Source organism: Stenotrophomonas sp. YJH_SMC_25, from assembly GCF_059369595.1.
Window position 1 is genome coordinate 1 of record NZ_JCAFSV010000005.1, and the last position, 223546, is coordinate 223546.

At 66.6% G+C, this 223546-nt stretch carries 209 protein-coding genes, 12 tRNA genes, 2 pseudogenes and 1 riboswitch; of the genes and pseudogenes, 110 read left to right on the forward strand and 113 right to left on the reverse strand.

Translation table 11 applies throughout. From position 1 onward, the window contains the following. Nucleotides 1-342: 342 nt before the first annotated feature. Both AC5P7E_RS08080 and AC5P7E_RS08085 read right to left on the reverse strand, forming a co-directional pair. A complete protein-coding gene (locus tag AC5P7E_RS08080) occupies nucleotides 343-1464 on the reverse strand; it encodes an inorganic phosphate transporter (protein WP_005408993.1) in 1122 nt (373 codons plus the stop codon). A 13-nt stretch (nucleotides 1465-1477) separates the two neighbouring features. Further along, entirely contained in the window at nucleotides 1478-2104 is a 627-nt protein-coding gene (locus AC5P7E_RS08085) for a DUF47 domain-containing protein (RefSeq protein ID WP_004152833.1), read from the reverse strand. A 292-nt stretch (nucleotides 2105-2396) separates the two neighbouring features. Here AC5P7E_RS08085 and AC5P7E_RS08090 point away from each other — a divergent pair, with 292 nt between their 5' ends. Further along, nucleotides 2397-3701 carry a hemolysin family protein gene (locus AC5P7E_RS08090; protein WP_032966609.1) on the forward strand — a complete coding sequence of 435 codons (1305 nt, stop codon included), beginning with the start codon at nucleotides 2397-2399 and terminating at the stop codon, nucleotides 3699-3701. Next, a complete protein-coding gene (locus tag AC5P7E_RS08095) occupies nucleotides 3685-4344 on the forward strand; it encodes an exopolysaccharide biosynthesis protein (protein WP_065183389.1) in 660 nt (219 codons plus the stop codon). Before AC5P7E_RS08090 ends, AC5P7E_RS08095 begins: the two co-directional genes overlap by 17 nt. A gap of 92 nt (nucleotides 4345-4436) precedes the next feature. Here AC5P7E_RS08095 and AC5P7E_RS08100 read toward each other — a convergent pair whose 3' ends face one another. The 4 genes from AC5P7E_RS08100 to AC5P7E_RS08115 form a co-directional block, all read right to left on the reverse strand. Then, nucleotides 4437-4934, reverse strand: a complete 498-nt coding sequence (locus AC5P7E_RS08100; protein ID WP_033834120.1) for a pyridoxamine 5'-phosphate oxidase family protein — start codon at nucleotides 4932-4934, stop codon at nucleotides 4437-4439. 68 nt (nucleotides 4935-5002) lie between these two features. Then, complete coding sequence (locus AC5P7E_RS08105) at nucleotides 5003-5998, reverse strand: LLM class flavin-dependent oxidoreductase (RefSeq protein WP_099561642.1); 996 nt, start codon at nucleotides 5996-5998, stop codon at nucleotides 5003-5005. A gap of 223 nt (nucleotides 5999-6221) precedes the next feature. Further along, a complete protein-coding gene (locus tag AC5P7E_RS08110; protein ID WP_114618433.1) occupies nucleotides 6222-6989 on the reverse strand; it encodes a sulfurtransferase in 768 nt (255 codons plus the stop codon). Nucleotides 6990-7284: 295 nt separating this feature from the next. Beyond that, a complete protein-coding gene (locus AC5P7E_RS08115) occupies nucleotides 7285-7650 on the reverse strand; it encodes a DUF6164 family protein (RefSeq protein WP_005412913.1) in 366 nt (121 codons plus the stop codon). 70 nt (nucleotides 7651-7720) lie between these two features. Between AC5P7E_RS08115 and AC5P7E_RS08120 the strand changes: the two genes are divergently transcribed. Both AC5P7E_RS08120 and AC5P7E_RS08125 read left to right on the forward strand, forming a co-directional pair. Beyond that, a complete protein-coding gene (locus AC5P7E_RS08120) occupies nucleotides 7721-8155 on the forward strand; it encodes an FKBP-type peptidyl-prolyl cis-trans isomerase (protein ID WP_005408986.1) in 435 nt (144 codons plus the stop codon). Next, nucleotides 8142-9389 carry a TIGR03862 family flavoprotein gene (locus AC5P7E_RS08125; RefSeq protein WP_043034338.1) on the forward strand — a complete coding sequence of 416 codons (1248 nt, stop codon included), beginning with the start codon at nucleotides 8142-8144 and terminating at the stop codon, nucleotides 9387-9389. The genes AC5P7E_RS08120 and AC5P7E_RS08125 overlap by 14 nt, the downstream gene beginning before the upstream one ends. 53 nt (nucleotides 9390-9442) lie before the next feature. On the opposite strand, the gene AC5P7E_RS08130 is transcribed toward AC5P7E_RS08125, so the two are convergent. From AC5P7E_RS08130 to AC5P7E_RS08145, 4 genes are all read right to left on the reverse strand, one after another. Further along, the gene (locus AC5P7E_RS08130; protein WP_043034339.1) at nucleotides 9443-9904 is read right to left on the reverse strand and encodes a GNAT family N-acetyltransferase; all 462 of its coding nucleotides are present in this window, start codon (nucleotides 9902-9904) and stop codon (nucleotides 9443-9445) included. Between the two features lie 99 nt (nucleotides 9905-10003). Then, complete coding sequence (locus AC5P7E_RS08135) at nucleotides 10004-11626, reverse strand: FMN-binding glutamate synthase family protein (RefSeq protein ID WP_043034340.1); 1623 nt, start codon at nucleotides 11624-11626, stop codon at nucleotides 10004-10006. Nucleotides 11627-11681: 55 nt separating this feature from the next. After that, nucleotides 11682-12968: a nucleotide sugar dehydrogenase gene (locus AC5P7E_RS08140; protein WP_005408982.1), complete on the reverse strand. Its 1287-nt coding sequence runs from the start codon at nucleotides 12966-12968 to the stop codon at nucleotides 11682-11684. A 142-nt stretch (nucleotides 12969-13110) separates the two neighbouring features. After that, nucleotides 13111-13545 carry a BLUF domain-containing protein gene (locus tag AC5P7E_RS08145; RefSeq protein WP_005408981.1) on the reverse strand — a complete coding sequence of 145 codons (435 nt, stop codon included), beginning with the start codon at nucleotides 13543-13545 and terminating at the stop codon, nucleotides 13111-13113. A 129-nt stretch (nucleotides 13546-13674) separates the two neighbouring features. Between AC5P7E_RS08145 and AC5P7E_RS08150 the strand changes: the two genes are divergently transcribed. Then, nucleotides 13675-13761, forward strand: a tRNA-Leu gene (locus AC5P7E_RS08150). A 23-nt stretch (nucleotides 13762-13784) separates the two neighbouring features. Here AC5P7E_RS08150 and hemN read toward each other — a convergent pair. Both hemN and AC5P7E_RS08160 read right to left on the reverse strand, forming a co-directional pair. After that, entirely contained in the window at nucleotides 13785-15194 is a 1410-nt protein-coding gene (gene hemN, locus AC5P7E_RS08155) for an oxygen-independent coproporphyrinogen III oxidase (RefSeq protein ID WP_060380273.1), read from the reverse strand. 44 nt (nucleotides 15195-15238) lie between these two features. After that, nucleotides 15239-15676 (reverse strand): group III truncated hemoglobin, encoded by a 438-nt coding sequence (locus AC5P7E_RS08160; RefSeq protein WP_111118172.1) that lies wholly within the window; start codon nucleotides 15674-15676, stop codon nucleotides 15239-15241. A gap of 178 nt (nucleotides 15677-15854) precedes the next feature. Here AC5P7E_RS08160 and AC5P7E_RS08165 point away from each other — a divergent pair, with 178 nt between their 5' ends. Beyond that, entirely contained in the window at nucleotides 15855-16142 is a 288-nt protein-coding gene (locus AC5P7E_RS08165) for a hypothetical protein (RefSeq protein WP_005408925.1), read from the forward strand. Further along, the gene (locus AC5P7E_RS08170; protein WP_088436360.1) at nucleotides 16139-17182 is read left to right on the forward strand and encodes a 4Fe-4S dicluster domain-containing protein; all 1044 of its coding nucleotides are present in this window, start codon (nucleotides 16139-16141) and stop codon (nucleotides 17180-17182) included. The genes AC5P7E_RS08165 and AC5P7E_RS08170 overlap by 4 nt, the downstream gene beginning before the upstream one ends. 1 nt (nucleotide 17183) lies before the next feature. Here AC5P7E_RS08170 and AC5P7E_RS08175 read toward each other — a convergent pair whose 3' ends face one another. Next, a complete protein-coding gene (locus AC5P7E_RS08175; protein ID WP_005408923.1) occupies nucleotides 17184-17420 on the reverse strand; it encodes a hypothetical protein in 237 nt (78 codons plus the stop codon). Between the two features lie 352 nt (nucleotides 17421-17772). Next, on the reverse strand, nucleotides 17773-17982 hold the full coding sequence (locus tag AC5P7E_RS08180) for a helix-turn-helix domain-containing protein (RefSeq protein WP_005408922.1): 210 nt from the start codon (nucleotides 17980-17982) through the stop codon (nucleotides 17773-17775). A gap of 111 nt (nucleotides 17983-18093) precedes the next feature. Between AC5P7E_RS08180 and AC5P7E_RS08185 the strand changes: the two genes are divergently transcribed. Next, nucleotides 18094-18495 carry a transcriptional regulator gene (locus tag AC5P7E_RS08185; protein WP_060380008.1) on the forward strand — a complete coding sequence of 134 codons (402 nt, stop codon included), beginning with the start codon at nucleotides 18094-18096 and terminating at the stop codon, nucleotides 18493-18495. A 22-nt stretch (nucleotides 18496-18517) separates the two neighbouring features. Continuing rightward, nucleotides 18518-18581: riboswitch (Fluoride riboswitch) on the forward strand. Between the two features lie 82 nt (nucleotides 18582-18663). After that, nucleotides 18664-19056, forward strand: a complete 393-nt coding sequence (gene crcB / locus AC5P7E_RS08190) for a fluoride efflux transporter CrcB (RefSeq protein ID WP_005412844.1) — start codon at nucleotides 18664-18666, stop codon at nucleotides 19054-19056. A gap of 3 nt (nucleotides 19057-19059) precedes the next feature. Here the strand turns inward: crcB and AC5P7E_RS08195 are convergent, their stop codons facing one another. Beyond that, nucleotides 19060-19893, reverse strand: coding sequence for an AraC family transcriptional regulator (locus AC5P7E_RS08195; RefSeq protein WP_005408919.1), 834 nt, complete (start codon nucleotides 19891-19893; stop codon nucleotides 19060-19062). Nucleotides 19894-20027: 134 nt separating this feature from the next. Between AC5P7E_RS08195 and AC5P7E_RS08200 the strand changes: the two genes are divergently transcribed. Further along, nucleotides 20028-20522 (forward strand): DUF6265 family protein, encoded by a 495-nt coding sequence (locus AC5P7E_RS08200; RefSeq protein ID WP_043034343.1) that lies wholly within the window; start codon nucleotides 20028-20030, stop codon nucleotides 20520-20522. A gap of 58 nt (nucleotides 20523-20580) precedes the next feature. Here AC5P7E_RS08200 and AC5P7E_RS08205 read toward each other — a convergent pair whose 3' ends face one another. Both AC5P7E_RS08205 and AC5P7E_RS08210 read right to left on the reverse strand, forming a co-directional pair. After that, nucleotides 20581-20991, reverse strand: coding sequence for an SRPBCC family protein (locus AC5P7E_RS08205; RefSeq protein ID WP_005408917.1), 411 nt, complete (start codon nucleotides 20989-20991; stop codon nucleotides 20581-20583). A 20-nt stretch (nucleotides 20992-21011) separates the two neighbouring features. After that, complete coding sequence (locus AC5P7E_RS08210) at nucleotides 21012-22031, reverse strand: aldo/keto reductase (RefSeq protein ID WP_049449138.1); 1020 nt, start codon at nucleotides 22029-22031, stop codon at nucleotides 21012-21014. A gap of 103 nt (nucleotides 22032-22134) precedes the next feature. On the opposite strand from AC5P7E_RS08210, the gene AC5P7E_RS08215 reads away from it, so the two are divergent. Then, nucleotides 22135-23052: a LysR family transcriptional regulator gene (locus tag AC5P7E_RS08215; protein ID WP_005412840.1), complete on the forward strand. Its 918-nt coding sequence runs from the start codon at nucleotides 22135-22137 to the stop codon at nucleotides 23050-23052. 10 nt (nucleotides 23053-23062) lie between these two features. Here AC5P7E_RS08215 and AC5P7E_RS08220 read toward each other — a convergent pair whose 3' ends face one another. After that, the gene (locus AC5P7E_RS08220; protein WP_099473637.1) at nucleotides 23063-23581 is read right to left on the reverse strand and encodes a P-loop nucleotide/nucleoside kinase family protein; all 519 of its coding nucleotides are present in this window, start codon (nucleotides 23579-23581) and stop codon (nucleotides 23063-23065) included. Between the two features lie 261 nt (nucleotides 23582-23842). Between AC5P7E_RS08220 and AC5P7E_RS08225 the strand changes: the two genes are divergently transcribed. Further along, entirely contained in the window at nucleotides 23843-24919 is a 1077-nt protein-coding gene (locus AC5P7E_RS08225) for an alpha/beta hydrolase family protein (protein ID WP_099473635.1), read from the forward strand. Nucleotides 24920-25178: 259 nt separating this feature from the next. On the opposite strand, the gene AC5P7E_RS08230 is transcribed toward AC5P7E_RS08225, so the two are convergent. Both AC5P7E_RS08230 and AC5P7E_RS08235 read right to left on the reverse strand, forming a co-directional pair. Continuing rightward, a complete protein-coding gene (locus AC5P7E_RS08230; protein WP_060380011.1) occupies nucleotides 25179-25448 on the reverse strand; it encodes a hypothetical protein in 270 nt (89 codons plus the stop codon). Nucleotides 25449-25572: 124 nt separating this feature from the next. Beyond that, the gene (locus AC5P7E_RS08235) at nucleotides 25573-26277 is read right to left on the reverse strand and encodes an ArsR/SmtB family transcription factor (protein ID WP_059033950.1); all 705 of its coding nucleotides are present in this window, start codon (nucleotides 26275-26277) and stop codon (nucleotides 25573-25575) included. Nucleotides 26278-26380: 103 nt separating this feature from the next. Here AC5P7E_RS08235 and AC5P7E_RS08240 point away from each other — a divergent pair, with 103 nt between their 5' ends. Further along, a complete protein-coding gene (locus AC5P7E_RS08240) occupies nucleotides 26381-27022 on the forward strand; it encodes a flavin reductase family protein (protein WP_060380012.1) in 642 nt (213 codons plus the stop codon). A 10-nt stretch (nucleotides 27023-27032) separates the two neighbouring features. On the opposite strand, the gene AC5P7E_RS08245 is transcribed toward AC5P7E_RS08240, so the two are convergent. The 3 genes from AC5P7E_RS08245 to AC5P7E_RS08255 all read right to left on the reverse strand — a co-directional run bounded on the left by AC5P7E_RS08245 (nucleotide 27033) and on the right by AC5P7E_RS08255 (nucleotide 28742). Beyond that, nucleotides 27033-27578 (reverse strand): DUF4124 domain-containing protein, encoded by a 546-nt coding sequence (locus AC5P7E_RS08245; RefSeq protein WP_060380013.1) that lies wholly within the window; start codon nucleotides 27576-27578, stop codon nucleotides 27033-27035. Nucleotides 27579-27652: 74 nt separating this feature from the next. After that, on the reverse strand, nucleotides 27653-28162 hold the full coding sequence (locus AC5P7E_RS08250; protein ID WP_231347489.1) for a GNAT family N-acetyltransferase: 510 nt from the start codon (nucleotides 28160-28162) through the stop codon (nucleotides 27653-27655). A gap of 82 nt (nucleotides 28163-28244) precedes the next feature. Further along, a complete protein-coding gene (locus AC5P7E_RS08255) occupies nucleotides 28245-28742 on the reverse strand; it encodes a GNAT family N-acetyltransferase (protein WP_060380015.1) in 498 nt (165 codons plus the stop codon). Nucleotides 28743-28849: 107 nt separating this feature from the next. Between AC5P7E_RS08255 and AC5P7E_RS08260 the strand changes: the two genes are divergently transcribed. After that, nucleotides 28850-29254 carry an NUDIX hydrolase gene (locus AC5P7E_RS08260; RefSeq protein ID WP_060380016.1) on the forward strand — a complete coding sequence of 135 codons (405 nt, stop codon included), beginning with the start codon at nucleotides 28850-28852 and terminating at the stop codon, nucleotides 29252-29254. Between the two features lie 49 nt (nucleotides 29255-29303). On the opposite strand, the gene AC5P7E_RS08265 is transcribed toward AC5P7E_RS08260, so the two are convergent. The 4 genes from AC5P7E_RS08265 to AC5P7E_RS08280 form a co-directional block, all read right to left on the reverse strand. Then, nucleotides 29304-29639 (reverse strand): nuclear transport factor 2 family protein, encoded by a 336-nt coding sequence (locus tag AC5P7E_RS08265; RefSeq protein ID WP_231347490.1) that lies wholly within the window; start codon nucleotides 29637-29639, stop codon nucleotides 29304-29306. A gap of 122 nt (nucleotides 29640-29761) precedes the next feature. Then, nucleotides 29762-29835 (reverse strand) — tRNA-Cys (locus AC5P7E_RS08270). Nucleotides 29836-29901: 66 nt separating this feature from the next. Further along, nucleotides 29902-29977, reverse strand: a tRNA-Gly gene (locus AC5P7E_RS08275). A 142-nt stretch (nucleotides 29978-30119) separates the two neighbouring features. Further along, nucleotides 30120-30195, reverse strand: a tRNA-Gly gene (locus tag AC5P7E_RS08280). Between the two features lie 130 nt (nucleotides 30196-30325). On the opposite strand from AC5P7E_RS08280, the gene AC5P7E_RS08285 reads away from it, so the two are divergent. After that, nucleotides 30326-30727 (forward strand): hypothetical protein, encoded by a 402-nt coding sequence (locus AC5P7E_RS08285; protein WP_099484728.1) that lies wholly within the window; start codon nucleotides 30326-30328, stop codon nucleotides 30725-30727. After that, entirely contained in the window at nucleotides 30720-31169 is a 450-nt protein-coding gene (locus tag AC5P7E_RS08290) for a hypothetical protein (RefSeq protein ID WP_099484729.1), read from the forward strand. The genes AC5P7E_RS08285 and AC5P7E_RS08290 overlap by 8 nt, the downstream gene beginning before the upstream one ends. A gap of 2 nt (nucleotides 31170-31171) precedes the next feature. Here AC5P7E_RS08290 and AC5P7E_RS08295 read toward each other — a convergent pair whose 3' ends face one another. The 6 genes from AC5P7E_RS08295 to tssG all read right to left on the reverse strand — a co-directional run bounded on the left by AC5P7E_RS08295 (nucleotide 31172) and on the right by tssG (nucleotide 37469). Then, complete coding sequence (locus AC5P7E_RS08295; RefSeq protein WP_099484730.1) at nucleotides 31172-32092, reverse strand: HlyD family secretion protein; 921 nt, start codon at nucleotides 32090-32092, stop codon at nucleotides 31172-31174. Continuing rightward, nucleotides 32089-32817: an ABC transporter ATP-binding protein gene (locus tag AC5P7E_RS08300; protein ID WP_012479691.1), complete on the reverse strand. Its 729-nt coding sequence runs from the start codon at nucleotides 32815-32817 to the stop codon at nucleotides 32089-32091. Before AC5P7E_RS08300 ends, AC5P7E_RS08295 begins: the two co-directional genes overlap by 4 nt. A gap of 10 nt (nucleotides 32818-32827) precedes the next feature. Next, nucleotides 32828-33967 carry an ABC transporter permease gene (locus AC5P7E_RS08305; protein ID WP_060380152.1) on the reverse strand — a complete coding sequence of 380 codons (1140 nt, stop codon included), beginning with the start codon at nucleotides 33965-33967 and terminating at the stop codon, nucleotides 32828-32830. Then, nucleotides 33964-35427, reverse strand: a complete 1464-nt coding sequence (locus AC5P7E_RS08310; RefSeq protein ID WP_060380151.1) for an efflux transporter outer membrane subunit — start codon at nucleotides 35425-35427, stop codon at nucleotides 33964-33966. Before AC5P7E_RS08310 ends, AC5P7E_RS08305 begins: the two co-directional genes overlap by 4 nt. Nucleotides 35428-35796: 369 nt before the next feature. Next, nucleotides 35797-35872 (reverse strand) — tRNA-Gly (locus tag AC5P7E_RS08315). Nucleotides 35873-35987: 115 nt separating this feature from the next. Beyond that, the gene (tssG, locus tag AC5P7E_RS08320) at nucleotides 35988-37469 is read right to left on the reverse strand and encodes a type VI secretion system baseplate subunit TssG (protein ID WP_231347491.1); all 1482 of its coding nucleotides are present in this window, start codon (nucleotides 37467-37469) and stop codon (nucleotides 35988-35990) included. Nucleotides 37470-37484: 15 nt separating this feature from the next. Here tssG and AC5P7E_RS08325 point away from each other — a divergent pair. Together AC5P7E_RS08325 and AC5P7E_RS08330 are read left to right on the forward strand one after the other, a co-directional pair. After that, a pseudogene (locus AC5P7E_RS08325) lies at nucleotides 37485-37949 on the forward strand (TIGR03747 family integrating conjugative element membrane protein); the annotation flags it as partial. A 144-nt stretch (nucleotides 37950-38093) separates the two neighbouring features. Beyond that, entirely contained in the window at nucleotides 38094-38591 is a 498-nt protein-coding gene (locus AC5P7E_RS08330) for a hypothetical protein (protein ID WP_114618471.1), read from the forward strand. Nucleotides 38592-38719: 128 nt separating this feature from the next. On the opposite strand, the gene AC5P7E_RS08335 is transcribed toward AC5P7E_RS08330, so the two are convergent. Further along, nucleotides 38720-41365: an AAA family ATPase gene (locus AC5P7E_RS08335; protein WP_197588957.1), complete on the reverse strand. Its 2646-nt coding sequence runs from the start codon at nucleotides 41363-41365 to the stop codon at nucleotides 38720-38722. A 123-nt stretch (nucleotides 41366-41488) separates the two neighbouring features. Between AC5P7E_RS08335 and AC5P7E_RS08340 the strand changes: the two genes are divergently transcribed. The 3 genes from AC5P7E_RS08340 to AC5P7E_RS08350 are packed head-to-tail and all read left to right on the forward strand — an operon-like array spanning nucleotide 41489 to nucleotide 42425. Beyond that, the gene (locus AC5P7E_RS08340) at nucleotides 41489-41890 is read left to right on the forward strand and encodes an integrative conjugative element protein, RAQPRD family (RefSeq protein WP_231347492.1); all 402 of its coding nucleotides are present in this window, start codon (nucleotides 41489-41491) and stop codon (nucleotides 41888-41890) included. Further along, the gene (locus AC5P7E_RS08345; RefSeq protein WP_114618472.1) at nucleotides 41887-42120 is read left to right on the forward strand and encodes a TIGR03758 family integrating conjugative element protein; all 234 of its coding nucleotides are present in this window, start codon (nucleotides 41887-41889) and stop codon (nucleotides 42118-42120) included. Before AC5P7E_RS08340 ends, AC5P7E_RS08345 begins: the two co-directional genes overlap by 4 nt. A gap of 47 nt (nucleotides 42121-42167) precedes the next feature. Further along, nucleotides 42168-42425 (forward strand): TIGR03745 family integrating conjugative element membrane protein, encoded by a 258-nt coding sequence (locus tag AC5P7E_RS08350; RefSeq protein WP_427916826.1) that lies wholly within the window; start codon nucleotides 42168-42170, stop codon nucleotides 42423-42425. 45 nt (nucleotides 42426-42470) lie between these two features. On the opposite strand, the gene AC5P7E_RS08355 is transcribed toward AC5P7E_RS08350, so the two are convergent. Continuing rightward, on the reverse strand, nucleotides 42471-43622 hold the full coding sequence (locus tag AC5P7E_RS08355) for a hypothetical protein (RefSeq protein WP_197596082.1): 1152 nt from the start codon (nucleotides 43620-43622) through the stop codon (nucleotides 42471-42473). Nucleotides 43623-44459: 837 nt separating this feature from the next. Here AC5P7E_RS08355 and AC5P7E_RS08360 point away from each other — a divergent pair. Continuing rightward, on the forward strand, nucleotides 44460-45164 hold the full coding sequence (locus AC5P7E_RS08360) for a hypothetical protein (protein ID WP_114618475.1): 705 nt from the start codon (nucleotides 44460-44462) through the stop codon (nucleotides 45162-45164). A 134-nt stretch (nucleotides 45165-45298) separates the two neighbouring features. Here the strand turns inward: AC5P7E_RS08360 and AC5P7E_RS08365 are convergent. The 13 genes from AC5P7E_RS08365 to AC5P7E_RS08425 form a co-directional block, all read right to left on the reverse strand. Further along, a tRNA-Gly gene (locus tag AC5P7E_RS08365) sits at nucleotides 45299-45374 on the reverse strand. A 266-nt stretch (nucleotides 45375-45640) separates the two neighbouring features. Continuing rightward, on the reverse strand, nucleotides 45641-46267 hold the full coding sequence (gene pgsA, locus AC5P7E_RS08370) for a CDP-diacylglycerol--glycerol-3-phosphate 3-phosphatidyltransferase (protein ID WP_005412825.1): 627 nt from the start codon (nucleotides 46265-46267) through the stop codon (nucleotides 45641-45643). Nucleotides 46268-46285: 18 nt separating this feature from the next. Further along, nucleotides 46286-48130 carry an excinuclease ABC subunit UvrC gene (gene uvrC / locus AC5P7E_RS08375; RefSeq protein WP_005408879.1) on the reverse strand — a complete coding sequence of 615 codons (1845 nt, stop codon included), beginning with the start codon at nucleotides 48128-48130 and terminating at the stop codon, nucleotides 46286-46288. Further along, complete coding sequence (locus AC5P7E_RS08380; RefSeq protein WP_005408878.1) at nucleotides 48127-49539, reverse strand: hypothetical protein; 1413 nt, start codon at nucleotides 49537-49539, stop codon at nucleotides 48127-48129. The genes uvrC and AC5P7E_RS08380 overlap by 4 nt, the downstream gene beginning before the upstream one ends. Beyond that, nucleotides 49536-50024, reverse strand: a complete 489-nt coding sequence (locus AC5P7E_RS08385; RefSeq protein WP_005408877.1) for a low molecular weight protein-tyrosine-phosphatase — start codon at nucleotides 50022-50024, stop codon at nucleotides 49536-49538. The genes AC5P7E_RS08380 and AC5P7E_RS08385 overlap by 4 nt, the downstream gene beginning before the upstream one ends. After that, nucleotides 50021-50794, reverse strand: a complete 774-nt coding sequence (gene kdsB, locus AC5P7E_RS08390) for a 3-deoxy-manno-octulosonate cytidylyltransferase (RefSeq protein ID WP_049397615.1) — start codon at nucleotides 50792-50794, stop codon at nucleotides 50021-50023. The genes AC5P7E_RS08385 and kdsB overlap by 4 nt, the downstream gene beginning before the upstream one ends. A gap of 74 nt (nucleotides 50795-50868) precedes the next feature. Continuing rightward, a complete protein-coding gene (lpxK, locus tag AC5P7E_RS08395; protein ID WP_005408875.1) occupies nucleotides 50869-51888 on the reverse strand; it encodes a tetraacyldisaccharide 4'-kinase in 1020 nt (339 codons plus the stop codon). After that, complete coding sequence (gene msbA / locus AC5P7E_RS08400; RefSeq protein ID WP_005412820.1) at nucleotides 51888-53636, reverse strand: lipid A export permease/ATP-binding protein MsbA; 1749 nt, start codon at nucleotides 53634-53636, stop codon at nucleotides 51888-51890. The genes lpxK and msbA overlap by 1 nt, the downstream gene beginning before the upstream one ends. Further along, a complete protein-coding gene (locus tag AC5P7E_RS08405; protein ID WP_004152323.1) occupies nucleotides 53633-54055 on the reverse strand; it encodes an ExbD/TolR family protein in 423 nt (140 codons plus the stop codon). Before AC5P7E_RS08405 ends, msbA begins: the two co-directional genes overlap by 4 nt. Nucleotides 54056-54058: 3 nt before the next feature. After that, entirely contained in the window at nucleotides 54059-54721 is a 663-nt protein-coding gene (locus tag AC5P7E_RS08410; protein WP_005412819.1) for a MotA/TolQ/ExbB proton channel family protein, read from the reverse strand. Nucleotides 54722-54724: 3 nt separating this feature from the next. Beyond that, nucleotides 54725-57124 (reverse strand): DNA internalization-related competence protein ComEC/Rec2, encoded by a 2400-nt coding sequence (locus AC5P7E_RS08415; protein WP_043034364.1) that lies wholly within the window; start codon nucleotides 57122-57124, stop codon nucleotides 54725-54727. Nucleotides 57125-57183: 59 nt separating this feature from the next. After that, complete coding sequence (locus tag AC5P7E_RS08420) at nucleotides 57184-58527, reverse strand: sensor histidine kinase (RefSeq protein ID WP_005408871.1); 1344 nt, start codon at nucleotides 58525-58527, stop codon at nucleotides 57184-57186. A 1-nt stretch (nucleotide 58528) separates the two neighbouring features. After that, nucleotides 58529-59200 (reverse strand): response regulator transcription factor, encoded by a 672-nt coding sequence (locus tag AC5P7E_RS08425; protein ID WP_005408870.1) that lies wholly within the window; start codon nucleotides 59198-59200, stop codon nucleotides 58529-58531. Between the two features lie 145 nt (nucleotides 59201-59345). On the opposite strand from AC5P7E_RS08425, the gene AC5P7E_RS08430 reads away from it, so the two are divergent. Beyond that, a complete protein-coding gene (locus tag AC5P7E_RS08430; protein WP_108270463.1) occupies nucleotides 59346-60113 on the forward strand; it encodes a MipA/OmpV family protein in 768 nt (255 codons plus the stop codon). Nucleotides 60114-60143: 30 nt separating this feature from the next. Next, nucleotides 60144-60428: a hypothetical protein gene (locus AC5P7E_RS08435; RefSeq protein WP_005408868.1), complete on the forward strand. Its 285-nt coding sequence runs from the start codon at nucleotides 60144-60146 to the stop codon at nucleotides 60426-60428. 42 nt (nucleotides 60429-60470) lie between these two features. On the opposite strand, the gene AC5P7E_RS08440 is transcribed toward AC5P7E_RS08435, so the two are convergent. Beyond that, nucleotides 60471-60611, reverse strand: coding sequence for a hypothetical protein (locus tag AC5P7E_RS08440; protein WP_005408867.1), 141 nt, complete (start codon nucleotides 60609-60611; stop codon nucleotides 60471-60473). 162 nt (nucleotides 60612-60773) lie between these two features. On the opposite strand from AC5P7E_RS08440, the gene AC5P7E_RS08445 reads away from it, so the two are divergent. The 3 genes from AC5P7E_RS08445 to AC5P7E_RS08455 all read left to right on the forward strand — a co-directional run bounded on the left by AC5P7E_RS08445 (nucleotide 60774) and on the right by AC5P7E_RS08455 (nucleotide 62234). Then, nucleotides 60774-61343, forward strand: coding sequence for a TlpA family protein disulfide reductase (locus AC5P7E_RS08445; protein WP_005408866.1), 570 nt, complete (start codon nucleotides 60774-60776; stop codon nucleotides 61341-61343). A gap of 112 nt (nucleotides 61344-61455) precedes the next feature. Further along, on the forward strand, nucleotides 61456-61644 hold the full coding sequence (locus tag AC5P7E_RS08450) for a hypothetical protein (protein ID WP_005408865.1): 189 nt from the start codon (nucleotides 61456-61458) through the stop codon (nucleotides 61642-61644). A 257-nt stretch (nucleotides 61645-61901) separates the two neighbouring features. After that, complete coding sequence (locus tag AC5P7E_RS08455) at nucleotides 61902-62234, forward strand: hypothetical protein (protein ID WP_114618476.1); 333 nt, start codon at nucleotides 61902-61904, stop codon at nucleotides 62232-62234. A 94-nt stretch (nucleotides 62235-62328) separates the two neighbouring features. Here the strand turns inward: AC5P7E_RS08455 and AC5P7E_RS08460 are convergent. From AC5P7E_RS08460 to uvrB, 3 genes are all read right to left on the reverse strand, one after another. Further along, nucleotides 62329-62403, reverse strand: a tRNA-Val gene (locus AC5P7E_RS08460). A 98-nt stretch (nucleotides 62404-62501) separates the two neighbouring features. Continuing rightward, nucleotides 62502-62576, reverse strand: a tRNA-Val gene (locus AC5P7E_RS08465). 107 nt (nucleotides 62577-62683) lie between these two features. Continuing rightward, nucleotides 62684-64708, reverse strand: a complete 2025-nt coding sequence (gene uvrB, locus AC5P7E_RS08470) for an excinuclease ABC subunit UvrB (RefSeq protein ID WP_005408863.1) — start codon at nucleotides 64706-64708, stop codon at nucleotides 62684-62686. 129 nt (nucleotides 64709-64837) lie between these two features. On the opposite strand from uvrB, the gene AC5P7E_RS08475 reads away from it, so the two are divergent. Then, a complete protein-coding gene (locus tag AC5P7E_RS08475) occupies nucleotides 64838-65374 on the forward strand; it encodes a GspH/FimT family pseudopilin (RefSeq protein WP_005408862.1) in 537 nt (178 codons plus the stop codon). 48 nt (nucleotides 65375-65422) lie between these two features. Here the strand turns inward: AC5P7E_RS08475 and AC5P7E_RS08480 are convergent. The 11 genes from AC5P7E_RS08480 to grxD all read right to left on the reverse strand — a co-directional run bounded on the left by AC5P7E_RS08480 (nucleotide 65423) and on the right by grxD (nucleotide 78863). Then, nucleotides 65423-65499: transfer RNA gene (locus AC5P7E_RS08480), tRNA-Asn, on the reverse strand. 47 nt (nucleotides 65500-65546) lie between these two features. Further along, entirely contained in the window at nucleotides 65547-65972 is a 426-nt protein-coding gene (locus tag AC5P7E_RS08485; RefSeq protein ID WP_005408861.1) for a type IV pilin protein, read from the reverse strand. Nucleotides 65973-65985: 13 nt separating this feature from the next. After that, on the reverse strand, nucleotides 65986-69774 hold the full coding sequence (locus tag AC5P7E_RS08490; RefSeq protein WP_005412814.1) for a pilus assembly protein: 3789 nt from the start codon (nucleotides 69772-69774) through the stop codon (nucleotides 65986-65988). Between the two features lie 11 nt (nucleotides 69775-69785). After that, nucleotides 69786-70307 (reverse strand): pilus assembly PilX family protein, encoded by a 522-nt coding sequence (locus tag AC5P7E_RS08495; protein WP_495222835.1) that lies wholly within the window; start codon nucleotides 70305-70307, stop codon nucleotides 69786-69788. Nucleotides 70308-70310: 3 nt separating this feature from the next. Beyond that, on the reverse strand, nucleotides 70311-71480 hold the full coding sequence (locus AC5P7E_RS08500) for a PilW family protein (RefSeq protein ID WP_005408858.1): 1170 nt from the start codon (nucleotides 71478-71480) through the stop codon (nucleotides 70311-70313). After that, nucleotides 71477-71977, reverse strand: a complete 501-nt coding sequence (gene pilV / locus AC5P7E_RS08505) for a type IV pilus modification protein PilV (RefSeq protein WP_059033892.1) — start codon at nucleotides 71975-71977, stop codon at nucleotides 71477-71479. The genes AC5P7E_RS08500 and pilV overlap by 4 nt, the downstream gene beginning before the upstream one ends. Continuing rightward, nucleotides 71974-72489: a GspH/FimT family pseudopilin gene (locus tag AC5P7E_RS08510; RefSeq protein WP_012479676.1), complete on the reverse strand. Its 516-nt coding sequence runs from the start codon at nucleotides 72487-72489 to the stop codon at nucleotides 71974-71976. The genes pilV and AC5P7E_RS08510 overlap by 4 nt, the downstream gene beginning before the upstream one ends. A gap of 161 nt (nucleotides 72490-72650) precedes the next feature. After that, nucleotides 72651-74039, reverse strand: coding sequence for a nucleotide 5'-monophosphate nucleosidase PpnN (ppnN, locus tag AC5P7E_RS08515; RefSeq protein ID WP_005408855.1), 1389 nt, complete (start codon nucleotides 74037-74039; stop codon nucleotides 72651-72653). A gap of 252 nt (nucleotides 74040-74291) precedes the next feature. Further along, nucleotides 74292-77537 (reverse strand): TonB-dependent receptor, encoded by a 3246-nt coding sequence (locus AC5P7E_RS08520; protein ID WP_081113781.1) that lies wholly within the window; start codon nucleotides 77535-77537, stop codon nucleotides 74292-74294. Between the two features lie 232 nt (nucleotides 77538-77769). After that, entirely contained in the window at nucleotides 77770-78546 is a 777-nt protein-coding gene (locus AC5P7E_RS08525) for an SDR family NAD(P)-dependent oxidoreductase (protein ID WP_114618477.1), read from the reverse strand. Beyond that, entirely contained in the window at nucleotides 78543-78863 is a 321-nt protein-coding gene (gene grxD, locus AC5P7E_RS08530) for a Grx4 family monothiol glutaredoxin (protein ID WP_005408852.1), read from the reverse strand. Before grxD ends, AC5P7E_RS08525 begins: the two co-directional genes overlap by 4 nt. 121 nt (nucleotides 78864-78984) lie before the next feature. On the opposite strand from grxD, the gene AC5P7E_RS08535 reads away from it, so the two are divergent. After that, nucleotides 78985-79563: a superoxide dismutase gene (locus tag AC5P7E_RS08535; RefSeq protein WP_032966020.1), complete on the forward strand. Its 579-nt coding sequence runs from the start codon at nucleotides 78985-78987 to the stop codon at nucleotides 79561-79563. Between the two features lie 114 nt (nucleotides 79564-79677). On the opposite strand, the gene AC5P7E_RS08540 is transcribed toward AC5P7E_RS08535, so the two are convergent. The 3 genes from AC5P7E_RS08540 to purE all read right to left on the reverse strand — a co-directional run bounded on the left by AC5P7E_RS08540 (nucleotide 79678) and on the right by purE (nucleotide 81780). Next, nucleotides 79678-80019 (reverse strand): carboxymuconolactone decarboxylase family protein, encoded by a 342-nt coding sequence (locus AC5P7E_RS08540; RefSeq protein ID WP_019659022.1) that lies wholly within the window; start codon nucleotides 80017-80019, stop codon nucleotides 79678-79680. A 112-nt stretch (nucleotides 80020-80131) separates the two neighbouring features. Next, the gene (locus AC5P7E_RS08545; protein ID WP_024956581.1) at nucleotides 80132-81280 is read right to left on the reverse strand and encodes a 5-(carboxyamino)imidazole ribonucleotide synthase; all 1149 of its coding nucleotides are present in this window, start codon (nucleotides 81278-81280) and stop codon (nucleotides 80132-80134) included. Then, nucleotides 81277-81780 (reverse strand): 5-(carboxyamino)imidazole ribonucleotide mutase, encoded by a 504-nt coding sequence (gene purE / locus AC5P7E_RS08550; RefSeq protein ID WP_005412808.1) that lies wholly within the window; start codon nucleotides 81778-81780, stop codon nucleotides 81277-81279. The genes AC5P7E_RS08545 and purE overlap by 4 nt, the downstream gene beginning before the upstream one ends. 58 nt (nucleotides 81781-81838) lie before the next feature. Between purE and AC5P7E_RS08555 the strand changes: the two genes are divergently transcribed. The 4 genes from AC5P7E_RS08555 to AC5P7E_RS08570 all read left to right on the forward strand — a co-directional run bounded on the left by AC5P7E_RS08555 (nucleotide 81839) and on the right by AC5P7E_RS08570 (nucleotide 84490). Then, nucleotides 81839-82108 (forward strand): Trm112 family protein, encoded by a 270-nt coding sequence (locus AC5P7E_RS08555; protein ID WP_005408847.1) that lies wholly within the window; start codon nucleotides 81839-81841, stop codon nucleotides 82106-82108. Further along, on the forward strand, nucleotides 82105-82956 hold the full coding sequence (nadC, locus tag AC5P7E_RS08560; protein WP_005408846.1) for a carboxylating nicotinate-nucleotide diphosphorylase: 852 nt from the start codon (nucleotides 82105-82107) through the stop codon (nucleotides 82954-82956). The genes AC5P7E_RS08555 and nadC overlap by 4 nt, the downstream gene beginning before the upstream one ends. Nucleotides 82957-83070: 114 nt before the next feature. Then, the gene (locus AC5P7E_RS08565; protein WP_005412807.1) at nucleotides 83071-84072 is read left to right on the forward strand and encodes a DUF2272 domain-containing protein; all 1002 of its coding nucleotides are present in this window, start codon (nucleotides 83071-83073) and stop codon (nucleotides 84070-84072) included. Nucleotides 84073-84139: 67 nt separating this feature from the next. Further along, nucleotides 84140-84490: a DUF3301 domain-containing protein gene (locus tag AC5P7E_RS08570; protein ID WP_005408844.1), complete on the forward strand. Its 351-nt coding sequence runs from the start codon at nucleotides 84140-84142 to the stop codon at nucleotides 84488-84490. Nucleotides 84491-84536: 46 nt separating this feature from the next. Here the strand turns inward: AC5P7E_RS08570 and AC5P7E_RS08575 are convergent, their stop codons facing one another. The 7 genes from AC5P7E_RS08575 to AC5P7E_RS08605 all read right to left on the reverse strand — a co-directional run bounded on the left by AC5P7E_RS08575 (nucleotide 84537) and on the right by AC5P7E_RS08605 (nucleotide 90630). Next, on the reverse strand, nucleotides 84537-84989 hold the full coding sequence (locus AC5P7E_RS08575; protein ID WP_005412806.1) for a ClpXP protease specificity-enhancing factor: 453 nt from the start codon (nucleotides 84987-84989) through the stop codon (nucleotides 84537-84539). A gap of 84 nt (nucleotides 84990-85073) precedes the next feature. Then, nucleotides 85074-85709: a glutathione S-transferase N-terminal domain-containing protein gene (locus AC5P7E_RS08580; RefSeq protein ID WP_005408842.1), complete on the reverse strand. Its 636-nt coding sequence runs from the start codon at nucleotides 85707-85709 to the stop codon at nucleotides 85074-85076. A gap of 134 nt (nucleotides 85710-85843) precedes the next feature. Further along, nucleotides 85844-86593 carry a cytochrome c1 gene (locus AC5P7E_RS08585; protein WP_005408841.1) on the reverse strand — a complete coding sequence of 250 codons (750 nt, stop codon included), beginning with the start codon at nucleotides 86591-86593 and terminating at the stop codon, nucleotides 85844-85846. After that, nucleotides 86586-87845, reverse strand: coding sequence for a cytochrome b (locus AC5P7E_RS08590; protein ID WP_005408840.1), 1260 nt, complete (start codon nucleotides 87843-87845; stop codon nucleotides 86586-86588). Before AC5P7E_RS08590 ends, AC5P7E_RS08585 begins: the two co-directional genes overlap by 8 nt. Then, the gene (petA, locus tag AC5P7E_RS08595) at nucleotides 87845-88465 is read right to left on the reverse strand and encodes a ubiquinol-cytochrome c reductase iron-sulfur subunit (RefSeq protein ID WP_004151998.1); all 621 of its coding nucleotides are present in this window, start codon (nucleotides 88463-88465) and stop codon (nucleotides 87845-87847) included. Before petA ends, AC5P7E_RS08590 begins: the two co-directional genes overlap by 1 nt. Before the next feature lie 229 nt (nucleotides 88466-88694). Next, nucleotides 88695-89615, reverse strand: coding sequence for a lytic transglycosylase domain-containing protein (locus AC5P7E_RS08600; RefSeq protein WP_109337212.1), 921 nt, complete (start codon nucleotides 89613-89615; stop codon nucleotides 88695-88697). Between the two features lie 46 nt (nucleotides 89616-89661). Beyond that, nucleotides 89662-90630 carry a helix-turn-helix transcriptional regulator gene (locus AC5P7E_RS08605; RefSeq protein ID WP_088430141.1) on the reverse strand — a complete coding sequence of 323 codons (969 nt, stop codon included), beginning with the start codon at nucleotides 90628-90630 and terminating at the stop codon, nucleotides 89662-89664. 80 nt (nucleotides 90631-90710) lie between these two features. On the opposite strand from AC5P7E_RS08605, the gene AC5P7E_RS08610 reads away from it, so the two are divergent. Both AC5P7E_RS08610 and miaB read left to right on the forward strand, forming a co-directional pair. Then, nucleotides 90711-91331, forward strand: a complete 621-nt coding sequence (locus AC5P7E_RS08610) for a glutathione S-transferase family protein (RefSeq protein ID WP_005408837.1) — start codon at nucleotides 90711-90713, stop codon at nucleotides 91329-91331. 148 nt (nucleotides 91332-91479) lie between these two features. Next, a complete protein-coding gene (gene miaB / locus AC5P7E_RS08615) occupies nucleotides 91480-92898 on the forward strand; it encodes a tRNA (N6-isopentenyl adenosine(37)-C2)-methylthiotransferase MiaB (RefSeq protein WP_005408836.1) in 1419 nt (472 codons plus the stop codon). A 317-nt stretch (nucleotides 92899-93215) separates the two neighbouring features. On the opposite strand, the gene AC5P7E_RS08620 is transcribed toward miaB, so the two are convergent. Genes AC5P7E_RS08620 through AC5P7E_RS08630 form a run of 3 tightly spaced genes read right to left on the reverse strand, consistent with a single transcriptional unit; the run spans nucleotide 93216 to nucleotide 96225 of the window. After that, nucleotides 93216-94328 (reverse strand): ABC transporter permease, encoded by a 1113-nt coding sequence (locus AC5P7E_RS08620; RefSeq protein ID WP_109337214.1) that lies wholly within the window; start codon nucleotides 94326-94328, stop codon nucleotides 93216-93218. Next, complete coding sequence (locus tag AC5P7E_RS08625) at nucleotides 94325-95248, reverse strand: ABC transporter ATP-binding protein (RefSeq protein ID WP_109337215.1); 924 nt, start codon at nucleotides 95246-95248, stop codon at nucleotides 94325-94327. The genes AC5P7E_RS08620 and AC5P7E_RS08625 overlap by 4 nt, the downstream gene beginning before the upstream one ends. Nucleotides 95249-95268: 20 nt before the next feature. Further along, the gene (locus tag AC5P7E_RS08630) at nucleotides 95269-96225 is read right to left on the reverse strand and encodes an HlyD family secretion protein (protein ID WP_049396220.1); all 957 of its coding nucleotides are present in this window, start codon (nucleotides 96223-96225) and stop codon (nucleotides 95269-95271) included. A 481-nt stretch (nucleotides 96226-96706) separates the two neighbouring features. Here AC5P7E_RS08630 and AC5P7E_RS08635 point away from each other — a divergent pair, with 481 nt between their 5' ends. The 8 genes from AC5P7E_RS08635 to AC5P7E_RS08670 all read left to right on the forward strand — a co-directional run bounded on the left by AC5P7E_RS08635 (nucleotide 96707) and on the right by AC5P7E_RS08670 (nucleotide 103331). Next, a complete protein-coding gene (locus AC5P7E_RS08635; RefSeq protein ID WP_033834734.1) occupies nucleotides 96707-97693 on the forward strand; it encodes a PhoH family protein in 987 nt (328 codons plus the stop codon). Then, a complete protein-coding gene (ybeY, locus tag AC5P7E_RS08640; protein WP_032966554.1) occupies nucleotides 97690-98175 on the forward strand; it encodes an rRNA maturation RNase YbeY in 486 nt (161 codons plus the stop codon). The genes AC5P7E_RS08635 and ybeY overlap by 4 nt, the downstream gene beginning before the upstream one ends. A gap of 48 nt (nucleotides 98176-98223) precedes the next feature. Beyond that, nucleotides 98224-98832 carry a hypothetical protein gene (locus AC5P7E_RS08645; protein ID WP_114618478.1) on the forward strand — a complete coding sequence of 203 codons (609 nt, stop codon included), beginning with the start codon at nucleotides 98224-98226 and terminating at the stop codon, nucleotides 98830-98832. 75 nt (nucleotides 98833-98907) lie between these two features. Further along, entirely contained in the window at nucleotides 98908-99516 is a 609-nt protein-coding gene (locus AC5P7E_RS08650; protein ID WP_114618479.1) for a hypothetical protein, read from the forward strand. After that, nucleotides 99516-100103 carry a hypothetical protein gene (locus AC5P7E_RS08655; RefSeq protein WP_172711786.1) on the forward strand — a complete coding sequence of 196 codons (588 nt, stop codon included), beginning with the start codon at nucleotides 99516-99518 and terminating at the stop codon, nucleotides 100101-100103. Before AC5P7E_RS08650 ends, AC5P7E_RS08655 begins: the two co-directional genes overlap by 1 nt. Nucleotides 100104-100167: 64 nt before the next feature. Next, nucleotides 100168-101049, forward strand: a complete 882-nt coding sequence (locus tag AC5P7E_RS08660; RefSeq protein ID WP_005408827.1) for a CorC family transporter — start codon at nucleotides 100168-100170, stop codon at nucleotides 101047-101049. Further along, nucleotides 101046-102296, forward strand: coding sequence for a lipoprotein N-acyltransferase Lnb domain-containing protein (locus AC5P7E_RS08665; protein ID WP_060380905.1), 1251 nt, complete (start codon nucleotides 101046-101048; stop codon nucleotides 102294-102296). Before AC5P7E_RS08660 ends, AC5P7E_RS08665 begins: the two co-directional genes overlap by 4 nt. Before the next feature lie 6 nt (nucleotides 102297-102302). Next, the gene (locus AC5P7E_RS08670; RefSeq protein ID WP_049396223.1) at nucleotides 102303-103331 is read left to right on the forward strand and encodes a magnesium and cobalt transport protein CorA; all 1029 of its coding nucleotides are present in this window, start codon (nucleotides 102303-102305) and stop codon (nucleotides 103329-103331) included. Between the two features lie 188 nt (nucleotides 103332-103519). Here AC5P7E_RS08670 and AC5P7E_RS08675 read toward each other — a convergent pair whose 3' ends face one another. The 4 genes from AC5P7E_RS08675 to AC5P7E_RS08690 form a co-directional block, all read right to left on the reverse strand. Next, the gene (locus AC5P7E_RS08675) at nucleotides 103520-104884 is read right to left on the reverse strand and encodes an NAD-dependent succinate-semialdehyde dehydrogenase (protein ID WP_049417555.1); all 1365 of its coding nucleotides are present in this window, start codon (nucleotides 104882-104884) and stop codon (nucleotides 103520-103522) included. An 83-nt stretch (nucleotides 104885-104967) separates the two neighbouring features. Next, nucleotides 104968-105810, reverse strand: a complete 843-nt coding sequence (locus AC5P7E_RS08680; RefSeq protein ID WP_005408823.1) for an ABC transporter permease subunit — start codon at nucleotides 105808-105810, stop codon at nucleotides 104968-104970. Next, entirely contained in the window at nucleotides 105807-106739 is a 933-nt protein-coding gene (locus AC5P7E_RS08685) for an ABC transporter permease subunit (RefSeq protein WP_005408822.1), read from the reverse strand. Before AC5P7E_RS08685 ends, AC5P7E_RS08680 begins: the two co-directional genes overlap by 4 nt. After that, nucleotides 106736-107872, reverse strand: a complete 1137-nt coding sequence (locus tag AC5P7E_RS08690; RefSeq protein ID WP_005408821.1) for an ABC transporter ATP-binding protein — start codon at nucleotides 107870-107872, stop codon at nucleotides 106736-106738. The genes AC5P7E_RS08685 and AC5P7E_RS08690 overlap by 4 nt, the downstream gene beginning before the upstream one ends. Before the next feature lie 273 nt (nucleotides 107873-108145). Between AC5P7E_RS08690 and AC5P7E_RS08695 the strand changes: the two genes are divergently transcribed. Continuing rightward, a complete protein-coding gene (locus tag AC5P7E_RS08695) occupies nucleotides 108146-109546 on the forward strand; it encodes a flavin-containing monooxygenase (protein ID WP_062607543.1) in 1401 nt (466 codons plus the stop codon). A gap of 38 nt (nucleotides 109547-109584) precedes the next feature. Here AC5P7E_RS08695 and AC5P7E_RS08700 read toward each other — a convergent pair whose 3' ends face one another. The 3 genes from AC5P7E_RS08700 to AC5P7E_RS08710 all read right to left on the reverse strand — a co-directional run bounded on the left by AC5P7E_RS08700 (nucleotide 109585) and on the right by AC5P7E_RS08710 (nucleotide 112941). Continuing rightward, on the reverse strand, nucleotides 109585-110694 hold the full coding sequence (locus tag AC5P7E_RS08700; RefSeq protein WP_005408819.1) for a polyamine ABC transporter substrate-binding protein: 1110 nt from the start codon (nucleotides 110692-110694) through the stop codon (nucleotides 109585-109587). A gap of 91 nt (nucleotides 110695-110785) precedes the next feature. Next, nucleotides 110786-112183 carry a glutamine synthetase family protein gene (locus AC5P7E_RS08705; protein ID WP_005408818.1) on the reverse strand — a complete coding sequence of 466 codons (1398 nt, stop codon included), beginning with the start codon at nucleotides 112181-112183 and terminating at the stop codon, nucleotides 110786-110788. Continuing rightward, nucleotides 112180-112941 carry a gamma-glutamyl-gamma-aminobutyrate hydrolase family protein gene (locus tag AC5P7E_RS08710; protein WP_005412789.1) on the reverse strand — a complete coding sequence of 254 codons (762 nt, stop codon included), beginning with the start codon at nucleotides 112939-112941 and terminating at the stop codon, nucleotides 112180-112182. Before AC5P7E_RS08710 ends, AC5P7E_RS08705 begins: the two co-directional genes overlap by 4 nt. 161 nt (nucleotides 112942-113102) lie before the next feature. Between AC5P7E_RS08710 and AC5P7E_RS08715 the strand changes: the two genes are divergently transcribed. The 5 genes from AC5P7E_RS08715 (at nucleotide 113103) to AC5P7E_RS08735 (ending at nucleotide 119774) form a co-directional block, all read left to right on the forward strand. Next, complete coding sequence (locus tag AC5P7E_RS08715; RefSeq protein ID WP_005412788.1) at nucleotides 113103-114380, forward strand: NAD(P)/FAD-dependent oxidoreductase; 1278 nt, start codon at nucleotides 113103-113105, stop codon at nucleotides 114378-114380. A gap of 50 nt (nucleotides 114381-114430) precedes the next feature. Further along, the gene (locus tag AC5P7E_RS08720; RefSeq protein ID WP_114618480.1) at nucleotides 114431-116035 is read left to right on the forward strand and encodes an MASE1 domain-containing protein; all 1605 of its coding nucleotides are present in this window, start codon (nucleotides 114431-114433) and stop codon (nucleotides 116033-116035) included. Between the two features lie 198 nt (nucleotides 116036-116233). Then, the gene (locus AC5P7E_RS08725) at nucleotides 116234-117787 is read left to right on the forward strand and encodes an MASE1 domain-containing protein (RefSeq protein WP_099523920.1); all 1554 of its coding nucleotides are present in this window, start codon (nucleotides 116234-116236) and stop codon (nucleotides 117785-117787) included. Between the two features lie 96 nt (nucleotides 117788-117883). Next, the gene (locus tag AC5P7E_RS08730; RefSeq protein ID WP_005408813.1) at nucleotides 117884-119227 is read left to right on the forward strand and encodes a diguanylate cyclase; all 1344 of its coding nucleotides are present in this window, start codon (nucleotides 117884-117886) and stop codon (nucleotides 119225-119227) included. A gap of 85 nt (nucleotides 119228-119312) precedes the next feature. Continuing rightward, nucleotides 119313-119774 carry a bacteriohemerythrin gene (locus AC5P7E_RS08735; RefSeq protein WP_004151683.1) on the forward strand — a complete coding sequence of 154 codons (462 nt, stop codon included), beginning with the start codon at nucleotides 119313-119315 and terminating at the stop codon, nucleotides 119772-119774. On the opposite strand, the gene AC5P7E_RS08740 is transcribed toward AC5P7E_RS08735, so the two are convergent. Then, a complete protein-coding gene (locus AC5P7E_RS08740; RefSeq protein WP_174842179.1) occupies nucleotides 119755-121047 on the reverse strand; it encodes an MFS transporter in 1293 nt (430 codons plus the stop codon). The genes AC5P7E_RS08735 and AC5P7E_RS08740 overlap by 20 nt on opposite strands. A 156-nt stretch (nucleotides 121048-121203) precedes the next feature. Between AC5P7E_RS08740 and AC5P7E_RS08745 the strand changes: the two genes are divergently transcribed. Next, on the forward strand, nucleotides 121204-121845 hold the full coding sequence (locus tag AC5P7E_RS08745) for a hypothetical protein (RefSeq protein WP_111197313.1): 642 nt from the start codon (nucleotides 121204-121206) through the stop codon (nucleotides 121843-121845). A gap of 115 nt (nucleotides 121846-121960) precedes the next feature. Here AC5P7E_RS08745 and AC5P7E_RS08750 read toward each other — a convergent pair whose 3' ends face one another. Then, a complete protein-coding gene (locus AC5P7E_RS08750) occupies nucleotides 121961-123457 on the reverse strand; it encodes an aldehyde dehydrogenase (protein WP_114618481.1) in 1497 nt (498 codons plus the stop codon). A 103-nt stretch (nucleotides 123458-123560) separates the two neighbouring features. Here AC5P7E_RS08750 and aptA point away from each other — a divergent pair, with 103 nt between their 5' ends. The 6 genes from aptA to AC5P7E_RS08780 all read left to right on the forward strand — a co-directional run bounded on the left by aptA (nucleotide 123561) and on the right by AC5P7E_RS08780 (nucleotide 129780). Further along, nucleotides 123561-124913 carry an omega-aminotransferase AptA gene (gene aptA, locus AC5P7E_RS08755; RefSeq protein ID WP_114618482.1) on the forward strand — a complete coding sequence of 451 codons (1353 nt, stop codon included), beginning with the start codon at nucleotides 123561-123563 and terminating at the stop codon, nucleotides 124911-124913. Between the two features lie 63 nt (nucleotides 124914-124976). Further along, nucleotides 124977-125855, forward strand: coding sequence for a hypothetical protein (locus tag AC5P7E_RS08760; RefSeq protein ID WP_062607534.1), 879 nt, complete (start codon nucleotides 124977-124979; stop codon nucleotides 125853-125855). A 118-nt stretch (nucleotides 125856-125973) separates the two neighbouring features. After that, nucleotides 125974-127260: a DUF445 domain-containing protein gene (locus tag AC5P7E_RS08765; protein WP_024958724.1), complete on the forward strand. Its 1287-nt coding sequence runs from the start codon at nucleotides 125974-125976 to the stop codon at nucleotides 127258-127260. Nucleotides 127261-127505: 245 nt separating this feature from the next. Further along, nucleotides 127506-127820, forward strand: a complete 315-nt coding sequence (locus tag AC5P7E_RS08770) for a DUF3649 domain-containing protein (RefSeq protein WP_005412781.1) — start codon at nucleotides 127506-127508, stop codon at nucleotides 127818-127820. After that, the gene (locus AC5P7E_RS08775) at nucleotides 127817-129454 is read left to right on the forward strand and encodes a PepSY-associated TM helix domain-containing protein (RefSeq protein ID WP_099523907.1); all 1638 of its coding nucleotides are present in this window, start codon (nucleotides 127817-127819) and stop codon (nucleotides 129452-129454) included. Before AC5P7E_RS08770 ends, AC5P7E_RS08775 begins: the two co-directional genes overlap by 4 nt. Further along, nucleotides 129451-129780, forward strand: coding sequence for a DUF3325 domain-containing protein (locus AC5P7E_RS08780; RefSeq protein WP_005408803.1), 330 nt, complete (start codon nucleotides 129451-129453; stop codon nucleotides 129778-129780). The genes AC5P7E_RS08775 and AC5P7E_RS08780 overlap by 4 nt, the downstream gene beginning before the upstream one ends. A gap of 120 nt (nucleotides 129781-129900) precedes the next feature. Here AC5P7E_RS08780 and rlmKL read toward each other — a convergent pair whose 3' ends face one another. Both rlmKL and AC5P7E_RS08790 read right to left on the reverse strand, forming a co-directional pair. Beyond that, nucleotides 129901-132039: a bifunctional 23S rRNA (guanine(2069)-N(7))-methyltransferase RlmK/23S rRNA (guanine(2445)-N(2))-methyltransferase RlmL gene (gene rlmKL / locus AC5P7E_RS08785; protein ID WP_099523906.1), complete on the reverse strand. Its 2139-nt coding sequence runs from the start codon at nucleotides 132037-132039 to the stop codon at nucleotides 129901-129903. A gap of 145 nt (nucleotides 132040-132184) precedes the next feature. Continuing rightward, nucleotides 132185-132712 carry a hypothetical protein gene (locus AC5P7E_RS08790; RefSeq protein WP_329761617.1) on the reverse strand — a complete coding sequence of 176 codons (528 nt, stop codon included), beginning with the start codon at nucleotides 132710-132712 and terminating at the stop codon, nucleotides 132185-132187. Between the two features lie 72 nt (nucleotides 132713-132784). On the opposite strand from AC5P7E_RS08790, the gene AC5P7E_RS08795 reads away from it, so the two are divergent. Next, the gene (locus AC5P7E_RS08795) at nucleotides 132785-133351 is read left to right on the forward strand and encodes an N-acetylmuramoyl-L-alanine amidase (protein WP_099529853.1); all 567 of its coding nucleotides are present in this window, start codon (nucleotides 132785-132787) and stop codon (nucleotides 133349-133351) included. 688 nt (nucleotides 133352-134039) lie between these two features. On the opposite strand, the gene AC5P7E_RS08800 is transcribed toward AC5P7E_RS08795, so the two are convergent. The 3 genes from AC5P7E_RS08800 to AC5P7E_RS08810 all read right to left on the reverse strand — a co-directional run bounded on the left by AC5P7E_RS08800 (nucleotide 134040) and on the right by AC5P7E_RS08810 (nucleotide 136659). Further along, on the reverse strand, nucleotides 134040-134942 hold the full coding sequence (locus AC5P7E_RS08800) for a sulfurtransferase (RefSeq protein ID WP_114618483.1): 903 nt from the start codon (nucleotides 134940-134942) through the stop codon (nucleotides 134040-134042). Continuing rightward, on the reverse strand, nucleotides 134939-135742 hold the full coding sequence (locus tag AC5P7E_RS08805; RefSeq protein WP_024957875.1) for a CoA pyrophosphatase: 804 nt from the start codon (nucleotides 135740-135742) through the stop codon (nucleotides 134939-134941). The genes AC5P7E_RS08800 and AC5P7E_RS08805 overlap by 4 nt, the downstream gene beginning before the upstream one ends. A 215-nt stretch (nucleotides 135743-135957) precedes the next feature. After that, complete coding sequence (locus AC5P7E_RS08810; RefSeq protein WP_005408797.1) at nucleotides 135958-136659, reverse strand: FKBP-type peptidyl-prolyl cis-trans isomerase; 702 nt, start codon at nucleotides 136657-136659, stop codon at nucleotides 135958-135960. A gap of 167 nt (nucleotides 136660-136826) precedes the next feature. Between AC5P7E_RS08810 and AC5P7E_RS08815 the strand changes: the two genes are divergently transcribed. The 15 genes from AC5P7E_RS08815 (at nucleotide 136827) to rnt (ending at nucleotide 149999) form a co-directional block, all read left to right on the forward strand. Next, nucleotides 136827-137609 carry an enoyl-CoA hydratase/isomerase family protein gene (locus AC5P7E_RS08815; RefSeq protein WP_012479639.1) on the forward strand — a complete coding sequence of 261 codons (783 nt, stop codon included), beginning with the start codon at nucleotides 136827-136829 and terminating at the stop codon, nucleotides 137607-137609. Between the two features lie 4 nt (nucleotides 137610-137613). Continuing rightward, the gene (locus AC5P7E_RS08820; RefSeq protein ID WP_005408795.1) at nucleotides 137614-137967 is read left to right on the forward strand and encodes a hypothetical protein; all 354 of its coding nucleotides are present in this window, start codon (nucleotides 137614-137616) and stop codon (nucleotides 137965-137967) included. After that, the gene (gene nth / locus AC5P7E_RS08825; RefSeq protein WP_076739119.1) at nucleotides 137967-138656 is read left to right on the forward strand and encodes an endonuclease III; all 690 of its coding nucleotides are present in this window, start codon (nucleotides 137967-137969) and stop codon (nucleotides 138654-138656) included. Before AC5P7E_RS08820 ends, nth begins: the two co-directional genes overlap by 1 nt. Nucleotides 138657-138852: 196 nt before the next feature. After that, complete coding sequence (locus tag AC5P7E_RS08830; protein WP_005408793.1) at nucleotides 138853-140064, forward strand: OprO/OprP family phosphate-selective porin; 1212 nt, start codon at nucleotides 138853-138855, stop codon at nucleotides 140062-140064. 222 nt (nucleotides 140065-140286) lie between these two features. Beyond that, nucleotides 140287-141303: a phosphate ABC transporter substrate-binding protein PstS gene (gene pstS, locus AC5P7E_RS08835; RefSeq protein ID WP_005408792.1), complete on the forward strand. Its 1017-nt coding sequence runs from the start codon at nucleotides 140287-140289 to the stop codon at nucleotides 141301-141303. Between the two features lie 476 nt (nucleotides 141304-141779). Then, nucleotides 141780-142868, forward strand: a complete 1089-nt coding sequence (gene pstS / locus AC5P7E_RS08840; protein ID WP_111193295.1) for a phosphate ABC transporter substrate-binding protein PstS — start codon at nucleotides 141780-141782, stop codon at nucleotides 142866-142868. An 82-nt stretch (nucleotides 142869-142950) separates the two neighbouring features. Further along, nucleotides 142951-143919, forward strand: a complete 969-nt coding sequence (pstC, locus tag AC5P7E_RS08845) for a phosphate ABC transporter permease subunit PstC (protein WP_005412771.1) — start codon at nucleotides 142951-142953, stop codon at nucleotides 143917-143919. Further along, complete coding sequence (gene pstA, locus AC5P7E_RS08850) at nucleotides 143919-144782, forward strand: phosphate ABC transporter permease PstA (RefSeq protein ID WP_005408789.1); 864 nt, start codon at nucleotides 143919-143921, stop codon at nucleotides 144780-144782. Before pstC ends, pstA begins: the two co-directional genes overlap by 1 nt. Nucleotides 144783-144801: 19 nt before the next feature. Then, nucleotides 144802-145632: a phosphate ABC transporter ATP-binding protein PstB gene (pstB, locus tag AC5P7E_RS08855; RefSeq protein ID WP_005408788.1), complete on the forward strand. Its 831-nt coding sequence runs from the start codon at nucleotides 144802-144804 to the stop codon at nucleotides 145630-145632. Nucleotides 145633-145697: 65 nt separating this feature from the next. Continuing rightward, entirely contained in the window at nucleotides 145698-146405 is a 708-nt protein-coding gene (gene phoU, locus AC5P7E_RS08860) for a phosphate signaling complex protein PhoU (RefSeq protein WP_005408787.1), read from the forward strand. 259 nt (nucleotides 146406-146664) lie between these two features. Then, nucleotides 146665-147021, forward strand: coding sequence for an HvfA family oxazolone/thioamide-modified RiPP metallophore (locus tag AC5P7E_RS08865; protein WP_005408786.1), 357 nt, complete (start codon nucleotides 146665-146667; stop codon nucleotides 147019-147021). Continuing rightward, nucleotides 147008-147883: an HvfB family MNIO-type RiPP peptide maturase gene (locus tag AC5P7E_RS08870; RefSeq protein WP_099474816.1), complete on the forward strand. Its 876-nt coding sequence runs from the start codon at nucleotides 147008-147010 to the stop codon at nucleotides 147881-147883. Before AC5P7E_RS08865 ends, AC5P7E_RS08870 begins: the two co-directional genes overlap by 14 nt. Continuing rightward, the gene (locus AC5P7E_RS08875) at nucleotides 147876-148631 is read left to right on the forward strand and encodes an HvfC family RiPP maturation protein (protein ID WP_111193296.1); all 756 of its coding nucleotides are present in this window, start codon (nucleotides 147876-147878) and stop codon (nucleotides 148629-148631) included. Before AC5P7E_RS08870 ends, AC5P7E_RS08875 begins: the two co-directional genes overlap by 8 nt. A gap of 26 nt (nucleotides 148632-148657) precedes the next feature. Continuing rightward, on the forward strand, nucleotides 148658-149179 hold the full coding sequence (locus AC5P7E_RS08880) for an HvfX family Cu-binding RiPP maturation protein (RefSeq protein WP_099474812.1): 522 nt from the start codon (nucleotides 148658-148660) through the stop codon (nucleotides 149177-149179). 169 nt (nucleotides 149180-149348) lie between these two features. Next, nucleotides 149349-149999, forward strand: a complete 651-nt coding sequence (rnt, locus tag AC5P7E_RS08885) for a ribonuclease T (RefSeq protein ID WP_032965690.1) — start codon at nucleotides 149349-149351, stop codon at nucleotides 149997-149999. A 191-nt stretch (nucleotides 150000-150190) separates the two neighbouring features. On the opposite strand, the gene AC5P7E_RS08890 is transcribed toward rnt, so the two are convergent. The 3 genes from AC5P7E_RS08890 to AC5P7E_RS08900 all read right to left on the reverse strand — a co-directional run bounded on the left by AC5P7E_RS08890 (nucleotide 150191) and on the right by AC5P7E_RS08900 (nucleotide 155539). Continuing rightward, nucleotides 150191-153217 carry a ligand-binding sensor domain-containing diguanylate cyclase gene (locus tag AC5P7E_RS08890; protein WP_060380327.1) on the reverse strand — a complete coding sequence of 1009 codons (3027 nt, stop codon included), beginning with the start codon at nucleotides 153215-153217 and terminating at the stop codon, nucleotides 150191-150193. Nucleotides 153218-153394: 177 nt separating this feature from the next. Further along, complete coding sequence (locus AC5P7E_RS08895) at nucleotides 153395-154804, reverse strand: ATP-binding protein (protein ID WP_005408780.1); 1410 nt, start codon at nucleotides 154802-154804, stop codon at nucleotides 153395-153397. 6 nt (nucleotides 154805-154810) lie between these two features. Next, nucleotides 154811-155539 (reverse strand): response regulator, encoded by a 729-nt coding sequence (locus AC5P7E_RS08900; protein WP_005408779.1) that lies wholly within the window; start codon nucleotides 155537-155539, stop codon nucleotides 154811-154813. Between the two features lie 204 nt (nucleotides 155540-155743). Here AC5P7E_RS08900 and AC5P7E_RS08905 point away from each other — a divergent pair, with 204 nt between their 5' ends. Genes AC5P7E_RS08905 through AC5P7E_RS08915 form a run of 3 tightly spaced genes read left to right on the forward strand, consistent with a single transcriptional unit; the run spans nucleotide 155744 to nucleotide 160379 of the window. Next, entirely contained in the window at nucleotides 155744-156988 is a 1245-nt protein-coding gene (locus AC5P7E_RS08905) for an efflux RND transporter periplasmic adaptor subunit (protein WP_109337902.1), read from the forward strand. Further along, nucleotides 156985-158943 (forward strand): MacB family efflux pump subunit, encoded by a 1959-nt coding sequence (locus tag AC5P7E_RS08910; protein ID WP_005412764.1) that lies wholly within the window; start codon nucleotides 156985-156987, stop codon nucleotides 158941-158943. The genes AC5P7E_RS08905 and AC5P7E_RS08910 overlap by 4 nt, the downstream gene beginning before the upstream one ends. Next, nucleotides 158940-160379 (forward strand): efflux transporter outer membrane subunit, encoded by a 1440-nt coding sequence (locus tag AC5P7E_RS08915; RefSeq protein WP_114618484.1) that lies wholly within the window; start codon nucleotides 158940-158942, stop codon nucleotides 160377-160379. The genes AC5P7E_RS08910 and AC5P7E_RS08915 overlap by 4 nt, the downstream gene beginning before the upstream one ends. Before the next feature lie 127 nt (nucleotides 160380-160506). Here the strand turns inward: AC5P7E_RS08915 and rlmB are convergent, their stop codons facing one another. From rlmB to rnr, 3 genes are all read right to left on the reverse strand, one after another. Continuing rightward, nucleotides 160507-161250, reverse strand: coding sequence for a 23S rRNA (guanosine(2251)-2'-O)-methyltransferase RlmB (gene rlmB, locus AC5P7E_RS08920; protein WP_005408775.1), 744 nt, complete (start codon nucleotides 161248-161250; stop codon nucleotides 160507-160509). 151 nt (nucleotides 161251-161401) lie between these two features. Next, nucleotides 161402-161884 carry a GFA family protein gene (locus AC5P7E_RS08925; protein ID WP_059033830.1) on the reverse strand — a complete coding sequence of 161 codons (483 nt, stop codon included), beginning with the start codon at nucleotides 161882-161884 and terminating at the stop codon, nucleotides 161402-161404. Nucleotides 161885-161978: 94 nt separating this feature from the next. Further along, nucleotides 161979-164438, reverse strand: coding sequence for a ribonuclease R (gene rnr, locus AC5P7E_RS08930; protein ID WP_114618485.1), 2460 nt, complete (start codon nucleotides 164436-164438; stop codon nucleotides 161979-161981). 128 nt (nucleotides 164439-164566) lie between these two features. On the opposite strand from rnr, the gene AC5P7E_RS08935 reads away from it, so the two are divergent. Together AC5P7E_RS08935 and AC5P7E_RS08940 are read left to right on the forward strand one after the other, a co-directional pair. Further along, a tRNA-Leu gene (locus AC5P7E_RS08935) sits at nucleotides 164567-164651 on the forward strand. A 205-nt stretch (nucleotides 164652-164856) separates the two neighbouring features. Beyond that, nucleotides 164857-164941 (forward strand) — tRNA-Leu (locus AC5P7E_RS08940). Between the two features lie 49 nt (nucleotides 164942-164990). On the opposite strand, the gene AC5P7E_RS08945 is transcribed toward AC5P7E_RS08940, so the two are convergent. Further along, complete coding sequence (locus tag AC5P7E_RS08945) at nucleotides 164991-165737, reverse strand: sulfite exporter TauE/SafE family protein (RefSeq protein WP_005408772.1); 747 nt, start codon at nucleotides 165735-165737, stop codon at nucleotides 164991-164993. A gap of 99 nt (nucleotides 165738-165836) precedes the next feature. Between AC5P7E_RS08945 and AC5P7E_RS08950 the strand changes: the two genes are divergently transcribed. The 3 genes from AC5P7E_RS08950 to AC5P7E_RS08960 all read left to right on the forward strand — a co-directional run bounded on the left by AC5P7E_RS08950 (nucleotide 165837) and on the right by AC5P7E_RS08960 (nucleotide 167474). Beyond that, nucleotides 165837-166736 carry a LysR family transcriptional regulator gene (locus AC5P7E_RS08950; protein ID WP_114618486.1) on the forward strand — a complete coding sequence of 300 codons (900 nt, stop codon included), beginning with the start codon at nucleotides 165837-165839 and terminating at the stop codon, nucleotides 166734-166736. Between the two features lie 50 nt (nucleotides 166737-166786). Further along, a tRNA-Leu gene (locus AC5P7E_RS08955) sits at nucleotides 166787-166871 on the forward strand. A 324-nt stretch (nucleotides 166872-167195) separates the two neighbouring features. Continuing rightward, nucleotides 167196-167474, forward strand: coding sequence for a hypothetical protein (locus tag AC5P7E_RS08960; RefSeq protein ID WP_111173804.1), 279 nt, complete (start codon nucleotides 167196-167198; stop codon nucleotides 167472-167474). A gap of 111 nt (nucleotides 167475-167585) precedes the next feature. Here the strand turns inward: AC5P7E_RS08960 and emrB are convergent, their stop codons facing one another. The 4 genes from emrB to emrR are packed head-to-tail and all read right to left on the reverse strand — an operon-like array spanning nucleotide 167586 to nucleotide 172306. Further along, nucleotides 167586-169172: a multidrug efflux MFS transporter permease subunit EmrB gene (gene emrB / locus AC5P7E_RS08965; RefSeq protein WP_005408769.1), complete on the reverse strand. Its 1587-nt coding sequence runs from the start codon at nucleotides 169170-169172 to the stop codon at nucleotides 167586-167588. A gap of 7 nt (nucleotides 169173-169179) precedes the next feature. Continuing rightward, on the reverse strand, nucleotides 169180-170361 hold the full coding sequence (emrA, locus tag AC5P7E_RS08970) for a multidrug efflux MFS transporter periplasmic adaptor subunit EmrA (RefSeq protein WP_005408768.1): 1182 nt from the start codon (nucleotides 170359-170361) through the stop codon (nucleotides 169180-169182). Nucleotides 170362-170372: 11 nt separating this feature from the next. Continuing rightward, a complete protein-coding gene (gene emrC, locus AC5P7E_RS08975; RefSeq protein ID WP_111173805.1) occupies nucleotides 170373-171866 on the reverse strand; it encodes a multidrug efflux transporter outer membrane subunit EmrC in 1494 nt (497 codons plus the stop codon). Next, a complete protein-coding gene (gene emrR / locus AC5P7E_RS08980; protein ID WP_005408766.1) occupies nucleotides 171863-172306 on the reverse strand; it encodes a multidrug efflux system transcriptional regulator EmrR in 444 nt (147 codons plus the stop codon). Before emrR ends, emrC begins: the two co-directional genes overlap by 4 nt. A 172-nt stretch (nucleotides 172307-172478) precedes the next feature. Here emrR and AC5P7E_RS08985 point away from each other — a divergent pair, with 172 nt between their 5' ends. Together AC5P7E_RS08985 and parC are read left to right on the forward strand one after the other, a co-directional pair. Next, nucleotides 172479-173360, forward strand: coding sequence for a helix-turn-helix domain-containing protein (locus AC5P7E_RS08985; protein WP_005408765.1), 882 nt, complete (start codon nucleotides 172479-172481; stop codon nucleotides 173358-173360). 59 nt (nucleotides 173361-173419) lie between these two features. Then, nucleotides 173420-175663 carry a DNA topoisomerase IV subunit A gene (gene parC, locus AC5P7E_RS08990; RefSeq protein WP_495222836.1) on the forward strand — a complete coding sequence of 748 codons (2244 nt, stop codon included), beginning with the start codon at nucleotides 173420-173422 and terminating at the stop codon, nucleotides 175661-175663. A gap of 463 nt (nucleotides 175664-176126) precedes the next feature. Here parC and bfr read toward each other — a convergent pair whose 3' ends face one another. Then, the gene (bfr, locus tag AC5P7E_RS08995) at nucleotides 176127-176615 is read right to left on the reverse strand and encodes a bacterioferritin (RefSeq protein WP_005408763.1); all 489 of its coding nucleotides are present in this window, start codon (nucleotides 176613-176615) and stop codon (nucleotides 176127-176129) included. A gap of 123 nt (nucleotides 176616-176738) precedes the next feature. Between bfr and AC5P7E_RS09000 the strand changes: the two genes are divergently transcribed. Next, complete coding sequence (locus AC5P7E_RS09000; RefSeq protein ID WP_111173806.1) at nucleotides 176739-179066, forward strand: penicillin acylase family protein; 2328 nt, start codon at nucleotides 176739-176741, stop codon at nucleotides 179064-179066. Between the two features lie 82 nt (nucleotides 179067-179148). Here AC5P7E_RS09000 and AC5P7E_RS09005 read toward each other — a convergent pair whose 3' ends face one another. The 8 genes and pseudogenes from AC5P7E_RS09005 to map form a co-directional block, all read right to left on the reverse strand. Then, a complete protein-coding gene (locus AC5P7E_RS09005) occupies nucleotides 179149-180537 on the reverse strand; it encodes a cation:proton antiporter domain-containing protein (protein WP_043034867.1) in 1389 nt (462 codons plus the stop codon). A gap of 99 nt (nucleotides 180538-180636) precedes the next feature. Continuing rightward, entirely contained in the window at nucleotides 180637-182328 is a 1692-nt protein-coding gene (asnB, locus tag AC5P7E_RS09010) for an asparagine synthase B (protein WP_043034866.1), read from the reverse strand. A gap of 537 nt (nucleotides 182329-182865) precedes the next feature. Then, nucleotides 182866-183993, reverse strand: a complete 1128-nt coding sequence (gene dapE / locus AC5P7E_RS09015) for a succinyl-diaminopimelate desuccinylase (protein WP_049395930.1) — start codon at nucleotides 183991-183993, stop codon at nucleotides 182866-182868. Beyond that, nucleotides 183990-184361, reverse strand: coding sequence for an arsenate reductase (locus AC5P7E_RS09020; protein ID WP_005412750.1), 372 nt, complete (start codon nucleotides 184359-184361; stop codon nucleotides 183990-183992). Before AC5P7E_RS09020 ends, dapE begins: the two co-directional genes overlap by 4 nt. Before the next feature lie 31 nt (nucleotides 184362-184392). Continuing rightward, nucleotides 184393-184656: pseudogene (locus AC5P7E_RS09025) on the reverse strand (hypothetical protein); the annotation flags it as partial. Between the two features lie 138 nt (nucleotides 184657-184794). Continuing rightward, nucleotides 184795-185856, reverse strand: coding sequence for a 2,3,4,5-tetrahydropyridine-2,6-dicarboxylate N-succinyltransferase (gene dapD, locus AC5P7E_RS09030; protein ID WP_005408756.1), 1062 nt, complete (start codon nucleotides 185854-185856; stop codon nucleotides 184795-184797). Beyond that, on the reverse strand, nucleotides 185856-188465 hold the full coding sequence (locus AC5P7E_RS09035) for a [protein-PII] uridylyltransferase (RefSeq protein WP_446001643.1): 2610 nt from the start codon (nucleotides 188463-188465) through the stop codon (nucleotides 185856-185858). Before AC5P7E_RS09035 ends, dapD begins: the two co-directional genes overlap by 1 nt. Nucleotides 188466-188485: 20 nt before the next feature. Further along, nucleotides 188486-189328, reverse strand: a complete 843-nt coding sequence (gene map / locus AC5P7E_RS09040; RefSeq protein ID WP_005408754.1) for a type I methionyl aminopeptidase — start codon at nucleotides 189326-189328, stop codon at nucleotides 188486-188488. Nucleotides 189329-189501: 173 nt separating this feature from the next. Between map and AC5P7E_RS09045 the strand changes: the two genes are divergently transcribed. The 24 genes from AC5P7E_RS09045 to AC5P7E_RS09160 all read left to right on the forward strand — a co-directional run bounded on the left by AC5P7E_RS09045 (nucleotide 189502) and on the right by AC5P7E_RS09160 (nucleotide 217749). Continuing rightward, the gene (locus AC5P7E_RS09045; RefSeq protein WP_043034862.1) at nucleotides 189502-190032 is read left to right on the forward strand and encodes a Csu type fimbrial protein; all 531 of its coding nucleotides are present in this window, start codon (nucleotides 189502-189504) and stop codon (nucleotides 190030-190032) included. After that, complete coding sequence (locus AC5P7E_RS09050) at nucleotides 190032-190781, forward strand: fimbrial biogenesis chaperone (protein WP_005412746.1); 750 nt, start codon at nucleotides 190032-190034, stop codon at nucleotides 190779-190781. The genes AC5P7E_RS09045 and AC5P7E_RS09050 overlap by 1 nt, the downstream gene beginning before the upstream one ends. A 7-nt stretch (nucleotides 190782-190788) precedes the next feature. Beyond that, nucleotides 190789-193167: a fimbria/pilus outer membrane usher protein gene (locus AC5P7E_RS09055; protein ID WP_114618487.1), complete on the forward strand. Its 2379-nt coding sequence runs from the start codon at nucleotides 190789-190791 to the stop codon at nucleotides 193165-193167. Then, the gene (locus tag AC5P7E_RS09060; RefSeq protein ID WP_005408750.1) at nucleotides 193164-194198 is read left to right on the forward strand and encodes a Csu type fimbrial protein; all 1035 of its coding nucleotides are present in this window, start codon (nucleotides 193164-193166) and stop codon (nucleotides 194196-194198) included. The genes AC5P7E_RS09055 and AC5P7E_RS09060 overlap by 4 nt, the downstream gene beginning before the upstream one ends. Nucleotides 194199-194386: 188 nt before the next feature. Beyond that, on the forward strand, nucleotides 194387-194632 hold the full coding sequence (locus AC5P7E_RS09065) for a hypothetical protein (RefSeq protein WP_099527844.1): 246 nt from the start codon (nucleotides 194387-194389) through the stop codon (nucleotides 194630-194632). Then, complete coding sequence (locus AC5P7E_RS09070) at nucleotides 194632-195330, forward strand: fimbrial biogenesis chaperone (protein WP_062607492.1); 699 nt, start codon at nucleotides 194632-194634, stop codon at nucleotides 195328-195330. Before AC5P7E_RS09065 ends, AC5P7E_RS09070 begins: the two co-directional genes overlap by 1 nt. Before the next feature lie 220 nt (nucleotides 195331-195550). Further along, the gene (gene rpsB, locus AC5P7E_RS09075) at nucleotides 195551-196357 is read left to right on the forward strand and encodes a 30S ribosomal protein S2 (RefSeq protein WP_005408748.1); all 807 of its coding nucleotides are present in this window, start codon (nucleotides 195551-195553) and stop codon (nucleotides 196355-196357) included. A 125-nt stretch (nucleotides 196358-196482) separates the two neighbouring features. Then, entirely contained in the window at nucleotides 196483-197358 is an 876-nt protein-coding gene (tsf, locus tag AC5P7E_RS09080; protein ID WP_495222837.1) for a translation elongation factor Ts, read from the forward strand. 224 nt (nucleotides 197359-197582) lie between these two features. After that, nucleotides 197583-199121, forward strand: a complete 1539-nt coding sequence (locus AC5P7E_RS09085; protein ID WP_005412741.1) for a GGDEF domain-containing protein — start codon at nucleotides 197583-197585, stop codon at nucleotides 199119-199121. 121 nt (nucleotides 199122-199242) lie between these two features. Next, nucleotides 199243-199971, forward strand: coding sequence for a UMP kinase (pyrH, locus tag AC5P7E_RS09090; protein WP_005408745.1), 729 nt, complete (start codon nucleotides 199243-199245; stop codon nucleotides 199969-199971). Nucleotides 199972-200067: 96 nt separating this feature from the next. Then, nucleotides 200068-200622, forward strand: coding sequence for a ribosome recycling factor (gene frr, locus AC5P7E_RS09095; protein WP_005408744.1), 555 nt, complete (start codon nucleotides 200068-200070; stop codon nucleotides 200620-200622). 5 nt (nucleotides 200623-200627) lie between these two features. After that, nucleotides 200628-201395, forward strand: coding sequence for a polyprenyl diphosphate synthase (gene uppS, locus AC5P7E_RS09100; RefSeq protein WP_005408743.1), 768 nt, complete (start codon nucleotides 200628-200630; stop codon nucleotides 201393-201395). Continuing rightward, nucleotides 201392-202228, forward strand: a complete 837-nt coding sequence (locus AC5P7E_RS09105; RefSeq protein WP_005408742.1) for a phosphatidate cytidylyltransferase — start codon at nucleotides 201392-201394, stop codon at nucleotides 202226-202228. The genes uppS and AC5P7E_RS09105 overlap by 4 nt, the downstream gene beginning before the upstream one ends. Nucleotides 202229-202230: 2 nt before the next feature. Continuing rightward, nucleotides 202231-203421 (forward strand): 1-deoxy-D-xylulose-5-phosphate reductoisomerase, encoded by a 1191-nt coding sequence (locus AC5P7E_RS09110; protein WP_005408741.1) that lies wholly within the window; start codon nucleotides 202231-202233, stop codon nucleotides 203419-203421. A 55-nt stretch (nucleotides 203422-203476) separates the two neighbouring features. Beyond that, nucleotides 203477-204835, forward strand: coding sequence for an RIP metalloprotease RseP (gene rseP / locus AC5P7E_RS09115; RefSeq protein WP_005408740.1), 1359 nt, complete (start codon nucleotides 203477-203479; stop codon nucleotides 204833-204835). Between the two features lie 74 nt (nucleotides 204836-204909). Continuing rightward, nucleotides 204910-207273: an outer membrane protein assembly factor BamA gene (gene bamA, locus AC5P7E_RS09120; protein ID WP_114618488.1), complete on the forward strand. Its 2364-nt coding sequence runs from the start codon at nucleotides 204910-204912 to the stop codon at nucleotides 207271-207273. 440 nt (nucleotides 207274-207713) lie between these two features. Beyond that, entirely contained in the window at nucleotides 207714-208736 is a 1023-nt protein-coding gene (gene lpxD, locus AC5P7E_RS09125) for a UDP-3-O-(3-hydroxymyristoyl)glucosamine N-acyltransferase (protein ID WP_005408738.1), read from the forward strand. After that, nucleotides 208733-209191, forward strand: coding sequence for a 3-hydroxyacyl-ACP dehydratase FabZ (gene fabZ, locus AC5P7E_RS09130; RefSeq protein ID WP_005408737.1), 459 nt, complete (start codon nucleotides 208733-208735; stop codon nucleotides 209189-209191). Before lpxD ends, fabZ begins: the two co-directional genes overlap by 4 nt. Nucleotides 209192-209207: 16 nt before the next feature. Beyond that, a complete protein-coding gene (gene lpxA, locus AC5P7E_RS09135) occupies nucleotides 209208-209999 on the forward strand; it encodes an acyl-ACP--UDP-N-acetylglucosamine O-acyltransferase (RefSeq protein ID WP_005412736.1) in 792 nt (263 codons plus the stop codon). Between the two features lie 53 nt (nucleotides 210000-210052). Beyond that, nucleotides 210053-211255 (forward strand): lipid-A-disaccharide synthase, encoded by a 1203-nt coding sequence (lpxB, locus tag AC5P7E_RS09140; protein ID WP_043034888.1) that lies wholly within the window; start codon nucleotides 210053-210055, stop codon nucleotides 211253-211255. Continuing rightward, on the forward strand, nucleotides 211252-211923 hold the full coding sequence (gene rnhB, locus AC5P7E_RS09145; protein WP_087803316.1) for a ribonuclease HII: 672 nt from the start codon (nucleotides 211252-211254) through the stop codon (nucleotides 211921-211923). The genes lpxB and rnhB overlap by 4 nt, the downstream gene beginning before the upstream one ends. 228 nt (nucleotides 211924-212151) lie before the next feature. After that, the gene (gene dnaE / locus AC5P7E_RS09150) at nucleotides 212152-215742 is read left to right on the forward strand and encodes a DNA polymerase III subunit alpha (RefSeq protein ID WP_114618490.1); all 3591 of its coding nucleotides are present in this window, start codon (nucleotides 212152-212154) and stop codon (nucleotides 215740-215742) included. Nucleotides 215743-215806: 64 nt separating this feature from the next. Continuing rightward, a complete protein-coding gene (locus AC5P7E_RS09155) occupies nucleotides 215807-216676 on the forward strand; it encodes a hypothetical protein (RefSeq protein WP_106550365.1) in 870 nt (289 codons plus the stop codon). 113 nt (nucleotides 216677-216789) lie between these two features. Then, nucleotides 216790-217749, forward strand: a complete 960-nt coding sequence (locus tag AC5P7E_RS09160; protein ID WP_114618491.1) for an acetyl-CoA carboxylase carboxyltransferase subunit alpha — start codon at nucleotides 216790-216792, stop codon at nucleotides 217747-217749. Nucleotides 217750-217922: 173 nt separating this feature from the next. On the opposite strand, the gene AC5P7E_RS09165 is transcribed toward AC5P7E_RS09160, so the two are convergent. Further along, nucleotides 217923-218378 (reverse strand): CopD family protein, encoded by a 456-nt coding sequence (locus AC5P7E_RS09165; protein WP_005408730.1) that lies wholly within the window; start codon nucleotides 218376-218378, stop codon nucleotides 217923-217925. Nucleotides 218379-218565: 187 nt separating this feature from the next. Between AC5P7E_RS09165 and AC5P7E_RS09170 the strand changes: the two genes are divergently transcribed. Next, a complete protein-coding gene (locus AC5P7E_RS09170) occupies nucleotides 218566-219156 on the forward strand; it encodes a class I SAM-dependent DNA methyltransferase (RefSeq protein ID WP_005408729.1) in 591 nt (196 codons plus the stop codon). A 93-nt stretch (nucleotides 219157-219249) separates the two neighbouring features. Continuing rightward, nucleotides 219250-220557: a polyhydroxyalkanoate depolymerase gene (locus AC5P7E_RS09175; RefSeq protein ID WP_005408728.1), complete on the forward strand. Its 1308-nt coding sequence runs from the start codon at nucleotides 219250-219252 to the stop codon at nucleotides 220555-220557. Between the two features lie 109 nt (nucleotides 220558-220666). Here the strand turns inward: AC5P7E_RS09175 and AC5P7E_RS09180 are convergent, their stop codons facing one another. Both AC5P7E_RS09180 and AC5P7E_RS09185 read right to left on the reverse strand, forming a co-directional pair. Continuing rightward, complete coding sequence (locus AC5P7E_RS09180) at nucleotides 220667-221656, reverse strand: sensor domain-containing protein (protein ID WP_049395934.1); 990 nt, start codon at nucleotides 221654-221656, stop codon at nucleotides 220667-220669. Next, nucleotides 221653-222018, reverse strand: coding sequence for a PadR family transcriptional regulator (locus AC5P7E_RS09185; RefSeq protein WP_005408726.1), 366 nt, complete (start codon nucleotides 222016-222018; stop codon nucleotides 221653-221655). The genes AC5P7E_RS09180 and AC5P7E_RS09185 overlap by 4 nt, the downstream gene beginning before the upstream one ends. Nucleotides 222019-222154: 136 nt before the next feature. On the opposite strand from AC5P7E_RS09185, the gene AC5P7E_RS09190 reads away from it, so the two are divergent. Further along, entirely contained in the window at nucleotides 222155-223057 is a 903-nt protein-coding gene (locus tag AC5P7E_RS09190) for a peptidylprolyl isomerase (protein WP_111117848.1), read from the forward strand. Nucleotides 223058-223546 lie beyond the last annotated feature (489 nt).

A 223546-nucleotide genomic window follows, 5' to 3' on the forward strand; every position in this document is an offset into this window, starting at 1 on the left:
CGCATCAAACCGAAACTGAAAGGTCTGAGCCCGGTAGAGTACCGGGAGCGGGCCCAATCGGCCGCCTGATCCCGTCCAAGTCTCGGGGGTCACTTCACCATGGGGGCTCGATGGCGCCATCCATGGCGCCAACGGTCCTGCATATCCACCCCACCCCGCCGCTGACAGGTTCCTGCTGCTGTTGGTGGGTGCCGACCGTTGGTCGGCACGGGATCGGATCCCTGCTTCTGCTCTGGTAGGTGTCGACCTTGGTCGACACGATGTGTGCGGAAAATTCTTTGCCCATGAAAAAAGCCCGCCGGATACCGGCGGGCTTTTTCGTTTGCAACCCTGGCGTGGCGATCAGGTCCAGCCGAACAGCTCGAACAGCTTCAGGATCAGGTACGCACAGCCGCCGGCTGCCGGGATGGTCAGGATCCAGGCCCAGACGATGCGTTCGATCACGCCGAACTTCAGCGAGCGCGGGTTCTTGGCGAAGCCGACGCCCATGATCGCGGTGGAGATGCTGTGCGTGGTCGAGACCGGCATGCCGAAGTGGGCGGCCAGGGTCAGGATGGTGGCCGAGCTGGTCTCCGCGGCGAAGCCGTGGATCGGGTGCAGCTTGACCATCTTGTGGCCCAGGGTCTTGATGATCTTCCAGCCGCCCGAGGCGGTACCGGCAGCCATCACTACCGCACAGGTCAGCACGATCCACATCGCGATGCCGTCACCGGCGTGCGCGTCCGGGTGCATGAAGGCCAGCCAGGACGGCAGGTCATCCAGTGCGCCGGTGGCCTCGGCACCGATCAGGGTCATGGCGATGATGCCCATGGTCTTCTGCGCATCATTGTGGCCGTGGGCGAAGCCCATGTAGGCCGCCGAGGCGATCTGGGCCTTGCCGAAGAAGGCATTGACGATGCGCGGGCGGGCCAGGCGACCGATGGCGCCACCGATCCTGGCCAGGCCGGCGATCAGGCCCCACAGCAGCACCATCACCACGATGCCGAGCAGGAAACCGGCGATCGGCGAGGTGATCATCGGCACGAACACCTTCCACAGCAGGCCCTTGTTCTGCGCCCAGCTGCCCAGGCGCTCGGACCAGATCAGCGCGTCCCAGTTGTTGTGGGCGGCCGCCAGGCCGGCGCCGCAGAGGCCACCGATCAGCGCATGCGAGGACGAGGACGGCAGGCCCTTCCACCAGGTGATCAGGTTCCAGATGATGCCGCCCAGCAGCGCGCACAGGATCACCTGCGGGGTGACCTCGACCACGTTGGTGTTGAGCAGGCCCGAAGCGATGGTCAGCGCCACCGCGGTGCCGGTCAGCGCACCGATGAGGTTCATGAAGGCGGCCAGCATCACCGCCCAGCCGGGCGAGAGCACCTTGGTCGCGACCACGGTGGCAATGGAATTGGCGGTGTCGTGGAAGCCGTTGATGAACTCGAAGACGAGTGCGGCCAGGATCACCACCAGGACAAGGGTCAACATGCGGCGGCGTCCGTCAGCTGTTCTTCAACACGATCTGATACGCAACCACGCCGGCCTCGCGGCAACGGTCGATGGCCTTTTCCAGGATCTCGAAGAATTCCTTCAGCAGGAACATCTGCAGGTTGTCCAGGCGGCCGGAATAGATGTCGCGGTACAGCTCGAGCATCAGGCGGTCGGCCTCGTTTTCCAGCGAGCGCAGCTTCTCGTTCAGCGCGGTCATCCGGTCCAGGTTCATGTGGCGCAGGTCGGCCACCATCTCCACCACCACGCCGGCGGCCTGTTCCAGCATCGCCGCGCGCGGCGCGAAGTCGATGTGCTCCAGGTGGGTCGTGGCCAGCGAATAGCGATCGGCGAACTTCTCGATCTGCTTGGGGATCTTGTACAGGGCCGAGCCCAGCGCTTCGATGTCTTCGCGCTCGATCGGGGTCATGAAGCTGTCCACCAGCGCCTGGCTGATCTTGTCCGAGGCCGCGCGCTCGCGCAGGCGGGCCAGCTTGAAGGCGTCCAGCGCGGGCTGGCGGTCGGCCTCGCGCAGCATGGAATGCAGCGCCTTGGCGGCGTCGGAGGCCGCGACGGCGGCCTCATCGAGCAGGGTGTAGAACTGTTTGCCGGAACCGAAAATGGTCTGCAGAGAGAACATTGAGAAACCTGTCAGCCGTCGCGGGAAGGACGGCACCAGACGGAATTATGACGGCTAGATGACCATCTCGGGTATCCCCGCCCCCTTTCCGGGGCTTGGAACCCCGAACCTGAACAGGCGGTTGCCACCCTGCCACGCCCCTTTGCTAAGATGCCAGCGCGCCTTCGGGCGCATCCTATGGACGACGACCCTTATCCCCCAGCGCCGCGCCGGACCCCGTTCCTGAGCGCCTGCCGCCATCGCAAGCACCCGCCCTCCCTGCCACCAACCGGGGACGACGCCCGTGTTTGAAATGATCCTGATTGTCTTCGCGCTTGTTCTGCTGAACGGCTTCTTCGCCATGTCCGAGATGTCGGTCATGACCTCGCGCAAGAGCCGCCTGAAGCAGATGGCCGCCACCTCCAAGCGCGCGGCCAAGGCGCTGGAGCTGTCCGAGAAGCCGGAGAGCTTCCTGTCCACCGTGCAGATCGGCATCACTGTGATCGGCGTGCTGACCGGCTACCTCGGCGGCGAAGCGCTGGGCGAAGCCTTCGCCGGCTGGATCCAGGGCCTGATGCCGGGCTTCGCCTATGCCGGCAACATCGGTACCGCGCTGGCGGTCAGCCTGATCACCTTCATTACGCTGATCTTCGGCGAACTGGTGCCCAAGCGCCTGGCGCTGACCCGTTCGGAGGCCATTGCCGGCCTGGTCGCGATGCCGATGAGCTGGCTGGCCAAGCTCGCCCTGCCCTTCGTCTGGCTGCTGTCCAGGACCACCCAGCTGGTGCTGCGCCTGTTCGGCCTGGGCAAGGATGAAGTCGCCTCGGTGACCGAAGAAGAGATCCGCATGCTGGTCGCCGAAAGCCACGAGGCCGGCGTGATCGATGCCCACGAGCGCGACATGATGAACCGCGTCATGCGCCTGGGCGACCGCACCGCCGACAGCCTGATGACCCCGCGCAACCGCATCGCGTGGCTGGATACCCAGGCCGGGCTGGAGCGCAACCTGGAAATCATGGCCGAACACGAGTTCTCCCGGTACCCGGTGTACCGCGACAACGACATGGACGTGGTCGGCGTGCTCGAACTGAAATCGCTGGCCACGCGCATGGCGCGCGGCGACAACGCGCTGTTCCAGACCCTGCGCGAACCCCTGTACGTCTCCGAATCGACCCACGCGATGAAGCTGCTGGAAATCTTCCGCGAGGAACAGCAGTCGATGGCACTGGTGGTGGACGAGTACGGCGAGATCCAGGGCCTGGTGACCATCAGCGACCTGATGGGCGCGGTGGTCGGCCGCCTGCAGGCGGTGGAGAACGCCGACGAGGACGCGCTGGTGGTGACCCGCGAAGACGGCTCGCTGCTGGTGGACGGCTCGCTGCCGATCGAAGACGTGCGCGAACTGATCGGCAGCAACGACCTGCCCGACGCCGAGGACGGCGACTACTACACGCTGGCCGGCATGTGCATCCATTACTTCGGCCGCATTCCGCACGCAGGCGAGTACTTCGACTGGGCGGGCTGGCGCTTCGAAGTGGTTGACCTGGACGGTGCGCGCGTGGACAAGCTGCTGCTGCGCACGTTGTCCGACGAGCAGGCCGATGAGCTCACCGCCTGAGCCCGGCAAGGGTCCGGGCGACGAGCGCCCGGCCTATCGCAACGAGGGCATCCGTACCCTGCTGGAGATGTTCGCCTCTGGCGATCCCGCCGAGCACATGCCGCTGGGCCAGATCCTCGGCAACCTGCAGCAGAGCGCGTTCGGCGTGTTCCTGTTCGTGGCGATCCTGCCGTCGTTCATCCCGATCCCGGGCATGGGCGGCGCGGTCAGCGGCCCACTGGTGGTCCTGATCGGCCTGCAGATGCTGTTCTGCCTGCGCCGGCCCTGGCTGCCCGGCTTCATCGCCCGCCGCGGGCCGAAGCGCGGCACCATGCATCGTTTCCTGGACCGCATCGACCGACCGCTGCGGCGCCTGGACAAGATGCTGAAACCCCGCCTGCCGCAACTGCTGACACCGCTGCCCGCCCACGCCTTCAGTGGCCTGCTGCTGGTGCTGCTGGGCCTGCTGCTGTCGTTGCCGATTCCCTTCACCAATTTCCTGTTCGGCTTCCAGCTGCTGCTGTTCTCGCTGGCGCTGCTGGAACGCGATGGCGCGCTGATGCTGTTCAACTGGATTGCCGCCGTGGCAGCGATCGCGTTCTTCGGTTTCAGTTCGGGGCAGCTGGTGGGTTATACGGTGGAGCTGTTCCAGCGCTGGTTCTGATCCGGAATCCGGTAGAGCCGGCCGCTGGCCGGCTGCCACGTTTCCAGGGCTGCCGGCCAGCGGCCGGCACTACCAATACCGGACATCGGTCATCACCGAAGATCAATGAAACCGTTGTCGGCCAGCGCCGCCGGTTCGTCCTGCACCGCCGACAGCACGAACGTCAACGCCTTGCCCAGCAGCGTGCCCGGACCGTCCCAGTACTCGGCACTGTCGGCGCGCACATGGATCAGGCGAAGGTTGGGGTCATCCTTGCCACCGGGGAAGAACAGCTTCATCGCCGGTGACCACAGCGCCTCGATCTTCGCGCGATCATCGACCACGCGTGCCCGCCCCGCCACCGACACATAGGTGTTCTTCGAGGGCGAGGCATACGCCACGTTGACCCGCGGGTCGAGCGCGATCTCGGCCACCTTGGGGCTGTCGCCGGTGATCACGAACCACAGGTCACCGTCGAAGGCGACCTGCTGGGTGGCCAACGGCCGGCTGTAGAGGCGGCCATCGACGCCGGTGGTGGTGAACATCGCCACCTCCACGTCCTTGATCAGTTCGGCCAGCTGGGCGATGTGTTCGGCACGGGTGTCGGCCATGTGGGGGCTCCTTCGATATGAGCCCCCATCAGACGCGGTTCGGCCGCAATGGGCCGTGACGCAATTGTTCAGCCCGCGTGGCGGGCGTGCCAGGCCTGCATGGTGAGTTCGAACGAGCGCAGGCGCGCGCGGTGGTCGTACAGGTTGGCGGTGAGCATCAGCTCGTCGGGCTTGTGCCGTTCGACGAACGCGGCGATGCCCTCCGCCACCTGCTGCGGATCGCCCAGCACGGTGCAGGCCAGCGCCCGCTCCACGCCCAGTTTTTCGTGCGGCTCCCAGAAGGACTCGATGTCGTCGATCGGTGCCGGAATCTTGCCCGGTCGGCCGCGACGCAGGTTCACGAAACTCTGCTGCTGGCTGGTGAACAGGCGCCGCGATTCGATTTCGCTGTCGCTGGCAACGACGTTCAGGGCCAGCATCGCGTGCGGCTGCTTCAGCGTGGCCGAGGGGCGGAACTCGCGCCGGTATACAGCAACGGCTTCATCCATCGCGTCGGGTGCGAAGTGCGAGGCGAACGCATACGGCAGGCCCATCGAGGCGGCCATGCGCGCACCGAACAGGCTCGAACCGAGGATCCAGGTCGGCACCCGCAGGCCGCCACCCGGAACCGCCTGCACCGCCTGTCCGGGTTGTACCGGCTCGAAGTAATGCAGCAGCTCGCGCACGTCCTGCGGGAACTGGTCGGCGCTGTCGAAGTAGCGGCGCAGCGCACGCGCGGTCGGCTGGTCGGTACCGGGTGCACGGCCCAGGCCGAGGTCGATGCGGTCCGGATACAGCGAAGCCAGCGTGCCGAACTGCTCGGCCACCTGCAGCGGGGCATGGTTGGGCAGCATGATGCCGCCGGCACCAACGCGGATGCGCTTTGTGCCACCCGCCACGTGGCCGATCAGCACGGCGGTGGCCGCGCTGGCAATGCCCGGCATGTTGTGGTGTTCGGCCAGCCAGTAGCGGCGGTAGCCCAGCGCATCGGCGTGCTGGGCCAGTTCCAGCATGTTGGCGAAAGCGGCGGTGGTGTCACTGCCCTCGCAGACCGGGGCCAGGTCAAGGATCGACAACGGGATCATCAGGCGTTTTTCCGTCACAGGATCCCCCATGCATGGGGTCGGCCAGGCGCCGCGGCCAGTGACGGTGGCGGGATGCTGATTCCCGTGTGGCGGGTTCAGGGCTGACCGGGCCGATCCGGGGTGCCCTGGTCCGCGCCAAGCGCGATTGGTAGTGCCGGCCGCTGGCCGGCATACAGGTAGATGGCTTCGCAGCCGGCCAGCGGCCGGCTCTACCGCGGAAGCGTCAGAACGCGCTGGGGCGCGGCTCCGGCAGCGGCTGGTCGACCATCGGCTTCAGCTCGGCATCCAGCGCCACGCGCTCATCGAACACGAAGCAGCGGCCTTCGTAGCCTTCGCCACCCACCTCCTCGAAGTAGCCGAGGATGCCACCGTCCAGCTGCAGCACGTTGTCCATGCCGTCGTTGACCATCCACAGCGCCGCCTTCTCGCAGCGGATGCCGCCGGTGCAGAAGCTGACCACGGTGCTGTCTTTCAGCGCCTCGCGGTGCGGCGCCAGCGCCTCGGGCAGGTCGGTGAACTTGTGAATCGGCAGCACCAGCGCATCCTTGAAGGTGCCGTACTCCACTTCCTGCAGGTTGCGGGTATCGAGCATCACCACCGGCTTGCCGGCGTCGTCATGCCCCTGCCGCAACCAGCGTTGCACCGTGGCCGGATCGACCGCCGGCGCGCGCGGATAGTCCAGCGGCTGACCGTCGTCACGGCGGAAGCTGATGATCTCGTCCTTCACCTTGGCCTTCAGCCGCGCGAACGGCTGATGTTCACTGAAGCTGGTTTTGACCCGCATATCGGCAAACCGCACGTCAGAACGCAGCGCCGAGTAGAAACCCTCGACCGCCTCCGGCGCACCCGCCAGGAACAGGTTCAGCCCCTCGCCCGCCACCAGGATCGTGCCCCGCAACTGCGCCGCCTCGGCACGCGCCAGCAACTGGTCGCACAGGGCCTGGGGAGCGTCGATGACGGCGAAATGATAGGCAGCGGTATTGGCGATCATCCTGCCATTTTAGCGCCTCCCGCCCCTCCGGGCAGATTCAGGGGTCAGAGCCCTCTGCGCAGCAGAGGGACCCGACCCCAAGCCCGGCAAACAACCGGAATCTGTCATGGGTGGGGCGGTGTGGGCAGGCGGGGGCGCAGAGCGCCATGGATGGCGCTCTACGAGGCACGCAGGAGCAGCTTTTGCCGTCCCCCGCCTGTCCACACCGCCCCGCCCTCCCACTGAAGCCCGGCTTTTGACGTTGCTGTTGCCGTTGCGTCTGCGGGTGCCGGGTGCAACCCGGCCAGAAGCCCCATTACCCCCGCAACAGCACGAACGGCAGCAGCACCAGCGCCGCCGCACCGGCCATCCCCAGCAGCACCAGCACCACGTAGACCGGCCGCCGCCGGAACAGGCTGCCGAAGGTCTCCGCCGTGCCATCACGCAATGCCTGCTCACGCTCGGCACGGATGCGCGGCCCGCGTTCGGCCTGGTATTCCGCCATCAGCGCCTTCGCTCGTGGATGATCAGCGTCCTCGCGCAGCCACAGGCCACCATTGGAGATGCCCCAGGGGCTGGGTTCGGTGCGATACCAGGCGATGTCGTGCTGGTCGAGCAGCGTGCAGACATCGGCATATTCGTCGTCGCCGACATTGCGCAGATTGAGCAGGAGTTTTGCCATGCCCCCATGATACCCGGCGCCGATGCGCTACCCTTGCCGCCCTCGCCCTGCGCCCTTCCGGAGACGCCCGATGCGCCGCCTGCTGCTTCCCCTGCTGCTGTCCCTCGCCGCCGCTGGCTGCACAACCGAACCGTCCGGCCCACCGCCCGGCGGCACCCTGACCACCTTCGAGCGCATCGATACCGTGCCCGGCACCGGCACCGAAGCCGTTGCCGGCAGCAAGGTCACCGTGCACTACACCGGCTGGATCTACGACAACCGCACCGAAACCAAGCACGGCAAGACCTTCGACAGCTCCTTCAAGCACGGCGAACCGTTCACCTTCGCGCTCGGCGCCGGCCAGGTCATCCGCGGCTGGGATGAGGGCGTGGCCGGCATGAAGGTCGGTGGCAAGCGCACCCTGATGATCCCGCCGGATTACGGCTATGGCGACCGCCGGGTTGGCCCGATTCCGGCCGGTTCGTCGCTGGTGTTCGATGTCGAGCTGCTCGATGTCAAACCGTAATGCCGCACCGCTTCCGCGGGTCGCCGTCATCGGCGGCGGCCCGGCCGGCCTGTTCGCCGCCGAGCGCCTGCGCGCCGCCGGTCTGGAGGTGGACCTGTACGAGGCCAAGGGTTCGCCCGGCCGCAAGTTCCTGATCGCCGGCAAGGGCGGGCTCAACCTCACCCATTCCGATCCGCGTCCGCTGTTCGACAGCCGCTACCGCGAGCAGTCCACGACCGTGGGCCGCTGGCTGGATGGCTTCGATGCGCAGGCATTGCGCGACTGGGCCGGCGGCTTTGGGGTGGAGACCTATGTGGGCAGCTCCGGCCGCGTGTTCCCGGTCGACCGCAAGGCCGCGCCGCTGCTGCGTGGCTGGGTGCGCCGGCTGAAGGAACAGGGCGTGCGCCTGCATGCCAACCACCGTTGGATCGGCTGGAGCAACGACGGCGCGCTGCGCTTCGCCACCGAAGCCGGCGAGATCGATGTCCACGCCGATGCCACCGTGTTGGCGATGGGCGGCGGCAGCTGGCCGCAGCTGGGCAGCGACGGCGCCTGGGTTGCACCACTGCAGGCCCGTGGCGTGGACATCGCGCCACTGCAGTCAGCCAACTGCGGCTTCGACGTGGACTGGACCCCGTTCTTCGCCCAGCGCAATGCCGGTGCACCGTTGAAGCCGGTGGTCGCGCACTGGATCGACCTGGCCGGACAGCCACAGTCGCTGCAGGGCGAATGCGTGGCCAGCGAGTACGGCATCGAAGGCAGCCTGATCTATGCGTTGGCGGCGGACCTGCGCGAGACCATCAACCGCGATGGCCACGCGATGCTGTGGCTGGATCTGGTGCCGGGCCGCGACGAGGCGCGCCTGCTGGCCGATCTGTCACGCCCGCGCAAGGGCCGCAGCTTCGGCGAGCACCTGCGTCGCCAGGCGGGCCTTGATGCGGTGAAGGCCGCACTGGTGTTCGAGATTCTGGGTAAGGAAGCCGGCAACGACCTGCCTGCCGTGGCGGCTACGCTCAAGCGCCTGCCGCTGCGCCTGCTGCGTCCCCGGCCGAAGGCCGAGGTGATCAGCACCGCCGGTGGCGTGCGCCTGGATGCGCTGGATGATGGCCTGATGCTGCGGGCCGTGCCCGGTGTGTTCTGCGCCGGCGAGATGCTGGACTGGGAGGCGCCGACAGGTGGCTACCTGTTGACCGCGTGCTACGCCAGTGGCCTGCGCGCCGCCGAGGGCGTGATCGGGTGGCTGGCCGGGCGGTGACGCCTGCATTGTAGAGTCGAGCCATCCTCGACTGCCTTACAGTCCCCGGGCGCTCACCATGGCCTGCGCATGCTCACCGAAGCCAGCGCCACGCCGCTGGGATGCGGGTAGACCTGTTCGCGCACGCTGATGAATCCCTGCCGTTGGTAGAACGGCACCGCATTGAGCGAGGCCGACAGCACCACCTCACGCTCACGATCGGCCATTGCCAGCAGGCGCTGCATCAGCGCCTGGCCAATTCCCTGGCCGCCACGATCAGGATCAACGAACAACGCGTCGACTTCATTGGCATCGGCATCGAACACACCGAAGCCAAGAAGGCCGCCCTGCCCATCCTCGGCCACCACGCAGCCGCCCTGCCCCAGCAACCGCGCGTACTGCGACGGCGGCGGCGAGGCCGACCAGGGCGCAATCACTTCGGGCGGATAATGGCTGCTGCAGGTCTCGCGCACGCAACGCGTGCGCAACGCCCACAGCGTGGCGACATCATCCGTGGTGCCGGTCCGGAACCGCATGGCATCTCCTTGCAGCGTCGAGCCATGCTCGACGGTTCTTCGTTCCAACATCGCGATGAGAGAAGCAGCCGAGCATGGGCTCGGTTCTACAGCAACACGTTATCGCGACTTGCTGGCCCGCAGCGCCTGGATCTTCGGCGGCGGCTGGAAGGAATCGCTGCGCGCATCGGCCCAGAACGCATGGAACACGGCGTGGTCCGGCACCTTGTGCAGCAGCTCGCCCGGTTCAAGGTAGCGGTACAGCGAGGCCAGCGAACGGATCTCAACAGGCGAAACCCGACGCAGGATATGCTCCGGGCCCAGTTCCGCCGGGTCGTTCAGGCCCGCGGCACACAGCAGTTCCTTCAAGGCATGCAGCGTGTGCTCGTGGTAGCTGTACACACGGGTGGCCTTGTCCGGTGCATCCAGATGCTTCCAGCGCGCCGGGTCCTGGGTCGCGATGCCGGTCGGGCACTTGTCGGTATGGCAACTCAACGACTGGATGCAGCCCAGCGCGAACATGAAGCCGCGGCCGGCATTGCACCAGTCGGCACCCAGCGCGATGGTGCGCGCGATGTCGAACGCACTGGTGATCTTGCCGGCTGCACCGATGCGGATGCGCTCGCGCAGATCGAGGCCGACCAGGGTGTTGTGCACCAGCAGCAGCGCTTCGTGCATCGGCACGCCGACATGGTCGACGAACTCGGCCGGCGCCGCGCCGGTGCCCCCTTCGGCACCGTCCACCACGATGAAATCCGGCAGCAACCCGGTTTCCTGCATCGCCTTGGCAATGCCGAACCACTCCCACGGGTGACCGATCGCCAGCTTGAAACCGACCGGCTTGCCCCCGGACAGCTCGCGCAGGCGGGCGACGAACTGCAGCAGCTCGACCGGTGTCGAGAACGCCGAGTGACGCGACGGCGACACGCAGTCCACGCCCATCGGCACGCCCCGGGTCACCGAGATCTCGGCAGTCACCTTCGGCGCTGGCAGCACGCCGCCATGACCCGGCTTGGCACCCTGCGACAGCTTGATCTCGATCATCCTGACCTGTTCATGGGTGGCATTGGCAACGAAGCGTTCCTCGCTGAAACCACCCTTCTCGTCGCGGCAACCGAAGTAGCCCGAGCCGATCTCCCAGACCAGATCGCCGCCCATCTCACGGTGATAGGGCGAGATCGAGCCTTCGCCGGTGTCGTGGTAGAAACCACCACGCCGCGCGCCTTCGTTCAGTGCGCGGATGGCATTGGCCGACAGTGAACCGAAGCTCATCGCCGAGATGTTGAACACGCTGGCCGAATAGGGCTTGGCACAGTTCGGGCCGATCAACACGCGGAAGTCATGCTTGGCGATGGCGGTTGGCGCCAGCGAATGGTTGATCCACTCGTAGTCCACCGCATAGGTGCTGCGCAGGGTACCGAACGGCACCGTGTCCATCTCGTTCTTGGCGCGCTGGTAGATCAGTGCACGTTGCTGGCGCGAGAACGGCACATCCTCCAGGTCACTCTGCACGAAGTACTGGCGGATCTCCGGGCCGATCGATTCCAGCCCGTAGCGGAAGTGCGCCATCACCGGATAGTTGCGGCGCAGCGTGCTGCGTTTCTGCAGCAGGTCCCAGGTCCCCAATGCCACCATCGCGGCAGTCAGGCCGACGCCCCAGTACCAGGCCGGCCAGATCGTGGCCAGCCACAGGCATATCGGGAACATCAGGATGGCGAGCAGGTAGACGATGTACCGGTGCATGGCTTTCCTCGGTTGCAACTGTTCCCGAGTCTACCGCGCCGCTCGCTGCCAAGGCTTACAAACGATCGTCAACGACGTTGCGCGGCCAGGCCGATTTGACGTCGTAGACCAGGCCGCCTGGCGCCAGCAGCGCCCGGATTGCGTCTTCATCCATTGCCTTGAAACGGGCGTGGGCCACCGCCAGCACCACCGCGTCATAGCGCCCTGCCCCGGGTTCGGCCAGCCAATCCAGGCCCTCGCCGGTCAATGCCGCCGGGCCGACCCACGGGTCGCTCACCTCCACCTGCGCACCCGCATCGCGCAGGCGCTGGGCCAGTTCCAGCGCGCGGCTGTTGCGCAGGTCCGGGCAATCCTCCTTGAAGGTCACGCCCAGCACCAGGATGCGTGCCTCCGCCGGTGCACGGCCACGCTCGGCCAGCATCGCCAGCACGCGCGCCGCCACGTGCTCGCCGACGCGGTTGTTGACCTGCCGCGCGGTGTGGATCAGGTCCGGGTGGTAGCCCACGCTTTCGGACTTGTGCAGCAGATAGTACGGATCGACGCCGATGCAGTGACCGCCAACCAGGCCTGGCCGGAACGGCAGGAAATTCCACTTGCTGCCAGCGGCGTCCAGTACGTCCTGGGTATCAATGCCGAGCCGGTCGAAGATCAGCGCCAGCTCGTTGACCAGCGCGATGTTGACGTCGCGCTGGATGTTCTCGACCACCTTGGCTGCTTCGGCCACGCGCATCGACGGCGCCGGGAACGTACCGGCGTCGATGATGCGCTGGTAGAGACCATCGATCACCGCAGCGACTTCCGGGGTCGAACCAGACGTGATCTTGCGGATGTCGGCCAGGCGCCGCTGGCGGTCACCGGGACTGACCCGCTCCGGGCTGTAGCCGCAATAGAAGTCTTCGTTGAAGCCCAGGCCCGAACCCTGTTCCAGCAGCGGCACGCACACTTCCTCGGTGGTGCCGGGGTACACCGTGGACTCGTAGATCACCAGATCGCCGGCGCGAAGATGACTGGCAATCAGCCGTGTCGCCGAACGCAGGGGCTCCAGGTCGGGCTGCTCGTATGCATCGATCGGGGTCGGCACGGTGACGATATAGACGTTGCAGGCATCGAGCAGCGAAGGATCGCTGCCGTACTGCAGATGCGTGGCTTCGGCCAGCTCGTCGGCCTCCATCTCCAGCGTGTGATCGCGGCCACCGCGCAGCTCCGCGATGCGGCCGGCATCGATGTCAAAGCCCAGTGTCGGCCAGTGCCGGCCAAACGCCACCGCCAATGGCAGGCCGACGTAACCCAGGCCGATCACGGCGAAACGCGGCGTCACCGCCGCCGCAACGGGCACGCTCATCGGCATGTCCCGTGCACCGGGTGAAACCGGATGCGTGCCGCCATGGCTTGGGCCAACCCACTCATTCGCTGTACCACTCCGGAAAACCCGCACCAGAAAGGCTACAGCCTACCGGCCCCGGTACCCCGCCGCCAAGGCGGGCTCAGGAACCCAGCGCGACCGCAGCGGGTTCCAGCTCGCCGTCGGCACCGGTCCAGGCCTGCAGCAGGCGCTCGAAACCACCGCTGCCAAGCAGGAAACCCGGCCACGCCGCGTCAACGATCTGGGTCAGCAGGTCCGCATCGATCCGCCGCGTCCCCATCGACCAGCGCGGGAACGCACGCTGCACCACCGGCGCGCGGCACAACAGCCTCATCTGCGCGTGGCTGCGTGCATTGAAGATGCGCTGGAACACCGAATCGATGCCATCTTCGGGGCCTTCCAGATACTGCAGGAAGCGGCTGCCGTCGAACATCAGGACACCGGTGACACCGGCTACACGGTTGAATGCCGTGGCGTCGGCCAGCAGGCGATCAAGATCGGTTGTCCGCAGATCGGCGCGGGCCTCACTGGCATAGGCAATCGCGTGCAGCGACATCGGGTGGCTCCCCCCCTTGGGAACGGTGGCTGGGACTATGACATGAACAGGGATAACAGTTAAGCACGTCGCTCCCGCGCAATCCGGCTGCAGCGACACGGGTAGGCTACAATCGGCGCCGCGCTGCAGGCCCGGATGGCGAAACTGGTAGACGCATCGGACTTAAAATCCGCCGGGGGCAACCCCATGCCGGTTCGATTCCGGCTCCGGGCACCACACGCACGCAGCACATCCGGCTTTCAGATCGCCCGCGAGTAACGTGGCTGCTCATGTGCGGCACGCAGATACGGGTCGAAGCACATTGCCAGCAACCGCAGCAACGGTCGCCCGGGTTCGCTCGCACGCACCACGCCATCGCGGTATTCGGCCAGGCCATCTTCCTGCAGCCGCTGTACCGAACGCAGGTCCTCGGCGAAGTACTGCTGGAAATCCACGCCGTGGCGCTGCCCCAGCACCGCACCATCCACCTCGCCCTGGCACATCAGCTGCTGGATCAGCTCCGCGCGCAGCTGGTCGTCGGCACTCAGCGCGACACCGCGCCAGACCGGCAACTGACCCTGGTCCACCGCGTCCTCCCAGGACGCCAGGTCACGTGGATTCTGGCTGTAGGTGGCGCCGATATGGCTGATCGCACTTACGCCCAGGCCGAGCAGATCGGTATCGGCGTGGGTGGTGTAACCCATGAAGTTGCGATGCAGCTGGCCGGCACGCTGCGCGCGTGACAGATCCTCTTCCGGCAATGCGAAATGATCCATGCCGATGTACTGGTAGCCAGCCGCGGAGAGCCTCTCCACCGCCAGGCCCAGCAGCGCCAGCTTGTCTTCCGGCGACGGCAACCGGCTTTCGTCGATCTGCTTCTGTGCCCGGAACAGATGCGGCAGGTGCGCGTAGCCATACACCGCCAGGCGGTCCGGGCGCAGCGCCAGCACCCGTTCGAGGGTGCGGCCGAATCCTTCCAGGCTCTGCCCGGGCAGGCCGTAGATCAGGTCGACGTTGACCGAACGCATGCCGCTGTCGCGGCAGGCGCGCAGGATGTCCAGTGTCTGCTGCACGCCCTGTATGCGGTTGATCGATTCCTGCACCTGCGGGTCGAAATCCTGCACGCCCAGGCTGGCCCGGTTGAAGCCCAGGCGCGCCAGCATGGCGACGTCACGGGTGTCGATGAAGCGTGGATCGAGTTCGATCGAGAAATCGCGCTGCGGTGAATCGCTGAAATCGAAGCGCCTGCGCAACCCTTCCACCAGTGTGGTCATCGCCTCGGCATCGAGGAAGTTCGGCGTACCACCGCCCAGATGCAGCTGGATGACCTCGCGCCCGTCCTCGAACTGTGGTGCCAGCAGATCGGCCTCGGCCAGCACGCGCGACACATAGCTGTGGCCACGGCCGCGATCGCGGGTGATCACCCGGTTGCAGCCGCAGTAGAAGCACGGGCTGGAACAGAACGGCACATGCACGTACAACGACAGCGCGCGGGCCAGCTGGTTGCTGTCGGCGATCGCCTGGCGCAGCGCCGGCGCGTCGAAACCATCATGGAAATGCGGCGCGGTCGGGTACGAGGTGTAGCGCGGGCCCGGCCGGTCGTGCCGGCGCAGAAGGTCGGGGTCGAAGGTCCAGGCCAGGCCACCAGCGGCGGGAGAGAACGTGTCCATGGCGCCAGCATCGCGCCGGGCGGCCTGCGCCGCCTTGACCCAGATCAATCCTTGGCGGGCATCGCCAGCACCGGCAGGCCGACCTGCGGCCATCGCAGCATCTGGTAGCGCTTCCAGAAGGTGTCACCGATGCGCGCGGCCACGTCGTTGGCCAGCTCCTGCATCGGCGGGTTGTTGCATTCGGCGGTGGTGATCCGGAACAGCACCAGCCAGCGGTCGAACAGATCCTTGTCCAGCTCGATGGCCATGTGCTTGGACATCGGCGAACCCTTGAAGCGCCGGGTGCCGCGCAGCATCGCCGACCAGAAGTCGACCAGTTGGGCCAGATGATCCGGCCAGTCGTGGACGTGGGCCTCGAACACCGGCCCCAATCGCTCCTCCCCGCGCACGCGGGCGTAGAAGTCGTGGACCAGGCGGGTCACTTCCTGCTCGGTGCACAGCTCGGGCGAGGCGACAGGAAGGACAGGCGGCGTTGCGTTCATCGGGGTACCCAAAGCGTGCCGGCAGTGTGCCGCAGCCGGCCGGCACCACCGTTGATCCAGATCAATGTCGGCGCAGTCCGCTGCACCTAGGCTGGCACGCTTGCAGGAAGCATGCCCTGCGGATGCCGCGCCAACCCAGGCGAGTATACGCGCCGCCCACTTTTCGATCCGGGACAGCATGAACAGACCCTCTCCCAACCGTCGCCAGCAGTTGATCCAGCAATGGGGCGCGATCCTCTGGCCCAGCTTCATCGCTGCCGGCCTGGCCAGCGTGGTGTTCTTCGCCTTCGTCGACCCGCTGCGGTTGCAGGCCATCAGTTTCCCGGGCACGCAGATCAGCCGTGAAATGGGCTACACGGCAGGCTTCTTCATGTTCTGGACGGTGACGGCGCTGTCCAGCGCGATCACCTGGTACCTGCAGCGACCGATGCCCAGCGGCGACGACGACGAGTTGCCGCTGGGATGAGTACGACCTGCACACCGAGACCACGGCACTGGCGCGGCACGCTCAGCGCCGCCTTGCTGGTGCTGTTCTACGCATTGCCATGGCTGCACTGGGACGGCCGCCAGGCCTTGCTGCTGGATATCAACGCCCGCCGCTTCGATCTGTTCGGCTGGACGCTGTGGCCGGGAGACGTCGGGGTGCTGGTCGGCCTGCTGGCGGTGCTCGCGGTGGGGCTGGCACTGCTCACCCACCTCGCCGGGCGCATCTGGTGCGGCCACGCCTGCCCGCAGACACTGTGGCGCCGTGCCTTCGACTGGATCGCCGACGGCATGGCCCGCACGCTTCCGGCACGCGTTGCGCGCGCGGCCACACAGCTGGCCTGGGGGCTGCTCTCGCTGTGGACCGGCATCACCTTCGTGGGCCTGTTCAGTCCGATCGCCGAGCTGGTGATCGCAGCGCCGCGTGCCGGCTGGAGCGGCTGGGAAACGTTCTGGGTGCTGTTCTATGCCGCCGCCACCTGGGCAAACGCCGGCTTCCTGCGCGAGCAGGTCTGCCGTTCGCTGTGCCCGTTCGCACGCATGCAGCCGCTGCTGACCGATCCACATACGCCGCGCATGCTGTACGACGCCCGCCGCGGCGAGCCACGTGGGCCTCGCCCATCCGGCCTGGGCGGCGTGCTGGGCCGCGGCCGCGGCCTGCTCGACCCGACCACTGCACAGGACTACGTGTTCCGCGCCGCGCATCCGCTGCTGGCCGGACCGATGCCGACCTTCAGCGCCGACCGTCTTGGCGACTGCACCGATTGCGCGGCCTGCATCAGCGCCTGCCCGATGCAGCTGGACATCCGCCAGGGGCCGCAGGCCGACTGCCTGGCCTGCGGCGCCTGTCTGGAGGCCTGCGCACAGCAACAGCACCGGGCCGGGTTCGGTCCGGGGCTGGTGCGCTACTGCAGTCCGCAGGCGATGGCCGGACAACCGAAGCGCTGGTGGCGCCCCCGGACCCTGGCCCTGCTGTCTTTGCTGCTGGCGCTGCTTGCCTGCGGCGCCTGGCGCCTGCTCTGAATCAACGCGGCCCGTCGGCGTGCGGTGGTACCAGCTGCGCGCGTCGGACAATGCCCAGCTGCTCGATGATCAGCGCCATTTCGTTGGTGAACTCGGTACGCTCGGTCCCCTGCGGGACGAGCCGGTCCAGCACCTGCTGGTAGGTATCCCAGAACGCCGGACCGCATCCGTGTTTGTGATAGCTGGCTTCCAGTTCGCGGCGTACCCGTTCAGCCAAGCCATGCATGCCGTATTCCATACGACCTCCGTTGGACTTGTTCTGCATCGTTGACGGTCTACCGACTCACTTGCGTGCTACTGAAAGACTCCCAGGCTTCACGCCCGGTTGATCCAAATTAGTCACAGATTTCACGACAGGTCAATTACATGCAGCGACTTTCGCGATTGAAATTATTAATCGTTCACGAAACCACATACGGGACCCCGCCCCTCCCGGATGGGGTGAAGCCGACAACGCGCCCCAGCCACCTGTCCGGCAGCCGGTAGGCGTCGACAATAGGTACTGCCAAAACGATCAGTTTTTCCTATTTTGCTAAGTGTACTTAACAGAATGCGCTTAGCACGCTAAATGCGACAAAAGGCGGCGTAATTCAGGCGGATTCGACTTCGGCGGCGCCCGTTGCGGGGAACAGGTTCGGGTAACGCTGATGCAGGATGTACTGCCGCAGAGCGGGGATCGGGAAGTCTTTCGGCCATTGCGATACTGCGGAACGGCTGATGCCGAAGAAGCGCGCCAGCTCCGCATCGGTCTGGAACCCCAGCCGCGTGCGCACCTGCCGCTTGTTCCAGAATTCGGTCATGGTCTGCCCTTTTGTTAACCAGACTTATTCTTGCGGCAAGGATTCTTCGCATTCCACGCGTTAAGCTGGCTTGCATAGATGAATACTCTCGGCCAACGACTCGCCGCCGCCATGAAGAAAGCCGGGCACCCCCGCCCGGCCGATCTGGCCCGCGCCGCCAAATCCACCACGGCAACCATCAGCAACTGGCTCAACGACCATGTCAGTGCGTCCCATGTGAAAGCCGAGCAGCTGTTCCGCATCGCCGATGCGGCCAAGCTGGACGCACGCGAGCTGCTGTATGGAGTGAACGGGCGCGGCGTCGGGGAGCCGGGTAACGCCTACATTCCCAGCCAGGCCCACCTTGACGTCTGGCAGGACGCCTACGAGCTGGTCAGTCACCTGGTGGCCGAGAATCGCCTGGAAATCGACCACCGCCGCCACGCGGCGCTGGACCTGCTCGCGTTCGAACTGCTGATGGATGGCTTCAGCCGCAGCAAGGTGGCCCGCGTGCTGACGACCTCGATGACGTGAATGCACCGCCGCTGGTAGCATGGACCGCGATGGGGATGGGGCTCCCCCGATAACCGCCTGAGAAGGCTGATGGCTCCTGCCAGGACGAACCCGGTGTTCGTCGACGGCAGGTCTTGCCTGCCCTCGGCGTTCGCCATTGACCCTGCGAACCCGCATTCGAGGCACGCCATGCAAGCATTGAACAACTATTTCCTGGTCTTCGTCGGCGGCGGCATCGGTGCCTGCCTGCGCCACGCCTGCAACCTGATCGGCGCCCGAGTGGCCGTCGGCAGCCCCTGGCCGTGGTCGACCTTCCTGATCAACATCAGTGGCGCCCTGCTGATGGGCGTGGTGGTCGAGGTCTTCGCGATGCGCAATGGTGCCTCGCCGCAGCTTCGCCTGTTGCTCGCCACCGGCATCCTTGGTGGCTACACCACGTTCTCTACCTATGCGCTGGAGATCGGCCTGCTGCTGCAGCGCGGGCAGCACGGACTGGCCGCGCTGTATGCCGGTGGCTCGGTGGCGCTGGGCCTGGCCGGCCTGTTCGGTGGCATGAAGCTGGCCCGGCTGGTGCTGGGCTGAGGCTCAGGCCGCGCCAGCACGCGCCTGTCCGCGCCATTCGCGTGGTGACTGCCCCGTGTGCGCCTTGAACGCGCGCGAGAGTGCCGCCTCGCTGCCATAGCCCACCTCGTCGGCAATCCGCTTCAGCGGCCGGCCCTGGCGCAGCGCCTGCTGTGCCAACCCGACCCGCCAGCCTTGCAGGTACTGGCCCGGGGTGGTCCCCATCGCTTCGCGGAAGCTGGCGGCGAACACGCTGCGTGACATGCCGGCCACCTCGGCCAGATCCTCCAGCGTCCACCCCTGCGCCGGGGCTTCGTGCATCGCCACCAGCGCCAGCCGCAATCGCGGGTGGCCAAGCCCAGCGAACAGACCGCCGCGCATTTCGCCACCTTCCATCAGCTGGCGCAGCACCTGGATCATCACCACCTCGAACAGGCGGTTGACCATCGCCGCGCGCCCGCAACGCTGCTCGAACGCTTCTTCGAACAACAACTCCAGCGCTGCGTTGCCGCCATACAGCCCAGCCAGCGGCAGGCAGATGAAATCCGGCAACGCGGCGCTGATCGGATTGAGCCGGCCGCCTTCGAAATGCAGGTTCGCGCAGGCCATGTCGGCGCCCTGCTGTGGGTCGGTACTGAAGCGGTGCGGCATCGGCCGCGGATACAGCAGCAGGCTGGGCACATCCACCTGTACGGTCTGCTGGGCATGACTGACCTGCAGCGGGCCACGTCGCACCAGGTGCAGCTGCCCGGCTTCATCCTCACCCTCCAGCGTGTTGATGCCGCACAGCGCACCGGCATGGAACACCGAGGCGGTGACCGCGAAGCGTTCAAGCAGAATGGCGAGACGGTCGACCATGACGGGACTCCGGGTCAAGCGAGACAAGCTCAATGTGACAGATCGTATCGGAATCGGCACTGGAAAGGACGGCACTGGCCGCATGATCTGGCGGGCGCTATACAGGCCGCACATTCCCGCGCATGGAGGCACCGATGTCACTCCGCATCGCCCTGGCCCTGTTGCCGCTGCTGCTCGCGGCCCCGCACGCGCTATCCGCCTCACCCTCGAAGATCGAACACCTGGCCTGGCTGGCCGGTTGCTGGCAGCTTGATGGGCAGCCACCCGGTGCCGGCGAGCAATGGACCAGCCTGGCTGGAAACACCCTGTTCGGCAGCAGCCGCAGCCTGCGCGACGGGCGAACCGTCGGCTTCGAGTTCATGCAACTGCGCCAGCACGATGATGGGCGCCTGGTGCTGACTGCCCTGCCCTCTGGCCAGAACGCCACGGATTTCAACGCCACCCGGGTCGATGCCAACGAGGCGGTCTTCGAGAATCCTGCCAACGACTTCCCACAACGTATCCACTACCGGCGCCTCGACGACCAGCGCGCACATGCGCGCATCGAGATCGCGCAGGACAATCCGAAGCAGGCAATGGACTTTCCCATGCATCGCGTCGCCTGCGGTGCACCGACGCCCGCACCCTGACACGCAGACGCCCCGGACCGGCCGGGGCGCCTGCATGCGGTCAACGCCACACGGGCATTCACCCGGCCAGCGTGGTTTCCAGGGCCTTCAGGCCATCGCGATAGATGCCCTCGAACAGCGCGGACGCTTCTTCGTTGCTGACGCCCACCGGAGTGAACTCACCGGACCAGTCGATCCGCGAACCGTCGCCCTGCTCGACCACACGCAGGGTGGATCGATAGCCGCTGACCGGGAACGGGGCCTGCAGGATCGAGTAGGTGTAGCTGCGATCGGCCTGGTCGAAGGCTTCCAGGCGCTCGACGATGGCATCGCCATCGGGATTGGCCAGATGGCGCACGCGACCGCCTTCGCTGAGCGTGCTCTGGGGAATGTACGGAAGCCAGTCGGGCAATGAATCGAAGCCGCCGATGAGGTTCCAGACCTGGTCGGCCGGGGTCGGCACGGTGATGGATACAGAAGCAGTTGCCATGGGAATGTCTCCTTCGGGACTCAGATGTTGTCAATCGGCAGCGGGGCGTTGGCCGCGACCAGGCCCTGGGCGCGCAGCGCCTGCCAGAACCCGGCCGGGATGATTTCCTTCAGTGCGGCGTAGTCTTCGGCGATGCGCTCGGGACGGCTGGCGCCCGGGATCACCGCAGCCACTGCCGGGTTGGCCAGCGAGAACTGCAACGCGGCCGCCTTGATGCTGATGCCGTACTCGGCCGCGATGGCCTTGATGCGCTCGACCTTGGCCAGGATCTCCGGCGACGCCTTCTGGTACTCGAAGTGGCTGCCACCGGCCAGCACGCCGGAGCTGTACGGACCGCCGACCACGATGCCGGTGTTGCGCTCGGCCGCCTTGGGCATCACCCGCTGCAGCGCACGCTCGTGGTCGAGCAGCGAGTAGCGGCCTGCCAGCAGGAAGCCATCCGGACGGGCTTCGTCCAGGTCCAGGGTCAGCTCGATCGGCTCGACACGGTTGACGCCCAGGCCCCAGGCCTTGATCACGCCCTCCTCGCGCAGGCGGGTCAGCACCTTGAAGGCACCGCGGCGTGCGGTCTCGAAGTACGACAGCCACTCATCGCCATAGAAGTCCTGTGCGATGTCGTGCACCCAGACGATATCCAGGCGATCGGTCTTCAGGCGCTTGAGGCTGTCGTCGATCGAACGCAGGGTGGCATCGGCCGAGTAGTCGTTGACCAGCTTGTTGGGGCGGCCGGCGACGAACAGGCCGCCCTTCTCGCCAAGGTCGCGGGCGCTGGTGTCTTCCACTTCGTCCAGGATCAGGCGGCCGACCTTGGTGCTGAGCACGAAGTCATCGCGGTTGCGCTTGGCCAGCGCGTCGCCAAGGCGGATCTCGGCCAGGCCTGCGCCATAGAACGGGGCGGTATCGAAGTAGCGGGTGCCCTGTTCCCAGGCCGCGTCCACCGTGGCCTGGGCCTCGGCTTCCGGGATGTCACGGAACATGTTGCCCAGCGGCGCGGTACCGAAGCCGAGGGTCTTGCCAGCCAGCAGCGTGTTGATGCTCATGGGTTCCCCTTTGGGGAGGTTGTTGAAGTTGAGGCACAGGCTAGGCTTGCCCGATAAGACTGTCCAAGACATAATTTAATTATCTTGAGTCCCACAAGGTCTTATGCTCGACCTCCGCCAACTGCGCTACTTCGTGGCCGTCGCCGAAGATGAACACGTCGGCCGCGCTGCCGAGCGCCTTCACATCTCCCAATCCCCGCTCAGCCGGCAGATCGCCCAGCTGGAGGAACGGCTGGAACTGCAGCTGTTCGAACGCTCGCAGCAGCGCATCCGGCTGACCGCCGATGGCCGTACCTTCCTGGCCGAGGCGCGGGCCCTGCTGACCCATGCCAACCGGCTGGAATCGCTGGCACGCCGGCTCGGCCGCGGCGACGAAGGCGGCCTGTGCATCGGCTATCTGGAGTACGCGATGCACTCCGGCGTATTGCCCACCGCCCTGCGCGAACTGCGCGGCGATCGCCCGGCGGTGCATATCGCGCTCTACAACCAGCAGTCGGACGTGCAGCTGGAAGGCCTGCGACAACGCAGCCTGGACATCGCCCTGGTCTGCGAACCACCGGCGTTCGACGATCCGGACCTGGAGGCCACGCAGGTGCTGAACGACCCAATGCTGTTGGCCGTGCCGGCAGCGCACGCACTGGCCAGCGCAGAAATCATCACGCCCGCGGATCTGGCCAGCCAGCAGTGGATCGGCGTGATGCACAGGGAAAACGCACTGCGCCACGACACCTTCATCGCCGCGTGTGCGAAAGCCGGGTTCACCCCGACCATCGCCATGGAAGCGACCGAGCCACTGGCCGCGCTTGGCCTGGTTGCCGCCGGCCTGGGCCTGACCACCGTCCAGCAGAGCCTGGATCACCAGGCGCCGGACGGCGTGGTGCTGCGCGAGCTGCCGTGGTTCAGCTACCGCACACCGCTGTGGGCGGCCTGGCACCGCATCAACCTGCGCCCCCTGGTCGAGACCTTCCGCAGGACGCTCGTGCGCACCGCCACCGAAGGCAAGCCGGCATTCGGCGACTGAGCCGACCGCGCTATGCCGGGCCTGCCTCGGTGTAGCGCATCACCATGAAACCCTCTTCTGCGGCCGGTGCAACGAAGTGGCGGGTGATCTGCTCGAATTCCTCATCGCTGGCCTGGAAGGGATGCTCGCCGCATGCATTGCGTGCACGCAGCCGCGCCTTGCAGACCTCGTCGGCGATATCGAGGAAGTGCAGTTGATGCGCGGCGCCCACTGGCGAGAACACCTCACGTGCCCACCCGCGGGTGGGGGGCGTGTTGAAGGGGAAATCGAGCACCACCGAGACGCCGGCCTGCAGCAGCGTACGCAGATGATCGGTCAGCACGCTGCGCAGCGTGGCTGCGCGCTGCAGATAATCGGCGACGGAGTGGATTTCGCCCGGGTGCAGCGTGGCCAACCAGGCATCTTCGCTGATCAATACGTGGCGAGGCTTGGCCGCCAGCTGTTGCGACAACGTCGATTTTCCTGCGCCGATCTTGCCGCACAGCAGGTGCAGGGTTGCGCCGCCATCGGCGGATGAAGGGTGTTGCATCTGCGATCTCCTCGGTGGATTCCAGTTCCCGGGAGAGCGCTGCATGCAATCCGCCTTCCCGGGCGGGTTGCAGGGCCGTGACGACCGCGCGCTACCCCGCCTTCCCGTGGGGAATGCGGATAATCAACGCGGTGACGTGCGGGACCATGTCGCCAGCGTAGAGCGCCGCCTGTTCGGCCCGCAATCCCCTGCGGCAGTGCAGCGCGCGCAACATTCCGCTGGCATCTATGCTCTGCGCCATTCCCGCATGGAATGACCACGATGCGCCCCTTGCTTCGATGTGCCCTCGCCCTTGGCCTGCTGCATGCTTCGACGGCATCGCTGGCAGCACCAACCACGGAACCACGCACGCTCAGCGGCGAGCTGCAGGGCGCCCCCTGGCGGCTGGATGTACCGGCAGACTGGAACGGCGACCTGGTGATGCTGGCCCATGGCTATGAGCCCGTGGGCGTGCCACGCACCACGCCGATGGCCGCCGGTGACAGCACCGCAGCACTGCTGGGCGCGGGCTACGCCGTCGCGCAGAGCGCGTATTCCAGCCAAGGCTGGGCGGTGGCCGAGGCGATCACCGACATGGAACACCTGCGACAGCATGCCCTGGGTGAACTCAAGCGCGTGCGACACACCTGGATGCTGGGCTTCTCGATGGGTGGTGCCGTAACCATTGGCAGCCTCGAGCGTTTCCCGCAGCACTATGCCGGTGGTGTGTCGCTGTGCGGCGCCAATCTCAGTGGCGAACAGATCGCGGCCGACCTGCTGACCACACTGGTCGCGTTCGATTATTTCTTCCCCAAAGCTGAGGGGCTGCCGGTCACCGGGTTGGCGTCGCGCGAAGCAGCCATGCTGCCCCAGAGCGAGCTTTACCAGGGCATCGTCACCGCGCTGCAACGCGACCCGGCGCATGCCGCGTTGCTGGCGCAGCGGCTGCAGGTTTCCCCCGATGAAGTGGCCGGCACGATCAGCCTGCACGCCCTGGTCCTGCACGAGCTGGCCACACGCAGCGGTGGCATGCCGGTCGGCAACAGGGGCATGGTCTACAGCGGCTTCGGCGATGACGCCGCATTCAACGCCGGGGTGCGGCGCATCGATGCTGTACCTGCCGCGCAGGCCAGGGTGCGCGCGACGCTGGCGCTGACCGGCGCACTGCAGCGCCCGCTGGTGATCCAGTTCAACCACAACGACCCGACCATCGTGCCGCACATGCAGACGGTGTATCCGCAGTTGGCCGCACACGCAGGTGCGCGGCCAGCGCCACGGGTACTGCCATCGGTGGGCGAAGGACATTGTGGCTTCTCTGAAGCACAGGTTGTCGATGCCTTGAAGACAGTGCAACGCTGAGTCCATCGCGTAGCGAAACGCGTCCGCCACGCTGGTAACGCTTACGGTGCAGGGACCCGCGCAGCATGTGCCGCCTCCCCTCGATCCGACCGCGCACCTGTTCGGCATGCCCGAAGGCGAGTGGCTGGGCTTCGACATGTCGGTGCCGTTTGGCCACCCGGGTGTCGGCCGACCAGCACAGTGCCGTTCGATGCGCGCGGTCAGATCGGCGCGCTCGGCCAGGTCTTGGCCGTGCGCCCGTGGCCGCAGCAGGCGGGGATCAGCCGCCCAGCGTGCCCATCGTGAAGGTGTAGCCCGAGCTCATCAGGAATTCGCGCATGCGCATTTCCGCGCGCCGCGGTGAGGCCAGGTTGGCCGGCGCATACAGGGCATACACCAGGCCCGATCCCTCGATATGTTCGCGGCGGACCTCGCAGCGGGCGGTTTCCGAGGCTATCACCCATCCGTCCTTCAGCCGCTCCGGCCCGATGGATTGCCCGTTCTTCAACCGAAAGGTCAGCCAACGCACATCTGCCATGATTTTGTTCATTTCCGATTCGCTCCGTGCCCGAAGCGACCCGTGATGTCCTTGCTCGCCATTGCAGCTCCCTGAGACGTGGAACTCGACCATAACGCCTTGCCATGTCGCGGGTGACTGAGACTGGCCGCGCCGCTCAGGTCGCCAGGTTGAAGAGCCGCCACAACGCCTCGCGCCCGGGTGGCGTCAGCCGTAGTTCGCGCCGGCCCTCGACGCGCCGCAGCCAATCGTTGTTCACGAAACTATCCAGCATCGCCTCACCGACCAGCCCTGCCAGGTGTGGCCGCCGTTCGGTGCAGTCCAGGCAGCCACGGCAGTAGCGCGCCGGGTTGGCCGCCACCGGCTGCTGCAGGAGCTCGCGCAACGGCAGGCCCAGTCCGGCAAGGAATGCGGCGCCTCCAGCGCTGATCTGCCAATGCCCTTCGCATGGCAGTACATGCCCCGCCTGCAGCAGGCGATCGGTGATGGCGACCGCGTGCACGCCGGCCAGGTGCCGATAGCAGGAACGCGCCTCGCGCAGTGCAGGCATGCTGCGCGTGGCCGCAGCGGTACACGAAGGGGTACGGTCGGCCACGCGCAGGATGCCTTCGAGCATCTCTGCCACCTCGCTCGATGCCAGCCGGTGGTAGCGATGACGCCCCTGCGCCACCGCCACCAGCAGGTCGCCCTCGACCAGCCTGCGCAGGTGCGTGCTCGCCGTCTGCGGCGTTACCCCGGCCACGCGCGCCAGCTCCATCGCGGTGTAGGCCCGTCCATCCATCAACTGCAGCAGCATGGCGGCACGCGCCTGGTCCCCGACCAGGGCACCGACACTGACAAGGGAACCGGAGGTGTGGACCATGCCCCATTGTGGCATGCCGTCATCTGCCAACAGTTCGATGCAGGCCGAAGCGTCAGCAGCCGACTGCGCGGCACAGTGCTCGCCCGCAACCGCGAGACCTGCCGTGAAGACCGCTTCGATCCATCGCCGCCGCATCACCCCTTCGGTCCTGTACCCAGGCACGCCCGTGCTGCTGATGACCACGTTGAATGACGACGGCAGCAGCAACATCAGCCCGCTTTCTTCGTTCTGGGCGCTGGGCAACCGGGTAGTGCTGGGTCTCGGTACGCAGGGCCAGGGGTATCGCAACCTGCAGCTGCGCAGCGAGTGCGTGCTGAACTTCCCCTCATCCGCGCAGGCCGCACAGGTCGAGGCGATCGCGCGGGCAACCGGCTGTAACCCGGTGCCGACCGCCAAGCAGGCGATGGGCTACGTGCACGTGCGCGACAAGTTCGCACTGGGCGGATTCACTGCCGTCGTGTCGACGCATGTTGCTCCGATGGCCATTGCCGAGTGCCCGCTGCAGGTGGAGGCCACCGTCATGGCGATGCATCCACCCGGCGAGGATGATGGCCAGGGCTTCGTGATCGTCGAAGGCCGCATCCGCTGCGTGCATGCGCACGAAGACATCACCGTGCACGGCACCCAGCACATCGATGTGACGCGCTGGAAACCGCTGATCTACCTGTTCCGGCACTACCTGGGCGTGAGCGCGCCGGTTGGGCGCAACTTCCGTGCGGAGACACCCATGCGCCTTCCCGCCTAGCGGGAACGACTCATGGCGTACCCGCGGGTACGTTGCTGAACTTGTCGCGCACCGAGCGCTCGCGTTCACGCCGGGTCGAGGCGCACTGTTCGCGCGCACTCGCCATCTGTGTATCCGCCGCCATCCGCTCGGCACTCAACGATTGCTGCAGGCTGGCAATCTGCGCACGGATGCCCGAGTCACGGGTTGCGCCGGCCAGGTTGTTGCTCGACGCGGCCATCTGCCGGTTCAACTCGGCGATCTGCCGACCGATCTGCTGGCTGCGCGACTCCAGCGGACCGTAGATGCGCGAGCGCTCGCCCTGCACGCAGTTGCGCTCGGCGATAGCGGCGTCGGCCAGTTCGGTGTTCTGGTACACCGCCGCGCGGTTCGATGCCTCCCCCGCCGTTTCCGTGGAGGAACGGCTGGAACGCAGCTTCATGGGTTCAGCGCCGGCAGCACAGGGATTCTGGCTGTATACCGTTTCACCGGAAGCGCCCTTGCACTTGTAGACCTGGGCCGATGCCAGCGGGAAACACCCCAGCAGCAGCATCGCCATCACTACCTTCCCCTTCATCCTGCACCGCTCCCTGGTTCATTGGACAACCGCCACGATACGGTGGTTTGGTGGCGACCGCACGCTGGCGCCGTTCAGACCGTTTCGCCCTGCAGATCGAGCAAGGCCGTGGTCCAGCGGCGCGCTCCCAGCGCGGCCACCATGCCGCCGCGATAGACGAACCTGCGTACGTGGCCGTCTTCAATGAAGCAGGTCTCGTTCTGCATCGGTACATAGCCCGCAGAAGCATAGTGCCGATGATCCAGGGCGAACAGCACGGCGAAATCGATACCGTGCCGGCGCAGCTCTGCATGGGCCGCTTCGATCAACCGCGAGGCAACGCCCTGCCGGCGAACGTCGGCACGCACCACCACGCCGCCAATCAAGCCTATGCGTTCCGGCTCGCCATCCAGCAGTACGTTGCGTTCGTACAGCGCGAGATGTGCGACAACCTGATCACCTCCCATCGCCAGGACCAGAGCGACCGGCCCCGGGATGGCGTAGCCCTCGCCCTGCATGTCCGGGAAAGCCTGCTGGAGCAGATCCACCGCCTGCTGACGGTGTTCCGGCGCTACGCTTTGCCAGCGGCATACCTGAACGTGCATTGCCCTATCTTCGTCGAATGAATGTGGGTCCAGGCCCATCGTGCCACGGAAATATGACCGGGCCCGCGCTAACGTTTCACTGTCAGTGCAATGTGATCCAGTACGAGACGATATCCGTGTAGATGCCCTCGCGCTTGACTGCGCGCGGCTCCCTGCCGAGTACGCTGAAACCCAGCGATTCATACAGCCCGCGCGCAGCAGCATTGTCCTCCAGCACCGTGAGGGTGAGCGATTCAATGCCCTCGGCGCGCGCAGATGCAAACGCAGCAAGAAGAAGCTGGCGGGCGACACCCTGGCCACGGTGGCCGGTGCCCACATGGACACTGTGCACTTCCGCCGTATGCCGTCGCGCCATCCGCATCGGGCGTACGTAGCGCAGGAAGCCCGCAAGCTTGCCGTCGATGAAAGCGCCGAAATAACGCGTGCCGGGATCAGCAAGCTGGGCGCGCATCACGTCTGCTGTCTCATTCTGCGCCTCGGCCAGCGTGGACAGGAACGCAGCGGGCGACTCGCGAAGCGCCTGCAACCGTGCTTGCCAGAGAATATCGGCGTCGTCAGCGCTGAGTTGCCGGATAAGCATGCGACACACCTGTGAGGTTGCTGATGCGCAGGTGCCCAGCCTAGCGCGGGTTCGCCTGATGCGGTGTGCATGCAAGAATGAAAACCGTCCCTCCTTCATTCACCGCCATGACTGAACTGCAGATTCCCCGCGTTGGATGCGGCGCCGTCGTCCGTGATGCCGACGGCCGCATCCTGCTGATCCAGCGCGGACGCGATCCGGAGCGCGGGCATTGGGGCCTGCCCGGCGGCAAAGTCGACTGGATGGAAACGGTGGAGGCTGCCGTGGTCCGCGAAGTCCGCGAGGAGACGGCGTTGGAAGTGACGCTGCTGCGCCTGCTGTGCGTGGCCGATCATTTCGAGCCGGCGCTTGCGCAGCACTGGGTCGCGCCTATCTACGAGGCACGGGCACTTGCGGGTGCCGAGGCTTCCATCCAGGAGCCGGGCGTGCAGACCGGGCTGGGCTGGTTTGCCATGGATGCTCTGCCCCAGCCGCTGACGCAGGCCACGGTGCAGACGCTGGCCAGGCTGTAGCCGCTCAGAACACGATGAAGGCGGCACAGATGACGCCCGGCCTTGCGGCTCACTCGATCGGAAGACCGTGCATCTTCAGGAACGAGAGTTTGTCCCAGTAGCCGCGCTGGAACGTGATCAATCCTTCGTCAACCGTGAAGAAACCGCATCCTCGCAGACCAAGAGGGTCGCGCCATTCTAGCGCGGCGACATTGCCGGCCTCATGGATGACTTCGGGAATGCAGACCATTTCAGCAGTGCCGAATTCACGCTCGAAGGTGGCACGGATCGCATCGCGGCCCTTGATCGGGTCCTGGGTGACCTGGTGATTGATCGCGTCGGGGTGATACAGCTCCGCCAAGCCAGCAGCATCGCCTGCGTTGAAGCGCTCGATCCAGGTTTCCACGATGTGTCGGGGAGTCATCCGCATGAAGTCCGCTAAGGCCCAGACCCGATCATAGCGCTCGAGCGACCCATTCCAGATCGCAGAAAAACAAAAAGCCCTGACCGGAGTCAGGGCTTTTCAATTGGAGGCCTCAAGCGGAATCGAACCGCTGTAAACGGATTTGCAATCCGGTGCATAGCCACTCTGCCATGAGGCCAACGTACTGCGCGCCAGGAACTGGGCCCTGACAAGACAAAACCCCAAGATGGGGCCTGTCGGAACATGGAGCGGGAAACGAGACTCGAACTCGCGACCTCAACCTTGGCAAGGTTGCGCTCTACCAACTGAGCTATTCCCGCGTAAGCCGACATGCTACCGGAAATCCGGAAAACACACCAGCGATTTCACTTTTCTGACTGCGCGCAAAGCCTTGTGGCCCAACGTGCCCCACCTTGCCGTGGCGGGAGAAAAACAAGGCCCCTGCGGGGGCCCTGTAGAATCTGGAGCGGGAAACGAGACTCGAACTCGCGACCTCAACCTTGGCAAGGTTGCGCTCTACCAACTGAGCTATTCCCGCAGATTCCGTTCGACCTGCGTCGAAGGAGCGCTATTGTGTCCAAATTCCTTCACGCCGTCAACAGTCTTCACATCATGCGGTCACGGGCGTCCGCAGTGGGGTACGCTGCCCCGCCCGGCCCCGTTCGCCCATGTTCCTTCGCGGCACGCCTCTGTTGATCGCCCTGCTGCTGCATTTGCTGGTGGCCCTGCTGTACTGGGCGCTGATGCCGATGGGAATGAACTGGTATCGCGACCATTTCGGCTTTGCTTCACATCGTGACATCGGCCTGGGCATCGCCCAGTTCTATCTGTTCTGGATGTTCATTGGCGCCCAGCCGCTGATCGCGGTGCTGCGGCCACTGTTTGCCAAGCTGCTGGTGCTGGCGATTCCCCTGGCGTTCGCGAGTTGGACACTGATGCACAACCATCCGCTGCGCCTGCTGTACTTCACCCTCGGGCCCGGCCTGCTGGCACTGGCCGCGATCGCCACAACCGCGTGGTATGCATCACGCAAGCGCCTGCCTGCCGCCACGGACACCGCCGATGCCTAGACGCTACGTCCGCCTATTCTGGTTGCTGGTTGCGTTGACCTGGCTGGCGCTGATCGCCGCACTGGTCAATGCCGGCTTCACCCCAGACTACTGGCTGCTGCATCACCTGGAAGGCGCCGAGTCGCCCTACCCGACCAGCACTGTCATCGTGTTCGCGTTGCTGGGCACCGTCGAACTGGTGGTGGCCGCCTTGATCGTGCGGCCGTGGCGACTGAAACGACTGTGGCTGCGCCTGCTGATCGCCTTCGCCCTGCTGCTGGCATGGTCGGTGCCGTGGATGCTGTCGGCGATGCACCAGCCACCGGTGCACGGCATGCACCTGCTGTGGTTGCTGCTGCTGGACGTGGGACTACTGCTGGCGCTGTGCTTGGTGTCGGCGGTGAGCGCATGGCGGGTGCTCAGGCGTCGAGGGCGCGCGGATGCGCCCCCGCCGCAGCACTAGGCTTACTTCCGGAACTCCACCCGCACATGCTGGCCGAAGCGCGCCTTGGCCTCGCCATCGAACTCCAGCACGCACTCCACCACCTTGGCCACGCCACGCCCAGCGTCTTCAGGCAGGCGTGCCTGTGCGAACACCGGGCTGATGCGTACCACGCGTGCGGGCGGCAGCGTGCTGGTGTTTTCGGCGCCATCGCTGTCCGGAACGACGGTAGCCTTCATGCCGACCTGCACGGCATCGGCGTAGGCCGCGCTGAGTTCGGCACGTACCTGCAGCGGGCGCGCGGGCAGCAGGGAGATTGCCGGCTTGCCCGCCTGCACGAATGCGCCAAGGCCCGGCACCTGGCCGACCACGGTGCCAGCTTCCGGCGCGCTCAGCGACATCTGCTGCAGTTTCAGCCTGGCGTGTTCCAGCTTGTGCTGGGCCATGTCGACCTGCGCACCGGCCACGTCAACATCGGCGCGTACGCCAGCCAGCTGCTGCTTGGCCGCATCGGCCTGCTGGTTGGACGACACGCCCTCGCTGGCGCCCGTGGACAGGCGGGTAACGTTGCGCTCCAGTTCGCGCAGCTGCGCCTGGCTGCCCTTCAGGCGGTCATTGGCCAGGGCGAGATCGGCGCTGGCCATCGCCACCTCCTGCTGCAGCAAGGCACCATCCAGCGACAGCAGTAGCTGCCCCTTCTTCACCGTGGCGCCTTCCTTCACCGGTGCGGCGGTGATCGAACCATCCACCGGCGGTGCCAGCGCGATCAGGCCACCCTCGACGTCGATGATGCCGCGCGCCACCGCGACCTTGCCGACGGCGGTTGCACCGGCCTTGCCCGAAGGCGACTGCGCAGGCGCAGGCGCGTCCCTGGAACAGGCGCCGAGCAGCAGTGCCGCGGACAGGGCCAGGCTGAGGGGAAGCAGGTGCGACGTCTTGGTCATGGGGCGGACTCTACAGTTTCGTTCTGGCGGCGGTCATCACGGACCATGCCGTCTTCCATGGCGATCACCCGATCCGCATGCCGGATCAGGCGCGGATCGTGGCTCACGCACAGCACGGTGGCGCCATGCGCACGTGCGTAGCGATGCAGGATGTCGATCACGCGCTGACCGTTCTCGGCGTCCAGCGCGCTGGTGGGTTCGTCTGCGAAGATCAGCGTCGGCGACTTGGCGAAGGCGCGGGCAACGGCCACACGCTGCTTCTCGCCGCCGGACAGCTGCGCCGGGCGCATGTGACTGCGGTGGCTGAGGCCCACTTCTTCCAGCGCCTTGCGCGCCAGCGGTTCGCTTTCGCGATTGCGCATGCCGCGGTAGCCCAGCGGCAGCTGCACCTGCTCCAGCGCAGTCAGTGCCGGGAACAGATTGAAGCCCTGGAACACGAAACCGACATGGTGCAGGCGGAAGCGCTCCACCTCGCTTCGGGTCATGTGCCCCACATCCTGGCCAAGTGCGTGCACGCGGCCACCATCGGGCGCGGACAGGCCGGACAGCAGCGACAACAGCGTGCTCTTCCCGCAACCCGACGGGCCCGATACCAGGGTCAGCTCGCCAGGATAGATGTCCAGCGACAGGCCGCGCAGCACCGGCACCTGCACGTCGCCGGACATGAAGCCCTTTTCAAGTGCATCGGCCCGCAGGGTCGGGGCGACGGCGCGTGTGGAAGTCATCGGCCGGCCCTCAACGCAACAGCAACGATGGATCGGAGCGGACGACACTGCGCACCGCCATGATGCTCGACAGCATGGCCATCACCGCAACCAGGGCAACACAGCCAAGGATCACCATTGGCGTCAGCTGCACCGGCACGCGCTGGGTCTGCGCGATCAGCAGCACCACGGTACTGAAGGCCGCCGCCAGCAACATGCCCACACCGCCGATCAGCAACGCCTGCTCGAACACCACCCGCGCCAGCGCATAGCGACCGGCGCCGAGTGCATTGAGCGTGGCGTACTCGCGAACCGAGCCAGCCACCACCGACGCGAACGACTGGTTGGTGATCACCGCGCCGACGAAGCAGACGATGACGGCCATGAACAACACCGCGATGCCGGCACCGGTGTCGAACAGCCAGTACTGCTGCGAGCGGCTGGCGAACTCCGGCGCGGTCCAGAACTCGACCGGCGTAGCCTGGCCCATTGACGCGGCCAGGCGATCGCGCACGCGGTCGGCCAGGTCAGGCGAGCGCAGGCCCGCCACGAAGTAGGTACTGCCCTCATGTGGGTCGGTACCGGCGATGGCGCGCGCGGTATCCAGCGAAGCCAGTACGTTGACACCACCAAGGCCACGCAGGCCCGGCTGCGCGGCAACCACGCGCACGGCCTTGCCATTGATCCAGGCGCGGTTGTTCTGCAGGTCCACGCCCAGCGTATCCAGGTCGGCGCTGTCGACGATCACCGCACCCGGTTCGCGCAGCTGTGCACGCAGGTCGGCAGGCAGGATGCGCGCGAACATCATTGCATCGTCGCGGGTGGAGATGCCGGACAGATACACCGACACGTTGCCGGTACCCTGCGCGCTGGAGCGCCATTCGCCATCCACCCACTCGTAAGGTTCGACGCGGGTGACATCCGGATCCATGCGCAGGTGGCTTTCCACATCGGCGCTGATCGCGTGGCCGTAGTTGACGCTCTGGGTGCCGGGGAAACCGGCCCAGATATCGGCCGAAGATGCCTTCACATAGATCGCGGCGGTACCGAAGATGCCCAGCACCAGCGCCGCCTGCACGATCAGCAGCACGCCGGCGAAGCACATCGCCAGCACCACCGGCAGGAACCGGCGCCACTCATAGGCCAGGGTCTTGCGGGCCAGCGCGATCATTGCGGTTCGCCCTCAGCCTCGACCGGCAGCGGTGCGCCGCCAAGGGCGCGGTACAGCGAAGCAAACGCCAGCACGCGTGCGCCCTGCGCACCGATCAGATCCGCCTGCGAAGCGAGCGCGGCACGTTGCGTGTCCAGCCCATCGAACTCGCTGGACAGGCCCAGCTGCACCTGCCGCGCCTGGCGCTTGACCTGCTGGTTGGCGGCATCGTTGGCCGCGCGCAGCGACTGGATGCTGCTGTCCTGGCGTGCAAGGCTGCCCAGCGCACCTTCCACTTCGCTCACGCCTTCCAGCACGGCCTTGCGATACCCGAGCAGCGCGGCGTCCAGTTGCTTCTCATCGGCATGGAAACGCGCACGGCGTTGGCCCCAGTCCCACAGCGGAATATCGACGTATGGACCGATCGACGGACTGGAGTCGGAATTGGAGCGCGCGTTCTGGGTGAGGTTGTAGGCATACAGAATGGAGCCGCCGAGGCTGATCCGCGGGTACATCGCGGCGCGCGCCGAGCCCTTGCTGGCGGCGGCCTGCATCACTTCCGACTCGGCCAGCAGGATCTGCGGCCGATGGCGCAGCAGATCGGCGGGGACCTGCTGCAGCGAGAACGTGCCCAGCGTCGGCGGCGTGCGATAGGCGCGCCAGGCCGGATCCGGGCCATCGCGGCCCAGCAGCAATGCCAGCGCGCGGGCCGCGTTGTCCGCGTTTTCCCGCGACTGTGCGATGGCGGCGCGGGTCGCGGCCTGGCGTGCACGCAGGCGATCAAGTTCGCCGGGCTCATCCAGGCGCAGGCGCTGGCGCACCAGGGCCAACTGTTCGCCACGGTCATCCACGGTCTGCTGCCGGCCCAGCAGGTCCTGCTGGGCCTGCGCCACGGTCAGGTCCAGATAGCTGCGCACCACGTCGGCAATCACCGCTACCTGCGCGGCATTGCGCAGCGCCTCGGCATTGCCGGCCGAGGCCTGCGCGCTCAGCTGCGCACTCTCGGCGGCGCCGAACAGGCCCAGGTCCCAGATCGCTTCAATGCCGGCATGGAAGTAGGTATCGACAGCGGCGGCGTCCTGCACCTGCTTGGCGCTGGCGGAGATTTCCGGCAGGAAACGCGAGTCGGACGTGCCAGCGACGATCCGAACGGCCTGCAGGCGCAAGGTGGCCTGCTGCAGGTCGAGATTGCCGGCGACCGCCTGATCGACCAGGCCATCCAGCGCCGGGTCGGCCAGCACCTTCCACCACTGCCTGGCGTCCACCGCCACGCCCTGGCCCTGCGGTACCTGGGTCCAGGCGCTGGGTGTGCGATCAGGCAGGTCCGGGACGGGCACCGACATGCAGCCGGCCAGGGCCAGGGTTGCCAACAACGCACCGGGGCGCAGCACTGCCTGCAGGGAGAGTCCGCGCCCTGTCCTGGGCACTGCCACTGAAGTGATACGCCTGACCACCAGCCCGCCAACGTGTAGAAGGAGCATGAAGGCTACCGTGCGATTGTGGAGCGAACATGGAGAAATGGTCCGAAAAAGGTCACAGCACGCATGCGGTTCAGGCAACGATGGCGTTGGCCTTTCGCCAGCCTTTCACTGCATGCGACGCACGGAACGCTGGTGCGACATCCGGGCCATTACGTCTTGTTGCCAACTTCCCCGAGCCCCGCCCCTGCGGTCATCCCCACGACCGATACGCCCCGCCATTCCGATTGCGACACTAACGCTGGAATCGTCCCGCCAGGCCGCCGATATCACGCCCGCCATGACAATGCCATGGCGCGAATGTAGCGCCCCGTGCCGCCAACGTCATGACAAACGAAAAACGCCCCCTTTCGGGAGCGTTCTTCTTGAATCTGGAGCGGGAAACGAGACTCGAACTCGCGACCTCAACCTTGGCAAGGTTGCGCTCTACCAACTGAGCTATTCCCGCAGATTTCGTTCGACCTGCGTCGAAGGAGCGCTATTGTGTCGATATTGCTGCACGGCGTCAACAGGAATTTTCGCCTGCATTGCGGGGAGGCGTTCAGGCCCCCAGGACCGATACCTCAGGTTCGCAGGCCACGGCGGTGGAAGTAGACCTGCTCGGCGATGCGCCGCGTGGCCGCCGTGTGCAGCAGCGCATTGAGCGGCCAGTCCGCCTGCAGATGGTCCATCGCCCAGCGCAGCAGGCGCTTGCCATGGAATGCCGGCGCCACCCGCCGCGCCACCCGTTCCGCTTCCGGCCCTTGCCCACGCAGATGGCGGGCAATCGCCTCGCCGACCGCCCAGCCGTGCCGCCACGAGGAGTGGATGCCCCCGGCGGACAGCGGCGAGACGATGCCCGCCGCGTCGCCGGTCAGGATCAGCCGCTGGCCGGTGATCGGCCCATCCGGCCGGCCGCAGGGCACCAGCCCTGCACGAGTGGCCGAGGGGCGCACGGAAGGCGGAATGCCGACGACATCGCGCACGTGGTCGAGGAAGCCATCGATATCCGGCGGCCGCACCTGTTGCGGGTCATGACGCAGCGCCAATCCCACCTGCAGCCCGGTCGGATTCTGTGCGACCCAGCCGATGTAGCCCGGCGCGTAGCGCTTGCTGACGAAGCGATGCAGCGCATTGCCTTGCGCCACCTGCAGGCCGGCGAACTCGCGCTCGACGCCGTAGAGGGTGTCGCGCACCTGGCCAAGGCTGGTGCGCTGGGCCACGCGTGAGCGTGCGCCGTCGGCGCCGACCAGATAGGCGCAGCGCCCTGCCCCTTCCACCTGCCAGCCGTCACCACTGCGATGGGCGTCGGTGAAGGACTGCCGCAGGCGCAGGTCCACGCCATTCGCGCGCAGCTCGCTGGCCAGCCAGCGCATCAGGTTCGGCGTATCGGTGGTGAGGAAGTAATAGCCCGGTGCGGCCAGCAACACGCTGCGCAGGTTCGGCGCATACAGGCGCACGTTTGCGACCCGCTGCACCAGATGTTCGGGTAGACGCATCACACTGAGCAGCGCCAGAAAACGTGACATCGGTGTGGCGATGCGCTCTGCCGTACCGGGAATGCCCAGCCCGATCAAGCCCAACAGACACTGTGAAGTGGCGTCGCGCCCGCCCGGCTCGAACGTGGCCGGGTAGGAGTACTTGCGCCAGATCCGGTAGAACTGGGTGAATATCCGATGATTGAAGATATCGAGGAAGTGCTCCAGCGCCTCATGGCCTTCGCGTCGCTGGGCGATATCATCCAGATAGCCCGTGGGCAAAGGAGAGTCGACCCCATACAAACCCAGCAGCCGGGTGCGTACAGTCAACGGTTGGTCTGGAGAAGCATCGTCGATTTCAATGGCCTTCAACTCGCCTGCCGGGAATCCCATTCCAGGGTCTGGGCGGAACCTGACCCGATCATCGCCGGGATGTGCAGTACTGCCCAGCGGTGGTTGTTCAGCCAGTACCTGCTCCAGCACTTGGCAGAAGCGGTAGACGTTAGCGGTTGAAACCTGTTCAGCCAGCACATGCAGAATGCCTTCGGCCTTCAACCGGGAATACGCTGACTGTGATGTTCGTTCCATCGCAGGCACCTCGCCTACGACGGGGTGTTCGTGCAATCAGGACTGATCGAATGGGCAGAAGACGCGGCCCGGCAGGCACGTGGGGAGCGCCTGCCGGCCGAGCCGGATTTTCGCTATTACCTGAGGCAAGCCTATCGCTCGCTGGAAAGCTACCTGCTGGCCAGCGCCTACACCGTACTGGTGTTCCTGGTACGCCTGCTGGTGCTGTGCCTGAGCCTGCCGCTGTTCGCCATGGCAGCTTTCGTCGGGCTGGTGGATGGGCTGGTGCGGCGGGACATCCGCCGCTTCGAGGCGGGCCGTGAATCGGGCTTCATCTACCACCGGGCCAAAGCCTGCCTGGTGCCGTTGGCCGTGCTGCCGTGGGTTGTTTACCTGGCGCTGCCGATCAGCGTCCCCCCTGCCCTGATCCTGTTGCCGGCAGCCGCCTTGCTGGCAGTGGTCGTGGATATCGCAGCGGCGAGTTTCAAGAAACACCTATGAGGCGCCCCACGCCATGCGCCTTACGACGAAGAAACATCCCGAAACTATTATGCAGCGTCCTCAGAACGATCATATTTCCACATTTATTGTGAGAGTATGGCACCGTGAACACCCACTAATTTCCACCGCTAACAAGGATGCTTCATGACCCCAGAAGAAAAGGCAAAGTCCATTCGCAATCTCACTCGCATGGCACTACCAAGCGATGACGGCTATTTGTTCCGACTTGGGGTAGCCCTCTACTCCTTCGCCTCCCTCAGCAGCTTCATGACGGAGATTGCCAGCCACCTGGACCCAAATATCGACCGCACCGAACTGCAGGCAAAGACCGGAGGTGAAATTCTAAATGCATTCCGTAGCTGCCTGAAAAATGCCAAGAAGGACATCCCGGCGATTGCTTCGCCTGGCCAAGCAGCGGCCGACCTCTTCCAAACCTTGAACAGTGAACGCTCAGATATTGTTCACGCCTACCCCATCACAAACGGCTCCGGCGCTCAAATCCTCCATCGCCGGCTCGACTCGAAGGGGAAGTACTTCGAAGTTACCAATGATTTTCTGGACAGCTTCATTTCGCGACTTCACAACGTCAGCAGCGATCTGTATGCGATCCGGAAAATTGTAAAACCCGAACTTGGCGACTGAGAGCGAGCACAAGCGCTGAAATAGACCACCCGTCTACTACAACGCGAGCAGCAACTGAACATATCGAATACTTCCGAGAGAACAGGGCACCTCAAGAGTGCCCTTACCCGATGCCCTAGACCACGGCCCTAACGATTGCGCAGCCTCAACGCATTCATCCCTTCCATAAGTGCGACCAGTCGCTCGACCTCGCCACCATCGAAGTCCTCTCGGTCCTGTTCCTCGTGCGTCCCCTTGTTGAGGTATTGCCACATGAACGTCTGCTCGCCGATACCCAGTAGCTGACCGAACGCATCAAGCAATGGCTGCTTGTCGTCGTGGTTGAAAGTGTGGGCGCCATGAAGCCTCGCTCGTAGCCCATCACACAGGTTGCGAAGTGAGGGCTGATCGCCAACGCCTGCCACCTTTACGCTGATCATCCCAAGCTCGCACTTGCCCAGCCACCGCCAGATCTTGTTAGCCAGCATCTCCAGCGCCTGCCTGGAGGGCTGCAGCGCCCCCCGATGGTCGCCTCTTTCAAGAGCAGCCCTTGCATTGACAAGGTATGCCTGCGGCGGCACATCCCTCAGCACGCGAGGGTGGTGGTTCCCTAGGTGATGCAGGAAGGTGTAGGAATGCCACTGGTTGCGGTCAACGTGGTTCTGCACATCCTTGATAAATTCGTTGCTGTGACACGTCACGATGATCTGGGTATTGGCAAACCGCTCGCTCTCGAACAACGCCTCTCGAATACCCTGTCGGTGTTCGTGGTCGATGGCATTGATTGCATCGTCGAAAATGATCGTCGGTGCCTGGATGCTCGACGCCTTGGCTAACAGAATCGCCAGGCCCAGGCAGCGCACATGCCCCTCGCTCAAGACCTGAAGCGCATCAACACGCCGGTCAGGAGCGCCACGGAAATTCAGCTCGATCCTTCCCTCGCCTGTGACCGGAAGATGCAGGCCGCAAAGTTTGTCCTGCTCGGCATCACGGACGTTAAACTCGTTGTACAGATCCATCGCCATGTTGTTCAAGCCGGCCATCAAGGCACCTGGCAGCCCAGCACGGTACTGGCGAAGCAGCATTAGAAATTCCGTGTAAGCGCGCTGCACCCTCACTTCGGCCGCGATACGCTCGCCCTCGGCGGTAGCCTCCCTGATCAACTCAGCGTTTTCGGCCTCAAACGCCGCAACGCGCTGCTTGGCATCGCCAACCGCAATTCCGGCTTGGTGCCGTCGGGCTGCATGCTCTGCGATTGCCACACGAGCTTGATTGAGTCGGTCCCGCTCTTCGATCAATTGAGCGCGCTGGTCAAGGTTCTGCTGAATTGCGACATCCAGCTGCTCCAGCTGCAACGCGTAGTTCACCGCTTGCTGTGAGAGGGAGACACCATCCGCAACAGGCGTATAGCCGACCTTCCACCAAGCGGTATCCAGCTGCACGCCAGGGTTTGCGATGTACCGGCAAACCTCATACTCACTATTGATTGTGGCAGCGACGCGCTGCGCAAAGTTGGCGAAGTATGCACGCAACGCATCGGAGGCTATGCGCCGCTGTCCGATAGCAGCCTGGTAGCGCTGCTTAAGCTCTGTAAGCGCCTGCAGCCTCTCTAATCCCTGAGCAGCCTTGGTATAGGGGTTCTCGTGAACATGCACTTGACCTTCGAGCGGGGTCCCACACGCAGGACACTGGTCTGGCGACGCCCCCTGCAGTCCTTGTACCGCAACATACAGTTCTTGGTACGTCGCTTCGTCGCGCTGCTCAGCCAGCTGGTTGGTCAGATCCAGCACTAAATCATGGGCTTCATCCGCAGCACGGTAAGCGGCCAGCAGGTCCTGATGACGGATGCCATACAGCGCTGGTGCCGGTTGGTTGAGAATGTCGTCCAATGCTTGCAGGCGGCCCGGCGCCTCTAGCGTTCCCACCTCCTGTTGCAACTGCGCATAAGTCAGACCTGGTCGAAATGCCGCGGCGTAATTGCCTTCAGCTTGTGCAAAAGCTGCAACAGTTGCGGGTTCGTTGGCGATCAACTGCACGTCATGGGCAATGGCCTGTCGCTTAGCTTCAAGCTGGGCGCCCTTTACGGCGACCAAATTCAGCTGGGCATCCAGCGACTCGTTGAACTGACCGACGAACTCATTGAAGTCATCCATCCCAAACAGGGCGGCTATCAGCTCAGTCTTCTGTCCGGCAGGTTTGGCCGCAATTCTGGAGAATGAGTCAATCCTGTTCTTCTCAATGAAGCAGAACCTGTAGGCATCGGCATCAGCCTGTACAGCGACAGCCTGCCCTTGGGGATCCAAAGCAGCCAACTGTGGCGGGACAAATCTGTTTTCATGGACGTTGCGCAGGTACTGGGCCGCATCAATCCGCTTCTGCGCCCCCTCGTCCACGGCACCGAGCAAGGCAAACTCAAGCGCCTCGCATAGGCTTGTTTTGCCGCTGCCATTGGGGCCGTAGAACAACACGATTCGCTTTGTAAGATCGAATGCCTCTGCATGTCGGAAACCACGGAATGGGCCCAGCGTCAGCTGGGTCAACTTCTGCCACCGCCAACCTGGCCCTCCCGCCAGGGCGTCCAGGACAGGTGGAGCGGCGTCCAGGGCTGCAAACTGACGCCGTGCGAGATCGACAAGATGCACTGAGCGCTGACTGCGATTGCGGGAAGTCGCGCTGACGCTTTCGAAGTTTTCTAGAACGAGCCTTCCGAAACGACGAGCATCATCCGAGACGTGCCCTTCGGGATGATGAAGCCATTGCATGAAACGCTGATAATCATGTGCTGCAGACGCCATCCCTACCTCCGCATGTTTTTATTGGGCTCCGCTTGAAGCCGAGTTCGTACAGCAATTGTGCTTATTGTTCCGAAGCTGGGCCTATCCTAGATCAACATTAATGCGGAAACATGCATTGCCGCATTGAATGCAGCCATCCTCCCGCCAGTACGTCGAAGATCGAGCCACTTCTGGAGCGTGGTGGGGCTCATCATGTTTAAGTACTCTCACGGTGGACCATTGACAGTGCTGGGGCTCTGCCTAGCCTTGGCCCAGCCTTTCCCTGCGCGGGCTGATTACGAAATAGAACGCGCCCAGCTGGCCGCTGTACTTCGCCAGTTGGATGCCCTGGAACGGCACGCCGACAGCAGCGCTACCCTCTCCCACTCCATCGCCGCCCGGTACCACTTCGACTACCTGCGCCTGCGCGAGGATATCCAGCGCATCCGCTCCGGCGTCCAGAGCTACCTGACGCCCCAGCGCGCCCAGCCCCGTGACCCTGCCCCCATGCTCGGCGAGTACATCGGCGAGGCCGATGCGCCATGACCGCCGCCCAGCAAGCCGCCTTCCAGGCCCACAGCGGGTTCACCCCTGCACAGATGGCTGTTCTGGTCCTGTCCCTAGTGTTCGCCGTGACATTGCTCTGGGGCGCTTGGGCCATTCGCACCGCCTATACCGGCTGGGCTGAGCAACGCCTCAGCAACCGGCAATTTGTCGGTGTCGTGATCCGCTTCGTCGCGCTGTACCTGGTGCTGACGTTCTTTCTCCTGTCCTGAAGGAGTTGTAGTGATGAAAACGTTGTCTTGCCCGCTTTCGCCACGCCGTGCTGCTCGGCGCTCTGTTCAGCCCGGCCATGGCCGTTGCCCAAGGCCGTCTGCCGACCATGGAAGACCCGTCCCGCGGTGCGGGCAACGGCATCATCCAGACGATCCAGAACTATGGCTACGACATGGTGCTGCTGATCGCCCTGCTGGTGGTGGCCGGGATGTTCATTGGCGTGTGCTACCACGCCTACACGCGCTATTCCGAGATCCATATTCGTTTGCCGAGCAGGGACTCATGTGATGTTCAAGGCCAGTAGCTGCATCTGCAGCACTGGCCTCCATCATCTGACTGAACAGTCCAGTCACTCTGCGGCTTCCTGCCTTGCTCGCTCAACTCCCTCAACGATGCTCTTGATCAAACCATCTACGCGCTCAGGATCCACATAGTAAGGCCTGTCCCAATCCTGGCGCTCGGGGTCGAAGTTAAACTCCAACGTGGTGTCGCCATCGTCCTCGAACTCTATGCCTCCCTGTTCGAAAATCACTTGTCCCCAAACATAGCTATCCTCATCCCTGAAAAGCTGCAGCAACTTCTCGCTCGCCCTGCAAACTGGCAACAGGTATCGGAGAACAGATATACGGGGCAGGTACCGTGCCAGATCATTCATCAATGCAAACCCTTGCTCCATGATGATGGGGTCTCGGCTATCCACATCGCTCACCGCTAACGAGTACGTCTTAGCAACCCGATAAACGTGCCAGAACTCATCGATGAATTCTTGTAACCCATCGAATACTTCTCGCTCCACCTTTGAGTCTGAGACTAAGTTGATCAGCCCGTCTGGATTAACAGAACGCAAGAGTCCGCCCACAGCATCTTTGGAATCCCGTCGGTCAGGCAGCGAATTCAGCTTTTTTCTGAGCGCGTCCATTGTTTCAGCCAGGAAGCTCACGTCTAACGTTGGTAGGTAGGGATACTGATGGATGACGGGGTGCGCCACGCCCCACTTCCACATCAAGAAATTACGCGCGAACAAGTGACCCTTGAGTTCGCTCCACCCCATGATGTGGAGCATAGGAACAGCTGCGCCAGCCACTCTTTCAGTATCCGTGTCATCAGCAAGGGCTGATGCGCTGTGCTGATTGGTCTTATCCACCCACTCCTGCAAAGTCTTGGGTACAGCGTCGCGAGCCAACAGGAAAAAGTAGTGGGCAACGGGCTTGCCAAATCTCTGGAGGTTCCGAACTTCCTCCTCAAGATGAGAGACGTGGATCTTTTTCTGATTCTTGCATTGAGCTGCAGCACGGGTTGCTGGATCGTAAATATCCACACCGCCTTGCGAGTCACCACTGACACCATGGGCAACAATCCGCGTGTACGGCCCTCCGATGATTGGCAACTTTTGCTTGATCAACACGTGCTCAAAGACATCCAGGCAGAGATCCTCAAATCCCTCGCCACGCTTCGGTGCCACAAAGTTCTCAAGCCTGCTGGCAACAGCCTTGGACAGCATTCTCATCACCACACCTCACTCCCCAATAGGCTATCCGAGGCTGCACTCATCCAATCCTGATGAAACCATGCGGCAGCAAGCCTCGGCATGAGATGGAACACTACATTGAACTCCCGAGCAAATCCGGGCTTGTACCTTGACGGATTGAACAACGCGTAAAGCGCTTCTAGCTGAGGGTGTAGTCCTTGCCAGTGGCCTTGGCCTGGCGGACGGTTGCATCTGAGAGTGCCATGTACGAGCTCCTGAACATGAAATTCAGGGCTAGATGCTCGTGACGCTCCACGCTCCTCTCCAGCAACAAACCGCCACGGCGGGAGTCCGGATTTCATGGACTAATTTCTGGACTAAAAAAGTCCGGATGCCCATGGATCGGAGTGGCTTTGACTGGAACGAGAAAAGACGCCGAAGCGTCTGATTTCAACGACTTACAAACTTCCATGGAACTCTGTAGATCTATAAATGGAGCGGGTAACGAGACTCGAACTCGCGACCTCAACCTTGGCAAGGTTGCGCTCTACGGACTGGGCCACTCCCTCCGTCATCGACCGATCCGCGTCAGAGGACTGGCACTGCGCTAAGAGATGACGGCCCCTTCCTCGTCGCCCATAAATATTCGGTCACAATAGACTCGATCGTGGGCATTTGCTGTGTCTTTTCGGACTATTTGTATGGATCCTTTGCGCTCAGCATAGCAACGTACGACGAGCCATTCGGAATGAGCGCACTGCCAAGAGGCCGAGCAGATGTCTATTCAGAATTTCGGGACAGACGGGTTCATCGAGCAGCAAAACGGTTGATTTACAGGAAATGATTTCGAGCTGCTGCAGAACAAACGACATGACTACGCCTGATGACATTGTCCGGGACCTTGGCGATACATTCCCTCATCACAAGGTATGCCTTTCACCCAAGGATGTACCTCGAGATGTTGCGCTGCCCAGAAGCTGGGAGAACTTCGGACTCAGGCCCGACGTCGCCCCGGTCTTTCCTGCTGGCTGGAGCTCATTCTCCAATGAGTTCCCATCGACAATTGCGCTGTTCAACGACTGCCTGCTGGGCACAGCATTGCTACTAGGTGATGAAATTGAATTGGTGTACATCTTTCACGACGGAAACAGCCTCTACTACTACATAGGGGGAAGACCCGTCGAAGATGGAACCACAGAGACCTTCCAGTTCAAGCATCTGCCCAGCAGACTGCAGGACTTCTATCGCGAAGTGCACGACGGCTACACCTTCTATCCTGCACGCTCCATGGGTCCGCAGCGCCTTGCTGACCAGTCACGGGTCTCCGAACTGGTCGATGAGGCGGACGATTCTTTTGCGGCAGGTTGGATCACCGTATTCTCGAACGGCAGCGGAGACTATGTCGCAGTGAACGCCGACAGCCATGATGATTCGGATGCTCTGATTTGGTGGCATGAGAATCCTGCAGCTCCAGAACTCGACATCAATGTCTTCAGAGTCATGGATGCATGGATGAAAATTTTTCTGGAGGACACCCAGCCTCGCGAGCCAAAGGTCAAGTCTGGTGCGCGATGATGACCGACCGGCCTGACAGGCCGGATGCCGCCCCACACATCGAGCAACTCTCAGCCCCTGGCCGAAATCATCTCAGGGCACTCTGATGACCCACAACGAAAAACGCTCCCTTCCGGGAGCGTTCTTCTTGAATCTGGAGCGGGAAACGAGACTCGAACTCGCGACCTCAACCTTGGCAAGGTTGCGCTCTACCAACTGAGCTATTCCCGCTTGGGAGGCGAAATTTTACCTATTCTGGGAATGGCGTCAAGTGCTTTTTTCAGGGGCTGCGGAGCGACTTGCATTGCGTATCCACGCATGGCGTGGATCTACTACAGCATCCCCGCAAACCGATGGATCCGCATCATCTGTGGATGCAACATTTCCAGTAGATCCACGCCATGCGTGGATGGGGCATTACCGTAGATCCATCCAGCGCGTCGCGTAGATCCACGCCATGCGTGGATAGGCGCATCGATGGGGTCAGAGCCCGGTGCTCAGTTGCCCAGCTTCTTCTGCCGCGCACGCTCGCGCGCAGCGCGCTCGTCATCGCGCAGGCTCGGCCAGGCGGCGTGCAGGTACTGCAGGCCCGACCACAGGGTCAGCACCGCGGCAATCGCCAGGGTCCAGTCGCCGATATGGAACACCGGCCAGCCCATCCAGATGTCTTCCACCGGCACGTTCGGGGCCACCGAGTACAGCAGGCACAGCAGCGCGACCATCTGCGCGGTGGTCTTGATCTTGCCGATCATCGCCACGCGCACCTTCGCACGCTGGCCCAGCTCGGCCATCCATTCGCGCAGCGCCGAGACCGCGATCTCGCGGCCGACGATCACCGCCGCCCAGAACGCCATCCACGGCGTCGGATGGCCCTGCACGATCAGGAACAGTGCCACTGCCACCATCAGCTTGTCCGCGACCGGGTCGAGGAAGGCACCGAAGGCCGACTCCAGCTGGTAACGGCGAGCAATCCAGCCGTCGAGCCAGTCGGTGATCGCGGCCAGGCCGAAGATCGCCGCCGAAGCGAAGTTGGTCCAGGTGTAGGGCAGGTAGAACACCAGCACCAGCACCGGGATCATCACGATCCGCAACAACGTCAGCCAGGTGGGCAGGGTCAACTTCATGCTTGCGTGCTTCTCTCTCTACTCGGCCGCATCAGGCGTGGCCAACCCGTGCAGGTTAGCGTAGATACGTGCCGCGAGGGCGTCATTGATGCCTTCCACCTTGGCGATTTCCGCTTCGCCAGCGGCTTTCAGCCCCACCAGGCCCCCGAAATGCTTGAGCAGGCTGGCGCGGCGGCGCGGCCCGATACCGGGAATGTCCTCCAGCTTGCTGGTCATCCGCGCCTTCTGCCGGCGGCCGCGGTGGCCGGTGATGGCGAAGCGGTGCGCCTCGTCGCGCACCTGCTGGATGAACTGCAGCGCCGGGTTGGCCGCGCCGGGGCGCAGCTCGCGGCCGTCGGGCATCACCAGCGCTTCATGGCCAGCGCGCCGCTCCACGCCCTTGGCCACGCCCACCAGCAGCACACCTTCCACGCCCAGGTCGGCCAGTGCGGCCTGGGCCTGCGCCAGCTGCCCGGCGCCGCCGTCGATCAGCAGCACGTCCGGCAGCACGCCCTGCTCTTCCACCGCACGGCGGAAGCGGCGGTCGATGGCCTGGCGCATGGCGGCGTAGTCATCGCCCGGCTCGATGCCGCTGATGTTGAAGCGGCGATACTGCGCGCGCACCGGACCGGCAGCGTCGAACACCACGCACGAGGCCACGGTAGCCTCGCCCAGGGTGTGGCTGATATCGAAACACTCGACCCGCTTGACCGGCTCGGCCAGGCCCAGCATCTCGCGCAGTGCGTCGCTGCGCGCATGCTGCGCGTTGCGGCTGTTGAGTTCGGTGGCCAGGGTCAGCTGCGCGTTGCGGCTGGCCAGTTCCACGTAGCCGGCGCGCTCGCCGCGCACGTTCCACTTCAGCTGCACCTTGCGCTCGGCCGAGGCCGACAGCGCGGCGACCAGCAGGTCGGCGTCGGGGATCTCGCGGTCCAGCAGGATCTCGCGCGGCGGCTCGAATTCGATGTAGTACTGCGAGACAAACGCGGCCAGCACTTCCTCCGGGCTTTCTTCACCATTGGTGCGCGGGAAGAACGGGCGGGTGCCGAGGTTGCGGCCATCACGGAAGGCCAGCAGCAGCACGCAGGCCTGCGAGCCCTGCATGGCCACCGCCAGCACGTCCAGGTCGGCAGCACGGCCATCCACGTACTGGCGGGTCTGCATGCTGCGCAGCGAGGAAATCAGGTCACGCAGGCGCGCGGCCTGCTCGAATTCCAGTGCCTCGCTGGCGGCCTGCATCTGCTCGCCCAGCTCGCGGGTCAGTTCGTCGCTCTTGCCTTCCAGGAACAATGCAGCGCGACGTACCGATTCGGCGTACTCGGCAGGCGCCACCAGCTCCACGCAGGGCGCGCTGCAACGCCCGATCTGGTACTGCAGGCACGGTCGCGAACGGTTGCGGAACACGCTGTCCTCGCAGCTGCGCAGCTTGAACAGCTTGTGCATCAGGTTCAGCGTTTCGCGCACCGCAGTGACGCCGGGATACGGCCCGAAGTAGCGGCCGGGAATGGCGCGCGGGCCGCGATGCAGCGCGATGCGCGGCCAGTCCTCGCGGGTCAGCAGCACATGCGGGTAGGTCTTGTCGTCGCGCAGCGAGACGTTGTAACGCGGCGACAGCGACTTGATCAGCTGGTTTTCCAGCAGCAGCGCCTCGGCTTCCGAGCGCGTCACCGTCACGTCCATGCGCACGATCTGCGAGATCATCGACATGATCCGCGCATTCTTCGGGCTGCCGTTGAAATAGCTGCCGACACGGTTGCGCAGCGCACGCGCCTTGCCGACATACAGCAGGGTGTCGTCGGCCGCGTACATGCGGTACACACCGGGGGCGGTACTGAGCTGGGCCGCGAAGGCCTTGCCGTCGAAGGCCGGGGCGGGAACGTCGGTCATTCGCTGATCGGCACTTCGCTGAGCACGCCGCTTTCGGGGTCGAATCGCAGTATGGCGTGGGCGTCGGTCTCGGCGATCCACACCGCACCGGCACCCACGGCCAACCCGGCCGGGCCGTGCAGGCGGCGCGGCAGCGGCTGGGTGGTCAGTTCGCCACCGCCCAGGCGCAGCGTGCGCAGGCGGCCATTGCCGGTATCGGCAATCCATAGCAGCGGCGCATCCGGACTCAGCGCGATCGCCTGTGGGAACTGCAGGCTGGCCTGCGCGCGCGGGCCATCTTCGTCACCGAAACGCCAGGGGCCCTGCCCGACCAGCGTCTGCACCAGATCCCCGCGCAGCTGCAGTGCACGGATCGAGGAGCCCAGCGCATCGGCCACGTACAGCACCTGCTGCACCACGGCCAGCGCAGTCGGTTGGGCAAAGGCAGCCAGGTGGCCGCTGCCGTCACGCTCGTCGATGGCACCGCTGCCGGCGCGCCACTGCAGGCTGCGCTGACCCAGGTGGTAGCTCCAGATGCGGTTGTCGCCGGCCATGGCGATGTGCAGCTGGTTATCGGCGATGGCGAGGCCGACCGGGTGGTCCAGCGAGACCTGCCGCGCCTGTGCTACCGGGCCCTCCACCGGCGCACCGGGGCGGCCATTGCCGCACAGCGTGTCGACGATGCCGGTCAGCAGGTTGATGCGGCGCACGGCATGGTTGCCGGTGTCGGCCACGTACAGCGCGTCGCGCTCAAGCACCAGCGCCTGCGGGCGATGGAACGCCGCTTCGGCGAGGTTGCCGTCCATGAAATCGGCCGTCCCCAGCCCGAACTGGCGCAGGATGCGGCCGCCGTGGCTGCATTCGAGGATGCGGTGATGGCCACTGTCGGCGATGTACAGGCGTTCGGTGCTGACCGCCAGGCCCAGCGGAAAACGCAGGGCCTGCCGCGGCTCCGGATGCAGCTCGGTACCGCCGCGCGGCGGTGCCGACGGCGCACCGTGGCACAGCGCATTCAATGCACGCTCAAGCTCTCCCGGAGCCCCCAGCCCGACCAGCCGCTGCTGCTCGCGACCCTGCGCGTCCAGCAGCACCACGGTCGGCCACGATGTGATGCCGAAGCGACGCCAGCCATCCCAGTCGGCATCGAGCAGGACCGGCATTGACAGCCCCTGGCGGCGCAGCAGTTTGAGTGCGGCGCCGGCGTCACGCTCGAAATCGAAGCGGGGTACCTGCAGGACCAGCGGCTGCAGCATGCCAGGGTGACGCGACAGCCATTGACTGAATTCGGCCAGGCGCTGCGCGCTCCAGGCAGAAGCGGCGTTGACGAACAACAGCGCCACCGGCCGACCGCGCAGTTCGGTCAGGGTACAGGGGGCGGCATTGAGCCAGGTGGCGAACTCGGGTAGGTCCGGGACGGGCTGGACGTTCATGGCCCGATTATGCCGGAGTCGGCGTCATGCAACAGTCGTGCCACTGCACGTTTTGCAGCATTGTCGACCAGCGTCCAGACCTGTTCGAAGTGATCACTGCCGCCGGTGTAGGGATCCGGGATGGCCGCCTGCCCCTCCCCGCCCGACCAGGGCAGGTACAGCGCCAGCCGCTCACGCTGGGCGGGTGCCACCAAGCGTCCCGCGTCCCGCAGGTTCGCCTCGTCGGCGCACAGGATCCAGTCGAAGCGGTCGAAATCAGCGGCGTGCAGCTGGCGCGCACGCAGGCCGCCGATGTCCACGCCGTGCCCGGCCGCGCAGGCGATCGCACGCCGGTCCGGCGGCTCGCCCACATGCCAGTCACCGGTGCCGGCCGAATCCACCTGCACGCGCCCCGCCAGTGGCGAAGCGTCCAGGCGTGCGCGGAGCGCGCCTTCGGCCATCGGCGAACGGCAGATGTTGCCGAGGCAGACGACCAGCAGCTTCATCGGGCAGCCAACGTCTGCAGCAGTGCTTCGGCGCGCTCCAGGTCCTCGGGCGTGTCGATGCCCGCCGGGAATGGTTCAGGCGAGATCGCCACGCTGATCGGGTAGCCGGACTCGAGCACGCGCAGCTGCTCCAGCGATTCGACCTGCTCCAGCCGACCCGGGGGCATCGCCGCGAACTGCTGCAGGAAACCGGCGCGGTAGCCGTAGATGCCGATGTGGCGCAGCCAGGCATGCCCTTCCGGCAGCACGTCGCGGCTGCGCGCGAAGCCATCGCGGTGCCAGGCAATCGGCGCGCGGCTGAAGTACATCGCCTCGTTGCGCACGTTGCGCACCAGCTTGACCACGTTCGGATCGAACAGGGTTTCTGCATCCTCCACGGTGGTCGCCAGGGTCGACATCGGCGCATTGCCTTCAACCAGCGCCTGGGCCACCGCACGGATTCCCGCAGCCGGCGCGAACGGTTCATCCCCCTGCAGGTTGACCACTACGGTGTCGTCGGCCCAGCCGGCGATGCGCGCGCACTCGGCCAGGCGGTCGGTACCGGAGGCATGCGAGGTGGCGGTCATGGCCACCTTCACCTCGGCCAGCCCGGACAGCGCGTCGGCGATGCGTTGATCGTCGGTAGCAACCCAGACCTCGCCAGCGCCGGCCTGCAGCGCGCGGCGCGCCACGTGCAGCACCAGCGGCTCACCACCCAGCAGGCGCAGCGGCTTGCCCGGCAGCCGCGAGGCGGCATAGCGGGCCGGAATGGCGACGACGAATTCGGTCATGGGGCAATACTCGGCAGGCTCGTTACAACGGGGATGCGGCCGGCGGCACGTGAATGCAAGCGCCGCCGCGCCGCTCAGTTCGGTCGCAGCTTGTCCAAGCGGTCGGTCAGCGCCACCCAGAACGCGGCAGGCAGCTCGGCACGCAACGGCACCGCGTAATGCCAATCGTTGCCGAACGCGCGGCATTTCACCGCATCCTTCTCTGTCATCAGCACCGGCAGCTGGCTGCCGAACGACAGGTCCTGCGGCTGGTAGGCCTGGTGGTCGGCAAAGGCGTGCGGCACCACGCCGATGCCACGCGCGCGCAGCATGTCGAAGAAGCGCTGCGGATGGGCGATGCCGGCCACCGCATGAACACGCTGGCCCTTGAAGTACGACAACGGGCGCGCGCGGCCACCGGCCAGCGGCTGCGCACTGTCGATGTGCAGGGCCATCGGCCACTGGCCGAAACCGCAGGCCTGTGCCGCGCTTTCCTCATCGGCCTGGCCCAGGTTGACCACGCGGAAATCGCATTCGCCGGCACGGCTGACCGGCTCGCGCAGCGGTCCGGCGGGAATCATCCGGCCGTTGCCGTAGCGCCGCTGGGCATCGACCACTTCGATCTCGATGTCGCGCGCCAGCCGGTAATGCTGCAGGCCGTCATCGCAGACGATCACATCGCAGCCGGCCTGGATCAGTGCCCTGCCTGCGGCCACGCGGTCAGCGTCCACGCGCACCGGCACGCCGGTCTTCCAGGCGATCAGCACCGGTTCGTCACCGCCCTTGGCGGTCGGCGTGTCGGCCTGCACCCACAGCGGCTTGTCAGCGTCTTCACGGCCATAGCCACGGCTGGCGACGCCCGGCTTCCAGCCGGCCGCACGCAAGCGCTCGACCAGGGCGATGGTCAGCGGCGTCTTGCCGGTGCCGCCGGCGGTGATGTTGCCAACCACGATGACCGGCACCGGCAGCGCGTAGCGCTTGCGCCATCCACGCCGGTAGGCACGGCGGCGCAGCGCGGTGACGCCGGCATACAGCGGCGCCAGCAGGCGCATCGCCCACGGAACCGGGCTGCCGTCGTACCAGTACGGCGGGGTCTGGGTACCCTTGCCAGCCATCAGTCCTGCCTTTCGCGGAACTGCATGCTGTGCAGATGCTGGTACAGGCCACCCATGGCAAGCAGCTCCTTGTGGGTACCCCGTTCAACGATGCGGCCGTGGTCCATCACCAGCACCTGATCGGCATGCTCGATGGTCGACAGGCGGTGCGCGATGACCAGCGTGGTGCGTTCGGGCATCAGGCGCTGCAGCGCATCCTGCACCAGTCGCTCGGATTCGTTGTCCAGCGCGGCAGTGGCTTCGTCGAGGATCAGGATCGGGGCGTCACGCAGGATCGCGCGGGCGATCGCCAGTCGCTGGCGCTGGCCACCGGACAGCAGCGCGCCGTTCTCGCCGACAGGGGTCTGCAGCTGCTGCGGCATGCGCGCGATGAACTCCCACGCATTGGCTGCTTCGGCCGCCGCACGGATCTGCTCCTCGCTCGCTTCCATGCCATAGGCGATGTTGGCCGCGATGGTGTCATCGAACAGCATGACCTTCTGTCCGACCATCGCCACCTGCCGACGCAGGTCGGCCAACGGATAGTCATCCAGCGCGACGCCATCGAGGGTGATCACACCACCGCTGGGCTCGTAGAAGCGCGGCACCAGCCGGATCAGGCTGGTCTTGCCACTGCCGGAACGACCCACGATGGCGGTGACCGTGCCGGGCTTGGCAACGAAACTGATGTCGTCCAGGGCAATGCCGCTGTCCTCGCGGTAGCGCAGCATGACGTGGTCGAAGGCCAGTTCGCCGCGTACGCGCTGCACGCTGTTGCGGCCCTCGTCACGCTCGACCTGCATGTCGAGGATGCCGAACAGGCGCTCTGCGGCGGCCACGCCGCGCGAGATCGAGGTCTGCACGCTGGTCAGGCGGCGCAGCGAAGGAATGATGGCCATCATCGAGGTCATCAGGCCCATGAACTGGCCGGCGTTGAGGCGGCCGGCCAGCGCTTCGCGGGTCGATACCCAGACGATCACCGCCAGCGCCAGTGCGGCCAGGAACTGCACCACGCTGGACGCCGCCGCACGGGTGACTTCCACCTTCATGTTCAGCGACAGCATGCGGTTGGCCAGGCGCGAGTAGCGCGAGATCTCATGCTGCTGGGTGCCGTGCACCTTCACTTCCTGCTGCGCCGCCAGCGACTGTTCGGCGGTCTGCGCCATCGAACCCATGCCATCCTGGATGCCACGGCTGATGCGGCGGTAGCGCTTGCCCACGTAGGACACGATCACGCCGATCAGCGGTACCACCACCAGCATCGCCACCGTGACCTTCACGCTCATCTGCAGCATTACCGCCAGCATGGCGATGATGGTCAGGGTGTCGGCCACCACGGTCTTGAGTGCGTCGGCACTGGCCTGGGTGACCTGTTCGGTATCGAAGTTCAGGCGACTGACCATCACCGGCGTCGCTTCGGTATCAAAATGCGAGGACGGCAGGTGCAGGTACTTGGCCAGCACCTGTTCGCGCAGGTCGCGCACCACGCTGCGGCCGGTCTTGGCCAGCGCGTAGTCGCTCACCCAGGTGGCGACGCTGCGCATCAGGAACAGGCCCAGGATGGTCAGCGGCAGGATCACCGCCATGCGCGGTTCCGGGTTGACGAAACCGCGGTTGACCAGCGGCTCCATCAATTTGGTGAAGTGGTAGCCCGCCAGGGCTTCGACCACCATGGCGATGACCGCGGCCACCATGAACACCCAGTAGGCGCGGGTGTACCCCAGCAGACGTTTGTAGATCGGCCACACCGGCGCGTGATTGGAACTCATGGACGCACCTCGGGTGCTGTTGCAATGGCAATACGGCGGAAGCCGAGCTGACCCAGCGCGTCCTGCGCGGTCACCACGGCCTGGTAGGGAGTGCGTGCGTCGGCACGCAGCAGCACGGTCTGCTCGCGATCGCTGCCGGCCACGGCGGCGATGGTCTGCTTGACCGACTCTACGTCGCTGCGCAGCACTTCCTGGTCGTTGATGAAGTAACGGCCTTCGGCGTTGATCAGCACGCTGAGCGAGCGCGGCGGCTCGTTGGTCTGCTGCTGGCTGGCGGTCGGCAACTGCACCTGCAGCGTCGAACGCGCGTCGAAGGTGGTGGTGACCACGAAGAAGATGATCAGCACCAGGATGACGTCGATCAGCGGCACCAGGTCGATATGCGGCTCATCCTGGGATCGGTCGTTGCCGATACGCATCGATCAGGCCTTCGCCGTGGCGGCGCCGGACTGGCGCGCGGCCGGGGCCGGGTTCATCACCCCGGGGCGGCCGTCGAGCGTATCCAGCAGGGCGCTGGCTTCCTGCTCCATCTCCACCACGTAGCCGTGGATGCGGCCCTTGAAGTAGCGATGGAACATCAGCGCCGGGATCGCCACGATCATGCCGGTGGCGGTGCACACCAGCGCCTTGCCTATGCCGCCAGCGAGCTGGTTCACGTCGCCCACGCCGTGGTCGAGGATGCCCAGGAACATCTGGATCATGCCGATCACCGTGCCGAGCAGGCCCAGCAGCGGGCCGGCCGAGGCAATGGTGCCCAGTGCGTTCAGGAATCGCTCCATGCGGTGCACCAGGTGCCGGCCGGTGTCTTCGATGCGCTCGCGGATCTGGTCGCGCGGGCGGTTGCGGGCTTCCAGTGCGGCAGCCAGCAGCGCGCCCAGCGGCGAGTTCGCCCGCAGGGTCTGCAAGTGGGCCGGGTCGAGCTTGCCGCGAGCGGCCCAGTTGCGCACTTCCTGGCCGAGGCCGGGCGGCAGCACTTCAGTCCGCCGAAGGGACCAGAAACGCTCCAGGATGATCGCCAAAGCCAGTACGCCCAACAGCAGCAGCGGCACCATCGGCCAGCCACCGGCCTTGACCAGTTCCCACACGTTTCAACCCTCCGGCCCAACGGCCGCTTGTTCGATCGGCGATAGGATAGCAGCCGACCGCGCCCGCCCAGCGGCATCCCACCACCGGGATGCATGGATGCGCTGTTCACGCAGCTGCAGGCCTTGTGCGCCAAGCCATACGCGGATCGCCCCGGAGTCGGCCGTGGCCAGCACCTCCGCGCCTTGCGCCTGCCAGCGCTGGACCACCTCCTGGCGCGGGTGGCCGAAGCGGTTCCGGTGCCCGGCCGAGACCACCGCCAGCCGCGGCGCCACCGCCGCAACCCACGGCGCACTGGAGCTGCCGCCGCTGCCATGGTGCGGCACCAGTACCACGTCCGCCCTCAGCGCGTGCGGGTACGCCTGCAGCAGCGCCCCCTCGGCCGGTCGACCGATGTCACCCGGCAGCAGGACCACGCCGTGACGGCTGGCGATGCGCAGCACGCAGCTGTCCTCGTTTTCGGCTTGCCGGCCGCCCGGCGCCGGGTGCAGGACCTGGAAATCAACCCCGTCCCACTCCCAGCGCATCCCCTGCTGGCAGGGCGTGGCGCCGCCGATGGTGCTGCCCGGTGGCGCCAGCAGCTGCAGCCCGGGCAACTGCCGTCGCAGGCTGGGCAGGCTGCCGGTGTGATCCAGGTGGTCATGGCTGAGCATCACCTGCCGGGGCGGCCCCTGGCCGAGCGCGCGCAGGGCCGGGACCAGGATGCGTTCGTTGCCCTCGCCGCCAGTCGGCGGCCCCACGTCGTACCAGAGCGCGTGCCGTGCCGTGCGCACCAGCACCGCCGTGCCCTGGCCGACATCGTGCACCAGCAGCTCCAGTTCCCCCGCGGCCGGTGCATGCCGGGCCGGCCACAGCAGCGGCAGGCACAGCAGCAGGCCCGCCAGGCCACCGCCGGCGCCGCGCGGCAGCAGCCACCAGAACACGCCCAGCAAGGCCACGGGTAGCGCCCAGCGCGGCGCCTCGGCCAGCCACCACATCGCCTGCGGATGCAGCGCCAACGGCTGCAGGGCCCCCCAGCTGAGCTCGAACAGCCAGGCCGCGGCACGCCAGGCCCAACGCCCCGCGCCGTCATGCAGCACGTGCAGGCCGGTACCGAGCAGCGACAGCGGAACAACCAACATTGTCCACCACGGGATGATCGGCAGGTTGACCAGCGGCCCCAGCCGCGCGGTCCCGCCGAACAAGGCGATGCACAGCGGCAGCAGCCCAAGGCTGGCAACACCTTGCGCGGCAAGGAACCCGCGCAGCCCGCCACCGATTCCCTCCGGCCCCGTCCTCGGCAGGCACCAGAGCAGCCACAGCACGCCACCGAAGCTCAGCCAGAATCCAGCCGAGAGCACCGACAGCGGCGCAGGCAACAGCATCACCATCGCGGCCAACGCCAGCCCCTGCCCTGCGCCCACCGGGCGACGCCCGGCCCTGGCCAGTGCGACCAGCCCGATCATCAGCGCTGCGCGCACCGTCGGCAGCGCACCACCCGCCGCCACGGCATAGGTGGCTGCGGCCAGCGCCGCTCCCCATGCGGCGGCCTGCGGCCGTGGCCAGTACCGTCCCAGCAACGGGCACAGCCACCACCACAAGCGGCACAGCAGTACACCGAAGCCAGCCACCACGCCCACGTGGAAACCGGAGATGGCGACCAGATGGGTCAGGCCCAGCGCGCGCAGGTGTTCCCAGTCGGCATCGGACAGGCCACGGGTATCGCCCAGTGCCAGCGCCTGCACGAACCGCGCGGCAGGATGTGCCACCTGCACGGCGATCGCTGCACTGCTGCGTTCCCGCCAGGCCTGCAGGCCCTGCGCCGGCAGCCATTCCCGCGCACGGGCCGGATCACGCACCGAGGCATTGCCGGAGATGCCCCGCAGCACGGCGTGGCGCTCGCCATCGAAGCCGCCGGGATTGATCCGCGAGCGTGGCGCGCGCACGCGCAGCGACAACTGCCAATGCGATCCTGCGCGAACCGCATGGCGCCCGCCCTCCGCCTCGTGCGCCGGCGATCCGCGCCACGGATCGTTCCAGGTCACCTGCAGGCGCTTGCCACGCAGCGATGGCAGCGCGCCGGCATCTTCGACATGCAGCACGAAACGCGTGTAGCCGGGCCCCTGCCGGGGAAGGTCGGCAACCCGGCCCCGCACCTGCACATCCTGCGGTGGGGCGCCGGGTGGCAGCTGGCCATGCAGGACCCAGTGCCCGTGCACCGTTGCCCAGGCCAGGCCTAGCAGGGCCGCGGCCCAGGCACGGCCGCGCCAGGGCAACAGCCAGCCGCCGACGCCGGCGATCGCCATCGGCACACTCAGCCACAGCGGCAGCAACATCGGCATCTGCACGCAGGCCAGCGCCCCCAGCACCAGGCCTGCAGCGCAGCCAAAGCCAAACAGGGCCGGGGCGGATCGATCGGGAACCATTTCCCCAGCCTGCCGCTGGAGGCCGCAGGCTGCCTATCGGGCCTTTCCCCGTGCGCCTGTCAGCGCCGTACGGTACCGCGGTGGAAATTGACTCTGAAGCTGGCGCCGCCGCCAGCCGCTTCGCCAACGCTGACCGAGCCACCGTGGTGCTGCACGATTTCCTTCACCAGGTGCAGGCCCAGGCCACTGCCGCTGCCGGCTGCACGCAGGCGGTGGAAGGGCTCGAAGATCGCTTCGCGGTCGCCGACCGGAATGCCGGCGCCCTGGTCGCTGACCTCCAGCAGGCCGCGTGCATCGAGGCGCACGCAGATCGTGCCGCGCCCGCCGCCATGGACGATGGCGTTGTGCACCAGGTTGGCGATCACCCGCCCCAGCGCCAGGCTGTCGCCATGGATCCACACGGGCGACTCCGGCGCATCCACCTCGAAGCCATAACCGGCGCCGACCACCAGCGGCGCCAGATCGGCGGCCGCCTCGCGCACCAGCAACGCCAGGTCCAGCCGCTGCAGCGCGCCGACATTGCGATCGAGACGCTGCAGGTCGAGCAGGTGCTCAGCCACGTTGCCGAGGCGGGCGACGTCGGTCAGCAACTGCGATTTCAGTTCACCCTGCGGCAGCTGCGACAGGCGCGCCTGCACCACCGCGATCGGTACGCGCAGCTCATGCGCGGCATCGGCGAGGAACTTGTCGCGCGCTGCATAGCCCTGCTGCACCTTGTCGATCGCATCGTTGAACGCTTCCACCAGTGGTGCGACCTCGGTGGACACCAGCTGCGCATCCAGGCGCGCGCCCGGCTGGCCGATGTCCAGTTCCTTGGCCTGCTGCGCGGAGCGGCGCACGCCGCGCATCGCGCGATGGATCACCGTCGGCATCACCAGCAGCGTGACCACGATCAACGGCAGGAAGAACCACAGGCCGATCAGGCGCAGCACCATCAGCGCGCCATCCAGCAACCCACCCTTTGGAGCACCACCGACCATCACCGTGATGCGGCGTCCATCCTCGTTGCGGATCATCACCCGCGCCACGTCCAGATAGGGTGGCACCAGTGAACCCAGTTCGGTGGCGCCCACTGTCGGCAAGCGTGCCAGCAATGGCGCGTGGACCGCAGGAATCGTGCCGCGCTCCAGCCACGTGCCCCTGTCATCAACCGCCGCGAACCAGAGGTTGCCGCCGGCCCCGGCATTGAGCTTGTCCCAGCGCGCCTGGTCCAGTTCCAGCCGGCCGCCTTCGCTGTGCACGGCTTTGGCCACCGCCTCGGCCGTGAACATGTCCATGCCCCAGGAGTCCTTGTCACCCCAGGTCAGGATCAGCGCGACCACCGCGAACAGCACGGTGAACGCCTGCGCAAGGAACAGGCGCCAGGCCAGGCCCAGGGTGATGGAACGGATCGGGCGTGCCATCTCAGGCCTCCGCCAGCAGGTAGCCGACGCCGCGGATCACATGGATCTCCACGCCGGCCCCGGCCTGTTGCAGCGCCTTGCGCAGCTTGGAGATATGCGCGTCCAGTGCATTGGACTGGATCTCGTCATCGAAGCCGTACACCGCCGCCTCCAGTGCACTGCGGGTGACGGTACGCCCCTGCCGCATCGCCAGCGCCTGCAGCACCAGCACCTGGCGCCGGGGCAGCGCCAGCAGCTGGCCATCGACCTGCGCCTGCAGCGATTCGAAATCGAACTCCAGCCGGCCCAGTCGCAAGCGTGGTGTCACCATTGCCGAGGGCCGTCGCGAGACCGCACGGATGCGCGCCATCAGTTCCTCGATCGCCACCGGCTTGACCAGATAGTCATCGGCGCCGACATCCAGGCCCTCGACCTTGTCCGACAGCGTGCCCTTGGCCGTCAGCATGATCACCGCCAGGTTCGGACGCAGGGCCCGCGCAACGGCAACGAAGCCAGCGCCATCGCCATCAGGCAACTGGCGGTCGAGCAGCATCAGCTGGTGCACCGGTTCGCGCAGCGCGATGGCCGCTTCGGCCAGGCAACCAACCACATCGGCGACCACGCCCTGCCGCTCCAGCCCCGATTGCAGGGCACGGGACAGGTCAGGATCGTCTTCGACCAGGAGGATGCGCATCGGGGGCTCGGCTACCGGAAACGGTGCCGATCATAGTGCCTGGCGCCCACTTTTTCCGCTTCGGCCTGCCGGATGCGCCGACGCAATGTTCTGACAATGTTGCTCCCCCATCATGCGCAGCCATCCTCCGCAACGTCGTTGACCGATGCCGCCACTGCCCTCGACCCTGCTGCGCCCGCTGCTGTTCTCCGCTGCCTTTGGCCTGCCGGTGTTCGCGCAGGCCGCCGACAGCAACCCGGGCGTACAGGCCGGCATCAGTGCTGGCGCGACCTCGGGCGCGTATGCGCACTACGACGTCAAGCCACTGGTGGTCCCGTCCATTGCCTGGCAGGGCCAGCGCTTCTTCGCCAGCCCGGGCTCGCTGGGCATGTACCTCTACAAGCGCGAGGGCCTGCGCCTGTCGGCGGCGGTCACGCCCTACACGCTGCGCTTCAAGACCGACGACGTGAACGATCCTCAGCTGCGTCTCCTGCACAGCCGGCAGATGTCCGCCATGGCCGGCATCAATGGTGAATACAGCGCCGACTGGGGCATCGTCGAGGCCAGCGTGATGCGCGAGGTCACCGGGCACGGAGGTGGCATGGAGTCGCGCCTGCACTACAGCTATCCGATCCAGGCTGGTCGCTTCACCTGGGTGCCCAAGGTCGGCGTGGTGCACTCCAGTGCGCGCCTGCTCGACTACTACTACGGCATCAGCGATGAGGAAGCGCTGCGCTCGGGACTTGCCGCCTACAACCCGGGTAGCGCGACATCACCGAGCCTGCAGATCGCAGTCAGCACGCCCCTGGGCACGAAGTGGCGCGCGACCGGCGTGGTCGCCAACCAGTGGTTCGGCGATGCAGTAAAGGACAGCCCGATGGCACGACGCGGCACTCAGTCATCGGCCTTCATTTCCCTGATGCGCTCGTTCTGAACGAGCACCCGCTACGGACAAGGACTCCCCATGGCCTCCGTCTCCCCCACCTCCGAAGCACACGCGATCCTGCGAGCCCCCGATCTGGACAGCGCCGAACGCGTCTACCTTGGCCTGATGCCCGACCTTGAGCACGTAAGCGCGCTTGCACGTCGCGCGCTCGGCCAGTCGCGCGTTGCCGACGCAGCCCGGGGATACGCGCTTTCGATGACCCTGGTCGGGCTGCGCCTGCAGGAACTGGAAATGGGCGAGGCCAGCGCGAAAGAGCACCGGCAGGCCACCCTGCGCAGCCTGCGCCAGGCCTTCAGCGCCTGAGCACCGGCCTGCCGCAACGCGGCGGCAGTGCCGCGCCCCCGCTCAGCGGAACGTGGTCCAGGCCAGCACAGCGGACAACAGGGCGACCCAGATCACTGCCTTGAACGTACCTTCCAGCATGTTGCCGCCGAACAGCAGTTCAAAGAACGGATTGGGCCTGGAAACCGGCACATGATCGCTCATCGTTGAAAGATCCTGGGGATGGGTGGAGGGCATGCACGCATGCCTGCGCGGGCACAACTCTAGTACATGCGCTCCGTCGGAGGATGTGCCGGGAACATCCGCTTAACAACCTGCGCGCCAGTTCGGGTATGTTCGACCCAACGCTGTGTTCAAGGATGATCGATGCTCAAGCGCGTCCTGTTCCCCGTTGTCGCCCTGCTGCTGTCCGTGCTGGTCATCGCGCTCGGATGGCAGAACCGCCAGCTGCGGCAGATCAATGAGCAGATGGCCACGCAGCTGCAGGACATGCGTCTTGCAGCACATGGCCTCGAACTGGGTAGTCGTCCGGATGCGCTGGCGCTGCGCACCACGCAGCAGACCTTCGTCGATATCGGCGGTGCCCGCGAGGTTCCGCAGATCCTCTATTTCTTCTCCACCGCATGCCGCTACTGCCTGGCCTCGGTACCGCAGCTGCAACAGATCGCTGCGGCCCGCGGCAACAGCGAACTGGTCGGTGTCGGCATGCCGCCATACGACCAGCTGGCGGACTACGCCGGCAAACATGCACTGCGCTTCCCGATCGCCATCGACAACGAAGCCGCCGCGTCCACGCGCTATCGCGCCACCGTCACGCCGATGCTGATGGTGCTGGCTGCCGATGGCCGCGTTGCCTACAAGCATGTCGGCCAGCTCGACGCCCAGGTCGTGCAGGCTGCCGTCGCGTCGCTCGCACCGAAGCCGGCGCTGCCCTGATCCCGCGTGCCGCGCATTGCGTCGCGGCCCCCTGTTACCGCATTCGCGCCACAACCGGCACTCCCGTGCCTTCGGCAACTGCAACTCCACAACGCCAACCAAGGAGATACACATGATCGGAAAGAAAGTGCTTTCGTCCGTCGCCGGTATCGTCGTTGTCGCGGCCATGGCCTTCGGCGCCAGCCAGGCCTTCGCCGTCTCGCCCAAGACCGGATATGCACCGGGCTGCGAACCGCACCCGCAGTGCCCGTTCGGCAACGCGGGCAAGCACGGCCAGCTGCTGTGCTGCGACCCGTTGTAACCGGATCCGTGCATGGGGTCGGCATCGCTGGCCCGCCTCACCCGCCGCGGAGCTGAGCCAGCGCCGCGGCCATGACCGGGCCACCCCGCAGTGACCCACCACGCCGGGCCGCCTTGAAGCGCGGCCCGGCACTTCCCGGCCCGGATTCATCCTTCCCGCAGCGACTTGGCGGGCGCTTTTCCGGCTTTCGTCGCATACCGGTTTCACAGCGCAGGGGGCAGTGCCACGCTGGACTCCCTTCTCCGGAGCACCGTGCCATGCCGATGCTTGCCCTGCTGCTGTTGTGCGCTGGCCTGTTCGGCCGCGATGCCGACGCCGGGGATGCCTCCCTGCGCAGCCAGATCCTGCAGGCCGACGCCGGGCAGGCAGAAACATCGTCGGTGCCGGATCGGAAAGCGGCCCCGGCCACCCTGCAGTTGTACTGGCTACGCCAGGATCGCGTATTGCGCGTGGGCAATCAGCCGCCACAGGCCGACGCCCCGCAGCGGCAAGCCGGCTCGGCGCGCTTCGCGCAGGTCTGGGAACGCGTGGACGGGCACTGGCGGCTGCAGCGCATGATCAGCATCGACGAATGGGTTGCCCAGCGCTGACGCTCGGCACCGGCAACCGCCGTAAACGAAAAAGCCGGCCCAGGGCCGGCTTTCATCGTGATCCACCGCTGCACCGGTAATGCCGGGAGCCAGGTGGTGGGCGGTACAGGGTTCGAACCTGTGACCCCTACCATGTCAAGGTAGTGCTCTACCGCTGAGCTAACCGCCCATCTTGTTCCTGCCGCCCGAAAGCTGGCCTTGCTACGTAAAAACCCGGCGCCAGGGCCGGGCTCTTCAGTTCACGACAGCCCCCTTCCGGAGACTTCGTGGTGGGCGGTACAGGGTTCGAACCTGTGACCCCTACCATGTCAAGGTAGTGCTCTACCGCTGAGCTAACCGCCCGTTTTTGCTTCTGAACGTCCGCGATTGCGTCGGTGCAGGCCGCGTATATTACGGATGCCGGCCGTGAAGCGCAACACTTTTGTGAAGAAGATGCTGCACCGCCGCGTTCAGCCCAGACTCGCTTCCTTCAGCTGCCGGATCTGGTCACGCACCCGTGCGGCATCCTCGAATTCCAGGTCCTTGGCGTGCTGGTACATCTGCTGTTCGAGCGCCTTGAGACGCGCCGCCAGCTGGGCCGGACCGAGCGAACGGTAATCGGCTCCGTCCTCGGCAACACCCGCCCTGCCCTTGCCCTTGCCCTTCTTGGCTTCCTTCTCCGCCGCATCCGAACGCGCACCTTCGAGGACGTCGACGATCGGGCGCGCCACCGAGCGCGGCACGATGCCATGTTCTTCGTTGTACTCGACCTGCTTGGCGCGGCGGCGGTCGGTCTCGTCGATCGCTGCCTGCATCGAGCGGGTCACCTTGTCCGCATACAGGATCGCCTTGCCGCGCACATTGCGGGCGGCGCGGCCGATGGTCTGGATCAGCGAACCGGTGGAGCGCAGGAAGCCTTCCTTGTCGGCGTCGAGGATCGCCACCAGCGACACCTCGGGCATGTCCAGGCCTTCGCGCAGCAGGTTGATGCCCACCAGCACATCGAACTTGCCCAGGCGCAGGTCGCGGATGATCTCCACGCGCTCGACCGTATCCACGTCCGAGTGCAGGTAACGCACGCGGATACCGTGTTCGGTCAGGTATTCGGTGAGGTTCTCGGCCATGCGCTTGGTCAGCGTGGTGACCAGCACTCGGTCACCGGCCTTGATGCGCGCGTTGGCCTCGCTCATCAGATCGTCGACCTGGGTGCCCACCGGGCGGATCTCCACCACCGGATCGATCAGGCCGGTCGGGCGCACCACCAGCTCGGTGATCTCGTCGCCGGCCTCGCGGTACTCATACGGGCCCGGCGTGGCGGACACGTAGATCGCGCGCGGGCAGCGCGCCTCCCATTCTTCGAAACGCAGCGGTCGGTTGTCCAGTGCCGACGGCAGGCGGAATCCGAACTCGACCAGGGTCTCCTTGCGCGAGCGATCGCCCTTGAACATGGCGCCGATCTGCGGAATGGTCACGTGCGATTCGTCGATGACCAGCAGCGCGTCCGGCGGCAGGTAGTCGAACAGCGTCGGTGGCGGCTCGCCGGCGTTCTTGCCGGTCAGGTGCCGCGAGTAGTTCTCGATACCGTTGCAGAACCCGACCTCGGCCATCATCTCGATGTCGAACTGGGTGCGCTGTGCCAGGCGCTGCGCCTCCACCAGCTTGTTTTCCGCGTACAGCTGCTCAAGCCGCTCCTTCAACTCCACCTTGATCGTTTCCACCGCGGCCAGCACGCGCTCGCGGGTAGTGGCGTAGTGGGTCTTGGGGTAGACGGTGAAACGCTGCATGTTGCGCATCGTCTCACCGGTGAGCGGGTCGAACAGGGTGATCTTCTCGACCTCGCCGTCGAACAGCTCGATGCGCAGCGCTTCGCTGTCCGACTCGGCCGGGAACACGTCGATCACTTCGCCACGCACGCGGAACGTGCCGCGCTGCAGCTCGTACTCGTTGCGCGTGTACTGCAGCTGGGTCAGGTGATTGATCAGGTCGCGCTGGTCGATGCGCTCACCCTTGGACAGGATCAGGCGCAGCGACAGGTAGTCCTCCGGCGCACCCAGGCCATAGATCGCCGACACCGTGGCCACCACGATCGCATCCGGGCGCGACAGCAGGGTCTTGGTCGCGGCCAGCCGCATCTGCTCGATGTGCTCGTTGATCGAACTGTCCTTCTCGATGAAGGTGTCCGACGAAGGCACGTAGGCCTCCGGCTGGTAGTAGTCGTAGTAGCTGACGAAATACTCGACCGCGTTGTGCGGGAAGAACGCCTTGAACTCACCATACAGCTGCGCCGCCAGCGTCTTGTTCGGCGCCATGATCAGCGTCGGCTTCTGCACGTTCTGGATGACGTTGGCGATGGTGTAGGTCTTGCCCGAGCCGGTGACGCCCAGCAGGGTCTGCTTGGCGATGCCCGCCTCGAAGTTGCTGGTCAGCTTCGCGATGGCATCAGGCTGGTCGCCCGCCGGCGAATACGGCGAGACGAGTTCGAAACGGTCGCTCATGGTGTTGCCAGTTCCCGGGAAAGACAAGTATACGGGGCAAGGGGTGACGGCCGGCTGAGGGCTTTCCGGGCAGGCGGGCGCGGCAGTGCCTGATGGCGGCCGTCCCGCTGCGGCGCGAGGCTTGATGCCATGCATCGCACTCCCGCCCACTGTCGTTCAGCATCACGCGGCGTGCATCTGGTCGAGATGCTGGTGGTGATCGCCATCCTTTCCGTTCTGCTGGCCGTGGGCTGGCCGGCCCTGCGCCCGGTGCTGTTGCGGCAACGCGCCGACGCCCTGCAGCTGACCCTGCATGCCAGTCTTTCCAGCGCCAGAAGCGAGGCCCTGAAGCGCCGCGAACTGATCGGGCTGTGCGCCAGCGACGACGGTGAGCAGTGCTCCCGCGACTGGAGCGCAGGGTGGATCATCTATCGCAGCGGCAGGCACCGGGGGACACCAGCATCCGCCCAGGACATCCTGATCCACCATCAAGGCCGGACCGACATCGCCATCGTCGCCCAGGCCAGCGGTGGACGGCCGCTGCTGTTCTTCCAGCCTGACGGGCGCAGTCCCGGTGCCAATCTGACGCTGCGCATCTGCGCAGGAGACCGGCTGCATGGCAGGTTGGTCATCAACAACGGCGGCCGCATCCGCAGCGAGCGTGTCGACCGCACCCTTCCCTGCTGACGGGCCAAAACGACAAAAGCCGCGATTTCTCGCGGCTTTTGCAGTATCTGGCGCCCGAAGTTGGACTCGAACCAACGACCCCCTGATTAACAGTCAAGTGCTCTAACCGGCTGAGCTATTCGGGCGGGGAGGCGCATTGTACTGGGCGTTCAGAGGAAGATCAACACCTGATTTACCAGCAATCGGAAACCGTGCCGCTGGCCGTTTTGCGGTTGGCCTGGTCCACGCTCAGCGTCCCGCAGCTGTCCTTGGTCTGGTTGCCCTGGGGCGTCGCAGTCAGCGTGAACGAGGACGCCTTGCCATCGAACGTGATCGCGTACCGTGTGGTCCCGCCCTCGCGCGGCGACACCTTGCTGGGCAGCGCGAAGCCCGAGTAGGTGTTGTTCACCGAGTAGTAGCGCTCAGCACGCTGCGCGTATTCCACCAGGTCCGCCTTGGCCACGCCCCGGTGCGACTGGCGGATGTACTGCTGGTACGACGGAACGACAATCGCGGCCAGGATGCCGAGCACGATCACCACGATCATCAGTTCGATGAGGGAGAAACCGTGCTGTTTGCCGGGACGACGCAGGGTACGGGAAAGAGTGTTCAGGCTCATGGGCATGTCTTCGTTACTGGATCTGGCGCCAGGATTGGCGACCGCAGGGATAAGGCACGTACATCGTCGGAGCACCCGCCACGTTGACCGCCATCCAGCAGGCACGTCCGCCTCGATCGGCACCCTTTGCCAGGCGTGGCATCACCGAGACATTGACGTCCTTCACCGGTGCGGTGCCGCCGGTGTCGAGACTCACGCCAGCCGTGCCCGCTCCGTAGGGCGTGCCGGTAATGGACCCGACCCGCGCCTGCTCCAGCGATGCAACACCCGAGATCGGATTGAGGCCAAACAGCCAGTTGCTTCCCTCGGTCGAACAGCCACGGCCACCCGCGGTGGGCATGTAGGTCGGCATGAACACCGTTCCCGACGCCACGGCAGGATTACCAACAAAGCGTTCACCTGCGCCGGGCAGTGCAATGCTCCATCCGCGCGCCGCCCCGGAGAAGGGCGTGGCCGTGACCGTGCGCAACTTGTTGGTGGTGGTCACCGTATAGGCCACCAGATTGGCGGGCACGATCGTGGCCTCCGGCTGGTCCTTGCTGGTGTCGTTGACACCGTACAGCGACTGCGCGGTGAGATCCTGGGGGTCATTGTCGAAGGAGAAGCTGCCGGTACCCAGCACCAGCATCACGCCACCACCGGGTCCGGTCACTGCGGTCATGCCGCCGGTAATCGGCTGGCGATACACCTGGTTGTTGTTGTTGGTCTGGCGCGCCGTGGTGAACACCGGCGTGGTGACCGAGGTCGCCGTGCTTTCCAGGTCGAACTTCCACAGCGCGCCGCGCTGGTCGGCCGCATAGATCGTGTCCGCCAGGCCGTCACGGCCACGTACACGCCCGGTCCCACCGGCGCTGTCGGCGCGCCAACGGTCGACAGCTACGATGTTGCCCAGGCCATTGTCACCGGCAGGTGCGGTTGCTGCGGCCTCGGTAGCAGTGATCATCCGCACCGCGCCCGATCCCAGGTCGACCACGAACAGCACGGCCTTGCGGCTGAGGCTGTTGTAACCGTTGCCGAAGATCGCTTTCCACGCCACCCCGGTCCCTTCCTTCACCGGCACGATCACCGGCTTGCCAAGGACATGACCGATATTCGCCTTCACGGTGCTATCGAGCCCCGGCGCCACGTCACTGATTTCCCACAGGCGATTGCCGGTACCGAAGCTGGACGGCGTGGTCACATCCAGCGCGAACACCGAGCGCCCACCGGCGCCGGCCGTACCGACCAGTGCCGTGGCCCAGTTGCCACCGATCTGCGCGTCCGCCACCGCGATCGGTCCATCCACGTAGTAGCGATGACGGAAGCGCTGGTCGGACTTGTTGGCCGCCACGTAGGGATACAGCAGGTTGGCCATGTGGCCCAGCGCGGTTCCAGGGATGTAGGCGAAGGTCTCGCTGCCACCGGCACCGTCACTTACGCCATTGCCGTTCATGCCACCGTCGAAGGCATGCAGCATGCCGTCATTGGCACCGACATAGACCATGTAGCGGCCATTGTTGCGCTTGCGGGTCAGGTACGTCGCATACGAGGTCGCCATCGCGGTGCTGATGCGCTGGTAGCCATAGTCGTCGCGGGGCGAACTGATCACCGGGCTGGAATTGACAATGTCACCCAGCACGGTGGTACGGGTGCGATAGATGCCCCCCGAGTTGCGCACTTCGCGTGATGCGTCGCCGCGCAGATAAGCCATGGCCGTGGCGATGTCGCCGCCCAGCTTTTCAGCCTCGGTCGCAGAACAGCGCGCAATACCCGGATACTGCTTCTCGTCCTTGTTGCAGAGATCGGTGAAGGCGATGTTGGTGCTGCTGAAGTCAACTGCAGCATTGCCCTTGGTGGCGACGATGGTGCGCGAACGCTGCGCGCCCAGTTTCTCGGCCGCTTCCCACACCTGCGTGTACTCGGTCTGCTGCGTCTTGTCGTTCACCGCAAGCTTGGATGCCTTCAGGCGGCTGAACCAATCGGTTTCCTCGTTGGCCACTTCGAACTGGGGCGTGACCGCCAGCGACCCGGTACCGATACGCGCGCCGGTCAGGCCCTGGCTGCCCGAAGGCGCTGGCCCGGAGGTGACCGACGAGAGCACCCGGCGCATGGCCGTGGTGATGTCTGCCGGAGTACGCGCGTTGATGTACTCACCGCGGGTATTGGTCGCGGCGTGCCAGATGTCATCCACGGTGCTGGGGTTGTCGTTCTGGCGACTTGGCCAGTTGCTGTAGACCGCCGAATCGGTATACGGGTTCTGTTGCTTGTTCGGATCGAACAGATTGCCACGCGCGCCCAGCGTGATCCCGTAGAAGTTGATATGCAGGTCCTTCTTGCAGTCCAGCGACTTGTCAGTGCTGGTCGCACATTGCTCCGGCACCGGCACTTGTCCCCGGGGCATCCGATCATCGGTTCGCAACGGGTTCACGTAGTAGTACGCGGCAATATCACCCATGGTGTTGGAATTGCCATCCGAGAAGGGAGTCCCCATGTCCCCGTCCACGTTGCCCGGGGCAGGTGCGAGGGATGACGAAAGGTTGTTGCCATTGTTGCTGTAGCCGTCGGTGAACAGCATCACCGCATTCTTCTGGCAGGACAGCTTGATGGGGGCATTGTCATCGGTCCGCATGAACTGCAGGCCCGCAGCGTTGACGGCATGTCGATTCGGCGTGCCACCACTGGCCGTCAGCGCGATCATGCTGCTGTAGAGCGCGGACTTCTGCCCGATCACGCTCATGTCCCGGATCGCAAGCCGTTTGTTGGAGTCTGTCGAACTGTTGTAATTCTGGAAATCGTTGATCCGGAAATACCCGACATACATGTCATTGACATTCAATGCGCGCGTCATGCCGGCGATCATCGCCCGGTTGCGGTTACCGTAGTACGAGTACCAGTTGGCGAAGTTCTGCAATGCGGCAGCATCACCGGTCCCGATGACGTACTTCCACATGTCACATCCGGAACCGCAGGCGCCGGTGACCTTGGTTCGCTGGATACCTGCATACGCATTGGCAGTGCCTGGCAACTGCGGATAGGCGTCACCATCGCTGGTGTACGGCATGTAGAACGTTGCGGGCACATAGCGCAGCGACGCATAGCCCGCCGAGCTCCAGGTCGTGCCTCTCGTATTGGCGTTCTCGTTGCCAAAATTACCATTGGCCCTGCTTGCAGTCCTGTAGGACTGCCCGGCCGGTACCGTCATCCCTTCCTGCATCCTCTGGACGTCCCAGGACGAAGTACCCAGATAGCTGCTGGCGATCGCGAGTGTATCTGTCTCACGAGGATCGATGAGGGTGGCCGACGTGCTCGCGTCCGGATACGACTGCACCTCTTCATTTACGATCCGCAACCAGGGCTCGTACTTGATTGCGGGGTCGTAGTAGGTTGGATTGTAGGCCGCTGATCGTGCGAACCCGAAGACATCCAGAGCGGGGATGCCGTTGTAGTTGTTGATCCGGGCGCCCGGCAACACGTAGAAATAGCTGCATTCGCCGGTCTGGATGGCATTGCCCCACCGATCATAGGTGGGGAGTACGTCATCGGGCGTGTTGAGAACACCGGCCGACCGGAAGAAACTCTTCCTCCCGTAGTGCCAGCACGCCGTTCCGTCCTGCCCCGGGAACTGGGTCTGGAAGGTCATCGAACCCGAATCGTCCACCGCCATGATGAATGACGGCGGCGCGGAGACCTTCAGGTTCATCGGGTGCTGCGACAATGTGCCCTGCGCCTGTGCGGCGAACAGGTTCATCGCAAGCCAGGTGCCGCCAGCCACCGCCAGCAACAGCCCGGAGCCGGCCAGGATCTTGATCTTTCGGGTCGCCATGACCGGGTTCCTCAAAGCTTGAAAACAGTGTCGACAGCCGCCGAGGAAGTACCCTCGTTGCTGGTGGCGGCATCGCGATCGGAGCCGAACGCGGTGATCTGGTAGACGCGGGTGGGCTCTTCGCTTTCCGGCGTGCCCATGCCCAGCGTCGATTCGCCCTGGATGCAGGCGTCGATGCGGCGCACGCTGACCACCGGCGCCGCCGACAGTTTCTGCTCTCCCACCCAGCGGGTGGGATCGAAGCCGTCATCGCAGATGCGCTTGATGGCGTCAGCCTTCAACGAGCCGCCGTCGCCGGTATTGTTGTCGATCTCCTCGATCGACCGCTCGGCGTCACGGACCGCCCGCTCGCTGGCCTGGAACGCCACGTTGGCGGCCCGGTAGTTGGAGGACATGCGCTCCTGCATGCTCGCCACCTGCATGCCGACCACGCCGATCAGCGACAGCAGGATCAACAGCATCAGAGCCACGTACAGCACCGCACCGCGCTGCTGCGTACGCCCCTGGAATCGACGGGAGTCGGTGGGCTTCATGGGTCAGTTCCCGAACAGTCGGTTGCGCAGTGCCACGGACACCTCGTAGGAGGCACGGTAACGATCGTCGTAGGTCGTGGGCGGATTGAAGCCAACGCCGAGCACGCCCAGCTGGGCCACGGCCGTATTGGCCTGCTCGGCCGCGGCGCGCTGCGGGCTGCGCACCAGCAGTCCAAACTGCACCAGGCCAACCCGTCGCCACGCAGCGACAGCGGCGGCATCGGTACCGGTACTGACCCCGCTGGCAGTCTTCTGGAAGGCGATTACCCCGGTCGGCGGCGCGGTGCTGCTGATCGCCGTCTCGGTATCCTGGCCGTAGAGGAACTGCAGGCTCTCAATGCCCTCCACCAGCTCCTCACCGGTGGCGAACGTGTTGTCGCCAGCGCCACGCGCGCGGTACAGCGCGGGTTCGCCGGCGGTATTCGTTGCCACGTAGTACGCCATCGATTCCACCCGATAGACCATGGTCACCGCGTTGTTGGCCGAATACGCCGAGAGATCGGCTTTGCTGGCCGTGATCGTGCTGCCGGCGATTTTTCCCGCAAACACGTCCACCTTGCTGCAATCGGCCACGGCAAACGCCGAGGGCGTGGTGACGGCACCGGCCGACAGGCGGGCCGCCGCGTCACTGGCGATCGTGATGTCCGGCGAAGTGCCGGAGCCGATGGACAGCACCGGCGAGCCTTCCGGCGCCAGGTAGCGCATCACGATGATGTCGCTGCCGCCAAGCGGTTTGGGCTTCAGATTGGTGATCGCCGACGGCGTGCTGCCGGCAGCCCCCCAGCTTGCGCCGAGGGTCAGCTTGTTGCCAGGCGCGGTGCCCTGCGCCTCGTAACCCTGGATCGGCACCGAGAAGTCCATCGGGCTGCCATCACCCGACTTCACGCCGGCAATGTTGACCTTGACACTGTCCTGGGCGCGCACCAGGTGCGCCTGGTCATTCACGCAGCCCATGTGCCCGGCCATCCGGATGTCGCGCTCGAGGAACTCCAATGCGAATCGGGCGTTCTCCTGGGTGCGCGCGACACCTTCGGACAGCTGCGAGGCCGCCCGCGAAGCCATGAAGATCTGGGTCACGCCCAGCATCAGCACCAGGCCGATGACCAGCGAGATCAGCAGTTCAACCAGCGAGAGGCCAGCCGCATGGCTGGCAGCGGAAGGCGCGCGCTTCATAGACGGGTAACCAGGGTGAACGTGGTGATGCTGTCGGGATTGGCTGCGTTCCATCGCTCGTCTCCCCAGCCGATGCCCACCGTGACCAGACCATCATTGACGGTCACGTTGGCGCTGGCCTTGCCTCCCAGCACCTTGACGACCTGGCATTGCCAGCGCGCCACGTTCGCCTTGGAGGCTGTCACGTCGGCACTGTTGGGCCAGGTGCAGGGGCCAGCCGGCGCGGTGACCGAGCCGGCAGTGAAGGAGGCCTTGGTGTATTCGCCACCGTTGAGGGTCTCGCTGCGCTGCACGCGCATCAGCTCGATCAGATCGTAGGCCAGGCTGGTGGCCTGGGTGCGCTGGCTGGCGCTCTGCACGAACCGCACGTTCATGGTCTGCAGCAGCGCAAAGCCAAGCAGGCCGAACGCCAGCACCAGCAGCGCGATCAGCACCTCGATCAGGCTGAAGCCACGACTGCGGGCAGCCCCGCCCATGCCGGAACGACGACGTTTCATTTGCAGGTTCCTCCGGTGGAGCGGACCTGGCCGGAGAACAGGACGGTCAGGGTCCGCATGGGGTCACCCGTCTTGCAGCCTTGCGGCACCAGGCTCACGACCTGGTCGGCGGACGCGCGGCGGCGTCCCTGGGAATCGAAGGTGATGACGGTTGGGCTGGGAGCCTCGACCGCCAGGCTGCTGCTGCCCTTGGAGAAGCGCAGCACGCTTTCGCTGCCGCTGACGGAGCCATCGCCATCGGCGTCGCCCCAGGCCAGCATGCCCTTGCTCCACTCACCATCGCAGGACGTGCCGTTGCTGCTGCCGCACACCCCGCCACCATGGCGGTTGCGGATGGCCTCGCTGCGAGCGAGCGACAACAGACCGATCACCTCGTTGTTGGTGGTGGTCAGCCGGTTCGAGCGCATCGCGGTGCGGAAGCTGGGATAGGAGATGCTGGCCAGAATGACCAGGATGACCAGCGTGATCATCAACTCGACCAGCGTGAAGCCGTTTTGCCGGCGCAAAGACATTGGACGCTCCCCAGCGTGTTGATGGCCACGATGGGCCATCGTCCCGCCACCGGCAAGCGGCGGCAGGATGAACGGTCAATCCAGGGCGACGGGCGTCAAAGCCTTGACGACCCGCACCTTCCCACCCCGGCCGGCGCGATCCCCATCGCACCGGCCCGGGCTCAGGCCAGCACCTGGTAGCAGGGCTGGTATTCGCCGGAGATCTTCATCCGGCGCTGCTCGACGAAAGCGCGCAGCAACGCGTCCAGCGCCTGCATCATGTCCGGGTCACCATGGATCTGGAACGGTCCGAACTGTTCGATGCGACGCATGCCGTCTTCCTTCACGTTGCCGGCGACGATGCCCGAGAACGCGCGGCGCAGGTCGGCCGCCAGCGCATGCGGCGCACGCCCGTGGTGCAGGTCCAATGCGGCCATCGCCTCGTGGGTGGGCACGAACGGCTGCTGGTACTCCCACGGAATCTCGATCGACCAGTTGAAGAAGAACGAGTCCTTCTGCGCCAGGCGGTGCTCGCGCACGCGCTTGATGCCGTTGGCCATCTTCTTCGCCACCGCCACCGGGTCGCCGATGATGATCTCGTAGCGCTCGGCGGCCGCGTCACCCAGGGTCAGGCGGATGAAGCGGTCGATCTGCTCGAAGTACGGCGCCGCCACGGTCGGTCCGGTCAGGATCAGCGGGAACGGCAGGTCCTTGTTTTCCTCGCGCAGCAGGATGCCGAGCAGGTACAGGATTTCCTCGGCGGTACCTACGCCACCGGCGAACACGATGATGCCGTGGCCGATGCGGACGAAGGCCTCCAGGCGCTTCTCGATGTCCGGCATGATCACCAGGTGGTTGACGATCGGGTTCGGCGACTCGGCGGCGATGATGCCCGGCTCGGTCAGGCCGATGTAGCGCGTCACGGTACGGCGCTGCTTGGCATGGGCGATCGTGGCCCCCTTCATCGGGCCCTTCATCGCGCCCGGGCCGCAGCCGGTGCAGATGTCCAGGCCGCGCAGGCCCAGTTCATAGCCCACCTGCTTGGTGTACAGATACTCGTCGCGCGAGATCGAGTGGCCGCCCCAGCACACCACCAGGTTCGGGTCACCCGGGTTGAGGATGCGCGCATTGCGCAGCAGGCCGAACACCGCGTTGGTGATGCCCTCGGACGACTCCAGCTCGGCCGCGTAGGCAGGGCCCATCTCGATGGCCATGTAGGCCAGGTCACGCACCACGGCGAACAGCAGTTCGGCAACACCGCGGATGATCTCGCCATCGACGAAGGCCATGGCCGGTGCGTTGACCAGGTCGATGCGCACGCCGCGATCCTGCTGCGCTACCTGGATGTCGAAATCGGGATACAGATCGCGCGCCGCGCGCGGATCGTCAGAGGCACTGCCGCTGGTCAGCACGGCCAGCGCGCAGCGGCGCAGCAGCTCGTGCATGCCGCCGGCAGAGGCATCGCGCAGGCGGGCCACTTCGGCCCGCGACAGCACATCCAGCCCACCGCGCGGGTAGATCCGTGCGTCCTGCACCGGCAGTGCGCGGGCTGATTTTTCGTTCGTGGTCATGTCCAATTTTTTGCTTCCTTCAAGGTTTCCGACTGTACTGCCGCCCCCTTAAAAAGCAAAACGGCCGGGAAGCCCGACCGTTGGATGTGTGCTCCCCGCGTTCGCCTTTCCGGGACCGCATCGGCGGCGTTGGCACCGCGCACATTTCCGGATGCTACGCCGATGCAGAGTGGCCTGCAAGGACTTTCGCCTGAACGGAAAACGGCCGGGTTTCCCCGGCCGTTTCCGTTTACATCATCAAGCCCTGACGGATCAGAACTTGTACTTCAGGGTCAGCTGCATCGACCAACGCGACACGGCGGTGTTGCCCTTGTCGTTGTTGTTTTCCTGGATCGAGGAATTGTCGGTGCGGCCGGTGAAGTTGTACAGGTACTTGCCGGTAGCCGGGTCGATACCCGAGTAGTTGGCAACGCGACGGGTGGCGTAGAAGCCGTAGTCGTCGATCAGGCCCCACTTCTTGTTCAGCAGGTTGCCGACATTCATGATGTCCAGGGCGACTTCACCCTTGTGACCCTTCACGAAGCCCGGGAATTCCTGGCTGATACGGACGTCGAAGCTGTTGACCCACTTGGCGCGGTGCGAGTTGGCCGGGACCACGCTGCCACGGTAGGCCTCAAGTTCCGGGTTCTGCGCCAGCCAATCGAAGAACTTCTTCTCCATGTCGGCGCCGCCGGTGAAGATCACGTCACCCGGGCCCTTCGGCACGTAGAACAGGTCGTTGGTACCGGCACCGTCGCCATTCACGTCGTTGTAGTAGACGTAGCTGTACGGACGGCCCGAACGGCCTTCATAGAACAGGCCAACGCGGGTGGCGTTGTCACCGAAGAAGTTGTGCTTCCACTCCAGGGTACCGGTGATGCGGTCCTTGATCGCGTAGCGCGAGTTGTACGCAACGTTGTCGTTGGCGTTCAGGCTCAGCGTGTTGTTCCAGTTCGAGGTGTTCTGCGAGCTGGACAGCGGGCTCACTTCCTTGGACTGGGTGTAGGTGTAACCCAGCGACCAGCCCCAGTTCTCGGTCAGCGGCTTGGCCAGCGAGAAGGTAGCCTGCGAACCGCGACCCTTGTCGGTATTGCGCAGCAGGATCACGTCGCCGATGTCACCCGGACGGTTGACGCGGTCACCCGGGCAGGTCCGATCGGTCGCCGAGCAGGCGCGACCATTCTTCTGGCCAGCCTGCATGCCGTTCGGGCCGGCATTGGCACCATTCATGCCGTAGTCGTTCCAGTACAGCGCGCGACCGTCCTGACCGACCGAACGGTTGGCATTCGGGGTCATCACGTCCAGGCGGTCGAAGTACAGTCCATCCTTGACCTTGGTGAACAGCACTTCAGCCGACGCCACGATGCCGTACCACGGCAGCTCGTGGTCGAACGCCAGGTTGGCCTTCCACACCGACGGCAGACGGGTGCCCGGAGCGATCAGGTCAACGTTCTGGCGGGCCGAGGCCAGCGACGGGTTCGGGATGTACGGGTTGTCGGCGTCGAAGCTGAAGCCACCCGGGTTGCGGGTCAGGTTGTACTCGGAGTAGTTCAGGCCGGTGTTCTGGTAGGCACCTGCCAGCCACACGTTCGGAGCAGCGCCGCCGAACAGGCCAACGCCACCGCGCAGCTGGGTCGGACGATCGGTGTCGAAGGTGTAGTTGAAGCCGACGCGCGGCTGGAACAGCTTCTTGTCGACCAGCTGGGTGTTGTTGAAGCCGTACAGCTGTTCGATGCGCGGGTTGTACAGGCGCTGGGTGCTGAAGTCCGGCATGTCGATACGGATACCGAACATCAGGCTCAGGTTGTAGTTGATCGCCCAGGTGTCCTGGATGAACAGGCCGGTGTTCTTCAGGTGGAACTTGGCCGGAATGTCGTCAACGCTGCCGCCGGCGCGCGGGACGCGCACCTGGTAGGCCGACGGGGTACCGGCTTCAAACGCAGCCAGGTCGGCGAACTCGTACGCGCCGTACAGGTTGCGGCCGTAGAAGTTCATCAGGTCGTTGTCGGTGTAATCGAAACCGAACTTGACGGTGTGGTCACCGATGTACCAGGTACCGGCACCGAAGGCGCTCAGTTCCTTCGACTCGACGATGTTGGTGTGGGTGTTCTGCTCGGTACCCAGGTACAGCGAGTTGTTGCCGAAGCGCACGCGGATCTGCGGCAGGTGCGAGGCAGCAACGCGGTTGGACGAGTAGTCCTTGTGCGAAACCTTGAACTCGGTCGAGAAGTTCTCGGACCAGTCACTGAACAGTTCACCCATCCAGGTTTCGTACTGGGTCGGCTGGGTGTACCAGAAGTCGCTCAGCGAGATGGCGCTGTTGTTGACCTGCGGGAAGCGGACGACGTCCTGCTTCATCTTGTTGTAGCGCAGGGCCGCGCGGTGGTTCTCGTTGATGTTCCAGTCGAGCTTGATCGCGTACTCTTCGATCGAGGTCTTGTTGTCCAGCGCGCCGATGCCGCCAACCGGGTAGCCCAGGTCGGACATGCGCTTCTGCACGCGGGCGATGTCGGCGTCGCTGATGCCGTTCGGCTTGTTGTACGGGGTTTCGCCGAGGCTCACGCCGCCGCCGCTACGCTCGTACTTTTCATAGTTGGTGAAGAAGAACAGCTTGTCCTTGACGATCGGGCCGCCCAGGGTCATGCCGTAGGTCTTCTCGTCCTTGAAGCCGTTGAAGTCCGTCGTGTCGCCTTCCAGGCGCGTACGGATCATGTCCTTGTCGCGGTAAGAACCGTACACGGTGCCGTGGAACTCATTGGTACCCGACTTGGTCACGGCGTTGATCACCGCACCGGTACCGCCGGCGATGGTGGTGTCGTAGTTGGCCAGGTCGATGTTGATTTCCTGGATGGCATCCATCGACACCGGCTGACGCTCGGTCGGCAGGTTGTTGGAGCCCAGGCCGAACGGATCGGAGGCGCTGATGCCGTCGATGCGGATGGCGTTGTAGCGGGTGTTCTGGCCACCGGCCGAGATCGCGCCGTCAGCCTTGCTGACCTGCGAGATGCGCGGGTCCAGGCGGATGTAGTCCTGGATGTTGCGGTTGGCCGACGGCAGCGCGTCCATCGTTTCGCGGGTCACGTTGCTGCCGGTGCCCATCTTGTTGGCGCTGAACAGGTCCAGGCCGCCGGCGGTCGCAACAACGTTCACCGCGTCCAGGTTGGTCGCAGCCAGGTCACCGCCCAGGTTGGCGTTGACGGTGTTGACCTGGTTCAGGTTCAGGTAGACACCCTCTTCGGTCTTGGTGCCTTCACCGGACTTGGTGATGGTGATGGTGTACGGACCACCCACGCGCAGGCCGCGCGCGTTGTATCGACCCGACGCATCGGTGGTGGCACGCGAAACGGTGCCCGACTCGGTGTGGGTGATGGTGACTTCAGCGCCGGCGACAGGCTGGCCTGCGGCGGACATCACCTGGCCGCCGACACCGGCAGAGGTGCTCTGGGCGAAGGCGGGAGCGGCGGCGAGCGCAGCCACGAGACCAAGGGTGAGCTTGGACATCCGGAGTGGGTGGGTCATTTTTCGGTAGCCTCGATGCGAGTTGGCGATGGCGGAAAAAAAGCGCATCCAAACAGCCCTGCGGGTGGCTGGTCGGAGATTTATCTGGGGTTCCCTACCGCTTGGCTGAAGGCAGCCACAACGGTTAACACTAGATTAACACGCTACGCCATCAATGTGACGGTTGTGCGACAAACGGCACCGGATCGCAACGCAATCGTGACGGGTTCTTCACTCCGCCTTTCCCCCGGCCTCATTCCGGCAGGGGCGCCTCACTGGCGTCGAGAATCCGGCCCCGCCAGGCAAGCCCAGCGCTGGACAGCAGGGTCACGGCCGCCGCAGCGGCGGCCTCCGGGCCCCGGGCGGCCGGGTCCTGGTCGACGGAATAGGCCCTGGCGCGCAGCGCCGTGCGCAGGGGGCCCGGATACAGGCCGCTGACCCGCACCGGGCTGCGGCCGAGTTCGTCATGCAGGCTGGTGATCAGCCCGCGCAGGCCATGCTGGGCCACACCGTATCCACCCCAATAGGCCTGCCCCACCCGTTCGGAGGCATCGACCGCAAACACCAGGGCCGCGTCGTCGCGCTGCCGCAGCAGCGGCAGGCAGGCCTGGGCCAGCCACGCCGGGGCAGTGAGGGTGACATGCACCGCACGGGCGAAACTGGCCGGGTCGGCCAGTTCGAACGGGGTCAATCCGGGGAAATGGGCGGCACAGACCAGCATTCCATCCAGGCGCCCCAGCTCGCGCTGCAGGGCCTGGGCCAGTTCGGCATAGTCGTCGGGGCCTGCCCCCTCCAGATCCAGCGGATACAGCAGCGGTTCCGGGCCGACGGCCTGGACCTGGGCATAGACACGGTCCAGGCGGCGCGGCTTGCGGCCCAGCAGGACCACGGTGGCCCCGGCGGCGGCGGCGGCAACGGCCGCCGCACTGCCCAGCCCACCGCCGGCGCCGGCAACCAGCACCACGCGATCCTGCAACGGGCGGCCATCGAGCGCCCCGTTGGTCGGTGACGTCGATGGCCAGGCACTCATCCCTGGGTCGCCTCTTCGACGATGCGCTTGAGCTCGCCGGCTTCAAACAGTTCCAGGACGATGTCGCAGCCGCCGATCAGCTCTCCATTGATGAACAGCTGCGGGAAGGTCGGCAGGTTGGAGAACCGCGGCAGGTTGGCGCGGATCTCGGGTTCTTCCAGCACGTTGACGGTGCGCAGGGTGACCGCGCCGGCTGCCATCAACGCCTGTACGGCGCGGCTGGAGAAACCGCACATCGGGTATTGCGGGGTGCCCTTCATGAACAGCACGAGCGGGTAACGATCGACCTCGGCCTGGATTTGCTGCATTACCGCCACAACCTCACTCCTTGCTTCGCCGGACAAACCGACCGCGGTGGTCGGCTAGACTGCCCACGGTAGCCGCCATTGTAAGCGGATGGAACCGGCTGCCGCCGCCCCTCTGGCCACGAACCTGTCCATGCCTGTCGAATTGCCTGCCCTGCCCTACCTTTCCGGCTCCCTGCAGCCGCACCTGTCCGCACAGACCCTGGAGCTGCACCACGGCCGCCACCATCGCGCCTACGTGGATGCGGTCAATGCCGGCATCCTCGGCACCGAGTGGGAAGACGCGTCACTGGAAGAGATCGTTCGCCAGGCCCAGGGCAAGCTGTTCGATGCGGCCGCTCAGGCGTGGAACCACGGCTTCTACTGGCAGTGCCTGCGACCGCGTGGCGGTGGCGAACCGCAGGGTCGGCTGGGCGAGCTGGTGAAGCGCCAGTTCGGCGACGTGCAGCGCCTGCGCGAGGAATTCAACCGCACCGCGCTGGGCCTGTTCGGCTCCGGCTGGGTGTGGCTGGTGCAGCATCCGGGCGGACAGCTGGGCATCCAGGCGACCCGCAATGCCGGCACGCCGCTGACGGGTGAAAGCACGCCGCTGCTGTGCTGCGATGTCTGGGAGCACGCCTACTACACCGACTACCAGAATGATCGCGCGCGCTATCTGGACGCGTTCTGGCAGATGGTCAACTGGGAATTCGCTGAGAGCCAGCTACGCTGAGGCAGCGGCTCCGCCCCGGGGTAGTGCCGGCCGCTGGCCGGCATCCCCATCGGTGTACAGAGATGGCGAATCTGCCAGCCAGCGGCTGGCACTACCGGAAAGCAGAGCGTGGCTTCACGCGTTCTCGTGCGCGGCCACCGCATCCATCACCCGCGCCGAGTACACCAGCGCGGCGCCGGCGTTGAGCGACACCGCCACGCCCAGCGCCTCGGCGATTTCCTCGCGGCTGGCACCATGCTTGAGCGCTGCATCCACGTGCACGGTGATGCAGCCGTCGCAGCGGGTGGTGACCGCCACCGCCAGCGCGATCAGCTCCCGGGTCTTCGCATCGAGGTGGTTGGTCTGCGCGCCAGCGTTAGCCAGGGTGGCGTAGCCCTTGACCGTATCCGGTGAGAGCTTGCCGATCTCACCGATACGGCCCTTCAGTTCCTTGCGGTAGGCATTCCAGTCGAGCATGGGGGTGACTCCTGTGAAAGGAGCTCCACGCTACCACCGGGAATGTTGCGCCGATGCCTGCACCGGCGCTTCACAGCGTTGCACTGCCGGCCAGCGGCCGGCACTACCGGGCTCAGCGATTGCGCAGCGCGTGCACCGCCGGCGCCACCTGGGCCTGGCGATCCAGCTCCAGGCCGACCTGCTCCAGCGCATCGGCCAACGCGGCAGCATCGTCATCGCGCAACGTGGCGTGGCCGACCTTGCGGCCTTCGCGCGGCTCCTTGCCATAGTCGTGCCAATGGCCGCTGGCCTGGCCCAGCACCGGTGCCGGGTCCGGCATCGCGCCCAGCCAGTTCAGCATGCAGGCGTGGCCGAGCATGCGGGTGCTGCCCAGCGGCAGGCCCAGCACGGCACGCAGATGGTTCTCGAACTGCGAGGTCTCGCTGCCCTCGATGGTCCAGTGGCCGGAGTTGTGTACGCGCGGCGCCATCTCGTTGGCCAACAGCTCGCCATCGCGACAGAACAGCTCCAGCGCGAACACGCCGACGTACTGCAGGTGCTCGGCGACACGGCGGGCATAGCCGATCGCGGCCTGCTGCTCGGCATCGGACAGCACAGCCGGTGCCACGCTGGCCGACAGCACGCCGTCGACATGCCAGTTGCCGGTGACCGGCCAGGCTTCGAAGCTGCCATCGCGGCCACGCACGGCGACCACGCTGACCTCGCGCTGGAACGCTACGAAGCCTTCCAGGATCAGGCCGGTACGCTCGACCTGCGCGCCCAGTGCATCCCACGCGGCGTCGATGTCGGCCTCGCTGCGCAGGCGGAACTGGCCCTTGCCGTCATAACCAAGGCGGCGGGTCTTGAGGATGCAAGGCAGGCCAAACTCAGCCGCCTTCGCAGCCAGCTCGTCACGGCTGCGGATATCAGCGAAGGCCGGCAGCGGGATGCCCAACTGCTGGAAAAGGGTCTTCTCGCTCAACCGGTCCTGGGCCACCGCCAGCGCGGCCGGCGGCGGATAGACCGGCACGCGGTCGGCCAGGAACTGCGCGCTGTCTGCGGGCACGTTCTCGAAATCGAAAGTGACCACATCGACCTTGGCGGCGAACTCCGCCAGCGCATGGCGGTCATCGAAGGCACCGACGGTGAGCGGCGCCAGCGGGCCACTGCAGGCGTCGGCCGCCGGGTCGTACAGCTGGAAGCGCAGTCCCAGCGGCGCACCGGCCAGGACCATCATGCGGGCGAGCTGGCCGCCGCCCAGGATGCCGACGGTCAGGCTCATTGGCGCGGATCGTCGTGGGCCATCACGTCTTCGGTCTGGCGTGCACGGAAGGCGTCGAGCGCCTGGCCGATCGCCGGCTGGTCGCTGGCCAGCATCGCAGCAGCGAACAGCGCCGCGTTGGACGCGCCGGCATTGCCGATGGCGAAGGTGGCGACCGGGATGCCGGCCGGCATCTGCACGATCGACAGCAGCGAATCCATGCCGTTGAGGGCCTTGGACTGCACCGGCACGCCCAGCACCGGCACGGCGGTCTTGGCGGCGATCATGCCCGGAAGGTGGGCGGCCCCGCCGGCACCGGCGATGATCGCGCGCAGGCCACGCGGGCCCGCCTGCTCGGCGTAACTGAACAACACATCCGGCGTCCGATGCGCGGACACCACCTTCACTTCGAACGGAACACCCAGGGCTTCAAGCTTCTGGGCGGCGTGCTGCATGGTTTCCCAGTCGGAACGGGAACCCATGACGATGCCGACAAGCGGCGCGATCGGGTTGGGGGTCATTGGCCGTCACCTGCCTTAAAGACGTATTCTAGCCATCTTCCACGCAAGACGAAGAACCATGGATCGCAAGCTGCTCGACCTGCTGGTGTCGCCGGACACCCGCCAGCCCCTGTCCCTGCTGGATGGCAAGGGCCTGGAAGCCCTCAACAAGGCCATTTCCGCCGGCGCGGTGAACAAGGCCGATGGCAACCCGCTGGCGCAGCCGCTGCGCGAAGCGCTGGTCACCCGCGACCGCAAGCAGGTGTTCCGCGTTGACGACGGCATCCCGGTGCTGCTGGCCGAGGAAGCCATCCCGACCGCCCAGATCGCCGACTTCCCGGCCGCATGAGCGCGCTGCCGACGCCGGATGCGGCCGTTGTCGCCGCCGATGTCGCGCGGGCGCTGGCCGAGGACCTGGGCAGCGGCGACGTCACCGCCGCCCTGCTGCCCGACCAGGCCGACAGTGCTTACCTGCTGTGCAAGCAGGACGGGGTGATTGCCGGCCGTCCGTGGTTCGACGCAACCCACCGCGCACTCGACCCGGACGTGCGCATCGAATGGCGTGTCTCCGAAGGTGACGCGGTCACCGCAGGCACCGTGCTGGCCCTGCTGCACGGGCGCAGCCGCAGCCTGGTCAGCGCCGAGCGCACCTCGCTGAACTTCCTGCAGACGCTGTCTGGCACCGCCACCACCACTGCCCGCTACGTGGCGGCGGTGGCCGGTACCGGCACGCGCATCCTCGACACCCGCAAGACTCTGCCTGGCCTGCGCCTGGCGCAGAAGTACGCAGTGCGCTGTGGCGGCGGCGACAACCACCGCTTCGGCCTCTATGACACGGTGATGCTGAAGGAAAACCACATCCGTGCCGCCGGTTCGCTGGCCGCGGCGGTGGCCGCCGCGCGCCGGCAATGGCCCGCGCTGCCGCTGGTGGTCGAGGTCGAGGACCTGGCCCAGCTGCGCCAGGCGCTGGAAGCCGGTTGCGAGCGCATCCTGCTGGATGACTTCAGCCCCGACCTGCGCCGCGAGGCAGTGCGCATCACGGCCGGCCGCATTCCGCTGGAAGTGTCAGGCAGCGTGGGCCTGGGCGGCCTGCGTTCGATCGCCGAGGACGGCGTTGACTGCATCTCCATCGGTGGACTGACCAAGCACGTGCAGGCCATCGATCTGTCGCTGAAGCTGGGCCCGCCGCCGGGTTGAGGCCTGGCGTGGGGGCCGATCCGTTGTCCATGGGAAAAGGGATCTGACCCCGTTCTCACACCCGGCGTTCACGACAGCGCTGCGACGCTGAGGTATCCCCCACAGGAGCCGCGCATGCGCCGGATGCTCTTGCCTGCCTGCCTGCTGCTGGCCGCGGCACCGTTGTCCGCAGCGGCCGCCGAGGCCTGCGATGTTCCGCCCCGCTTCGGCCTGAGTCCGTTGGCGGTGGCCATCCGCAACACCGCCTGCAATGAGCACCGGCTCTGGTACCGGCCCTTCATCGATCGTGAAGGCCGTGCCGCCAGCCTCAGCGTCACCGAAGCCGAAAGCGATCACTTGGCAGACAATGGCCTGATCGCCTGGCAGCGCGTGGCCGGCTACTGGCGCAACAGCGGCACACTCAATGCGATGGGCAGCATCGCGGGCGCCAGCAGCTGCCTGGCGCCGTTGGGCACGCGCTACACCGACAGCGACTGCCGCGCCTTCCTGATCGACAACCCGTGGTCGGCCGCGTTCATTTCCTGGGTGATGGTGCAGTCCGGCGTTCCTGGCTTCAATACGTCGCCACGCCACATCGACTACATCCGTGCCGCCTACCAGGGCGGCCCCTCGGGCGTGCCGTACCGGCTGGTCGACCCGGCCACGGCCAAACCCGCACCGGGCGACCTGCTGTGCTTCCTGCGCGACCGCAGCACCACGCTCAGCTACAGCGGGCTGGTGCAGGCACTGGGCAATGGCTCGGTGGGCCACTGGAAATCGCATTGCGAAGTGGTGGTGGCGGCCAACCTCGGCGGCGACCAGACCCTGTACCTGGTCGGTGGCAACGTGATGAACACCGTAGCGATGCGGTTGCTGCAGCTGGATCGTACGGGGCTGATCAAGCTGCCTCCGGCACGCGAACGCAACAGCACCGGCATCGACCCCGGCTGCACACCAGGTCGCGAGGACGAATGCAGCTTCAACCGGCAGGACTGGGCAGCGCTGCTGCAGCTGACTGCAACCTCACCGCTGGTGATGCCCTCGCCCACTGCGACGCCGATGCAGCCCACTCCGGCACCGCAACCGGTCATCGTGCCCGCGCAGCCGATGTCCAGCGAACCGCAGCCGCGGCGGTGAGTGCAGCGCTTGATCCAGCGCGCGTTCGCCGCCATCTTTGCGGGATCGACCCCTGACGGCTGACGCCATGCCCACCCTGCTGCTGTTGCTGATTGCCGGCGGAATCATCTATTTCTTCTGGAACGCGGCGCGTTCGGCCGCCGAGCGCGCGGTCGAACTGGGGCGCAATGCCTGCCGTGCTGCCGACGTGCAATGGCTGGATCAGGCGGTGCACGCCACCGGCCTGCGCCTGTCGCGCGGCGAAGATGGCCGGCTCGGCTTCGAACGTACCTTCAAGTTCGAGTATTCCTACGACGGCATCGATCGCCACGTGGGCCGCATGGTGCTGCGCGGCGACCAGCTGATCTCATTCACTGGTCCGGGCGCGGCGCGGATCAGCCAGATCCGCGCGGATGTGGACGATGCCGAGGATGTGTAAGGGCTGAAGGCGTGCCGACCAACGGTCGGCACCCACCGTTACCTGGTTACTTGACCACGCGCAGGTTCGGGCGCCCCTTCGGCGGCGGGCTGGCTGGCGGCGTATCGTCCGGCGGCGTGCCTTCCTCGTGCAGCAGCTCATCGCTGGTCGGAGCGGTCTCGTTGCCCGGGATGTCATCCGGTAGCGCCATGCCCTGCCCGGTCTCGCGGGCGTAGACGGCCAGCACGGCGCTGATCGGCACCTGCACCGGGTAGCTGGTACCGGAGAAGCGCGCCGAGAAGCTCACCATCTCGTTGTCGATCATCAGTCGCACGACAGCACGTTCGGCGATGTTGAGCACGACCCGGCCATCCTTGACCGCCGAAGGCGGGACCTGCACGCCGGGAACGCCGGCGTCGACCAGGATGTGCGGGGTCAGCTGGTTGTCGTTGATCCATTCCACCAGCGCCCGCAGCAGGTACGGGCGGTGGCTGGTCATGTGGAAGAAGTCTTCGGTCATGCGTGAAGTGTACGCGCCCGGCGCCCCGCCGGGGCGGATCACCTGCACGCCGGTCGGCGTGCAGACGGGTAACGCAGGCCCGGATCAGACCGGCAGATCGCGCAGCTTCTTTTCCTGATCGGTCAGGCTGCGGACGAAGCCCGGGTGGCGGAAGATGCGATTGCCGTAGTCCTCGATCGCCTTGCCGTCCTTCGGCAGCGGTACGTCCAGCGACTGCAGGCGCCAGATGATCGGCGCCATCGCGCAGTCGGCCAGGCTCATTTCCGGGTTGAGGAAGAACTTGCTGGCCTTGAACAGCGGCAGCGAGGCGGTCAGCAGCTCCTTCAGGCGCTTGCGGCCAGCCTCGGCCTGGGTCTTGTTGCCGAGCTGGATGGCCTGCACCTGTGGCACCCAGTCGTGCTCGATGCGCAGCATCGCCAGGCGGATGCGCGCACGCGAGAGCGGATCGACCGGCATCAGCGGCGGATGCGGATAACGTTCGTCCAGGTACTCGCTGACCACTGATGCGGCGTACAGCACCAGCTCGCGTTCGACCAGGGTCGGCACCGAGTGATACGGATTGAGGTCGATCAGGTCTTCAGGCGGGTTCTGTGGATCGACCGGAACGAAGTCGAAGGTCACACCCTTGGCCGCCAGGACCAGGCGTACACGGTGGCACAGTACATCGTCGTTCGAGGAAAACAGCGTCAGTGTATTGCGCATGCGTACGCTCGCCGCCATCAAAGGCTCTCCCACGACAGGAGACCGCCTGCCGCATCGGCGCCGCCGGCACCGTGCCGACGGTCGACTCCTCCCCGAGTGTGCAACCGACCATCACAAAAGCCAATAGGCCCGTGCGATGGCCGGCGGCAGATTCAGTGAACGTCCTTCCAGTATTCCTTCTTCAGCAGGTACAGCAGGAAGGTGAGCAGGGCCAGGAACAGGATCACCCACACGCCCAGCTGCTGGCGCTTGAGCGCGGCCGGTTCACCGGCATACTCGAGGAAGTTGGTGATGTCCCGCACCGCCTGGTCGTACTGGCCGGCATCGACCGACCCGGGCGTTTCGATCTTCAGGCCAGTCACCGGCGGGTCCATGCCGGGCGCTTCCGCCTTGCCGTGCACCGCATGCTGCAGGCCCTGCATCTCCCACAGCGGGTTGGGCATGGAGGCATTGGCGAACAGCGCGTTGTTCCAGCCCAGCGGCCGGCTGCTGTCCAGGTAGAACGACTTGAGGTAGGTGTAGACCCAGTCACTGCCCCGCACGCGCGCGATCAGGCTGAGGTCGGGCGGCATCTTGCCGAACCACTTCTCCGCGTTCTCCTTGGGCATCGCCACCGGGATCGGGTCGCCGATCGCCGAGCCGGTGAAGTTGAGGTTGTTCATCACCTCTTCCTCGGTCAGGCCCAGGTCCTGCGCCATCCGCGAATAGCGCAGGTACTTCAGCGCGTGGCAGCCGGAGCAGTAGTTCATGTACAGCTGCGCGCCGCGCTGCAGCGAAGCGCGGTCGCCCAGATCGTTGCCGGCCTGCAGCAGCTTGGTGCCACCTTCGGCGGCGGAGGCCAGGAAACTGCCCAGCATCAGGGTGGCCGTCAGGGCCAACCGGACCATCCAGCGATCAGTCATGGGTGGTCACCCTCTCCGGTACCGGCTTGGTCTTGTCCAACCGCGTCCATAGCGGCATGGTGATGAAGAACGCGAAGTACAGGAAGGTCAGCACCCGCCCGATGTAGGTCTCGTGCACGTCGGTGCCCGGGCCGGAACCAATCACGCCCAGCCACACGAAGCACACCGCCAGCACGCCCAGCATCACCTTCGAGATCCAGCCGCGGTAGCGCACCGACTTCACCCTGGCCTTGTCCAGCCACGGCACCAGGAACAGGATCGCAATGGCCGAGAACATCACCAGCACGCCACCGAGCTTGTTCGGTACCACGCGCAACATCGCGTAGTAAGGCGTGTAGTACCAGACCGGCTTGATGTGTTCCGGGGTCACCAGGCGGTTGGCCTCGGTGAAGTTGTCGTGCTCCAGGAACAGGCCGCCGAAACCGGGCGCGAAGAAGATGATGAAGGCGGCGATGATCAGCAGGAAACCGGCGCCGACGCCATCCTTGAGCGTGTAGTACGGGTGGAACGGAATGCCATCGGCCGGCGCGTTCGGCGACCAGCGGTTGCCCTTCGGCCCCTTCTTGATCTCCACGCCATCGGGGTTGTTCGACCCCACTTCGTGCAGCGCGCCCAGATGCAGTACCACCAGCAGCAACAGCACCAGCGGCAGGGCGATGACATGCAGCGCGAAGAAACGGTTGAGCGTGGCGTCACTGGGCAGGTAATCGCCCATGATCCATTCGGTCAGGCCGTTGCCGATCACCGGTATCGCGCCGAACAGCGAGATGATCACCTTGGCGCCCCAGAACGACATCTGGCCCCACGGCAGCACGTAGCCCATGAAGGCTTCGGCCATCAACACCAGGTAGATCAGCATGCCGAGGATCCACACCAGCTCGCGCGGCTTCTGGTAACTGCCGTACAGCAGGCCACGGAACATGTGCAGGTAGACCACGATGAAGAACAGCGAGGCACCGGTGGAGTGCATGTAGCGGATCAGCCAGCCCCACTCCACATCGCGCATGATGTATTCGATGGAGCCGAACGCCTCGGCGGCGCTGGTCTTGTAGTGCATCGTCAGGAAGATGCCGGTGACGATCTGGTTGACCAGCACCAGCAGCGCCAGCGAACCGAAGTAGTACCAGATGTTGAAGTTCTTCGGCGCGTAGTACTCGCTGACGTGCTTCCGGTAGACCGGCATCAGGCCGGGCGCGCGGGCGTTGACCCAGTCGGCCACGCCGCTGGCGGTACGGCTGAGGATATTGGCCATCAGGCAGCCCCCTGCGGATCGACACCGATGATGATGGTGTTGTCGTCCTGGTAATGGTGCGCGGGCACCTTCAGGTTGATCGGCGCCGGCACGTCCTTGAAGACGCGTCCGGACATGTCGAAGCGCGACTTGTGGCACGGGCAGAAGTAGCCGCCCTTCCACTGCGGGTCGTAGGGCTCAGGCCGGATTTCGGCGACCATTTCCGGCGAGCAGCCCAGGTGCGTGCACAGGCCGACCAGTACGGAGATATCCGGCTTGATCGAGCGCAGTTCGGGGTTCTGCTTCAGCACGTAGTCCGGCTGCTGATCCTTCTCGCCGGACTCGGGGTCCTTGAGACGGCCGTCCAGCCCGTGCAGCGCATCGAGGATGGCCTTGGACCGCTTGACGATCCAGATCGGCTGGCCACGCCATTCCACGATCAGGCGTTGGCCTTCCTGCAGGGCGCTGATGTCGGCCACCACCGGTGCGCCGGCAAGCTTGGCGCGGGCACTGGGGTTCCAGGATTTGATGAAAGGAACTGCGGTGAATCCGACGCCGACGGCGCCCACCACGGCTGTGGTGGCAGAAAGAAAACGCCGACGTCCGGTGTTGACTGGATCGTGTACCCCATCGTTGGCCATCCGGCACTCCGATATTGATTAGGTAGCTTTAAGGCTGCCAGCGGATCCGGTGGGGGCCAGAGCCGCATTGAATCACGGTCGAGTGTAGCGGAACCGTCGCGCGCCACACAACGCATTGCAACAACATTGATTGCGGGGTTGCCGGCCAGCGGCCGGCACTACCTTTCAAAGGAGTGCCGACCAACGGTCGACACCTACCGTTCAAGGAGTACCGGCCAACGGTCGGCACCTACTGGTGACTCAGGGCGGTGCGGTAACGCTCGGCCAGCTGCCCGACCCGGCGCACGTAGTACTGGGTCTCGCTGTAGGGCGGCACGCCACCGTGGCGGTCGACCGCGCCTTCGCCAGCGTTGTAGCCGGCTGCGGCAAGGGTCAGGTCGCCATTGAAGCGTTTCAGCAACCACGCAAGATACTGCACGCCGCCACGGATGTTCTGCCCGGCGTCATAGGAATCGCTTACACCGAAGCGCGCGGCGGTCGGCGGCATCAGCTGCATCAGGCCCTGCGCGCCAGCACGGCTGAGCGCGGTCGGGTTGTAGGCCGACTCGGCATGGATGATGGCGCGCACCACCGCCTCCTCCACGCCGAACTCGCGCGCGGCCGAGGTGATCTCGGCCTGGAAGGCCGAGGTGTTCAGTCGCACGGTGCCGAAGTCCACGCGTGGATTGACCCCGCAGGCATAGCAGCGCTCCATGAAGCTGTAGCGGATGGTCCGGACCGGGCCGAGGTTGGCCACCTGTGTCGGGCGCGCACTGGTGTAGTGGCGCACGCCATCCTTCATGAAGGAATACACCTGGCCACTGACCATGCGCCCGCTGCGCGAGGCGACCGGCTGTGCGGGACCGGATGCCGGCACGGACGCAGGCGCGACCGTTGCCGGCGCTGCGGCACTCGCAGCAACGGCCACCGGGTTGCGTTCGATGCTGGCCACCGTGGTGGGTGCCGGCCTGGGCGCGGCCACCCCCGGTCGAGGTGCCGGGCGGGTGTCACGGATGTAGCTGATGGTGCTGCAGCGCGCGCCGGCCACCCGCTTGCTCACATAACTGGTGACGCCGTCAGCGCCCTGGCACTTGTACAGGGTTCCAGCGCTGGCCGGCGCAGCGGTCAGCGCAGCGATGATGATCGCCGTTGTCCCCAGTATCCCCTTCATGGCGGCGAGTGTCCCAGCTTCGCCGGGGCTTGCCAAGCGACGTGGCTCAGCCTGTGACCGGCGGCACAGCCAGCAGCTGGCCGAGGCCCGCCAGGCGCTGCGCCAGTTCGTCGCGCAGGCCCGGCGGGGTGGTCCAAAGCGCCACGGGCAGGCGGTCCAGGCTGAGAATCTGCGCCAGCATCATGCCGCGGCTCTCGGCGCCCATGCGCAGCAGGCAGTGGTCGGGGCCATCCGCTTCCAGCACTCCACACCACGGCGGGATGCGGCCTTCCAGCTCGGAATGGCTGCCGGCCAGGCGGAGGATGGCCTGCAGCGCGAACGGCGCCTGGCTGACGGCCTGCCGCACCATCACATCGGGCGGCGCCGGCGTGCGCCGGTGCAGGCCCGGCCCGGCGCACTCACGTACGGCGCCCATGCGGTCCACGCGCAGGGTGCGCCAGTCCTGCCGCCCCAGGTCCCAGGCAAGCAGATACCAGCGTCGCCCGTAATTGACCAGGTGCTGGGCCTCGACCTCGCGCTGGGTGACGGCTTCCTGCGCGCTGCGGTATTCGAAGGCCAGCCGTGACGCCTGTCGGCAGTGCTGGGCCAGCCGCCCGAGCAGGCGTGCGTCGGTGGACGGAAGGTCGGACAGGGTGGCCGTCGCTGCATGCACCTCGCCGGCCTGCTGGCGACGACGGGTGGGCACCAGCGGATCGAGCTTGGACAACAGGCCACGCGCGGTGTCGTCGATCCCGGCAACGGTGGCCGAGGCTGCGCGCAGGGCGATGGCCAGCGTGGTTGCCTCCTCCTCGTCCAGCAGCATCGGCAGCACCGGGGCCCCGGCCCCCAACTGGTAGCCGCCGCCGACCCCGGACGAGGCCTGCACCGGATAGCCCAGCTCGCGCAGGCGCTCGATATCACGGCGGATGCTGCGCCGGTCCACGCCCATGCGCTCGGCCAGCTCGGCCCCGGACCACTGGCGGCGGGCCTGCAGCAGGGCGATCAGGCGCAGCAGACGATGGGCGGTATGGCGCATGAAGGATCGAGGACAGAAGTCGTCCGCAATAGTGCCCCAGGATGGCCTCCAGTTCACCACCCACCGCAAGGAGCAATGCCATGAATTCACGCCAGATCACCCTGTACCACGCCGCCCGTTCCCGCTCGAGCGGCGCCGTGGCCCTGCTCGAAGCGCTGGGTGCCGACTACCGCATGCAGGTGCTGGACCTGAAAGCCGGCGCCAACCTGGCCCCGGCCTACCTGGCCATCAACCCGATGGGCAAGGTGCCGGCCATCGTCCACAACGGCGCACTGGTGACCGAGCAGGTGGCGATCTACCTGTACCTGGCCGACCTGTATCCGGAAGCCGGGCTGGCGCCGCCGATCGGTGACGCCCTGCGCGGGCCCTATCTGCGCTGGATGGCCTTCTATGGCGCCTGTTTCGAGCCGGCGATGATCGACAAGGCGATGCACCGCGAGCCGCCGCCGCGCCTGATGTCGCCGTACAACGATGCCGAGACCGTGCTGCAGGTGGTCGAGGCCCAGCTGGCGCAGGGCCCGTACCTGCTGGGCGAGGTCATGAGCGCCGCCGACGTGCTGTGGGGCAATGCACTGGCGTGGACCACGGCCTTTGGCCTGGTACAGCCGGCGCCGGCCACGGCTGACTACATCGCACGGATGAGCGCGATGACCGCGTTCGACCGTTCGCGGCAGATCGATGCGGAGCTGGCGGCGGCGTAAGGGCGCCCGCCGGGCACCGCCCGGCGCTACCGGGGCCGGCGGGATGCGGGTAGCGCGGGGCCGTGCCCCGCGAGCGCACAGCGCGGCGTACGCGCCGGGATGCAGGTAGAATTGCCGGCTTTCCCGCCACCCGAATGGATTAAGCGCCATGACCGGGACGCCAGACGTCTTTCCGCCCGCCCCGCCGGGCGGTGCCCCGCTCGTTGCCCTGCCCGCCGGTCCGCGCAAGCCCGACCAGGTGAAAGGCAAGCTGTACATCAAGACCCACGGTTGCCAGATGAACGAGTACGACTCGGCCAAGATGGCCGACGTGCTCGCCGCCAGCGATGGCCTGGAACTGACCGATACCCCGGAAGACGCCGACGTCATCCTGGTCAACACCTGTTCCATCCGCGAGAAGGCGCAGGAGAAGGTGTTCAGCCAGCTGGGCGTCTGGAAGGGCCTGAAGAACAAGGGCCGCGAGGTCATCATCGGCGTGGGCGGCTGCGTTGCCTCGCAGGAAGGCGAGGCGATCATCAAGCGTGCGCCGTTCGTGGACCTTGTGTTCGGCCCGCAGACCCTGCACCGGCTGCCGGAGCTGATCCGCGCCCGCCGCGAGCAGAAGCGCCCGCAGGTGGACATCAGCTTCCCCGAGATCGAGAAGTTCGACCGCCTGCCGGAACCGCGTGCCGAAGGCGCTTCGGCGTTCGTGTCGATCATGGAAGGCTGCTCGAAGTACTGCTCGTTCTGCGTGGTGCCCTACACCCGCGGCACCGAAGTCAGCCGCCCGTTCGAGGACGTGGTGGTGGAAGTGGCGCAGCTGGCCGCGCAGGGCGTGCGCGAAATCAACCTGCTCGGGCAGAACGTCAATGCCTATCGCGGCCCCTATGGAGATGGCGAGTTCGCCGATCTCGGCCTGCTGATCCGGACCATCGCCGAGATCGACGGCGTCGGCCGCATCCGCTTCACCACCTCGCACCCGCTGGAGTTCAGCGACTCGCTGATCGATGCGTTCCGCGACGTGCCGCAGCTGGCCAACTTCCTGCACCTGCCGGTGCAGGCCGGCAGCGACCGCGTACTGTCGGCGATGAAGCGCGGCTATACCGCGCTGGAATTCAAGTCGAAGATCCGCAAGCTGCGCGCGGTGCGCCCGGACATCTCGATCAGCTCGGACTTCATCGTCGGCTTCCCCGGCGAAACCGATGCCGATTTCGAGAAGACCATGAAGCTGATCGAGGACATCGGCTTCGACCACAGCTTCTCCTTCATCTATTCGCGCCGCCCGGGGACCCCGGCGGCCGACCTGGAGGACACGATCAGCGATGCCGAGAAGCACGCGCGCCTGTCGCGCCTGCAGGAGCGCATCAATGCGCACGCCGCCGGCATCTCCGAGAAGATGGTCGGCACCGTGCAGACCGTGCTGGTGGAAGGCCCTTCGCGCAAGAACCCGAACGAACTGACCGGCAAGACCGAGAACATGCGTTCGGTGAACTTCCCGGCGCCGGCGCGGCTGATCGGCCAGTTCGTGGATGTGGTGATCACCGAGGCGCTGACCAATTCGCTGCGCGCGCGCGTGGTGGCGGAATAAAGTGCGCCGACCAACGGTCGGCACCCACCGAATTGATGCCGGCCAACGGTCGGCACCCACCGAATTGATGCCGGCCAACGGTCGGCACCCACCGAATTGATGCCGGCCGGCGGCCGGCACCCACCGAATTGATGCCGACCAACGGTCGGCACCCACCGGAGTTGATGCCGGCCAACGGTCGGCACCTGCCGAATTGATGCCGACCAACGGTCGGCACCCACCGAATTGATGCCGACCAACGGTCGGCACCCACCGAATTGATGCCGACCAACGGTCGGCACCTACCAGGGTGGATGCCGACCGTTGGTCGGCATGCCTCAATCCAAACGCTTGCGGAAACGCAGGATCGCCAGGGTCATCATCACCGCGATGAAGGCCAGCAGCGCCAGCGCGTCGTGCCACAGCTCCCACAGCGAGGCGCCGCGCAGCATGATGCCGCGCACGAGGCGCAGGAAGTGGGTCAGCGGCAGTACTTCGGCCAGCCATTGCACCGGCCGCGGCATGCCCGCGAACGGGAACATGAAGCCCGACAGCAGGATCGACGGCAGGAACAGGAACAGGGTCATCTGCATCGCCTGGAACTGCGAGCGCGCGCGCGTGGAAATCAGCAGCCCCAGTGCGAGGTTGGCCAGCACCAGCAGCACCGCGGCCAGGTAGATGTCCAGCAGCCTGCCGCGAATGGGCACCTGGAACAGCCAGGTGCCCAGCACCAGCACCAGCGTGGTCTGCAGCAGGCCGATGGCTGCATAGGGCAGCACCTTGCCCACCATCAGTTCGCTGCGCGACACCGGCGTGGCGATCAGCAGCTCCATGTTGCCGCGCTCGCGTTCACGCACCACCGCCACCGCCGTGAACATCACCAGGGTCATGGTCAGGATCACCCCGATCAGGCCTGGCACGATGTTCACCGCCGAACGCCGCTGCGGGTTGTAGAAGCTGGTCACGCTGATTGGACCACCGGCGATGCTGCCTTCGCGCAGCGGCCGCGTGTTGCTGGTCGGTCGCGTCTCCAGCGGCACCTGCGCCAGCTGGATCGCCGCGCTCTGCACCACGGTGTCGCTGCCATCAACCAGTACCTGCACCGCCTCGCGTCCATCGAAGCGACGGCGCTCGAAGTCGGCCGGCACCACGATGCCGACACTGATCTCGCCACGCCGCAGCGCCCGCATCAGCTGGTCGGGCGTATAGGCTTCGCTGCGCGGCGTGATCACGCCGGTGGCGACCATGTCCTGCACCAGCGCGCGTGACGCCGCACTGTTGGCCTGGTCGGCGACACCGGCGTCGAGGTGGCGCAGGTTGAGATTGATCGCGTAGCCGAACAGCAGCAGCTGCATCACCGGAATGCCGACGATCATCGCCAGCGTGATGCGGTCGCGGCGCAGCTGGCGCAATTCCTTGAGCATGATCGCCCACAGCCGGCGCAGGTTCATGCCGCTGGCTCCCGGCCACGGCCGCGGGTGGCGGCGACGAAGACGTCTTCCAGGTTCGGCGCCACCGCCTCGATGCGGGCCTGCGGATCGGCGCTGGCCAGCGCGCGCCGCAACGCTGGCGCATCGGCGGCCGCCTCGCTGCACAGCACGCGCAGCTGCGTGCCGATCTGTGCCACGCTCAGCACGCCGGGCAGCTCAGACAACGCGCGGCTGGCCTGCCGCGGCTGCGCCGACGTGACCTGCAGCGTGCGGCCGTCCAGCCGTGCACACAGTTCGGCCGGCGTGCCATCGGCGACCAGCGCGCCTCGATCGAGGATCGCCAGCCGGTGGCAGCGCTCGGCTTCGTCCATGTAGTGGGTCGATACCAGCACGGTGGTACCGGCGTCGGCAAGTTCAAACAGGGCCTCCCAGAAATCGCGGCGTGACTCCGGGTCGACCGCGCTGGTCGGCTCGTCCAGGAACAACAGCTCGGGCGCGTGCACGACGGCGCCGGCCAGCGCCAGGCGCTGCTTCTGGCCACCACTGAGGGTGCCGGCCAGCTGCGGCTGCCGGTCCAGGAGACGGTACTGCTGCAGCAGTTCGTCGACCCGCTGCCGGGCCCGCGTACGCGGCAGGTCCTGGATGGCGGCGAGGAATTCCAGGTTCTCGCGCACCGAAAGGTCTTCATACAACGAGAAGCGCTGGGTCATGTAGCCGATGCGCCGGCGCAGTGCCTCGGCCTGCTCCGGCACGGCCAGGCCGAGCACCTCGATCTGGCCGGCGCCCGGTTCCAGCAGGCCGCACAGCATGCGGATGGTGGTTGACTTGCCCGACCCGTTCGGGCCCAGGAAGCCATAGACCTGGCCACGCGGCACGATCAGGTCGACATTGTCCACGGCCAGCAGATCGCCGAAGCGGCGGGTCAGGCCCTGGGCATGCACCGCGATGTCGTTGCCGGTGTTCAGAAGCTCACCTGCACCGGCATTCCCGCCGGCAGCTTCTGCATGTCGGAGGGAGCGTCCACTTCGATCTCGGCGAGGTAGCTCAGGCGCGCGACGTCGTCACCGGTCAGTGCGTAGTACGGAGTAAATGAAGGCTCGCTGCGGATCGAGCGCACATGCCCCTTCAACGCAGTGCCTTGCCCTTCCAGGTGCACCTGCGCGACCTGCCCGACCTTGACCTGCAACCGCAATGGCTGCGGCAGGTAGACGCGCGCATAGGGGCGCTCGCCGACCAGCATCACCGCCAGCGGCGCGCCGACCGGCGCCTGGTCGCCCTGCCGGTAAGGCAAGGCATCGACCACGCCGTCGCGCGGCGCACGCAATTGCAGCTTCTGCAGGTTCACGGCCTGCACTGCCTGTTGCGCCTGCGCGGCATCGGCGGCCGCCTGGCCCTGGGCGATATCCTGCACACGGCTGCCGTGCACCCGCTCCAGCCAGGCCTGCTCGGCAGCACGCACGCTGGCCTCGGCATTGCCGGCGGCGGCACGTGCACGATCCAGCTCAGCGGCGGCAATCAAGCGCTGCTGTGCCAACGGCTGGACCCGCCGGTAATAGGCACTTGCTTCGGCAGCCTGTGCGCGCAGCGCGGCCAGTTGCGCCTGGGCCTGCGCGATCTGCTCCTGGCGTGGGCCAATCTTCAGTTCTTCCAGCTGCGCCTGCGCACGCGCCGTATCAGCCTGCGCTGCGGCGAACTGCGCGTCACCGCGGGCCGGGTCGAGCTGCATCAGCACGGCGCCGGCCTTGACCTGCTGTCCCTCGCGCACCTCCACCGTGGCGATCACTTCGGCCGCCGGCGCCGGCACCGTGATCCGGTCCCACTCCAGCGTGCCCAGTGCAGTCGGTGTTGACTGCACACACCCGGCCAGCAGGCCGATGCCCGCCAGTCCGATTCCTCGCATCCCGTTGCCGATGCCCATGCCATCCCCTCCTGCGACGGCGACACGGTGCCATGTGCCCCGTGCACCCTCAATGATTCCGATCAGCCCTGGCGGTTTTTTCGCCACGCGCCGGCACGCCTTTTGCTGCAAGGCTCCGCACCACCTATCCACAGGTTGATTCGGCATCATTCCACAACCGTTGTGGAAATCCGCCAGCGCCCGGCTTTGTTGCTCACCCGGCAACGAAACCTGCACTGTCGTCACGATGAATGCCCCCGTGCAGGCCCCCGCGGCAGTGCTGCCGAAGCGACGAGCGACCATGACGTTTTTTTCACCAGGACCTCATGGGCCTTGTGGCACAAGCATTGCGAAGGTCTATCCACAGGTTTTCGCGCCCCCCGTCCACACCGGGTGTGGAAAACGCTGTATCGACCGTCTGCTGGCCGTGTGCCCCGCACGCGCGCTACCCTTGTCTCCCCTGAATACACTGCGGTGGAAGGCGTCCGCCCCACCCGAAGCAATGAAAAGCATCGAGCATCGAGACTTCACCCTGTCGCCGGAAGACAACGAACGGCTGGCCAACCTGTGTGGCCCGTTCGACGGGCACCTGCGGCAGATCGAACTGAAACTCGGCGTGGAAATCGCCAACCGTGGCTTCGTGTTCCGCATCAGCGGGCCGAACGAAGCCATCGTCGAGGCGCAGAAGCTGGTTGAAGCGCTGTACGCCGAAGCCGGCGAAACCACCTTCGACAACCACGCCATCCACCTGCGCCTGGCGCAGGCCAATGTCGAGCAGATCGCCGAACGCTCCTACGAAGCGCAGGAGGTGGCGATCAAGGTCAAGCGCGGCACGGTACGCGGGCGCGGTGCCAACCAGGCCCGCTACCTGCACCAGATCGCAACCCACGACATCAACTTCGGCATCGGGCCGGCCGGCACCGGCAAGACCTTCCTGGCCGTGGCCAGCGCGGTCGAAGCGCTGAACGAATCGCGGGTGCAGCGGCTGATCCTGGTCCGCCCCGCGGTGGAAGCCGGCGAGAAGCTGGGCTTCCTGCCCGGCGACCTGAGCCAGAAGGTCGATCCCTATCTGCGACCGCTGTACGACGCCCTGTACGAGATGATGGGCGTGGAAAAGGTGGTCAAGCTGCTGGAAAGGAACGTCATCGAGATCGCGCCGCTGGCCTATATGCGCGGCCGCACGCTCAACGATGCGTTCGTGATCCTGGACGAAGCACAGAACACCACCATCGAGCAGATGAAGATGTTCCTGACCCGCCTCGGCTACGGCTCCACCGCGGTGGTCACCGGTGACCTGACCCAGACCGACCTGCCCAAGCACGTGAAGTCGGGCCTGCGCGATGCCATCGATGTGCTGCGCGACGTGGAGGGTGTCAGCTTCACCTTCTTCGAATCCCGCGACGTGGTCCGCCACCCGCTGGTGGCGCGCATCGTCAGCGCCTACGACCGCCGCGACCTGCATCAGATCCAACCTGGAGCAACTCCATGACCCGTGGTCCCGTGCGACTGGACGTCGCCGTCAGTTACGCCCTGCCGCGTGCCGGCCTGCCGGCGGCAGTGAGCTTCCGCAGGTGGGTGGCTGCCGCGCTGAAGGGCCGCATCCGCGAGGCCGACCTGGCCATCCGCGTGGTCGACGCCAAGGAAGGCCAGTCGTTGAACCGCCACTACCGTGGCAAGGACTACGCCACCAACGTGCTCAGCTTCCCGGCCGAAGTGCCCGAAGGCCTGCCCAAGGGCGTCAAGTTCCCGCTGCTCGGCGATCTGGTGATCTGTGCACCGGTCGTAGCGCGGGAGGCCGACGAACAGGGCAAGGCGCTCAACGCCCACTACGCGCACCTGACCGTGCACGGCGTGCTGCACCTGCTCGGCTGGGACCACGAGGACGACAAGGAAGCCGAAGCGATGGAACAGCTGGAACGGGAGATCCTGGCCGAGCTGGGCATCGACGACCCCTACGCGGGCGAGCGCTGACACCGGGCCCTGTTCCGAGCCCACGCACTCACGGAAGAGGAGCGCAGCATGACCCTGCCCGCACTTGTGCTTGCCGCGCTACTGCAGTCCGGGGCAGGCCTGATGCCCGATCCTGACCGTCCCTCACCGTTCCCCGCCAGCGACAGCGAGGCCGACATCGCCGCAAAGATCGCCGAATTACGGGCGTTCTTCGGCAGCAGCGAGCGCGACACCCGCAACATCGTCGCCACTGCCCAGCAACGGGCACTGATCGAGCGCCTGGAAGCGCGGCACGCGGCACGTCTGGCCGGCATCTGGGTGGACAATGCGAGGGGCTGGAACGTTGTCGTGCGACTGACAGGCGCCGCACCCGAGGCCGATGAGACACATCCAGGGGCGGATGGCCCGCAACGTGTGCGCTACATCACCGGCGCCGCGATGACCGAAGCGGAGATGACGCGCCGGCTGCACGCACAGCAGGACTGGCTGCGGGCCCAGCTGCCTGACCTGTTCGGCCATGGCCTGGATGTCAAGACCGGGGAGCTGGAGGTGGAGCTGCTGGATACCCCAGCCAACCGCGCGACGGCGGCGGCCGTGCGTGACCACCTGCAGGCGCGACTGGGCTACCCGGTCAGGCTGCGCTGGTACCCAGCGGCCACGCGCTGGAATCCGCCCTGACTGCGCCACGGCTGGAGTGCCAGCCCATGCGCTGAGCTATTGTTCAACACCGGCCAGGACGCGGAAGGAAAAAGGATGAACCCAGGGAACAGCTTCACGACGTTTGCGATGGCCGCAGGCCTGCTCGCGGGCCTGCTGGTGCTGGGCGCTTACACCTTGCGCCGCATCAGCGCCCGCGACCCCGGCGGCAGGCACTGGCTGCCGCGCAGCCTGGCCCTGCTGTCGCCCGTGTGCCTGCTGGCCGGGCTGGCGATCGGCATGTTCGGCCCGCACCTCACAGGTAGAGCGGAACCCGCCCACCTGCCGGGGCTGTGGGAAACGTCGATGGTGCTGATACTGGTCGGTGCCTTGACCCTGCCAGTGCTGTGGCGAACGCTGCTGCAGCAGTGGCTTGGCAGGCCGGCCAATGCACTCCCGTTCTTCCACGCCAGCCGCACCTCGCTGCTGGTGCTGTTCGTGCTGGCCGTGATCTACATGAAAGTGGCCAGGACAGCCGCGGCGGAACTGATGCCCTGGCTGACCAGCCCGGGCCTGTGGCCGGCGGTGGCGCGCATCGCGGGGCAATCGATGCAGGTCGCCATGCTTGCGGTCGTGCTGACTCTCTCACTGATGGTCGTACGGCGGGCGATGACCGGTTTCCTGCGCCTTATCAGCGGGCTGTTCCGGCGCTCGCCGGGGCTATGATGGCGGCCCCTCGCCTGCGGAAACCGACCGTGTCACTGCGCTGCTGTCTGCCCCTGCTCTGTGCCCTCGCCGCTCCCTCCGCCTTCGCCACCCGCCTGGACCTGCCGGCCCTGATCGAATGCCGCCAGGGCGTGGCCGAGCAGGCCGCGCTGGCGCCGCTGCTGGCCGATCCGCTGAAGGCCGTGGCCCAGGGCCTGCAGCCGCTGCCGCAGGGCAACCAGTTCATGAGCGAGTTCCGGCTGGCCAGCCCGATCACCGTCTTCGGCCAACAGACCGATCGGGTGGCGGTGGCCGGCGCCAGCGTCATGGCCGTCCTCGACCAGGCCGACCCACGCCCGCTGGCCAAACGGCTGGAATTGGAGACCGGCTACGACCAGGACGGCAAGTTCATGGCCGGCCGCGAGCTGGTCAGCCGCGACGTGACCGACCCGAAGACCGGCGAGGCCCAGATCGAGTCGATCATCCTCAGCGTCTCCACCGTGGCCTCCCACCCGGGCAAGACCCTGGCCGGCTGCACCTACAGCCTGGACCTGCCCGAAGAGGCGCCGGCCGCGGCCGCCCCAGCCCCGGCCACCGGCAGTCACTGACAGGCCATCACATCCTGCTAGACTTGGGTCAACGCCCGGCCTGCCGGGTGCCTTTTTTCCAGAGATGTCAGAAGACGACAGTAGTAGCTCCCCTGCGGAGCACAGTGAAAAGAAGCGCGGCTGGCTTGAACGCCTGACCTCCGCCTTCTCCGGCGAACCCCATACCCGCGACGAGCTGGTCGCTGTCCTGCACACCGCGCAGGAAGAGGGTCTGATCGCCGCCGATACCCTGAAGATGATGGAAGGGGCCATTTCGGTGGCCGAGCTGACCGTGGGCGACGTGATGATCTCGCGCTCGCAGATGGTCTCGCTGCCGGTTGAAGCGCCCTTCCTGGAACTGATGAAGCAGGTGGTCGAATCCGGCCATTCACGCTTCCCGGTGCACGGCGAGAACAAGGACGACATCCTTGGCATCCTGCTGGCCAAGGACCTGCTGCGCGGCGTGGTCGCCGACAACGGTCCGGCCAACGTGCGCGAGCTGCTGCGCCCGGCGGTCCTGATCCCGGAAGCGAAGAAGCTCAACGTGCTGCTGAAGGAGTTCCGCCTGTCGCGCAACCACATGGCCATCGTGGTGGACGAGTACGGCGGTGTCGCCGGCCTGGTCACCATCGAGGACGTGCTGGAACAGATCGTCGGCGAGATCGACGATGAGCATGACGAGGCCGAGGATCCCTCGGCGCAGATCGCGATCCAGTCCGACGGCCAGTACGTGGTCGACGCGCTGACCCCGATCGGCGACTTCAACGAGCGTTTCGGCGCGACGTTCTCCGACGAGGACTACGACACCATCGGTGGCCTGGTCACCGAGGCCGTGGGCCACCTGCCGGAAGTCGGTGACGAGCTGGCGCTGGACCGCTTCATGTTCCGCGTGGCCCGCGCCGATGCGCGCCGGGTACAGGCCTTCCACGTGACCGTGCTGCCGCCGGACGCGCAGGACGACGCTTGAAGCGCCGCGGCCTGATCCTCATGGTGTGGCTGGCACTCTACGTGCTGGCCATGGCCCTGCCGCTGGCCGCCTTCGCGCAGCCGGCGCCGGCCACACCTGCCGTGCCCGCGGCCAGCGCTGAAGCCCCTGCTCCGCGCATCGGCGTGGTGACCATGCAGCCGGGCACGGTGTTCTTCGAACGCTTCGGCCATGACGCCATCGTGGTGGTCGATCCGCTCAGCGGTGAAGCGACCTCGTACAACTTCGGCTACTTCGATCCGTCCGAGGACGATTTCATCAGCCGCTTCGCGCGCGGCGACATGATGTACTACCTGGTGGCGCTGCCGCTGCAGCAGGACCTGTCGTACTACGACGAGACCGGCCGTGGCGCCAGCGTGCAATGGCTGGACCTGCGCCCGGACCAGGCGCGCTCGCTGGCCGCCGGCCTGGCCGAGCGGGCCAAGCCGGAAAACGCGCGTTACCACTACGATTACTACACCGCCAACTGCGCCACGATGGTGCGCGACACGCTGGACAAGGCGCTCGGCGGCGGCCTGCAGTCGCAGCTGTCGGGGCGCTCGCGTGGCAACACCTATCGCAGTGAATCGGTCCGTCTGGCCTCGCCGGCACCATGGATGTGGCTGGGCTTCGATGTAGGCCTCGGACCGTTCGCCGACCAGCCGCTGTCGCGCTGGCAGGAAGCGTTCGTTCCGATGCGCCTGGCCGATGCCCTGCGCCAGGCACGCAACAGCGATGGCCGGCCGCTGGTGCAGTCCGAACAGGAACTGTTGCCGCACCGTATCGATCCGGAGCCGAAGGAGTTCGCACGCCGCTGGTGGCCGTGGCTGCTATGTGGCCTGGTGATCGCCGCTGGCGTGCTGGCGCTGCGCAACCGCCCGCGCCTGCTGGCCGGGCTGGCCCTGCCGTTCTGGCTGCTGTGCGCCCTGTTCGGTGGCGTGCTGGTGTTCCTGTGGGGCTTCAGCATCCACTACGCCGCATGGGCCAACCGCAACCTGCTGCTGCTTTCGCCACTGGCCGTGCTGCTGCTGCCGGGCGCGATCGCACTGCTGCGCCGGCGCGTGCCGGGACCCATGTTCAGGATCGTGCTGTGGCTGCTGGCGGTACAGGCGGTGGCCGCGCTGGTGCTGCACTGGCTGAGCCTGCAGGCGCAGTACAACGTGCAGTGGATCGTGCTGCTGCTGCCGGTGCACGTGGCACTGGCGTGGGTGCTGGCGCGTCGTCCTCACTTGTCCGAAACACGGCCCTGACGCACGATGGCGGGCATGTCATTGCCCGCCTCCGCTTCCGCTTCCGCCCCCGCTTCGGCCAACCCTACCTGCGTCATCAACTGCGTCCACTACGATGACGAGGGCAAGCGCCACGACATCAGCCTGGATGCCATCAGCGATGTCATTGCCAGCGGCAACGGCTTCGTCTGGGTCGGCCTGTACGACCCCAACGAAGACGTGCTGCTGAAACTGCAGGAAGAATTCTGCCTGCACGACCTGGCCATCGAGGATGCGCGCAATGCGCACCAACGGCCCAAGGTCGAGACCTATGGCAACTCGTTGTTCGTGGTGGTGACCACCGCGCAGATGGTCGACGAACGCATCCAGTATGGCGAAACCCATGCCTTCCTCGGCCCGCGCTTCCTGGTGACGGTCCGCCACGGCGCCTCGCTGTCCTACGCGCCGGTGCGCGCACGCGTCGAGCGCGAGCCGCAGCTGCTGAAGATGGGCCCGTCGTACTGCCTGTACGCGGTGACCGACTTCGTGGTCGACAACTACCTGCCGATCGTGCACCGCTTCCGCGACACCCTGGACCTGCTGGAAAAGGACATCTTCGCCGACACCTACAAGCGCAGCACGGTGGTGCGGCTGTACGAGCTCAAGCGCGAATTGAACAAGATGCGGATGGCGGTGGCGCCGTTGCAGGACGTGCTGGCGCAGCTGCGCCGCTACCAGGGCGAACTGATCCCCGACGAAGTGAAGCTGTACGTGCGTGACGTGCATGACCATGCGGTGCGCATCAGCGATGTGATCGACACCCTGCGCGAGATGCTGGGCACCGCGCTGAGCGTGAACCTTTCGCTGGTGACACTGGCGCAGGGCGAGACGGTCAAGCGGCTGGGCGCCTGGGCTGCCCTGCTCGCCGCGCCGACGCTGATCACCAGCTGGTACGGCATGAACTTCAGTCACATGCCGGAGCTGAGCGAACCCTGGTCGTACCCGCTGATGATCGTTGGCGTGGGCGGTGTGTGCGTCGGGCTGTACCGGTTGTTCAAGCGCGCGAAGTGGTTGTAGCGCGTATCGACCAACGGTCGATACCCACCATGCACGGGGGGGCGTCGATACCCTGCAATCCGGTAGGCCACGACCGTTGGTCGTGGCGCATGGCCCGCTTCTGGTAGTGCCGGCCGCTGGCCGGCAACCCGGCAATGCCGGCCGGCGGCCGGCGGCCGGCGGCCAACGGCCGGCACTACCGTTCGGGATCAAGCCACGTAGACGGTCTTGATGTTCATGAACTCATGGATGCCATGGTCAGCCAGCTCCCGACCAAAGCCTGACTGCTTGCTGCCGCCGAACGGCAGCCGCGCGTCGCTCTTGACGATGGCGTTGACGAACGCCGCACCGCATTCCATGCGCTGCGCGAAGCGCTCGCCGCGTACCGGATCGCCGGTCCACACGCTGCCGCCCAAGCCGAAGCGGGTGTCGTTGGCCACGCGCAGTGCCTCGGCCTCATCCTTGACCCGGATCACTGCGGCCACCGGCCCGAACAGCTCCTCGTCATACGCCGGCATGCCCGGGCCGACCTGGTCGAGCACCGTGGCCGGATAGCCGGCATGGGTGCCGGCAATCGGCTCACCACCGATCAGCACCCGCGCGCCCTTGGACACGCTGGCCTGCACCTGCTTGTGCAGTTCGTCACGCAGGTCGGCGCGAGCCATCGGCGCCAGCGTGGTACCGCGCTCATCGGGATCGCCGTACTGGCGCTCGCCCGCCGCCTGTACAAAGCGACGGGTGAATTCATCGGCCACCGCCTCGACCACGATGAAGCGCTTGGCCGCGATGCAGGTCTGCCCGCTGTTGTCGAAGCGCGACTTCACTGCCGCGGCCACGGTCTTGTCGAGGTCGGCATCGTCGAGCACCACGAAGGCATCGCTGCCACCCAGCTCCATCACCGACTTCTTCAGCTGGCTGCCGGCATTGGAGGCGATCGAGCGCCCTGCCCGCTCGCTGCCGGTCAGCGTCACCGCCTTCACCCGTGCGTCGCGCAGCACGTCGGCGGCCTGGTCGTTGTCGATGTGCAGCACGTCGAACACGCCATCAGGCAGGCCGCCGTCACGGCACACCGCCAGGATCAGGTCGGCGCACTGCGGCACGTTGCTGGCGTGCTTGAGCAGGGCGACGTTGCCAGCCATGAACGCCGGGGCGAGGAAACGGAACACCTGCCAGATCGGGAAATTCCACGGCATCACCGCGAACACGCAGCCGATCGGCTCGTAGCGCACGTAGCTGCGCTGGGCTTCGGTATCGATCAGCTGCGGCTTGAGATAGTCGGCCGCGTGATCGGCATAGTACTCGCAGGCGGCAGCGCACTTGTCGACCTCGGCCAGCGCCTCGGCCTTGAGCTTGCCCATCTCGTGGGTCATCGCCTGCTGCAGGTCGTCGCGCCGCGTACGCAGCTGCGCGGCGATCTGGCGAAGGATGGCGCCGCGGTCCTGCAGCGAGCGATCTGCCCAGCCCGGAAATGCATCGGCAGCGGCCTGCAGGCGCTGCTCGATGTCGGCTGCGCCCATCAGTTCATGGCGGTAGGTCACCTGTCCGGTGGCCGGGTCGACGATCTCGACGGTCATGGGGGATCTCCATCTGGAAGACCCCCATTGTGCGCCGCCGGCTGTGAGCCGGGTGTTGCCGGCGTTGTCGGCAGACCGTGTGCTCAGCCGTTGTCCTGCCGCGCCAGCTGCAGGTCGCGCTGGCGCCGCTTCTCGGCGCGGGCGTTGATGTACCAGCCGATCACCGCGGCGATCGACACCGCCGACACCAGCAGCGTGGCCAACGCGTTGATCTTCGGGCTGATGCCCATGCGCACCGAGGCGAACACCTTCATCGGCAGCGTGGTCGAGCCCGGCGTGGCGACAAAGCTGGCCACCACCACGTCATCCAGCGACAGGGTGAAAGCCAGCAGCCAGCCCGCCACCAGCGCCGGCGCGATGATCGGCAGGGTGATACGGCCGAACACGGTCAGCCGGCTCGCACCCAGGTCCATCGCCGCTTCTTCCAGCGACAGATCCATCTCCTGCAGCCGCGAGGACACCACCACGGTGACGAAGCACAGGGTGAAGGTGACGTGGGCGATCCAGATGGTGGCCAGGCCGCGTGCCGGGAAGCCGGGAATCGCGCCCATCGAGGCCAGCAGCGCCATCAGCGAGAAGCCCAGGATCACATCCGGCATCACCAGCGGCGCGGTGACCAGCGCGCCGAACAGCGGCTTGCCGCGGAAGCGCTTGAAGCGGGTCATGACCATCGCTGCCAGCGTGCCCAGCACGGTGGCCGTGCAGGCAGTCCAGAACGCCACCACCAGGCTGGTCCACATCGCATCCATCAGCGCGCGGTCGGCGAACAGGTCGCTGTAGGCACGGGTGGAGAACCCGGCCCAGACCATCGCCAGCCGCGAGCTGTTGAACGAATAGAACATCAACAGCAGGATCGGCAGGTACAGGAAGGCGAAGCCGAGCAGCAGCACGCCCAGCCCCAGGCCCTTTGCGCTACGCGGGCTCATGCCTGCTTCCCTTCCAGCAGGCGCTGCTGGGAACGGTTGAACAGCAGGATCGGCACCAGCAGCAACAGGATCATCGCCACCGCCATCGCCGAGGCGCCCGGCCAGTTGCGGTTGTTGAAGAACTCGTTCCACAGCTGGCGGCCCACCATCAGCGTTTCCGAGCCACCCAGCATTTCCGGGATCACGAATTCACCGATCGCCGGAATCATCACCAGCATGCAGCCGGCGATGATGCCCGCTTTGGACAACGGCAGGGTGATGCGCAGGAACGCCTGCCACGGCTTGGCACCGAGGTCGTAGGCCGCCTCCAGCAGGCGGTGGTCATGCTTGACCAGATTGGCGTACAGCGGGAGCACCATGAACGGCAGATAGCAGTAGACGATGCCGATGTAGGCGGCGGTCGGGGTGTCGATCAGCTGCAGTTTCGGCAGGCCCATCGACGTCATCAGCGTCTGCAGGCCGGTGAACTGCAGGAACTGGTCGAGCAGGCCGTTGCGGTCCAAGATCGCCTTCCATGCATACACGCGGATCAGGAACGAGGTCCACGACGGCAGCACCACCAGCATCATCGCCACGTTGCGCGCGGCGGGCGACAGGCGCGCGATGGCATAGGCCATCGGATAGCCGATCAGCAGCGTCAGGAAGGTCGAGATCGCCGCGATCCTGATCGAGCTCAGGAACGCCTGGGCATAGATCGAATCGCGGAACAGCGCCAGGTAGTTTTCCAGGTTCAGCTTCAGCGAGAAACCGCCATCGGCGTACTGCAACAGCCAGGTGTACGGCGGCGAGCCGACCCGGCTGAGCGAGAAGCTGATCATCAGCACGATCAGGAACGGCACTGCGAAGAACAGCAGCAGCCACAGGTACGGAATGCCGATCACCGTGGCACGCAGCCCCGGCAGCCAGCGCTTCAGGCCGGCGGTGCTCATGAGGTGAGCACCACGCCGTCGTTGTCGCGCCAGTGCACCCACACCTCGTCGCCCCAGGTGAGGCCATCACTGGCCCAGCGCTGCGAATTGGCGAAGTTGGCCAGTACCTTGGCGCCGCTGGGCAGGCGCACGTGGTAGACCGAATGGCTGCCGAAGTAGGCGATGTCCTCGATCACGCCCTGGGCCTTGTTGGTGTGCCCTTCCGGTTCGTCCTTGCCGATCATCACCTTCTCCGGGCGCAGCGCGAACGCGACCGGCTGCCCTTCATAGCCGGTGATGCCATGGGCGATGTAGATCGGCGCCGGGAACAGCGGCGAGCGTACGGTCACGTACTCCGGCAGGTCCTCGTCGATCACCCCGTCGAACAGGTTGACCGAACCGATGAACTCGGCGACGAAGCGGTTGGCCGGCTGCTCGTAGACCTCGTCCGGCTTGCCGACCTGCTGGATCCAGCCGGCATCCATCACCGCGATGCGGGTGGCCATGGTCATCGCTTCTTCCTGGTCGTGGGTGACCATCACGCAGGTCACGCCCGACGATTCGATGATGCTGACCAGTTCCAGCTGCATCTGCGAGCGCAGCTTCTTGTCCAGCGCGCCCATCGGCTCGTCCAGCAGCAGCAGCTTCGGCCCCTTGGCCAGCGACCGCGCCAGCGCCACGCGCTGCTGCTGGCCGCCGGACAGCTGGTGTGGCTTGCGCTTGCCCAGGTGGCCCATCTGCACCAGGTCGAGCATCTCGCCCACGCGCTTGCCGATCGCATCCTTGCCCAGGCCATCCTGCTTCAGGCCGAAAGCGATGTTCTGCTCGACCGTCATGTGCGGGAACAGCGCATAGGACTGGAACATCATGTTGACCGGCCGCTGGTACGGCGGCAGCGCGTCCAGGCGCTGGCCATCGAGGGTGATGCTGCCCTTGGTGGGCGTCTCGAAGCCGCCCAGGCAGCGCAGCAGGGTCGATTTGCCACTGCCGGAGCCACCGAGCAGGGCAAAGATCTCGCCCTTGCGCACGTCCAGGTTGACGTCGTCGACGGCGACGAAACCGTCGAATTCCTTGCGCAGGTCACGAATGGAGAGATAGCCGGGCGCACCGGTCGTGTCGACGACGGTGGCTACCGGCTGGGCTTCAACGGGCATGGGGGCTCCGGGAGCGGGCGGTGGACAGCGGCCGCCATTCTAACGGCCGGGGGGCCCAGGGGATATGACGGCGGCAGGCGGAAGCGGCCGCTGGCCGGCTCCGGGGGCGTTAGGAGTGTCGGTTTTCCCCCGCCATGGTGGCCTGCCCGCGCAAAGGCCCGGGCTCCCCGGGACGACCCTGCGGCCGTCCCGGCCAGACACCACAGGCGACGCCTCGATCTGCAACGTTTTTCAGAACCGGATCTGTTGAAGGCCCGGGGCATTCCCCGCGCAATGGCCCTGATCAAGGCCTTGCATGGACCCACACTGGTGATTTCCCCGGACAGCCCCTCTCCTTTCCCGCCCCGCCTGCCGGGCTCCCTGCCTGCAAGGCTGCCGCTGGTCATCATCGGCGCCGGCCAGGCCGGGTTGTCCCTCAGCGCGCTCCTGCAGGAAGCCGGCGTCGAGCATCGCGTGCTGGAGGCCGAAACCGTAGGCGCCAGCTGGCAGCGGCGCTGGGAGTCGTTCCAGACCAACACCGCCAACGCGACGATGGCCCTGCACGGCCATGCCTATGCGGGTGACGACCCGGAAGGCTTCATGGGCGCCCCGGAGGTGATCCGGCACCTCCGCGACTATGCCCACGAGCGTTCCCTGCCGATCAACGAGGGATGCGGGGTGCATCGGGTTGGGCCTGGGCCCGGTGGCTACGCCATCCACAGCAGCCAGGGGCTGATCCATGCCCGCGCAGTGGTGGTCGCCACCGGTGAATACCGCCGCGCACGGATGCCCCGGGTCCCGTTCGCGCCCGCGCCAGGCCTGACCGTGCTGCACTCGGGCGACTACCGCAGTGCCCGCCAGCTGCCCGATGGCGCCGTGCTGGTCATCGGGGGTGGGCAGTCCGGCGCGCAGATCGCCCAGGACCTGCGCGACAGCGGTCGCAGCGTGCACTGGTCACTGGCCCAGCGGCATTCGCATACCCGCCGGCTGCGCGGCAAGGACTCGATGACCTGGTGGGACATGGCCGGGCGCATCCATCAACATGTGAGTGAAGCGGCGGGCGTACTTGCCGGGGAACCGGATGCACTGCGCAAGGCCCGCACCGCAGAGTTCCCGCTTATTTCCGGCAAGGGAAACGGTGGCCTGGGCAGCTCGATCAGCCTGCTGGCGATGCACCGCGCGGGCATCAGGCTGCTGGGCCGGTTGCAGGGCTTCGATGGAAACGTCGCCCGCTTCGCCGATGTGCGCCCGCAGCTGCGTACCGCGATCGAGGCCACGCAGGCCGAGTACGCCTATCTTGATTCGCTGGCCAGCGCGTACTACGCCACGCGTCCCGAGCCACGCACCGACGATGCCCGCTACATTCCGGAGGAGGTCTATCTGCACTGGGAACCGGACGCATCCCCGCGCGAACTGGATCTGCAGGCGGAAGGCATCCGCTCGGTGGTGCTGGCCACCGGCTTCGTCGCCGAATGGCCCTGGCTCGACGTACCGGGCGCGCTGGATTCACATGGCTACCCGCTCGGCGACTTCGGTGTTTCCCCGCAACCGGGGCTGTTCTTCATCGGCATGCACAACCTGCAGCGGATGAGTTCATCGTTCCTGTGCAACGGCGGTCGCGATGCGCGCGACCTGCTGCCTGCCATCCTGCGGCACCTGGGCCGAAGCGGGAGTACCGGCATCGACCCAGGGTAAGGCAGCCGCCGGGCATGACCCGGCGGCACCAGGCCGGCTCAACGGCCGGTCTTCACCTCGGTCCACAGCCGGGTGTAGAGCTTGTCGGTTTCCGGCGTGTTGATCGAGTACGTGAACATCTTCGCGGCCACGTCGGCCGGCGGGTAGATGGTCGGGTCGGTACGGATCGCCTCATCCACCAGTGGGGTCGCGGTCGGCACCGGGTTGGCGTAGTGGATGAAGTTGGTGTTGGCCGCGGCAACCTTCGGCTGCAGCAGGTAATTGATGAAGGCGTAAGCGGCCTCCGGATGCTTGGCGTCCTTCGGGATCGCCAGCATGTCGAACCACTGCGGGGCGCCTTCCTTCGGGATCGAATAGGCCACGTGCACGCCATTGCTGGCTTCCTCGGCGCGGTCGCGGGCCTGGATGATGTCACCCGACCAGCCGACCACCAGGCAGGTGCCGCCATTGGCCAGCGAACCCACGTACTGCGAGGAGTGGAAATTCTGCACGTACGGTCGGATCGACTTCAGCAGGTCGGCCGCCTTCTGCAGCTCGGCCGGGTCACCGCTGTGCGGGTCCAGGCCCAGGTAATGCAGCGCGATCGGGATCATGTCGGCCGGCGTGTCCAGGATGGTCACGCCGCAGTCCTTCATCTTGCTGATGTTCTCCGGCTTGAACACCAGGTCCCAGCTGTTGGCGATGTCGGTGCTGCCACCGAAACGCTGCTTCAGCATCTCCACGTTGTAGCCGATGCCGGTGGTGCCGATCATGTACGGCACGCCGTACTGGTTGCCCGGGTCCTGGGTGGCGATGCGCTTCATCACCGCCGGATCGAGATTGGCCAGGTTCGGGATCTTGCTCTTGTCCAGCGGCAGGAACACACCGGCCTGGATCTGGCGACCGAAGAAGTTCAGGGTCGGCACCACCACGTCGTAGCCGCTGTTGCCGGCCAGCAGCTTGGTCTCGACCATCTCATCGCTGTCGAACACATCGTAGGTCACCTTGATGCCGCTCTCCTTCTCGAAGGTCGGGATGGTGTCCTCGGCGATGTAATCGCTGTAGTTGTAGACGTTCAGGACCTGGCTGTCCTGCGCGCCGCCATTGCCACCGCCACAGGCGGCGAGCATGGCGGAGGCCAGGCCGAGCGTGAGGATACGCAGCTTCATCGGGTGCTCCAGAATGCGGGAAGGGGGGCCGGCGGTGCCGGCGACGGGTGCCAGCCTACCCCCCGGCGGCGGATTTTTCTATTCCGGATGCTCAGACGTTCAGCAGCAGGAACTCGCGCTCCCACGAGCTGATGACACGGAAAAAGGTCTCGTATTCCTTGCGCTTCACCGAGATGTAGGCCCGGCAGAAGCGCTCGCCCAGCAGGGCCTGCAGTTCGCTGCACTGCTCCAGCCCATCCAGCGCTTCGCCCAGCGAGCGCGGCAGGTTGTAGCCCAGTTCCTTGGCGCTGCCGGTCACCGGCGCATCCGGTGCCAACCGCTCGCGGATGCCCAGCAGGCCGCAGGCCAGGGTCGCCGCCATCGCCAGGTAAGGGTTGGCGTCGGAACCGGCGAAGCGGCTCTCCACGCGCATGTTTTCCGGCGTGTCCAGCGGCACGCGCAGGCCACAGGTGCGGTTGTCGAAGCCCCAGTGCACGTTGCTCGGCGAGACTTCGCCGAACACCAGCCGGCGGTAGGAATTCACGTTCGGCGCGAAGAACGCCATCGCCTGCGGCGCGTACTTCTGCAGGCCGCCCAGATAGTGGCCGAACACCGGGCTGAACTCGCCTTCGGCATCGGTATCGCCAGCGAACACATTGCTGCCGTCGCTCACCCGCACCAGGCTCTGGTGGATGTGCATGGCACTGCCCGGCTCGTTCTCCATCGGCTTGGCCAGGAAGGTGGCATACACGCCGTGGCGCATCGCCGCCTCGCGCATGGTGCGCTTGAACAGGAACACCTGGTCGGCCAGGTCCATCGCATCGGCATGGGTGAAGTTGACCTCCAGCTGCGCCGCACCGGATTCGTGGATCAGCGTGTCCACATCCAGCTTCATCGCATCGGCGTAGTCGTACATCAGGTCGAGGATCGGGTCGAATTCGTTGACCGCATCGATCGAGTACGACTGCCGCGCAGTTTCCGGGCGCCCGGAGCGGCCGGCCGGTGGCAGCAGCGGGAAGTCCGGGTCGGTGTTCTTCTGCACCAGGAAGAACTCAAGCTCCGGCGCCACCACCGGGCGCAGGCCCAGCTCGGCGTAGGCCGCCAGCACGCGGCGCAGTACGTTGCGTGGCGCCAGCTCGTGCGGCTCACCGTTCTTGGTGTAACAGTCGTGGATGACCTGCGCGGTGGCGTCGGCCGCCCACGGCACCATGCGCACCGTGTCCGGATCGGGACGCAGCATCATGTCCGAGTCCGACGGCGAGGTCAGCTCGTAGTAGTCATCAGGGAACTCGCCGGTGACGGTGGTGGCGAAAATGCCTTCGGGCAGCCGCGTACCGTAATCATGCGAGAACTTGTCGGCGGGAATGATCTTGCCGCGCGCGTTGCCGGTGATGTCCGGCACCAGGCATTCGACCTCGGTGATGCGCCGCTCCTTCAGCCAGCGCAGCAGGCTGCTTTCCTGCGGTGCGGGGGGCGTAGCCGTCTTGCGCGGGCGCGTTCGGGAACTCATCGGGAATCCAGTCGGTTCTGTTGGTGCTGCCGGCAAGCTTGGCCGAACGCACGGAAAATAGCGTGATAGAACGGCGAGTCCATGACACGCCACTCCGGGTGCCACTGTACGCCGAGCACGAAACGATGGTGTGGGCTGCGCGCTGCCTCGACCAGTCCATCATCGGCCACGGCCTCGACCTGCAGCCCGTGTGCCAGTCGGTCGATGCCCTGCCCGTGAACCGAATTGACCTGTGCGCGGTCACCGCCTTGCCACTGCGCCAGCCAGCCATCCGCCGCCAGGGCGACCGCATGGGCCGGCCCGTACTGCACATCAACCGGCGCCTTCGGGTCTTCACGATGATCCGAAAGACCGGGCGCCGCGTGCACCTGCGGATGCAACGTGCCACCCAGCGCAACGTTCAGCTCCTGCAGGCCGCGGCAGATCGCCAGCACCGGCAGGTCCAGCGCCAGCGCCTCGTGCAGCAGCGCGAACGCGTTGGCGTCACGGGCCGGGTCATGCGGATTGCCCGGCCAGCTGCGACCGCCGTCGTAATGCTGCGGTTCGATGTTGCTGACCGCACCGGTCAACAGCAGGCCATCGAGCCCCTGCAGCCAGTCGCCGGCCGGCAGCGGCGGCTGCACGCTCGGCAACAGTACCGGGGTCACCTCGGCGGCTTCGGCCAGCGCGCGCACGTACTTCTCGCCGGCCACCGCGAAACGGTGATGGCCGAGCACGGTGCTGTCGGTGGGCAGGCCCACCCAGGGCAGGCGGCGCATGGGAAAACTCCTTGGCGTGCCGACACGTTACCCGCCGTCCGGCGAAGGCGGCAAGTCGTCGCCGTCACACCATGGCTGTCACGCATCGGCGAAACTACTCGGGTGAATGCTGATCGTCCTCCCCCGCTCTCCTCCACCGCACTGCGCCCGCGAGGCCTGCGGTGAGTGCCGCGTTCCCGCCCAGCTGGTATGCCGCCAGCCTGCCCGAACCACCCGTGCTGCCCCCGCTGCAGGGCGAGGTTCAGGCCGATGTCGCCGTGCTTGGTGCGGGCTACACCGGCCTGACCGCGGCCCTGGAACTGGCCTCACGTGGCCAGCGCGTGGTGGTGCTGGAGGCGCAGCGGATCGGTTGGGGCGCGTCCGGCCGCAATGGTGGCCAGGCGCTGGTCGGCTACGGCTGCGAGGTGGACGAACTGGAGCGTCAGCTGGGTCGTGATGATGCACGCCACCTGTTCGACTGGTCGCGCGACGCGGTGCAGGCGATGCGCACGCGCATCGATCGCCACCGCATCGACTGCCATTGGGTTGAAGGCCACGCCAGCGTGGCCATCCGTGAACGCCACGAGCGTGACCTGCACGCCAACTGCGAGCACCTGCAACGCCACTACGACTACCCCATGCAGTGGTGGGGCCGTGACGCTCTGCGCGCGCAGCTGGACAGCCCGCGCTACCGCGCCGCGATGTTCGACCCGCTCAGCGCACACCTGCACCCGCTGGCGTATGCACGCGGTCTGGCCGATGCAGCGCGCGCGGCAGGTGTGGTCATCCACGAGGATTCGCCCGTCGTGCGCATCCAGCGCGGGCCACGGCCGAGCCTGCACACTGCCCAGGGCAGCGTACGCGCCATGCATCTGGTGGTGGCCGGCAATGCCTGGCTGCAGGGCCTGCTGCCCGAGCTGGAGCGGCGGATCATGCCGGTCGGTACCTATATCGGTGCCAGTGAGCCACTGGGCGCAGAACGTGCCCGCGCCCTGATCGGCAACAACATGGCCGTGGCCGACACCGCCTGGGCACTGGACTACTTCCGCCTCAGCCACGACCACCGCCTGCTGTTCGGCGGCCGCGCCAGCTACTCGGCACTGCCCCCGCCCGGCCTGCGCGGGGTGATGCAGCGACGCATGCACGACGTCTTCCCGCAGCTGGCCGACGTGGTGCTGGACCAGGTCTGGGGTGGCTACGTGGACATCACACGCAACCGCGCCCCGCACTGGGGCCGGCTGGACGGCAACCTGTACTTCGCGCAGGGATTCTCCGGCCATGGGGTGGCCGCCGCCGGACTGGCCGGCGAGGTGATCGCCGCCGCCATCGCCGGCCAGAGCGAGCGTCTGGACGTGTTCCAGCGCCTGCGGCATGCGCCCTTCCCCGGCGGCCGGCTGCTGCGCACGCCCCTGCTGGTGGCGGCGATGTCGTGGTACAAGCTGCGGGATGCGTTGTGGTAGCGGGGCCCTTCCCAGCCACATAATCGGCGCAGGAGCTGGGGAGCACGTGGATGCAGTGGTGGAAAGACGGCCTGCTGGTGAGGATACGGGTCAGCCCCGAAGGGCTGGCGCTGGCGCTGCTCTATGCCCTCGCCTGCTGGAGTGCGCGCAAGCTGTCACTGGACCAGTTCTTCCTGCCTGCCGGCGTGCGGGTGGCCGCGCTGTTGCTGTGTCCGCCCCGTCTTTGGCCCTACCTGCTGATGGGTGAATACGCCTACTTCGCGCATCTGCGCATCCCCCTGATCAGCAAATACAACCTGACCTGGGTAATCCTGGCCTCGGTTTTCCTGATGCCTGCCGTGATGCTGATCGTGCGCCTGCACCGGAAACTGCTGGCACGCACCACGATCGTCGGCGTGATCTCCATTGCGGTATGCGCCGCGACGGTCATCAGTCTGCTCAACCTGGGAATCTCGTACCTGCTCTGGGAGCCGTTGCAGAACGCGTCATTCATCACCAACGTATTGCGCTATGCGCTGGGCGACTTCACCGGCATCCTGATCCTGGCACCCCTGGCATTGCTGTGGATCCGCCGCGCCGAGGAAAAATGGACAACCGGGTCTGTCGCGGCCACGGTCGCAGCACTCGGCGCCATGCTGGTCATTGGCCTGCAGGCGACGCCGGTACCGGCCTCGATCACGGCCCCCGGCTCGCTGCAGCTGCTGTTGATCCTGCCTATTCCCGCGATCGCCCTGACCTGCCTGCTGGGATGGCGCGGTGCGGCCATCGGTGTCGCCGCCGTCAACATGATTCTTGGCCTCAGCACCCCCGCCGACCATCCGACGGCATTCGACCCGGCTACCTTCGCTACCCAGCAGGCCATGGCCATCGCCAGCATCGCCCTGCTGTTGCTGGGTGCGCGCATCACCCACTTCCAGAACCAGCACCGGCTGCGCGAGGAAGATGGCAGAGCGGCCCTGCAGCTTGCGCGGAATTCACACCTGGCCAGCGAGATGGACCTGCGTGAGCGCGCGGCCCATCTGCGCCAGCTGGGCGATGGCATGGACTTGTCGCTGAACGAAATGGTGAACTGGCTGCATGCGCAGGGTCATCACGCCGTGGCCGACAGCCTGCGGCATACCTCGGAGGTGCATTCGCGCCTGTTCCGGGCCCAGGCCAGCATGATCTATCCCGCCGCCCTGGAACAGCTGGGCCTGTACGTGGCGTTGCAGGCTGGCGGGGTGCGCGAGGCATGGAATGCTACGCATCGCATCGGCCAGCCGAGGTTGAAGGGTGACCCCTGCGCACTCGGGGTCGGCCTGCAGCTTGCTGCCTATCGACTCGTGGTCGATGCGGTCTCGCTTCTATTGAAGTGCGAGTGTGGACAGATCTCGGTCAGTATCCGCTGCGGAAGCTCCATCCGGAAGCGTGGTGCCTTCATCTGCGTGGCTCTTCTGGACCGCCACGCATCACTGGGAAGCCGTGCAAAGGCGCTGGCAAACGAGCAGCTGCTGGGCCGAGTGCTCGCACACGCTGGCTACATGGACCTGAGTGGCAACAGGCTCAGGATGGTGTTGACCGAAGCACGGGACGCTCCCCGCCAGGCAGGCGCTGCTGAAGCCTTGAGGGAAAGCACACGCTCCATGGACGCTGGCGCCCCCCGGGCCGCGATCTGACTATCCCGGTGAAAGGAGCTGCAGATCATTGCGCGAAAGTGATCTTTGGTCGGCGCCGAACCCACCCCGCCAGGATCTGGCGCCGGCGTGCAATTGCGCCTCCCTGCTTCCATCGATACTGTCATCCAATGGCGCGTCATGGCGCGTTCAAGCAACCCGCACGGCCGCTGCCATGTCACGAGCAAGGGAGGCTCGGGTTTGGACCGATTCAAGAAGGCAGTTGAACTGAGCTTCCGTATCCGGCCAGCCGGCATCGCACTCGCGGCCGTCTATGCGCTGAGCTGCCTCGGCTCGCGTCAGTTTTCGCTGGATCAGTTCTTCCTGCCGGCGGGCATCCGCGCAGCGGCACTGCTGATCGTCCCGACCCGCCTGTGGCCCTACCTGCTGCTGGGCGAGTACGCGTACTTTGCAACGCTGCGCATCCCCATGATCGACACCTACGGCCTGGATTGGGTCATCCTGGCTTCGACGCTGCTGATGCCGATGGCGATGCTGGTGGTCTACCTGCATCGGATGAGAATACCGTCCGAAGCAGCCACCGGTCTGTGGCTGCTGTCGCTGTCGTTCTGCACAGCGTTGTTCGTGCCGGGTCTCAACCTGGGCATTTCATATGTCCTATGGTCCAACCCACCGCCCAGCAACCTGCTGGACGCGGTCGACCGGACGATCTTTGGCCACTTCGCCGCCATCATCACCCTGGTACCGTTGGCATTCCTCTGGTCGCGGCGGCAGGCCGACCCCGGTTGGACAGACCGTTTCGTCGCCCCTACCGCCTCGGCGATCCTGGTGATGCTGGTGCTGGGCCTGTGCATGCAATTGACACGCGCCGACGCCCACACGACGCGGACACACATGGTGCTGCTGGCCGCCCTTCCCGCCATCGCCCTGACCTTCATGCACGGGTGGCGCGGCGCAGCCATCGCGATTCCGTTGTTGAACCTCCCCCTGCACGGCGCAACGCCCAGCACTGGCCTGCCTTCCTCGTTCGACCTGGGCACGTTCGCCACCCAACAGAACATGGCGGTGATGAGTGTCGCACTGCTGGCACTCGGTTCCAGCATCAGCTATCACCATCAGCGCGCCCGGTCCCGCGGCCTGGCCGAGGCAACCACGCTGCGCCTGGCACGCGGCTCACTTCAGACCAGCGAGCGTGAGCTGCGTGAACGGGCCGTCCACCTGAAGCACCTGGGCGAGGGCATGGACAATTCGCTCAGCGAGATGGTCAGCTGGCTGAAGTCCCAAGGCCACCATGCGGTCGCAAACAGCCTGCAGCACGCGTCGTCGGTACATTCACGGCTGTTTCGCGAACAGGCCAGCCTGGTCTATCCCACCGGACTGGAGCAGGTCGGGCTCTACATCGCGCTGCACGCCGGCGGTGCATGCGAAATCTGGAACAACACGCATCGCGTCATTCCACCCAGGCTGGCGGGCAATCCCTGCCTGCTGACCGTGGATCTGCAACTGGCCATCTATCGCTCGCTGATCGAGGCGGTTTCACTTCTGCTGGAACTGGAAACCGGGCAGGTCTGCGTGCGCGCCCGAAGCGGTCGGGCAGGCAAGCATCGCGGCATTGTTGCCGTGGTGAGCCTGCTCGACCGTGGTTGCCCGCTTTCCACGCGTACCACCCAACAGGCCGTCGAGCGCCTGGCCGGACGGATGCTTGCCTACGGCGGAACGGTCCACTGCCGCGGCAATCGGCTGCGGCTGGTCCTGCATGAACCGATCACCCACGCGTCGCCAGCGGCGGCCTGACGCGGAATCTGGCCCGGCGCGCAACGTTCGCCGCTAAAGTTACACCCGAAACCGCCGTTATCCGTGCCGAGCCCCTCCCTCGTGAGCCACCGCATCATGCCCGTCCTGCCGCAGGCCGCCGTCGATGGCGACCTGGCCGATCCGCTGCCGCAGCGGATCCTGCTGGTCGAAAACTCCCGCGCCTTCACCGGCATGCTGCGCGAGGCCATCGAGCAGCGCCTGGAACTGCCGGTGGTGATCGCCTCCACCCTGGCCGAGGCCGACCGCCTGCTGAGCGAAGGTGGCGGCTGGTTCCTGGTACTGACCGGGCTGGTCCTGGCCGATGGCGACCGCGACGCGGTGGTCGAGTTCTTCCTCAAGCGCGACCTGCCCACCGTGGTGGTCAGCGGCGTGTACGACGAGGACCTGCGCAAGCGCGTGCTGCAGCAGCAGATCATCGACTACGTGCTGAAGAACACTCCCGGCAGCATCGATTACCTGGTGTGGCTGGTGCAGCGGCTGGAGCGCAACCGGCGCATCGCCGCGCTGGTGGTGGACGACTCACCGTCCGCGCGCGGTTATGCCGCAGCCTTGCTGCGCATGTACGGCCATGAGGTGCACGAAGCGGCCGATGGCAACGAAGGCCTGGCCGCGATCGAGGCGCATCCGGCGATCCGCCTGGCCGTGGTCGACCAGGAAATGCCGGGCATGCAGGGCGTGGAGTTCACCCGCCGCCTGCGCACCCTGCGCTCGCGCGACAAGGTGGCGGTGATCGGCATCTCCGGCAATACCGATGCATCGTTGATTCCGCGCTTCCTGAAGAACGGCGCCAACGATTTCCTGCGCAAGCCGTTCTCGCGCGAGGAATTCTTCTGCCGGGTCTCGCAGAATGTGGACCAGCTGGAGCTGATCGGCACCCTGCAGGACCTGGCCACCCGCGATTTCCTCACCGGCCTGCCCAACCGCCGCTGCTTCCTGGAGCAGAGCCAGCGCCAGCTGCCGCAGCTGCAGCTGCACGGCCAGTGCGTGGCGGTGGCGATGATCGACATCGACCACTTCAAGCACATCAATGACACCCATGGCCACGAAGCCGGCGACGATGCGCTGCGCGCGGTGGCCGGCGCGGTGGCCACGCATGCACGCAGCCACGACCTGATCGCGCGCTTCGGCGGCGAGGAATTCTGCCTGCTGGTGCCGGACATGGAGCAGGACGAGGCGCTGCTGTACTTCGAGGAGCTGCGCCAGCGCATCGCCGCGCTGGAGGTGGACATCGGCACCGCCACGCTGCGCATGACGGTCAGCATCGGGCTGTGCTGCCTGCGCCCGCAGCGCGATGCACTGCACCGGCTGATCTCCGAAGCCGACCGCCAGCTGTACCTGGCCAAGGCCGGTGGCCGCAACCGGGTCAGCTGCACCACGGTCGCCAGCCCGCTGCGCCCACGCGAGCCGGCGCTGCCCTGACCGGTACGCTTTGATCCAGATCAACGCCGCCCGCGCCGGGCGGCTCTACAGTCGGCCCCGACATACGCATGAAGGGGAGCCGGGGATGGCACTACTGGTCTGGCAGGATGATCTGAACATCGGCATCGATGTGATCGACCAACAACACCGCCGCATCATCGAAATGCTCAACCACCTGCACGTGGCCCAGGCCAGCATGCAGCGTGCCGCAGTGGGTGAAGTGATCGACGAGGTGGTGGACTACACCATGTCGCACTTCGCGTTCGAGGAAGAGCTGATGGAGGAAGCGGGCTACCCGTTCTGTGCCGCGCACAAACGCGTGCATGAGGTCTTCATCAAGCGTGTCTCGGAGTACCGCATGCGCTTCCAGGCCGGCGAGGACATCAGTGACGAGCTGCGCACCATGCTCTCGCGCTGGCTGTTCAACCACATCCGCGGCGACGACCAGGCCTATGCCGAACAGGTCAAGGCGCACCTGAACCAGTTCGCCCGCGAACACCAGGGCGGCGGCTGGCTGGGTCGCACGCTCAAGCGCTTCTTTGGTTGAGCCGCAGCGCGCGCCGGTGCAGTGCCACCAGCGCGCACAGGGTCGCCACCGCAGTCAGGCACAGGTAGTAGCCGACCGCGACCAGGCCGAAGCGTTCGGCCAGCCAGGTGGCCAGGTACGGCGCCGGTGCCGCACCGAGGATGCCGGCCAGATTGAAGGACAGCGAGGCACCTGTGTAGCGCACCTCCACCGGGTAGATCTCGGCCAGGAAGGTACCGCAGGGGCCGTAGGTCAGCCCCATCAGGAACAGGCCCAGGCACAGGAAGGCGGTGACCAGCCACGGGCTGTGCGGCTGGAACAACGGTGCGAACAGTACGCCGAAGCCGACGATCAGTACGCTGGCAACAATCATCGTGCGCCGCGTGCCCCAACGGTCGCCATAGCGCGCCGACAGCGGGATGCCCAGCGCGAAGAACAGCATGCCGGCCATCTGCATCAGCAGGAACTGCTCGCGGCTGTAGCCCAGCACCGCGGTGCCATGGCCGAGACTGAACACCGTCATCAGGTAGAACAGCACGAAGGTGGCGAACGCACCCAGCGTGCCGAGCAGCATCGGTACCGGGTGGTCACGCAGTACCGTCCACATCGGCAACCGCACCGGCGCCTTGCGCTCCAGCGCCTTCTTGAAGTCCGGCGTCTCGTGGATGTTCAGGCGCACCCACAGGCCGAGGCCGACCAGCAGCGCGCTGGCCACGAACGGAATGCGCCAGCCCCACTGCAGGAAGTCGTTCTGGCTCAGGCAGCGGCCGAGCACGAGGAAGATGCCGGCCGACAGCAGGAAGCCGAGCGGCGCACCCAGCTGCGGGAACATGCCGTACCAGGCGCGCTTGCCCGGCGGCGCATTCTCGGTGGCCAGCAGCACCGCCCCACCCCACTCGCCGCCCAGCCCAAGGCCCTGGCCGAAACGGCATAGCGCCAGCAGCGCCGGCGCCCACAGCCCGATCTGCGCATGGGTCGGCAGCAGGCCGATCAGCACCGTGGACAGGCCCATGGTCAGCAGCGCGGCGACCAGGGTGGCCTTGCGGCCGATGCGGTCGCCGAAATGGCCGAACACCGCCGAGCCGACCGGACGCGCGATGAACGCCACCGCGAAGGTCGCCAGTGACTGCAGCAGGGCCGCCTGCTCACTACTGTCCGGAAAGAACAGGTGCGGGAACACCAGCACGGCGGCCGTGGCGTAGATATAGAAATCGAAGAATTCGATGGTGGTGCCGATCAGGCTGGCCAGCAGGACACGACGGGGGGAGTTCACGGGCGGCGCGGCAGCAGTGATCGTCGACATCGGCAACACGGGTAACGGCGGATCGCCCGATTCTGCCACGGGCCGATGGCCGCACGGGACGATGGTTTCAGCCGACACCGATGCCAACGGAATTTTTCCGGCCGCCGGCTAGGCTGCGCCACCGGTCCCTGCATGGATGCCTTGCCCATGGCTGCAGTTGCGTTGTCATGCTCCGATTCGCCGAAGCTGCCGCGGATGGCGGCATGGCTGGTGGTACTGCTGGTGCATGGCGGGCTCGCTCTGTGGATGCTGGACAGCGGCCGGATCGAACTGCGTAGCGGTGAGGGCCCGCGGATCTCGCTGCATTGGCTGCCACCGGAACCGCCGGCGCCGGTACCTCAACAGCCCGCCTTGCCCTCCGCAAAGATGATGCGTCCGGCCGCATCGATGATGCCCCGCCCTGCCCCGGTTGCACAGGCAGAGAGCGCCCTGCCTGCCCCGGGGAACGTGGCTGCAGTGGCGCCACTGATCCTGAGCCTGCCTGCGGGCAGCATCGACGGCGGTGACGGCATCAGCGCAGCTGGCGTGGCGCCTCGCCTGATCGGTCGGCGAGAGGTCCATCCTGCGTTCGGGCCTCGCCGCAATTACTTCCGGATCCGTCGGCAGATGAGCCCCGAGCAGATCGTGCATGGCGTTGCGCAACTGCTGGGGCTTTGGCCGCCGGGATACATCGTCGACCCGTGCGAACTGGGCCGGCAGGACATGGATTACTTCCAGAATGCCGTCGAAGAAGCCGACCGCGACATGCTGCGTGCGGCAGTGCTGCAGGTGAGTGCCCGCTGCCGGTAGCTCGACGGCTGTCTGCCTTCTGTAGAGTCGAGCAAGGCTCGACTGCTCTTCGCGAGAAGCAGTCGAGCAGGGCTCGACGCTACAAAGAACGAACAGCGGTCAAGCAGCCACGTCGTTACAGCTGGATCCAGGTGGCCTTGATCTCGCTGTACTTGTCGAACGCATGCAGTGACTTGTCGCGCCCATTGCCGGACTGTTTGTAGCCACCGAACGGTGCGGTCATGTCGCCACCATCCCAGCCGTTCACCCACACGCTGCCGGCGCGCAGCTGGCGTGCGACGCGATGGGCGCGGCCGAGGTCGCGTGTCCACAGGCCCGCCGCCAACCCATAGCGGCTGTCATTGGCCACGCGCACTGCCTCCGCTTCATCCTCGAAACCAAGTACCGCCAGCACCGGGCCGAACACCTCCTCGCGTGCCAACGCGTGGTCCGGACGCACCTGGTCGAACACCGTGGGCTGCACATAGCAGCCGCCGGCCTCCACCTCGGCCCGATGGCCGCCGAGCAGCAGGCGGGCGCCCTCGCCTTCGGCCCGTGCGATATCGGCCAGCACCTTGTCCGCGTGCGCGGCATCGACCAGCGCGCCCATCGGTGCATCGGCCTCCAGTGGATGCTGCGGCTGCATATGCTGGCCGTAGGCAATCACCTGGTGCACGAAGTCCTCACGGATCGAGCGCTGCACCAGCAGCCGCGAGCCGGCGGTGCAGACTTCGCCCTGGTTGAAGAAGATGCCCTGCGCCACGGCCTTGGCTGCTACGTCCAGGTCCGGTGCGTCGGCGAACACCAGGTGCGGGCTTTTGCCACCGCATTCCAGCCAGACCCGCTTGAGGTTGGACCGTCCCGCATGCTCCAGCAGCTTCGCGCCGGTGGCGGTGGAACCGGTGAAGGCCAGCACGTCCACATCCATGTGCAGCGCCAACGGTTCACCGACGCGCGTACCGTGGCCTGGCAATACGTTCAGCACGCCGTCCGGCAGGCCCGCCTCAGCGGCCAGCGCGGCCAATCGCAACGCACTCAAGGGCGACCGCTCGGAAGGCTTGAGCACCACCGAATTGCCCATGGCCAGCGCAGGCGCGATCTTCCAGCAGGCCATCAGCAACGGAAAGTTCCATGGCACGATCGCTGCGACCACGCCGGCTGGCTCGCGCGTGACCAGGCCCAGCTCGTGTGGGCCAGTCGGTGCGACTTCGCCGTACAGCTTGTCCACCGCTTCGGCGGTCCAGCGCAGGCAGCGCACCACGCCGGGCAGGTCGATACGGCGTGCGTCGCGCACCGGCTTGCCCATGTCCAGGGTTTCCAGCAGGGCCAACTCATCAGCGTGCTTTTCCACCAATACCGCCAAGGCCAGTAACACCCGCTTGCGATGGGCCGGGCTGGCCTCTGACCAGTGGCCCGCATCGAAGGCACGCCGCGCCGACCGAACTGCGCGCTCTACGTCCTCTGCATCGCAGTCGGCGACCACCCCCAGCACGCGCCCATCAATCGGGCTGATGCAGTCGAAGCGCGCGCCGCTGGCAGCGTCGGTGTAGCGACCATCAATGAAGGCCTGTGCGGGCATCGAAAGCTGCTGGGCCAGCACCTGCCAGTGGCTGCGGTCGGGAAAGTCGGCCATGTCGGGCTCCTCGGAACAGTTTCCCCGGTTATACCGGCGCGGCCGCGACTCCGCCGTGACGTGGCTGCGCTACATTTCCCCCATCGGACCCGATGGAGCTGGCATGAAGCGTTCCGCGAGCGACCTGCACGATCTGGCTACCCAACGCCCGGAGTCATTGGAGGCGTACTGGATGCCGTTCACCGCCAACCGCCAGTTCAAGGCCGCGCCGCGTGTGCTGGTGCGTGCCGAGGGCATGCACTACGAGGATGTCGACGGCCGCCAGATCCTCGATGGCACCGCCGGCCTCTGGTGCTGCAACGCGGGCCATGCCCGCCCACGCATCGTCGAGGCCATCGTCGAGCAGGCACGCACGCTCGACTACTCGCCGGCCTTCCAGATGGGCTCACCGCCGGCCTTCGCGCTGGCGCAGCGACTGGCCGCATTGGCGCCGACGCCACTGAACCATGTGTTCTTCACCAGCTCCGGCTCGGAGGCGGTGGATACCGCGATGAAGATCGTGCTGGCCTACCACCGCCAGCGTGGCGAGGGCCAGCGCACGCGTTTCATCAGCCGCGAGAAGGCCTACCACGGCGTGGGCTTCGGCGGCATGGCGCTGGGCGGCTTGCCCAACAACCGCAGGGCGTTCGGTCTGCAGCTGGGCGGCGTGGACTACCTGCGCCACACCCTGGACCTGCAGCGCAATGCGTTCAGCAAAGGCCTGCCGCGCCAGGGCGCCGAGCTGGCCGATGACCTGGAACGACTGATCGCACTGCATGACGCCTCAACCATCGCGGCGGTCTTCGTCGAACCCATTGCCGGTTCCGCCGGGGTGATTCTGCCGGCGCCGGGCTACCTGCAGCGCCTGCGCGAGCTGTGCGACCACCACGGCATCCTGCTGGTGTTCGATGAGGTCATCACCGGTTTCGGCAGGGTCGGCATGCCATTCGCCGCACAGCGCTTCGGGGTCACCCCCGACCTGCTGACCTTCGCCAAGGCGGTCAGCAACGGCGCAGTGCCGCTGGGCGGCGTGCTGGCCAGCGACGCGGTGCATGCAACCCTGATGCAGGCACCGCCACAGGCCATCGAGCTGTTCCATGGCTATACCTGTTCGGGGCATCCGCTGGCCTGCGCGGCCGCACTGGCCACGCTGGAGGTCTACACCGAGGAGCGCCTTTTCGAGCGCGCCATCGAGCTGGGCGAGTACTGGCAGGAACGGCTGCATGCGCTGCAGGGCCTCCCCAACGTGATCGACATCCGCAACTTCGGCCTGGTCGGCGCGGTCGAGCTGGCGCCTCGCCGCGATGCGCCGGGCAGCCGGGGCTACGAGGTCTACCGGCGCTGCTTCCACGACGGCGGGCTGCTGGTGCGCTGTACCGGTGACATCATCGCGCTGTCGCCCCCGCTGATCGTGGACAAGGCGCAGATCGACCAGATCACCGGCACGCTGGGCGAGATGATCCGGGCCACTGCCTGAGCCCTGGCCGGCGGCGGCGAGCGGGTACAATGGGCGGTTCCGCTCCTGCTCGCTGCCGTGCCCATGGATATCGTCGTCAAAGAAGAACTCAAGGCCTATATCGACCCGCTGACTGCGGACGAACATGACGCGCTGGAGCGCAGCATCCTGGCCGAGGGCTGTCGTGACGCGCTGGTCCTGTGGGGCAACGTACTGGTCGACGGCCACAACCGCTTCGGCATCTGCCAGAAGCATGGCCTGCCCTTCAACACCGTACAGAACACCCGCTTCCAGAGCATGGAAGACGTGCACCTGTGGATGATCGAGCAGCACCTGGGCCGTCGCAGCGTGTCCGACTTCCAGCGCGGCGTGCTGGCGCTGCGCAAGCGCGACATCCTGGCCGCCCGCAAGCAGATCGAGCAGGCGCAGCTGCAGCGCGAGAGCGATGGCACTGCCGACGCCACCGATGAGGCCGGTGAAGACAGCCCGCCGTGGGAGCCGGCGCCGAAGATCAGCCGCGCCGAGCTGGCCCGCGAAGCCAAGCTGAGCACCAGCCAGGTTGGCATGATCGAGCGCATCCACGCCCAGGCCGCGGCCGAGGTGGTGGAAGCGGTCAAGGCCGGCGTGATCTCGATCAGCGCCGCCGCCGCCGTGGCTGACCTGCCGGAAGAAGAGCAGCGCGCCGCCGCCGCCGGTGGCAAGGACGAGCTGAAGCAGGCCGCCAAGCGCGTGCGCGAGTCCAAGCGCAAGCCGCGTGCGCCGAAGCCGGAAGCAGCCGAGATGGATTTCGAGGAGGCAGATGAGGACGAGATCGCCAGCCGCGATGCCGAGGTGCTGTCGGCGCTGGAGCAGCTGGGCGAGGACGCACCAGCGCTGCGCCGTCGGGTGGTCGCGCTGACCCGCGAGAACGACACCCTGCGCGCGCAACTGGCCGCGCTGCGCAAGCAACTGGAAGCGCTCTGAACCAAGGGGTAGTGCCGGCCGCTGGCCGGCAACGCCATGAACGTATCGGGTGCGTTGAGGTTGCCGGCCAGCGGCCGGCACTACCAGATGCTCATGCCGTGCCGGTTAGACTTCCGGCATGACGTCTGCCAACGACCCGCGCCGCGCTCAGCTGCGGCGCCTGAAAGCCCTCGCGCTGGGCCTGCTGCTGTTGATGCTGGCCGGTTTCGCGGTCAGCCACTGGCAGGGCGAGCGCGGCATCTGGGCCTGGGTTTCGGCGTTCTGCGAGGCCGCAGCCGTGGGCGCACTGGCCGATTGGTTCGCCGTGGTCGCGCTGTTCCGCCGGCCGATGGGCCTGCCGATCCCGCACACCGCGATCATCCCGCGCAGCAAGGAACGCATCGGCGACAGCCTTGCGCTGTTCGTGCGCGACCAGTTCCTGGAGCCGGGCGTGCTGCTGGCCAAGCTGCAGGTGTTCGATCCGGCCAGCCGCCTCGGCAGCTGGCTGGCCGACCCGGCACGCTCGCGCATGCTGGCCGACATGGCCCGCGGCTGGGCGCTGCAGGCACTGGATTTCTTCGACGAAACCGCCGTGCGCCGGCAGCTGCACGGCTTCGTTGTGCAGCAGTTGCGGCAGTGGAATGCCGCTGCCACTGCCGGTGAACTGCTGGCCCTGCTGACCGCCGATGGTCGCCACCAGCGCGTGCTGGACGAAGGCCTGCAGCGGCTGGGCCGCTGGCTCGAGCAGCCCGAGGTGAAAGAACGCGCCTCGCAGCTGATCGTGCGTTACATCCAGCGCGAATGGCCGACGCTGTCGAGCACGGTGAACTGGGTCAAGCCGATTGACGAGATCGGCGACAGCCTGGCCGAGCGCCTGGCCCGCGCGGTACTGGAAGAGCTGCAGCAGGTACTGGCCGAGCCGCAGCATCCGCTGCGCCAGGACTACGAGAGCTGGCTGCAGAATTACGTGCAGCGCCTGCGCGAGGACCCGGCCCTGGCCGAGCGCATCGAACAGCTCAAGCAGGAAATGATCGACCATCCGGCCCTGCAGGACTACGTGCAGGGGTTGTGGGCGCGCATCCACGCCAGCCTGCGCGCGGACCTGCAGCGCGAGGACTCGGCGCTGGTCGGCCACCTGCAGCGCAGCCTGGGTTCGCTCGGTGCCAGCCTGCAGGCCGACCCGGCGCTGCGCGAGGCCCTCAACCAGCACCTGCTGGAAGGCGCGCAACGCCTGACCGGCCGCCTGCGCGAAGGCGTGACCACGCATATCGCGCAGACCGTGAAGGGCTGGGACGAGCGCCATCTGGTGGAACAGCTGGAACTGAGCGTGGGCCGCGACCTGCAGTTCATCCGCTTCAACGGCACCCTGGTGGGTGGCCTGATCGGCCTGCTGCTGCATGCGGCGACAGTGGTGTTCAGGTTCTAGGCCTCAACGCGCCCCTCGGGTCATCACGCTTGATTCATAAAATGCGAATGCCTATCATTTACTGATCGGTTGTACGCTTAGCCAATCGGGTGCGGAGACGCACCCATCGCCCGTGTACATCCCCGACCTCTGAACTGCCCGTCTGCGCGGGCCGTGCTTTGTCGATGGGACACGCTGGGCGACATGCGCAGGGCGCAAGGGGGCCGCGGACGCGTTCCATCCCCTCTCCTACCTGCAGGAATGCCGTGGACCGCTCGCCCGCAACCGCCAGCCCCCGCACCTTCTTTTCCAACCCGCGCTGGGGCGTGCTGTCACGCTCGTTGGCCGCGATCTTCGGCGGTTACGCACTGGCCTCGATGACCAGCGTGTTCTGCGCCGTGGCCCTGCCCGGCGCACGTGGCCAGACCGTGCTGACCGGCATGCTGCTGGCCATCCTGGTCGCCGCCTGTGCGGCACTGTGGGCATTCGCCACCCGCAGCGCGCTGCGCGCCTGGGTCGGCATCCTCGCGCCCGCGCTGCTGATGGCCGCCATTGCACGCCTGATGGGGGCCTGGGCATGAAGAACGGATTCCGCCAGTCGATGGCCTGGCTGCACACCTGGACCGGGCTGCTGGTTGGCTGGTTGCTGCTGCTGATCTTCATGGCTGGCACGGCCAGCTACTACCGCGAGGAAATCAGCCGCTGGATGCGTCCGGAACTGCCGTCCAGCAACGTCAGCATCGACGTCGCCGCACAGCGCGCGGTGGACTACCTGCAGGCCAACGCCGCGCAGGCCGAAAACTGGTTCGTCACACTGCCGCAGCCGCGCAACCCGGCCATGCAGATGTTCTGGCGGTTGCCGCCGGAACTGGCCGATCCCAGCCGTGGCCGCCGCGGTGGCTTCGGCGACGCCACGCTGGACCCCAACACCGGCCAGGCATTGAAGGCGCGCGAGACCCGCGGCGGCGACTTCTTCTACCGCCTGCACTTCGACCTGCACTACATCCCGGTGCTGTGGGCACGCTATCTGGTCGGCTTCTGCGCGATGTTCATGCTGGTGGCGATCATCACCGGCGTCATCACCCACAAGAAAATCTTCAAGGACTTCTTCACCTTCCGCAAGGACAAGGGCCTGCGTTCCTGGCTTGATTTCCACAACGTCAGCGCGGTGATGGCCCTGCCCTACCACGCGATGATCACCTACACCGGCATTGTGACGTTGATGATCATGTACCTGCCGTGGGGCGTGAAGGTGGCCTACCCGCAGGACGAGGACCAGTTCTTCGTCGAGGCCTTCGGTGGCATGCCGGAGGTGACCGCACCGGCCGAAGGCCGCGCCGCGCCGCTGCCGATCGCACAGCTGTTGGACAGCGCACGTGCACACTGGCACGGCGTGGAAGTGGCCGGCTTCACCGTATCCAACCCGGGCGCGGCCAATGCGGTGATCGACATCCGCCAGCGTGACGGCAAGCGCCTGTCCACCGACACCCCGGCCGTGCGCTACGACATGGTCAGCGGTGCGCTGCTGGAAGAGACGCCACCGTCGGGCGGAGCTACCGCGACCCGTGGCGTGCTGTATGGCCTGCACCTGGCCCGCTTCGCCGACTGGGGCCTGCGTGCACTGTTCTTCCTGTCCGGCCTGGTCGGCTGCCTGATGGTGGCCAGCGGCGTGGTGCTGTGGGCGGTGAAGGAACGGCCCAGGCACGCCAAGAGTGGCCGCACCGGCTTCGGCCTGCGCCTGGTCGATGCGCTGAACATCGGCACCGTGGCCGGCCTGCCGATCGCCTTCGCCGCCTACTTCTGGGGCAACCGCCTGCTGCCGCTGGACATCGCCGAGCGCTCGAGTGCGGAGGCCAACGTGTTCTTCTACGCCTGGGCCGGCGCGCTGCTGGCCGCCTTCATCTGGCCGAAGCGGATGATGTGGGCGTGGCAGCTCTACCTGGGCGCGGCCGCGTTCGCACTGGTACCGGTGGTCAATGCGCTGACCACGCATGCGCACCTGGGCAACACCCTGCGCAACGGCGACTGGGTATTGGCTGGCTTCGATCTGTCGATGATCGCGTTCGGCGCGATGCTGGCGCTGTGCGGTTGGCGCATGCAGCGCTGGACGCCACCGCTGAGTGCGGCCGAGAAGAAGAAGCGTGCGGCCGCTGCGGCTGCGCCGAAGGCATCGGTGAACACTGCAGAAGCGGCCGAAGCGGAGGCCAGCGCATGATGCTGCTGGCGCTGACCCTGTCGTTCTCTGCGTTCACCGCGTTGTCGCTGGCGATGGAAAAGCACCAGCACGATCTGCACGGCAAGGCTGCAGCCCCCCCGGCACGGCGCACGCAGTGGCGGGTACTGGGCTGGGTACTGCTGGCGGTAGCGTTCGCACTGTGCGTGGCCGACCACGGCTGGGCGATTGGCCCGGTGCTGTGGCTGGGAACGATGACACTGGGCGGTCTGGCGCTGTCGTTCGGGTTGTATCCGTACCAGCCGAAGTGGATCGTGCCACTGGCGATCGCGCTGCCGGTGTTGGGGCTGGTGGTGGCGTTGCTGTAGCCGGGCCACCGGGGTCGGATCCCTTTCGCGAAGCGCAAGGGCTCTGACCCCTGGTACGTAGATCCAGATGGGGTCAGAGCCCCTGCGCTTCGCGCAGGGGATCCGACCCCGGGCGTCGTGTTACCCCAACCGCTTCAGCTCCCACGCGCGATGGATGCGCGCGTTGCGTTCGAAGTCCGGGCCGATGGTGCGCGCGGTGATCTCGCGGCACTGGGCAAATTCGGCAATGGCGTTTTCTTCCAGCTTGAAGCGGCGGAAGTTGTTCGAGAAGTACAGCACGCCCCCCGGGGCCAGCCGCGCCACCGCCGCACGCAGCAGCTTCAGCTGTTCGCGCTGCACGTCGAAGTCATCGGCGCGTGCGGAGTTGGAGAAGGTCGGCGGGTCACAGAAGATCACGTCGTACTGGCCACGGTCACCTTCCAGCCAGGCCATCGCATCGGCCTGCACCAGAAGGTGCTGGTTGCCGCCCTGCCCGTTCAACGCCAGGTTGTCGTAGCACCACTGCAGGTAAGTGGCCGACAGGTCGACGCTGGTGGTGCTGGCGGCACCAGCCACGGCGGCCTGCACGCTGGCCACGCCGGTGTAGCAGAACAGGTTGAGGAAACGCTTGCCACGCACCTGCTCGGCCATCATCCGGCGCAGCGGGCGATGGTCGAGGAACAAGCCGGTATCGAGGTAGTCGAACAGGTTCACCTGCAGCAGTGCGTTGTTCTCGCGCACTACGATGAATTCATCTCGCTGCTCGAAGCGGCCGTACTTGCTGCCGCCCTTGCCGCGCTCGCGCGACTTCATCGAGACCTGTTCCGGCGGCACGCCGAACACTTCGCGCGCGGCAGCCAGCAGCTCGTTGCGGCGGCGGCGCACGTCGTTCTCCGGAATCGCGGCCGGTGCGGCGTATTCCTGCACGTGCAGGAAGGTACGGCGCTTGCCACCGTCTTCCTCGTAGACGTCGATGGCGGCCGCGTATTCCGGCAGGTCGGCGTCATAGGCACGGAAGCAGGTGATGTGCTCGCGGGCGCGCCAGCTCTTGAACTTCTTCAGGTTCTTGCGCAGGCGGTTGGCCACCATCTGCGCACCTTCGCTCAGCTCGCGTGGCTGTGCCGGATCACGGCCCGGCACGGCGATCGGGTCGCAGACGATCAGCGCACATTCCAGCGCACCATTGAACATCTGGTACTTCTTGCCCGCGCGCAGGCCGGTGGCGAAGGCCAGTTCGTCGTTGCCGCACAGCAGGCTGGCGCGCCACTGCGGCACCGCCTTCTGCAGGGCATTGCCCAATGCGCGGTACAGCGCCGGATCCGCAGCCAGGCGCTCGTCGTAGGGCGGGTTGCAGACCACCGCACCGATCTCCTGTTCGGGCGCGGCCAGGTCGGCAACGTCGGCACGGGTGAAACGGATCGCGTGGGCGACGCCCGCGACCTCGGCATTCTCGCGTGCCGCCTGGATCGCGGTCGGGTCGATGTCGCTGCCGTGGATGACCGGCTTCAGCGCGGCCAGGCCAGCGGCCTCGCGATCGCGCGCTTCGCTCTGGATAGTCTTCCAGGCCGACTTGTCGAAGCCCAGCCAACGGCTCGGCGGCAGGCTGCCGTGGCGCATCAGGCCCGGGGCGACGTCGGCAGCCATCAGCGCGCCTTCGATCAGCAGCGTGCCGCTGCCGCACATCGGGTCCAGCAGGCCGCCACCGGCGGCGTGCAGGCGCGGCCACTGCGCGCGCAGCAGCAGCGCGGCGGCCAGGTTCTCCTTCAGCGGTGCCTCGTGGGCAGCACCGCGCCAGCCACGGCGGTGCAGCGGGCCACCGCCGAGGTCGATCGACAGCGAGGCGCGGCCCTTGCGCAGCGACAGGTTGACGCGCACATCAGGCAGGTCGGTGTTGACCGAGGGACGCTCCAGGCCTTCATCGCGCATGCGATCGACGATGGCGTCCTTGATCCGCTGCGCGGCGAAGCGGGCATGGGTGATCTTGTCGCCGGACACGTGTGCGTCCACCGCCAGGGTCATCTCCGGCTTGATGTGCTCGTGCCACGGCAGCGCACGCACGCCGTCATACAGGGCCTGCTCGTCCGGGCACTCGAACTCGTCGATCGGCCACAGCACGCGGCTGGCCAGGCGCGACCACATCACGATCCGCAGCGCCTGCTCCAGTTCGCCCTCGGCGTTGACGCCGGCAATGGTGGCAGTGGCCTTGCCAAGGCCCAGGGCCGACAGTTCATCGGCAAGCAGGTATTCCAGGCCCTTGGCGCAGGAGACGAAGAATTTCACGGGATCGGTTCGCAGGTGGTCGGGCGCGGCACAGGGGCCGGGCCGGTCGGAAAGGAGGGCCGTAGGCACGGCCGGCAGGCCCGCGCCAGGGGCGGCGGGGCTGCCATTGTAGTCAATGCGGGCGGGCGCGCCGTGCGCCCGGGCTTCACAGTTGCCGCAACAGGCGCTCGAAGGCCTGCGCGGAGGCCTCCACGTGGCGTTCCAGGCGGTGGCCGTCGTCGACCAGCAGCAGCTGCGCCGAACGCGCCTGCGCCCAGGCGATGACCCCGACGGCCGGGACCACATCGTCATGCCAGGCCTGCACCACGGTGGTCGGCACGGCGGCGGCATCCAGCGCCGGCATTGGGCCCATGGTGGTCGGCGGCACCATCAGGAACAGGCCGGCCACCGGCACCTTCAACGAGGCGATGGCGGAGATGTAGGCGCCCAGGCTGGAGCCGGCCAGCACCACCGGCCCCTGCCGGGCAGCGATGGCGGCGCGCTCGACCAGGCGGCGCAGGCGGGTCGGCACGTCGCCCACCCGGCTGACCTCGCTCATCGCGTCCAGGTCGGTGTAGTCGGGGCGCTCGTGGGTCCAGCCCAGGCGCTGTGCCACCTCGGCCAGCGCGGTGACCTTGGTCGCTTCCGGGCCGCTCTCGAAGCCGTGGGACAGGATGCAGTGGCCGCGGCTCATGCGTGCGCTCCGCACGAACGGGCCGACAAGGAAAGGGAAGGCAGGTTCATGCCGCAATGCTAGCATCGCCGGATGCCCAACCCGCTCCTGCCCGGCCTGCAGCTGCAGCCCCTGCCCTACGAAGACCGCCTGCCACTGCGCGACCCGGCCACGCTGGAGATGGTGGTGATCCACTGCACCGAGTTGCCCGACCTGGCGATGGCCCGCGAGTACGGCGAGCGTGTGCTGTACGACAGTGGTGCCGGCAACAGCGGGCATTTCTACATCGACCGCGATGGCAGCGTGGTGCAGTACGTGGCACCGGAACGGGTGGCCCACCACGTGCGCGGCATGAACGCGCATACGCTGGGCATCGAGCTGGTCAATACCGGGCGCTACCCGCACTGGTTCGACAGCCGTCACCAGGCGATGGACGAGGCCTACACCGAGGCGCAGCTGGAAGCGCTGGAGCAGCTGCTGTTGGCGCTGGTGGCACGCTATCCGTCGCTACAGCGGATTGCCGGGCATGACCAGCTTGATCGGGAGCAGGTGCCGGCCAGCGATGATCCGACGCTGATGGTGGCGCGCAAGCGTGATCCGGGGCCGTTGTTCCCGTGGGCGCGGGTGCTGGCGAAGATGCCACTGCAGCCGGTTGGGTAAGCGGCAGGGCTGCGCCCTGCACCCGCAGAAGCAACGGCAACGTCAACGTCAAGAGCTGGCATTCCGGGGGATGGCGGGGTGGGTCCGGTTGCGGGGGACGCCGTAAACCCGTCCATGGGGGCTTGGCCGCGGCATCCATGCCGCGGACACCCCCGCAACCGGCCCCACCCCGCCTTCGACAGATTTCTGCCGCTGTTGGTGGGTGCCGACCTTAGTCGGCACGGAGTCGGATCCCGTTGCCACGCAACGGGCTCTGACCCCGATTTACGCTCGATAGGGTCAGAGCCGTTTCCCGTTGGAAAACGGATCCGACCCCGCGCTTCTCAGGCGCCGGTCGCCACCGGGCGGCTGCTGTCGCTCACCCACCCGCTCCACGAATTGGTGGGTGCCGACCGTTGGTCGGCACGGAGTCGATCCCATGGCGACGCAACGGACTCTGGCCCCGATTTACGCTCGATGGGGTCAGAGCCGTTTTCCGTTGGAAAACGGATCCGACCCCGCGCTTCTCAGGCGCCGGTCGCCACCGGGCGGCTGCTGTCGCTCACCCAACGCTCCACGAATTGGTGGGTGCCGACCTTGGTCGGCACGGGGTCGGATCCCGTTGCCACGCAACGGGCTCTGACCCGGATTTACGCTCGATATGGTCAGAGCCGTTTTCCGTTGGAAAACGGATCCGACCCCGCGCTTCTCAGGCGCCGGTCGCCACCGGGCGGCTGCTGTCGCTCACCCAACCGCTCCAGGAGTCGGCGTAGATGCGTGCGCCGCTCAGGCCTGCGCTTTCCATCGCCAGCAGCAGGTGGCAGGCGGTCACGCCGGAGCCGCACATCAGCACCACCTGCTGCGGATCACGGTTCCCGATCACACCCTGCAGCTCGACGCGCAGTTCCTGTGCATCGCGCAGCCGGCCGTCGGCCACGTTCAACGCAAACGGACGGTTGACCGCGCCGGGTACGTGGCCGGCGACCGGGTCCAGCGGCTCGACTTCGCCGCGGAAGCGTTCGCCCGCGCGTGCGTCGACCAGCCAGCCCGGCGCGTGCTTCAGGCGTGCGCTGATCTCCTCGGCATTGGCGATCTGGGCGGTGTCGAAACGGCCCAGGTAAGCCGGCAGCGCGGTCACCTCGTCCGGCCCCGTCGCCAAAGGTTGCCCTGCGGCCTGCCACGCGGCGATACCACCATCGAGCACGGCCACCTTGCTGTGCCCGATCAGGCGCAGCAGCCACCACAGGCGCGAAGCGGCCATGCTGCCGTCGCTGCCGTCGTAGACCACCACCTGCGTGTCAGGACCGATACCCCACTGGCCGAGCTTCGCGGCGAAGGCATCGCTGTCCGGCAGCGGATGGCGACCATGGCCGACGCGCGACAGATCGGACAGGTCACGATTCAGATCGGCATACACCGCACCCGGGATATGACCTGCCAGGTAATGGCCGCTACCCGCCTGCGGATCGGCCAGCGAGGAACGCGCATCAACCACGCGCACCGCGGTGCTGGCGGTGGCGCGTGCGTCGACCACGCGGATGCCCTCGCCCAACGCGGCAGCCAGGGTGGCGACATCGACCAGGGTGGTCCACGGCGGATTGATCGGGTTCATTGCACTTGCTCCAGGCGGCGACGCAGGTTGTAGAGAATGGCCGCGGTGGCGCCCCAGATGCGCTGGCCGGGCCAGCTGTACTCAAGGACGTGACGGATGCGGCCGCGATGGTTGATTTCGACCTGGCGCAGGTTGTCCGCCGCCATCAGGTAGTCCAGCGGCACCTCGAACACCTCGGCCACTTCGCTGGGCTGCGGCACCGGCACGAAGTCCGGATCGACCACCGCCACCACCGGGGTGACCCGATAGCCGGTGATCGTCACGAAGGGATCGAGATAGCCCAGCGCCTGCACCTGGCCCGGAGCCAAGGCGATTTCTTCCTGGCTCTCGCGCAATGCTGCCGCCAGGGCGTCGCGGTCGTCGGGCTCGGTGCGGCCGCCGGGGAATCCGACCTGGCCACCGTGCGTGCGCAGGGTTTCGGTGCGACGGGTGAGGATCACCTGCGCGCCACTGGCGCGCGGCACGATTCCCGCGAGCACGGCCGCTTCCACCGGAGGCCCGGGCGGCAGCAGATCGATCAGTTCACTGCGGTTCCAGCCATCGCCGGCCGGCGGATCGGCCAACGGATGCAGCGCGCGCATCAAACGTTCGTGGTCGGCCAGCGAGCCGCGCAGTGATTGCTGGAGCTGCGCCCGCAACGGCTGCACGCGATGCAGGATGCGACTGCGTTCGTCGTTGCTCATCGACGACCACCGTGCGATTTCATCGATATGACGTCCGCAGCCGGTGCACTGCCGGTGCGGATCCAGCGTGCACACGCCGATGCAGGGACTTGCGACAACACGCGCCGTTTCTTCCATTGTTTGCACCCGGCAACAGTAGCGCGAAAGGGCTGAATTTGCGCGGGTGGGCCGGTCGGACGGTAGAGTCGACTGTCAGTCGACTCGCGCGCGCAGCGGGCGTTTCCCCGATGTGACCCAAGAGCAGTCGACTGACAGTCGACTCTACCGTCAGGCACTGCGCAAACAAAAACGCGCCGGTGGAATCACCGGCGCGTTTGGTTTACTGCTTCGATTTACTTGACGCTGACCAGCTTGATCTCGAACTGCACAGCCACGTTCGGCGGGAACGGGGTGCGCGGGTCCGCACCGTAGGCCTGGTCCGGCGGCAGGGTGACTTCCCACTTCGAGCCGGCCGGCATCTGCAGCAGGGTCTCGCGCATGGCCTTCATTTCGACTTCGCTGACCTTGATCGACGGGATCTGCTGGGCCGGGCGGGCTTCGGTCGGGCGCTGGCCGTACGGGAACGGACCGGCCACTTCCAGCTGCACGGTGCTGGCCTGGGTCGGCTTGGCACCCTTGCCGGCTTCGATCACGCGGTACTGGACGCCGCTCGGCAGCGACTGCACGCCGGCCTTGGCCTTGTTCGCCGCGATGAACTGATCGCTCTTGGTCTTGTTTTCGGCAGCAGCCTTCTCGTACTCGGCCTTGGCAGCCTGGGCACGGCCCTGCTCGCGCTTCTGGAACGCTTCAACGGCCGGCTTCAGCTGCTCGGCGGTGATCGCCGGCTGCTTCTTGGCGTAGGCATCCTGCAGGCCCTTCACCACCGAGTTGATGTCCAGCTGCTCACCACGACCGGTCAGCTCCGCCAGGTTGTTGCCGTAGTCGTAACCGAAGTAGTAGCTCAGCTTGCCCTTTTCGGACGAGACGTCCTGGGCGAAGGCATTGCCCGTCAGGGCCAGGGCCGCGACGGCGACCGCGATAGAACGCAACTTCATCAAACAGTTCTCCAGGGGTGGTAACTCAGGGACGTTCTGCGCCGCCCTGAGGCGACGGGTTAGGATAACGGGCGCAACGTGTAACCGCTACTCACGATGCAGGCTATGACCCGTCTGCGTTCGCGGAGTTCAATATCACTTTTTTTTAACGTTCCAGGAGTTTCCCCGTGGCCGATGCCCTGATCGCTGTCACCGACGACGGCGCCATCCGCACCGTGACCGTCCAGCGCCCGGACAAGCTCAACGCCCTGAACGCCGCGACCCTGCAGGCCCTGGCCGAGGCCTTCAGCGCCGCCGCCGCAGACCCGGAGATCCGCGTGGTGGTGCTGACCGGTGCCGGCCCGAAGGCGTTCGTGGCTGGCGCTGACATCGCCGAGATGAACACACTCAGCGCGGTTCAGGGACGTGATTTCTCGCTGCTGGGCCAGGCCCTGATGCGCCAGATCGAGCGCATGCCCAAACCGGTCATCGCCCGCGTCAACGGTTTTGCCCTGGGCGGCGGCCTGGAACTGGCCATGGCCTGCCACCTGCGCATTGCCGCCGATACCGCCAAAGTCGGCCAACCGGAAATCAATCTCGGGCTGATTCCCGGCTTCGGCGGCAGCCAGCGCCTGCTGCGCCTGTGCGGCCGCGCCGCCACCCTGGAGCTATGCCTGCTGGGTGCACCGATCAATGCCGCGCGTGCGCTGGAACTGGGGATCGTCAACGAGGTGGTACCGGCCGACGCGCTGGACAACCGCGTGCAGGACATCGCCCGGCAGCTGGCACGCTCGGCGCCGCTGGCCCTGCGCGGCCTGCTCGATGCGGTGCACGTGGGCGGCGAATGCAGCCTGGAAGCCGGGCTGGAATACGAAAGCGCACAGTTCGGCCTGCTGTTCGCCACCGAGGACATGCGCGAGGGAACCAGCGCCTTCCTGCAGCGCCGCCCGCCGGCCTTCCAGAACCGCTGACGCCATGGCATCCCGACCCAACCCCGCGCAGCTGTTTGCCCGGGTCCAGGCAGACGATCTCGACGGCGCCCTGCAGGCCGGGCTGATGGACTATGTCGCCCGCGCCGACGACGCGCAGTTGCTGCCCGGCCACCCGGAACTCCCGCAGCGGTTGCAGCAGGCCCAGCAGCAGCTTCAGGCCGCCTGGGCGGCACGCGAACGCTACCGCGCCCGTGCGGTGCGACTGGCCCGCCGCGAAGCCGAACGCGACGCGCGGCGCACGCCCGCCCCGGCGCCGGACGTGAAGCCCGCCCTGCCCGCCGCGGCCGCCGCCATCCTCGCCCGGGCCAAGGCCCGCGCCAGCGGCAAGGAGCAGTAATGGCCACCACGAAGAAAACCGCACGCGCCCCGGCGCGGCGTGGCGGCACGATGCCGCGCGCCGACGTGGTGGAAATGTTCACCCGCCTGCGCGAACTCAACCCGCACCCGAAGACCGAACTGGAGTACAGCTCGCCGTTCGAGCTGCTGGTGGCGGTGGCGCTGTCGGCGCAGGCCACCGACGTCGGCGTCAACAAGGCCACGCGCCGGTTGTTCCCGGTCGCCAACACCCCGGCGAAGATCCTCGCGCTTGGCGAAGAAGGACTGAAGCAGTACATCGCCACCATCGGCCTGTTCAACGCCAAGGCGAAGAACGTGATCGCCACCTGCGCGATCCTGCTGGAAAAGCATGGCGGTGAAGTGCCGCGCGATCGCGATGCGCTGGAAGCACTGCCGGGCGTGGGCCGCAAGACCGCCAACGTGGTGCTCAACACCGCCTTCGGCGAGCCGGTGATGGCGGTGGACACGCATATCTTCCGCGTCTCCAACCGTACCGGCCTGGCCCCGGGAAAGAATGTGCGCGAAGTGGAAGACAAGCTGGTGAAGGTGATCCCCGCCGAATTCCTGCTCGACGCGCATCACTGGCTGATCCTGCACGGACGTTATGTGTGCAAGGCGCGCAAGCCGGATTGCCCGGGATGCGTGATCGCCGATCTGTGCCAGTTCAAGGACAAGACCCCGGCCGAGTGACGGCCGCATCCATGCAGGGCGTGGATCGACTGCAACCAAGGCGCAATCCGGGCGTCATACGCAAGCGGGTTCAATGGCAGGCCCTGCCGTGACGGGGCCTGCGGTGGATGTCTGCCGCGCGTGAACTGTCACATTTACGCAATCTTTACCTTCTAGCCTGCGCGCATCTTCCCACCTGCCTGCAAGGCTCCTCTCCATGAAACTGCATCACCAACTCCTGACGGTGGCCGTGGCTGCTGCGCTGTATGTGCCGGCTGCACACGCCGAAGTCGCCATCGACGTGATCGGCGGTTCGGAAATCACCTTCGAAGGCCTGGTCCAGGCCGATGGCAACTGGTTCCACAACGATGTGGTCGACCTCAACGGTGGCGACGCCGGCAACGGCAAGAACAGCGAATTCGAACTGCGTCGCGCCGAGCTAGTGCTGAAGGGCAAGGGCCCGGGCAACGTGGAGTGGGTGGTCGGCTATGACGCCAAGGCCGACAAGTTCCTCGACACCAACGTGAAGTACAAGCTGCTGGGCAACGCCAACCACTTCCTGCAGCTGGGCCAGTTCAAGCAGCCCAACAGCCTGGAAGAACTGTCCAGCACCAAGAACAACGATTTCATTTCCAAGGCAGCGGTCACCAACACCTATGCCATCGCCCGCCGCCTGGGCGGCGCGTACAGCTACGGCCAGGACAACTGGTCGGTGACTGCCAGCGCCTTCGGCCGCGAGCTGACCCGCAACCTGGCCCACGGCAGCGGCTACGGCGCGCGTGGCACCTGGGCCCCGATCAATGAAAAGGGCCAGGTCCTGCACTTCGGACTGAGCTACGTCAACTACGACACCGACGCCGACACCCTGCGCGTGCGTGCACGTCCGAATGCCGACCTCGCCACGGCCCGCCTGGTCGACAGCGGCAACCTGACCGACACCGACCGCGTCAGCACCATCGGTGCCGAAGCGATGTACTTCCAGGGCCCGTTCAAGGCCCAGGCCGAGTACTACACCAGCAAGGCCAAGCGCTACGACCACGACAACTACACCAGCGACGGCTATTACATCAGCGGCGTGTGGAACGTCACCGGCGAGACCTGGAGCTACAAGGGCGGCACCCCGGGCACCGGCCTGCCGAACAACCCGGCCGGCGGCCAGTGGCAGCTGGGCGTGCGCTACGACCACATGGACCTCAATGACGGCAACCTCGCCGCCAACCCGGTTGCCGGTCGCCCGCCGATCGTCGATGGCGTGCTGGGTGGCAAGATGGACATCTGGACCGTGGGCGCCAACTGGTACCTGCGTTCCAACTTCAAGCTGATGCTCAACTACGTGATGGTCGACAGCAAGAAGTACAGCTCCACGGCGCGCGGTTTCGTCAACGACGATCCCAACATCCTGGAAGCCCGCGCGCAGTTCTTCTGGTAAGTCCAGCCCCCTGCGTTGACCCGCGAAGGCACGGCCCCGGCCGTGCCTTCGTCGTTGCATCGGCAGCCGCGCTGCCCTGCCGGCGCAGCGGACGTGACATCGCTAATGACGCGTGTCACGCCCGCGTCATATGACAGACGCGGGGGTGTCACGCAACCGTTATGGAATGTGCACCGAAACGTCGGGCAACCGCCCTTCGACCACCACCCCAGGAGTCTCCCCGTGATCCACGCCTTCAAGTCGCGCGCCGCTGTCGCCATCCTGGCCGCATCGTCCGTGTTCGCCGCCAACGCCGCCGATATCACCGGCGCGGGCGCATCGTTCATCTACCCGGTCATGTCCAAGTGGTCGGCCGACTACAGCACCGCAACCGGCAACAAGGTCAACTACCAGTCCATCGGTTCCGGCGGCGGCATTGCCCAGATCAAGGCCAAGACCGTTGATTTCGGCTCCTCCGACGCGCCGCTGAAGCCGGAAGACCTGGCTGCTGCGGGCCTGGCGCAGTTCCCGTCGGTGATCGGCGGCGTGGTGCCGGTGGTCAACGTGGCCGGCATCGCGCCGGGCGCGCTGAAGCTGGACGGCGCGGTGCTGGCCAACATCTTCCTGGGCAAGATCAAGACCTGGAACGACCCGGCCATCGCCGCGCTGAACCCGGGCGTGACCCTGCCCAACGCCAAGGTCACCGTCGTGCATCGTTCGGACGGCTCGGGCACCACCTTCAACTTCGTCAATTACCTGTCCAAGGTCAGCCCGGAGTGGAAGAGCTCGGTCGGTGAAGGCACCTCGGTGCAGTGGCCCGCCGGCATCGGCGGCAAGGGCAACGAAGGTGTTGCCGCCTATGTGAAGCAGATCAAGGGCGGCATCGGCTATGTCGAACTGTCCTACGCGCTGCAGAACAAGCTCTCCTACACCGCGATGAAGAATGCCGCCGGCAAGTTCGTGCAGCCGAGCGACACCTCGTTCGCAGCCGCTGCCGCCAGCGCCGACTGGGCCAACGCCCGCGACTTCTACCTGGTGATGACCAACGCGCCGGGCGCCGAGTCCTGGCCGATCACCGCCACCAACTTCATCCTGGTGCAGAAGACGCCGAAGAATGCTGCCAATGGCAAGGCGACCCAGGAGTTCTTCCGCTGGGTCTACAAGAATGGCGACGCCCAGGCCCGCCAGCTGGACTACGTGCCGCTGCCGGACAGCCTGGTCCGCCAGATCGAGACCTACTGGTCGCAGAACCTGAAGTAAGCAAGCGCGTTCCCCCGCAGGAACGGGGGCGGCGGGTCCTCTCTCCCCCGCCGCTCCCACCCGGGCGCGAGATCCTCGAGATCTCGCGCTCTTCTTGTTTTTGGGGGATGGGTCGTGAAGAGCGCTGGGCCTTCGCTGATCCATGGGGGGTCGGTGGGGTCATGGAAGGCAGGAGCGTTTGTAGAGACGAGCCCACGCTCGGCTGGGTGCTGGAGCGTGCGGACCAACGGTCCGCACCTACCGAGAACAGGGAGCAGTCGAGCATGGCTCAACTCTACAAGGGCCAACCGACCGTCATATCGGTGCGCAGATCGGGGGTTTCCGGGCACCTGCTGGATCGGCGCCAATCCTGTGAAACCCTTGTCAGAACGTGATCCAGGACACCCCTGTCATGGTCGTAATACGGCTGTAACAAAAACATCATTTCATAGCCGCATCCGCCGACCACGTCGGCTCTTCCCCGCTATGGAGTGACCATGAAACTGCACTCGGCCGGCCTCGCCGCCCTTTCCCTGGCCATCGCCCTGGGCCTGTCGGCCTGCGGTGGCGACAAGCAGGCCGCGCAGCAGCCGGCTGCCGACGGCGCCGCCGCCCCGGCCGCTGCCGGTGCCAAGGTGACCGCCGAAGTGTCCGGCGCAGGCGCGTCCTTCATCTTCCCGCTGGTCTCCAAGTGGTCGGCTGACTACAACACCAGCACCGGCGCCAAGATCAACTACCAGTCGATCGGCTCCGGCGGCGGTATTGCCCAGATCAAGGCCGGCACCGTCGACTTCGGTTCCTCCGACAAGCCGCTGAGCAGCGAAGAGCTGGCCCAGGCCGGCCTGGCGCAGTTCCCGTCCGCCATCGGCGGCGTGGTGCCGGTGGTCAACATCGAAGGCCTGGAAGCCGGCAAGCTGCGCCTGAGCGGCGCCCTGCTGGCCGACATCTTCCTGGGCAAGGTCAAGACCTGGAACGACCCGGCCATCGTCGCCGCCAACCCGGGCGTGAAGCTGCCGGACGGCAAGATCACCCTGGTCCACCGTTCGGACGGTTCGGGCACCACCTTCAACTTCTCCAACTACCTGTCCAAGGTCAGCCCGGAGTGGAAGAGCAAGGTCGGCGAAGGCACCTCGGTGCAGTGGCCGGACGGCGTCGGTGGCAAGGGCAATGAAGGCGTCGCTTCCTACGTGAAGCAGATCAAGGGCTCGATCGGCTACGTCGAACTGGCTTACGCGCTGCAGAACGGCATGCCGTACACCGCCATGCAGAACGCGGCCGGCAACTGGGTCGAGCCGAGCGCGGAAACCTTCGCCGCCGCGGCCGCCAGCGCCGACTGGGCCAGCGCCAAGGACTTCAACCTGGTCATCACCAACGCTCCGGGCGAGCAGGCGTGGCCGATCACCGCCACCAACTTCATGCTGATGCAGAAGAAGCCGAAGGACGCCGAGCGCAACCAGGACACCCTGGCCTTCTTCAAGTGGGCCTTCGAGAACGGCCAGGCGCAGGCCAACGAGCTGCACTACGTGCCGCTGCCGGCCGAACTGGTCAAGCAGATCGAGGCCTACTGGGCGACCGTCCTGAAGTGATGGACACGACGGTGCCCGCCCCACGCGGGCACCGCTTCTTCCACGCCGTGCCGCCCCGCCCCTTCCTGGCCCTGCCGTCCCCATGAATGCCATCGCCCAGCCTGTAGCCGCCCCGTCCACGCGTGATGCGCGTGATGCCCGCAACGACAAACTGTTCCGATGGGTGCTGGTCGGCACCGTCATCTTCGTCCTGATCGCCCTGGCCTGCGCCGCGCTGTCGATGCTGTGGGGCGGCCGCCATGCCCTGCAGATGCAGGGCCTGAGCTTCTTCTTCTCCGCCGACTGGAATCCGGTCGAAAACAAGTTCGGTGCGCTCGCCCCGATCTACGGCACCCTGGTCACCGCCGTCATCGCGATGGTCATCGCCGTGCCGGTCAGCTTCGGCATCGCCTTCTTCCTCACCGAAGTCGCGCCGCGCTGGCTGCGTGGCCCGGTCGGTACCGCCATCGAACTGCTGGCCGGCATTCCCTCGATCATCTACGGCATGTGGGGCCTGTTCGTGCTGGTGCCGGTGATGACCGAGTACGTCACCCCGTTCCTCAACGAGACCCTGGGCGAATGGCCGATCATCGGCCCGATGTTCCAGGGCCCGCCGCTCGGCATCGGCATGCTCACCGCCGGTTTCGTGCTGGCCATCATGGTCATTCCGTTCATCTCCTCGGTGATGCGCGAAGTGTTCCTGACCGTACCGACCCGCCTGAAGGAGTCGGCGTACGCGCTGGGCTCCACCAAGTGGGAAGTGAGCTGGGACATCGTCCTGCCCTACACCCGCTCGGCAGTGATCGGCGGCATCTTCCTCGGCCTCGGCCGCGCCCTGGGCGAGACGATGGCGGTGGCCTTCGTGATCGGCAACAGCGTGCGCCTGTCGCCGTCGCTGCTGGAGCCGGGCACCACCATCGCCGCGCTGATCGCCAACGATTTCGGCGAAGCCACTGAAACCTACCGTTCGGCCCTGCTGCTGCTCGGCTTCGTCCTCTTCATCGTCACCTTCGTGGTGCTGGCCATCGCCCGCCTGATGCTGATGCGCCTGTCCCGCAAGGAGGGCAACTGATGTCCACCACCGCTGATTCGTTGTACCTGCGCCGCCGCATCGGCAACGTCGTTGCGATCACCGCCTCCTGCGCCACCGCGCTGTTCGGCCTGTTCTTCCTGGGCTGGATCCTGTTCACCCTGGCCTCGAAAGGCCTGGCCGGCATCAACTGGGACCTGTTCACCAAGATGACGCCGCCGCCGATGCAGGACGGTGGCCTCGCCAACGCCTTCTTCGGCAGTGCCGTGATGTGTGCGCTGGCGATCGGCATCGGCACGCCGCTGGGCGTGCTGGCCGGTACCTGGCTGGCCGAGTACGGCAACGCCCGCAAGGCCGGCACCGTGGTCCGCTTCGTCAATGACATCCTGCTGTCGGCACCGTCGATCGTGCTGGGCCTGTTCGTCTACACCCTGTACGTGATGCAGACCGGCGGCAACTTCTCGGCGTTCGCCGGTGCCCTGTCGCTGGCCTTCATCGTGCTGCCGGTGGTGGTGCGCACCACCGACGAGATGCTGCGGCTGGTGCCCTCGCAGATGCGCGAAGCGGCCCTGTCGCTGGGCATCCCGCAGTGGAAGGTGATCGTGCAGGTGCTGTACCGCAGCGCGTCGGCCGGCATCATCACCGGCATCCTGCTGGCGCTGGCCCGCATCTCCGGCGAGACCGCTCCGCTGCTGTTCACCGCTTTCGGCAACCAGTACTGGAACAACAACATCTTCCAGCCGATGGCCTCGGTGCCGGTGGTGATGAACCAGTTCGCCGGCAGCCCGTATGAATCCTGGCAGGTGCTGGCCTGGGCCGGTGCCCTGGTGCTGACTGTCTTCGTGTTGCTGGTCAGCCTTGCCGCCCGCGGCATCCTGCTACGCAACCGTATCTCCCATGACTGACCTTTCCGTGGACAACGCCATGAACGACCTTTCCAACGCCGTGCCGATGCAGCGCATCGCCGTGCCGTCCTCGCACGAGAGCCTGCACACGCCGTCGCCGGTGAAGCTGGCTGCGCGTGGACTGGACTTCTACTACGACAAGTTCCACGCCCTGAAGGGCATCAACCTGGAGATTCCGGAAAAGCGCGTGACCGCGCTGATCGGTCCCTCCGGTTGCGGCAAGTCGACCCTGCTGCGCATCTTCAACCGCATCTACGCGCTGTACCCGAAGCTGGAAGCGCGCGGTGAAGTGCTGCTGGACGGCGAGAACATCCTGTCGCCGAAGTACCCGATGAACCGCCTGCGCAGCAAGGTCGGCATGGTGTTCCAGAAGCCGGTGCCGTTCCCGATGACCATCTTCGAGAACGTGGCCTACGGCATCCGCCACCACGAGAAACTGAGCAAGGCCGACATGGCCGACCGCGTCGAGCAGGCACTGCGCCAGGGCGCACTGTGGGACGAAGTGAAGGACAAGCTGGGGCAGAGCGCGCTGGGCCTGTCCGGTGGCCAGCAGCAGCGCCTGTGCATCGCCCGTGCCGTGGCGCTGCGCCCGTCGGTGCTGCTGCTGGACGAGCCGACCTCGGCGCTGGATCCGATCTCGACCAGCCGCATCGAGCAGCTGGTGGAGGAGCTCAAGCACGAGTACACCATCGTCATCGTCACCCACAACATGCAGCAGGCCGCGCGCGTTTCCGACTACACCGCCTTCATGTACCTGGGCGACCTGATCGAGCACGACCGCACCGAAGTGATCTTCTCGCAGCCGTCGCAGCGGCAGACCGAGGACTACATCACCGGTCGCTTCGGCTGATCGACGCTGATCCTTCGCCACATGTCCCAGCCAGGCACGGCCTGGCTCTACCCGGATTGCAGACCATGAACCTTCCCAACGACCACATCGTCAAGAGCTACGACGAAGAGCAGCAGCGCCTGGTGGCCGAGATCGTGCGCATGGGCGAGATGGCCGTCGCCCAGCTCGAAGCGTCGATGGACGTGATCGAGAAGCGCGACGAGAACGCCGCCCATCGCATCATCGCCAACGACGAAGCCATTGATGCGCTGGAGCAGCAGATCAGCCATGACGTGATGCGCCTGGCCCTGCGCGGCCCGATGGCGCGCGACCTGCGCGAGATCCTCGCCGGCCTGCGCATCCCGGCCGACATCGAGCGTATCGGCGACTACGCGGCCAACGTCGCCAAGCGTTCGATCGCGCTGGGCAAGGTGCCGCCGCTGCCGCAGATCCAGGGCCTGCGTGCGCTGGGCCGCCTGGCCGCGCAGCAGGTCCGTCGTGCCATTGCCGCCTACCGCGACAACGACGCCGACGCCGCACTGGAACTGCGCGAGGACGACGCTCGCCTGGACGCGCAGTACACCGCGCTGTTCCGCGAGCTGCTGACCTACATGATGGAAGACCCACGCAACATCACCCCGTGCACGCACCTGCTGTTCATGGCCAAGAACCTGGAGCGCGTGGGCGACCACGCCACCAACATCGCCGAGAACGTATGGTTCCTGGTGCACGGGGAGCAGCCGCTGCCGCCGCGCGAGAAGCGCGACGAGACCTCCAGCACCGGCCAGCCCTGACGCTGCACTGCAACACCGGAGTCGACTCCAAGGTGGCCGCTGTCCTGGTGACAGCGGCCTTCCTGTTTCTGGGCGTTCCACCCGCGTTGTGGGCGCCGGGCGTGCCCGGTGCGAACCTTCCGGATGCTTCTGTAACAAACCTCACGAAAATTTGAGTTCTTGGCGAGGATTCGTTGAGTAGGATCGCTGCACCATCGTTTCCACCGGCATCCCTGCCGGCCATCCGGGCACCCGCCCACACCACCCAGGAGCACGACCGATGAGCAGTTCCAACAAGACCCTGTCCCTGCTGACTGCTACCGCCCTGGCCGCCGGCCTGGGCATGACCGCCAGTGCCTCGGCCCTGAGCATGAGCGACCTCGCCCAGGGCTACCTGGTTGCCGGACAGGCAGCCAAGGCCAGTACCGACGCCAAGGCCGCCGACACCAAGATGGCCGCTGACGCGACCAAGCATGCCGAAGGCAAGTGTGGCGCCGACGGCAAGACCGCCGAAGGCAAGTGCGGCGCCGACAAGGGCAAGGCTGCCGGCGCTGCGGCAGGCGCCAAGGCCACGTCCGGCGACAAGAAGGCGGCCGAAGGCAAGTGTGGCGAAGGCAAGTGCGGTGGCAAGCACTGACGTCCGCGCCAGCGTCGTCAGCCCGCGGTCGCCGCTTCGTGCGGCGGCCGCCGGGTTGGGGCTGCGCAGGGCGCTGCTGCAGGAGCTGCGTGATGCACCGGCGGGCGACTTCGATTTCCTCGAATGCGCACCGGAGAACTGGATCCATGTCGGTGGTCCTGCCGGGGATGCACTGACCGAGCTGGCACAGCGCCATCCGCTGAGCTGCCACGGCCTGTCCCTGTCGCTGGGCGGCAGTGCGCCGCTGGATACCCGGCTGCTGGAACAGGTCGGCCAGTTCCTGGAAAAGCACCGCGTGCCGCTGTACAGCGAGCACCTGAGCTACTGCAGCGACGACGGCCACCTGTACGACCTGCTGCCGATTCCATTTACCGACGAAGCGGTGCGCCATACCGCCGCACGCATCGCCCGTGTGCAGGACCTGCTGGGTCGCCGCATCGCAGTGGAGAACGTGTCCTACTACTTGGCGCCGGAGCCGGCGATGGACGAGCTGGCCTTCACCAACGCCGTGCTCGCCGAGGCCGACTGCGACCTGCTGCTGGACGTCAACAACGTCTACGTCAACGCCTGCAACCACGGCTACGACGCCGACACCTTCATTGCCGGGCTGCCCGCAGATCGCATCGTCTGCCTGCACGTGGCCGGGCACCTGGACGAGGCACCGGACCTGAAGATCGATACCCATGGCAGTGCGGTGATCGACCCGGTCTGGGCGCTGCTGGCACGCACCTATGCGCGCATCGGCCCGCGCCCCACCCTGCTTGAGCGCGATTTCAACTTCCCGCCCTACGCCGAACTGCAGGGCGAGCTGCAGACCATCCGGCGCCTGCAGGCGACGCACGCCAGGGGCGCACATGGCTGATGCTCCCGACACGCTGCGCGCGCAGCAGCACGCATTCACTGCCCATCTGCGTGATCCACAGGGCGTGCCGCCACCGGCCGGGCTGGAATCACGCCGGGTCGCGGTATACCAACGACTGCTTTTCAACAACCTGCTCGGCCTGTTGAGCAACGGCTTCCCGGTCTGCGTGCGCCTGCTCGGCGAACCGGCCTGGAGCGGACTGGTGCGCCATTACTTCGCGACCCATCGCTGCCAGACACCGCTGTTCACCGAACTGGCCGCCGAATTCGTGCAGTGGCTGCAGGCGCAGCCACAGCTGCCGCATCCGGCGTTGGCCGAACTGGCCCACTACGAGTGGGTGGAAACCGCGCTGTACCAGCTGGATGCCGAACCGCTGCCGGCGCAGGACGACACCGACCCGCTGCGGGTGCCGCTGCAGCGCTCGCCGCTGGCATGGCCGCTGCTGTACCAGTGGCCGGTGCACCGGCTCGGTGCCGAGGACGCACCGACCGAGCCGCCGGCCGAGCCGACTGGCCTTCTGGTCCGCCGCGATGCCGACGGCGAGGTGCGATTCGCCACGCTCAGCCCTCTGGCGGTGTTCCTGCTGTCCAGCATCGGCGAACAGCCCGGCCTTGATGGTCAGGCCTACCTGCAGCGTCTGGCCGCCGCGCACGGCCTGGCCGAGGACGCGCTGGCCGGACCCGGCGCCGCGCTGCTGCGGCAGTTCCTGCAGGCCGGCGTGATCGGCCCGCTCACAGCCCCTCCCTGACACACATCATTCGCGGAGACCCCCTGATGAACCTTCCGACCCTGGCCACCGCGCGTGGCCAGCTGGACCGTCTCGCCCCCTGGTTGGCCCCGCTCGGCCTGCGCCTGCTGCTGGCCTGGGAATACTTCGAATCCGGCCGCGAGAAACTGTACGGCCAGAACTGGTTCGCCGACCTGCAGGATGCCTTTCCGTTCCCGTTCGATCAGCTGCCGAGCACGCTGAACTGGCAGCTGGCGACCTGGTTCGAACTGGTCGGCGCGACCTGCCTGCTGTTGGGTTTCGGTACGCGTTTCGCCGCCGCCAGCCTGCTGGTATTGACCGTGGTGGCCACCTACGCCGTGCACTGGCCGATGCAATGGGACTCGCTGGGTGACCTCGCGATGGGCTATGCGATCACTGACCAGGGCTTCGGCAACTTCAAGCTGCCGGTGCTGTTCATGGCGATGCTGCTGCCGTTGATTTTCAGCGGCGCCGGCAGGCCGAGCGTGGATGCGTGGTTGGCACGGTGGCAGCCATCGGGCACGACGGCACGGCCCGCAGTCCGGTAGATGGCGACCCTGGTCGGCGCGTTGTGTGCCAACCCAGGTTGGCACCTACCGGAATCGTGGGCGCGCGGTGCACCGGTGGGTGTCGACCTTGGTCGACACGCTCCTGCGCAGGGAACCCGTGCGCCACGGGCTGGCCGGGCGCTCAGGGTCGCTCTGCTAGAATTCACGCATGAATGACCCCACTCCCGCACCTGCCGCCGCCTCCGATTCCGCAATCCCCCAGGCGCAGCGCGCGATGTCACAACGCTTCCGCGGCTTCCTGCCGGTGGTGGTGGACGTGGAAACCGGCGGCTTCGACAGCCAGCGCAACGCCCTGCTGGAAATCGCCGCGGTGCCGATCGAGATGGACGAGAACGGCCTGCTCTACCCCGGCCAGACCGCCAGTGCCCATGTGGTGCCGGCCGAGGGCCTGGAGATCGACCCGAAGTCGCTGGAAGTGACCGGCATCATCCTCGACCACCCGTTCCGGCTGGCCAAGGAAGAGAAGGCCGCACTGGACCACATCTTCACCCCGGTACGCGCGGCGATGAAGAAGTACGGCTGCCAGCGCGCGATCCTGGTCGGCCACAACGCCCATTTCGACCTGGGCTTCGTCAACGCCGCCGTGGCCCGGACCGGCCACAAGCGCAATCCGTTCCATCCGTTCAGCGTGTTCGACACCGTCACCCTGGCCGGCATCGCCTACGGGCAGACGGTGCTGGCGCGTGCAGCCACGGCCGCCGGGTTGGGCTGGGATGCGAACGAAGCACACAGCGCGGTGTATGACACCGAACAGACCGCACGATTGTTCTGCACCATCGCCAACGCCTGGCCGCGGTGAAGCGTCCAACGGCGGAGCCCCTCGTGGCGTGAAGCAAATCAGCGGTCGGGCCGGACAAGGTGGGTTCGCGGGGGACGCCGTGAACCCGTCCCTGGGGGCTTAGCCGCACTTCTCTGGTGGGTGCCGACCGTTGGTCGGCACCGCCGGTTGGTACGACAACACCAGTAGATCCACGCCATGCGTGGATGCGATCAACCAATACTCGTACGATCGCGGCCGTCGCTCTTGGCGCGGTACAGCGCGCGGTCGGCGCGCTGGTACAGCAGCGCCGGGGTGCGGTCATCGGCATCCAGTTCCACAAGGCCTGCGCTGAAGGTCACGCGCAGGCCCGCTACACCGGCCCAGTCGGGGTGGTCATGGAACAGGCCGCGCAGGCGCGCGCACAGCTGCGCGGCTTCTTCCAGGCGGGTGTCGTTGAGCAGCAGCGCGAACTCCTCGCCACCGGTCCGCGCGGGCAGGTCCGAATCGCGGCAGGCCGCGGCGATCAGCCTGGCCACCTGCACCAGCACCGCATCGCCGATGCTGTGGCTGTGGCGATCGTTGACGTCCTTGAAGTGGTCGATGTCCAGCACCACCAGGCACAGCGGGTGGCCGCTGCGCTGTGAACGGGCGAAGTCGCGCGCCAGCGTTTCATCGAAGGCACGGCGATTGGCCAGCGCGGTCAGCGCATCCTCGCGCGCCTGCCGTTCAAAGGCCTCGGCCTGCCGTGCAAGGCGCTCGGCCAGCTCGGTCTTTTCCTGGTTCAGCGCCTGCAGGTGGACGGTCTTGGCCTGCAGGTTGAAGGTTGCCTCGTCCACGCGCCGTGCCAGGCGCAGGTTGCTGGCCTTCAGCTGCTGCAGCAGCAGGCGGTACAGCACCACCAGCCCAGCCAGCAGCAACAACCCGCCCAGCAGCTGCACGCTGCGGCGCTGCCACCAGAACGGCTCCACCGTGAAGCTCCACACGGCTTCCTGCTGGCCCCAGGCCCCGCCTGGATGCGCCGCCGACACGTGCAGGGTGTAGTCACCCGGAGGCAGGCCGACGAACTCGACGCTGCGCTGCGGGCCGCGCTCAACCCAGCCGGTGTCCAGGCCATCCAGCCGCGTGCGATAGCGGATCCGGTCCGACATCAGGTAACTCAGGCCCACATAGCTCACCGCCAGACGTCGGCCGCCGGGAATGTAGTTGCGATCCGGGCCCTCCCAATGCACGGGTGCGCCATCCACCTGCACGCTCTCGATCGCTGCCGGCGGTGATGGACGCTCGCGGAAGCGCTGCAGGCGTTGCGGGTCGACGGTGCTCAGGCCTCCGGCGGTGACCACCCAGAAGGTGCCGTCCTGGCGCAGGATGGCCGATGGCCCGGAGCTGCCGTTGGCCTGCGCGTTGGCCATGCCGTCGATCTCGTTGTAGCGCTCCACCACCACTCGTGGTGCGCGGCCATCGGCCACGGCATTGAGGGTCGCCATGTCGGTGCGCAGCACGCCACGGTTGCTGCTGATCCACACGTTGCCAAGACGATCCGGCACCAGCTGGAAAACCGCATCCACCGGCATGCCCTGCTCCAGGCCGACGCGTGCCAGCTTTCCGTCGCGCCAGCGGTACAGGCCGCGGTCGCTGCTGACCCACATCGCATCGCCCAGCTGATGGAAGCCGAACACGCTGCGCCCCCCGCCCATCGGTGCCAGGTCGATCGACTGCACGTGGTCGCCACGCAGCACGCGGATGCCCTCGATGGTGCCGATCCACAGGTTGCCCTGGTGGTCATGCTCAAGTGCGGTGATGAGGCCACCGGGCATGCCCGGGGCATTCGGCACCTGCACCCGGTCGCTGTCGATGCGTACCACGCCCTTCTGCGTACCCGCCCAGACCCTGCCCCGCGGGTCGACACTGATCGCGCGGATGTTGCCACCCGGCATGCCGTCGGCCGCCGCATAGTTGTGGCGGAGACTGCCATCGCGGCCCAGCCGGTAAACGCCATCGCCGAACGTACCGACCCACAGGTCGCCGTCCGGCCCCTGCGCCAGACTCAATACCGATGGCGCCTTGCCGCCGCGGTTGTGCAGCGGAACCGCGCGGAAGCGGCCATCGGGTGTCTGCAGATCGAGACCACTGGCACTACCGACCCACAACTGGCGGTCGCGGTCCTCCAGCACCGTGCGCACATAGTCGCCACTCAGGCCATCGCGCTCGGTGTAGCTGCTGAACAGTGTTTCGCGCAGGCGATACAGGCCACCGTTGGCCCCCACCCAGATGCTGCCTTCGGCATCCTCGCGCAGGCTGACCACGCGCCCGCCCGGCAGGTTCAGGCCGGCCGGCAATCGTTCCAGGCCATGCGCCGAGATCCGCAGCAGGCCCTGGTTCTCGGTTCCCAGCCACAGGTCGCCGTGCCGGTCCTGCAGCATCGAGGTCATGTGCAGCTGTCCCGGCAGCCGGTGCACCAGCACCAGCTGATCGTCCTCCACGCGGTACAGGCGCTCGCCAGCGACGATCCACAGCGCGCCATCAGGAGCCCGGTACGGCCAGGACAGGCCGGTGCCGGCACCCAGGCCCCACGCCGCGGGCGCGCGCTTGAGCACGCCGTCGTTGTCGCGCAGCACCAGCCCGTCAAGCGTGCCAACCCAGACCCGGTCCTGCGCATCGACCACCAGCTTGGTGAAGCTCATCGCCATCGGCAGGTCGGCCGCCGGCGCCTGGTAGACGATGCCCTTGTCCGGCGTGAGATAGCCGATGCCCTTGCCTTCGTACAGCAGCCACAGGCGCCCTTGGCTGTCCATCTGCATGGACTGGATCAGCACCTGCGGGGTGTCGGCCTGATGCTCCCAGACCCGCCACTGGCCGTCGTTGCCACGATGGCTGACGTTACCGCGCGAATCACTGATCCACAGCCCTCCCTGCCGATCGACCAGCAGTGCGCCGATGCCGTTGTCGCGCAGCCCCGGGCGGGTGCTGCGGTCGAACACGGTGAAATCCAGGCCGTTGTAGCGGACCAGGCCTTCCCAGGTGGCAAACCACAGGTGCCCCTCGGGGGTCTGCGCGATATCGCGCAGGGAGTTGTGCGGCAGGCCATTGCGCGAGGTCCACACGTCGATGGCGTAGTCGCGCAGCGGCGGCGCGCCCTCCTGCGCGGCCAGCGGCAGCGCCAGCACCAGCAACAGCCACAGCAGACCGCGCTGCAGTGCCTGCCTGGCCTTCGAAACGCGGCGCTCCACCCAGCACCCGTTGTCCCCTGACCTGCCCATCAGCTCGGCGGCAGTGGCCGGTAGCGGCTGCAGGGCATGACAGCAAGCGGGAACGACCGGGCAACGCGGAACGGCGTGCCGTCAGGAACGGGCTGACTCATCGGGGAGAAACTGGGGAGATGCGCAGATGATAGGCCAAACCCTGGCCCCGGCGTCATCGCGTGCGTCCGGAGGGGCTCAGCCGGGCCGGCCAGGCGGCACCACCTGCGCACTGGCCGGCCACTGCACCACCGCCTCCAGACCGCCCTCGGCACGGTTGCGCAGCCACAGCCGCGCGCCATCCTTCTCGGCCAGGGCGCGCGCGATGGTCAGGCCCAGCCCGGCGCCGCCGGTTTCGCGCGAACGCGAGGTTTCCACCCGCACGAACGGGTCGAACACGGCCTCCAGCTGGTCTTCCGCCAGGCCCGGGCCATCGTCGGACACCATCGCCGTGATCGTGCCGCCGCTGCGTTCCACCCGCACGCGCACGCGGTGGGCATACATCACGGCGTTATCCACCAGGTTGGAGAACAGCCGGTGCATGGCCAGCGGGCGCAACATCAGCACCGCACCGGTGCCGCCCTCGAAGACCACGTCGGCGCCACCCTCTGCGGCGTCTTCCACGATGCTTTCCAGCAGCGAATCCAGATCCAGCGCGGCGCGCTGCTCGGCGCTCTCGGCGCTCCGGGCCAGCTCCAGGCCTTCGCGCACCAGTGCCTGCATCGCCGCCAGATCGCCGATCAGGCGCTCGCGCAGCACCTCGTCGCTGACGTTCTCCAGGCGCAGGCGCAGGCGGGTCAACGGGGTCTGCAGGTCATGGGTGATCGCCGCCAGCATCTGCGTGCGTTCGGCCAGGTGCCGCTGCAGGCGGTGCTGCATGGCATTGAAGGCCTCGGCGGCGCGCTGCACCTCGCGCGGCCCGCGCAACGGCAGTGGATCGCGCTGCAGATCGTCGCCGAGATCCTCCGCGGCTGCCGCCAGCTCCTGCAGCGGCGCACTGGCCATGCGCGCGACGATGTAGGCCAGCACCGCGATGGCCAGCACCAGCAGGGTCAGGAACCACGGGTCCACGGCCAGAATGCCGTTGTGGGCCACTGCTGGCGAATCCAGCGCCAGCTTCAGCAGCGTACCGTCGTTGAGCGTCACATCGACCGCGCGGCACTTGGGCGGAATGAAGGCCGGATCGCGCTCACGCGGATGCCGTCGGTGCCCCGGCGGCGGTGGCGGCAGCAGATCCTGCAGCTTGGGAATGCAGGAACGGAACGAGGTGAAGTGCACATGCGCGCGCGACACCGGGCCGGGCCGGTCATCCAGGACTTCCATCAGTGCGGTATCCGCCCGCCCCAGGCGCGCGCCGGGCTGCAGCGCACGCACGCTGGGCCCACCGATCTCAAGCAGTCGCTCGCGCAGTTCGGGATTGCCATCGAGCAGGTTGACGTAGCCCTGCAGGCGGTCGGCGATGCGGTTCAGGTTCTGCCGCTCGAACTCCTGCTGGCGTTTGGAGGTGGCCAGCATGGTCGCGCCGATCGCAGCCACGCTCATGCCCAACAGCAGGATGACGAACAACCGCCCGACCATCGAGGACAGGAAATGGCGCAGGCGCTTCATGACGGCTTATTCCAGGTTCACCGAGGAGGCCAGCACGTAGCCTTCGTTGCGCACGGTCTTGATCAGGCCATCCGGCCCACCGTCATCGCCCAGCTTGTTGCGCAGGCGGCTGACCTGCAGGTCGATCGCGCGATCCTGCGCCTCGTAGTTGCGGCCGCTGCTGAGCGCGACCAGCTGTTCGCGCGACAGCACCTTGTTGGCATGGGCGATGAACACGCGCAGCAGGCGGAACTCGGCACCGGACAGCACCACCACGCGGTCGTCCGGATCGACCAGGTGGCGATGCTCCAGGTCGAACACCCAGCGCGAGAAACGCGCACGGCGCACCGCCAGCGGCTCCAGGTTGGCCGGCAGCGCCTCGGTCCGGCGCAGCACGTTGCGGATGCGCGCCAGCAGCTCGCGCGGTTCGAACGGCTTGGCCAGGTAGTCGTCGGCGCCCATTTCCAGGCCGAGCACGCGGTCGATCGGCTCGGCGCGCGCGGTCAGCATGATCACCGGCGTGTTCGAGCGCGCCCGCAGGTCGCGACACAGGGTCAGGCCATCCTCGCGCGGCAGGTTGAGGTCGAGCACGATCAGGTCCACGTGTTCGCGGTCCAGCAGCTGGCGCATGGCGGTGCCGTCTGCGGCCGTGCTCACCTGGTAGCCGGCGCGGCCGAGCTGCTCGGCCAGCAGGGTGCGGATGTCGTTGTCGTCGTCGACGATCAGCAGTCGATGCATCGTGTTTTCAGTCTCCATGTCGCGATCATCCCGTGTCGGCAGCTGAACCGCATCCGGGGCAATGCGTACCAGTGTATCCAGCCATGAGCGGGATACCTGTGGTTACGCGTATTCGCCGACAGTGTTACATAGAGACATACCCCGAGGATTGAGCCGCCTGTCGCCCGGTCTTCACAATGCCCACCAACGCCGCCGCCGCGGCCCCGAGAGTGAAGCCACGACGTGACGTTCCGCCTGTTGCCCGCGACCCGCCGTGGTCGCCTGATACTGATCGCCCTGCTCGCCCTCATCGTGGCCGTCGCCGCCTGGTGGCTGCTGCGCAAACCCGCCGCCCCGGCGGTGGCGACCACGCCGGTCAGCCGCGGCGACATCGAGCAGACCGTGGAAGCCACCGGCGTGATCGACGCCTACAAGCTGGTCAGCGTCGGCGCGCAGGCCTCGGGCCAGATCAAGTCGCTGAAGGTACAGCTGGGCGATACCGTGAAGGAAGGCGACCTGATCGCCGAGATCGATGCCACCACCCAGCAGAACCAGGTGCTCAACGCGCAGGCTTCGCTGGACCAGGTCACCGCCCAGCGCGCCGTGCAGCAGGCCACCCTGCGCCAGGCCGAACTGGAGTTCGCGCGCCAGCAGCAGATGCTGGCGGCCGAGGCCACCTCGCGCCAGGAATACGATGCCGCCGAAGCACAGCTGAAAACTGCCCGCGCCCAGCTGCAGTCCTACGAGGCGCAGATCAAGGGCCGCCAGACCGAGCTGGGCACCGCCCGCGCCAACCTGGCCTACACCCGCATCACCGCGCCGATGGATGGCACCGTGGTGGCGGTGGTGGCCGAGGAAGGCCGCACCGTGAACGCCAACCAGACCGCGCCCACCATCGTGATGCTGGCGCGGCTGGACGTGGTCACGGTCAACGCCGAGATCTCCGAGGCCGACGTGGTCAAGATCAAGGCCGGCATGCCGGTGTACTTCACCACCCTGGGTGACCCCGACCGCAAGTACCACGCCACGCTGCGCCAGATCAATCCGGCGCCGGCCTCGATCGCCAACGAGAACTCGTCCAGCTCCAGCAGTTCGTCCAGCTCCAGTTCCAGCAGCGCGGTCTACTACAACGCGCTGTTCGACGTGGAGAACCCGGACGGCACCCTGCGCATCGACATGACCGCGCAGGTCTCGGTACTGCTGAAGCAGGCCAAGGACGTGCTGATGGTGCCGGCGGTGGCACTGGGACCGAAGCGCCGCGGCGACGAGCGCATGGTGCGGGTGCTGGACGACCAGGGCCAGCCGCAACCGCGCAAGGTCACCGTGGGCATCAACAACGGCGCCTCGGCCGAAATCCTGTCCGGGCTGAAGGAAGGCGAACGCGTGGTGGTGGGCGAAGCCGGCGCGGCCGGTGCCAGCGCCGGCGGCGGCAACCGCGGCGGCATGCAGATGCGGGTCGGCGGCCCGGGCATGGGTCCGCGCCGATGAGCACGAAGGCGCCGCTGCTGCGCCTGCGCGACCTGCGACGCGAATTCCCGGCTGGCGATGATGTGATCGCCGTCCTGCGCGACGTCAACCTGGATATCCACGCCGGTGAGATGGTGGCCATCGTCGGCCAGTCCGGCTCGGGCAAGTCGACGCTGATGAACATCCTCGGCTGCCTCGATCGCCCTACCCGCGGCAGCTACCAGGTGGCCGGCCGCGAAACCGGCAGGATGGCGCCGGATGAACTGGCCGAACTGCGCCGCGAGCATTTCGGCTTCATCTTCCAGCGCTACCACCTGCTGGGCGACCTGGATGCGCGCGGCAACGTGGAGGTACCGGCGGTGTATGCCGGCAGCCCCGGCCCGGTGCGCAACGCGCGTGCCGAGCAGCTGCTGCAGCGGCTGGGCCTGGGCGACCGCATGCACCACAAGCCGGGCCAGCTGTCCGGTGGCCAGCAGCAGCGCGTGTCGATCGCACGTGCGCTGATGAACGGCGGCGAGGTGATCCTGGCCGACGAACCGACCGGCGCGCTCGACACGAAATCCGGCGAGGAAGTGATGGCGATCCTCGGCGAGCTGCACGCCGAAGGCCACACCATCATCATCGTCACCCACGACATGAGCGTGGCCGAACACGCGCAGCGCATCATCGAAATCCGCGATGGCGAGATCATCGCCGACCGCACCAATCCGAACGCACCGACCTACCGCGCGCAGCGCGAGGCCAGCACCGGCGTGGCCCGCGGCAACAGCTGGCGCGCGGCCCGTGACCGCTTCACCGAAGCGTTCCGCATGGCCCTGCTGGCGATGAACGCACATCGGCTGCGCACCTTCCTGACCATGCTCGGCATCATCATCGGCATCGCCTCGGTGGTCTCGGTGGTGGCGCTGGGCAATGGCTCACAGCAGCAGATCCTGCAGAACATCAGCGCGCTCGGCACCAACACCATCGACGTCTATCCCGGCCGTGGTTTCGGTGACATGCGCTCGGCGCGGGTACAGACGCTCAAGGCCAGCGATGCCGATGCACTGGCAAAGCAGAGCTACGTGGACAGCGCCACCCCCAGCGTGTCGACCTCGGTCACCGCGCGTTACCGCAACCAGTCCTCCACCGCCCAGGTCAGTGGCGTCGGCGAGCAGTTCTTCCGGGTCAAGGGCGTGACCCTGCTCAGCGGCAGCTTCTTCGATACCGACGCGGTGAAGGGCCTCGGCCAGGTGGCGGTGATCGACGAGAACACCCAGACCCAGTTCTTCCCCGATGTCGATCCGGTCGGCCAGGTGATCCTGCTCGGCAACGTACCGGCACGCGTGGTCGGCGTGGCCAAGCGCCAGAGCTTCGGCTTTGGTGGCAGCACCAGCCTCAGCGTGTGGGTGCCCTACACCACGGTGATGTCGCGCATGCTCGGCCAGAGCCACGTTTCCAGCATCACCGTGCGCGTGGACGACGACACGCCGATGGATGCGGCGCAGGAAGCGATCACCCGCCTGCTGACCCTGCGCCACGGCACCGAGGACTTCTTCCTCAGCAACAGCGCCGAGATCCGCCAGACCATCGAGCAGACCACGCGCACGATGACCCTGCTGATCGGCGCCATCGCCGCCATCGCGCTGCTGGTCGGCGGCATCGGCGTGATGAACATCATGCTGGTCTCGGTCACCGAGCGTACCCGCGAAATCGGCGTGCGCATGGCGGTGGGGGCACGGCAGAGTGACATCCGCCAGCAGTTCCTGATCGAAGCGGTGCTGGTGTGCCTGCTCGGTGGTCTGCTCGGCATCGGCCTGGCCCTGCTGCTGGGCTCGATGATCGGCCGCTTCGCCAGTGACTTCCAGGTGCTGTTCTCCACCGCCTCGATCGTTGCCGCGTTCGCCTGCTCGACCCTGATCGGCGTGGCATTCGGCTTCCTGCCCGCGCGCAACGCCGCGCAGCTGGACCCGGTGGAGGCCCTGGCCCGCGAATGAAGATGATGACCCGACTGCCCTTCCCCGCTCCCTCGCGCCTGCTGCTGGTGGGCGCTGTTCTGCTTGCCCTCTCAGGCTGTGCCTCGGTGGGCCGCTACCCGGTGCAGGCCCCCGACGTGGCGGCCAGCTACGGCCGTGGCGATGCCACCCTCAACGCACCGGCCGACGACCCGCGCAGCAGCCTGGATACACCGGGCCGCGACATCCGCCAGGACAGCTGGTGGACGGGCTTCGGCGATGAACGACTGAACCGCCTGGTGGCGCAGGCGCTGGCCGCCAACAGCGATCTGGCCGCCGCTGGCCTGGCCGTGCAGCGGTCGCGCCTGCAGGCCGGCCTGGCCAGCAATGCGCTGTGGCCGCAGCCTTCGTCGTCCGGCGTCAGCGGCAATGCCAGCCGCGCCACCGATCAGGCCGACGACTGGCGCCGCAGCTATTCCACCGGCGTCTCGCTGGGCTGGGAGGTCGATCTGTGGGGCCGTCTGCGCACCCAGCGCGACATCGCCCGCTGGGAAGCCGAGGCCAGCGAGGAAGACCGGGAGAACACCGCGCTGCTGGTGATCGGCGACACCATCACCCAGTACTGGAACCTGGCCTATCTCAACCAGTCCATCGCCACCGGCCAGGCCAACCTGGAGCGGCTGGAGCGCACCCGCGACCTGGTGCAGGCCCGCTTCGACGCTGGTGCGGTATCTCGCCTGGAAGTGCGCCAGGCGCTGCAGAACCTGCAGTCGCAGCGTTCCTCGCAGAGCGCGCTGGAACAGCAGCGGGTGGAGGTACGCAATGCATTGACCGTGCTGCTGGACGGCACGCCCTGGCCGCAGCAGGACGAACCGCAGGACCTGCTGGGCGCACGCAGCCCCGGGATCAACGAAGGCCTGCCGGCCGAGCTGCTCGGCCGCCGTCCCGACCTGCGCGCGGCCGAACTTCGCCTGCGCAACAGCCTGAAGACCATCAAGGTGACCGCTACCCAGTACTACCCGGCGCTGAGCCTGACCGGCAGCCTCGGCTCCAGTGCAACGTCGCTGGGAGACGTGCTGCGCAACCCGGTGGCCACGCTGGGCGCCGGCCTGTCGCTGCCGTTCCTCAACCTGCAGCGCGCACAGCTGGATACCGACATCGCCGGCACCAGCTATCAGATCGCCGCGACCAATTTCCGCAAGACGCTGTACACCGCGCTGTCGGAAGTGGACAACGCGCTGTCGGCACGCGAGCAGCTGGCGCGCCAGGTGGCGGCCTCGCAGGCGTCGTACGACGAAGCAGTGGAAGTGGAGCGCGCGCAGGAAGTGCGCTACCGCGTAGGTGCCACCGACCTGCGCACCTGGCTGGAGGCCCAGCAGACCCGGCGTGATGCCGAGCTGTCGCTGGCGCGCGTACGCCAGGGCCAGCTGAACAACGACGTCACCCTGTTCAAGGCACTGGGCGGCAGCGCGGGGTGAGGCGGCAAGGGCGCCAACCCAGGTTGGCGACTACCCGGTGGGTGTCGACCTTGGTCGACACAGCAACGATCCGGTAGGTGTCGACCTTGGTCGACACGGCACATGGAAAAGGGATCCGACCTCGAAATCAACCGCGCTGGCGCACGGCCTCGAACAGGCTGACGCCGGCGGCAACGGAGACGTTCAGGCTCTCGATCTCGCCCGGCATCGGGATCTTGACCAGGCCATCGCAGTTTTCGCGGGTCAGGCGGCGCAGGCCATCGGCCTCGCCACCCAGCACCAGGGCGATGTTGCCCTTCAGGTCCAGCTGGTACAGCGACGCAGTGGCTTCGCCGGCCAGGCCGTAGATCCACACGCCCTGCTTCTGCAGGTCCTTCAGGCAGCGCGACAGGTTGGTCACCGCCACCACCGGAATGAGATCGGCGGCACCGGCCGAAGTCTTGCGCACGGTCGCGTTCACCGTGGCCGACTTGTCCTTGGGGATGATCACTGCAGTGGCGCCTGCGGCAGCCGCCGAGCGCAGGCAAGCGCCGAGGTTGTGCGGGTCCTGCACTTCGTCCAGCACCAGCAGCAGGGCCTTGCCCTCGGCTGCGGTGACCAGGCCTTCCAGCTCGTTCTCGCTGTAAGTGCGGGCGGCGGCATAGCGCGCGGCCACGCCCTGGTGGCGTACCGAACCGCCGACACCGTCCAGCGCCTGGCTGTTCACCTTGCGCACGTCGATGCCCTTGCGGCGGGCGTTTTCCTCGATCTCGGTCAGGCGCGGGTTCTTCGCACCGGCCTCGACCAGCACTTCGCGGACGTTCTCGGCGTCGTTCTCGATGGAGGAGGCGACGGCGTTGACGCCGACGATCCACTGGCTGTTCTTGCTCATGCGGGCGGGGACCGGAAAGGGGGTGGCTATGGTAGAGCATCGGCGGGCCGGGCGCTGCGGCGGGGCCCCTGTTGAGCCGAGCCTGCGCTCGCTGCCGGGCTGAGGCCGCGGCGACCTGCCAGCCGAGCCTGGGCCCGGCGCTACAGGGGCGTTACCGGCTGCGCGGCGGCCAGTGCGGGGTGTCGTGGTCCGGGTGCTGATGGGACACGATGGTGGCCAGGAACTCCAGCGCCGCGATGTCTTCCTCGGTACGACGGGCCGGCAGGCTGGCCAGCGTATCGACGAACGGCAGCTTGCGCTCGACCCCGTACTGGATCGTCGGCGGCAGGCGCTCGGGTTCGTCAAAGGCGCCGGCCGCCACCGCCACGCCATCGGGCGCCTCGTAGGTCAATGGCGTACCACAGTCGGCGCAGAAGCCACGCCGCACCACGTTGGAGGACTGGAAATAGCGCGGCTGGCCGCGGGTCCAGCTGAACTGCACGCCGCGCACCGACACCAGCGGTGCGTAGTAGGCACCGAAGGCCTTCTGGCACATCCGGCAATGACAGATCGAACTGTCGGTCAGCGCGCCACGCACCTGGAAGCGGATCGCGCCGCACTGGCAGCCGCCGCTGTATTCGGGTTGGCCCTGCATGCGATGTCTCCTGGTAGTGCCGGCCGCTGGCCGGCAACCCGTCGGTGCCGAGGGTGCCATGGATGCCGGCCAGCGGCCGGCACTACCACGGTCATCAGTATTTCTCTTTCTTCCGCTTGGCCGGCTTGCCACGCTCGGGCAGCGGCGGCAGGCCATCGCCTTCGTCCTCGCCCTTGTGCTCGACCAGGCGGAAGTCGATCTTGCGCTCTTCCATGCTGGCCTTCAGCACCAGGATCCGCACGCGGTCACCCAGACGGTAGCTGCTGCCGCGGCGCTCGCCGGTCAGCGTCTTGCGCGTGGCGTCGAACTTGTAATAGTCCTGCGGCAGCTGGGTCACGTGCACCAGGCCCTGCACCTTCGACTCGTCCAGTTCCACGAACAGGCCGAAGCTGGTCACGCCGCTGATCACGCCATCGAACTGGCCACCCACGTGCTTTTCCATCCACGCCGCGCGGTAACGTTCGTCGACCTCGCGCTCGGCTTCATCGGCACGGCGCTCGCGCTCGGAGCACTGCAGCGCCAGCGCGGCCATTTCGCGCGCGTTGTAGGTGAACTTGTCCAGCGGCTTGCCGGACAGCGCGTGCTTGATCGCGCGGTGCACCAGCAGGTCGGGGTAACGGCGGATCGGCGAGGTGAAGTGCGCGTACGCCTCCAGCGCCAGGCCGAAGTGACCGTGGTTTTCCGGGCTGTAGATCGCCAGGCTCTGGCTGCGCAGCAGCACCGATTCCAGCAGCGTGGCATCGGGGCGGTCGCGGATCTTCTTCAGCAGCTTGGTGTAATCGCCCGGGCGCACCTTCGACCATGGCGGCAGGCTCAGCTTGAACTCCTTGAGGAATTCCAGCAGGTCGGCGTACTTGGTTTCCGGCGGCTTTTCGTGGATGCGGTACGGGGCCGGCACATGGCGCGACAGCAGGTACTTCGCCGCCTCCACATTGGCCGCGATCATGCATTCCTCGATCAGCTTGTGCGCGTCATTGCGCACCAGCATGCCGGCCTGGGTCACTTCACCTCGGTTGTCCAGCACGAAGCGCACTTCGCTGCTTTCGAACTCGATGGCGCCACGCTTGGCACGCGCCTTGGACAGGACCTTGTACAGCTGGTGCAGGCGCTGCACCTGCGGCAGCAGGTCGCCCATCCAGGCTTTGGTATCGGCATCGTCCTCACCCACCGCCTTCCACACCTGGGTGTAGGTCAGGCGCGCATGCGAGTTCATCACCGCTTCGTAGAAGCGCGAATGCGTGACCAGGCCGTCGCGGTCGATCTGCATGTCGCAGACGAAGCACATGCGGTCGACCTTCGGCATCAGCGAACAGATGCCGTTGGAGAGCGTCTCCGGCAGCATCGGCACTACGAAGCCCGGGAAGTACACCGAGGTGGCACGCTTCTGCGCCTCTTCGTCCAGTGGCGTGCCGGGCCGGACGTAGTTGGAGACATCGGCAATCGCCACCACCAGCCGGAAGCCATCGGCGTTCGGCTCGCAGTACACCGCGTCGTCGAAGTCCTTGGCATCTTCACCGTCGATGGTGACCAGCGGCATGCTGCGCAGGTCCACGCGGTCGCCGATCATCGCCGGCTCGACCACCAGCGGCACCGAGGCGGCTTCGTCCAGCACTTCCTGCGGGAACTCGAACGGCAGTTCATGGCCGTGGATGGCGGTCTCCACCACCAGCGAGGCGGTCAGCTTGTCGCCGAGCACGGCGATGATGCGGCCGATCGGCGGGCGACGGCTGTCCGGCGCCTGGGTCAGTTCGCAGACCACCAGCTGGCCGTCGCGCGCACCACCGGTCTGGTCCGGCGGCACCTGCACGTTGCGCTGCACGCGCTTGTCGTCGGGCACCACATAGTTGATGCCCATCTCGATGCTGAAGCGACCGATCAGGCGGGTCATGCCGCGCTCCAGCACGCGGGCGATGCTGCCTTCGCGGCGGCCACGGTGGTCGATGCCGGTCACGCGGGCCAGCACCTTGTCGCCGTGCATGACCTTGCGCATTTCATACGGCGGCAGGAACAGGTCGTCGCCGCCCTCGACCGGGCGCAGGAAGCCGAACCCCTCCGGGTTGGCGATCACCACGCCGGTGACCAGGTTCAGGGCCTGGATAGGGGCGAAGCCGCCGCGGCGGTTCTGCACCAGCTGGCCGTCGCGGACCATGGCGCCGAGCCGGCGCGACAGTGCTTCGGCACGGTCCGGGGCGGTCAGGCCCAGGCGTGCGCCCAGTTCCTCTGCCGTCTGCGGCCCTTCGCAACGCTCCAGCAGGGCCAGGATGGCTTCGCGGCTGGCGATGGGCTGTTCGTACTTCTCTGCTTCGCGGGCGGCATAGGGATCGTCGATCACCTTGCCGGTCGGCGGCAACTTGCGGCCCGGGGCCGGGCCCGGTGCGTCGCTGCTGCGGACCTTGCGGCCACGCGGCGGTGCGCCGCCTTCATTCAATTCAGGGAACCAGCCCGGCAACGGCTTGCCCGGCTTGGTGGCGCGGGCCGTGCCCGCCTTGGCGCCCTTCTTCGGGGCCTGGCCGCGGGAGGTGCTCCCGCCCTTGCTTGGTTTTTTGGTAGTCATCGCCCTACATGGTAGCCGTTGACGGCGTGCAGAACGGGTCAGTGGCCGTCCTGAAGGCCTTGCGTGAAAAATATTCAGGAAGTCGTTGACAGCCTGCGGATTCATCTTCACAATTGCGCCTCTGGAACGCCCAGGTGGCGGAATTGGTAGACGCACTAGTTTCAGGTACTAGCGGGTAAAACCGTGGAGGTTCGAGTCCTCTCCTGGGCACCAACGAAAAAACTCCTCGCTTCGGCGGGGATTTTTTTTGCCTGCAATCCAGCAACGGGGCCGAATTCCTTTCCGAAGGAAAGCGCTCCGACCCCAAGCGAGTGAGATGGGGTCAGAGCCCGCTCCGCAGGCGAAACGACGTCCGACACCGGATCCAGAAAAAGTGTTGACACCCCCGTAACAACACCCCATAATCTCGCTCCTCGACGCCCAGGTGGCGGAATTGGTAGACGCACTAGTTTCAGGTACTAGCGGGTAAAACCGTGGAGGTTCGAGTCCTCTCCTGGGCACCACGTCGAGAATGAGAAAAACCCGCGAGAGCGGGTTTTTTCATGCCCGGCATCAGAGCAGCGGCCGCAGCACCAGTTCCAGCCCGAGCAGCAGCAGGAAACCCAGGAAGCAGCCCCGGAACACCCGCGCACTGATGCGCTGCCGGATCACCTGCCCCAGCCACATGCCCAGCAATGCCGGCAGCACCGCCAGCGCACTCAGCCCCAGCTGCTGGATGCCGAATGCGCCATGCAGCACCAGGCCGGCGGTCAGCGAAATCGTTGACACCGTGAACGCCAGCCCCAACGCCTGCACCAGCTCCTCGCGCTGCAACCCCAGCGACTGCAGGTACGGCACCGCCGGCATCACGAACACGCCGGTGGCGCCGGTCACCACGCCCGACAACGCCCCCACCAGCGGCCCCAGCCAACGCTCGCGCCGCTGCTGCACGCGGAACACCGGCGCAAGCAACGCATAGGCGGCATAGACCACCAATGCCACGCCCAGCGCAACGCGCGACCAAGTGCGATCGACCCGCACCAGCAGCGCCGCCGAGCCCAGCGTCACCACCACCACGGCCAGCATCATCGGCCACAGGCGCCGCACGATGCGGTCCAGTGACGGCCCGGACAACAGCTGCCACGCATTAGTGACGAAAGTGGGAATGAACAGCATCGACGCCGCCGCCACCGGCGACAGCGTGCTGCCCAGCAGCCCCATCGCCACCGTCGGCAACCCCATCCCAGTCACACCCTTGACCACACCGGCCAGCACGAACACCACCACCAGCAGCACGTAGAAGTACATCGATTCATTCATGCCTTCATTGGATCGGCGGGCCGCTCGGCGCACAATGCGGTGTTTCCGGACTTGCCTTCGACTGATCCGAAGGCGCAGCCGTTGCGATGAGGGCATCACATGCGGATGGATATCGCCGACCTGCGCCTGTTCCTGGCGATTGCCGAGGCGGGCAGCATCACGGCCGGCGCAGCGCAGGCAAACCTGGCACTGGCGTCGGCCAGCGAACGCCTGCGCACGATCGAAGCCGATGCCGGCACCGCGTTGGTGAACCGGCACCCCCGCGGCGTCAGCCTGACCGAAGCCGGCGCCGCCCTCGCCCACCATGCACGATTGATCCTGCAGCAGCAGGCGCAGCTGCGCGGTGAACTGCAGGCGTTCGCGCACGGCGCGCGCGGCACACTGCATCTGTATGCCAACACCGCAGCACTGACCAACTACCTGCCTTCGCGGCTGGCACCGTGGCTGGCCGAACGCCCGCGCCTACACGTGGAACTGCTGGAGCGCACCAGCCCCGAAGTCGTGCGTGCGATCAACGCTGGCCAGGCCGAAGCCGGCATCATCAGTGATGCGGTCGACGCTGCCGGCCTGCAGCAGCACGTGGTCGCCGAAGATCCACTGGTGATGCTGCTGCCTGCGGAACACCGCTTCGCATCGCGGCGCAGCGTAGCCTTCGCCGATGTTGCCGGCGAGACCTTCGTCGCGCTGACCGACGGCAATGCACTGCAGGCCTACATCGAAGACCAGGCACGCGACATCGGGCGACGCCTGGACGTGCGCATCCGCATGAAGACGTTCGAAGGCGTGTGCATCATGGTCGGCCACGGCATTGGTGTCGGCATCGTGCCGCGTACCATCGCCCGCCAGCATCGACGCAATACCCGTACTGTCGCGGTTCCGCTTGCAGATGCGTGGGCACAGCGCCGCCTGTGCGCCTGTTTCGCCGAATGGGCGCAGCTGTCACCGGCGATGCGCAGCCTGCTGCTTCACCTGGGCGTGCAGCCGCAGAAAAATGTGTGAAATGTTGTTGACACACTCTCTGCCGTCCCGCACAATTCATCTCCTGAGTCGCCCAGGTGGCGGAATTGGTAGACGCACTAGTTTCAGGTACTAGCGGGTAAAACCGTGGAGGTTCGAGTCCTCTCCTGGGCACCACGACTCAAGATGATCAAACCCGCGAAAGCGGGTTTTTTCGTTTCCGGGGTTTGGCGATCCTGGCATCGCAACCGCCACTCGGACTGTCGTATCTCGCACCGCCCGGGCGTCGTCTGCGGGTGCATACCTCCTCCGGGCGCGTCGTCACCAGACCTTGAACGGCCCCCTTTTGGGGCGCATTTCACGTTCCCCATTCAATTCGTACTTTTCCTAGTCGAGATCCACCCGATTCCTTTTCGGTGGGAGGCAGATTTGCGGGAGCCGGTTGCAGGTGTATCGCCACGACCTGACCAGCGCCCCTCCTCTCCCCAAAAGGACGCACCAATGCAGCGCAGCATCATCTGCCCACACTGCCATACCGGCTCGAACCACGGCGTAAGCGTATGCGTGGGATGCCAGGCCGAGGTCCACTACGGCGCATCAAAGGAGGCCGTAATGCTCGTCTTTGTCGCCGCCATCATCTGCGGCGCCCTGGTCGGCAGCCGATTGCAGGCCACTGCCGGCTGGCTCACGTGTGGCGCCGTACTTGTGGCGGGCATGTGGGCCATTTCCCGATTGTTCCGTGATCGGTTGGTGTTCAAGCGCGTCTATCGCACGCGCTGAACCTGCGCCGCTGCACCAGCCCGATGGCAATGCCCGTGCGACCAGCGTCACCCCAACAAAAACCCCGCCTCGCGGCGGGGTCAAAGTACAGCACGGTGTTTCCAGGGAGTTTCAGTGTCCACCACCGGCGGCCGCACCTGCGCCTGCGCCGAATGGCGGCTTGGCCAGCCACAGGAACGTAATGATCGCCAGGAAGATCCAGCCCAGCAGGAAGAAGATGTCGTTGAAGCCCATCTGCGATGCCTGGTGGTTGATCATGTTGTTCAGTACCGCTGCGCCGTGCTGCAGGTCGCCCTGCCCCATCGCGGTGACCTGGTCCTGCATGCCCGGCTGATAGGCCGAGATATGCTCGGTCAGGTCGGCATGGTGCACCTGGGTGCGCCGCGCCCACAGCCACGTCGTCAGCGACGCCGCGAAACTGCCACCCAGCGTACGCAGGAACGTGGCCAGGCCGGAGCCCGCCGCGATCTCGCGTCCATCCAGGTCCGACAGCAGGATCTGCAGCACCGGCATGAAGAACAGCGCGACGCCGATGCCCATGATCAGCTGTACGCCGGCCACGTGCATGTAGTCCACCTGCAGGTTGAAGTTCGATCGCAGGAAGCTGGTCATCGACAACACGATGAACGCGACCGTGGCCAGCATGCGCATATCGAAGCGCGACGCATACTTGCCCACGAACGGGGTCATGATCACCGGCAGGATGCCGATCGGTGCCGTCGCCAGGCCCGCCCAGATCGCGGTGTAGCCCATGTCACGCTGCAGCCACTGCGGGATCAGCAGCGCCACGCTGAAGAACGCCGCGTAGGCCACCACCATCGCCAGCGTACCGGCGCGGAAGTTGCGGTGCCGGAACAGCTTCAGGTCAACGATCGGATCCTTGTCGGTCAGCTCCCAGATCAGGAACACCGTCAGCGTCACCACCGCTACGCAGGCCAGCACCACGATCTTCATCGACGAGAACCAGTCCTCGTCGTTGCCCAGGTCGAGGACCAGCTGAAGCGCACCGACGCCGATCACCAAGGTGACCAGGCCGACGTAGTCCATCTTCGGCTTCTCGATCTGCTCCGGTCGCCCCTTCAGCTGGTTGCCGACCACCAGCGCAGCGAAGATGCCCAGCGGCACGTTGATCAGGAAGATCCACTCCCAGCTGTAGTTGTCGGTGATCCAGCCACCAAGGATCGGGCCACAGATCGGCGCAACCACCGTGATCATCGCCAGCAGTGCCAATGCCTGCCCGCGTTTCTCGCGCGGATAGATCGAGACCAGCAGCGACTGCGTGATCGGGTACATCGGGCCGGCAACGAACCCCTGCAGCGCACGCGACAGCACCAGCATGCCCATGCTCTGCGCCAGGCCGCACAGCAGCGAGGTGATGACGAAGGCCAGCGTGGCCCAGACGAACAGCTTGCGTTCGCCGAAGCGGCGGCTGAGCCAGCCGGTCAGCGGCAGCGCGATGGCCGTGCTGACCGCGAACGAGGTGATGACCCAGGTCGCCTGCTGCGAACTGGCGCCGAGATTGCCGGCGATGGTCGGCAGCGAGACGTTGGCGATGGTGGTGTCGAGCACCTGCATGAACGAGGCCATCGCCAGGCCCACGGTGCACAGTGCGACGCTGGGCGGCAGGAACCCGGAGGCCGCACCCGGCGCCGCCGGTGCGCCCGGAGCGCCGGGCGCGGCTGGAGCTTGTGCGGACATGGCGACCTCAGCCCACCTTCGCCTGCTGCTGCGGCAGGTTGCCCTGGATGATCGTGTGGATCACCTCGTCGGCATCATGCAGCTGCTTGGCATACACGTCGGTGTCGAACACCGTGCCCTTGGCCGGAGTGCTCGGCAGCACTTCACCCTTCTGGTCGCGCAGGCTCACTTCAGCCTTCATCGACAGGCCGATGCGCAGCGGGTGTTCGGCCAGCTGCTTGGCATCGATGGCGATGCGCACCGGCACGCGCTGCACGATCTTGATCCAGTTGCCGCTGGCGTTCTGCGCCGGCAGCAGCGAGAACGCGGAGCCGGTGCCCAGGCCAAGGCTCTGGATGCGGCCCTTGTACTTCACGTCACCGGCGTACAGGTCCGACTTCAGTTCCACTTCCTGGCCCAGGCGCATGTGGCGCAGCTGGGTTTCCTTGAAGTTGGCCTCGACCCACATCTGCTCGGTCGGCACCACGGCCATCAGGGCATTGCCCGGCTGCACGCGCTGGCCGACCTGCACCGAACGCCGGGCGACGTAGCCGGTGACCGGCGCGACGATGCCGGCGCGGGCGTTGTTGAGGAAGGCCTGGCGCAGCTGCGCGGCAGCCGCCTGCACGTCCGGCTGGGTGGCGATCACGGTGTCGTCGACCAGCGCGCGGTTGCGCTCGACGGTCTCGCGCGAGCCGGCCACGGCCGCTTCGGCGGCAGCCAGCTCGTCACGGGCGTGGGCCAGTTCTTCGTTGGAAATGGCGCCGGTGGCGGCCAGGTCCTTGCGGCGGGCGAAGTCTTCGCGCACGCGCTTCAGGGTCACCTGGCGGGCGTTCAAGTCCGCTTGGGCGCCTTCCACGCTGCGGTACAGACCGCGGGTCTGGCGCACCGTCTTGGCCAGGTTGGCTTCGGCCTGCTGCAGTGCCACCGCGGTGTCGGACGGGTCCAGCTGCACCAGCAGCTGGCCGCGCTCCACGCGCATGCCGTCATCGGCGTTGATGGCGACCACGGTACCGGCCACCAGCGGGGTGATCTGCACCTGGTTGCCCTGCACGTAGGCATCGTCGGTCTCTTCGAACCAACGGCCGAACATGAAGTACCACAGCGCCAGTGCGGCAAGCAGCAGCACGACGATCACGAACAGGCCGCGCAGCAGGTTGCCGCGGCGGTTGGGGGCGGCCGGGGCCGCGGTGTCTTGGGTCTGGCTCATGGCGGACGTCTTCAGGAATGCGAGGAATCGGAATGGGAGGCGATCGGTGCGCGGTCGGCGTCAGCGGGCTGGAAACCACCGCCCAGCGCCTTGCTCAGGCGCACCGAGGACTGCACCTGCTGCGACTGCAGGCCGGCCAGCTGCTGCTGCGACTGCAGCAGGGTGGACTGCGCGGTCAGCACGTCCAGGTAGCTGCCGATGCCGGCGCGGTAACGCTGCTGGGCCAGGTCGAAGGCCGAGCGTGCGGTATCCACCGCCTGCTGCTGCGAGTGCGCCTGCTGCGCCAGCGAGCGCACCGCGTTGACCTGGTCGGCGACGTCGCGCAGTGCGTCGAGCACGGCCTGGTTGTAGTTGGCCACCGCCAGGTCGTACTGCGCATCGGTGTTGGCGAGGTTGGCGCGCAGCTTGCCGCCTTCGAAGATCGGCAGGCTCAGCGCCGGGCCGATGTAGGCGAAGGTGGAGCTGCTCTTCAGCAGGTCGCCCACGTTCGGGGCGACCACGCCGGCCAGCGCGGTCAGGTTGAAGCTCGGGTAGAACCTGGTCTTGGCAACCTTGATCTGCTTGTCGGCCGCTTCAACGCGCCAGCGTGCGGCAACGATGTCGGGGCGACGGCCCAGCAGTTCGCTGGGCAGCACGCCCGGCAGCTGCAGCGCCACCGGGTTCAGCGGCTGCGGGCGCTGGATCGACAGGCCACGGTCCGGGCCCTTGCCGACCAGCGCGGCCAGTGCGGTGCGGGCCGCGTCGATCCGCTGCTGTGCGGCCTGCACCTGCTGCTGCGCGGCCGGTACGCGGGCCTCGGCCTGGCGCACCTGCAGATCGCTGTCGATGCCGGCGCGGCGGCGCTGGCGGGTCAGTTCCAGCGACTTCTGCGAACGGGCCAGCTCTTCCTCGGCCACATCGTTGAGCTGCCAGGCGTAGGCCAGGTCGGCATAGGCCTGGGTGATGCCGGTGGACAGGTTCAGGCGTGCGGCCTGGGCCTCGACGGTGGCCGCATGCGCGCCGTCCACGGCCGCTTCCCAAGCGGCGCGCTTGCCGCCCCACAGGTCCACGCCATAGCTGAAGTCGAAGGCGACCTGGCTGCTGCCGGCGTAATGGCCACCGATCTCGCTGCCTGCCATCGACTCAGGCAGGCGCAGCCCGGTATATCCACCGGACACCGACAGGCTGGGCAGCTCATCGGCACGTGCGGTGCCGACCTGGGCCTGGGCCTGGCGCAGGCGCGCGTCGGCGGCGTCCAGGCTCGGGTGGCCGGCCAGGCCCTCGGCGACCAGCGCGTCCAGCTGCGCATCGCCCAGCGCCTTCCACCAGTCCTGCGCCGGGAAGCCGGTGGCGCTGAGGTCGGTGTCGGCCAGGGTGCGTTCGCTGTGCAGGCTGTCCACGTCAAGCACGTGGCCCTGCGGGTTGAGGCCACGACTGCTGGCGCAGGCGGCCAGGGCCAGGGCCAGCGCTGACACCAGCAGCGCGCGCCCGGACCGGAGGAGAGTGGAATGCGGGATCGGGTTCATGGGGTCGTCAGGGAATCGCGGATTCGGGTAAGGAGGGACAGCAGCAGCGTGCGCTCGTCGGCGGAAAGATCACGCAGGGCGTAATCCATCACCGCGTCGCCACGCAGCTTCAACCGCGCCCACAATGCGCGGCCTTCATCGGTCAGCACGATCTGCAGCGCACGCCGGTCCTGCGCATGCGGTTCGCGGCGGACGCAGCCCAGTGCCTCGAGCTTGTCCAGCAGGCGGGTGACTGCGCTGGGTACCTGGTCGATGGCCTGGGCCAGTTCGTTGGCCGTGCACGGGGCCATGTGCGAGAGCACCTTCAACCCGATGTAGTGGGTGAAGCCGATACCCAGGTCTTCTTCAGCCATGGACGCGTCGAGTTGCCGGACCAGGCCGTCGCGCACCTGGCGCAGCAGCAGGCCGAAACTGGGGGGAGTGGTTGCAGGACAGATCATGGGGGAGCATTCTCTTCCAAAAAAAATATTTCTCAATGGAAATATTCGATCTGGCATCGAATGCTGTGTTGCAGCAGTGGGCTGGATCAATGAAGGCGCCTACCTTAATGATCTGGTCAGGTGGCCCGGTAGTACAATTCAGCCAATGGATGACACATTTCAGCCAGCGGACATGATGAACAAGGCAGAAATTCCCGCTCCCAAGCGCCTGCTCAGGGACGACGCACTGGATTGGTTCGAGCGCAACGATGGCCCACCGGTGGTCGCTTTCCGCTTCGACAGCCCGCAGGGGCTGGTCCGGGAAGTGGACTGGCACCACCATCAGCGCGCCCAGCTGATCTGTGTCGAGCGTGGCCTGCTGACCACCCGCACCTCGCACGGGACGTGGTCGCTGGCGCCGGGCTCGGCCGGCTGGATGCCGCCGCTGGAGCCGCATACGGTGACCCTGGATGGTCCGCTGCGCGGTTGGGGCATGGCACTGGCCGCGCCGGCCTGCGCCACCCTGCCCGCCGATCCCTGCGTACTGGGCCTGTCCAAGCTGGCGCAGGCGCTGGCCGACCGCATCTGCGAATGGCCGCTGGGCTATGACACCACGCCCGAGCGCCAGCACATCATCGAGGTGCTGCTGGACGAGATCCGCACCGCGCCGCGCCAGCGCATGCACCTGCCGATGCCGCACGACCGGCGCCTGCTGAAGATCGCCTCGCAGCTGCTGGCCGACCCGTCCGACGAGCGCAGCCTGGCCGAATGGGCGCATTGGGCCGGCCTGTCGCCGCGCAGCCTGACCCGTCACTTCCGCGACGAGACCACGCTCAGCTTCGCCCAGTGGCGGCAACAGGCCCGCCTGTCCGAAGCCCTGCGCCAGCTGACCGATGGCCGCAGCGTGGCCGACATCGCCCATGCACTGGGCTTCAGCAGCGCCAGTGCCTTCGTCACCGTGTTCCGCCGCCACTTCGGGCTGCCACCGGGGCGCTATCTGGCGCGGGCCGGGCATGGCCTCGAAACCGGGCTGGACCCTGCACGTGGCTTGGCATCCCCCGCCGCATCCGGATAATCACAGGATTGCGAGCGGCGACCGCCGTCGCCGCCTCCCGACATAGGTAACAACGCCGCATGACCGAACTTGCCCGCCCCGTGTTCCACGGATTCGAACAACTGCCGCTGCGCGAGTACGCCGAACGCGCCTACCTCGACTACTCGATGTACGTGGTCCTGGACCGCGCCCTGCCGTTCATCGGCGACGGCCTGAAGCCGGTGCAGCGCCGCATCATCTATTCGATGAGCGAGCTGGGCCTGAATGCCGCGTCCAAGCCGAAGAAGTCCGCGCGCACCGTCGGTGACGTCATCGGTAAGTACCACCCGCACGGCGACAGCGCGTGCTACGAGGCGCTGGTGCTGATGGCGCAGCCGTTCTCGTACCGCTACCCGCTGATCGAGGGCCAGGGCAACTTCGGCTCCAGCGATGACCCGAAGTCGTTCGCGGCGATGCGTTACACCGAATCCAAGCTGACCCTGATCGCCGAAGTACTGCTGGGCGAACTGGGCCAGGGCACCACCGACTGGGCACCGAACTTCGACGGCACCCTGCAGGAACCGACCTGGATGCCAGCGCGGCTGCCGCACCTGCTGCTGAACGGCACCACCGGCATCGCCGTGGGCATGGCCACCGACGTGCCGCCGCACAATCTCAACGAGATCGTCAGCGCACTGCTGCACCTGCTGGACAACCCCGATGCGACCGTGCGCGACCTGTGCGAGCACGTGCAGGGCCCGGACTACCCGTCCAGCGCCGAGATCATCACCGCCGCCAACGATCTGCGGAACATCTACGAGACCGGCAACGGCAGCGTGCGTGCGCGTGCGACCTTCAACAAGGAAGCCAACAACATCGTGGTGACGGCGCTGCCGTTCCAGGTGTCGCCGTCGAAGGTGATCGAGCAGATCGCCGCGCAGATGCGCGCCAAGAAGCTGCCGTGGCTGGAAGACATCCGCGACGAATCCGACCACGCCAACCCGGTGCGCGTGGTGCTGGTGCCACGTTCCAACCGCGTCGACGCCGACCAGCTGATGGGCCACCTGTTCGCGACCACGGACCTGGAGCGCAGCTACCGCGTCAACCTCAACGTGATCGGGCTGGACGGCCGTCCGCAGGTGAAGAACCTGAAGATGCTGCTCAGCGAATGGCTGACCTTCCGCAGCAACACCGTCACCCGCCGCCTGCAGCACCGCCTGCAGAAGGTCGAGCGCCGCCTGCACCTGCTGGAAGGCCTGCTGGTCGCCTTCCTCAACCTGGACGAGGTGATCCACATCATCCGTACCGAGGACGAACCGAAGGCGGCGCTGATCGCGCGCTTCGGCCTGTCCGAGGAACAGGCCGAGTACATCCTGGAAACCAAGCTGAAGCAGCTGGCCCGCCTGGAAGAGATGAAGATCCGCGGCGAGCAGGACGAGCTGGCCAAGGAACGCGAGAAGATCCTCGGCATCCTCGACAGCAAGGCCAAGCTGAAGAAGCTGATCCGCGACGAACTGACGGCCGACGCCAAGAAGTTCGGCGACGCGCGCCGTTCGCCGCTGGTGCAGCGCCAGGCCGCGCAGGCCATCGACGAGACCGAGCTGGTGCCGAGCGAGCCGATGACCGTGGTGCTGTCGGAAAAGGGCTGGATCCGTGCCGCCAAGGGCCACGACGTCGATGCGTCCGCCCTCTCCTACCGCGACGGTGATGCGCTGCAGGGCGCGGTGCGTGCGCGCAGCACCCAGCAGGTCGCGTTCCTCGACAGCGAGGGCCGCGCCTACTCGACGCCGGTGCACACCCTGCCCTCCGCGCGTGGCAACGGCGAGCCGCTGACCGGCCGCTTCTCGCCGGCAGCGGGTACCAGCTTCGTGACCCTGGCCAGTGCCGAGCCGGATGCCCGCTTCGTGCTGGCCTCCAGCCATGGCTACGGCTTCGTCACCCGCTTCGAGAACCTGATCGGTCGCAACAAGGCCGGCAAGGCGATGCTGAACCTGTCGTCCGGCTCGTCGGTGCTCACCCCGTCGATGGTCGCCAACGTGGCCACCGACCGCATCGTGGCGGTGACCAGTTCCGGCAACCTGCTGGCGATCGCCGCCAACGACCTGCCGGAACTGGACAAGGGCAAGGGCAACAAGATCATCGAGATCCCGAAGGCCAAGCTCGCCACTGAACGCGTGGTCGCCATCGTGGCGATCAGCCCGGGGCAGACCCTGCAGGTGCGCAGCGGTCAGCGCACGATGGGGCTGAAGTTCAACGAGCTCGACGCCTACCTCGGCGCCCGTGCCACCCGCGGCCACCTGCTGCCGCGCGGCTGGCAGAAGGTGGAAGGGCTGTCGGTGGAATAAGGGCTGGGCCCTGCCCCTGGCGGGTGTCAACCTTGGTTGAGGTGGGTGTCAACCTTGGTTGACACGCATTACCCCGGCAAACGCCAACCTCGGTTGGCGTTTTCGATCCCAATGGGGTCAGAGCCGTTTTCGTTGAAAACGGATCCGACCCCGGACACGAAAAAGCCGGGGCATTCCCCGGCTTTTTCGTTGTCGGCTGGCGGGCGATGGAGCAGCTGGCTGGCGAAGGCTGGCTGGCGGTGCTCCGGTGCTGGCGGGCGACAGAACGCTGTGCTGCTGGTAGAGCCGACCGCTGGTCGGCTGCTCTTTTGCTCCTGGTAGAGCCGACTGTCAGTCGGCTGCTCCTTTGCTCCTGGTAGAGCCGACTGTTAGTCGGCTGCTCTGCCGAAAGGCAGCCGACTAACAGTCGGCTCTACCGGGTTGGCTCTACCGGGTCGGCTCTACCGAAAAGAGCGACGTCGGCTCAGTGCGCCGGGGCGCCGTTGCCGTCGATCTTGCTCAGCTGGTACAGCTCCAGGCCGATGCGCTTGATCAGGCCCAGCTGCTGCTCCAGCCACCAGGCGTGGTCTTCCTCGGTGTCCTTCAGCTGGGCCAGCAGGATGTCGCGGCTCACGTAGTCACCCTTCTCCTCGCACAGCTTCATGCCGGCGGCGAGATTGTTCCGAACCGCGTATTCAGTGTCGAGATCCTTCTGCAGCATCTCTTCCACGGTCTTGCCCGGCTCGGTGGCGTGGGGGCGCATGTCCGGGTCGCCGCCCAGGAACAGGATCCGGCGCAGCAGCGCATCGGCGTGCTGGGTTTCCTCTTCCATCTCGTGGTTCAGGCGTTCGTACAGCGCGAACAGGCCCTGGTCCTCGTAGCGGCGGGAATGGATGAAGTACTGGTCGCGGGCAGCAAGCTCGCCGCGCAGCAGTTCCTTCAGGCAGGCGATGACGTCCGGGTTGCCTTTCATGGGGGGCTCCTGTGAATCGATGCGGCATAGGGTGCCGCATTTCAAAATACGGTGATCTAATCGGAATCAGTCGCAGTTGCGCCTGCGGCTACAATCGGCCCACGAGTTCGGAAAGGACGTGCGATGCGACGTACATGGCGTTGGGTGCTGGGCGTGTTGGTCGCCATCGTGCTGGTCACCGCACTGGTCCTGTGGCTGCTGCTGCGCGGCAGCCTGGCCGACCTGGACGGCGAGCATGCGCTGCCGGGCCTGGCCAGGCCGGTCACCATCGAGCGCGATGCGCTGGGCGTGGTCACCATCACCGCCACCAGCCAGGCCGACGCGATGCGCGCATTGGGCCGCGTGCATGCGCAGGAACGCTATTTCGAGATGGACCTGATGCGCCGTAGCGCCGCCGGCGAACTGTCCGCACTGTTTGGCCCGAAGGCGATCGATGCCGACAAGCGCATGCGCGTGCATCGGCTGCGCGCGCGCACCGAGGCGAACATGCAGGCTGCGCTGGGCGACAACGTCGAAGCCGTGAGCGCCTATGTCGGCGGGGTCAATGAGGGCCTGGCCGGCCTCTCCGTGCGGCCATGGGCCTACCTGCTGCTGCGGCAGTCGCCGCAACCGTGGCAGGCCAGCGACAGCGTGCTGACCGGGCTGGCCATGTATGCCGACCTGCAGGACCCCGGCAACCAGACCGAGCTTGCACTGAGCCGCATCCGCGCAGTGGTGCCGCCGGCGCTGTACGCATTGATCGCCCACGACGGCACCGAATGGGATGCACCGCTGTTCGGCGAACCCACCGGCAACGCTGCCCTGCCCGATGCCAGCCAGCTGGATCTGCGCACATTGCACGCGAAACCGGGCACCGAGCAGGAAGAGGCCGATGTCATCGGCAGCAACAACTTCGCCGTGGCCGGCGCGCTCACCGCCGACGGTCGCGCGATCGTCGCCGACGACATGCATCTCGGCCTGCGCGCGCCGGGTCTGTGGTTCCGCGTGCGCCTGCGCTACCCCGACCCGCAGGCCGCGGGCGGACAGGTTGACGTCACCGGCTTCTCGCTGCCCGGCCTGCCAGCGGTGATCGTCGGCAGCAACGGCCACGTCGCCTGGGGCTTCACCAACAGTTACATAGACACCGCCGATTACCGCACTGAACCAGCCAACGCCGCAGTGACCGTGCATGAAGAGCGGATTGCGGTGGCCGGCCAGGCCGACGTGCTGTTCCCAGTGCACGAAACCGACTGGGGGCCGATCCTGCACACGCATGCCGATGGCAGCGGCGACGCGCTGCGCTGGGTCGCCCACCTGCCCGGCGCGGTGCGCCTGGACTTCGGTGACCTGGCCCGCGCCGGTGACCTGGACAGTGCCCTGCAATTCGCCGACCACGCCGGCATCCCCGCACAGAACCTGGTGGTCGGCGACCGCAGCGGACGCATCGCCTGGCGCCTGATCGGCGCCCGCCCCGACCGCGGTCCGGGCTGTGCACCGGCCGGCTTCACCGCCGCCAACAACCACGACTGCGCCCCCTGGCCGATCCGCAGCGACGCCTCGCCGGCATTGATCGATCCCCCCACCCATCGCCTGTGGACCGCCAACGGTCGCGTCCTCGACGGCGAGGCGCTGGCCACCGTCGGCAACGGCGGTTACGACCTGGGGGCTCGTGCGCGGCAGATCCGCGATCTGCTCGCCATCCAGGACCGTTTCGACGAGCACGATCTGCTGGCGATCCAGCTCGACGATCGCGCGGTGTTCCTGCAGCGCTGGTGGGCCCTGCTGCACGACGTCATCGAGCGCAGTGACGACCCTGCACTGAAGCGTTTGAAGGAAGTCAGCCATCAATGGGGCGGTCGTGCCGCGGCCAGTTCGGTCAGCTACCGGGTAGTACGTGAATTCCGCACCCAGGTGATGGAGACGTTGTCCGATGCACTGCTGGCACCGGCCAATGCGCAGCTGGGTGATGACTACCTCGACCCACGACTGGCGCAGCTGGAAGGCGTGGCCTGGCCGATGCTGCAACAGCGTCCGGCCCATCTGCTGCCACCGGCCTTCGACAGCTGGGATGCGCTGCTGATCGACGCGGCACGCCGTACCGAGAGCGAGCTGGCCAAGCAGGGACCGCTGTCCAAACGCACCTGGGGCGAACGCAACACTGCGGCGATCTGCCACCCCATCGCACAGGCGCTGCCGGGCATCGCCAAGCGCTGGCTGTGCATGCCCGCCGACCAGCTGCCCGGCGACCGTGACATGCCACGCGTGCAGACGCCGAACTTCGGTGCTTCCGAGCGCATGGTGGTCTCGCCCGGCCACGAGGCCGACGGCATCGTGCACATGCCGGGCGGCCAGAGCGGCCATCCACTGTCACCCTACTGGGGCGCCGGCCACGAGGACTGGGTGCATGGACGGCCGACGCCCTTCCTGCCCGGCAAGGCAAAGCACGTGATGACACTGGTGCCGGCGCGGTAGTGCCGGCCATTGGCCGGCATCGATGCAGGTGTGTCCAGCATCATGAGGTTGCCGGCCAGCGGCCGGCACCACCGTTCAACGCTCAAGCCCTGCGACGCTCGATCAGATTCAGCAGCGGCCCGGTCATCGCCGTGGTCACCAGCGCCATGACCACCAGCACCGCGAACAGGCGGTCGCCGAGCAGGCCCAGCTCGTAACCCAGGTTGAGCACGATCAGCTCCATCAGGCCACGGGTGTTCATCAACGCGCCCAACCGCCACGCCTCGCGCGTGGGCATGCCGGCACTGCGTGCAGCACTGAAGGTGCCCAGCAGCTTGCCGGCCGTGGCCACCACGATCACCACCCCGCACAACACGATGTCGCTGGCCTGCAGCGCATCGGCACGCATGCGCAGGCCGGTCATGGCGAAGAACAACGGCAGCAGCAGGGTCACCGCAAACGGTTCGACGCGGGCCATCAACAGGTCGCGCAGCTGCGCGTTGGACGATACCGCGACGCCCGCCGCGAAGGCACCGAACAGCGCGTGGATGCCCAGCATTTCGGTGATCAGGGCACTACCCAGCGACAGCAGCAGGATGCCGAGCAGCCAGCGCCCCTCACGGCCCGGCGCGATCTGCTGGCGGGCAAACCACGGCTTCACCAGCCCCAGCATCAGCGCCACGAAGGCGACCACGCACAGCAGGTTGAGGCTGGCCGGCAGCCATCCACTGGCCTGTGCAGCCGCCACGATCAGTGCCAGCAGGCACCATGCGGTGGCATCGCCCAATGCCGCGCAGGCGATGGCGGTCTGCCCCAGCGACGTCTGCGCGATGCCGCGGTCGGCAAGGATGCGCAGCAGCACCGGGAACGCGGTGATGCTCATCGAGATGCCGACGAAAAGTGCGAAGGCAGTGAAGCCCACGCCCTGCGGGCCGTGCTGCGGATACAGCCAGATCGCCAACGCGACGCCGAGCACGAACGGCACCGCGATGCCGGCATGGCTGACCGTGAAGGCGAAACGCCGGCGGCCGCGCAGTGCCGCCAGGTCCAGCTCGGCACCGGCCACCAGCAGGAACATCAGCACGCCCAGCTGGCTGAGCATGCCCAGCGGGCCCAGCGAACTGGCCGGGAACAGCGCACCATGCAACTGCGGCAGCAGGCTGCCGAGCACCAGCGGGCCCATCATCAGGCCGGCCGCCATCTCGCCAATCACCGCCGGCTGGCCCAGCCGCTTCAGCAATGCACCGGCGCCCTTGGCTACCAGCAACAGCACCAGCAGCTGCAGCAGGAAGAGGCCCAGCGGTGACGCCAGATGCTGCGCCCAGCTGCCTTCGGCAGCAACCGTGGCACGGGCGACCATCTCGGGCGCCGCCGGCCCGGCATACCGCGCCAGCAGCACGCCGGCCAGCAACGGCACCCCGGCCCACGCCAGATAACGCCATCCCCATTTCGTGGGCGGCGCGTTGCCGCCTGCCTGTACGTCCATGAACATTCCCCAATGCGCAGGGGGCGATCATACAAAAAGGGGACGGAGGGGATTAAGTCGTTTGTGCCACTTACGACTTAATCCCCTCCGTCCCCTTTTGGGGGCTTAGGCCAGTGCCTGCTCGTGCACGCCGGCGATCGCGCGTCCCGAAGGGTCGGCAGCGGCGGCGAAGCTGGCGTCCCAGGCAATGGCCGCCGGCGAGGAGCAGGCGATGGACTTGCCGCCCGGCACGGTCTCCGCGGCCGCACGGCTGGGGAAGAACTGCTCGAACAGGTGGCGGTAGTAATACGCCTCCTTGGTCTGCGGCGGGTTGTGCGGGAAGCGCTTGTCGGCCGCCGCCAGCACGCGGTCACTCACCTGCGCCTCGGCATGCGCCTTCAGGCCGTCGATCCATCCATAGCCGACGCCATCGCTGAACTGCTCCTTCTGACGCCACAGGATGCTGTCCGGCAGGTAGCCGTCGAACGCCTCGCGCAGCACCGCCTTCTCGATGCGACGGCCACCGAACCCGGCGCCCACCATCTTGTGCGCGGCATCGAAGCGCATCGCCACGTCGAGGAATTCACGATCCAGGAACGGCACGCGCGGCTCCACGCCCCAGGCCATCATCGACTTGTTGGCACGCAGGCAGTCGTAGTTGTACAGCGCGTCGAGCTTGCGCACCAGCTCCTCGTGGAACTCACGCGCATCCGGTGCCTTGTGGAAATACAGGTAGCCACCAAAGATCTCATCGCTGCCCTCGCCGGAGAGCACCATCTTCACCCCCATCGCCTTGATCCGCCGCGCCAGCAGGAACATCGGCGTGGAGGCGCGGATGGTGGTGACGTCGTAGGTTTCGATGTGGCGGATCACTTCCGGCAGCGCATCGAGGCCTTCCTCGAAGGTGTATTCGAAGCCGTGATGCACGGTGCCCAGCGCTTCGGCAGCAATGGCAGCGGCAGCCAGATCGGGCGAGCCCTTCAAGCCGATCGCGAACGAATGCAGGCGCGGCCACCAGGCTTCGGTCTGCCCGCCATCCTCGATGCGGCGACGTGCATAGCGCGCGGCTACCGCCGCCACCAGCGACGAGTCCAGGCCACCGGACAGCAGCACGCCGTACGGCACGTCGCTCATCAACTGGCGTTCCACCGCGTGCTCGAAGGCCTGGCGCAGTTCGGCCAGATCGGCCTGGCGACCCTGCACGTCGGCATAGTCACGCCACGGTTGCTGGTAGTAGCGCACCAGTTCACCGCTGGCACTGTCGAAATAGTGGCCCGGCGGGAACTGCGCGACATCGGCACAGGTATCGACCAGCGCCTTCATTTCCGAGGCCACGCGCAAGCGCCCCTGGGCGTCGTGGCCCCAGTACAGCGGCACCACACCGACCGGGTCGCGCGCCACCAGCACGCGTCCACTGTCACGGTCCCACAGCGCGAAGGCGAAGATGCCGTTGAGCTGTTCCAGCCACTGCGCCGGCGCGCCGCCCTGGCGGTACAGCGCGTTGATCACCTCGCAGTCCGAGCCGGTCTGGAAGTCGTAGGGGGTGGTCAGCGCCGCCTTCAACGCCTGGTGGTTGTAGATCTCGCCGTTCACCGCCAGCGCCAGCTGGCCATCGGCCGACAGCAGCGGTTGCGAACCACCGGCCGGATCGACGATGGCCAGCCGTTCATGGACCAGCAGCGCACCTTCGTCGAGGTACACGCCGCTCCAGTCCGGGCCACGGTGGCGCTGGCGTTGCGACAGTTCCAGCGCGTGGCGGCGCAGGGTGGGAAGATCGTCACCGGCCTGCAGGCCGAAGATTCCGAAGATCGAACACATGGGGGAGCTCCTGTTGGGGAATTTCACGGGTGGGAAGGTGTTCGACCGGCCATCCAGGCCCGGGCAGGCTGCGCCCGGGCACAAAAAAACCCGCATCGGCTGATGCGGGTTTTCTGGTGTCCGGGCGTGTGTTGCTGTCTATCTACCCAGGGCGCAGTCCCGCATCGGCCGCGCACGATTATTCGCGCGCAGATTATTGCGGTTGTTGTTGACGGCGGTGGCTTGGCGGATCGACATGGCATCGACCCTACCCCGGTTTCCAGCGCGGCGCAACAGTTGCGTCGGCAACCGAGGCACCGGGGCACTGGCTGCCCTGCCCTGCCCTGCCTGGGCCTGGCGCCTGCCAGACCCTCACCCGCCTTCGGCCCTGCCAGCGGCGGCCGGCTTGTTCGCCAGGCCCCAGGCGCAGCGCTCCTACATGGCCGCGCCAAGCTACTGGGAAAAGGCGATCATGCCGCCGTTACTCATCTTTTCGGACCAGGGCCCGGCTGCAGTCCTGCGGAAGGTGTGCCGACCGACGATCGGCATCCACCATCCTCACACCAGCAGCCGTTCCACCAGCCGCTGGTACAGCCCCGGCAACGCTTCCAGATCGTCCACGCGCACGTTCTCGTCCACCTGGTGGATGCTGGCATTGACCGGGCCTACTTCGATGCATTGCGCGCCCAATGGCGCGATGAAGCGTGCATCGGAGGTGCCGCCGCCGGTGCTTTCTTCTGGCGCGCGGCCGATGTGCTCGGCCAGCACCGCACGGGCGATGGCGCGCAGCGTGCCTTCCGGGGTGTAGAACGGCTCGCCGCTGCGATGCCACTTCAGCGTGTACTGCAGGCCATGCCGTTCCAGCAGTGCGGTGATCTCCGCCTCCAGCTTCGGCGCATCCCAGTGCGGGTTGTAGCGGATGTTGAAATCCACGTCGAGCTCACCGGGAATCACGTTGTTGGCACCGGTGCCGGCGTGGATGTTGGAGATCTGCAGGCTGGTCGGCGGGAAACTCTCGTAGCCTTCGTCCCAGCGCCGCGCGCATAGTTCTGCCAGGGCCGGCGCCGCCTGGTGAATCGGGTTGCGTGCCTTTTCCGGATACGCCACGTGGCCCTGCACGCCTTGGACGCGCAGTTTGGCCGACAGGCTGCCGCGACGTCCCACGCGCAGCAGATCGCCCAGCGTCGCGGTCGACGACGGCTCACCGGTGATGCACCAGTCGATGCGCTGCCCGCGTGCGGCGAACAGGCGTGCAACGTGGCGCACGCCATCGATGGCATCGCCCTCCTCGTCGCTGGTCAGCAGTACCGCCAGCGTGCCGGGATGGTCGGGATGGTCGGCGACGAACTGCTCGGCGGCCACCACGAACGCCGCCACGCTGCCTTTCATGTCGGCGGCACCGCGCCCATACAGCACGCCATCGCGGATATGTGGGGTGAACGGGTCGCTGGTCCAGGACTCGCGCGGGCCGGTGGGCACCACGTCAGTGTGGCCCAGCAGAACCAGCACCGGCGCGCCCTGGCCATGGGTCGCCCACAGATTGTCAACGTCGCCCAGGCGCAGATGATCGCACTGGAATCCGGCCTGCTTCAGCCGCGCCGCCAACAGCGCCTGGCAACCAGCATCGTCCGGCGTTACCGAAGGTCGCGCAATCAGCTCGCAGGTCAGGTCGAGGACCGCGCTCATGCGTCGCCCACGCCGAAGCGTGCCTTGAAACCATTGTCACTGAAACCCTGGCTGGCTTTGCCATCGGCGGTGACCACCAGCGGGCGCTTGATCAGCTGCGGATACTCGCGCAGCAGCAGCTTCCATTCGGCCTCGGAGTCCGCAGCCTTGCGGTTGTCCGGCAGCTGCCGCCAGGTGGTGGAGGACTTGTTGACCATCGCCGCCAGTCCCCCCAGCTGCGCGGCCCATTCCAGCAGCATTTCCGGGCTGGGTTTGTTCTCGCGGTAGTCGACGAAGGTGTACGGCACGCCGAAGCGGTCCAGCCACTTGGTCGCCTTCTTGCAGGTATCGCAGTTCTTCAAACCGTAGACAGTGGTGCTCATGGCCATCTGTGATGCTGGAAAACAGAGGGCCAGAATCTCACAACAGGCGCTCGGACACGACCCGGAACGGCACTCTCGGCAAGCGGAAGGCCAGGCCCGATGCAAGCGCCACGCCCATCGCCTGCAGGCGCGGGCACTGCAGCTCGCGTTCCAGGCGCAGCGGCTGCAGGTTGTCGAGGTCTACCGGCAGCGCGACGCGGGTGCTGGCCCAGCGACAGTCGCAGGTGCGGGCGATGGCCTCGTCCTGGCAGGTGAGGAAACGCAGGAGGGCCTGATGGCCACCGAAGGCGGCGCCGGCATCGGCCAGCGCCGCGACAGTGCGCGGCGCAGTCGGGTCCAGCGCAGGCGTGCAGCAGGCGCGGCAGCATCCGCCCCAACAGGGTGTCGGACGGATGCCGGTAGATCGCGGACTGCGCCAGATCCTCCGGCGCAGCCACCTTCAGTCGGCCAGGCCGCGCAGCAGGTCGTTGACGCTGGTCTTGCTGCGGGTCCTGGCATCAACCTGCTTGACGATCACCGCGCAGTACAGCGAATGCGTACCGTCCTTGCTCGGCAGCGAGCCGGACACCACCACGCTGTACGGCGGGATGTAGCCGTAGGTGATCTCGCCGGTGGCACGGTTGTAGATGCGGGTGCTCTGGCTGAGGAACACGCCCATGCCGATCACGCTGTGGTGTCCGACCACCACGCCTTCCACCACTTCCGAACGCGCACCGATGAAGCAGTGGTCTTCAATGATGGTCGGGCTGGCCTGCAGGGGTTCCAGCACGCCGCCAATGCCGGCACCGCCGGACAGGTGGCAGTGCTGGCCGATCTGCGCGCACGAACCCACGGTGGCCCAGGTATCGACCATGGTGCCCTCACCGACATAGGCACCGATGTTGGTGAAGCTCGGCATCAGCACCACGTCCTTGCCGAAGTACGTACCGCGGCGGGCAATGGCGCCCGGCACCACGCGCACGCCACCACGGCGGAACTTCGCTTCGTCATAACCGGCAAAACGCGATTCGACCTTGTCCCAGAACGGCGCCGGACGTGCGTCGACCACGGCCATGTCGTTGACGCGGAAATACAGCAGCACGGCCTTCTTCAGCCACTCGTTGACCTTCCAGCCACCGTGGCCGTCCGGTTCGGCAACGCGGAATTCGCCGCTTTCCAGGCCATCGATCACACGGTTGACCAGCGGCCTGGTCGAGCCTTCCAGTTCGTGAAGGGTCAGCGTGGCGCGGCGTTCGAAGGCACTTTCGATGCCGAACTTCAGTTCTTCCACGCCCGGCGCGGCCGGCTTGCGCAGCGACTTGCGGGCGATGGTTTCGGCGCGTGCGGCTTCTGCGCTCTTGGCCGGGGCCTTCTTCGGTGCCGCCACCTTCTTCGCCGGCGCCTTCACCACCGCGGCTTTCTTCGGCGCGGCGGCCTTCTTCGCGGCCGGCACGGCGGCAGTTTTCTTGGCCGCTGCGCTCTTGGCGGTGGCAGCAGTCTTCTTAACAGGCTTGGTGGCCATCAGGCGGGGTCTCCGGCGTTTCGATCAGGGTCCAGGCAGGCCAGCATCGCGTCATGCAGCTGCTGCCGGGCAGGTTCAGTCAGGGGGAGGTCGTGTTCGTCACTGATCACGAAGGTGTCTTCGGCGCGTTCGCCGAACGTGGCAATGCGTGCATCATGCACGCGCAGGCCCTGGTTGCGCAGCACGAACGCCACGTCGGCCAGCAGGCCGGGGCGGTCGGGTGCGACCAGGGCAAAACGGGTTGCGCCCGGTTCATCGCGGAACTCGATGCGCGGCGCGAAGCGGAAATGGCGCAGCTGGCGTGGCACCACCCGACGCGACGGGCGCAGGCGCGACAGGTCACCACTGAGTGCCTCGCGCAGCGCGGCCTCCAGGTTGGCGCTGCTGCCATCGGCGAAGCTGTCGGCCGGATTCACTTCGAAGGTATCGAAAATGGTGTCGGCCGGGCCATCCAGCACGCGCGCGCGATGGATCCCGTAGCCCTTGCGGTCCAGGGTCATCACGATGGCGGCAAACAGGCCGTCGCGGTCCGGCGAATGCACGAACACTTCCAGTGCCGGGTCGTCGACACTGATGCGGCGCACCTTCACCAGCGTCTGGCCCTGTTTCACCGGTACCAGCGCGGCGGCCTGCCAGGCCAGCTGCTCGGGGCGCAGGCGAATGAAGCCCTCATCCGGCATCACGGCGAACTGGCGGTCGATGGTGGCGTCGTCGTAACCCTGCTCGCGCACCAGTGCGCGCACGCTGTCGCGCGCCTCTGCCACGCGCTCGGCCGCCGGTACCGGATGCTCGAGCCCTTCGCGCAGCGCGCGCCGGGTGGCGAAATACAGATCGGCCAGCAGGCGGTCCTTCCACGCGTTCCACAGCTTCGGACTGGTGCCGGCGATATCAGCGCAGGTCAGCAGGTACAGATAGTCGAGGCGGTCGCGGCTGCCCACCAGGGTGGCGAAGCGATGGATCACCACCGGGTCGGCGATGTCCTGCTTCTGCGCGGTCACCGACATGCGCAGGTGCTGTTCGACCAGCCACGCCACCAGTTCGGTATCGGACGTGCTCAGCGCATGCGCCTGGCAGAACGCGCGCGCATCGACCGCGCCCAGTTCGGAATGGTCGCCGCCGCGGCCCTTGGCAATGTCATGGAACAGGCCGGCCAGCAGCAGCAGCTCCGGCTTGCGCAGGCGCGGCCAGACTTCATGGGCGATCGAGAAGCGTTCGTCGGCACGGCTGCTGGCGAACAGGCCGATGTTGCGCAGGACCATCAGCGTGTGCTGGTCGACGGTATAGACATGGAACAGGTCGAACTGCATGCGCCCGCTGACCTGGGCGAACGCGGGAATCCACTGGCCGAGCACGCCCAGCCGCGCCATGCGCGAAAGCGTATCGACCGGGCGTTGGCCACGCAGCAGGGTCATGAACTGCTCGCGCGCGTCGGTGTCGGCCTGGTCGTAGGCCGGCAGCAGCGGCAGCGCTTCGGCCAGCGCGCGCGCGGTCAGCGAATGCAGGCCGCGTACCTGCGGATTGTTGGCCCAGCTGGAGAACAGCGCAAACACCTGGCCGATATCGCCACGCGGCCAGTCGGCCTCGTTGGCGGCCAGGTAGCCGCGGCGCAGGGAGAAGCCCACGGTCAGCGGTTCCGGCTGCGCTTCGCCATCGAACTGTTCCTCGAAGCGCTGCAGCAGGCGGTCGCTGATCCGCCGCACCACCAGCGCGGCGCGGTAGAAGCCCTGCATCATCTTCTCGACACCGAGGTTCTCGGCGTCGTCTTCGAAGCCCAGGCGCGCGGCCAGGGTCTTCTGGTAATCGAAACGCAGGCGCTCTTCCGGGCGACGTGCTACCAGGTGCAGGCCGAAGCGCAACCGCGCCAGCACCGCACGTTCGCGCTTGAGCGCCGCGGCTTCGTCGGCACCCAGATGGCCGAGCCCGACCAGGGCTTCCAGATCGCGCACGCCGAAGGCGCGCAGTGCCATCCAGCCCAGCGTGTTGAGATCGCGCAGGCCACCGGGGCCATCCTTCAGGTCCGGCTCCAGGTTGTCGGCGGTATCGCCGAAACGCTGGTGCCGGTTGCGCAGCTCTTCCAGCTTGGCCAGGAAGAACGCGCGTGCCGGCCACAGTTCGCGGTCGTCGATGGCCTCGCGCAGCGCGCGGCGCGCCGCATCATCAGCCAGGATCGGGCGCGCCTCGATCAGCGCGGTCAGCACGGTCTGGTCCGTCGCCGCCTCGCGGCACTGGGATGCAGAACGCACCGCATGGCTGACCGCCAGCCCGCAATCCCACAGCAGCGCAAACAGGCGCGCCAGTGCCGCTTCGTGCGCCAGCTGTGCCGGCGGGCCGCCGAACACCAGCAGGTCGATGTCCGAGCGCGGGAACAGCTCACCGCGCCCATAGCCGCCCACCGCGAACAGCGACAGGCCACTCTCGACTGGCAGGCAGCGCTGCCACGCCAGGCGGATCAGATGGTCGGCGGCACGCGCGCGCAGCGCCAGCAGGCGCTCGATGTTGTCGCCCTGGTCGAAGCGGCGGTACAGGCGCGCGTCGGCCTGCTGCAGCGCCTGGCGCGCGGCAGCAGCCCAGTCCGGGTCGTTGAGCGACGCGGCCGGCGTGTCCAGCAGCGAACTCGCCGGCAGCATCCTCAGGAGACCTGCGACTCGCCCGGCGACAGCGTCAGCACGTCGACGCCGGTCTCGGTGACCGCGATCATGTGCTCCCACTGCGCCGACAGCTTGCGGTCCTTGGTCACCACGGTCCAGCCATCCGGCAGCACCTTGTTGTAACGGGTGCCCTCGTTGATCATCGGTTCGATGGTGAAGGTCATGCCCGGCTGCAGCACCAGGCCCTGGCCCGGGCGGCCGTAATGCACCACCTGCGGCTCGTCGTGGTAGACCTTGCCGATGCCGTGGCCGCAGTACTCGCGCACCACGCTGAAACGCTCGCCTTCGGCATAGCTCTGGATGGCATGGCCGATGTCGCCCAGGGTTGCGCCCGGACGCACCGCACGGATGCCGCGCCACATCGCTTCGTAGGTGGTTTCCACCAGGCGGCGGGCCATCACCGACGGCGTGCCGACGAAGTACATGCGGCTGGTGTCGCCGTGCCAGCCGTCCTTGATGACGGTAACGTCGATATTGATGATGTCGCCATCCTTCAGCACCTTCCCTTCGCTGGGAATACCGTGGCAGATGACGTTGTTGACCGAGGTGCACACGGTCTTCGGGAAGCCGCGGTAGCCGACGTTGGCCGGAATCGCGCCCTGCACGTTCACGATGTGGTCGTGGCAGATGCGGTCCAGCTCCTCGGTGGTGACACCGGGCTTGACGTGGGGGGTGACGATGTCGAGCACTTCGCTGGCCAGGCGGCCGGCGATGCGCATCATCTCGATTTCCTGCGGGGTTTTCAGATTCACGCTCATGGCGCCCATTATCGCCGATCCCGCTGCAATCTGAACGAACGCCACCCAACTGGCGATCCGGGGCATGCACGGTTCCGGCAAGGAAAGTGAAAGCGTGACGATCTCCACCCTTTCGCACGCCTGTTTATCACGGATTACAGACACTTACCCGCAGAAGCTGGCTACGACCGTTGTCAAAGCGGCCCCGAACCTGCCGCCTTCGCCTTGTTCAACAGACCTTCGGGTCAGGGAGGTTGTCCATGCGATCCACGCTCCGCTCACCGCTCGCCTGGGTCCTGACCGGACTGTTGCTGGCCGGCCCCGCACTGGCCGCCGACACCACGACCTTCAACGTGACCCTGGTGGTCACCAAGGCCTGCACCATCACGGCGGCGGCGGCCACCAACGTTGACTTCGGCACGGCGGCCTCGACCACGGCGACCCCCACCCTGGGCCAGGGCACGGTGACCGCCCAGTGCTCGGCCCTGACCCCGTACACGATTTCGCTGAACGCGGGCGCCAATGCCAGCACCGCCAACGACGTCACCACCCGCCGGATGAAGAACACCAACGCCGCGGTGACCGCCAACAACTTCGTTGGCTACCAGCTCTACCAGGACGCCGCTCATACCCTGGTCTGGGGTGCAACCTCGGGCACCAACACCCAGGCCGGCATCGGCACTGGCCTGGCCGTGCCCTACATCGTCTACGGCCAGATCCTGAACCTGAGCACCAACAACCCGGCCACCGGCAACTACCTGGATACGGTCACCGCCACGATCACCTATTGATGGAGCACGCCCGCATGGCCGGACCCCGCCCGTGGCGCGCCACCGGCGTGGCGCTGCTCGCCCTCTCCCTGCTGGCCGCAGCCCCTGCCGGTGCCACCAGCCTCCAGGTCGCCCCCACCAGCCTGCAGCTTGAGGCCCGCCAGCGCGCCGGCGAACTGTGGCTGACCAACAGTGGCACCTCGCCGGTCAGGCTGCAGGTGCGGGTCTTCCGCTGGGTACAGCAGGATGGCCAGGAACAACTGCTGCCCACCGAGGAACTGCTGGCCACCCCTCCGATGCAGGAACTGGGCGCGGGCCAGCAGCAGCTGGTACGGGTCATGCGCCCGAACCACGAACCGCCTGCGGCACAGCAGTACTACCGGCTGATCGTCGACGAGGTGCCTGATCTGGCGACCCGCGCCAACGGCATGCAGTTCGTGCTGCGCTATTCGATTCCGGTGTTCGTGCAACCCTCGGGCGGCAAGCTGGCGCCGCGCCTGCAGGCCAGCCTGGTGCGGCTGCAGGACGGACGCAACGGCGTGGAGGTGGCCAACACCGGCAACAGCTATGCACAGATCGCCGACCTGGCGCTGGGCAGCGTCCAGCGCCCGCGCATCGTGCACCCCGGTCTGCTGGGCTATGTACTGCCCGGGCAGGTGATGCGCTGGCCGATCGAGCGCACGGCCATCGACCGCGACAACGACCAGATCACGGCCAAGCTCAATGGCGAGTCGGAACAGACGCCGCTGTCGCCGCCACCGGCTCGCTGAGGCGTTGATGGGCGCGCTGTTTGCTGCCCTGGCTCCTGCGGCGACCGAAGCCGCCGATGTGTCCGGCGTGGCTGCCGCCGGGGCTGCGGACGTCTCCGCGGTGTCGGCCGACGCGATCCTGCCCGCCCCCACGCCCCTGACCGCCAGCCAGACCCTGTACCTGGACGTCTCGCTCAACAGCACGCCCCGCGGCCTGCTGCCGTTCACTGAAACCCGTGGCCGGCTGCAGGCCAGTCCGGAAGTGCTGCGCCAGCTCGGCTTCAGCGCCCGCGGCGATGCGCCGGTCTATCTGGACCAGATCAGCGGGGCCGTTGTGCGCTACGACGCGCATATGCAGACCCTTGCCCTGGACGTGCCGCTGGACCAGCTGACCCTGCCGACCACCGTGCTCAGCCAGCCGCAGACCCGGGCACCGGCCAGCACCGCCTCGCCCGGCCTGCTGCTGAACTACGACGTGTATGGCAACCGGGTCGACATGCTCGGCAACCTCAGCCTCAGCTCGGAGCTGCGCCTGTTCGGGATCGGCAACGGCACCGTCGAGAACACAGCGATCAGCCGGCGCTACCAGCAGCCCGGCGACCGTCGCTGGCGCGGTGAGAGCGTGCGCCTGGATACGCGCTGGAGCCTGGATTTCCCCGACAAGGCGATGACGCTGGAGGTCGGCGATTTCTACAGCGGCTTCGTCGACTGGACCCGTCCGGTGCGTCTGGGCGGCCTGCAGATCGGCCGCAACTACGGCCTGCAGCCGTATCGCGTACTCACCCCCACGCCCAGCTTCCTCGGCCAGGCGGTGGTGCCGTCCACGGTAGAGCTGTACGTCGATGGCCTGCGCCAGTACAGCGGGCAGGTGCCGGTCGGTCCGTTCCAGCTGGCCGCGCAACCCGGCATCAGCGGCACCGGCAGCGCACAGGTGGTGGTGACCGATGCATTCGGGCGCATGCAGACGCTGGATTTCAGTTTCTATGGCACCCAGCAGCTGCTGGCCAAGGGCCTGTCGGACTGGTCGGCCGGCGTTGGCCGCCTGCGTGAGGATTTCGGCCAGCGTTCCTTCGCCTACGACGATCGCACCGTGGCCAGTGCCAGCTGGCGAGGCGGTATCAGCGACACCTTTACCGGCGAAGCACATGCCGAAGGCGGCGGCGGCCTGGCCCAGGCCGGCATCGGCGGCTGGTGGCTGCTCGGCGGCGCGGGCGTGTTCAACGCCGCCTATGCGCACAGTGACTATCACGGCCTGCGGGGCGGGCAATGGGCACTGGGCTACAGCTGGAACAACCGCCGACTCAACTTCAATCTGCGCAGCGTGCGCAGCCATGGCGATTACCGCGACCTGGGCGCACTGCAGGGCAGCCTGCCGCCGAGCATCAGTGAACAGGCCACGGTCGGCGCCGATCTGCTGCGGCTGGGCACGCTCAGCGCCAGCTACCTGCGCCTGCGCTATCCCGACGGAGACGACAACCGCTACGCCAGTCTGTTCTGGTCACGCACCTGGAGCCAGCGGTGGTCGGCCTACCTGTCGGTGAACCAGAACCTGGACAAGAGCGATGACCGCAGCATCTACCTGTCGGTCACCGCCAGCCTGGGCAACAACCGCCAGGCCAGCCTCTCCAGCCAGCGCAACGGCGACAGCCAGAGCTGGGTAGCGGACGTGACCCAGCCGGTGCCCGGCGACGGCAGCGCCGGCGGCGTCGGTTGGCGCGCGCAGGTGCGCCATGGCGAGGACGGCAATGGCGGCCTGGCCGAAGTCGGCATCCTCAATGACGTCGGTCGCTACTCATTCGGCGCCTCGCGCCAGGGCGGCCTGAACTATGCCTACGCCAGCGCCAGTGGCAGCCTGGTGTGGATGGGCGGGCATGCCTTCGCCACCCGCGAAGTCTCCGACGCGTTCGCAGTCATCAGCACCAACGGCGTAGGCGGCGTGCCGGTGCGGCTGGAAAACCGGCTGATCGGCGTGACCGATGATCGCGGCCTGCTGCTGGTCAGCCCACTGCTGTCCTGGCAGCGCAACCGCGTCTCCATCGACACCCTGGACCTGCCCGAGGACATGCGCGCCGATCGCATCGAAGACTGGGTGACACCCCGCCAACGCGCCGGTACCCGCGTGACCTTCGCGCTGCGTTCGCGGCCGTCGTTGAACCTGACCCTGCACGGCATGGACGGGCAACCGCTGGAGGTCGGCAGCGAGGTGCAGCTGCCGGACGGGCGACAGGCGCTGGTGGGCTATGACGGGCTGCTGTACCTGGAAGACGTGTCCGCCGGCAGCGTGCTGTACATCACCACCAGCCGCGGGCAATGCAGGGTGAAGGTACCGGACGTGCCCAAGGTGGTGGCTTCCGGCGCGCGACCGAAGCCGGCACCGCTGGCGTGCATCCCGGAGGTAGCGCCATGAGGACGTTGCTGCTCGGCCTGCTGCTGGTCGCCGGCCTGCTGGCGGCGGCACCGGCCCGCGCCGTCGCGGTGTGCGCCGCCGTCGCCGACCCGACGCTGCCGTTTGGCAACGTCAACAGCAATGCCCCCGGTGCAACCACCGGCACGCTCAACATCACCGTGACCTGCACCACTGCCGCGCTGAGCGTGCTGGCCACTACCGGCGTGCGGGTCTGCGTGGGCATCGGCGCCGGCAGCGGCGGCGGCAGCAGCTCCAGCTGGCGGACGATGAAGACCAGCACCAGCGACAGCATGAACTTCCAGCTCTACAACACCTCCAACTTCAGCCAGGTGACCGGGTTGACCCCGCGCGGCTCGCCGCCGGCGCAGGAGCTGACCCTGACCTACAACGTGCCCCTGACCGGCGGCAGCGGCACGCAGACCACGCAGCTGTCCGCACAGATCCCCGCCAATCAGATCCTGGCGTCAGGCGCCTACAGCAGCACCTTCAACGGCGCCAACGTGGTGCTGACCTGGGCCTGGAACGAGGTCCTGCTCGGCAATGCCACGGTGCCCGCCAACTGCAACGGCGGCGCCACCGGCACCAACAGCATCAGCAACGCCTTCAGCTTCACCGCCACCGCCAACGTGCTGCCGCAGTGCGGCAGCTACGTCACCACCAACATGGACTTCGGCAACGTCACCGGCGGCATTCCCGCCAACATCGACCGGACCGCCACCTTGACCCTGACCTGCCTGAAGAACACGGCCTACCAGGTCAGCCTCAACAACGGCCAGAACAACCCCTCCGCCACCAGCACGCGGCGCATGGCCACCACCATCGGCGGCAGCACCTACTACCTCACCTACGAGCTGTACCGCAATGCCGCGCGCAGCTTGCGCTGGGGCAACACCCTCAACGTCGATACCGTTGGCGGCACCGGAAGTGGCAGCGCGCAGCAGCTGACCATCTATGGCCGGGTGCCGCCGGTCACCGGCCAGCCCCCGGCCGGCATCTATAACGATGTGGTGCAGGTGACCATCACCTATTGACCGGCGGGCCGACCAACGGTCGGCACCCACCGGGGTTTCGGCAGATCCACGTCATGCGTGGATGCGCGCATCATTCCTGTGCCAGGAGCAGTCGTGTGCCAGGAGCAGTCGACTGACAGTCGACGCTACAGATTCGGCCGATCCAGCCGATACCGCGCAGCGAGATCTTTCAGCACGGTGATTGCCAGGTGGCTCGCGCATTTCTGATCGGGGCGATACTGTTCGCCAGCACATTGGCGTGGGCCGAACCCGGCCCCAGCAACCTGCAGATCCGCCTGACCGTGGTCGAAGCCTGCCGCGATGACCCCGGCAGCACCCACTGCCCCGCACCCCACCAGCGCAGCGACACACCGCAACTTCCGCCCCAGGTCCGCGAGCTCGCGCCTCCCGCCGACGGCGAAGACACGACGTCCGCCGTGACCGTCATCTACTGATGCGGGCACTTCTGACCCTGCTGGCGATGCTGCTGGCGTTGCCTGCCGCGGCATTGGACCTGTTGCCGACCACACTGCAGCTGCCCGCCGAAGGTGGCCAGGGCGAACTTTGGCTCTTCAACCCCGGTCCCGGCCGCTGGCAGGGCCGGGTACAGATCCTTGCGTGGGACCAGCAGACCGACGCGGACATGCTGCGTCCCACCGACCAGGTGCTCGCCAGCCCCACCCTGCTCGACATCCCGCCCGGCGTCCGACAGCGCATCTGGCTGCTGCCACGCCAGCCGGCATCCGCTGTCGGCGAACAGGCCTATCGGGTCGTCCTGGCCCCCACTACGCCAGGCCTGCAGCGCTATTCGCTGCCGTTGTTCCGCGGGCACGCCACGCCAATGACCCAATCGCGGCTGCATGCAGGGATCGAACCCGGCCAGTCACATACCTTCCTGCGACTGAGCAACACCGGTACCCTGCACGCACGCCTGAACGATCTCGCCTACATCACCAGCGGCGGTCAGCGCACCCTGCTGCTGCCCGGCCTGGCCGGGTATCTGCTGGCCGGCCATGAGCGCCGCTGGGCCCTGCCCGCCCGCGCTGATGGCTACGCCGGCGGTCATTTCCAGGCCCGGCTGCAGGATGGCCGCGTGATCGATCTGGTCGCTCCAGGCCCGGCAATTGCAGCCAGCGCACCGAGCGGGCTATAATCGACCGGATTCCTGCCGCCTGCGTGCGCGGGAACCCGTCCACACCGGACGTCACCGGTGAATCCACACCTGCTGCCCCCATCCGTGCCGGGGTGCTCCGCAAGGAGTTCGGCCACGGAGGCAACAGGGAAGCCCAACCCCGGAACCGATCGCGCTTCCACGCGTCCCGCATACCTATCCCCGCGGGCGGAATCGCTGGTTCCATATCAGGAGTATTGCAATGCCCCAGGTCACCATGCGTCAGATGCTGGAAGCCGGCGTCCACTTCGGCCACCAGACCCGCTACTGGAACCCCAAGATGGCTCCGTACATCTTCGGCGCCCGCGGCAAGATCCACATCATCAACCTGGAAAAGACCGTCCCGCTGTTCAACGACGCGATGAACTTCATCTCGTCGGTTGCCCAGAAGCGCGGCACCGTCCTGTTCCTGGGCACCAAGCGCAGCGCCCGCGAAACCATCAAGGAAGAAGCCGAGCGTTGCGGCATGCCGTTCATGAACCAGCGCTGGCTGGGCGGCACCCTGACCAACTTCCGTACCGTCAAGCAGTCGGTTGCCCGCCTGAAGGAACTGGAAGCCGGTGAAACCGACGGCACCTTCGAGAAGCTGGTCAAGCACGAAGTGCTGGGCCTGCGTCGCGAGCGCGACAAGCTGGAAGCCTCGCTGGGCGGCATCAAGGACATGAACCGCCTGCCGGACGCCATCTTCGTGATCGACATCGGCCACGAAGACATCGCGATCAAGGAAGCCAAGAAGCTGGGCATCCCGGTCATCGCCGTGGTCGACACCAACTACAACCCGGAACTGGTGGACTACGCCATCCCGGGCAACGACGACGCCATCCGCGCTGTGCAGCTGTACGCCCGCGCCGCTGCCGACGCCGTGCTGGAAGGCAAGGCTGCTGCTCCGCACGCTGCTTCGGTGCGTGAGGAAGAGTTCGCTGAAGCCGCTGCTGAAGGCGAAGAGAAGCCGGCCCGCCGCGCTCCGGCCAAGAAGGCTGCCAAGAAGGGCGACGACGCCCAGGCCTGATCCAGGCCCGGGGTGGACGCCCGGCGTCCACCCTCCCTGCGCGCAGCCTTTGGCGCGTGACAGGACCGTGTCACACGGGCCGGCCACCATGCCGGCCCAACCCCTTTCTTTCGTGAGGTAATCCCGTGGAAATCACTGCTTCCCTGGTCAAGGAACTGCGCGAGCGCACCGGCGCCGGCATGATGGAATGCAAGAAGGCGCTCACCGAAGCCAACGGCGACATCGACGCTGCTGCTGAAGCCATGCGCAAGTCCGGCGCCGCCAAGGCCGACAAGAAGGCTGACCGCGTGGCCGCCGAAGGCCGTCTGGGCCTGGCCCAGGATGGCGGCAAGGCCGTGCTGGTCGAAGTCAACTCGGAAACCGACTTCGTCGCCAACGATGACAACTTCAAGTCCTTCGTCAATGCCGTTGCCGCTGCCGCCCTGGCATCGGGCGCCACCGACGTCGAAGCCGTGAAGGCTGCCAAGCTGGCCGATGGCCGCACCGTTGAAGAAGCCCGCGCCACCGCCGTGCAGACCCTGGGTGAGAACATCCAGATCCGTCGCATGGTGAATGTCGACACCACCGGCAACATCGGTGCGTATGTCCACACCAACGGCAAGGTCGGCGTTCTGGTCGATCTGATCGGCGGCGACGTCGAGCTGGCCCGTGGCCTGGCCATGCACGTGGCTGCGCTGAAGCCGCCGCACAACAAGGCTGCGGACGTTCCGGCCGACTTCGTCGAGAAGGAAAAGGAAATCGAGCTGGCCAAGATGTCCGAAAAGGACAAGGCCAAGCCGGCCGACATCCTGGAAAAGATCATCAGCGGCAAGATCAACAAGATCGTCAGCGACGTGACCCTGTACGGCCAGACCTACGTGCTGGGCGACACCACCGTCGAGCAGGTGGTCAAGGCCGCTGGCGCCGATGTTGCTGGCTTCAAGCTGCTGATCGTCGGCGAAGGCATCGAGAAGGTGGTGGAAGACTACGTCGCCGAAGTTGCCAAGGCGATGCAGGTCTGATTCCAGCCTTCCGGCTGTGAAGCAACCAGAAGGAGCCGCGGGAGACCGCGGCTCTTTTTTTATGCCGGCGGCCCTGTGGGGTGCGCACAGCGGCACCTTTGCGTTGCGCGCGAATCAAGCCGATACTCGGCACAGGGAATCAACAGTCATTTAGCAGGAACGAAAATCGCGGACTGTGATGCATTCCTAGGTATTCTTGTCCCAATGGAATTGAACGACCCGACATGCCTCCCGAGCTGACAGCTGCCCTGGCGCTCTGCCGCAACCTGCCCTCGCCACCCGGTATTGCCCTGCGCATCATCGAACTGGCACAGGACCCGGAAGCGGATATCGCCACCGCCGCCGACATCATCGCCATCGACATGGCGCTGAGCGCTCGCATGCTGCGCATCGCCAATTCGCCGCTGTACGCCAGCCGCCGTCGGATCGAGAACCTCGGCCAGGCACTGACCATGCTCGGCCTGAATGCCACGATCAGCCTGGCCCTCGGCTTCACCGTCACCCAGGGACTGACCGGCGGCACCGGCGCCGACCACGACCTGCGCCAACGCGCCTGGAAGCGCAGCATCCTCAGCGCGCTGGCCGCCAGCCAGCTGGGCCAGGCACGCGGCCTGCGCCGGCTGGAAGAACTGATGCTGGCCGGCCTGCTGCAGGACCTGGGCGTACTGTGCCTGGCCCAGGCCGAATCGGAGCGCTACCTGCCGCTGCTGCGCGAAGCACGCGACAACATCGATCTGGTCGCGCGCGAGCGCGACGAACTGGGCTGCAGCCACGCCGAGGTCGGCGCCTGGGTGGCCGAGCAGTGGGGCCTGCCGCGCTACCTGGTGGAGAGCATCAGCCACAGCGAAGACCTGGACGCCGCGGAGTCGCCGTTCCAGGCCTGCGTGCAGCTGTCCGGTGCCGTGGCCGACATCTGGCTGGACGATGACGCCGATGCCGCCCGCGAGCGCGCCCTGCAGCAGGTGCATGACCGCCTTGAACTGGACAGCGCCCGTTTCGACCAGGTCCTGACCCGCATCAGCGAGGCCCTGCCGGACATCGCCAGCCTGTTCGAGGCCGGCCTGAATTCCCCCTCGCGGGTGCGCGAGCTGATCGACCACGCGCAGGAGCTGGCCACCCTGCGCAACCTGCGCGAACTGCAGGATGCCGACCAGGCCCGTCGCCGCGCTGACGAATTCGAAGCCCGGGCCAAGCGCCTGGCCGACCAGGCCCATCGAGATGCCCTCACCGGCGTGCTCAACCGGCGCCAGCTGGAAGCCGTGCTGGAGCAGGAATTCCTGCGCGCCGGTCGCCAGGGCTGGCCGCTGTCGGTGGCCTTCATCGACCTGGACGACTTCAAGAAGATCAACGACGCCCATGGCCACCTGACCGGCGACGAGGTGCTGCGGGCCTTTGCCGGCAAACTGCAGGGCCAGCTGCGCCACAGCGACACCGTGGCCCGCTTCGGCGGCGAGGAGTTCGTCGCGCTGCTGCCCAACACCAGCGAAACGGTAGCACTGGACGTGATCCGCCGGGTGCTGGCCAACATCGTTGCCACGCCGATGGCCGAACTGGAGGGCGGCCCGCTGTTCGTCACCTTCTCCGCCGGCGTGGCCACCCAGGGCGGCTACGAACGCTTCGCCGACGTGCAGGACCTGCTGCGCGCCGCCGACGACGTGCTGTACCGCTCCAAGAACCTCGGCCGCAACCGGGTGATCGCGCGCTCCCCCGGCGCCCTCGGCCACGACGAGCTGTCAGCGACCGCGGGCGCCGAGCTGGGCTGAACCGGAAGCCCCGGATGACCGGGGCGAACGCCAGGATTTTACGCCGCAGTGCACAAAACACTATGGCCCGACGCCGCATGCGCGTAGAATCGCCCGCGATTTCCACGCACCCGAGGTCCCCATGTCCAAGCTCGCCTATCGCCGCATCCTTCTGAAACTGTCCGGGGAGGCGCTGATGGGAGATGAGGACTACGGCATCGACCCGAAGATCATCAACCGCCTGGCCCGTGAGGTCATCGAAGCCCAGCAGGCCGGTGCCGAAGTGGCCCTGGTGATCGGCGGCGGCAACATCTTCCGCGGCGCCGGCCTTGCCGCAGGCGGCATGGACCGGGTCACCGGCGACCAGATGGGCATGCTGGCCACGGTCATCAATGCCCTGGCCATGCAGGACGCCCTGGAGAAGCTGGGCGCCAAGGCGCGCGTGATGAGCGCGATCAAGATCAACGACGTGTGCGAGGACTACATCCGCCGCCGCGCCATCCGCCACCTGGAAAAGGGCCGCCTGGTGATCTTCGCCGCCGGCGTCGGCAGCCCGTTCTTCACCACCGACTCCGGCGCCGCCCTGCGCGCGATCGAGATCGGTGCCGACCTGCTGCTGAAGGCCACCAAGGTCGATGGCGTGTACGACAAGGACCCGAACAAGCACAGCGATGCGGTCCGCTTCGACAGCCTGAGCTATGACGAAGTGATCCGCCGCGGCCTGGAAGTGATGGATACCGCCGCCTTCGCACTGGCCCGCGACAGCGACCTGCCGATGCGCGTGTTCGACATGGGCCAGCCGGGCGAGCTGCTGAAGATCCTCAACGGCGAGAACATCGGCACCCTGGTCCAGGGCCGCGATCCGGCCTGAGCCTGAGCGCGCGGCGACAACCGGGCCGATTCAGGCCCGGCAGCGTCCCGTATTCGCCTATAATCGCCCGATTCCAGATACATCCAGGACCGGGCGATGCTCAACGACATCAAGAACAACGCGCAGACGCGCATGGCCAAGAGCATCGACGCTCTGAAGCACACCCTCACCTCCATCCGGACCGGGCGTGCCACGCCGGCCCTGCTGGACCGCGTGACGGTCAATGCCTACGGCAACGCCAGCACCCCGCTGAACCAGGTTGCCTCGATCTCCAACGCCGATGCGCACTCGCTGCTGGTCACCCCGTTCGACAAGGGCATGATCAAGGAGATCGAGAAGGGTCTCTACAACGCCGAGTTCACCCCGAACACGCTGGGCACCGCGATCCGCATCAACATGCCGCCGCCGACCGAAGAGCGCCGCAAGGAGCTGGTCAAGCAGGTGCAGAAGGAAGGCGAAGGCGCCAAGATCGCGATCCGCAACATCCGTCAGGACGCGAACAAGGAAATCGCCAAGCTGGTCAAGGACAAGGCGATCAGCGAGGACGAGAAGAAGCGCGGTGAGGACGACATCCAGAAGTTGACCGACACCAACATCAAGGACGTCGACAAGGTCGTTGCCGACAAGGAAAAAGAACTGCTGTCGGTCTGAAGTCGATGCCTTCAGTCCCGCCTCCGTTGCCGGCCACCCTGCCCCGCCACGTCGCCATCATCATGGATGGCAACGGGCGCTGGGCACAGCAGCGCCGCCGCCCGCGCGTGATCGGCCATCGTGCCGGCGCGCGCGCGGTCAACCGCACCATCGAGCGCTGCCTTGAACTGGGCATTCCGGCGCTGACCCTGTTCGCGTTTTCCAGCGAGAACTGGGGCCGGCCGCAGGAAGAAGTCGACGCCCTGATGAAGCTGTTCCTCGGCGCGCTCGACCGCGAAGTGGACGAACTGCACCGACGCGGCGTGCGCGTACGCTTCATCGGCGAACGCGAGCGCTTTGGTGCCGGACTGGTCAGCCGCATGCAGCTGGCCGAGCAGCGCACCGCCGACAACACCACCCTGACCCTGTCGATCGCCGCCAGTTACGGCGGTCGCCAGGACATCGCCCGTGCCGCGCGCGCACTGGCCGCTGAAGTCGCCGCAGGACGCCTGCTGCCCGAACAGATCGACGAATCGCTGCTGGGCAGCCAGGTCGCCCTGGCCGACCTGCCGCCGCCGGATCTGTTCATCCGCACCGGTGGCGACACCCGCATCAGCAACTTCCTGCTGTGGCAACTGGCCTACACCGAGCTGTGGTTCACCGAGGCGCTGTGGCCGGACTTCGATGCCGCCCTGCTGCAGCAGGCGCTGGATGCCTATGGCAGCCGCGAGCGTCGTTTCGGCCTGACCAGCGCCCAGATCGCCGCACTGGCCACCGAGACCTCCAGCCCATGACCAAGACCCGAGTCCTCGCCGCGCTGATCATGGCGCCGCTCGCCATTGCCGCGATCCTGCTGCTGCCGACGCAATGGCTGGCCGCCGCCGCCGCCGCCGTGCTGCTGATCGGCCTGTGGGAATGGCTGAAGCTGGCCGGCATCGAAGACACCCTCGCGCGCACCGTGCTGCTGGTGCTGAACCTGCTGCTGATGGTGCTGCTGGTGTGGGCCGATGGCAGCACGCTGGTGCTGTTCCAGATCACCACACTGGCAGGCGTTGCCTGGTGGCTGGCGGCGCTGGCCTGGCTGCGCTTCTTCAACTTTGGCGCCCAGCCGACGGCCCCCTCCCGGATCGTGAAGATGCTGGCCGGCACCCTGGCCATCGTTCCTGCCTGGGCAGCGCTGGTGCTGATCCACGCTGGCGGTGACCCGCCAGGCAAGCAGGGCCACCTGTGGCTGCTGGCGGCACTGGCACTGGTCTGGGCAGCCGATTCGGGCGCCTATTTCGCCGGCCGTCACTTCGGCAAGCACAAGCTGGCGCCGCGGATCAGCCCCAACAAGACCTGGGAAGGCCTGTTCGGCGGCCTGCTGGCCGGTGTCGCCGTGGCCCTCGGACTGGGCTGGCTGGCCGGCATCGACATCGCGCACCTGCCGGGCCTGCTGATCACCTCGGTGGTGGCCGTATTCGCGTCGGTGCTGGGTGACCTGTTCGAAAGCCTGATCAAGCGCCACGCCGGTGCCAAGGACTCGGGCAACCTGATTCCGGGCCATGGTGGCGTGCTCGACCGCGTCGACGGCGTCCTCGCCGCCGTGCCGGTGTTCGCGCTGGGCAAGGAAATCTTCGGGTTCTGACCATGAATGCTGTCGCAGACCTGCGCCGGGTCGCCGTATACGGCGCCACCGGCTCGATCGGTGCCTCCACGCTGGACGTGATCGCCCGCCACCCGCAGCGCTACCAGGCCACGGTGCTGGCCGCCGGCCGCCAGGTGCAGGCACTGCTGGCCCTGTGCCGCCAGCACAAGCCGGCGCACGCGGTCATCGCCGACGAAGCGCTGTTCACCGAACTGCGCGACGGCCTGCGCGATGCCGGGCTGTCGACCGAGGCCCACGCCGGTCATGCCGCACTGGACCAGCTGGCAGCAAGCGATGCCTGCGACACGGTCGTCGCGGCCATTGTCGGTGCTGCAGGGCTGTCCTCGACCCTCGCCGCCGCTGCGGCCGGCAAGCGCATCCTGCTGGCCAACAAGGAATCGCTGGTACTGGCCGGCGAGCTGCTGACCCGCACCGCCGAGCGCGCCGGCGCCGAGATCATTCCGATCGACAGCGAGCACAGCGCGATCTTCCAGTGCCTGCGTTCGCGCGACGCCAGCATCGACGGCGCCGGCGTGCGCCGGATCCTGCTGACCGCGTCGGGCGGCCCGTTCCGCGGCCGCAGCCGCGCCGAGCTGGCCGAGGTCACCCCGGCCCAGGCCGTGGCTCACCCGAAGTGGTCGATGGGCCCGAAGATCTCGGTCGATTCGGCGACGTTGATGAACAAGGGCCTGGAAGTCATCGAGGCGCACCATCTGTTCTCGGTGCCCGGCGAGCGCATCGAGGTGCTGGTGCACCCGCAGAGCCTGGTCCATTCGCTGGTCGAATTCGTCGACGGCTCGACCCTGGCCCAGATGGGCCTGCCGGACATGCGCACCACCCTGGCGGTCGGCCTGGGCTGGCCGCAGCGCATCGAATCGGGCGTGGCCGGGCTGGACCTGCTGGCGCAGGGCCGGCTGGATTTCGAGGCGCCTGACACCGACGCCTTCCCCTGCCTGGCGCTGGCCTGGCAGGCCATGCAGGCCGGCGGTACTGCCCCGGCGGTGCTGAACGCCGCCAATGAAGAGGCGGTTTCAGCATTTCTTCAGGGCCGGATCGGTTTCCTGACCATCCCGGAGCTGGTTGCTAACGCTCTTTCAACACTGCCGACCCAGCCAGCCGATACACTGGAGGTCCTGTTGTCCGCCGACCAGCGGGCACGCCAGCTCACCCTGAACGCCATCGACGCCGCCTGAACGACCGCCTCGCCCAGCATGACGCCGCCGCCCCTGCCCGCCACTGTGAGCCTGCATGACTGACTTCCTCGGATCGGTCTGGTGGATGATTGTCAGCCTCGGGCTGCTGGTCACGTTCCACGAGTTCGGGCATTACTGGGTCGGCCGCCTCTGTGGGGTCAAGATCCTGCGCTTCTCGGTCGGCTTCGGCCGTCCGCTGTGGTCGCGCCGCGACAGGCACGGCACCGAGTTCGCCATTGCCGCCATCCCGCTGGGTGGCTACGTGAAGTTCCTCGACGAACGTGAGGTCGAGGTCCATCCCCACGAGCGCGGCCAGGCCTTCAACCACAAGACCGTGTGGCAGCGCATCGCCATTGTTGCTGCAGGACCGATCGCCAATCTGCTGCTGTGCATCCTGCTGCTGTGGGCGATGTTCGTGATCGGCAAGCAGGACTACTCGCCGACGATCGGCCGGGTTGACGGCATCGCCGCCAGCGCCGGTCTGCTCAGCGGTGACCGCGTTCTGCGGGTAGATGAGCGCCAGGTCGCCACCCTGGGCGAGGCCAGCATGGCGCTGACCGCCGCCGCGATGGATCGCCGCGACGTCACGCTTGAGGTACTCGACCCTGCGGACCAGGTGCGCGTGCGCACCCTGCCGCTGTCGCAGCTGCCCGCCGGCTTCGATGAACGACGGGTACCGATCCTGGCCGGCCTGTACTGGCAATCGTGGCTGCAGCCGGCACTGGTCGACTCGCTCACCGCCGATTCGGTGGTCACCGGGCTGCTGCAGCCGGGCGACCTGATCGTGGCGATCGACGGCCAGCGCATCGACAGCGTCGACCAGGTGATCGGCGAGATCCAGGCCCTCGGCCGTGCCGGAGGCCCCGGCATGATCGAGGTCCTGCGAGGCGGTGAACGCCTTGCACTGGAAGTCACGCCCCGCCAGGGCAAGGATGGCAAGGGCAACCCGGTCTGGCAGATCGGCGTCGGCTTCCCCACCACCTACAGCCCCTCCTACGACACCCTGCTGCGCTATGGGCCGCTGGATGCAGTGACCGTCGCCGTACGTGAAACCGGCCGGCTTGCCGCCGATTCGCTGGGCATGATGGCCCGCATCGTCACCGGCAAAGCCTCGCTGCAGAACGTTTCCGGGCCGGTCACCATCGCCCGCGTGGCCAATGTCTCGGCCAAACGCGGCCTCGACTGGTTCCTGCAGTTCCTTGCCCTGCTGTCACTCAGCCTGTGCATCATCAACCTGTTGCCGATCCCGATCTTGGACGGCGGGCACCTGCTGTATTACCTTATCGAGTTGGTCAAGGGCAGCCCGCTGAGCGAGCGTGCCATCGCCGCCGGCCAATACATCGGCCTGGCGTTGCTGGCCGGGCTGATGGGGTTGGCGTTCTACAACGACATCCTCGGCCTGGTCCCGCGATGAACTTTTCCACGTTGTTGCCGTCTACAGCGTCGGCATCCCGCACCAATGAAATCGACCTTCCTACCGGACGTGACATGACGCGACTCCCCAATCGCCGCCTGCTGGCCCTCGCCCTCGCCGCCGTCACCGGCGCTCCCGCCCTGGCCCAGGCAGCCGAGCCCTTCACTGTCAGCGACATCCGCGTCGATGGCCTGCAGCGCATCAGCTCGGGCACGGTGTTCACCTACCTGCCGGTGGAACGGGGCGAGACGATCACCGACAACAAGATCGGCGAGACCATCCGCGCGCTGTACAAGACCGGCTTCTTCGAAGACGTTCAGCTGGACCGCCAGGGCAGCATCCTGGTGGTGACCGTCAAGGAACGCCCGGCGATCAACAAGCTGACCGTGACCGGCAACAAGGACATCAAGTCCGAGCAGCTGCTCAAGGGCCTGTCCGACATCGGCCTGACCGAGGGTGGCACCTTCGACCGCCTGAGCCTGGACCGCGTGACCCAGGAACTGCGCCGCCAGTACAACGACCGCGGCAAGTACACCGTCGAGATCACCCCGACCGTGAGCCCGCTGGACCGCAACCGCGTGGACATCGCGATCGCCATCAAGGAAGGCAAGGCGGCCAAGATCCGCCACGTCAACCTGGTCGGCACCGAGAAGTTCGAGAGCAAGGACATCCTGGAGACCTGGGAGTCCAAGGAGCACAACTGGGCATCGTGGTACCGCCGTGACGACCAGTACTCCAAGGAAAAGCTGTCCGGCGACCTGGAAAAGCTCAACTCCTGGTACCTGGACCGCGGCTACGTCGACTTCAGCATCGATTCCACCCAGGTCTCGATCAGCCCCGACAAGCGCGACATGTTCCTCACCGCGGGCGTGACCGAGGGTGCGCAGTACAAGATCTCCGAGATCAAGGTCAGCGGCGACACCATCCTTCCGCAGGAGGACGTCGAGCGCATGGTGATCCAGAAGCCGGGCGACACGTTCTCGCGTGCCCTGCTGGAATTCAGCTCGGACACCATCACCAACTCGCTGTCCAACATCGGCTATGCGTTCGCCAAGGTGAACCCGATCCCGACCACCAACCGTGCCGAACAGACGGTAGGCATCAACATGCAGGTCGTGCCCGGCCCGCGCGTGTCGGTGCGCCGTATCCTGTTCCGTGGCAACACCCGCACCTCCGACGAAGTGATGCGTCGCGAAATGCGCCAGTTCGAGAACAGCTGGTACTCGCAGGCCGCGATCGACCGCTCCAAGATCCGCCTGCAGCGCCTGGGCTACTTCGAGTCGGTGGACGTCGAGACCCCGGCCGTCAGCGGCAGCAACGACCAGGTCGACGTCGTCTACAACGTCAAGGAAACCACCTCCGGCAGCTTCGTGTTCGGCCTGGGCTATTCGCAGTCCTACGGCATGACCACCTCGGTGCAGCTGTCGCAGAACAACTTCCTCGGCGGCGGCAACCGCGTGTCGGTCGAAGCCTCGCGCAGCAGCTACCTGCAGCGCTACGGCTTCAGCTACACCAACCCGTACTTCACCGACGACGGCGTTTCGCTGGGCTACAACCTGTCCTGGCGTGAACTGGACTACTCCGACTTCAACACCGCGCAGTACAACAGCACCAATGGTTCTGCGCAGGTGGTATTCGGCGTGCCGCTGACCGAGACCGACACCGTCTCGCTGATGTTCGGCATCGACAGCAACCAGATCACGACCTACCGTGGCTCGACCCCGGCCTCGATCATCGATTACATCGATGCGGTCGGTTCGCGCACCTTCCATGCCTGGCGTACCGAGCTGGGCTGGGCGCGCGACTCGCGCAACGATTACTTCATGCCGACCCGCGGTACCTACCAGCGCGTCGGTCTGGAAACCACGCTGCCGGGCTCGACCATCGAGTACTACAAGCTGAACTACCAGATCAGCAAGTACTGGCCGATCATGCCGTCGCTGGTGATCAACACCCGCGCCGAAGTGGGCTACGGCGATGCCTACGGCAAGGACTACACCCGTACGATCACCGACGCCGACGGCAAAACCCGTACCGTCACCGCCAGCGGCCTGCCGTTCTTCGAGAACTTCTACGCCGGTGGTACCAACTCGGTACGTGGCTTCGAGGACAACACCCTCGGTCCGCGCGAAGTAACCCAGGGTTATCCGGAAGGCCAGCCGCTGGGTGGTTCGCTGAAGACCGTCGGTTCGGTCGAAGCCTACTTCCCGCGCCTGTTCGACAGCCCATCGGCCCGCGTGTCGGCCTTTGTCGACTTCGGTAACGTCTACAACGGCACCAAGAACTTCAAGGCCAACGAACTGCGCGTCTCCACCGGTGTGGCCCTGCTGTGGCGCGCCCCGGTCGGCCCGATCTCGATCAGCTACGCGTTCCCGCTGAAGAAGGAAGACGGCGACAAGATCGAACGCCTGCAATTTACCTTCGGCGGTCAGTTCTAAGAACTGACCACCGAAGGTGCGCCGCGGCTTGCTGTGCAAGCAGCGGGTCCCGACCTACCTCCTATCCCCCGCGCCATTGGCGCGCCCCCCTTAACAGAAGGGGGGCTCTCCACCAGACGGGGCGCGAAGCGCCGGGCATTGCCCGGCGTTTTCGTTTAGTCCGGATGCGGGAAGCGCGCACCCCGCTTTTGATTTTTTCTGTTTTTCCGTGGCTGGCACTCGCGCCAGGCCGTCGGAGGTCGGACGGGGTGGGGCTGCGGGGGTGTGAGCCGCATGGATGCGGCGACCAAGGCTACATGGACGTACTTGCGCCGCCCCCCGCAGTCCCGCCCCGTCCGACCCAGCCCATGACACTGGCTCTGCCGGCCGCGAGGGGCCCTGCCGTTGGCTGCATATGCCCCCCGCATGACCGCAATGGCGTCACACGTTAAACTCCCGCCGTGAATACTCCCACCTACACCGCCCAGCAACTCGCCGAGCAGTTCGGCCTGCAGGTCCATGGCGACCCCGCCACCGCCATCCACGGCGTGGCCACCCTCGCCCACGCCGGTCCTGGCCAGCTGACCTTCCTCGCCAATCCACGCTACCGCGCCCAGCTGGCCGACAGCCAGGCCTCGCTGGTCGTGCTGCGCGCCGACGACGCCGAAGCCGCCCCCGGCGCCGCGCTCGTGGCCAAGGACCCGTACACCACCTTCGCCAAGATCGCCGCGCTGTTCGACATCGCGCCCACGCGCCCACCGGGCATCCACCCCAGCGCCGTCATCGATCCCAGCGCCCAGGTCGCCGCCAGCGCCCACATCGGCCCCTTCGTCTCCATCGGCGCGCGCAGCGTGGTCGGCGAGAACTGCATCATCGGCACCGGCAGCGTGATCGGCGAAGACTGCAGCCTGGACAGCGGCTGCGAACTGATCGCCCGGGTCACCCTGGTCACCCGGGTCAAGCTCGGCAAGCGCGTGCGCGTGCACCCCGGTGCCGTGCTCGGTGCCGATGGCTTCGGCCTGGCGATGGACGCCGGCAAGTGGATCAAGGTGCCGCAGCTCGGCGGCGTGCGCATCGGCGACGATTGCGAAATCGGCGCCAACACCTGCGTCGACCGTGGTGCACTGGAAGACACCGTGCTGGACGAAGACGTGCGCCTGGACAACCTGGTACAGATCGCGCACAACGTGCAGATCGGCGCGCACTCGGCCATCGCCGGCTGCACCGGCATCGCCGGCAGCGCCAGGATCGGCCGCTACTGCCTGCTCGGTGGCCACGTCGGCGTGGTCGGCCACCTCGAGATCTGCGACAAGGTCGTGATCACCGGCAAGTCGGTGGTCCGCAATTCCATCCATGAGCCGGGCGAGTACTCGTCCGGCACCCCGTTGACCGACAACCGCACGTGGCGCAAGAACGCCGCGCGCTTCAAGCAGCTGGACGCATTGGCTCGCCGCGTCCTGGCTGCTGGCAAGGAGAAAGAATGAACGACACGCTGCAGCTTCCGATCGACGTCTGCCAGATCCAGGAACTGCTCCCGCACCGCTACCCGTTCCTGCTGGTGGACCGGGTGCTTGAGCTCGACATCGACGCCAAGCGCATCCTGGCGCAGAAGAACGTCAGCATCAACGAGCCGTTCTTCCAGGGTCACTTCCCGGGCCGCCCGATCATGCCCGGCGTGCTGATCATCGAAGCGCTGGCCCAGGCCGGTGGCGTGATGACCCAGCTGACGCTTGGCCGCGATGCGCAGTCCAAGCTGTTCTACATGGTCAAGGTGGAAAACGCCCGCTTCAACAAGCAGGTCGTGCCCGGCGACGTGCTGATGCTGGATGTGCAGATGAAGCGCCTGATCCGCAACATGGGCTGGTACTACGGCGAGGCCAAGGTCAACGGTGAAGTCGTTGCCTCGGCCGAGGTCATGTGCGCCGGTGCCAAGGGCTGATCCACGGGAGGCAGCAATGACTGACAACGCACCACGGATCCACCCGACTGCCGTCATCGATCCGGCCGCGCGCCTGGCCGACGACGTCCAGGTCGGCGCGTTCACCCTGATCGGTGCCGATGTGGAAATCGGCGCCGGCACAGTGGTCGGCCCCCATTGCAGCATCCACGGCCCGACCAGGATCGGCCGTGACAACCGCTTCATCGGTCACGCCGCGATCGGTGGCGAGCCGCAGGACAAGAAGTTTGCCGGCGAACGCACCGAACTGGTGATCGGCGACCGCAACGTGTTCCGCGAGTTCGTCACCCTGAACCGTGGCACCGGCGGCGGCGGCGGCATCACCACGATCGGCAACGACAACTGGATGCTGGCCTACACGCACGTGGCGCACGACTGCCATGTCGGCAACTTCTGCGTGTTCTCCAACAACACCACCCTGGCCGGCCACGTGACCGTGGGCGACTACGTGATCATCAGCGGCTTCGCCGGTGCCCACCAGTTCTGCCGCATCGGTGCCCACGCCTTCCTCGGCATGGGCGCGCTGACCAACGGCGACGTTCCGCCGTTCACCATGGTCGGCACCGATTCGCTGGGCCGCCCGCGCGGCATCAACAGCGAAGGGCTGAAGCGTCGTGGCTTCGACGCCGAGCGCATCTCCGCCATCAAGCGCGCCTACCGCACCCTGTACGTGGCGGGCCTGCCGCTGGCCGAAGCCAAGGTGCAGCTGACCGAACAGGCACGCGACAGCGATGACGTGAAGGCCATGCTGGACTTCATCGAGCACGCTGAGAGGCCCTTGCTGCGATGAGCAGCACGACCGGCCAGGCGCCGGCCGGCGCCGCCGTGATTCCGCTGGCCTCGATGGCCGGCAGCGTCCCCGCGCAGCGGGTGCTCAGCGAGCGCCCGTTGCGGATCGCTCTGGTGGCCGGTGAGGCCTCCGGTGACCTGCTGGGTGCGGGCCTGGTGCGCGAGCTGAAGGCACGCTTTCCGAATGCCGAATTCGCCGGCATCGGTGGCGATGCCATGCGCAGCGCCGGCTGCCTGACCTGGCACGATGCCAGCGAGCTGGCGGTGATGGGCCTGACCGAAGTGCTGCGCCACCTGCCACGCCTGCTGAAACTGCGTTCCGCGTTCCGCCAGCGTGCACTGGAATGGCAGCCGGACGTGTTCATCGGCATCGACGCGCCCGACTTCAACCTGGGCATCGAACGCTGGCTGAAGCAGCGCGGCGTGCGCACCGTGCACTACGTCAGCCCCTCCGTCTGGGCCTGGCGCGAGAAGCGCGCCGAGAAGATCGGCAGCAGCGCCGACCTGGTGCTGTGCCTGTTCCCGATGGAACCCCCGATCTATGCCAGGCACGGCATCGACGCGCGCTTCGTTGGCCATCCGATGGCCGATGACATCCCCCTGCAGGGCAACCGCGAGGAAGCGCGCGCCGCGCTTGGCCTGCCGACCTCGGCCAAGGTGCTGGCGGTGCTGCCAGGCAGCCGCCTGGGCGAAATCTCGCGCCTCGGTGAACCGTTCTTCGAGGCCGCCTGGCAGGTCTCCGAGCGCATCCCCGGCCTGCACGTGGTAGTGCCTGCCGCCAACCCGGCCTGCAAGCGCCTGATCGAAGAACAGCTGTCACGCTCGGCGCTGCCGGTAGCCTTCTCGCATGTACTCGACGGTGAGGCGCGAAACGCGATGATCGCCGCCGATGTGGTGGTGCTGGCCTCGGGTACCGCGACGCTGGAGGCGATGCTGGTCAAGCGGCCGATGGTGGTCGGTTACCGCGTCAACGAGCTGACCTACCGCCTGGTCAAGGCGCTGGGCCTGATCAAGGTCGACCGCTTTGCCCTGCCCAACATCCTGGCGGGCCAGGACCTGGCACCGGAACTGATGCAGCACGACTGCACGCCGGACAAGCTGGCGGCGGCCATCCAGCAATGGTTCGACCACCCGCAGCGGGTGACCGACCTGCAGGACACCTATGCCCGCCTGCATCAACGACTGCGCCGCAATGCCTCGGCCCGCGCGGCCGACGCTGTGGGCGAGCTGTTGATGCGCGACCAGGCCCAGGCATGAGCCGCCGCCACGCCGCAGCGGCCAGCCTGGCCCTGTTCGACGGTGCTGCCGTGGTCGAGCCGGAGCGTCTGGTCGCCGGCGTCGACGAAGCCGGCCGCGGTCCGCTGGCCGGACCGGTCGCGGTGGCGGCGGTGGTGTTCGACCCGGCACGGCCACGCATCAACGGGCTGGACGATTCCAAGCAACTCACCGCAGCCCGCCGCGAGCAACTGCATGACCGCATCATCGAACGTGCCCTGGCCTGGCACGTGGTGCTGGTGGACGTGGACACCATCGACCGCCTGAACATCTACCAGGCCACCCTGCAGGGCATGCGTGACGTCGTTGCAGCGGTCGCCCACGTGGCCGGCTTCGCCCGCATCGACGGCAACGTGGTGCCCAAGGGCCTGGTACTGCCGGCGCAGGCGCTGGTCGGCGGTGATGGCATCGACCGCGCGATCATGGCCGCCTCGATCCTGGCCAAGGTCTCGCGCGACCGCTACATGCAGGACGTGCATGCCCGCCACCCGCAGTACGGCTTCGAGCAGCACAAGGGCTACGGCACCCCGGCCCATCTGGCCGCCCTGCGCGAGCACGGCCCCTGCATGGAGCACCGGCGCAGCTTCGCCCCGGTGCGCGAGTGCCTGGAAAACCCGGCAGCTGTGACCGCAGACACCGCAATCGCCTGAATCGCCTGAACGGTCGCTGCACCCGGCTGCGAAAGCAGGGTCAGGCGGGGCCCGCGGTTCGCCTGCGAACCGTGGGGAGCGATAGCGCGGATGCGATATCGCATGCCGTCAAGAGCTTGTCGCGCCCTCCAGCCCTCGCTACCCTGACCGGGCACTCCAGCGCTTCCCGACCCCGGCGACGATTCCCCCGTCAGCACCCGGGGCCCGCGCGCTCCAACCTGGTCCGGCATGTCCAACTCCCGCTTCGTACATCTCCACGTCCACACCGAGTTCTCGCTGGCGGACTCCACCATCCGTGTGCCGGCCAAGCCGGACCAGGCGGACCCGAAGAAGGCCAAGCAGGCCAACCTGCTGTCACGCTCGGTCGAACTCGGCCTGCCCGCGCTGGCGGTGACCGACCTCAACAACCTGTTCGCCCTGGTCAAGTTCTACAAGGCGGCCGAAGGCGTGGGCATCAAGCCTATCGCCGGCGCCGACGTGCTGATCGCCGAGGAAGGGCAGGATCCGTGGCGGATGACCCTGCTGTGCCGCGACCGCGAGGGCTACCTGAGCCTGTCGCGGCTGCTGACCCGCGCGTGGATGGAAGGCCATCGCCCCGAAGGCGGCGTGGCCATCCATCCGGACTGGCTGAAGGCCGGCAACGCCAACCTGTTCGCGCTGGCCGGCCGGCAGAGCCTGGCCGGGCGCCTGGCGCTGGACGGCAAGCATGAACTGGCCGAGCAGCAGCTGGCCGATTGGCAGCGCGTGTTCGGCGATGGCCTGCACCTGGAGCTGACCCGCACCGGCCGCGAGGGCGAGGAAACCTTCAACCAGTTCGCGCTGATGGCCGCCGGCCAGCGTGGCCTGCCGGTGGTGGCCAGCAATGATGTGCGCTTCCTGGCGCCCACCGATTTCAGCGCGCACGAAGCGCGCGTGTGCATTTCCACCGGCCGCGTGCTGGACGACCCCAAGCGCCCGCGCGAGTACAGCGACCAGCAGTACCTGAAATCGGCCGAAGAGATGTGTGCGCTGTTCGCCGACATTCCCGATGCCATCGACAACACGCTGGCGCTGGCCGAGCGCTGCAACATCGAGATGCGGCTGGGCACCTACTTCCTGCCCAATTACCCGGTGCCCGACGACGAGACCCTGGACACCTGGATCCAGAAGATGTCGCGCGACGGCCTGGAAGAGCGCCTGGAGAAGAATCCGCTGGCGCCGGGCAAGACCCGCGAAGATTATTTCGAGCGCCTGGAGTTCGAGCTCAACACCATCATCAAGATGGGTTTCCCCGGCTACTTCCTGATCGTGGCCGACTTCATCCAGTGGGGCAAGAACCAGGGCATCCCGATCGGCCCGGGCCGTGGTTCGGGTGCCGGTTCGCTGGTGGCGTGGGCGCTGAAGATCACCGATCTGGACCCACTGCCGTACAACCTGCTGTTCGAGCGCTTCCTGAACCCGGAACGCGTGTCGATGCCCGACTTCGACATCGACTTCTGCATGGACCGCCGCGACGAGGTGATCGACTACGTCGCGCGCAAGTACGGGCGCGAGCGCGTCAGCCAGATCATCACCTACGGCACCATGGCCGCCAAGGCGGTGGTGCGCGACTCCGGCCGCGTGCTCGGCTTCCCGTACGGCCTGGTCGACGGTGTTTCCAAGCTGATCCCGAACATCCTCGGCATCCACCTGAAGGATGCACTGGGCAAGGGCAAGGAAGGCCCCAGCTCGGAAATGGCGTCGCCGGAACTGATCCAGCGCTACGAGACCGAGGACGATGTCCGCGACCTGATCGACCTGGCGCTGCAGCTGGAAGACCTGACCCGCAACGCCGGCAAGCACGCTGGTGGCGTGGTGATCGGGCCCGAACCGCTGAGCGAGTTCTGCCCGCTGTACGCCGAACACGACGAGAACGGTCTCGGCAAGAACCCCGTCACCCAGTTCGACAAGAACGACGTGGAAGAAGTGGGCCTGGTGAAGTTCGACTTCCTCGGCCTGCGCACGCTGACCATCATCGACTGGGCGGTGAAGGCGATCAACAAGCGCCATGAGCGCGCCGGCATCCCGCCGGTGGACATCGCCGCGATTCCGCTGGACGACACGCCCACCTACAAGGACATCTTCGCCAACGGCAATACGGGCGCAGTGTTCCAGTTCGAATCCTCGGGCATGCGCCGCCTGCTGAAGGACGCGCGTCCCGACCGTTTCGAAGACCTGATCGCGCTGGTGTCGCTGTACCGCCCCGGCCCGATGGACCTGATTCCCTCCTTCAATGCGCGTAAGCATGGCCAGGAAGAAATCATCTATCCCGATCCGCGCACCGAAGCGATCCTGAAAGACACCTACGGCATCATGGTGTACCAGGAGCAGGTGATGCAGATGGCGCAGATCGTCGGCGGCTACTCGCTGGGCGGCGCCGACCTGCTGCGCCGTGCGATGGGCAAGAAGGTGCCGGCCGAAATGGCCAAGCATCGCGAGATCTTCCGCGAGGGCGCGGCCAAGGACGGCGTGGACGAAGCCAAGGCCGATGCCATCTTCGACCTGATGGAGAAGTTCGCGGGCTACGGCTTCAACAAGTCGCACGCGGCCGCCTACGCGCTGGTCAGTTACCAGACCGCGTGGCTGAAGCGCCACTACCCGGCCGAGTTCATGGCGGCCACGCTGTCGTCCGACCTGGACAACACTGACAAAGTGGTCGGCTTCCTCGACGAGGTGCGCAACCTTGGCCTGACCGTGCTGCCGCCCAAGGTGAACCAATCGGCCTTCATGTTCGAAGCGGTCACCCCGGACACCATCCAGTACGGCCTCGGTGCGATCAAGGGCGTCGGCCAGGGTGCCTGCGAGGCGGTGGTCGAGGAGCGGCTGAAGGGCGGCCCGTTCAAGGACCTGCTCGACTTCTGCACCCGCGTCGGCTCGGCCAAGCTCAACCGGCGCACGCTGGAAGCGATGATCAACTGCGGTGCGCTGGACGAGCTCGGTCGCAACCGTGCCTCGCTGATGCTGCAGCTGCCGGAGGTGATCAAGGCCACCGACCAGATGGCACGCGAGCGTGCTTCGGGGCAGAACTCGCTGTTCGGCGGCCCGGACCCGAGCGCGACCACAATCCAGCTGGACCTGCCCGAGGCCGAGGAATGGCCGTTGCTGCAGCGCCTGAACGGCGAGCGCGACACGCTGGGCTTCTACCTCAGCGGCCACCCGTTCGATCCCTGGCGCGATGATGTGCGCGACTTGGTCGGCAACGATCTGGGCTCGGTGGAGAAGATCTGGAGCGCCAACAGCGGTGGCGGCGGTGGCGGCGAAAAGCGCTGGCGCCCGGAAGTGCAGACCGTGCTGGCCGGCCAGGTGGTCGGCGTGCGCCGCAAGGGCGAGAGCCAGATCTTCATCCAGCTGGAAGATGGCCGCGGCCGCGTCGAGTGCAGCGCGTTCTCCGACGCGATGGCCGAGTTCGGGCACCTGATGACCAAGGACCGCATCCTGGTGGTCAAGGGTGGCCTGCGCGAGGACGAATTCAACGGCGGCTACGCATTGCGCATCCGCCAGTGCTGGGACTTCGATGAGGTCTGCGCCAACTACGCCACGCGGCTGTCGCTGCGCCTGGACCTGCGCCAGCAGCGCCCGGTCTGGGAGCGCATCGACGCCCTGCTCGACCGCCATCGCCCCGGACGCACCCCCCTGCGCCTGGACCTGCTGCTGAAGGGTCCGCAGGGCGGCGTCGCCGGCATGCTCGATGTCTCCGGGCAAAGCGCGGTGCGCATCGATTCCAAGTTGATGGAGGCGCTGCGCGCCGACCCGGCCGTGCGCACGCTGAAGGTGCGCTACAGCCCACCGTGGGCCAGCTGAGGCTGGCTCCCTGGTTTTCCTGAACCCCCTGTTTCCCCGTTCCAAGTATCAAGGACGATTGCCCATGAAGACCCTGCTGTTCCCGTTTGCCGCCGCTCTGGCCCTGGCCGCCTGCTCGCCGTCGAAGATCGAGTTCCAGATCGACAACCCGACCGACACGCCGCTGGCACTGAGCATCGATGGCAAGGACCTGCCGGTGGCCGCACAGGGTTCGCGCCCGATCTCGCTCGCCGTCGGTGAGCACCGCCTGCACACCGACAAACTGGGCGACGTGCGCTTCATCGTCTACGTCGATGGCCGCGGCGGACTGATCAACCCGACCCTGAGCGAGTACGTGGTCGCCCGCGAGATCTACGTCACCGACGAGAGCAAGCTGAAGAACTTCGGCACCGGCAAGGCCGGCATCGAGCTGGGTGGCGTCGACTTCGAAGGCCCGTTCGAGAAGCACCACGAACTGTTCATCGACAAGACCTGGACCTACGGCGTGCGCGAGCCCTTCCCGAAGGAAAAGGTGGTGGCCCACGTCGACTCCAGCGGTGGCCAGATCGTGGCCAAGGTGTTCACCGCCCCCGACTTCATCGCCTACGTCGAAGAAGGCATGGGCGAGCCGGGTGCGTTCAAGCGCGAGCAGCCGGCCGGCTACGTGGCCCCGGCCTACAGCCTGGAACCGGCCCCGGCCAGCCTGCCGGCGCTGGTACCGGCCTTCGAGACCCACGCCGGGCCGCTGCGCGAGGTCTATGCGCACTGGCTGAAGGCCACCACCGCCGATGAACAGAAGGCCCTGCGCAAGCAGGACTTCGCCGCGCAGATGGCCTTCACCTCGGCCACCGCCACGCTGGGCAGCGGGCTGGGCCGGGAGGCCAACGAGGCCTACAACGACTTCGTCTCCCAGCGCAGCCAGTTGATGGGCCGCAGCGCCCTGGTGGTGCCCTGAACTGACTGGCGCCCCCTGCCTGGCTGCGCTACCGTCGCCTTCCAGACGAGGGCGTACGGGTGGTTTGCACGCATTCGGCTAGAATTCCCCTCTTCTTTACACGACGGCTTCCGATGAATCCGAACTACCTCGACTTCGAGCAACCCATCGCCGACCTGGAAGCCAAGATCCAGGAACTGCGCAACGCCAGTGCCGGGCCGGCGGTCAATGTCGAGGCGGAAGTGCACGCGCTGCAGGACAAGCTGCGCATGCGCACCGCGCAGATCTTCCGCAACCTGACCTCGTGGCAGGTGCTGCAGCTGGCCCGCCACCCGTCGCGCCCGTACACCGCCGACTACCTGCGCATCATCTGCGATGAGTTCCAGGAACTGGCCGGTGATCGCGCCTTCGCCGACGACAAGGCCATCATGGGCGGCCTGGCCCGCATCAATGGCCGTTCCGTGATGGTGATCGGCCACCAGAAGGGCCGCGACACCAAGGAAAAGATCAAGCGCAACTTCGGCATGCCCAAGCCGGAGGGCTACCGCAAGGCCCTGCGCCTGATGAAGATGGCCGAGCGTTTCGGCCTGCCGGTGCTGACCCTGATCGACACCGCCGGCGCCTGGCCGGGCATCGACGCCGAATCGCGCGGCCAGTCCGAAGCGATCGCACGCAACCTGATCGAGATGGCCGAACTGAAGGTGCCGATCATCTGCACCGTGATCGGTGAAGGCGGCTCCGGCGGCGCGCTGGCGCTGGGCGTGGGCGACCGCACCGTGATGCTGGAGTACTCGGTGTACTCGACCATCACCCCGGAAGGCTGCGCCTCGATCCTGTGGAAGGACGCCGGCAAGGCCAAGGACGCTGCCGAGCAGCTGGGCCTGACCGCCCCGCGCCTGAAGAGCCTGGGCCTGGTCGACAAGGTCGTGCGCGAGCCGACAGGTGGCGCCCACCGCAACCCGACGCAGATGGCCAAGCGCCTGAAGGCCGTGCTGCTGAACGAACTGGATGCGCTGGACAAGCTGTCCACCGAGCAGCTGCTGGAGCAGCGCTACGCGCGCCTGCGCAGCTACGGCACCTACGAAGCCGCCTGAGGTAGTGCCGGCCGCTGGCCAGCATGCAGGTAGGCCTGGTAGAGCCGGCCGCTGGCCGGCAACACGCAGGTGATTGCAGAAACGAAAGCGCCGGGCATTTGCCCGGCGCTTTCGTTTGCGCCCTGACGGCATCCACGCATGGCGTGGATCTACCGGGTGCAGATGACCCCGCCTCAGAACGGCTTGGCCAGCACCAGCCATACGATCGGAATGAAGGCCAGCAGCGGGATCTCGTTGATCCAGCGCAGCGCGCGCGACGACGGCAGCGCCCTGCCCTTGGCCACGCCCTTGAGCAGGCGGCCGATCCAGCCGAAGTACACCAGCAGCAGCACCACCAGTCCCAGCTTGGCATGCAGCCAGCCGGCGCCACCAGGCGCGACCATGGTCGGGAAATCGGGGATGACCTTGTAGCCCAGCCACAGCACCAGGCCCAGCAGGAATGCCAGGCCGAACATCGAGTGGCCGAAGCGGTACAGGCGCAGGCCCATCAGCTGCAGGCGCTCGGTCACCGCCGGCTGGCCCGCAGTCTCGGCCAGGTTCACCAGGATGCGCGGCAGGTAGAACACCGTGGCCATCCACGCCACCACGAACACGATGTGGAAGGTCTTGACCCAGTAGTAGCTCTGCATGCGCTCGCTCCGGCGGCTGGCGTAGATGGGTACCCATTGTCGCAGTAGAGCCACCCCATGGGTGGCTGCCGCGTCCAATCGCCGCAGCATGGCAGCCACCCATGGCGTGGCTCTACTGCAGGCCCGCCACACCCGGGGGCGTAACACCGTACGATAGGCGCCGTTTTCCCCGATCGCGCACCGCCCCATGGACAAGACCTACGACGCCGCCTATTTCCAACGCTGGTACCGCCGTGCCGACATCGGCGGCAGCGCCCGCCTGGCGCGAAAGGTCGCCCTGGCCGTGGCCAGTGCCGAGTACTACCTGGAACGACCGATCCGCAGCGTGCTGGACATCGGCTGCGGCGAAGGCGCCTGGCGCGCACCGCTGCTGAAGCTGCGTCCGAAGGTCGAATACCTCGGCTTCGACAGCAGCGAGTACGCTGTGCGCCGCTACGGCAGGACCCGCAACCTGCACATGGCCCGCTTCGGCGATTTCGCCTGGCTGCGGCCCTGTGCCCCGGTCGACCTGCTGGTCTGCTCGGACGTGATGCACTACGTGCCCGACCGCGAGCTGCGCGCCGGACTGGCCGGCGTGGCAGAGCTGACGGGCGGCGTGGCCTTCCTGGAGACCTTCGCCGCCGAGGACGCGTTCGAAGGCGACCACGACGGCTTCCAGGCGCGCCCGGCGCGTTGGTACCGCCGCACGCTGGCCCGGCATGGCCTGCAGCCGGTGGGGTCGCACTGCTGGCTCGGCCCCGCCCTGGCAGGCGATGCGGCCGCGCTGGAACGGATGTGAATCCAGATTCATTATTTTCAGCCGACTTAACCTGCGGGACACCCGGATGGGATATGCTGCGCGGCAACATATGACCATACATATTCGGTCGTCATGCTCTATCAACTGCACGAACTGACCCGCAACCTGCTCGCCCCCTGGGTGCACCAGGCCCAGGCCAACGCCAGGTTCTTCGCCAACCAGGGGCACTGGTGGTCGCAGATGCCCGGCGCTGATCGCCTGGCGGCGGTCAATGAACTCTTCCACCGCATCGGCAAGGATTACGAGAAGCCCGAGTGGGGCATCAACGAAATCGACGTCGATGGCGAACGCGTGCCGATCGTCGTGCACGAGGAAGTAAGCAAGCCGTTCTGCAAGCTGCTGCGCTTCAAGCGCCACAGCAATGAAGCCGACCAGCTGCACACGATGCTCAACCAGCCGTTCGTGCTGGTCGTTGCGCCGCTGTCAGGCCACCATGCCACGCTGCTGCGCGATACCGTGCGCACGCTGCTGCGCGACCACCGCGTGTACGTTACCGACTGGGTGGATGCGCGCATGGTGCCAGCCAGCGAAGGCGAATTCGGCCTGGACGACTACATCGCCTACATCCAGGAATTCATCCGCCACCTCGGCGTGGAGCGCCTGCACGTGGTGAGCGTGTGCCAGCCGACCGTACCGGTGCTGGCCGCGGTTTCGCTGATGGCCAGCCGTGGCGAACCGACGCCGCGCACGCTGGTGATGATGGGTGGCCCGATCGATGCGCGATGCAGCCCGACCGCAGTGAACAACCTGGCCACGCAGAACCCGCTGTCGTGGTTCGAGAACAACGTCATCCACACCGTGCCGGCCAGCTATCCCGGCGCCGGTCGCCGCGTGTACCCGGGCTTCCTGCAGCACGCCGGCTTTCTGTCGATGAACCCGAGCCGCCACTTCAGTTCGCACTGGGATTTCTATACCGACCTGGTCAAGGGCGACCTGGAAGACGCCGACGCGCACCGTCGTTTCTACGACGAGTACAACGCGGTGCTGGATATGCCGGCCAGGTACTACCTGGATACGATCCGCGTGGTGTTCCAGGACTTCCTGCTGCCGCGTGGTGAGTGGGTGGTCAACGGCGAGAAGGTCGATCCGTCGGCGATCCGCGATACCGCGCTGCTGAGCATCGAGGGCGAGCTGGACGATATCGCCGGCCTCGGCCAGACCGAAGCCGCACAGGCGCTGTGCACCGGCATCACTGCGGACCGCCGTGAGCATTTCATCGTCGAAGGTGCCGGCCACTACGGCATCTTCAGCGGCCGTCGCTGGCGCGAAGTGGTGTACCCGAAGGTGCGCGACTTCTTCGCCGCGCATGCCGAAGCACCGGCGGCGAAGGCCACGAAGAAGAAGAGCAACGTCACCCCGTTGCGGCGAAAGGCGGGCTGATTCCCGGCAGGGGTCGGATCCCTTTCCAACGGAAAGGGCTCTGACCCCAGCATGATGGGATCCGGGGTCAGAGCCCTGTTCTGCGAACAGGGATCCGACCCCTGGCCTGTTACAACCGCACCAGCAGGTTCTTGGCGATCAGCCCGTGCAGCTTGCCGATGCCGCGTGCCAGATGCATCGTCAGCAGCAGCAGCAGCGCGCCCGCCGCAGCAACCGTGATCGCCACCAGCGGCGATGCAGCCATCGGCAGTACGTTCACGCCATCGACGTACACGCCCGGAATGTCACCACTGAAGATCGCCGCGACCGGCGCCCAGATCAGGCTCAGCGACAGCGACAGCAGCGTCACCGCGAGGGTGAAGTAGATGACGCCCAGCGGCAGCATCAGCACGAAGTACAGCAGGGTGAGCCAGGTGCGGCCATCGGTGAACATGTCGCCGATGCGCTGCAGCCAGGTGCGGCTGCGATCGGTGTAACGCGGACGGCGCGGCATGCGTTCTCCCAGCAGCGCTTCCACCAGCCGCCCTTCCAGCAGCGCCAGCCCGCGCACCGAGCCGAAGAACAGCACGGTCAGCGGAATGCCCACGATCAGGATCAGCAGGCCCAGCGACAGCGACAGGCCGGTCACCACCCAGGTGAAGAAGAAGATGCCGGTGGCCAGCGACAGCAGCATGTAGAACAGCGCACCGTAGGTGTGCGGATCGGTCACCACACCGAAGAAGCGCGCCAGCAGCGAGCGCTGCACCGGCGCCGGCGGCGGTGCGGCCGGCTCGACGCCACTGGCTTCCGCCGCCGCGCGCAGCACCGGCGCGGTATCTGCACGTGGCGTACGCAGCGCGCGGTTCACCGTCACTTCGGTCTCGCGATAGATCTCGGCCACTTCGTCCGGGGCGCCATAGCTGCCAGCGACGTCGGCGATCACCTCGGCCTCGCTGCGGCCGGGCTGCGCCGCCAGCTCCGAGCGCAGGTATTCCTCGGCGTCGTACAGCGCGTCCTGCACCATCGCCGGGTCGGCACCTTCCAGCGCCACACGCAGCTGCGCCAGGTACTGCGGGATGGTCGTGGGCAGGGCTCGGCCTGCCAGGCTCGGGTCGTTCATTGCGGTACCCCCTCCAACACGGAATCGACGGAATCGCGGGTGGCCTGCCAGGCGTGGCGCCACTGCGCCAGCACCTCGCGGCCACGTTCATTGATGCGGTAGTAGCGCCGCGGCGGACCGCTGCTGGACGGCTCCACGTGGCTTTCCAGCAGACCGGCAGCCTCCAGGTTGCGCAGCACCGGGTACAGCGCGCTCTGCTTGCCGCTCAGCACGCCCTCGCCCACCCGCTCCAGCTCCTTGGCAATGAGGTAGCCGTACAGCGGCTCCCCGGCCCGGGCCAGCACCGCCAGCAGGGCCAGCGACACCGTTCCGGCGCTGAGCTCCTTCTGGAACTTCTTCAGCTGGACATCGTCCTCGGACATGACCGGCCCTCCACTACGTTGAAGTCCACAGTAGTACGAAGTTCGGTATAGCGAATGTGTCGTTAGTCATCGTGCCGGTTGGCGTGGCCGGGCCGCTCGCGCAGAATCGAAGCCTCGTTCATGTTCCGGGGATCCCATGCCGCACCGTCGCCGTCTTGCCCTGACCGCCCTCGCCCTGGCCTGCCTGCTGCCCTCGCTGGCCAGCGCGGCAACGCCCTACCGCAGCCCGCAGCAGATCCTTGATGCCTCCGCGGCCAGCGACTGGCGTACCCCGGACCCGGCCAACCTGCTGTACATGGACCTGCCGGCTGGACGGGTGATCATCGAGCTGGCGCCGCAGTTCGCCCCGCGCCATGTCGCCAACATCCAGACCTTCGCCCATGAGCACTTCTGGGACGGCACCAGCATCTACCGCTCACAGGACAACTTCGTGGTGCAGTTCGGCGATGCCGACGCCGATGACGCGGCCAAGGCCAGGCCGTTCGGCAGTGCCGCGCGCAAGCTGCCGGCCGAATTCGAACGTGCCAGCGCGGGCCTGAAGGTAAGCGTGCTGCCCGACCGCGATGGCTGGGCCGCGCAGACCGGTTTCGTCGACGGCTTCCCGGTGGGCCAGGACCCGCAGGCCGGCAAGGCCTGGCTGGCGCACTGCTACGGCATGCTCGGCGCCGGCCGCAGCAACGAGGAAGACAGCAGCATCGGTGCCGAACTGTACGTGGTGACCGGCCAGTCGCCGCGCCAGCTGGACCGCAACATCACTGTGGTCGGCCGCGTGCTGAAGGGCATGGAACTGCTCAGCGCAACACCGCGCGGGCCCGCGCCGATGGGCTTCTACCAAGACCCGAAACTGCGCACGCCGATCGTGTCGATCCGCCGCGCCAGCGATGTGCCGGCAGCCGAGCGCACGCCGATCCAGGTACTGCGTACCGACTCGAAGACCTTCGCCGATACGGTGGAGGCGCGGCGCAACCGCGTGGATGATTTCTACAAGCGTCCGGCCGGGCATATCGATCTGTGCAATATTCCGGTGCCGGTGCGCTGATGGTTTCCTGCGCGTGACGCGTGCTGAAGGTGCTTCACTGTTCATGGGCGTCACTTTTCTTTTCGCGCGAAAAGAAAAGTAACCAAAAGAAACGCGCCGCCAGGTCGCGAGCCGCCGTGCTTCGCACGTCGGTCCCCTGCGCTTCTCGGTGAATCAGGGGACGGTGCCGAACTCGCTGCGCTCAGACATCGGCACCTCTTCGCCCCTGATTCCCCTGCGATGCTCGGCTCACTCAAGGCGGACCCAAGGTCAAGAGCCACAGCTGCACGACGATGCATGGTAGTGCCGGGCCGGGCCCGGCGAGCGAAGCGACCGCTTCTGCCTTTGATCTTGGATCCGCCTTGAGCGAGCCGAGCACCGCAGGTCCGGCGAGGGCGAAGAGGCGCGGGTGTCTGAGCGCAGCGAGTTCCCGCGCCGTCCCTCGACGGGCCGAGGAGCGCAGGGCACCGGTGCGCAGCACCGGCTCGCGGCCGGCGGAACGTTTCTTTT

Coding starts and splice junctions, on each gene's coding strand:
- AC5P7E_RS08235 (WP_059033950.1), bottom strand. CDS start 26,277: ATGGTCCACACCTCCGGTTCCCTTGTCAGTGTCGGTGCCCTGGTCGGG.
- AC5P7E_RS09045 (WP_043034862.1), top strand. CDS start 189,502: ATGCGATCCACGCTCCGCTCACCGCTCGCCTGGGTCCTGACCGGACTG.
- AC5P7E_RS08555 (WP_005408847.1), top strand. CDS start 81,839: ATGGATCGCAAGCTGCTCGACCTGCTGGTGTCGCCGGACACCCGCCAG.
- AC5P7E_RS08440 (WP_005408867.1), bottom strand. CDS start 60,611: ATGAGCGATCATGTGCCGGTTTCCAGGCCCAATCCGTTCTTTGAACTG.
- AC5P7E_RS08910 (WP_005412764.1), top strand. CDS start 156,985: ATGAGCACGAAGGCGCCGCTGCTGCGCCTGCGCGACCTGCGACGCGAA.
- AC5P7E_RS08525 (WP_114618477.1), bottom strand. CDS start 78,546: ATGAGTGCCTGGCCATCGACGTCACCGACCAACGGGGCGCTCGATGGC.
- AC5P7E_RS09050 (WP_005412746.1), top strand. CDS start 190,032: ATGGAGCACGCCCGCATGGCCGGACCCCGCCCGTGGCGCGCCACCGGC.
- AC5P7E_RS08535 (WP_032966020.1), top strand. CDS start 78,985: ATGCCTGTCGAATTGCCTGCCCTGCCCTACCTTTCCGGCTCCCTGCAG.
- AC5P7E_RS08455 (WP_114618476.1), top strand. CDS start 61,902: ATGCCGATGCTTGCCCTGCTGCTGTTGTGCGCTGGCCTGTTCGGCCGC.
- bfr (WP_005408763.1), bottom strand. CDS start 176,615: ATGAAAGGCAACCCGGACGTCATCGCCTGCCTGAAGGAACTGCTGCGC.
- AC5P7E_RS09160 (WP_114618491.1), top strand. CDS start 216,790: ATGAATCCGAACTACCTCGACTTCGAGCAACCCATCGCCGACCTGGAA.
- rpsB (WP_005408748.1), top strand. CDS start 195,551: ATGCCCCAGGTCACCATGCGTCAGATGCTGGAAGCCGGCGTCCACTTC.
- AC5P7E_RS08610 (WP_005408837.1), top strand. CDS start 90,711: ATGAATTCACGCCAGATCACCCTGTACCACGCCGCCCGTTCCCGCTCG.
- pstC (WP_005412771.1), top strand. CDS start 142,951: ATGAATGCCATCGCCCAGCCTGTAGCCGCCCCGTCCACGCGTGATGCG.
- kdsB (WP_049397615.1), bottom strand. CDS start 50,794: ATGACCGAATTCGTCGTCGCCATTCCGGCCCGCTATGCCGCCTCGCGG.
- AC5P7E_RS08085 (WP_004152833.1), bottom strand. CDS start 2,104: ATGTTCTCTCTGCAGACCATTTTCGGTTCCGGCAAACAGTTCTACACC.
- AC5P7E_RS08430 (WP_108270463.1), top strand. CDS start 59,346: ATGCCGCCACTGCCCTCGACCCTGCTGCGCCCGCTGCTGTTCTCCGCT.
- pilV (WP_059033892.1), bottom strand. CDS start 71,977: ATGAAACGTCGTCGTTCCGGCATGGGCGGGGCTGCCCGCAGTCGTGGC.
- AC5P7E_RS08705 (WP_005408818.1), bottom strand. CDS start 112,183: ATGAGTTCCCGAACGCGCCCGCGCAAGACGGCTACGCCCCCCGCACCG.
- AC5P7E_RS08165 (WP_005408925.1), top strand. CDS start 15,855: ATGAACAGACCCTCTCCCAACCGTCGCCAGCAGTTGATCCAGCAATGG.
- AC5P7E_RS08685 (WP_005408822.1), bottom strand. CDS start 106,739: ATGAGCACCGCCGGCCTGAAGCGCTGGCTGCCGGGGCTGCGTGCCACG.
- AC5P7E_RS08700 (WP_005408819.1), bottom strand. CDS start 110,694: ATGAAGCTGCGTATCCTCACGCTCGGCCTGGCCTCCGCCATGCTCGCC.
- AC5P7E_RS08080 (WP_005408993.1), bottom strand. CDS start 1,464: ATGTTGACCCTTGTCCTGGTGGTGATCCTGGCCGCACTCGTCTTCGAG.
- AC5P7E_RS08630 (WP_049396220.1), bottom strand. CDS start 96,225: ATGGGCATCGGCAACGGGATGCGAGGAATCGGACTGGCGGGCATCGGC.
- AC5P7E_RS08605 (WP_088430141.1), bottom strand. CDS start 90,630: ATGCGCCATACCGCCCATCGTCTGCTGCGCCTGATCGCCCTGCTGCAG.
- AC5P7E_RS08210 (WP_049449138.1), bottom strand. CDS start 22,031: ATGAGCATCAACACGCTGCTGGCTGGCAAGACCCTCGGCTTCGGTACC.
- rnt (WP_032965690.1), top strand. CDS start 149,349: ATGAATGACCCCACTCCCGCACCTGCCGCCGCCTCCGATTCCGCAATC.
- bamA (WP_114618488.1), top strand. CDS start 204,910: ATGACGCGACTCCCCAATCGCCGCCTGCTGGCCCTCGCCCTCGCCGCC.
- AC5P7E_RS08795 (WP_099529853.1), top strand. CDS start 132,785: ATGCCCAACCCGCTCCTGCCCGGCCTGCAGCTGCAGCCCCTGCCCTAC.
- ybeY (WP_032966554.1), top strand. CDS start 97,690: ATGACCCGTGGTCCCGTGCGACTGGACGTCGCCGTCAGTTACGCCCTG.
- AC5P7E_RS08490 (WP_005412814.1), bottom strand. CDS start 69,774: ATGGCGACCCGAAAGATCAAGATCCTGGCCGGCTCCGGGCTGTTGCTG.
- AC5P7E_RS08095 (WP_065183389.1), top strand. CDS start 3,685: ATGAGCTCACCGCCTGAGCCCGGCAAGGGTCCGGGCGACGAGCGCCCG.
- AC5P7E_RS08285 (WP_099484728.1), top strand. CDS start 30,326: ATGTTCCTTCGCGGCACGCCTCTGTTGATCGCCCTGCTGCTGCATTTG.
- AC5P7E_RS09110 (WP_005408741.1), top strand. CDS start 202,231: ATGAATGCTGTCGCAGACCTGCGCCGGGTCGCCGTATACGGCGCCACC.
- AC5P7E_RS08790 (WP_329761617.1), bottom strand. CDS start 132,712: ATGAGCCGCGGCCACTGCATCCTGTCCCACGGCTTCGAGAGCGGCCCG.
- AC5P7E_RS08520 (WP_081113781.1), bottom strand. CDS start 77,537: ATGACCCACCCACTCCGGATGTCCAAGCTCACCCTTGGTCTCGTGGCT.
- phoU (WP_005408787.1), top strand. CDS start 145,698: ATGAACCTTCCCAACGACCACATCGTCAAGAGCTACGACGAAGAGCAG.
- AC5P7E_RS08565 (WP_005412807.1), top strand. CDS start 83,071: ATGCGCCGGATGCTCTTGCCTGCCTGCCTGCTGCTGGCCGCGGCACCG.
- pyrH (WP_005408745.1), top strand. CDS start 199,243: ATGTCCAAGCTCGCCTATCGCCGCATCCTTCTGAAACTGTCCGGGGAG.
- AC5P7E_RS08500 (WP_005408858.1), bottom strand. CDS start 71,480: ATGAAGCGCGCGCCTTCCGCTGCCAGCCATGCGGCTGGCCTCTCGCTG.
- AC5P7E_RS09000 (WP_111173806.1), top strand. CDS start 176,739: ATGCGACGTACATGGCGTTGGGTGCTGGGCGTGTTGGTCGCCATCGTG.
- emrR (WP_005408766.1), bottom strand. CDS start 172,306: ATGATCTGTCCTGCAACCACTCCCCCCAGTTTCGGCCTGCTGCTGCGC.
- ppnN (WP_005408855.1), bottom strand. CDS start 74,039: ATGACCACGAACGAAAAATCAGCCCGCGCACTGCCGGTGCAGGACGCA.
- AC5P7E_RS08510 (WP_012479676.1), bottom strand. CDS start 72,489: ATGTCTTTGCGCCGGCAAAACGGCTTCACGCTGGTCGAGTTGATGATC.
- AC5P7E_RS08445 (WP_005408866.1), top strand. CDS start 60,774: ATGCTCAAGCGCGTCCTGTTCCCCGTTGTCGCCCTGCTGCTGTCCGTG.
- AC5P7E_RS08875 (WP_111193296.1), top strand. CDS start 147,876: ATGGCTGATGCTCCCGACACGCTGCGCGCGCAGCAGCACGCATTCACT.
- tssG (WP_231347491.1), bottom strand. CDS start 37,469: ATGGAACGAACATCACAGTCAGCGTATTCCCGGTTGAAGGCCGAAGGC.
- AC5P7E_RS09070 (WP_062607492.1), top strand. CDS start 194,632: ATGCGGGCACTTCTGACCCTGCTGGCGATGCTGCTGGCGTTGCCTGCC.
- AC5P7E_RS08185 (WP_060380008.1), top strand. CDS start 18,094: ATGAAGAAAGCCGGGCACCCCCGCCCGGCCGATCTGGCCCGCGCCGCC.
- AC5P7E_RS08680 (WP_005408823.1), bottom strand. CDS start 105,810: ATGAGCCCGCGTAGCGCAAAGGGCCTGGGGCTGGGCGTGCTGCTGCTC.
- AC5P7E_RS08635 (WP_033834734.1), top strand. CDS start 96,707: ATGAAAAGCATCGAGCATCGAGACTTCACCCTGTCGCCGGAAGACAAC.
- AC5P7E_RS08655 (WP_172711786.1), top strand. CDS start 99,516: ATGGCGGCCCCTCGCCTGCGGAAACCGACCGTGTCACTGCGCTGCTGT.
- emrC (WP_111173805.1), bottom strand. CDS start 171,866: ATGAACCCGATCCCGCATTCCACTCTCCTCCGGTCCGGGCGCGCGCTG.
- AC5P7E_RS08495 (WP_495222835.1), bottom strand. CDS start 70,307: ATGAAGCCCACCGACTCCCGTCGATTCCAGGGGCGTACGCAGCAGCGC.
- AC5P7E_RS08570 (WP_005408844.1), top strand. CDS start 84,140: ATGCCCACCCTGCTGCTGTTGCTGATTGCCGGCGGAATCATCTATTTC.
- AC5P7E_RS08215 (WP_005412840.1), top strand. CDS start 22,135: ATGCTCGACCTCCGCCAACTGCGCTACTTCGTGGCCGTCGCCGAAGAT.
- AC5P7E_RS08195 (WP_005408919.1), bottom strand. CDS start 19,893: ATGGTCGACCGTCTCGCCATTCTGCTTGAACGCTTCGCGGTCACCGCC.
- AC5P7E_RS08360 (WP_114618475.1), top strand. CDS start 44,460: ATGACTACGCCTGATGACATTGTCCGGGACCTTGGCGATACATTCCCT.
- AC5P7E_RS08950 (WP_114618486.1), top strand. CDS start 165,837: ATGCGGATGGATATCGCCGACCTGCGCCTGTTCCTGGCGATTGCCGAG.
- AC5P7E_RS08220 (WP_099473637.1), bottom strand. CDS start 23,581: ATGCAACACCCTTCATCCGCCGATGGCGGCGCAACCCTGCACCTGCTG.
- AC5P7E_RS08130 (WP_043034339.1), bottom strand. CDS start 9,904: ATGCGGTTCCGGACCGGCACCACGGATGATGTCGCCACGCTGTGGGCG.
- AC5P7E_RS08675 (WP_049417555.1), bottom strand. CDS start 104,884: ATGACCGTCGAGATCGTCGACCCGGCCACCGGACAGGTGACCTACCGC.
- AC5P7E_RS09005 (WP_043034867.1), bottom strand. CDS start 180,537: ATGTTCATGGACGTACAGGCAGGCGGCAACGCGCCGCCCACGAAATGG.
- nth (WP_076739119.1), top strand. CDS start 137,967: ATGGCCACCACGAAGAAAACCGCACGCGCCCCGGCGCGGCGTGGCGGC.
- AC5P7E_RS08800 (WP_114618483.1), bottom strand. CDS start 134,942: ATGAACCCGATCAATCCGCCGTGGACCACCCTGGTCGATGTCGCCACC.
- AC5P7E_RS08310 (WP_060380151.1), bottom strand. CDS start 35,427: ATGCTCCTTCTACACGTTGGCGGGCTGGTGGTCAGGCGTATCACTTCA.
- AC5P7E_RS09105 (WP_005408742.1), top strand. CDS start 201,392: ATGACCAAGACCCGAGTCCTCGCCGCGCTGATCATGGCGCCGCTCGCC.
- rnhB (WP_087803316.1), top strand. CDS start 211,252: ATGAGCCGCCGCCACGCCGCAGCGGCCAGCCTGGCCCTGTTCGACGGT.
- AC5P7E_RS08695 (WP_062607543.1), top strand. CDS start 108,146: ATGGCCCTGATCAAGGCCTTGCATGGACCCACACTGGTGATTTCCCCG.
- AC5P7E_RS09190 (WP_111117848.1), top strand. CDS start 222,155: ATGCCGCACCGTCGCCGTCTTGCCCTGACCGCCCTCGCCCTGGCCTGC.
- AC5P7E_RS09185 (WP_005408726.1), bottom strand. CDS start 222,018: ATGTCCGAGGACGATGTCCAGCTGAAGAAGTTCCAGAAGGAGCTCAGC.
- pgsA (WP_005412825.1), bottom strand. CDS start 46,267: ATGAAGTTGACCCTGCCCACCTGGCTGACGTTGTTGCGGATCGTGATG.
- pstA (WP_005408789.1), top strand. CDS start 143,919: ATGTCCACCACCGCTGATTCGTTGTACCTGCGCCGCCGCATCGGCAAC.
- rlmB (WP_005408775.1), bottom strand. CDS start 161,250: ATGAGCAAGAACAGCCAGTGGATCGTCGGCGTCAACGCCGTCGCCTCC.
- AC5P7E_RS08290 (WP_099484729.1), top strand. CDS start 30,720: ATGCCTAGACGCTACGTCCGCCTATTCTGGTTGCTGGTTGCGTTGACC.
- AC5P7E_RS08435 (WP_005408868.1), top strand. CDS start 60,144: ATGGCCTCCGTCTCCCCCACCTCCGAAGCACACGCGATCCTGCGAGCC.
- AC5P7E_RS08900 (WP_005408779.1), bottom strand. CDS start 155,539: ATGGAGACTGAAAACACGATGCATCGACTGCTGATCGTCGACGACGAC.
- AC5P7E_RS08255 (WP_060380015.1), bottom strand. CDS start 28,742: ATGCTTATCCGGCAACTCAGCGCTGACGACGCCGATATTCTCTGGCAA.
- AC5P7E_RS08090 (WP_032966609.1), top strand. CDS start 2,397: ATGATCCTGATTGTCTTCGCGCTTGTTCTGCTGAACGGCTTCTTCGCC.
- AC5P7E_RS09170 (WP_005408729.1), top strand. CDS start 218,566: ATGGACAAGACCTACGACGCCGCCTATTTCCAACGCTGGTACCGCCGT.
- AC5P7E_RS08730 (WP_005408813.1), top strand. CDS start 117,884: ATGCCCGTCCTGCCGCAGGCCGCCGTCGATGGCGACCTGGCCGATCCG.
- AC5P7E_RS08200 (WP_043034343.1), top strand. CDS start 20,028: ATGTCACTCCGCATCGCCCTGGCCCTGTTGCCGCTGCTGCTCGCGGCC.
- AC5P7E_RS08820 (WP_005408795.1), top strand. CDS start 137,614: ATGGCATCCCGACCCAACCCCGCGCAGCTGTTTGCCCGGGTCCAGGCA.
- msbA (WP_005412820.1), bottom strand. CDS start 53,636: ATGAGTTCCAATCACGCGCCGGTGTGGCCGATCTACAAACGTCTGCTG.
- AC5P7E_RS08125 (WP_043034338.1), top strand. CDS start 8,142: ATGTCAAACCGTAATGCCGCACCGCTTCCGCGGGTCGCCGTCATCGGC.
- AC5P7E_RS08245 (WP_060380013.1), bottom strand. CDS start 27,578: ATGAAGGGGAAGGTAGTGATGGCGATGCTGCTGCTGGGGTGTTTCCCG.
- AC5P7E_RS08780 (WP_005408803.1), top strand. CDS start 129,451: ATGATGCTGCTGGCGCTGACCCTGTCGTTCTCTGCGTTCACCGCGTTG.
- AC5P7E_RS08575 (WP_005412806.1), bottom strand. CDS start 84,989: ATGACCGAAGACTTCTTCCACATGACCAGCCACCGCCCGTACCTGCTG.
- miaB (WP_005408836.1), top strand. CDS start 91,480: ATGACCGGGACGCCAGACGTCTTTCCGCCCGCCCCGCCGGGCGGTGCC.
- lpxB (WP_043034888.1), top strand. CDS start 210,053: ATGGCCGGCAGCGTCCCCGCGCAGCGGGTGCTCAGCGAGCGCCCGTTG.
- AC5P7E_RS08915 (WP_114618484.1), top strand. CDS start 158,940: ATGAAGATGATGACCCGACTGCCCTTCCCCGCTCCCTCGCGCCTGCTG.
- AC5P7E_RS08735 (WP_004151683.1), top strand. CDS start 119,313: ATGGCACTACTGGTCTGGCAGGATGATCTGAACATCGGCATCGATGTG.
- AC5P7E_RS08335 (WP_197588957.1), bottom strand. CDS start 41,365: ATGGCGTCTGCAGCACATGATTATCAGCGTTTCATGCAATGGCTTCAT.
- AC5P7E_RS08120 (WP_005408986.1), top strand. CDS start 7,721: ATGCGCCGCCTGCTGCTTCCCCTGCTGCTGTCCCTCGCCGCCGCTGGC.
- AC5P7E_RS08105 (WP_099561642.1), bottom strand. CDS start 5,998: ATGATCCCGTTGTCGATCCTTGACCTGGCCCCGGTCTGCGAGGGCAGT.
- dapD (WP_005408756.1), bottom strand. CDS start 185,856: ATGGCCACCAAGCCTGTTAAGAAGACTGCTGCCACCGCCAAGAGCGCA.
- AC5P7E_RS08710 (WP_005412789.1), bottom strand. CDS start 112,941: ATGCGCCGCCTGCCCTGGGTGGGCCTGCCCACCGACAGCACCGTGCTC.
- AC5P7E_RS08205 (WP_005408917.1), bottom strand. CDS start 20,991: ATGGCAACTGCTTCTGTATCCATCACCGTGCCGACCCCGGCCGACCAG.
- AC5P7E_RS08250 (WP_231347489.1), bottom strand. CDS start 28,162: ATGCACGTTCAGGTATGCCGCTGGCAAAGCGTAGCGCCGGAACACCGT.
- AC5P7E_RS08645 (WP_114618478.1), top strand. CDS start 98,224: ATGACCCTGCCCGCACTTGTGCTTGCCGCGCTACTGCAGTCCGGGGCA.
- AC5P7E_RS08300 (WP_012479691.1), bottom strand. CDS start 32,817: ATGACTTCCACACGCGCCGTCGCCCCGACCCTGCGGGCCGATGCACTT.
- AC5P7E_RS08895 (WP_005408780.1), bottom strand. CDS start 154,804: ATGAAGCGCCTGCGCCATTTCCTGTCCTCGATGGTCGGGCGGTTGTTC.
- AC5P7E_RS08985 (WP_005408765.1), top strand. CDS start 172,479: ATGATGAACAAGGCAGAAATTCCCGCTCCCAAGCGCCTGCTCAGGGAC.
- pstB (WP_005408788.1), top strand. CDS start 144,802: ATGAACGACCTTTCCAACGCCGTGCCGATGCAGCGCATCGCCGTGCCG.
- AC5P7E_RS08355 (WP_197596082.1), bottom strand. CDS start 43,622: ATGCTGTCCAAGGCTGTTGCCAGCAGGCTTGAGAACTTTGTGGCACCG.
- AC5P7E_RS08385 (WP_005408877.1), bottom strand. CDS start 50,024: ATGAAGCTGCTGGTCGTCTGCCTCGGCAACATCTGCCGTTCGCCGATG.
- AC5P7E_RS08865 (WP_005408786.1), top strand. CDS start 146,665: ATGAGCAGTTCCAACAAGACCCTGTCCCTGCTGACTGCTACCGCCCTG.
- frr (WP_005408744.1), top strand. CDS start 200,068: ATGCTCAACGACATCAAGAACAACGCGCAGACGCGCATGGCCAAGAGC.
- AC5P7E_RS08170 (WP_088436360.1), top strand. CDS start 16,139: ATGAGTACGACCTGCACACCGAGACCACGGCACTGGCGCGGCACGCTC.
- AC5P7E_RS09180 (WP_049395934.1), bottom strand. CDS start 221,656: ATGAACGACCCGAGCCTGGCAGGCCGAGCCCTGCCCACGACCATCCCG.
- AC5P7E_RS08810 (WP_005408797.1), bottom strand. CDS start 136,659: ATGAAGTTGCGTTCTATCGCGGTCGCCGTCGCGGCCCTGGCCCTGACG.
- AC5P7E_RS08750 (WP_114618481.1), bottom strand. CDS start 123,457: ATGGCCGACTTTCCCGACCGCAGCCACTGGCAGGTGCTGGCCCAGCAG.
- AC5P7E_RS08230 (WP_060380011.1), bottom strand. CDS start 25,448: ATGAACAAAATCATGGCAGATGTGCGTTGGCTGACCTTTCGGTTGAAG.
- AC5P7E_RS08295 (WP_099484730.1), bottom strand. CDS start 32,092: ATGACCAAGACGTCGCACCTGCTTCCCCTCAGCCTGGCCCTGTCCGCG.
- AC5P7E_RS08540 (WP_019659022.1), bottom strand. CDS start 80,019: ATGCTCGACTGGAATGCCTACCGCAAGGAACTGAAGGGCCGTATCGGT.
- parC (WP_495222836.1), top strand. CDS start 173,420: ATGACCGAACTTGCCCGCCCCGTGTTCCACGGATTCGAACAACTGCCG.
- AC5P7E_RS08745 (WP_111197313.1), top strand. CDS start 121,204: ATGGCTGCAGTTGCGTTGTCATGCTCCGATTCGCCGAAGCTGCCGCGG.
- AC5P7E_RS08100 (WP_033834120.1), bottom strand. CDS start 4,934: ATGGCCGACACCCGTGCCGAACACATCGCCCAGCTGGCCGAACTGATC.
- AC5P7E_RS08425 (WP_005408870.1), bottom strand. CDS start 59,200: ATGCGCATCCTCCTGGTCGAAGACGATCCTGACCTGTCCCGTGCCCTG.
- AC5P7E_RS08345 (WP_114618472.1), top strand. CDS start 41,887: ATGACCGCCGCCCAGCAAGCCGCCTTCCAGGCCCACAGCGGGTTCACC.
- AC5P7E_RS08115 (WP_005412913.1), bottom strand. CDS start 7,650: ATGGCAAAACTCCTGCTCAATCTGCGCAATGTCGGCGACGACGAATAT.
- AC5P7E_RS08305 (WP_060380152.1), bottom strand. CDS start 33,967: ATGATCGCGCTGGCCCGCAAGACCCTGGCCTATGAGTGGCGCCGGTTC.
- AC5P7E_RS08690 (WP_005408821.1), bottom strand. CDS start 107,872: ATGCCCGTTGAAGCCCAGCCGGTAGCCACCGTCGTCGACACGACCGGT.
- AC5P7E_RS08805 (WP_024957875.1), bottom strand. CDS start 135,742: ATGGAAGAAACGGCGCGTGTTGTCGCAAGTCCCTGCATCGGCGTGTGC.
- AC5P7E_RS08880 (WP_099474812.1), top strand. CDS start 148,658: ATGAACCTTCCGACCCTGGCCACCGCGCGTGGCCAGCTGGACCGTCTC.
- AC5P7E_RS08620 (WP_109337214.1), bottom strand. CDS start 94,328: ATGAACCTGCGCCGGCTGTGGGCGATCATGCTCAAGGAATTGCGCCAG.
- AC5P7E_RS08775 (WP_099523907.1), top strand. CDS start 127,817: ATGAAGAACGGATTCCGCCAGTCGATGGCCTGGCTGCACACCTGGACC.
- AC5P7E_RS08765 (WP_024958724.1), top strand. CDS start 125,974: ATGACGTCTGCCAACGACCCGCGCCGCGCTCAGCTGCGGCGCCTGAAA.
- AC5P7E_RS08760 (WP_062607534.1), top strand. CDS start 124,977: ATGGATATCGTCGTCAAAGAAGAACTCAAGGCCTATATCGACCCGCTG.
- dnaE (WP_114618490.1), top strand. CDS start 212,152: ATGTCCAACTCCCGCTTCGTACATCTCCACGTCCACACCGAGTTCTCG.
- AC5P7E_RS08650 (WP_114618479.1), top strand. CDS start 98,908: ATGAACCCAGGGAACAGCTTCACGACGTTTGCGATGGCCGCAGGCCTG.
- fabZ (WP_005408737.1), top strand. CDS start 208,733: ATGAACGACACGCTGCAGCTTCCGATCGACGTCTGCCAGATCCAGGAA.
- AC5P7E_RS08135 (WP_043034340.1), bottom strand. CDS start 11,626: ATGCACCGGTACATCGTCTACCTGCTCGCCATCCTGATGTTCCCGATA.
- AC5P7E_RS09165 (WP_005408730.1), bottom strand. CDS start 218,378: ATGCAGAGCTACTACTGGGTCAAGACCTTCCACATCGTGTTCGTGGTG.
- aptA (WP_114618482.1), top strand. CDS start 123,561: ATGAAGCGTTCCGCGAGCGACCTGCACGATCTGGCTACCCAACGCCCG.
- rnr (WP_114618485.1), bottom strand. CDS start 164,438: ATGACTACCAAAAAACCAAGCAAGGGCGGGAGCACCTCCCGCGGCCAG.
- AC5P7E_RS08925 (WP_059033830.1), bottom strand. CDS start 161,884: ATGCAGGGCCAACCCGAATACAGCGGCGGCTGCCAGTGCGGCGCGATC.
- AC5P7E_RS08720 (WP_114618480.1), top strand. CDS start 114,431: ATGCAGTGGTGGAAAGACGGCCTGCTGGTGAGGATACGGGTCAGCCCC.
- AC5P7E_RS08160 (WP_111118172.1), bottom strand. CDS start 15,676: ATGAACGCAACGCCGCCTGTCCTTCCTGTCGCCTCGCCCGAGCTGTGC.
- AC5P7E_RS08330 (WP_114618471.1), top strand. CDS start 38,094: ATGACCCCAGAAGAAAAGGCAAAGTCCATTCGCAATCTCACTCGCATG.
- AC5P7E_RS08180 (WP_005408922.1), bottom strand. CDS start 17,982: ATGACCGAATTCTGGAACAAGCGGCAGGTGCGCACGCGGCTGGGGTTC.
- AC5P7E_RS08450 (WP_005408865.1), top strand. CDS start 61,456: ATGATCGGAAAGAAAGTGCTTTCGTCCGTCGCCGGTATCGTCGTTGTC.
- AC5P7E_RS08585 (WP_005408841.1), bottom strand. CDS start 86,593: ATGACTGATCGCTGGATGGTCCGGTTGGCCCTGACGGCCACCCTGATG.
- hemN (WP_060380273.1), bottom strand. CDS start 15,194: ATGGACACGTTCTCTCCCGCCGCTGGTGGCCTGGCCTGGACCTTCGAC.
- nadC (WP_005408846.1), top strand. CDS start 82,105: ATGAGCGCGCTGCCGACGCCGGATGCGGCCGTTGTCGCCGCCGATGTC.
- lpxA (WP_005412736.1), top strand. CDS start 209,208: ATGACTGACAACGCACCACGGATCCACCCGACTGCCGTCATCGATCCG.
- uvrC (WP_005408879.1), bottom strand. CDS start 48,130: ATGACCGACGTTCCCGCCCCGGCCTTCGACGGCAAGGCCTTCGCGGCC.
- AC5P7E_RS08485 (WP_005408861.1), bottom strand. CDS start 65,972: ATGAGCCTGAACACTCTTTCCCGTACCCTGCGTCGTCCCGGCAAACAG.
- AC5P7E_RS08145 (WP_005408981.1), bottom strand. CDS start 13,545: ATGTCGCTGCACGCGATTGCCTATGCCAGTGAGGCCCGCGCCGATCTG.
- AC5P7E_RS08260 (WP_060380016.1), top strand. CDS start 28,850: ATGACTGAACTGCAGATTCCCCGCGTTGGATGCGGCGCCGTCGTCCGT.
- dapE (WP_049395930.1), bottom strand. CDS start 183,993: ATGAGCGCGGTCCTCGACCTGACCTGCGAGCTGATTGCGCGACCTTCG.
- rseP (WP_005408740.1), top strand. CDS start 203,477: ATGACTGACTTCCTCGGATCGGTCTGGTGGATGATTGTCAGCCTCGGG.
- map (WP_005408754.1), bottom strand. CDS start 189,328: ATGCCCCGGATCGCCAGTTGGGTGGCGTTCGTTCAGATTGCAGCGGGA.
- AC5P7E_RS08580 (WP_005408842.1), bottom strand. CDS start 85,709: ATGGCGGCGAGCGTACGCATGCGCAATACACTGACGCTGTTTTCCTCG.
- AC5P7E_RS08830 (WP_005408793.1), top strand. CDS start 138,853: ATGAAACTGCATCACCAACTCCTGACGGTGGCCGTGGCTGCTGCGCTG.
- uvrB (WP_005408863.1), bottom strand. CDS start 64,708: ATGAGCGACCGTTTCGAACTCGTCTCGCCGTATTCGCCGGCGGGCGAC.
- AC5P7E_RS09085 (WP_005412741.1), top strand. CDS start 197,583: ATGCCTCCCGAGCTGACAGCTGCCCTGGCGCTCTGCCGCAACCTGCCC.
- pstS (WP_111193295.1), top strand. CDS start 141,780: ATGAAACTGCACTCGGCCGGCCTCGCCGCCCTTTCCCTGGCCATCGCC.
- AC5P7E_RS09020 (WP_005412750.1), bottom strand. CDS start 184,361: ATGGCCATGAGCACCACTGTCTACGGTTTGAAGAACTGCGATACCTGC.
- AC5P7E_RS08420 (WP_005408871.1), bottom strand. CDS start 58,527: ATGGCACGCCCGATCCGTTCCATCACCCTGGGCCTGGCCTGGCGCCTG.
- petA (WP_004151998.1), bottom strand. CDS start 88,465: ATGGCCAACGATGGGGTACACGATCCAGTCAACACCGGACGTCGGCGT.
- AC5P7E_RS08890 (WP_060380327.1), bottom strand. CDS start 153,217: ATGGGCAGGTCAGGGGACAACGGGTGCTGGGTGGAGCGCCGCGTTTCG.
- AC5P7E_RS08545 (WP_024956581.1), bottom strand. CDS start 81,280: ATGAGCCTGACCGTCGGCATCCTGGGCGGCGGCCAGCTCGCCCGCATG.
- purE (WP_005412808.1), bottom strand. CDS start 81,780: ATGACCCCCAACCCGATCGCGCCGCTTGTCGGCATCGTCATGGGTTCC.
- AC5P7E_RS08140 (WP_005408982.1), bottom strand. CDS start 12,968: ATGAGCGTGCCCGTTGCGGCGGCGGTGACGCCGCGTTTCGCCGTGATC.
- AC5P7E_RS08405 (WP_004152323.1), bottom strand. CDS start 54,055: ATGCGTATCGGCAACGACCGATCCCAGGATGAGCCGCATATCGACCTG.
- uppS (WP_005408743.1), top strand. CDS start 200,628: ATGCCTTCAGTCCCGCCTCCGTTGCCGGCCACCCTGCCCCGCCACGTC.
- emrB (WP_005408769.1), bottom strand. CDS start 169,172: ATGTCCGCACAAGCTCCAGCCGCGCCCGGCGCTCCGGGCGCACCGGCG.
- AC5P7E_RS08960 (WP_111173804.1), top strand. CDS start 167,196: ATGCAGCGCAGCATCATCTGCCCACACTGCCATACCGGCTCGAACCAC.
- AC5P7E_RS08600 (WP_109337212.1), bottom strand. CDS start 89,615: ATGAAGGGGATACTGGGGACAACGGCGATCATCATCGCTGCGCTGACC.
- crcB (WP_005412844.1), top strand. CDS start 18,664: ATGCAAGCATTGAACAACTATTTCCTGGTCTTCGTCGGCGGCGGCATC.
- AC5P7E_RS08660 (WP_005408827.1), top strand. CDS start 100,168: ATGTCAGAAGACGACAGTAGTAGCTCCCCTGCGGAGCACAGTGAAAAG.
- AC5P7E_RS08225 (WP_099473635.1), top strand. CDS start 23,843: ATGCGCCCCTTGCTTCGATGTGCCCTCGCCCTTGGCCTGCTGCATGCT.
- AC5P7E_RS08415 (WP_043034364.1), bottom strand. CDS start 57,124: ATGGTTCCCGATCGATCCGCCCCGGCCCTGTTTGGCTTTGGCTGCGCT.
- AC5P7E_RS08945 (WP_005408772.1), bottom strand. CDS start 165,737: ATGAATGAATCGATGTACTTCTACGTGCTGCTGGTGGTGGTGTTCGTG.
- AC5P7E_RS08380 (WP_005408878.1), bottom strand. CDS start 49,539: ATGAACGTCCAGCCCGTCCCGGACCTACCCGAGTTCGCCACCTGGCTC.
- AC5P7E_RS08475 (WP_005408862.1), top strand. CDS start 64,838: ATGCATCGCACTCCCGCCCACTGTCGTTCAGCATCACGCGGCGTGCAT.
- AC5P7E_RS08110 (WP_114618433.1), bottom strand. CDS start 6,989: ATGATCGCCAATACCGCTGCCTATCATTTCGCCGTCATCGACGCTCCC.
- AC5P7E_RS08590 (WP_005408840.1), bottom strand. CDS start 87,845: ATGGCCAATATCCTCAGCCGTACCGCCAGCGGCGTGGCCGACTGGGTC.
- AC5P7E_RS09175 (WP_005408728.1), top strand. CDS start 219,250: ATGCTCTATCAACTGCACGAACTGACCCGCAACCTGCTCGCCCCCTGG.
- AC5P7E_RS08670 (WP_049396223.1), top strand. CDS start 102,303: ATGGCGGGCATGTCATTGCCCGCCTCCGCTTCCGCTTCCGCCCCCGCT.
- AC5P7E_RS09155 (WP_106550365.1), top strand. CDS start 215,807: ATGAAGACCCTGCTGTTCCCGTTTGCCGCCGCTCTGGCCCTGGCCGCC.
- AC5P7E_RS09055 (WP_114618487.1), top strand. CDS start 190,789: ATGGGCGCGCTGTTTGCTGCCCTGGCTCCTGCGGCGACCGAAGCCGCC.
- AC5P7E_RS08175 (WP_005408923.1), bottom strand. CDS start 17,420: ATGGAATACGGCATGCATGGCTTGGCTGAACGGGTACGCCGCGAACTG.
- lpxK (WP_005408875.1), bottom strand. CDS start 51,888: ATGGCTGGCAAGGGTACCCAGACCCCGCCGTACTGGTACGACGGCAGC.
- emrA (WP_005408768.1), bottom strand. CDS start 170,361: ATGAGCCAGACCCAAGACACCGCGGCCCCGGCCGCCCCCAACCGCCGC.
- AC5P7E_RS09060 (WP_005408750.1), top strand. CDS start 193,164: ATGAGGACGTTGCTGCTCGGCCTGCTGCTGGTCGCCGGCCTGCTGGCG.
- asnB (WP_043034866.1), bottom strand. CDS start 182,328: ATGTGTTCGATCTTCGGAATCTTCGGCCTGCAGGCCGGTGACGATCTT.